The 189,818-nt window shown below is 37.4% G+C and carries 170 protein-coding genes, 1 rRNA gene, 1 other RNA gene, 1 pseudogene and 1 other annotated feature (1 of these 174 cut by a window edge); of the genes and pseudogenes, 119 read left to right on the forward strand and 54 right to left on the reverse strand.

Features of this window, described 5'->3' with window-relative positions; all coding sequences use genetic code 11:
- Together nrdG and NV377_RS15550 are read right to left on the reverse strand one after the other, a co-directional pair.
- Nucleotides 1-364, reverse strand: the 5' portion of a protein-coding gene (gene nrdG / locus NV377_RS15545; RefSeq protein WP_258201703.1) for an anaerobic ribonucleoside-triphosphate reductase activating protein. 173 nt of this gene lie to the left of the window's left edge; the window shows 364 of its 537 coding nt (coding positions 1-364); it begins with the start codon at nucleotides 362-364; its stop codon lies off the left edge, out of view.
- Between the two features lie 18 nt (nucleotides 365-382).
- Complete coding sequence (locus NV377_RS15550) at nucleotides 383-2,422, reverse strand: anaerobic ribonucleoside triphosphate reductase (RefSeq protein ID WP_373425824.1); 2,040 nt, start codon at nucleotides 2,420-2,422, stop codon at nucleotides 383-385.
- A 327-nt stretch (nucleotides 2,423-2,749) separates the two neighbouring features.
- Here NV377_RS15550 and NV377_RS15555 point away from each other — a divergent pair, with 327 nt between their 5' ends.
- From NV377_RS15555 to NV377_RS15595, 9 genes are all read left to right on the forward strand, one after another.
- Nucleotides 2,750-3,022: a hypothetical protein gene (locus tag NV377_RS15555; RefSeq protein ID WP_258201704.1), complete on the forward strand. Its 273-nt coding sequence runs from the start codon at nucleotides 2,750-2,752 to the stop codon at nucleotides 3,020-3,022.
- Between the two features lie 271 nt (nucleotides 3,023-3,293).
- Nucleotides 3,294-3,776: an RrF2 family transcriptional regulator gene (locus tag NV377_RS15560; RefSeq protein ID WP_258201705.1), complete on the forward strand. Its 483-nt coding sequence runs from the start codon at nucleotides 3,294-3,296 to the stop codon at nucleotides 3,774-3,776.
- A 33-nt stretch (nucleotides 3,777-3,809) separates the two neighbouring features.
- Nucleotides 3,810-4,802: an LLM class flavin-dependent oxidoreductase gene (locus tag NV377_RS15565; RefSeq protein WP_258201706.1), complete on the forward strand. Its 993-nt coding sequence runs from the start codon at nucleotides 3,810-3,812 to the stop codon at nucleotides 4,800-4,802.
- 279 nt (nucleotides 4,803-5,081) lie between these two features.
- Nucleotides 5,082-5,420 (forward strand): winged helix-turn-helix transcriptional regulator, encoded by a 339-nt coding sequence (locus tag NV377_RS15570; protein WP_258201707.1) that lies wholly within the window; start codon nucleotides 5,082-5,084, stop codon nucleotides 5,418-5,420.
- A gap of 124 nt (nucleotides 5,421-5,544) precedes the next feature.
- On the forward strand, nucleotides 5,545-6,177 hold the full coding sequence (hxlA, locus tag NV377_RS15575; protein ID WP_258201708.1) for a 3-hexulose-6-phosphate synthase: 633 nt from the start codon (nucleotides 5,545-5,547) through the stop codon (nucleotides 6,175-6,177).
- An 8-nt stretch (nucleotides 6,178-6,185) separates the two neighbouring features.
- Nucleotides 6,186-6,743 (forward strand): 6-phospho-3-hexuloisomerase, encoded by a 558-nt coding sequence (hxlB, locus tag NV377_RS15580; protein ID WP_258201709.1) that lies wholly within the window; start codon nucleotides 6,186-6,188, stop codon nucleotides 6,741-6,743.
- Between the two features lie 332 nt (nucleotides 6,744-7,075).
- Nucleotides 7,076-7,639: a LemA family protein gene (locus tag NV377_RS15585; RefSeq protein ID WP_258201710.1), complete on the forward strand. Its 564-nt coding sequence runs from the start codon at nucleotides 7,076-7,078 to the stop codon at nucleotides 7,637-7,639.
- Nucleotides 7,640-7,644: 5 nt separating this feature from the next.
- On the forward strand, nucleotides 7,645-8,685 hold the full coding sequence (locus tag NV377_RS15590) for a DUF3137 domain-containing protein (protein WP_258201711.1): 1,041 nt from the start codon (nucleotides 7,645-7,647) through the stop codon (nucleotides 8,683-8,685).
- A gap of 139 nt (nucleotides 8,686-8,824) precedes the next feature.
- Nucleotides 8,825-9,205, forward strand: a complete 381-nt coding sequence (locus NV377_RS15595; protein ID WP_258201877.1) for a VOC family protein — start codon at nucleotides 8,825-8,827, stop codon at nucleotides 9,203-9,205.
- 71 nt (nucleotides 9,206-9,276) lie between these two features.
- On the opposite strand, the gene NV377_RS15600 is transcribed toward NV377_RS15595, so the two are convergent.
- From NV377_RS15600 to NV377_RS15620, 5 genes are all read right to left on the reverse strand, one after another.
- Nucleotides 9,277-9,954, reverse strand: coding sequence for an ABC transporter ATP-binding protein (locus NV377_RS15600; protein ID WP_258201712.1), 678 nt, complete (start codon nucleotides 9,952-9,954; stop codon nucleotides 9,277-9,279).
- A 1-nt stretch (nucleotide 9,955) separates the two neighbouring features.
- Nucleotides 9,956-10,987, reverse strand: coding sequence for an FtsX-like permease family protein (locus NV377_RS15605; protein ID WP_258201713.1), 1,032 nt, complete (start codon nucleotides 10,985-10,987; stop codon nucleotides 9,956-9,958).
- A gap of 225 nt (nucleotides 10,988-11,212) precedes the next feature.
- A complete protein-coding gene (locus NV377_RS15610) occupies nucleotides 11,213-12,196 on the reverse strand; it encodes an aldo/keto reductase (protein WP_258201714.1) in 984 nt (327 codons plus the stop codon).
- A 132-nt stretch (nucleotides 12,197-12,328) separates the two neighbouring features.
- A complete protein-coding gene (locus NV377_RS15615; protein WP_258201715.1) occupies nucleotides 12,329-12,649 on the reverse strand; it encodes an ArsR/SmtB family transcription factor in 321 nt (106 codons plus the stop codon).
- A complete protein-coding gene (locus tag NV377_RS15620; RefSeq protein ID WP_258201716.1) occupies nucleotides 12,650-13,078 on the reverse strand; it encodes an SRPBCC family protein in 429 nt (142 codons plus the stop codon). It lies immediately after the preceding gene.
- A 324-nt stretch (nucleotides 13,079-13,402) separates the two neighbouring features.
- Here NV377_RS15620 and NV377_RS15625 point away from each other — a divergent pair, with 324 nt between their 5' ends.
- A complete protein-coding gene (locus NV377_RS15625) occupies nucleotides 13,403-13,882 on the forward strand; it encodes a DUF6530 family protein (RefSeq protein WP_258201717.1) in 480 nt (159 codons plus the stop codon).
- Nucleotides 13,883-13,888: 6 nt separating this feature from the next.
- Nucleotides 13,889-14,560 carry a YdeI/OmpD-associated family protein gene (locus NV377_RS15630; protein ID WP_258201718.1) on the forward strand — a complete coding sequence of 224 codons (672 nt, stop codon included), beginning with the start codon at nucleotides 13,889-13,891 and terminating at the stop codon, nucleotides 14,558-14,560.
- Nucleotides 14,561-14,641: 81 nt separating this feature from the next.
- On the opposite strand, the gene NV377_RS15635 is transcribed toward NV377_RS15630, so the two are convergent.
- Entirely contained in the window at nucleotides 14,642-14,974 is a 333-nt protein-coding gene (locus NV377_RS15635) for a FlxA-like family protein (RefSeq protein ID WP_258201719.1), read from the reverse strand.
- 223 nt (nucleotides 14,975-15,197) lie between these two features.
- Here NV377_RS15635 and NV377_RS15640 point away from each other — a divergent pair, with 223 nt between their 5' ends.
- Complete coding sequence (locus NV377_RS15640) at nucleotides 15,198-15,821, forward strand: DUF3298 and DUF4163 domain-containing protein (protein WP_308860144.1); 624 nt, start codon at nucleotides 15,198-15,200, stop codon at nucleotides 15,819-15,821.
- A 142-nt stretch (nucleotides 15,822-15,963) separates the two neighbouring features.
- Here the strand turns inward: NV377_RS15640 and rsiV are convergent, their stop codons facing one another.
- Nucleotides 15,964-16,854, reverse strand: coding sequence for an anti-sigma-V factor RsiV (rsiV, locus tag NV377_RS15645; RefSeq protein WP_258201720.1), 891 nt, complete (start codon nucleotides 16,852-16,854; stop codon nucleotides 15,964-15,966).
- Nucleotides 16,847-17,353, reverse strand: coding sequence for an RNA polymerase sigma factor SigV (gene sigV / locus NV377_RS15650; protein ID WP_258201721.1), 507 nt, complete (start codon nucleotides 17,351-17,353; stop codon nucleotides 16,847-16,849). Before sigV ends, rsiV begins: the two co-directional genes overlap by 8 nt.
- Before the next feature lie 313 nt (nucleotides 17,354-17,666).
- Between sigV and NV377_RS15655 the strand changes: the two genes are divergently transcribed.
- The 20 genes from NV377_RS15655 to NV377_RS15750 all read left to right on the forward strand — a co-directional run bounded on the left by NV377_RS15655 (nucleotide 17,667) and on the right by NV377_RS15750 (nucleotide 42,251).
- Nucleotides 17,667-18,470: an alpha/beta fold hydrolase gene (locus tag NV377_RS15655; protein ID WP_258201722.1), complete on the forward strand. Its 804-nt coding sequence runs from the start codon at nucleotides 17,667-17,669 to the stop codon at nucleotides 18,468-18,470.
- Between the two features lie 31 nt (nucleotides 18,471-18,501).
- Nucleotides 18,502-19,488: a sensor domain-containing diguanylate cyclase gene (locus tag NV377_RS15660; RefSeq protein WP_258201723.1), complete on the forward strand. Its 987-nt coding sequence runs from the start codon at nucleotides 18,502-18,504 to the stop codon at nucleotides 19,486-19,488.
- Between the two features lie 251 nt (nucleotides 19,489-19,739).
- Nucleotides 19,740-20,627 (forward strand): carbohydrate ABC transporter permease, encoded by an 888-nt coding sequence (locus tag NV377_RS15665; protein ID WP_258201724.1) that lies wholly within the window; start codon nucleotides 19,740-19,742, stop codon nucleotides 20,625-20,627.
- 12 nt (nucleotides 20,628-20,639) lie between these two features.
- Entirely contained in the window at nucleotides 20,640-21,524 is an 885-nt protein-coding gene (locus NV377_RS15670) for a carbohydrate ABC transporter permease (protein WP_258201725.1), read from the forward strand.
- Nucleotides 21,525-21,602: 78 nt separating this feature from the next.
- A complete protein-coding gene (locus NV377_RS15675; RefSeq protein WP_258201726.1) occupies nucleotides 21,603-22,865 on the forward strand; it encodes an ABC transporter substrate-binding protein in 1,263 nt (420 codons plus the stop codon).
- A 25-nt stretch (nucleotides 22,866-22,890) separates the two neighbouring features.
- Nucleotides 22,891-24,501 carry a glycoside hydrolase family 43 protein gene (locus NV377_RS15680; protein WP_258201727.1) on the forward strand — a complete coding sequence of 537 codons (1,611 nt, stop codon included), beginning with the start codon at nucleotides 22,891-22,893 and terminating at the stop codon, nucleotides 24,499-24,501.
- 2 nt (nucleotides 24,502-24,503) lie between these two features.
- The gene (locus NV377_RS15685) at nucleotides 24,504-25,556 is read left to right on the forward strand and encodes an NAD(P)-dependent alcohol dehydrogenase (protein WP_258201728.1); all 1,053 of its coding nucleotides are present in this window, start codon (nucleotides 24,504-24,506) and stop codon (nucleotides 25,554-25,556) included.
- Between the two features lie 69 nt (nucleotides 25,557-25,625).
- Complete coding sequence (locus tag NV377_RS15690) at nucleotides 25,626-27,365, forward strand: sensor histidine kinase (RefSeq protein ID WP_258201729.1); 1,740 nt, start codon at nucleotides 25,626-25,628, stop codon at nucleotides 27,363-27,365.
- 6 nt (nucleotides 27,366-27,371) lie between these two features.
- Nucleotides 27,372-28,103: a response regulator transcription factor gene (locus NV377_RS15695; protein ID WP_258201730.1), complete on the forward strand. Its 732-nt coding sequence runs from the start codon at nucleotides 27,372-27,374 to the stop codon at nucleotides 28,101-28,103.
- A gap of 221 nt (nucleotides 28,104-28,324) precedes the next feature.
- The gene (locus NV377_RS15700; protein ID WP_258201731.1) at nucleotides 28,325-29,341 is read left to right on the forward strand and encodes an ABC transporter substrate-binding protein; all 1,017 of its coding nucleotides are present in this window, start codon (nucleotides 28,325-28,327) and stop codon (nucleotides 29,339-29,341) included.
- A gap of 159 nt (nucleotides 29,342-29,500) precedes the next feature.
- Nucleotides 29,501-31,108: a helix-turn-helix domain-containing protein gene (locus NV377_RS15705; protein WP_258201732.1), complete on the forward strand. Its 1,608-nt coding sequence runs from the start codon at nucleotides 29,501-29,503 to the stop codon at nucleotides 31,106-31,108.
- 273 nt (nucleotides 31,109-31,381) lie between these two features.
- The gene (locus NV377_RS15710; protein ID WP_258201733.1) at nucleotides 31,382-33,097 is read left to right on the forward strand and encodes an ABC transporter ATP-binding protein; all 1,716 of its coding nucleotides are present in this window, start codon (nucleotides 31,382-31,384) and stop codon (nucleotides 33,095-33,097) included.
- A 60-nt stretch (nucleotides 33,098-33,157) separates the two neighbouring features.
- Nucleotides 33,158-34,210, forward strand: coding sequence for a FecCD family ABC transporter permease (locus tag NV377_RS15715; protein WP_258201734.1), 1,053 nt, complete (start codon nucleotides 33,158-33,160; stop codon nucleotides 34,208-34,210).
- A 54-nt stretch (nucleotides 34,211-34,264) separates the two neighbouring features.
- On the forward strand, nucleotides 34,265-35,245 hold the full coding sequence (locus NV377_RS15720; protein ID WP_373425825.1) for a FecCD family ABC transporter permease: 981 nt from the start codon (nucleotides 34,265-34,267) through the stop codon (nucleotides 35,243-35,245).
- 19 nt (nucleotides 35,246-35,264) lie between these two features.
- Nucleotides 35,265-36,317: an NAD(P)/FAD-dependent oxidoreductase gene (locus NV377_RS15725; RefSeq protein WP_258201736.1), complete on the forward strand. Its 1,053-nt coding sequence runs from the start codon at nucleotides 35,265-35,267 to the stop codon at nucleotides 36,315-36,317.
- 31 nt (nucleotides 36,318-36,348) lie between these two features.
- Nucleotides 36,349-37,188, forward strand: a complete 840-nt coding sequence (locus NV377_RS15730) for an ABC transporter ATP-binding protein (RefSeq protein ID WP_258201737.1) — start codon at nucleotides 36,349-36,351, stop codon at nucleotides 37,186-37,188.
- 182 nt (nucleotides 37,189-37,370) lie between these two features.
- A complete protein-coding gene (locus NV377_RS15735; protein ID WP_258201738.1) occupies nucleotides 37,371-37,943 on the forward strand; it encodes a TetR/AcrR family transcriptional regulator in 573 nt (190 codons plus the stop codon).
- A 37-nt stretch (nucleotides 37,944-37,980) separates the two neighbouring features.
- Nucleotides 37,981-41,124, forward strand: coding sequence for an MMPL family transporter (locus NV377_RS15740; RefSeq protein WP_258201739.1), 3,144 nt, complete (start codon nucleotides 37,981-37,983; stop codon nucleotides 41,122-41,124).
- A 276-nt stretch (nucleotides 41,125-41,400) separates the two neighbouring features.
- On the forward strand, nucleotides 41,401-41,745 hold the full coding sequence (locus NV377_RS15745; RefSeq protein ID WP_258201740.1) for a DUF4181 domain-containing protein: 345 nt from the start codon (nucleotides 41,401-41,403) through the stop codon (nucleotides 41,743-41,745).
- Nucleotides 41,746-41,816: 71 nt separating this feature from the next.
- Nucleotides 41,817-42,251 (forward strand): hypothetical protein, encoded by a 435-nt coding sequence (locus NV377_RS15750; protein WP_258201741.1) that lies wholly within the window; start codon nucleotides 41,817-41,819, stop codon nucleotides 42,249-42,251.
- A gap of 129 nt (nucleotides 42,252-42,380) precedes the next feature.
- Here NV377_RS15750 and NV377_RS15755 read toward each other — a convergent pair whose 3' ends face one another.
- Nucleotides 42,381-43,037, reverse strand: coding sequence for a FusB/FusC family EF-G-binding protein (locus NV377_RS15755; protein WP_258201742.1), 657 nt, complete (start codon nucleotides 43,035-43,037; stop codon nucleotides 42,381-42,383).
- 340 nt (nucleotides 43,038-43,377) lie between these two features.
- Here NV377_RS15755 and NV377_RS15760 point away from each other — a divergent pair, with 340 nt between their 5' ends.
- Complete coding sequence (locus NV377_RS15760) at nucleotides 43,378-44,004, forward strand: hypothetical protein (protein ID WP_258201743.1); 627 nt, start codon at nucleotides 43,378-43,380, stop codon at nucleotides 44,002-44,004.
- 189 nt (nucleotides 44,005-44,193) lie between these two features.
- Nucleotides 44,194-44,778: a hypothetical protein gene (locus NV377_RS15765; RefSeq protein WP_258201744.1), complete on the forward strand. Its 585-nt coding sequence runs from the start codon at nucleotides 44,194-44,196 to the stop codon at nucleotides 44,776-44,778.
- Nucleotides 44,779-44,802: 24 nt separating this feature from the next.
- Here NV377_RS15765 and NV377_RS15770 read toward each other — a convergent pair whose 3' ends face one another.
- The gene (locus tag NV377_RS15770) at nucleotides 44,803-44,964 is read right to left on the reverse strand and encodes a hypothetical protein (RefSeq protein WP_258201745.1); all 162 of its coding nucleotides are present in this window, start codon (nucleotides 44,962-44,964) and stop codon (nucleotides 44,803-44,805) included.
- A gap of 94 nt (nucleotides 44,965-45,058) precedes the next feature.
- On the opposite strand from NV377_RS15770, the gene NV377_RS15775 reads away from it, so the two are divergent.
- A complete protein-coding gene (locus tag NV377_RS15775) occupies nucleotides 45,059-45,634 on the forward strand; it encodes a LysE family translocator (RefSeq protein ID WP_258201746.1) in 576 nt (191 codons plus the stop codon).
- A 25-nt stretch (nucleotides 45,635-45,659) separates the two neighbouring features.
- Nucleotides 45,660-46,433: a helix-turn-helix transcriptional regulator gene (locus NV377_RS15780; protein ID WP_258201747.1), complete on the forward strand. Its 774-nt coding sequence runs from the start codon at nucleotides 45,660-45,662 to the stop codon at nucleotides 46,431-46,433.
- Between the two features lie 91 nt (nucleotides 46,434-46,524).
- Here the strand turns inward: NV377_RS15780 and NV377_RS15785 are convergent, their stop codons facing one another.
- Nucleotides 46,525-47,763 carry a polysaccharide deacetylase family protein gene (locus NV377_RS15785; protein ID WP_258201748.1) on the reverse strand — a complete coding sequence of 413 codons (1,239 nt, stop codon included), beginning with the start codon at nucleotides 47,761-47,763 and terminating at the stop codon, nucleotides 46,525-46,527.
- 47 nt (nucleotides 47,764-47,810) lie between these two features.
- On the reverse strand, nucleotides 47,811-48,560 hold the full coding sequence (locus NV377_RS15790; RefSeq protein ID WP_258201749.1) for a hypothetical protein: 750 nt from the start codon (nucleotides 48,558-48,560) through the stop codon (nucleotides 47,811-47,813).
- Nucleotides 48,561-48,830: 270 nt separating this feature from the next.
- Between NV377_RS15790 and NV377_RS15795 the strand changes: the two genes are divergently transcribed.
- Nucleotides 48,831-49,127 (forward strand): DUF3889 domain-containing protein, encoded by a 297-nt coding sequence (locus NV377_RS15795; RefSeq protein ID WP_258201750.1) that lies wholly within the window; start codon nucleotides 48,831-48,833, stop codon nucleotides 49,125-49,127.
- Between the two features lie 51 nt (nucleotides 49,128-49,178).
- Here the strand turns inward: NV377_RS15795 and NV377_RS15800 are convergent, their stop codons facing one another.
- Nucleotides 49,179-50,564, reverse strand: coding sequence for an MFS transporter (locus NV377_RS15800; protein ID WP_258201751.1), 1,386 nt, complete (start codon nucleotides 50,562-50,564; stop codon nucleotides 49,179-49,181).
- Nucleotides 50,565-50,677: 113 nt separating this feature from the next.
- Between NV377_RS15800 and NV377_RS15805 the strand changes: the two genes are divergently transcribed.
- Nucleotides 50,678-51,556: a LysR family transcriptional regulator gene (locus tag NV377_RS15805; protein WP_258201752.1), complete on the forward strand. Its 879-nt coding sequence runs from the start codon at nucleotides 50,678-50,680 to the stop codon at nucleotides 51,554-51,556.
- A 170-nt stretch (nucleotides 51,557-51,726) separates the two neighbouring features.
- Here the strand turns inward: NV377_RS15805 and NV377_RS15810 are convergent, their stop codons facing one another.
- Nucleotides 51,727-52,644, reverse strand: a complete 918-nt coding sequence (locus NV377_RS15810; protein ID WP_258201753.1) for an aldo/keto reductase — start codon at nucleotides 52,642-52,644, stop codon at nucleotides 51,727-51,729.
- 177 nt (nucleotides 52,645-52,821) lie between these two features.
- Nucleotides 52,822-53,445, reverse strand: coding sequence for a TetR/AcrR family transcriptional regulator (locus NV377_RS15815; protein ID WP_258201754.1), 624 nt, complete (start codon nucleotides 53,443-53,445; stop codon nucleotides 52,822-52,824).
- Between the two features lie 285 nt (nucleotides 53,446-53,730).
- Here NV377_RS15815 and NV377_RS15820 point away from each other — a divergent pair, with 285 nt between their 5' ends.
- Together NV377_RS15820 and NV377_RS15825 are read left to right on the forward strand one after the other, a co-directional pair.
- Nucleotides 53,731-54,906, forward strand: coding sequence for a YhgE/Pip domain-containing protein (locus NV377_RS15820; RefSeq protein WP_258201755.1), 1,176 nt, complete (start codon nucleotides 53,731-53,733; stop codon nucleotides 54,904-54,906).
- Nucleotides 54,907-55,255: 349 nt separating this feature from the next.
- On the forward strand, nucleotides 55,256-56,878 hold the full coding sequence (locus NV377_RS15825) for a glycoside hydrolase family 9 protein (RefSeq protein ID WP_258201756.1): 1,623 nt from the start codon (nucleotides 55,256-55,258) through the stop codon (nucleotides 56,876-56,878).
- A 95-nt stretch (nucleotides 56,879-56,973) separates the two neighbouring features.
- Here the strand turns inward: NV377_RS15825 and NV377_RS15830 are convergent, their stop codons facing one another.
- Nucleotides 56,974-57,933 carry an SDR family NAD(P)-dependent oxidoreductase gene (locus NV377_RS15830; RefSeq protein WP_258201757.1) on the reverse strand — a complete coding sequence of 320 codons (960 nt, stop codon included), beginning with the start codon at nucleotides 57,931-57,933 and terminating at the stop codon, nucleotides 56,974-56,976.
- Nucleotides 57,934-58,198: 265 nt separating this feature from the next.
- Here NV377_RS15830 and NV377_RS15835 point away from each other — a divergent pair, with 265 nt between their 5' ends.
- Together NV377_RS15835 and NV377_RS15840 are read left to right on the forward strand one after the other, a co-directional pair.
- Entirely contained in the window at nucleotides 58,199-60,196 is a 1,998-nt protein-coding gene (locus NV377_RS15835; RefSeq protein ID WP_258201758.1) for a site-specific DNA-methyltransferase, read from the forward strand.
- Between the two features lie 106 nt (nucleotides 60,197-60,302).
- The gene (locus NV377_RS15840; protein WP_258201759.1) at nucleotides 60,303-60,425 is read left to right on the forward strand and encodes a hypothetical protein; all 123 of its coding nucleotides are present in this window, start codon (nucleotides 60,303-60,305) and stop codon (nucleotides 60,423-60,425) included.
- A gap of 117 nt (nucleotides 60,426-60,542) precedes the next feature.
- On the opposite strand, the pseudogene NV377_RS15845 reads toward NV377_RS15840, so the two are convergent.
- Both NV377_RS15845 and NV377_RS15850 read right to left on the reverse strand, forming a co-directional pair.
- Nucleotides 60,543-62,072: pseudogene (locus NV377_RS15845) on the reverse strand (catalase); the annotation flags it as partial.
- Between the two features lie 456 nt (nucleotides 62,073-62,528).
- Entirely contained in the window at nucleotides 62,529-62,840 is a 312-nt protein-coding gene (locus NV377_RS15850; protein ID WP_258201761.1) for a YbjQ family protein, read from the reverse strand.
- A gap of 384 nt (nucleotides 62,841-63,224) precedes the next feature.
- Here NV377_RS15850 and NV377_RS15855 point away from each other — a divergent pair, with 384 nt between their 5' ends.
- Together NV377_RS15855 and NV377_RS15860 are read left to right on the forward strand one after the other, a co-directional pair.
- On the forward strand, nucleotides 63,225-63,641 hold the full coding sequence (locus NV377_RS15855; RefSeq protein WP_258201762.1) for a chemotaxis protein CheW: 417 nt from the start codon (nucleotides 63,225-63,227) through the stop codon (nucleotides 63,639-63,641).
- A gap of 140 nt (nucleotides 63,642-63,781) precedes the next feature.
- Nucleotides 63,782-64,468 (forward strand): sensor histidine kinase, encoded by a 687-nt coding sequence (locus NV377_RS15860; RefSeq protein ID WP_258201763.1) that lies wholly within the window; start codon nucleotides 63,782-63,784, stop codon nucleotides 64,466-64,468.
- A gap of 63 nt (nucleotides 64,469-64,531) precedes the next feature.
- On the opposite strand, the gene NV377_RS15865 is transcribed toward NV377_RS15860, so the two are convergent.
- Nucleotides 64,532-65,356 (reverse strand): helix-turn-helix domain-containing protein, encoded by an 825-nt coding sequence (locus tag NV377_RS15865; RefSeq protein ID WP_258201764.1) that lies wholly within the window; start codon nucleotides 65,354-65,356, stop codon nucleotides 64,532-64,534.
- Between the two features lie 529 nt (nucleotides 65,357-65,885).
- On the opposite strand from NV377_RS15865, the gene NV377_RS15870 reads away from it, so the two are divergent.
- Genes NV377_RS15870 through NV377_RS15885 form a run of 4 tightly spaced genes read left to right on the forward strand, consistent with a single transcriptional unit; the run spans nucleotide 65,886 to nucleotide 69,336 of the window.
- Nucleotides 65,886-66,809: a metal ABC transporter solute-binding protein, Zn/Mn family gene (locus tag NV377_RS15870; protein ID WP_373425826.1), complete on the forward strand. Its 924-nt coding sequence runs from the start codon at nucleotides 65,886-65,888 to the stop codon at nucleotides 66,807-66,809.
- Nucleotide 66,810: 1 nt separating this feature from the next.
- Nucleotides 66,811-67,548 (forward strand): metal ABC transporter ATP-binding protein, encoded by a 738-nt coding sequence (locus NV377_RS15875; protein WP_258201765.1) that lies wholly within the window; start codon nucleotides 66,811-66,813, stop codon nucleotides 67,546-67,548.
- Nucleotides 67,545-68,459, forward strand: coding sequence for a metal ABC transporter permease (locus NV377_RS15880; protein ID WP_258201766.1), 915 nt, complete (start codon nucleotides 67,545-67,547; stop codon nucleotides 68,457-68,459). The genes NV377_RS15875 and NV377_RS15880 overlap by 4 nt, the downstream gene beginning before the upstream one ends.
- A gap of 1 nt (nucleotide 68,460) precedes the next feature.
- The gene (locus NV377_RS15885; RefSeq protein WP_258201767.1) at nucleotides 68,461-69,336 is read left to right on the forward strand and encodes a metal ABC transporter permease; all 876 of its coding nucleotides are present in this window, start codon (nucleotides 68,461-68,463) and stop codon (nucleotides 69,334-69,336) included.
- A 159-nt stretch (nucleotides 69,337-69,495) separates the two neighbouring features.
- Here the strand turns inward: NV377_RS15885 and NV377_RS15890 are convergent, their stop codons facing one another.
- The 4 genes from NV377_RS15890 to NV377_RS15905 all read right to left on the reverse strand — a co-directional run bounded on the left by NV377_RS15890 (nucleotide 69,496) and on the right by NV377_RS15905 (nucleotide 74,845).
- A complete protein-coding gene (locus NV377_RS15890) occupies nucleotides 69,496-70,875 on the reverse strand; it encodes a sugar porter family MFS transporter (RefSeq protein WP_258201768.1) in 1,380 nt (459 codons plus the stop codon).
- Nucleotides 70,876-71,041: 166 nt separating this feature from the next.
- Nucleotides 71,042-72,373, reverse strand: coding sequence for an AraC family transcriptional regulator (locus NV377_RS15895; RefSeq protein WP_258201769.1), 1,332 nt, complete (start codon nucleotides 72,371-72,373; stop codon nucleotides 71,042-71,044).
- 58 nt (nucleotides 72,374-72,431) lie between these two features.
- Nucleotides 72,432-73,880: a sensor histidine kinase gene (locus tag NV377_RS15900; RefSeq protein WP_258201770.1), complete on the reverse strand. Its 1,449-nt coding sequence runs from the start codon at nucleotides 73,878-73,880 to the stop codon at nucleotides 72,432-72,434.
- Between the two features lie 14 nt (nucleotides 73,881-73,894).
- Nucleotides 73,895-74,845 (reverse strand): substrate-binding domain-containing protein, encoded by a 951-nt coding sequence (locus NV377_RS15905; protein ID WP_258201771.1) that lies wholly within the window; start codon nucleotides 74,843-74,845, stop codon nucleotides 73,895-73,897.
- 243 nt (nucleotides 74,846-75,088) lie between these two features.
- Here NV377_RS15905 and chrB point away from each other — a divergent pair, with 243 nt between their 5' ends.
- The 3 genes from chrB to NV377_RS15920 all read left to right on the forward strand — a co-directional run bounded on the left by chrB (nucleotide 75,089) and on the right by NV377_RS15920 (nucleotide 77,162).
- Complete coding sequence (chrB, locus tag NV377_RS15910) at nucleotides 75,089-75,685, forward strand: chromate efflux transporter ChrB (RefSeq protein ID WP_258201772.1); 597 nt, start codon at nucleotides 75,089-75,091, stop codon at nucleotides 75,683-75,685.
- The gene (chrA, locus tag NV377_RS15915; RefSeq protein ID WP_308860145.1) at nucleotides 75,682-76,230 is read left to right on the forward strand and encodes a chromate efflux transporter ChrA; all 549 of its coding nucleotides are present in this window, start codon (nucleotides 75,682-75,684) and stop codon (nucleotides 76,228-76,230) included. Before chrB ends, chrA begins: the two co-directional genes overlap by 4 nt.
- A gap of 137 nt (nucleotides 76,231-76,367) precedes the next feature.
- Nucleotides 76,368-77,162, forward strand: coding sequence for an HAD-IIA family hydrolase (locus NV377_RS15920; protein ID WP_258201773.1), 795 nt, complete (start codon nucleotides 76,368-76,370; stop codon nucleotides 77,160-77,162).
- 90 nt (nucleotides 77,163-77,252) lie between these two features.
- Here the strand turns inward: NV377_RS15920 and NV377_RS15925 are convergent, their stop codons facing one another.
- A complete protein-coding gene (locus tag NV377_RS15925; RefSeq protein WP_258201774.1) occupies nucleotides 77,253-78,281 on the reverse strand; it encodes an NADH:flavin oxidoreductase/NADH oxidase in 1,029 nt (342 codons plus the stop codon).
- Between the two features lie 144 nt (nucleotides 78,282-78,425).
- Nucleotides 78,426-79,259 (reverse strand): TetR/AcrR family transcriptional regulator, encoded by an 834-nt coding sequence (locus NV377_RS15930; RefSeq protein WP_258201775.1) that lies wholly within the window; start codon nucleotides 79,257-79,259, stop codon nucleotides 78,426-78,428.
- Nucleotides 79,260-79,357: 98 nt separating this feature from the next.
- On the opposite strand from NV377_RS15930, the gene NV377_RS15935 reads away from it, so the two are divergent.
- Nucleotides 79,358-82,435 carry an efflux RND transporter permease subunit gene (locus tag NV377_RS15935; RefSeq protein ID WP_258201776.1) on the forward strand — a complete coding sequence of 1,026 codons (3,078 nt, stop codon included), beginning with the start codon at nucleotides 79,358-79,360 and terminating at the stop codon, nucleotides 82,433-82,435.
- Nucleotides 82,436-82,497: 62 nt separating this feature from the next.
- Here NV377_RS15935 and NV377_RS15940 read toward each other — a convergent pair whose 3' ends face one another.
- From NV377_RS15940 to NV377_RS15950, 3 genes are all read right to left on the reverse strand, one after another.
- Nucleotides 82,498-82,902: a DUF2752 domain-containing protein gene (locus NV377_RS15940; protein ID WP_308860146.1), complete on the reverse strand. Its 405-nt coding sequence runs from the start codon at nucleotides 82,900-82,902 to the stop codon at nucleotides 82,498-82,500.
- The gene (locus tag NV377_RS15945; protein ID WP_258201777.1) at nucleotides 82,880-83,218 is read right to left on the reverse strand and encodes a DUF4234 domain-containing protein; all 339 of its coding nucleotides are present in this window, start codon (nucleotides 83,216-83,218) and stop codon (nucleotides 82,880-82,882) included. The genes NV377_RS15940 and NV377_RS15945 overlap by 23 nt, the downstream gene beginning before the upstream one ends.
- Nucleotides 83,219-83,316: 98 nt before the next feature.
- Nucleotides 83,317-84,147, reverse strand: coding sequence for a sugar phosphate isomerase/epimerase family protein (locus tag NV377_RS15950; RefSeq protein WP_258201778.1), 831 nt, complete (start codon nucleotides 84,145-84,147; stop codon nucleotides 83,317-83,319).
- A 183-nt stretch (nucleotides 84,148-84,330) separates the two neighbouring features.
- Between NV377_RS15950 and NV377_RS15955 the strand changes: the two genes are divergently transcribed.
- The 9 genes from NV377_RS15955 to NV377_RS15995 all read left to right on the forward strand — a co-directional run bounded on the left by NV377_RS15955 (nucleotide 84,331) and on the right by NV377_RS15995 (nucleotide 94,057).
- Complete coding sequence (locus NV377_RS15955; protein WP_258201779.1) at nucleotides 84,331-85,374, forward strand: LacI family DNA-binding transcriptional regulator; 1,044 nt, start codon at nucleotides 84,331-84,333, stop codon at nucleotides 85,372-85,374.
- 136 nt (nucleotides 85,375-85,510) lie between these two features.
- On the forward strand, nucleotides 85,511-85,963 hold the full coding sequence (locus NV377_RS15960) for a VOC family protein (protein ID WP_258201780.1): 453 nt from the start codon (nucleotides 85,511-85,513) through the stop codon (nucleotides 85,961-85,963).
- Between the two features lie 39 nt (nucleotides 85,964-86,002).
- The gene (locus NV377_RS15965; RefSeq protein WP_258201781.1) at nucleotides 86,003-86,707 is read left to right on the forward strand and encodes an SDR family NAD(P)-dependent oxidoreductase; all 705 of its coding nucleotides are present in this window, start codon (nucleotides 86,003-86,005) and stop codon (nucleotides 86,705-86,707) included.
- 209 nt (nucleotides 86,708-86,916) lie between these two features.
- Nucleotides 86,917-87,774, forward strand: a complete 858-nt coding sequence (locus NV377_RS15970; RefSeq protein WP_258201782.1) for a class II fructose-bisphosphate aldolase — start codon at nucleotides 86,917-86,919, stop codon at nucleotides 87,772-87,774.
- A 198-nt stretch (nucleotides 87,775-87,972) separates the two neighbouring features.
- Nucleotides 87,973-88,974 (forward strand): LacI family DNA-binding transcriptional regulator, encoded by a 1,002-nt coding sequence (locus NV377_RS15975; RefSeq protein ID WP_258201783.1) that lies wholly within the window; start codon nucleotides 87,973-87,975, stop codon nucleotides 88,972-88,974.
- Between the two features lie 98 nt (nucleotides 88,975-89,072).
- Nucleotides 89,073-90,038 (forward strand): ABC transporter permease, encoded by a 966-nt coding sequence (locus NV377_RS15980; protein WP_258201784.1) that lies wholly within the window; start codon nucleotides 89,073-89,075, stop codon nucleotides 90,036-90,038.
- A 23-nt stretch (nucleotides 90,039-90,061) separates the two neighbouring features.
- Nucleotides 90,062-90,949: a carbohydrate ABC transporter permease gene (locus NV377_RS15985; protein WP_258201785.1), complete on the forward strand. Its 888-nt coding sequence runs from the start codon at nucleotides 90,062-90,064 to the stop codon at nucleotides 90,947-90,949.
- 80 nt (nucleotides 90,950-91,029) lie between these two features.
- A complete protein-coding gene (locus NV377_RS15990) occupies nucleotides 91,030-92,664 on the forward strand; it encodes a type 2 periplasmic-binding domain-containing protein (RefSeq protein ID WP_258201786.1) in 1,635 nt (544 codons plus the stop codon).
- A 46-nt stretch (nucleotides 92,665-92,710) separates the two neighbouring features.
- The gene (locus NV377_RS15995) at nucleotides 92,711-94,057 is read left to right on the forward strand and encodes a glycoside hydrolase family 30 protein (protein WP_258201787.1); all 1,347 of its coding nucleotides are present in this window, start codon (nucleotides 92,711-92,713) and stop codon (nucleotides 94,055-94,057) included.
- A gap of 95 nt (nucleotides 94,058-94,152) precedes the next feature.
- On the opposite strand, the gene NV377_RS16000 is transcribed toward NV377_RS15995, so the two are convergent.
- Nucleotides 94,153-95,220, reverse strand: a complete 1,068-nt coding sequence (locus NV377_RS16000) for an endonuclease/exonuclease/phosphatase family protein (RefSeq protein ID WP_258201788.1) — start codon at nucleotides 95,218-95,220, stop codon at nucleotides 94,153-94,155.
- Nucleotides 95,221-95,350: 130 nt separating this feature from the next.
- Between NV377_RS16000 and NV377_RS16005 the strand changes: the two genes are divergently transcribed.
- From NV377_RS16005 to NV377_RS16015, 3 genes are all read left to right on the forward strand, one after another.
- On the forward strand, nucleotides 95,351-96,343 hold the full coding sequence (locus NV377_RS16005; RefSeq protein ID WP_258201789.1) for a zinc ribbon domain-containing protein: 993 nt from the start codon (nucleotides 95,351-95,353) through the stop codon (nucleotides 96,341-96,343).
- Nucleotides 96,344-96,536: 193 nt separating this feature from the next.
- Nucleotides 96,537-97,004 (forward strand): transcription elongation factor GreA, encoded by a 468-nt coding sequence (gene greA, locus NV377_RS16010; RefSeq protein ID WP_258201790.1) that lies wholly within the window; start codon nucleotides 96,537-96,539, stop codon nucleotides 97,002-97,004.
- Between the two features lie 65 nt (nucleotides 97,005-97,069).
- Nucleotides 97,070-97,768 carry a hypothetical protein gene (locus NV377_RS16015; RefSeq protein WP_258201791.1) on the forward strand — a complete coding sequence of 233 codons (699 nt, stop codon included), beginning with the start codon at nucleotides 97,070-97,072 and terminating at the stop codon, nucleotides 97,766-97,768.
- A gap of 92 nt (nucleotides 97,769-97,860) precedes the next feature.
- Here the strand turns inward: NV377_RS16015 and NV377_RS16020 are convergent, their stop codons facing one another.
- Nucleotides 97,861-98,868, reverse strand: coding sequence for a DMT family transporter (locus NV377_RS16020; protein WP_258201792.1), 1,008 nt, complete (start codon nucleotides 98,866-98,868; stop codon nucleotides 97,861-97,863).
- A gap of 165 nt (nucleotides 98,869-99,033) precedes the next feature.
- Here NV377_RS16020 and NV377_RS16025 point away from each other — a divergent pair, with 165 nt between their 5' ends.
- From NV377_RS16025 to NV377_RS16050, 6 genes are all read left to right on the forward strand, one after another.
- Complete coding sequence (locus NV377_RS16025; protein ID WP_258201793.1) at nucleotides 99,034-99,915, forward strand: LysR family transcriptional regulator; 882 nt, start codon at nucleotides 99,034-99,036, stop codon at nucleotides 99,913-99,915.
- 170 nt (nucleotides 99,916-100,085) lie between these two features.
- Nucleotides 100,086-101,639 carry a PTS sugar transporter gene (locus NV377_RS16030; protein WP_258201794.1) on the forward strand — a complete coding sequence of 518 codons (1,554 nt, stop codon included), beginning with the start codon at nucleotides 100,086-100,088 and terminating at the stop codon, nucleotides 101,637-101,639.
- 265 nt (nucleotides 101,640-101,904) lie between these two features.
- Nucleotides 101,905-102,960 carry an LLM class flavin-dependent oxidoreductase gene (locus NV377_RS16035; protein ID WP_258201795.1) on the forward strand — a complete coding sequence of 352 codons (1,056 nt, stop codon included), beginning with the start codon at nucleotides 101,905-101,907 and terminating at the stop codon, nucleotides 102,958-102,960.
- A gap of 152 nt (nucleotides 102,961-103,112) precedes the next feature.
- Nucleotides 103,113-105,266 (forward strand): ABC transporter transmembrane domain-containing protein, encoded by a 2,154-nt coding sequence (locus tag NV377_RS16040; protein ID WP_258201796.1) that lies wholly within the window; start codon nucleotides 103,113-103,115, stop codon nucleotides 105,264-105,266.
- A 112-nt stretch (nucleotides 105,267-105,378) separates the two neighbouring features.
- Nucleotides 105,379-105,687, forward strand: coding sequence for a Dabb family protein (locus NV377_RS16045; protein ID WP_258201797.1), 309 nt, complete (start codon nucleotides 105,379-105,381; stop codon nucleotides 105,685-105,687).
- Between the two features lie 289 nt (nucleotides 105,688-105,976).
- Nucleotides 105,977-108,097: a methyl-accepting chemotaxis protein gene (locus NV377_RS16050; protein ID WP_258201798.1), complete on the forward strand. Its 2,121-nt coding sequence runs from the start codon at nucleotides 105,977-105,979 to the stop codon at nucleotides 108,095-108,097.
- Between the two features lie 3 nt (nucleotides 108,098-108,100).
- On the opposite strand, the gene NV377_RS16055 is transcribed toward NV377_RS16050, so the two are convergent.
- From NV377_RS16055 to NV377_RS16075, 5 genes are all read right to left on the reverse strand, one after another.
- Nucleotides 108,101-108,655 (reverse strand): GNAT family N-acetyltransferase, encoded by a 555-nt coding sequence (locus tag NV377_RS16055; RefSeq protein WP_258201799.1) that lies wholly within the window; start codon nucleotides 108,653-108,655, stop codon nucleotides 108,101-108,103.
- Between the two features lie 251 nt (nucleotides 108,656-108,906).
- On the reverse strand, nucleotides 108,907-110,955 hold the full coding sequence (locus NV377_RS16060) for a beta-galactosidase (protein ID WP_258201800.1): 2,049 nt from the start codon (nucleotides 110,953-110,955) through the stop codon (nucleotides 108,907-108,909).
- A 215-nt stretch (nucleotides 110,956-111,170) separates the two neighbouring features.
- Nucleotides 111,171-111,977 (reverse strand): carbohydrate ABC transporter permease, encoded by an 807-nt coding sequence (locus NV377_RS16065; protein WP_258201801.1) that lies wholly within the window; start codon nucleotides 111,975-111,977, stop codon nucleotides 111,171-111,173.
- Nucleotides 111,974-112,849, reverse strand: coding sequence for a carbohydrate ABC transporter permease (locus tag NV377_RS16070; RefSeq protein WP_258201802.1), 876 nt, complete (start codon nucleotides 112,847-112,849; stop codon nucleotides 111,974-111,976). The genes NV377_RS16065 and NV377_RS16070 overlap by 4 nt, the downstream gene beginning before the upstream one ends.
- A gap of 23 nt (nucleotides 112,850-112,872) precedes the next feature.
- Nucleotides 112,873-114,165: an ABC transporter substrate-binding protein gene (locus tag NV377_RS16075; protein WP_258201803.1), complete on the reverse strand. Its 1,293-nt coding sequence runs from the start codon at nucleotides 114,163-114,165 to the stop codon at nucleotides 112,873-112,875.
- A gap of 256 nt (nucleotides 114,166-114,421) precedes the next feature.
- On the opposite strand from NV377_RS16075, the gene NV377_RS16080 reads away from it, so the two are divergent.
- The 3 genes from NV377_RS16080 (at nucleotide 114,422) to NV377_RS16090 (ending at nucleotide 118,885) form a co-directional block, all read left to right on the forward strand.
- Entirely contained in the window at nucleotides 114,422-115,966 is a 1,545-nt protein-coding gene (locus NV377_RS16080; protein ID WP_258201804.1) for a response regulator transcription factor, read from the forward strand.
- A gap of 10 nt (nucleotides 115,967-115,976) precedes the next feature.
- Nucleotides 115,977-117,731 carry a sensor histidine kinase gene (locus NV377_RS16085; RefSeq protein WP_258201805.1) on the forward strand — a complete coding sequence of 585 codons (1,755 nt, stop codon included), beginning with the start codon at nucleotides 115,977-115,979 and terminating at the stop codon, nucleotides 117,729-117,731.
- 116 nt (nucleotides 117,732-117,847) lie between these two features.
- A complete protein-coding gene (locus tag NV377_RS16090) occupies nucleotides 117,848-118,885 on the forward strand; it encodes an agmatine deiminase family protein (RefSeq protein WP_258201806.1) in 1,038 nt (345 codons plus the stop codon).
- A gap of 70 nt (nucleotides 118,886-118,955) precedes the next feature.
- Here the strand turns inward: NV377_RS16090 and NV377_RS16095 are convergent, their stop codons facing one another.
- Complete coding sequence (locus NV377_RS16095) at nucleotides 118,956-119,078, reverse strand: hypothetical protein (RefSeq protein ID WP_258201807.1); 123 nt, start codon at nucleotides 119,076-119,078, stop codon at nucleotides 118,956-118,958.
- 98 nt (nucleotides 119,079-119,176) lie between these two features.
- Here NV377_RS16095 and aguB point away from each other — a divergent pair, with 98 nt between their 5' ends.
- Complete coding sequence (gene aguB / locus NV377_RS16100; RefSeq protein ID WP_258201808.1) at nucleotides 119,177-120,058, forward strand: N-carbamoylputrescine amidase; 882 nt, start codon at nucleotides 119,177-119,179, stop codon at nucleotides 120,056-120,058.
- A gap of 152 nt (nucleotides 120,059-120,210) precedes the next feature.
- Here the strand turns inward: aguB and NV377_RS16105 are convergent, their stop codons facing one another.
- Nucleotides 120,211-121,431 (reverse strand): helix-turn-helix transcriptional regulator, encoded by a 1,221-nt coding sequence (locus NV377_RS16105; protein ID WP_258201809.1) that lies wholly within the window; start codon nucleotides 121,429-121,431, stop codon nucleotides 120,211-120,213.
- 196 nt (nucleotides 121,432-121,627) lie between these two features.
- On the opposite strand from NV377_RS16105, the gene NV377_RS16110 reads away from it, so the two are divergent.
- Nucleotides 121,628-123,928, forward strand: a complete 2,301-nt coding sequence (locus NV377_RS16110; protein ID WP_258201810.1) for a glycoside hydrolase family 2 protein — start codon at nucleotides 121,628-121,630, stop codon at nucleotides 123,926-123,928.
- Between the two features lie 92 nt (nucleotides 123,929-124,020).
- Nucleotides 124,021-125,436 carry an MFS transporter gene (locus tag NV377_RS16115; protein WP_258201882.1) on the forward strand — a complete coding sequence of 472 codons (1,416 nt, stop codon included), beginning with the start codon at nucleotides 124,021-124,023 and terminating at the stop codon, nucleotides 125,434-125,436.
- A gap of 150 nt (nucleotides 125,437-125,586) precedes the next feature.
- Here NV377_RS16115 and NV377_RS16120 read toward each other — a convergent pair whose 3' ends face one another.
- A complete protein-coding gene (locus NV377_RS16120) occupies nucleotides 125,587-126,174 on the reverse strand; it encodes an NAD(P)H-dependent oxidoreductase (RefSeq protein ID WP_258201811.1) in 588 nt (195 codons plus the stop codon).
- Between the two features lie 121 nt (nucleotides 126,175-126,295).
- Here NV377_RS16120 and NV377_RS16125 point away from each other — a divergent pair, with 121 nt between their 5' ends.
- Nucleotides 126,296-126,733: a MarR family winged helix-turn-helix transcriptional regulator gene (locus tag NV377_RS16125; RefSeq protein ID WP_258201812.1), complete on the forward strand. Its 438-nt coding sequence runs from the start codon at nucleotides 126,296-126,298 to the stop codon at nucleotides 126,731-126,733.
- Nucleotides 126,734-126,841: 108 nt separating this feature from the next.
- Here the strand turns inward: NV377_RS16125 and NV377_RS16130 are convergent, their stop codons facing one another.
- Nucleotides 126,842-127,417, reverse strand: coding sequence for a DoxX family protein (locus NV377_RS16130; protein WP_258201813.1), 576 nt, complete (start codon nucleotides 127,415-127,417; stop codon nucleotides 126,842-126,844).
- 197 nt (nucleotides 127,418-127,614) lie between these two features.
- Between NV377_RS16130 and NV377_RS16135 the strand changes: the two genes are divergently transcribed.
- The 8 genes from NV377_RS16135 (at nucleotide 127,615) to rlmN (ending at nucleotide 135,076) form a co-directional block, all read left to right on the forward strand.
- Nucleotides 127,615-128,292 (forward strand): HNH endonuclease, encoded by a 678-nt coding sequence (locus tag NV377_RS16135; RefSeq protein ID WP_258201814.1) that lies wholly within the window; start codon nucleotides 127,615-127,617, stop codon nucleotides 128,290-128,292.
- Between the two features lie 158 nt (nucleotides 128,293-128,450).
- Complete coding sequence (locus NV377_RS16140; protein ID WP_258201815.1) at nucleotides 128,451-129,446, forward strand: FecCD family ABC transporter permease; 996 nt, start codon at nucleotides 128,451-128,453, stop codon at nucleotides 129,444-129,446.
- A 2-nt stretch (nucleotides 129,447-129,448) separates the two neighbouring features.
- Nucleotides 129,449-130,777: an ATP-binding cassette domain-containing protein gene (locus tag NV377_RS25800; RefSeq protein ID WP_308860149.1), complete on the forward strand. Its 1,329-nt coding sequence runs from the start codon at nucleotides 129,449-129,451 to the stop codon at nucleotides 130,775-130,777.
- Nucleotides 130,778-130,839: 62 nt separating this feature from the next.
- Nucleotides 130,840-131,286, forward strand: a complete 447-nt coding sequence (locus tag NV377_RS16155; RefSeq protein WP_258201816.1) for a DinB family protein — start codon at nucleotides 130,840-130,842, stop codon at nucleotides 131,284-131,286.
- 145 nt (nucleotides 131,287-131,431) lie between these two features.
- Nucleotides 131,432-131,701 carry a translation initiation factor 2 gene (locus NV377_RS16160; RefSeq protein WP_258201817.1) on the forward strand — a complete coding sequence of 90 codons (270 nt, stop codon included), beginning with the start codon at nucleotides 131,432-131,434 and terminating at the stop codon, nucleotides 131,699-131,701.
- A 315-nt stretch (nucleotides 131,702-132,016) separates the two neighbouring features.
- Complete coding sequence (locus NV377_RS16165; RefSeq protein WP_258201818.1) at nucleotides 132,017-132,532, forward strand: sigma-70 family RNA polymerase sigma factor; 516 nt, start codon at nucleotides 132,017-132,019, stop codon at nucleotides 132,530-132,532.
- Nucleotides 132,532-133,845 carry a DUF4179 domain-containing protein gene (locus NV377_RS16170; protein WP_258201819.1) on the forward strand — a complete coding sequence of 438 codons (1,314 nt, stop codon included), beginning with the start codon at nucleotides 132,532-132,534 and terminating at the stop codon, nucleotides 133,843-133,845. The genes NV377_RS16165 and NV377_RS16170 overlap by 1 nt, the downstream gene beginning before the upstream one ends.
- A 166-nt stretch (nucleotides 133,846-134,011) precedes the next feature.
- Nucleotides 134,012-135,076 carry a dual-specificity RNA methyltransferase RlmN gene (gene rlmN / locus NV377_RS16175; protein WP_258201820.1) on the forward strand — a complete coding sequence of 355 codons (1,065 nt, stop codon included), beginning with the start codon at nucleotides 134,012-134,014 and terminating at the stop codon, nucleotides 135,074-135,076.
- An 89-nt stretch (nucleotides 135,077-135,165) separates the two neighbouring features.
- Here the strand turns inward: rlmN and trpS are convergent, their stop codons facing one another.
- Nucleotides 135,166-136,149 carry a tryptophan--tRNA ligase gene (trpS, locus tag NV377_RS16180; RefSeq protein WP_258201821.1) on the reverse strand — a complete coding sequence of 328 codons (984 nt, stop codon included), beginning with the start codon at nucleotides 136,147-136,149 and terminating at the stop codon, nucleotides 135,166-135,168.
- Between the two features lie 59 nt (nucleotides 136,150-136,208).
- Nucleotides 136,209-136,452, reverse strand: a binding site (T-box leader).
- A 152-nt stretch (nucleotides 136,453-136,604) separates the two neighbouring features.
- Between trpS and NV377_RS16185 the strand changes: the two genes are divergently transcribed.
- From NV377_RS16185 to NV377_RS16195, 3 genes are all read left to right on the forward strand, one after another.
- Entirely contained in the window at nucleotides 136,605-137,066 is a 462-nt protein-coding gene (locus tag NV377_RS16185; RefSeq protein WP_258201822.1) for a MarR family winged helix-turn-helix transcriptional regulator, read from the forward strand.
- Between the two features lie 129 nt (nucleotides 137,067-137,195).
- Nucleotides 137,196-137,807 (forward strand): alpha/beta hydrolase, encoded by a 612-nt coding sequence (locus tag NV377_RS16190; protein ID WP_258201823.1) that lies wholly within the window; start codon nucleotides 137,196-137,198, stop codon nucleotides 137,805-137,807.
- Nucleotides 137,808-138,051: 244 nt separating this feature from the next.
- The gene (locus NV377_RS16195; RefSeq protein ID WP_258201824.1) at nucleotides 138,052-138,978 is read left to right on the forward strand and encodes an NAD(P)/FAD-dependent oxidoreductase; all 927 of its coding nucleotides are present in this window, start codon (nucleotides 138,052-138,054) and stop codon (nucleotides 138,976-138,978) included.
- Nucleotides 138,979-139,157: 179 nt separating this feature from the next.
- On the opposite strand, the gene NV377_RS16200 is transcribed toward NV377_RS16195, so the two are convergent.
- Nucleotides 139,158-139,724 carry a beta-class carbonic anhydrase gene (locus tag NV377_RS16200; protein ID WP_258201825.1) on the reverse strand — a complete coding sequence of 189 codons (567 nt, stop codon included), beginning with the start codon at nucleotides 139,722-139,724 and terminating at the stop codon, nucleotides 139,158-139,160.
- A 225-nt stretch (nucleotides 139,725-139,949) separates the two neighbouring features.
- Nucleotides 139,950-142,217 carry a sensor histidine kinase gene (locus tag NV377_RS16205; RefSeq protein WP_258201826.1) on the reverse strand — a complete coding sequence of 756 codons (2,268 nt, stop codon included), beginning with the start codon at nucleotides 142,215-142,217 and terminating at the stop codon, nucleotides 139,950-139,952.
- Nucleotides 142,218-142,620: 403 nt separating this feature from the next.
- Here NV377_RS16205 and NV377_RS16210 point away from each other — a divergent pair, with 403 nt between their 5' ends.
- From NV377_RS16210 to NV377_RS16225, 4 genes are all read left to right on the forward strand, one after another.
- Nucleotides 142,621-143,151, forward strand: a complete 531-nt coding sequence (locus NV377_RS16210) for a YceI family protein (RefSeq protein WP_258201827.1) — start codon at nucleotides 142,621-142,623, stop codon at nucleotides 143,149-143,151.
- Between the two features lie 590 nt (nucleotides 143,152-143,741).
- Entirely contained in the window at nucleotides 143,742-145,487 is a 1,746-nt protein-coding gene (locus tag NV377_RS16215) for an ABC transporter ATP-binding protein (protein WP_258201828.1), read from the forward strand.
- A 24-nt stretch (nucleotides 145,488-145,511) separates the two neighbouring features.
- Entirely contained in the window at nucleotides 145,512-147,512 is a 2,001-nt protein-coding gene (locus NV377_RS16220) for an ABC transporter ATP-binding protein (RefSeq protein WP_308860150.1), read from the forward strand.
- Between the two features lie 202 nt (nucleotides 147,513-147,714).
- Entirely contained in the window at nucleotides 147,715-148,764 is a 1,050-nt protein-coding gene (locus NV377_RS16225; RefSeq protein WP_258201829.1) for an asparaginase, read from the forward strand.
- 101 nt (nucleotides 148,765-148,865) lie between these two features.
- Here NV377_RS16225 and NV377_RS16230 read toward each other — a convergent pair whose 3' ends face one another.
- Nucleotides 148,866-150,740: an LTA synthase family protein gene (locus NV377_RS16230; RefSeq protein ID WP_506737371.1), complete on the reverse strand. Its 1,875-nt coding sequence runs from the start codon at nucleotides 150,738-150,740 to the stop codon at nucleotides 148,866-148,868.
- Nucleotides 150,741-151,437: 697 nt separating this feature from the next.
- Between NV377_RS16230 and NV377_RS16235 the strand changes: the two genes are divergently transcribed.
- The 5 genes from NV377_RS16235 to NV377_RS16255 all read left to right on the forward strand — a co-directional run bounded on the left by NV377_RS16235 (nucleotide 151,438) and on the right by NV377_RS16255 (nucleotide 156,912).
- On the forward strand, nucleotides 151,438-152,346 hold the full coding sequence (locus tag NV377_RS16235; RefSeq protein WP_258201830.1) for a M15 family metallopeptidase: 909 nt from the start codon (nucleotides 151,438-151,440) through the stop codon (nucleotides 152,344-152,346).
- 29 nt (nucleotides 152,347-152,375) lie between these two features.
- The gene (gene cls / locus NV377_RS16240) at nucleotides 152,376-153,827 is read left to right on the forward strand and encodes a cardiolipin synthase (protein WP_258201831.1); all 1,452 of its coding nucleotides are present in this window, start codon (nucleotides 152,376-152,378) and stop codon (nucleotides 153,825-153,827) included.
- A gap of 362 nt (nucleotides 153,828-154,189) precedes the next feature.
- Complete coding sequence (locus tag NV377_RS16245) at nucleotides 154,190-154,579, forward strand: Fur family transcriptional regulator (protein WP_258201886.1); 390 nt, start codon at nucleotides 154,190-154,192, stop codon at nucleotides 154,577-154,579.
- Nucleotides 154,561-155,310 (forward strand): response regulator transcription factor, encoded by a 750-nt coding sequence (locus tag NV377_RS16250; protein ID WP_258201832.1) that lies wholly within the window; start codon nucleotides 154,561-154,563, stop codon nucleotides 155,308-155,310. Before NV377_RS16245 ends, NV377_RS16250 begins: the two co-directional genes overlap by 19 nt.
- A gap of 144 nt (nucleotides 155,311-155,454) precedes the next feature.
- Nucleotides 155,455-156,912, forward strand: a complete 1,458-nt coding sequence (locus NV377_RS16255; RefSeq protein ID WP_258201833.1) for a catalase — start codon at nucleotides 155,455-155,457, stop codon at nucleotides 156,910-156,912.
- Nucleotides 156,913-156,997: 85 nt separating this feature from the next.
- Here the strand turns inward: NV377_RS16255 and NV377_RS16260 are convergent, their stop codons facing one another.
- Together NV377_RS16260 and NV377_RS16265 are read right to left on the reverse strand one after the other, a co-directional pair.
- Nucleotides 156,998-157,816: a hypothetical protein gene (locus tag NV377_RS16260; RefSeq protein WP_258201834.1), complete on the reverse strand. Its 819-nt coding sequence runs from the start codon at nucleotides 157,814-157,816 to the stop codon at nucleotides 156,998-157,000.
- A gap of 194 nt (nucleotides 157,817-158,010) precedes the next feature.
- Entirely contained in the window at nucleotides 158,011-160,047 is a 2,037-nt protein-coding gene (locus NV377_RS16265) for a M1 family metallopeptidase (protein WP_258201835.1), read from the reverse strand.
- A 103-nt stretch (nucleotides 160,048-160,150) separates the two neighbouring features.
- Between NV377_RS16265 and NV377_RS16270 the strand changes: the two genes are divergently transcribed.
- The 5 genes from NV377_RS16270 to NV377_RS16290 all read left to right on the forward strand — a co-directional run bounded on the left by NV377_RS16270 (nucleotide 160,151) and on the right by NV377_RS16290 (nucleotide 164,213).
- Nucleotides 160,151-160,672, forward strand: coding sequence for a YwhD family protein (locus NV377_RS16270; protein ID WP_258201836.1), 522 nt, complete (start codon nucleotides 160,151-160,153; stop codon nucleotides 160,670-160,672).
- Between the two features lie 510 nt (nucleotides 160,673-161,182).
- On the forward strand, nucleotides 161,183-161,785 hold the full coding sequence (locus NV377_RS16275) for an RNA polymerase sigma factor (RefSeq protein WP_258201837.1): 603 nt from the start codon (nucleotides 161,183-161,185) through the stop codon (nucleotides 161,783-161,785).
- Nucleotides 161,782-162,258 (forward strand): hypothetical protein, encoded by a 477-nt coding sequence (locus tag NV377_RS16280; RefSeq protein WP_258201838.1) that lies wholly within the window; start codon nucleotides 161,782-161,784, stop codon nucleotides 162,256-162,258. The genes NV377_RS16275 and NV377_RS16280 overlap by 4 nt, the downstream gene beginning before the upstream one ends.
- 126 nt (nucleotides 162,259-162,384) lie before the next feature.
- Entirely contained in the window at nucleotides 162,385-163,527 is a 1,143-nt protein-coding gene (locus tag NV377_RS16285) for a hypothetical protein (protein WP_258201839.1), read from the forward strand.
- Nucleotides 163,527-164,213 carry a hypothetical protein gene (locus NV377_RS16290; RefSeq protein WP_258201840.1) on the forward strand — a complete coding sequence of 229 codons (687 nt, stop codon included), beginning with the start codon at nucleotides 163,527-163,529 and terminating at the stop codon, nucleotides 164,211-164,213. The genes NV377_RS16285 and NV377_RS16290 overlap by 1 nt, the downstream gene beginning before the upstream one ends.
- Nucleotides 164,214-164,439: 226 nt before the next feature.
- Here NV377_RS16290 and cyoD read toward each other — a convergent pair whose 3' ends face one another.
- The 6 genes from cyoD to NV377_RS16320 all read right to left on the reverse strand — a co-directional run bounded on the left by cyoD (nucleotide 164,440) and on the right by NV377_RS16320 (nucleotide 171,151).
- A complete protein-coding gene (gene cyoD, locus NV377_RS16295; RefSeq protein WP_258201841.1) occupies nucleotides 164,440-164,766 on the reverse strand; it encodes a cytochrome o ubiquinol oxidase subunit IV in 327 nt (108 codons plus the stop codon).
- Nucleotide 164,767: 1 nt separating this feature from the next.
- On the reverse strand, nucleotides 164,768-165,367 hold the full coding sequence (gene cyoC, locus NV377_RS16300; protein WP_258201842.1) for a cytochrome o ubiquinol oxidase subunit III: 600 nt from the start codon (nucleotides 165,365-165,367) through the stop codon (nucleotides 164,768-164,770).
- Nucleotides 165,367-167,361, reverse strand: a complete 1,995-nt coding sequence (locus NV377_RS16305; protein ID WP_258201843.1) for a cbb3-type cytochrome c oxidase subunit I — start codon at nucleotides 167,359-167,361, stop codon at nucleotides 165,367-165,369. The genes cyoC and NV377_RS16305 overlap by 1 nt, the downstream gene beginning before the upstream one ends.
- A 33-nt stretch (nucleotides 167,362-167,394) precedes the next feature.
- The gene (gene cyoA / locus NV377_RS16310; RefSeq protein WP_258201844.1) at nucleotides 167,395-168,339 is read right to left on the reverse strand and encodes a ubiquinol oxidase subunit II; all 945 of its coding nucleotides are present in this window, start codon (nucleotides 168,337-168,339) and stop codon (nucleotides 167,395-167,397) included.
- A gap of 239 nt (nucleotides 168,340-168,578) precedes the next feature.
- Nucleotides 168,579-168,860, reverse strand: a complete 282-nt coding sequence (locus tag NV377_RS16315; RefSeq protein ID WP_258201845.1) for a hypothetical protein — start codon at nucleotides 168,858-168,860, stop codon at nucleotides 168,579-168,581.
- Nucleotides 168,861-169,030: 170 nt separating this feature from the next.
- The gene (locus tag NV377_RS16320; protein ID WP_258201846.1) at nucleotides 169,031-171,151 is read right to left on the reverse strand and encodes a transglycosylase domain-containing protein; all 2,121 of its coding nucleotides are present in this window, start codon (nucleotides 171,149-171,151) and stop codon (nucleotides 169,031-169,033) included.
- 309 nt (nucleotides 171,152-171,460) lie between these two features.
- Here NV377_RS16320 and speE point away from each other — a divergent pair, with 309 nt between their 5' ends.
- The 3 genes from speE (at nucleotide 171,461) to argS (ending at nucleotide 174,565) form a co-directional block, all read left to right on the forward strand.
- On the forward strand, nucleotides 171,461-172,288 hold the full coding sequence (speE, locus tag NV377_RS16325) for a polyamine aminopropyltransferase (RefSeq protein ID WP_258201847.1): 828 nt from the start codon (nucleotides 171,461-171,463) through the stop codon (nucleotides 172,286-172,288).
- A 155-nt stretch (nucleotides 172,289-172,443) separates the two neighbouring features.
- Nucleotides 172,444-172,881, forward strand: coding sequence for a YwiB family protein (locus tag NV377_RS16330; RefSeq protein WP_258201848.1), 438 nt, complete (start codon nucleotides 172,444-172,446; stop codon nucleotides 172,879-172,881).
- Nucleotides 172,882-172,885: 4 nt separating this feature from the next.
- Complete coding sequence (gene argS / locus NV377_RS16335) at nucleotides 172,886-174,565, forward strand: arginine--tRNA ligase (RefSeq protein ID WP_258201849.1); 1,680 nt, start codon at nucleotides 172,886-172,888, stop codon at nucleotides 174,563-174,565.
- A 299-nt stretch (nucleotides 174,566-174,864) separates the two neighbouring features.
- Here the strand turns inward: argS and NV377_RS16340 are convergent, their stop codons facing one another.
- A complete protein-coding gene (locus NV377_RS16340; protein ID WP_258201850.1) occupies nucleotides 174,865-175,788 on the reverse strand; it encodes a S8 family peptidase in 924 nt (307 codons plus the stop codon).
- Between the two features lie 361 nt (nucleotides 175,789-176,149).
- Here NV377_RS16340 and rpoE point away from each other — a divergent pair, with 361 nt between their 5' ends.
- The 14 genes from rpoE to NV377_RS16410 form a co-directional block, all read left to right on the forward strand.
- Nucleotides 176,150-176,695: a DNA-directed RNA polymerase subunit delta gene (gene rpoE, locus NV377_RS16345; protein WP_258201851.1), complete on the forward strand. Its 546-nt coding sequence runs from the start codon at nucleotides 176,150-176,152 to the stop codon at nucleotides 176,693-176,695.
- A gap of 304 nt (nucleotides 176,696-176,999) precedes the next feature.
- Nucleotides 177,000-178,595: a CTP synthase gene (gene pyrG / locus NV377_RS16350; protein WP_258201852.1), complete on the forward strand. Its 1,596-nt coding sequence runs from the start codon at nucleotides 177,000-177,002 to the stop codon at nucleotides 178,593-178,595.
- Nucleotides 178,596-178,728: 133 nt separating this feature from the next.
- Nucleotides 178,729-179,127: a response regulator gene (locus tag NV377_RS16355; protein WP_258201853.1), complete on the forward strand. Its 399-nt coding sequence runs from the start codon at nucleotides 178,729-178,731 to the stop codon at nucleotides 179,125-179,127.
- Nucleotides 179,128-179,504: 377 nt separating this feature from the next.
- Nucleotides 179,505-180,758, forward strand: coding sequence for a UDP-N-acetylglucosamine 1-carboxyvinyltransferase (murA, locus tag NV377_RS16360; RefSeq protein WP_258201854.1), 1,254 nt, complete (start codon nucleotides 179,505-179,507; stop codon nucleotides 180,756-180,758).
- A 108-nt stretch (nucleotides 180,759-180,866) separates the two neighbouring features.
- Complete coding sequence (rho, locus tag NV377_RS16365; protein ID WP_258201855.1) at nucleotides 180,867-182,240, forward strand: transcription termination factor Rho; 1,374 nt, start codon at nucleotides 180,867-180,869, stop codon at nucleotides 182,238-182,240.
- Between the two features lie 275 nt (nucleotides 182,241-182,515).
- Entirely contained in the window at nucleotides 182,516-183,772 is a 1,257-nt protein-coding gene (locus NV377_RS16370; RefSeq protein WP_258201856.1) for a radical SAM family protein, read from the forward strand.
- A 106-nt stretch (nucleotides 183,773-183,878) separates the two neighbouring features.
- Nucleotides 183,879-184,076 (forward strand): 50S ribosomal protein L31, encoded by a 198-nt coding sequence (gene rpmE / locus NV377_RS16375; protein ID WP_258201857.1) that lies wholly within the window; start codon nucleotides 183,879-183,881, stop codon nucleotides 184,074-184,076.
- Between the two features lie 1,100 nt (nucleotides 184,077-185,176).
- Nucleotides 185,177-185,444, forward strand: an RNA gene (ffs, locus tag NV377_RS16380) — signal recognition particle sRNA large type.
- 189 nt (nucleotides 185,445-185,633) lie between these two features.
- Nucleotides 185,634-187,367 (forward strand): DNA polymerase III subunit gamma/tau, encoded by a 1,734-nt coding sequence (gene dnaX, locus NV377_RS16385; protein WP_258201858.1) that lies wholly within the window; start codon nucleotides 185,634-185,636, stop codon nucleotides 187,365-187,367.
- An 18-nt stretch (nucleotides 187,368-187,385) separates the two neighbouring features.
- Nucleotides 187,386-187,697, forward strand: a complete 312-nt coding sequence (locus NV377_RS16390) for a YbaB/EbfC family nucleoid-associated protein (protein WP_258201859.1) — start codon at nucleotides 187,386-187,388, stop codon at nucleotides 187,695-187,697.
- A 378-nt stretch (nucleotides 187,698-188,075) separates the two neighbouring features.
- Nucleotides 188,076-188,675, forward strand: coding sequence for a recombination mediator RecR (gene recR, locus NV377_RS16395; RefSeq protein ID WP_258201860.1), 600 nt, complete (start codon nucleotides 188,076-188,078; stop codon nucleotides 188,673-188,675).
- A gap of 176 nt (nucleotides 188,676-188,851) precedes the next feature.
- The gene (locus tag NV377_RS16400) at nucleotides 188,852-189,142 is read left to right on the forward strand and encodes a hypothetical protein (protein ID WP_258201861.1); all 291 of its coding nucleotides are present in this window, start codon (nucleotides 188,852-188,854) and stop codon (nucleotides 189,140-189,142) included.
- Complete coding sequence (locus NV377_RS16405) at nucleotides 189,139-189,402, forward strand: pro-sigmaK processing inhibitor BofA family protein (RefSeq protein ID WP_258201862.1); 264 nt, start codon at nucleotides 189,139-189,141, stop codon at nucleotides 189,400-189,402. The genes NV377_RS16400 and NV377_RS16405 overlap by 4 nt, the downstream gene beginning before the upstream one ends.
- A gap of 309 nt (nucleotides 189,403-189,711) precedes the next feature.
- Nucleotides 189,712-189,818 (forward strand): 16S ribosomal RNA (locus NV377_RS16410); the annotation flags it as partial.

A 189,818-nucleotide genomic window follows, 5' to 3' on the forward strand; every position in this document is an offset into this window, starting at 1 on the left:
ATAACTCTAGTTGGTATTGTCGCTGAGGATTCGAGAGGGCATGAAGTTGCCCCCAAGTGAAGCCTGTATATGCCCAAACATCTTGTCCTAGTTGCTTGGCAGCTTGAGCAATCGGTACCAAAGCTTCTGCTTGCAGAAAAGGTTCTCCTCCTGATAAAGTAATTCCGCTTTGAAGCTTCGTGCTTTGTATTTGCTCAATAATACAATCACTATCGATTTCATAGCCACCGCGTTCATCATGCGTTTGTGGGTTATGACATCCCCTGCAATAATGCTTACAACCTTGGGCCCATATGACCATTCTCAGACCAGGACCATCAACAATACTATCTATAGTAAGTGGTGCAGCTACTCTTAGCTTCATCAAATTCACCCTATTTCGTTAGTTATGTTTTACACGGTCATCAACTTCTGATTTCTTAGCATTGTTGAAGCGGTCTAGTGTTCCCACGAGATAACCAGTAATTCTTCTAATTCGTTCAAATTTTACAGTGTCATCATCTTCGTTTCTACCACATTGAGGACAAATATTCGCTTTAATAACTCCTGAAAATCCGCAAGAAGGATCACGATCAATAGGGTGATTAATGCTACCGTAGCCGATTCCTGATTCTTTCATCGTTCGAATAATGGTCTCAAAAGCTTCAATATTATGAACAGGGTCGCCATCTAATTCAACATATGTAATATGTCCTGCATTTGTTAGTTCGTGATAAGGTGCTTCTCTCGTAATCTTGTCGTATGCTGTTAATGGATAATAGACAGGAATATGGAATGAGTTCGTATAATAATCGCGATCAGTAACTCCAATAATGGTACCGTATTGCTGACGATCTATAGTAGTAAACCTACCTGATAGCCCTTCAGCAGGTGTTGCAATTAATGAAAAATTAAGTTGATATTGATTGGCTGCTTCATCCATACGCCGTCGCATATGTGTAATAATACGAAGACCGAGTTGCTCTGCCTCTTCACTCTCACCATGATGTTTGCCTATTAACGCGGTTAGGCATTCCGCTAATCCGATAAATCCAACCGTTAATGTACCTTCCTTAATAACATCTGCGATTGTATCATTCCACTCTAAATTTTCAGAGCCTCGCCATACATGTTGCCCCATTAGAAAAGGGAAGTTTTTCACACGCTTTTTTCCTTGTAACTTCATCCGATCCAATAGTTGTTCTATCACAATATTAATCTGTTGGTCTAATGCTTCAAAAAACTGTTGTAACATCGGTTCACGATTAGAGATGATACCATGTTTAATGGCTAGACGCGGGAGATTAATCGTAGTGAATGAAAGATTACCTCTTCCACTAACAATTTCATCTCCATAGATATTACCTAGCACTCTTGTTCTACAACCCATATAGGTTGCTTCCGTTTCTGGTCTACCTGCAATATAATGCTTAGCGTTGAATGGAGCATCAAGAAAGCTGAAGTTAGGAAATAAACGCTTAGCCGATACACGACAACTCAGTTTAAACAGATCATAGTTTGGATCACCAGAATTATAGTTAACCCCTTCTTTAACTTTGAAGATTAGTATTGGAAATATCGCTGTTTCGCCGTTACCTAAACCTTCTTCAACAGAAAGAAGAAGATTTTCCGATATCATTCTGCCTTCTGCGGATATATCTGTACCAAAGTTAACACTGGAAAATGGAACTTGAGCCCCCGCACGAGAATGCATCGTGTTTAAATTGTGAATAAAGGCTTCCATAGCTTGATATGTTTTACGATTTGTTTCACGATAAGCCTCTTTGTAAGCGAATTGTTGAATCTTATTGGCAGTCGATTCATCAAGAGAATACAAATGAATCAGTTGTTCTAGTTCGAACGCTTTATACTGCTCAATCATATCAATTTGCAACATATGGCTACATTCTGACTCCATTTTGTGAACCCAATGCTTCATCTGTAATAACTGTTCATCACTAAGTTCAAGGAGAAGTTGTAATGCTTGTCGTAAATAATTAGCATAGCTTTTCTTGAACGTTTTACGCACACCATCAGATAAGCCATAATCGAAAAAGGGAATGCTTTGTCCACCGTGCTGATCGTTTTGATTACTTTGAATAGCGATTGCAGCTAATGCTGCATAACTTATAATGTCGTTAGGTTCTCTTAAAAACCCGTGTCCAGTGGAAAATCCATTAGCAAATAGTTTCTGCAAATCAATCTGACAACAAGTTAATGTTCCCATATTCATAAAATCCAGATCGTGTATATGAATATCGCCATGTTCATGAGCATAAGCGTGATGCGGCTGTAACACATGAGTTTTACAAAATTGTTTGGACACGACACTACCATATTGGAGCATAGTTCCCATAGCGGTATTTCCATCAATATTGGCATTTTCTCGCTTACTATTTGTCGTCTCTGCATCGGAAAATGTAATTTCAGCAATGATTTCCATCAGTTTGCTATCGTTATTAATCAAGTGATGACCTCCCATAATGATAAAAACAGCTCGTAACACAACATTAGAAAATGTTATTCAGTGTGAACGAGTACAGTCGAAATAATAATTAAACACTATATGTAGTTGTTATTATTGTATTTAGATACTATATGTATTATATCTTATAAATTTTGAATGTTAAGTCTAATTAGACTACAATAATGATGATTCGATATTTAGACACATCATGCGAGTGAGAATAGTTAGTTGTAGAGAAATGTTCAAACATTTCATATAAATAAGTTAAGTATGTGAACATGGGATAAAGAGAGGATGAAAAAGATGGAACAACCGATGATGGTCGCTAGAAATGGTGTGATTACTAGCATTAGAAAGATCGGAAAGTATAAGTCGATTCAGATAGACGGAATAGGAGTGAATGGTGTCGTTCTCAATGTTGATGAGAATACAATCATTCGTAATCAAGCTGGCGAAATAATTGGTTTAGATGATCTAGCAATTGGAATGGTTATTCATGTTCAACATAGTTTAGCGATGACAATGAGCTTACCACCTCAAACTTATGCGTACAGTATTAACATACAATCTTCATAATGCTAAGTGGGCAGCATCACCGTAAAATCTTCATAACGCTAAGCGGACAGCTAATATCTGTCCGCTTTTTTGTTAAGCAAAAAACGATAGAATCATCGTACTGCTCACGTCGTGATTTTAGAAATGCACTGTAAATATCTGATAGATTGTATCAACTGTCAATTAAGGATATACTAAATCGGACAATCAGTATCCGCTTTAGTAGTGGTTATGGATTTGAAACGTGACATTATTATAAATAACTGAATGAATAAATGAGGTGATTGATACTATGCAGATGAAAACGGGAGTGGAGCAAGCGGTGTATGCTACGTTTATGCTCAGTTTCTTACCGGATAAGGCAGTCCTTCCAGGAGAAGTCATTAGTCAACGAATAGGTGCATCACCAACTTATTTTCAGAAATTGTTACGGAAATTAGTGAGTGCGGATCTAATCACTTCTGTTGCTGGAGTTAAAGGTGGATTTAAGTTGCAGCGTCGCCCGGAACAGATTTCGGTCTATGATATTTATATGGCAATCGAAGGAAAGCAATCATTATATTCTTCTAACGGTATTATTCAAGATATGTTACATATCTCACCGTCTGCACAATGTTGTCTGCTGTCTGATCTTATGGAAGAAGCTGAAAGTGCATGGATAACCGTATTGAAAAAAGAAACGATAGCCTCGTTGGTTGAGAAATTTCAAACAGCAACGTATCAGCAAGAGATAGAATCATTTCATCGTTGGTTAGACGCGAAAATTGTTTATTAAACATAGATATTAGTATAGAGAGGGAGATTAAGTATGAAGTTAAGTGTGTTAGATCAAGCTCCAGTCACAAAAGGCAATACTGCACTAGATGCACTTATAAAGGCAGAGCAATTGGCAATTGTAGCGGAACAGTTAGGATATGAGCGTATGTGGATGGCTGAGCATCATAACACGAACGGATTTGCTAGTTCTGCACCAGAAATCATCGTTGCTCATATTGCAGCGAAAACGAAGAAGATTCGAGTTGGTACTGGTGGAACAATGATTATGCATTATTCACCTTATAAGATGGCAGAAGTGTTCAAAACTTTAAGCGCACTTGCTCCAGGTAGAATAGATTTTGGTGTAGGGCGAGCTCCGGGTGGAGATAATGCAGCTATCTTTGCATTAGCAGAAGGTCGTCAGCCAGATTTACATCATTTATATGAAAAGTTAGATACAACATTGAAATTCATTAATGACGAAGCACCAGAGTCGTCTATTTATAATAAGATGCTTGCTACGCCAGCTCATGTTCCACTTCCAGAAGCATGGTTACTAGGTTCTAGTGGAAATAGTGCAGTACAAGCAGGTCGCAAAGGTTTGGGTTACTCCTATGCACAATTTTTTAATGGATTTATGGAGAAAGAAATATTTGAAGCATACCGCCAAAACTTTGTGCCATCAGTTTATATGGAAAAGCCAGAAATTATTGTTTCGTACGCAGTAACAACAGCTGAGTCGAAAGAAGAAGCAGAATTTCAAGCGAAACCTTTTGATATCTCTCGAATGCTTATGATGAGAGGGCAGATCGTAGAACGTATGACACCTGAAGAAGCGCAAGATTATCCACTGTCTGAAATGGACCGTATGTTTATTAAAGATAATCGTAAAATGCATTTCGTCGGTACACCTCAAGAAGTAGCAGATAAGTTACTTCAAGAGCAACAAACGTATGGATTCGATGAAGCGATGATTTGTACAATTCCACATTCTCAAGAGGTTCGACTGAATGTATATCGATTGTTAGCACAACAATTAATGTAAGTTTCCGTTCAAGAGTTGAGTATGGACATACATCGAACAATAGGCAGAGTATCGTATTAAAGTAATATATTGAAGTAATAAGTGAAGGGTTGGAGAAGTGAGCGTAAATACTCACCTGTCCAACCCTTTTACTAAGAAAGAATAGCAATTTAAGGAATACTACATAGATTTAAAATTTTCGATATACAGTCTGATAATGGTATGATGTATCTATAAATGATTAATAATTGACTTCTCAACATAGAAGTCAAATTATGATTAAGTAAGGGGTCATGTGACTTGGGTAATTTACATTTTAAAGAGACAGTTGAATTAACGTTAAAGGTCATAGGTGGAAAATGGAAGCCTGTTATCCTTTGTCATTTAACAGAAGGTACACATCGATTCGGTGAATTAAAGCGAGAAATGCCTCAAATTACTCAGAAGATGTTAACGCAACAACTACGTGAATTAGAAGAGGATTCAGTTATAGAGCGTAAAATATATGTGCAAGTTCCTCCGAAAGTAGAATATTCCTTAACGGAGTACGGTTTAACGGTTAAACAACTGCTCAATGTATTATCAGAGTGGGGGGATAAGCATCTTACAATGATGACAGATTCCTCTAATCGTGAGTAAATATCTATTTGATAGTTACCAAATGGGTACTACGTTACATAAAAGTGCGTACTGTTCAATCGGAACATTAAACTCTAATATTGGTGTTGCAGTATAAACCTAACTTTAGAGGAGTAGATTATATATGAAATTACAATTAGCGTTAGATCTTGTTGATATCCAAGGTGCCATTGAGGTAGTTAAGCAAGTAGAATCTTATGTTGATATTGTGGAGATTGGAACACCAATTATTATTAATGAAGGATTGCATGCGGTTAAAGCTCTAAAAGAAACTTTTCCTAACCTAACAGTTCTTGCTGATTTGAAAATTATGGATGCGGCAGGCTTTGAAGTAATGAAAGCCTCTGAAGCTGGAGCTGACATCGTTACGATACTTGGCGTTGCAGAAGATGCGAGTATTCAAGGTGCGGTTGAAGAAGCTCGAAAACAAGGGAAACAAATTTTAGTAGATATGATTGCAGTGAAAAATTTAGCAGAGCGTGCCCTACAAATAGATGCATTCGGCGTAGATTATATTTGTGTTCATACTGGGTATGATCTTCAAGCTGTTGGACAAAATTCGTTCGAAGATCTTCGTACGATTAAAGCCGTTGTGAAGAACGCAAAAGTTGCTGTAGCAGGTGGCATTAAGTTAGAAACATTACCTGAAGTAATCGCTGTTCAGCCTGATCTTATCATTGTTGGTGGCGGAATTACTGGTCATGCAGATATTCAAGCAGCAGCAGCTCAGATGCAACAATTGATCCAAAAAGGATAGTACTAGATATGACGAATAAATATAATATTTATACGATTATGGCAGAACTAAATGTGGCTGCTAATCAAGTGGTTGATGAGCAGTTAGAGCAATTAGCGGAGGCTATTATAGACTCTGGTCGTATTTTTGTAGCAGGTGCAGGTCGTTCTGGATTGATGATGAGGTCATTTGCGATGAGGTTAATGCATCTTGGGTTAGATGTATACGTTGTTGGGGAGACGGTGACACGTAGTATAGCCAAGGGAGATCTATTGTTAATAGGTACAGGTTCAGGAGAGACGAGATCGCTCATTCCTATGGCTGAAAAGGCAATAAGCCTTGAAGCGAAGGTAGCGACATTAACATTGTCTTCGTCTTCTGCCATTGGGAGGCTAGCGAATCTCATCGTTCAACTTCCGGGAGCACCGAAAAATCAGTTAGATCAAGAAGTATCAACGATACAACCAATGGGTTCGTTATTTGAACAAGTATTATTGCTTGTATGCGATGCTGTAATTCTGAAATTAATGCAGAAACAAACAAGCAGTGGTAGAACAATGTACGGCAATCATGCAAATTTAGAATAGATAATGCGATATAAACTTACCATATAATAAGCTTCTCCTTAGTATTGGATTCTATCGAACCAATAGTAAAGGGACGCTTTTTTGTGTGCGAGTAAACTATGCAACAAACAATGTTGTTACTATTCATGAACTAATTTGTGCTAAAGCAGAATATGAATAGATGAAGAAGAGTTTATAATATAGTTAATTTATTGATAAAAGTTACCATTTGCTGACGAATATGATAATCTGATATTACGTGCTTAGTAACTATCCATAAAGGATACTTGGCCGTAATACTATAGGTACAACATATTACTAATATTGTTCACAAAAATGATGAGGTGATGACAATGGTAGGCGTTGGAATTTTACTTGGCTTAATTGTAATCGTAGGTATTTTCTTAATTGCTACATACAATGGTCTAGTTAGTCGACGAAATCGAATTAAAGAAGCCTTAGTTGCAATTGATGTTTACTTACAAAATCGTTATGATGCGTTGACGCAAATTGCTGAAGTGGTCGTTTCTTATGCAACACATGAACGTGAGACGCTAGCTCAAGTTACTAGTATGCGCGCGGGATTAAATAAGCAACCGCCATCAGCAGAGAAAATGAAGCAATATGAAGAAGTAGACAGAGCACTTTCTTCTATTAATTTTCAAGCTGAAGCCTATCCTGAAATAAAAGCGAATGAAAATTACTTGCACTTACAACGTACAATTAATGAGCTAGAAGAGAAGCTATCTGCTAGTCGCCGTAGCTATAACTCCAATGTTGCTGGGTATAATACTGCAATCCAATCTATACCGACGAATATGGTTGCAGGAATGTTCGGCTTCCGTGAAGAAAGCCTGCTAGAAATTGCTCAAGACAAAAAGGCTGAAGTGAATCTTAGAAATATATTAGGGAGGTAACGCTAATGTTACCAACTTATGGAGAAGTTAATGCACGACTTAAAGTACCGCTCGAATCATTAGATCAAATAAGAGAGTTCGCTTCACAGAAGCGGGCAAAGTATCAAAAGGTGCTAGGGGTATTATTTATTATCAATGTGATTAGTACGATTATTAGTTTAAGCTTTCAATCCTATTACTTTATAATTGGCTGGATTATTTTAATTATTATAGCAATTATGTCTATGACGGCAAGGCAGAATAGCGCTAAGCAATATCGGAAGATATATAAGTCCGAGGTTGTCGCGCCGTTTGCATCCAAAATGGTAGAACTATGTGCAACACCATCAGATAGTGAAAACCATATTTATTATTGTAACTATTATCCTGAGGATCGTATGGACGATCGTTGGATTGAACGTTGTAAATTATTTGATTTCACCATTGATGAAACAACCGGCGAAGATTTGCTTATGGGACAGTTAGGACTAACTGAATTTCGGTTTTCAGAATTAAAACTAGTAGAAATTACTGAAACAACGGATTCGAAAGGGAATAGATCAACGACAGAGGAAACTAGATTTTCCGGAGTGTTATTTGTTGCTGATTTCAAAAAGCATTTCTCAGGAATTACGATTTTACAGTCACGTAATGTGGTCCCGCCGGGTAGTGGATTGTTCAAAAAAATGTTTGGATCTTTCAAACAATATTCAATGGTAGGTGCTAGTAGATTTGCGAAAATTAAAATTGAGTTGGAAAGCGAAGAATTCAATGCTCATTTTAACATACGAACTTCAGATGATATTGAGGCAAGATATTTATTGTCTCCGAATTTTATGGAGCAAATACTAGATTTCAAAAAATCACATAACGAACAGATTGATATATCGTTTGTTGATTCCTATATGTGTATTGCGATAGCCTCTGATTCTAATTACTTTGAAGAGCCGATGCATAAAGTCAATGATGCAGGGTATAGGATGAAGGCAGTCTACGAAGATTTGAAATTTTTCTTTGGTCTTATTGAAGAGTTTGATCTCAATACAAGAATTTGGAGTAAGAAATAAGTAACAGTAAGCACCAGCTACAGCAGTAATGTCGATAGCTGGTGTTTTCATCGACAAACATATATGCTGACAATTATAATAATGTTAGTAATGTACGATCATACTAAGATTATTATGAAAAGTTTGAGGAGAGATAATGATGATTTCCAAATTAGGACAAGTAATGATCTATGTTAATGATCAAGATGAATCAGTTAAGTTTTGGACAGAGCAAGTTGGCTTTGTTGTTGTTTCAGAAGCAGACAATGGCCAAGGAATGAAATGGATTGAAATTGCCCCGACTTTACAAGCAGGAACAAGTCTAGTGCTTCATAACAAAGCTTTGGTTGCGGAAATGCAACCTGACATGAATTTTGGTACGCCATCATTAATGTTCTTCGCTAATGAATTGGAGCAGCTATATACAAGCTTCAAGGAGAAGGGAATTACTGTAGGCGATTTAGTTACAATTCCAGGCGGAAAAGTATTTAACTTTGCTGATAAAGAAAATAACTATTTTGCAATCATGGAACAACAATAAAGCGAAGGAGCTGACAAAGGTAGTTATCACACTACTTTCGTCAGCTCCTTTTTTTCTCTATTTAATATTAATTATAGGATAACACCATCACGCATCGTAATGACACGATCTGCGAAAGGTAGCATCTCTTCATCATGTGTAACAAGCAGTGTTGCAATATTAAGCTTTTTCGTAATCGATTGAATAAGAGTCATAACATCTTTAGAACGGCTAGAATCTAAGCTAGCAGTCGGTTCATCAGCAAACAATATTTGTGGTTGATGAATAATTGCTCGTGCAATGGCGACTCGTTGTTTCTCTCCTCCAGATAGGGAAGATGGATACGCATGCTGACGATGTTCCATTCCAACAAGTTGTAGCATTGCTGTAACTGTTTTTTTGCGATCTTGCTTACTATGCTTATTCTCGGCTACATCTAGCATTAACAATAGCTGATCTTCAACAGTAAGAAACGGTACTAGATGAGATGATTGAAAAACAAAGCCGAACTGCGAGGCACGTAGTTGTCGAATGCCCTCTTGCGACATCGTTGTGAGATCCTTACCTTGAAACATAATTTGTCCACTGGATGCGCTTTGTAGACCAGCAGCGATGGTTAGCAAAGTGCTCTTTCCAGATCCAGAAGCTCCGACAAGAGCTGTAACCTCGCCACTATTCACTTCAAGATTGACACCTTTTAATATTTGTTCACTCACTTCACCATTAGAAAACGTTTTGGTTAGCTTCGATATCGTTAGTGTAGTAGTCATATTACATCTCTCCTTGCTGAATAGCTTGTAGTGGCTCAACTTTTTTGATCTGAATACCAGAAATTGTTGCACCAATAAAACCAATAATAAGGAATAGTATTGATAACATAATCGTTGCCCCAATGGTCAAGTGGAATGGCATACCAGCGGGAGCTACTGCATTGAATAGTTGACTTGCACTAATTGATATTATTAGAGCAATGACTGTTACAAAAATCATTTGTGCCCACATCATACGGAATAATGTGCTTGTCTTCACACCGATCGCTTTCAGTATTCCATACAATCCGATTTTTTGAACGTTCATCATATAGAAGAAGATGGCGAACAGTAATCCGCTAATCGCGATCAAGAACCATATAATCATATTTAGAGTCATTTGCTCTGCCTTATAGCTAGCTATCGTATTCAAAAATGCACTATTAGAGAAGGATACCATTCCCTCAATAACTGGCTCTTCCTCTCCTGGAATAAATATCATTTGCAAAGAATTTGTACGATACATTTCTTTGTAATTTTGTTCATGGATAAAGGCGACATCAGCATGGCTGAACTTTTGCTCCTCTGCAAAGTCAACAACCGATAATTGTCCACTATATTGATCGTTAGTAAGTTTTGTATTTAATTTGATTCCATCTTCTTGGACATCGGAGTTTAATACAATTTCCCCTGGTTGAACAGTTGGAAATAGATCGGATTCCGTAGCCGCAACGAATGCAACACCATGTTGTTTATCATTCTCATCATTTACAAAACCCATTTGAATCGATAATGCGAATGCATCTGGATAGAGACTCAAAGTTTTCGCTTGTTGCTCACTATCTATTTTAGATATGTTATACGTATCGTTAGCATCGCTGTTCATATAAAAATGTCCTTGAGGCATGCCTTTAACGAGTGCTGAATTATCTTGTGATAACCCATTTGCTAACCCTGAAATAATAAATGTCAAAAAACTAATAAGAAAAATGATTGAACCAACAATAACAAATTTTGCTTTGCTCTTCTTAATTTCTTTCCAAGCCATGTTCATAATTAATCATCCCTTTCTTGATTACATCTTTATATTAAGGATGCAATATGAACGCAGTATGAACAGACGATGACGAAATTAAGTACGATGTATGATCAACTTGATATATAGAAATAAACAGTACAAATAGGCTACCCCTATACAAAGCTTAGAGGTAACCTATTGTTTTTCGTCTATAGTATATATTCTCGTTACTTAATTAGTTAGATCATGTGCACGGGTATTTTAGTAAGAACCGCGAATATGGGCATGTACGTTTTCTGTATACCATTGCTCTAAACGAGACATGTCTTCATGTGAGAATGACGGTACATCTAGTGCACCAAGATTATCTAGCACTTGCTGAGAATTTTTAAAGCCAGGAATAACGGTGCTTACTGCTTCATGATCTAGTATCCAACGTAATGCAGCTCGAGTCATATTGTCTTTGCCATCTGCAATCCAGCCTAACTCACGACTAAGTTCTTGACCTTTTGCAAGGGGAATTCCAGCGAAAGTTTCGCCAACATTGAAAGCTTCTCCATTACTATTATAGCTACGATGGTCACTCGACTCGAACGAAGCTTGTTGATTGAATTTGCCTGTAAGTAAACCACTGGCAAGTGGTACTCGAGCAAGAATTCCTACACCTTTTTCCTGCGCAACAGGTAGAAGTTGCTGTGACACCTTCTGACGGAAGATGTTGAAGATAACTTGCAGTGCACTAACATTGGATTGCTCCATGCAAAATAATCCTTCTTCCACACTTTCAACGCTAACGCCGTAATAGCGAATTTTACCTTCATCCTTCAACTTATCAAGCACTTCAAATACTAATCCTTGTTTCAAAATATCAAATGAAGGGCAATGAATTTGATATAAGTCAATTTGTTCACGTTTTAGACGCTGTAAGCTTGCTTCGCAATAGGCGCGTACTGCATCCTCTGTGTAGTTGGCGGGATCATTAACATTTCCTTTTCTACAAAACTTTGTAGCAATATATATTTCTGATTCGCGACCTGCTGTAGCTTTTGCTAGCAGTTCTTCGCTATGTCCATTGCCATATACATCGGCAGTATCGAAGAAATTAACGCCTTGTTCCATTGCGGTATGTAACGCCTGCAAAGAGACTTCATCGGACACTGTTCCCCAGTCTCCACCAATCCCCCATGTTCCAAAGCTCACTTCACTAATACGTAATTCTGTGTTACCTAATTGTCTATATTTCAATGTCACTAACTCCCTTCGAAAATATAATAATCGACCATGATGTTCATGCTGCAATCAATCATTATGATACATCTTAAAATAGGTATCAATAAAAGTATAAGACCATTCCAATCGAAATGGAATGGTCTTATGTTAGTCTTGTTCTACAATGTTTTTTAACGCTAATAATCGATTGTCCCAATAGACTTCAAAGAATGAAAGCCAGTCTTGTATTTGAACTAACGGTTCAGCTTCCAATCGATAACGTGTTTCACGTCCGAGCTTTCGCTTGCTAACAAGTCCCGCATCATTCAGTACATATAGATGTTTATTAATAGCGGTACGCGACAAAGAAAAGTGAGTAGTAATCGCTGTAATCGGCATTTCACCATTTGCAAGTAGCACAAGCATTGTTCTTCTAGTAGGATCAGAGATTGCTTGAAATACATCTTGCTTTAATACTGGAGCTGCCACTTATGATTGCTCCAAAATTGCAGGCAATTTATCCTGCACAATATTGTCCCAACCACCGTTCATAATACCACGAATGATGGAATGAGGTTGACCGAATTCAGTAACGGTATTAGCATCCCAGCCAGAATGAATTAAGGTGAATTCAGTTGTTGTATCAGAAAGCTGTTTTAATTGGAATTCTAAATGCCAATCTTTGCCCCAGTCAAAACCAACACGATAGGGTGGTTCAACATCGGTGACGATGCATGGAGAATCGCCAAATTGAGCGGCATGAAGTATGAACTGTTTGCCAACAACAGCTACAAAAGTATTAGGCATCCACCAACTTGCAATACCTTCTGATGTCGCAACGATTTTCCATACCTTATCAATAGGTGCTTGTAGCACAATTGTTTTACGTATATCTTGTAATGTTTCTTCTGTACTCATAATTAGCCTCCTCTAAGTAACACCTTAGGGTGTTACGTTATAATATCATGAAAAGATAAAAGCTGCAAATGATCCTATGTATCATATCGTTGATCTCTCCTAATTGATCTACGATGTGAAGACATGCTGTGGAATAGTATCGACGTAATAGGTTGAAAATATGCAAAAATTGTCGAATGATATTTAGCTATGATGATAGTGTTTTTATCTGATTGCAACTGCCTGTTGACTTTGGATCTACAGTGCAGTATTATACTTTTTAGATTAGTAATTTAGTAAATTAGTAAATAACTAAAACGAATTCGGATTTCAGGAGGAATATTAATGCAAATTCCAACAACTTTAAAACATAAACCGGTTATTGTCTGTGAAAATTATGAGAATGTAGATGGTAAGTATGCTTACAATAGTGATGCAAAAGGGATTTCGTTAGGGTTGGCACAGTGGAATGATCGAGGGAAACTAGATATTTCTGCAAAAGTATGGAGACATACAGGAGGTAAGTGGTCAAGACAATCAGAAGAGCTACCGTTACATCGTGTAATCGATCTTGCGATCATGGTATGCCAAGCGAAATTACATTTTCAAGAGGCATATCGTTATGAGAAGTTATATGATCCAGAAAATCCAGTCATCGAAAGAGTTGGATTACAAGGCGATGCGATGACAATTGGTGTCTGTGATAATAATGAGAAAATAGACGAAGATATTAAGTTATTCAACCAAGCACTAAGCGATGATGGCGAATTGATCGGAGAAAGACTGAGTACATTATCACGTATGCTGAAAGAAATGGGATACTAATATAAGATGACTAAAACGATCGTTGATAAGCTGAATTTGCATAAGTATAAGCAGCCTGTTGTGCTTAATATGCCACAAGGTCAACATTTGCTCGAAGGATTAGAACAATATGATACATCGTTCGTTCAAGATAGCTATGATCTTATCTTTGCTTTTGTTCTGGAAATGTCTCAGTTGCAGTTGCTTGTTCAGCAAGTATTAAATGAAGGTAAGCTTTCAAAAGGTGGATACCTCTATATTGCTTATCCGAAAAAAGGGAATAAGGTGTATGATACCTATATTCATCGCGATCATTTGTTTGAAGGAATAGGAGCGGATGAAGAGGGCTATATTGGCGACAGTTCGCTTAAGTTCGCTCGTATGGTTGGTTTGAATGAAGTATTTACTGTGGTTGGATTGAAAGAAGAAGTAAAAGGTAATGCAACCGCCTCTTCGAAATTGAGTCAATCGGTAGCTGATTATGTGGATTACATTCCACAAGTAGAAAGCGATCTACAGAGCACGCGTCAGTTATTAGTCATATATCAGCAATTAACGCCAGGATATCGCAGGGATTGGGCAAGATATGTCTATAGCGCGAAACAAGATACTACTCGATTGAAGCGGATAAATGAGATGAAGATGATTCTTGCCGCTGGGTACAAATCTCGAGAATTGTATAGGAAAGATCAATCGTAGGTTGATATAAAAAAAGGAACTATGCCGTATGAGCATAGTTCCTTTTTTGCTTTCATTAAAAGCTTTAGCCATAACTATCAACTATACAGTTACATCGAATGTACTACTTGATAGTTTATCTTTAGAGGATGTACTTGAATTAGATTTTTCATTCCCCTCTTGCGCAGATTTAGCACGTTCTGCTTCTGCCTTAGCAGCATTTGCTTGCTTTTGCTGAATTTGAAGCTGTAACATCTGGATTTGTTGTTGAATCAGTTGGATTTTTGCTTGTTTTGTTTTTTCATCATCATCACTCTTTTGCACCTCTTGTAATTGCTTCATAAGCTTAACAATTTGTTTTTCAAGACTTGAGGTGCTGTTGTCAGTTGATGATACTGAAAAAGAACCGCTGCCTGAAATTGATGAAATTCCCATAGTGGTCACTTCCTTGATTATTAGTGTATATAGATGTTAGCTCCATCATCTCGTCTTTGGAAAAAATACTTTTTGAACGTGTACTATAAGCACTATTATAAAACAATCTAAAGAAATGAGTACTAAAAGTTAGCTGAAAGTATTAACGCAGCAAAACAGCGAGCCATCACTCACGACACAAGCCCATTTAGAATAAGATAGAAAAAAAGTTAGAGGATGATTGATGATGTCAGAGATGTTTCCGCTATGCATTCAGACAAATATCGTATCCCATGGTCCCCAAAGGATCGTCTACTATCCAGAAATTGTTGGAGTACCTAATAAAGAGTGGCAACATGAAGTGAATAATAGATTAGCAGAACAGACTCAGCAACTTATTCATATGCTGATTGGTGATGATCCTGAAACGTTAAGTATTATGATGGGTTCTTATGAAGTGAAAAATAATCAGCGTAATATATTGAGTATCACGCAATCTAATTCAGCATATCATGCTCATGCGGCGCATGGTATGAGATATTTGAAATCAATGACATTCGATATGGGGAAAGAAAAGCAATATATACTGTCCGAACTGTTTATACCAGGTAGCAATTATGTAAGTCGTCTTTCTAAATTAGTCGCTGAGCAAATTAAGCAACGTGGAATCGAGACATTTGAGCCGTTTACTACGATTGATCCTGAGCAATCATTTTATATTGCAGATAAAACATTGGTACTCTACTATCAACTGTATGATATTACACCTTATGTATTTGGCTTTCCAATATTTCCGATATCCGTCTTTGATATCGTAGATATCGTCGTTGATGATGGTCCGTTAGGTGTCATGGCGGTCAATGATTGAGTATTGTACAGTGTCAACATATAGATTTAGCTTACTATATTTGATTGCAAAAATTAAATGATTTGTAAACCAAAAAGCTACTATGCAGTATAATGCATAGTAGCTTTTTGGTCATTAGTGTATTGTGAATCAGATATGAATGTTAGTGAATATATTGATCACTAACAAGTACATCTTGTAGAATCTCACTTGGAATTTCAAACGTTGGATTCCCCATATATCCAGGTGCTACATCATATTTATCAAAAGCAACAACTAACTTACCTTCTTCGGTAATATAGAAGCCTTGTTCGGCATCGATTGTAATGAACTCACCAAACAACTCGTCGTCTGGAATTCCCGCACCAGCAACCCAATAATACTTATCGTTATTCGTTTCTTTCATTTGTTGTCTCATCTGTTCCTTGACGTTATCTGTAATGATCTGTACGTATTGATCATTTTTGAACAAACTAGGAAGAGTTAATAAGAGTTCGTTCTGCTTATCAATCGTATCATATTGGATAACAGTTGATGATGATCCTACAGTTTCCACAGTATATCTACTGATTGTTAGTAATTGATCAGTATCTGTAATGATCTCGTATCCGCTATCTACACCAAGGTGGCCTCCACCTTCAATTGCCTCCATATCTTTCATATCGTTCTTAAATTGCTCGTAAAGAGCTTCGGCTTCTTGTTTGTATTTCTCGTTCAATGTAGCCGTAATTTGGTCAGATCCAATATTCTCAATTTCAGGAACAGTAATATTAGCAGAGTATTTATCTTTATCCACCGTATAAGTTTTCCAAGTTAAGACGCTCACAACATTACCGATTACTGGAATGTCCGATAAAGATTTCGCCATAACCGGACTTACATTGAGACAAGTAGTGAATAATACAGCTGCTGCCACCGAGCCTAATCCCCACTTGCGCCCATTATGTTTTTTCCGCCTATGCTTAGAAATACTTGTACGAACGATATCATCTAATTGTTCAGGAATTTGTACGGAAGTGTATTCCTTCTCTAATTGCTCTAATTGTTTATCCATTAAGACTCGCTCCTTCTTCGTCCTGTAATTCAATTTTAAGAATTTTTAAAGCTTTATATAGCCTAGCTTTGACTGTATTTATGTTGCTATTAAGTACATGGGATATATCTTCGATTTTCATATCTTCAAAAAAACGTAATATGATAACCTCACGATAAATAGTTGGTAGTTGATGAAGCGCCACTTGCAAGTCTAGATCAGTGTAAGTATCCATTTGCGCTGTCATCAATGTTTCCAATACTTGATCTTCAACTACAGAAGTTCGCTTATGTTTGCGTAAGAAATCAATAGATGTCCGAACAACGATTTGATAGAACCAGCTTTTCATTTGAGATTCGCCATGTAGACTATCAAGATGTTCTAACGCTTTACGAATACTATCTTGGACAATATCTAGTGCATCTTGTTCATTATGTGTATAGCTATACGCAAGAAGATAAAATCGATTTTTATTATTCATAATATAATCGATTAATCTTCTCTCCAAATTTGGCTTCATTGTGGGATCCTTCTTTCAAGTAATAAATACGTATATACTATAGACGGCTTGAGTAAGAGAAAAAGTTGAAGGGTACTAGAAAAAGAATAAATTGATCTCTTCCTATATAATGGCGAATAAGCTCCTATATCATTATGATATAAAATTTTTTATGAACTCCCTTTATAAGTGTTTACCATTAGAGCTAGTAGTTACACATACAATTTAGAAAAATTATGTAAAATAAACAGCTCTAGTTGTTGATAATTAACTTGAAATTTAAGTGTTGTAGCTTAAAATGAAGAGAATACGATATTATGAGGGAGACAATGTTATGGTGGAAGTTGTAGTACGTAATAATGTGAAGATGATAGGAGAAGGGGAACAAGTAATTATACTTGCTCATGGATTTGGGTGTGATCAAAGCATGTGGCAATATATAACCCCTAGTCTTGCAAAGAAATATAGACTTGTTCTATTTGATTATGTGGGTTCTGGTCAATCGGATTTGAGTGCGTACACTTCAGAACGCTATAATAGTCTGAACGGATATATGCAGGATTTATTAGAAGTTATGGAAGAAGCACAATTAAGAGATGTTATTTTTATTGGTCATTCAATTAGTTCTATGATTGGCATGCTAGCTTCCATTGAACGCCCAGAATGGTTCCAAAAGCTAATTATGATAGGTCCATCACCCCGCTATTTAAATGATGAAAATGGTTACTATGGTGGTTTTGAGCGAAGTGATATAGTAGAACTTCTTGAGATGATGGAGATGAATTTCTCGGGTTGGGCAAGCTTTATGGCTCCGATGGCTATGAATAATTTGGATCAGCCGCAATTTTCGCAACAATTAGAGCAAAGTTTTGCGAGTAGCAATCCTGTTATTGCGAGGCAGTTCGCCGAGGTAACATTCTTCTCAGATTATCGGACAGCACTTGCGAAATGTTCAACACCTACTTTAATTATGCAATGTGCAGAGGATAGTGTAGTTCCTATGGAAGTAGGTCATTATCTGCACCAAAATATAGCTGGCAGTACGCTATGTTTAATGGAAGCGAAGGGGCATTATCCCCATATAAGCCACCCTATAGAAACACTTGCTGCCATTACACAATATATTGAAATACAATAATATGTATTGAAGTAATGAAAGGGATTTTGAAATGGATGATCGGTTACTATATGCTCCTTGCGGATATCTTTCCATAACGCATGAGGGTAAGATAATATCTGTGAATAATACTTTTCTCATGCAAATGGGATATAACGAACATAAATTGCTTAATCAGCATATTGAAGAATTAATGTCCACTGCGAATAAGCTTATTTTCCATTCATATTTCTACCCGTTTATTAATTTGCACGGATATGTCAATGAATTAATTATTAGTTTGAAAAATAGTGAAGGAATAGCTATTGCTTGTTTAATTAATGGAAAGCAGCTACTAGTTGATGATGTAGAAGTTTTTGATCTTATTATTGTACAGATGGGTCAAAGAATGAATTATGAGCAAGAGCTTCGTACTGCAAAAAAACAAATTGAAGATGCTTATTGGAAAAAAGATCAAGCGTTAGAAGAATTGACGAAATTGAACATTGAGATCGAACAGAAGCAAGAAGAACTTATAATGATTAATGAATCATTAATAGAACTATCTGTAACGGATAAATTAACCGGATTAAAAAATAGACGATACTTCCAAGAAAAATTAGAAGATCAGATTATTAATTTCGCACGTAAAGAAAAACCATTCTCACTATGTATTATTGATATCGATCACTTTAAACATGTGAATGACACGTATGGTCATCAAGTGGGTGATGAAGTACTTGAACAACTCGCCTATATATTGCGGAAATTCGTAAGAAAAGAAGATGTGCCAGCTAGGTATGGCGGTGAAGAGTTTGTACTTCTGTTGCCGAGGACTGATATTAAGGAGTCCAAAGTTATGGCAGAACAATTACGTCAACAAATCGAGGATGCTTCATGGGTAACAGGTCGTCTTACCGTTAGTATTGGTATTTCAACCTTCTATGAAGATGAAACCGCGACGGGGATATTGAAGAAAGCGGACCAAGCATTGTATATGTCTAAAGAGAACGGTCGAAATCGAGTAACCCATATTGTGGATGCTTCTTATACCATCTAATAATTAAATTTATTAAATAATAAAATATATAAAATTAAAACAGCTCAATCCTTATTAAGAGGGAGAGCTGTTTTTTTGTGGATTTTAATTAGATTAATTGAAAATTTGTTACCTTAATCTATTTTATCCAATCAAAGAGCTATTTTAGCCAAACGATGTTGCATCAAAAATAATGTAAGCGCTGTTACAATGTTGTAAACGGATACACCACATCGGTGTTCCTAGTCTACAGAGGCAGGAGAGATATTGATATGCATGAAAAGGGAATAAAAAGACTAGGTAGCCAGTTATTCTTTATGAGTCCCGCATTACTCATTTTCACAGGAATTATTATTATTCCGATTTTAATGAGTATGTACTATAGCTTGTTTCAGTGGGATGGAGTTTCAGCCAAAATTTACACAGAACTGGATAACTACACACGTTTGCTTAGTGACCCTATTCTTTGGATTTCATTAAAGAACTCAGTATATCTTACACTTGGAGCATTAGCTGTCCAATTACCGCTTGGTTTATTTTTCGCTATTATATTGAGTTACAAATTAAAAGGATCAAATTTTTTGAAGTCTATTTACTTTACACCGGTCATGCTTTCTACAGCGGTACTAGGTATATTATGGGGACAGATCTATGATCCTAACTTTGGTTTACTGAATAATTTACTCATTAATCTGGGCTTGTCTGATTGGACGCATACTTGGTTAGGTGAGGAAGCAACTGCACTTGGTTCAGTTATTGCAGTAGTTGCTTGGCAATTTATCGGATTCTATATCATTGTTTATTATGGAGCATTGCAAGGAATATCCGAAGAAGTTATGGAAGCGGCGAGAGTTGAGGGTGCAAGTGAATTAAGAATTATATTCAATATTCAGATCCCACTAATTTGGCCTACGATCACATTTACCGTATTAAATTGCGTTATTAATTCATTGAAGTACTTCGATCTAATCTATATTATGACTGGCGGTGGTCCTAATAATTCTAGTGAAGTGCTTGCGAGTTATATGATGAAAAATGGTTTCCGTCTTATGGACTTTGGTTATGGCAGCACCATTTCTACCTTCTTACTTCTATTCGGTTTAGTATTAGCCTACCTTATTTCTAAGGGATTAGGACAAGGAACGAAGAAATTTCAATAGGGAGATGAACACATGAATTCAGTTGTTAATGCGCAGACCAGTCACCCCAATGCAGCAAAAACTAAGAAAAGTAAGCTTTCAAAAGGTATTGGCAAAGCTGTATTATATGTTATTCTACTTGTCCACTTAATTTTCACAGCATATCCCTTTGTCTGGATGATGATTTCATCGTTCAAATCAAACAAAGAGTATTTTGAAAATCCTTGGGGTTTACCATCGGTATGGCAGTTTAGTAATTACTTGGATGCTTGGAATCAAGGGATTAGTAAATATTTATTCAACAGTATTTATATTACGTTCTTTTCTGTTGTAGGCTTACTATTAGTAGCTACTTTTATTGGTTTCTACTTATCGATCCGTCCTTTCAAGGGCTCGAAAGTGTTACTAGGTGCCTTTTTCTTAGGGATGTTAATTCCGGTTCATAGTACATTAATTCCGTTATTTACACTTGCCAATAAGGTTGGTGCATACGATACGTTTTGGTCATTATTTTTCCCTTATATTGCATTTAATCTACCAGTAGCAATCTTTCTAATTCATGGATTTTTCCGAGGAATACCGAAGGAATTGGAGGAGGCAGCAATCGTAGACGGTTGCAATATATACCAAACCTTCTTCAGAGTATATTTCCCGTTAGCTAAGCCTATTCTGGCTACAGTAACGATACTGTCCTTCTTCAATATTATGAATGATTTTGTATTCCCATTAATTATGGTTTCACAGGATTCACTTAAGACGTTGCCACTTGGATTAATGAGTTTCAAAGGTAACTTTAGTGCCGATTATTCATTAATTAGTGCAGCACTTGTAATTACAACAGCGCCTATTATCATTTTATATATGTTCTTACAAAAATATATTCAAAACGGAGTAGTTGCCGGTTCAGTTAAAGGTTAGAGAAAAACAGCTGACGGACATATTGATGAAGAAGAATAGATGAAAATAGGAAATCTAACACAAAAGGGGATTTATACAATGAAGAAAAGTTTAATCTTAGTTATCGTTATGATCATGCTAGTCGTTGCAGGATGTTCAAATAGCAACGCTGGAAACAGTGGGAAGTCTGATAATGTAACAAACCTAACGATGTGGAGTATGGAGTCCAGAAATAAAAACATCATTGAAGCTTCTATCGCAGAATTTAACAAAGCTAATGCTGATATTCAGATTAAAGCAGAATTTTTTGAAGATGAAGCACTAAAAACAAAAATGAAAGTTGCTATTGCAGGTAATCAATTGCCAGATCTTATTACTTACTGGAGTGGTGAAACTTTTGATACGCTAGTAGCTAATAATATGCTCGGTGATATTACGCAGCAATTAAATGCTGATGTAGCATTCAAAGATGATGTATTAAATGGTGGTCTTGAGACATTTGCATATGATGAAAAAAATTATGGTATCCCAGTACTATTCAGTGGTGTATCCCTTTGGTACAATAAACAAATATTCGCAGATAATAACTTAACGCCTCCAGCAACGTTTGACGAACTTCTAACAGTTGTTGATTCATTGAATGAAAACGATATCATTCCAATTTCTGTATCGGGTAAAGATCGTTGGCCAGTATTACACTGGTACTCTTATCTTGCAGAACGTGTTGGTGGAACAGAGCCATTTGAGCTAGCTAAGAGTGGTGAAGCTGATTTCACTCAAGAAAGTTTTGTACAAGCCGGAGAACTTTTGAAAGAACTTGCAATTGATCATAAAGGTTTCGTTAATGGATTTTTAGGTCTAGATTATGCAGCTGCAGAAACACTATTTACAACTGGTCGTGCAGCTATGTACTTGCAAGGCGAATGGGCAATGGATGCTTTCCTAGATGATGAAATTTCTAAAGATATTGGTTTCGTTACATTCCCAACAGTTGAAGGTGGAAAAGGTAGTACTAATGTATACCACGGTGGTTTCGGTGTAGGTATGGCCGTTTCTGCTAAAGCAAATCAAGATGCTGCATACAAAGCTATTAGATTCTTAACTGATTCTGCTCAGCGTAAAGAAATTAATGAAGGTGCAAACATTAGTCCAATGAAAACAGCTGGACTAGAAGAAGCAAATATGCATCCACTATCCTTTGAATATGATACCGCTATTAGTGAAAACCTTGACGGATTCTTCAGTTACTATGACCAATCACTAGATGCGAAGCGTGCGGATCAATTCCTTAACGTTGTCGGTGCTATTGTAAGTCAATCAGATTCCAATGTCGCTGAAGAACTTGCTAAAGTGAAAAAATAAAATAGCTAATCGGGAGGACTAGGCGATGTCATTCATACAAAATCCAATACTTCGGGGTTTCAACCCCGATCCTTCCATCATTCGCGTAGAAGATGATTATTATATCGCTACATCGACGTTTGAATGGTTCCCAGGTGTACAGATTCATCATTCAAAGGATTTGAAAAATTGGAGCTTGCTAACGCATCCACTGCAACGACTAAGTCAGTTAAATATGATAGGAAACCCTGATTCAGGTGGTGTATGGGCACCTTGCTTGAGCTACAGTAATGGCACGTATTATTTAGTATATACTGATGTGAAAAGTCATATGGGTCAATTCAAAGATACGCATAACTACTTGGTTACAGCACAACATATTTGTGGTCCTTGGTCCGAACCGATTCATTTGAATAGTAGTGGTTTCGATCCATCACTATTCCATGATCAAGACGGAACAAAATGGATTGTTAATTTGAAATGGGATCATCGAAAAGGGAAAAATCCTTTTGGTGGTATCATTATTCAGCAATATGACGAAGAGCTGCAAAAGCTGATTGGTGATATTCATTGTATCTATGATGGGACATCGCTAGGCTTAACTGAAGGTCCTCATATCTATCAACATGATGGCTATTACTATTTGTTAGTTGCAGAAGGTGGTACACGTTTTGGTCATGCAGAGACGGTCGCTCGTTCACGTACATTACTAGGTCAATATGAGACTGATCCAAGCGGACCAATTGTTACATCACGAGATAAACCGAATCTTCCTTTGCAAAAAGCAGGTCATGCAAGTCTAGTTGAAACACAGCAAGGGCAGTGGTATATGGTTCATCTATGTGGTAGACCAACTACTCCATCTAAGAGCTGTATACTAGGTAGAGAGACTGCTATTGGGCAGGTTGAGTGGAATGAGGCAGGATGGTTACAACTAAGTCATGGCCATAATGGTCCTGAGCAGTTAGTACCAGCGCCACTACTAGAGGAAATTACAGATGTACCAGCACGCACTGAGTGGATTGAGCATTTCGATGAAGACAAGCTTTCTATTGATTTTAGTACATTAAGAGAACCTATAAACGAGCAGTGGGCATCGCTAAAAGCTCGTCCTGGATATTTGCGATTAGTCGGAAGAGAATCACTATATTCACTGCATAGACAAAGCCTTATTGCACGTAGACAGCAGTCTTTTGTTATAGATGCTGAAACGATGCTCGAATTTACACCGAACTCTTATCAACAACTTGCGGGACTTATCTATTATTACAATACAAAAAATTATTATTATTTGCATGTTAGCTGGGATGAATCTAAGGGCAAATGCGTTAGCATTATGCAAAGTGATCGCGGTATCTATGACGAACCAATGGATGAACCAATCTCGATTGAAGGAAGCGATAGATGCTATTTGAAGGCGGCTATTGATGGTGAAAGTCTTCAATTCTATTACGCTACGATTGAAGGTGAGTGGACGGCTGTTGGTCCTGTACTAGATGCTTCAAAAATTTCAGATGAAAATGCAGAACTTATCAAAGACGGATATGCATTAGATCAAGGTTTTACAGGTGCATTCATTGGTATATGCGCTCAAGATTTAGGCGGAAGCGGGAATTACGCAGATTTTGACTATTTTGTCTATCGAGAGAAGGAATAATAATGACTACTAAATTAATGACTGCTGCGGTGTTGAATAAACCGCTAGATATGGAAATGAAACAGGTTCCCATTCCTGTTCCAAAAGCTGATGAAGCGTTAATTAAAGTATATTGTATTGGTGTATGTGGCTCAGATGTGCATTATTATGAACACGGTCGCATTGGTCGTTATGTCGTTGAACAGCCTATCATTTTAGGACATGAACTAGCTGGAGAAGTTGTTGAAATAGGTTCTGCTGTGCAAAATGTTACGGTAGGTGATCGTGTTGCAGTTGAACCAGGCGTTACATGTGGACGTTGTGAATATTGCAAATCCGGTCGCTATAACTTATGTCCAGACGTTGTGTTCATGGCAACACCACCAGTAGATGGTGCTTGGGCTGAATATGTTACAGTTCGTAGCGATTTCTTATTCAAACTACCAGAAGGCATTAGCTATGAACAAGGCGCTTTACTTGAGCCGCTATCTGTAGGTATTCATGCGATGAATCGTGCAAAAGTAACACCTGCTGATCGTTTACTTGTTACTGGATTAGGACCTATTGGTTTGCTTGCTATTCAAGCAGCTAAAATGTATGGCGTCAGTGAAATTTACGCTACAGATATTGTTCCATTTAGACAAGAACTTGCCAAAGAAATGGGCGTTACAGCTGTTATTAACCCCATGGAAGTTAATGTTAAGGACGCAATCCAAGAGCTTACAGCTGGTCGCGGCGTAACGGTAGTTGTGGAGTCTTCTGGTAACGGTCGTGCAATTGGAGATGCAATTAAGGCAGTCAAACGTGGTGGACGTGTCGTTCTAGTTGGAATGCCAGCAGCGGATGAAATCCCTGTTGAAATTAATACAATTATTGACTCAGAACTTAATGTGTATGGATTATTCCGTTACGCTAATACTTATCCAGGAGCAATTGCTGCATTGACAAGCGGAAGCGTAGATATTCAAAAAGTTATTACGCATAAATACAGTCTTAATGATACAAAGGCCGCAGTAGAAATGGCAAGAACGCAAAAGGATACAAGTATTAAAGTAATGATCTATCCAGGACAATAAATAAATTAGAGTCTGCTCCTACTTATAGGAGTAGACTCTATCTATATGTACCGGGAAGGAGGATGAACGGTGAAGCGAATATTTCAGAAACTGAGGCTCGAATATACGCAAGGTCAAATTTTTATTGGATTTATTATGACAACAGCCATTTTATTAACAATAACAGTTAGTTTAATTTATATTGTAATATCTACGGAACAAAAGGAAAGTGCTATGCTCTATATTGAAGAAATAGCGGAACAAGCAAGTGGCAGAGTAGAGTCATCATTGAACGAAGTCAACGTATTAACATTACAATTGGCGGTCGATGATCGTACGCAAGATATATTGATTAACGAATTTGAAGGTCAGAATACAACCTATGAAAACAGAATGATACTGAGAAAGCTGTTACTTGATAAGACAGCTTATTCAGATACGATACATGATATTGAAATATATAATCAACGCAGTAGTATTTATCCGATTGTAAACACAACAATTGAAGAGCGGATTCCGAAATACTATATCGAGCAAGCTAATTTACCAGAAAATGCCGGCGCGATGATCTGGATTGGCGTCGACCAGTGGGATAGCCAATATTTGCTCGCGATCAGACAAGTGAAGTTAGAGAAGCAAGATTATAGTAATGGTGGTTATCTCGTTGTACGTTTGAAGCCATCATTGATTAATTTGGCAATGACAGAGCGTGCTCAAGATCAAGGGGCTATTATGAGGCTTGTAGACAGTGGAGATCAATCAACTACTACTAGCCAAACTAATGAGCCTCTGGAGTTACTTTCTATAGGGAAGTTAGAGGGAGGTCTTGCTCAATATCTCGTATTTGAGCGGAAAATCAAAGGGACAAGCTGGGCGCTACAGATGATGGTCCCAAGAGCTACAGTTTACTCTGACCTTTACTTCTTAAGAGATATCCTTATTGCTCTAGGCATATTAAGCGTGGTCGTATTCGCGATAATATCGTACTTCCTAGCCAATCTTATCTCTTCTCCAATTAAGGGACTTACAAGAATTATTCAAGGGAGTAAGCACGGTACACCGAAAGAGAACCCTGCACACTATTTTAATAAAGAAGTGAATCAACTCAATCTCACTTACAATCAGATGGTTAGGCAGATTGATCATTTAATTACATCGGTATATGAGAAGGAACTTGTAAAAAGTCAAAGTGAATTGAAAGCACTACACTCACAGCTTAATCCTCACTTTCTGTTCAATACATTAGATTCAATTTACTGGGATCATATTCGAAAGGGAGAGAAAGAGCTTGCGCAATCTATCATTCAATTAGCTGACTTATTCCGGTATTCCATTCATTCCAAGCGAGATGATGGATTAGTAACGATTAAGGAAGAGTTAGACCAAGTTAAGCGGTATACTGATCTGATGAAAATGCGATGGCAAGATCGTCTGGAACTCTCTATATGTTGTGAAGATGAACTATATAGTTGCATTCTACCTAAATTAGTTATTCAACCACTTGTTGAAAATGCGATCGTGCATGGCATTGAGCCTTTAGAAAACGGAGGGAAAGTTACGATAGTGGTGGAAAGAAAACATGATAGCATTGATATCGTTGTCGTGGATAATGGACTAGGGATCTCAGCTCAAGATCTGAATCATATCCAAAAACAATTAGTTATTGAGCGTAATTTTGTTACGGAAAATCAAGGGATCGGCTTATTTAATATAAATCGAGTCATTAAACTACATTATGGTGAAGATTATGGATTAACAATGCAGAGCGAACATAATAAAGGGACTACAGTAAGATTGAGATTACCTTTATTGACAGCATTTGAGAGGTGATTAGCGATGAGTTTTCGGATATTAGTGACAGATGATGAGCATAATTCCCGGATGGGAGTAGCAATAACGTTAGAGCAATGGGGCAAAGAGAAACTAATTATTGATACAGCGGAGAATGGTCAGCGGGCATTTGAGCTTATCCAAAGCAATAACTATCATATTCTAATCACTGATATTAGAATGCCGGTTATGTCAGGATTGGAGTTATTGTCAGCTATTCGTAAACAAGATAATTCACTCAAAACCATTCTGTTAACGGGCTTTGCGGAATTTAATTATGCTCAGAAAGGTTTGCAATTGGGAGCTGCTGATTATTTGCTGAAACCAATACAGCAAGAGCAGCTGATCGAAGTTGTACAAAGGTTATTACTTGAATTAGAAGAAGAAACGCAAGGTTCCAAAACAACCGCCCAAAATCCATATATAGAATCAGGGTTAAATTATATTATAAGTAATCTTCATATGCCGATTACAATAAAAGAAGTTGCAGCTCATATTCACTTAAATCCAAGTTATTTTAGTGTACTATTCAAAGATAACACGGGTAAAAGCTTCTCCGATTATATAACTGATTGCAGAATGATTGCAGCCAAAAAGATGCTGTTAGAATCACATGATAGCTTAGATGCAATTACTGCTAGTATTGGATTGCAAACAACTAGTTACTTCATTAAAATGTTCAAAAAGCTAGAAGGTATGACGCCAAAGCAATATCGTGAAATGAATCGTCAGCATTAATAGGAAATACTGTATCTTATAAGATCTTACATTTTCGAGTAATGTAAGGTCTTTTCACTATGTTTCATGTTAATAAGCTATTGTGATAAGTATAACAGTACGAATTGTATAAAATATTGGAACAAAAAGTGTATTGTCTCTATCGCTGTAAAGGAATATTATAATCCATATCAACTGAGAATGAAAATCAGTGATAATCAACATATAGGAGTGGGTTATAAGTGAAAGGGAAGTCAACTAAAGGAATACTGGCAGCGATGGTTTTATTGTTATTACTTGTAATTACTGCGTGTGGCTCAAACGCAAATAATAAAGCAAATACAGACGAGTCAACAAATCAAAATACAAATTCTTCTCAGCAAGAGGAGGATAACACTAAAGATGAAGCGAATACGGGAGTGGAAACAAGAGTAGTAACAGGCGAATTTGGTGAGGTTACGATTCCCGCTAATCCCAAGCGTGTTGCTGGTATTTATGTAGAGGACTATCTAAAGGCACTAGAAGTTGAACCAGTTGTACAATGGTATCATCCAACATGGGGTACGCAGGAATATCTTAATTTGGACGCGCCATTGTTTGATACAACAGGTAGCTTGGAAGCATTAATGTCAGAGAATCCTGACCTTATCATATTGGATGGCGGAGGGGATAAAGAGAAGTATGATCTGTACTCCAAAATCGCACCAACATTCCGTATACCTGAGGAATCACTACAAAGCTCAGAAGAAATGTTAAAAGTGGTAGCAGACGTACTAGGTATACCTGAAAAGGCTGAAAGTGTACTAGCAGATTATAATAAAAAAGTTGATGAAGCGAAAGTGAAATTCGAGCAATCGATCGGAAAAGAAACGGTAGCAGTTATACGAGTGAATACTGGTGATAAAACGATTGCACTATTTGGAATTAAAAATCGTTTTGTAGGCGAAATATATAGTAAATTTGGTCTTGAGCCACACCAGCTTGTAAAAGATATGGATGCGTTCCAAGAAATATTGTCTGAAGAGGCTTTTGCTACGCTTGATGCGGATCATATTATCGTATTAGTATCTAATGGCGATTGGAATTCTCCAGAAAATGCAGATGCTATCGAGTTACTTAATAGTCCATTGTGGAAAAATGTACCTGCATTTGCTAATGATCATGTCTATAAGGTAGAAAGATCGCATTGGCAAACTGGTGCTATCTATGCAAACTTCTTAAAACTTGATGATCTATTGAAATATTTGGTGAAAGAATAACAGATCCCTTATTACATTATATAATGTCGTACTTATCTTTACCGTCATTTCTCTTTTTGGAGAAGTGACGGTTCTTGCTGTTTACAGGAGCAGTCTTTTCTATTAGACTATTCTTAAGAGATATTGATAATCATTATCATTTATTAACGGGAGGAAAATATGGAAGAACATCTACAGGAAGTGTACAGAGCATCTAACGTAGCCTACAACTGGCGAGAGATTGAATTCGTAACAGTACCAGCTTCACGTTCTCCGATATTAGTATGTTCGACGTATACGATGCTACTTATTACTAGTGGTAGTGGAATCATTATGAAAAATAAAATGCGAGAAAGAGTGCTTGGTGGGGATTGTATAATGCTACCCCCTGGCGAAGCTATCGTTATTAAAGTCGGAAATGAACCTCTTACTTATTATCGAATTAGCTTTGAAGTTTATGGTCGTCTCAGCTCAGAATCCATTGCAACTGGTCAACCATTGCTTGATAAATTGCTAGATCAAGGAATTATTAGCTGTGAATCATTTTCTTCCTGCTTACTATTAGCAGAGGAATTATATAAATCACATATGCTTATAGATGAACTAGAGCAAATGGAGAATCAACTCAGATTCCAAAAGTTATTATTATATATATTGAAGCAATTTCGTAGTACTAGTCGTGATACTCACCTAAAAAAAGATATTCAAGATTCTATTGAATTCATTAATAACAATTATCATCAATCCATTAGTATTGAAGAACTTGCAACAATGACTTCTACCAATCGCTGGCGCTACACTCAGCTTTTCAAAGAAATTACAGGTCAGCTTCCAATAGATTATTTGAATACACTACGAATTGATAGATCTCAGCAATTGTTACTCATGACAGAAGATAATTTACAACAGATTGCTCAAACGATCGGATATAGCACGGAATACTATTTTAATAGGAAGTTCAAACAAAAGGTAGGAATGACGCCAGGCAAATATCGAAGTGGTTATAAAGCTAACTGCAACATATTTGCTCCATTTCTTGAAGATTTTTTGATAGCGCTGGACGTTAAGCCAGTGCTGCAATGTTCACACAAACAATGGGGACAACAGGAGTATTTGAATATGAATGAAGTACCAACTTTCGATGTTACGGCGGAAAATTGGTCAATGTTGTCCAAATATGACACGGAATTCGTTATCTTGAGCGAAGGTTATGAGCGTTGGAGTTTGCAGCAATGCAGTCAGATTTCACCTGTATATAAACTTTTTAGTAGTGCAGAGAATTGGCAAGAGACACTTCAGACGATTGGTACGATACTTGGACGCAAAGATAAGGTGGCCACAGTTATTGAAGAGCATGAACAGTATATTGCACAAGCTAGAGCTCAGCTTTCACAGTCATTAGGTAATGAAACGGTGGCAGTGCTACGTATTTCATCTAATACCATCCATCTGTATGGTGGTCCAACAAGGGGCTACACCGGACCGCTTCTATATCAAAATCTCGGTCTTGCACAGCCAGCTATGGTTCAACGAATTTCTCCAGATGAACGGAGAGTTAATTTATCTATTGATGCCTTATCGAAGTTAGACGCAGATCATATATTTATTACTTTTGAGAAAGAGGATGAGCACGGGACTGGTCGAGAGTTACTGCAATCATCCGTTTGGAAAGAACTTCCCGCTGTGAAGGGTAATCGAGTATATGAGGTGGACTTCTATGCGTGGATGAACTACGGAGTGTTATCTCATAATCGGAAGATAGAAGATATTCTACGGGTATTAGCATAGTTATCTGACATCGAATATGAAGCAGTTATTTCTAATATTATAGAACAATACTTGAAAACCGAAGGTACTCAGAACCTCCGGTTTTCTTTATAATCTGGACATCCGAGTATCCACTACAAACAGGAAATCGATATTTTGTACAAAAGATAAATTTATTTCGTCCATTGCATAAACATTCATTTTAGTTTATAGTTCACTTATATATGATAATGAGAATCGTTATCATATATAAGAAGTGCAATAGATAAGACAACTAGCTCAAGGAGGAACAACATGCTTCGTCAGTTTTTTGAATATTATCGTCCTTATAAGAAGTTATTTATTCTTGATTTTGGATGTGCCATATTGGCAGCTTTATTAGAATTAGCATTTCCAATTGCAGTGAATCGTGTAGTGGATAACTTACTTCCAAGCGGTAATTGGAATTGGATTTTATACGCTTGTATTGGATTACTTGTTATCTATATTATTAGTTCAGTCTTACACTTTGTTGTTACATACTGGGGACATATGCTCGGAATAAATATCGAAACGGATATGAGAAAGCAATTGTTCAATCGAGTACAAAAGCTATCATTCCGTTTCTTCGATAATAACAAGACGGGACATCTAGTCTCTCGTATGACCAATGATCTAATGGATATCGGTGAAATTGCCCATCATGGTCCGGAAGATTTGTTTGTTGCTATTATGACACTGACTGGAGCATTCGCTATTATGCTAGGCATTAATTGGCAGCTAGCTGTACTTACTTTTGTCATTGTGCCGTTAATGATCTACTTGTCACTTCATTTCAGTAAAAAAATGTCTAAAGCTTTTTCTCGTATGTTCTCAGATGTCGCAGATTACAATGCAAGAGTTGAAAATAATATAAGTGGTATTCGCGTTGTTCAAGCTTTTTCTAATGAAGACCATGAAATTGCGAAATTTGCAGATAACAATAATCGCTTCCGTATTTCCAAGTTAATTGCTTATCGTATTATGGCATGGAACTCATCATTTAGTTTTGTATTAATGAAATTTGTATCGATCTTTGTTTTAATATTCGGCACATGGTTTGTACTAAATAAACAAATGAGCTATGGAGAATTTATTGCGTTTGTTATGTTATCGAATGTTTTCTTAGGACCAATTAAACAAATAAATTCCGTTATTGAAACCTATCCGAAGGGGATTGCAGGCTTCCGCAGATTTTTGGAACTGCTTGAAACTGTACCCGATGTAGATGATAAGCCGAATGCGGTTCATCTAGATCAAATTAAGGGAGATATCTCATTTTCCAATGTAAGTTTTACGTATGATGACAAGGATCCGGTGTTGAAAAACATTAATCTTAATGTTGTAGCAGGAGAGACCGTTGCTCTTGTAGGTCCGTCAGGTGGAGGTAAAACGACACTATGTTCCTTGCTTCCACGTTTCTATGATGTAACGGAGGGCTCTATTTCTGTAGATGGTCAGGATATACGTGATCTTACTCTTCATTCCTTACGATCTCATATCGGGATTGTGCAGCAGGATGTATTCTTATTTGATGGTTCTATTCGTGAAAACATTGCTTACGGAAAACTTCATGCCAACGAGGATGAAATTTGGGAAGCAGCACGACGTGCTCAACTCGTTGATACGATTGAGTCAATGCCAGAAGGATTGGATACTTTAATCGGTGAACGCGGAGTAAAACTTTCTGGTGGGCAGAAGCAGCGGCTATCAATAGCTCGAATGTTCTTGAAAAACCCTCCAATTCTTATTCTTGATGAGGCAACTTCAGCACTAGATACAGAGACAGAAACAGCTATTCAATCTGCACTCGAAGAATTGTCTGAAGGACGTACAACACTGGTTATTGCGCATCGTCTAGCGACAATCAAAAATGCTGACCGTATTATTGTTGTAGCAGAGCAAGGAATAGCCGAGGAAGGACGACATGCGGAACTATTACAATCACAAGGAATTTATAGTCGTCTACATCAAGCCCAATTCGGCTCTTAATTAGGTTACCAGAGATAGTTCGTAACCTTAAACGATAAATTTATAGATAGGGAGAGCAAGATGGCAGTAATACAGGAATCTAACGGCATGACAACTACATCACCTGTGAAGCTAAGAACTCGTCCAATTACAGCTACATTAATTTTAATTGGAGGTTTAGTGGCATTACTATTTAGTATGGCTGTATCTATTTCATTTGGTGCAGCAAAGATTCCTTTATCGTTGGTGTGGGAAGCAGTATTTCAATTTAATCCGAATATAACTGAACATAATATTATTCAGGAACTCCGCCTTCCACGTGTTATTGGAGGAGCAATGATTGGTGCAAGTTTTGCAGTAGCAGGAGCAATTATGCAAGGAATGACGCGTAATCCAATGGCAGATTCAGGTTTGCTTGGAATTAATGCCGGTTCTGGCTTTGTTATTGCACTTTGCTTTGCCTTTTTCCCAGGGTTACCGTTTTCGACACTAATTATCTATTCCTTTATCGGAGCGGCAATGGGAGCAGTTTTGGTTTTCGGTGTTGGATCTATGGCTGTAGGTGGTCTAACGCCTATAAGACTAGTGCTTGCGGGAGCAGCAGTAAGTGCACTACTTATTGCTTTAAGTCAGGGTATAGCGCTCTACTTTAGAATTGGACTCGATCTTGCTTATTTCTATGCAGGCGGAGTTGCTGGGACGAAGTGGTCTCATCTGAAGATAATGTTACCGTGGGTTGTTGGAGCATTAATTACAGCGATGATCCTTTCCAGATCTATATCGCTATTGAGCCTTGGAGAAGATATTGCTGCTGGACTAGGGCAAAGAACGAAGCTCGTTAAGTTTGTAGGAGTAGTTGTAGTACTTATTCTAGCTGGATCAGCGGTATCAGTGGTAGGATCAGTAGGTTTTATTGGTCTCATTATACCTCATCTAACACGCTATTTAGTTGGTGTTGATTACAAATGGATTATCCCTTGCTCCGCAATTCTTGGTAGTTTACTAGTTGTACTTGCAGATCTATGTGCACGATTAATTAACCCTCCTTATGAGACACCAATCGGAGCACTTATTGCCATTATAGGTGTTCCCTTCTTCCTATATCTCGCTCGTAAAGAGAGGAGGGAGTTATAGATGGAACAATCACCGGTATTTCTTGCTTCCGGGCAGCGGAAGAAAAGATCCTATATGATTATAGGAATTTTGATTCTACTTATTATTATTGCTTTCATTATTAGTATGAACAGTGGTCATATGAAGCTCGGACCTATAACTGTGTTAAAAACTCTTTTCGGCTTCGGAACGAAACAACAATCGACTATTTTATTTGAATTTAGATTGCCTCGTATTGTCATTTCGATGCTTGTCGGTGCAGGGCTTGCCGTATCAGGATGTATTCTTCAAGGTATTTCTCGAAATGCGCTTGCAGATCCAGGTATTCTAGGGATTAACGCAGGTGCAGGGTTAATGGTTATGCTATACATTTCTTTCTTTACTACAGCAACAATAGGATCGATCTTTCTAGTACCTGTACTTGCATTAATTGGTGCAGGTGCAACAGCGGCGTTAATCTATACCCTATCATACAAGAAAAATGAAGGAATCTCGCCGATTAGACTAATACTGACAGGGGTTGCAGTTGCAGCGGGTATTAGTTCAGTAATGATCGTATTGACCTTGAGGCTAAATCCAGATAAATATCAAATGGTTGCCACGTGGTTAGCAGGCAGTATTTGGGGAGCAAACTGGAGTTACGTGCTCTCGCTGCTTCCTTGGATTATTATATTGATACCACTGGCTATGTATAAGGCGAAAATAATGAACGTATTGAGTTTAGGAGATCAGACGGCGACTGGGCTAGGTGCTCCCATTGAGAGGGAGAGAATAATTTTACTAGCAATTGCAGTTGGACTTTCTGGTGCTTCGGTAGCGGTAAGTGGCGGAATAGGTTTTGTCGGCTTGATTGGTCCTCATCTTGCGAAGCGAATTGTTGGTCCAAAGCATCAATTTCTTGTGCCTACATCAGCACTTGTAGGAAGCCTACTTATGCTTGTCTCGGATACCGTCGGACGTGTTATATTGCAACCTTCTGAAATACCAACGGGAATTGTTGTAGCAGTTCTCGGAGCACCATATTTCTTATATCTGTTAGCAAAATCGAAATCTTAATATAGATGGAGGACATACTATGGAAAATAGACATATACTCGACGTGACGATTGTGGGCGGTGGACCTGCAGGGTTATATGCGGCGTTTTATGGTGGTTTACGAGAAATGAGTATTAAGATTATCGAGTTTCAGCCCTATCTTGGTGGAAAGGTACATATCTATCCTGAGAAAATGATATGGGACGTAGGTGGTTTGAAACCTATTCCTGGCGCACAACTAATTGAACAGTTAGTGTCACAAGCAAGAACGTTCGAGCCAGAGGTAGTACTGGGGCAGAAAGTGATCTCTGTATCTAGAGGTGAGGATGGCATATTTGAACTGCTATCGGCAACCGGAGAGAGGCATTATGCCAAAACGATTATATTTGCAGTGGGCGGAGGTATATTAAAGCCTACTAAGTTGAATATTGAAGGTGCTGAACGTTTTGAAGTATCGAATTTGCATTACACTGTAAAATCACTTGCGCATTTCAAAAATAAGACTGTATTAATTTCTGGTGGAGGAAATGCTGCAATTGATTGGGCTAATGAGCTTGAACCTATCGCCGAGAAAGTGTACCTAACTTATCGTAGTGACATGCTTAAAGGCCATGAGGCAGAGATATCGCGACTTCGTAATAGTTCCGCAGAGCTGTTGCTCAATACAACGATCGAGACACTGGTAGCTGCCGATAATCATGAATCTATAGAACGAGTCATATTGAAGAAAAATGATGATAATGAACAATTAGAACTGGCAGTTGATGAAGTTATTATTAACCATGGTTATGAACGTGAGATGGAATTATTGAAACAAAGTGAGCTGAAAATCGAACTTGAAGAGGATTACTGGATTGCAGGTACTCCGATGAGTGAAACATCAGTTGAGGGTATTTATGCAGCTGGTGATATATTGCATCATGAAGGCAAGTTACATCTTATAGCAGGAGCATTCCAAGATGCTGCTAATGCGATTAACAAAGCGAAGCAGTTTATTACACCAGACGCAAGAGCTAATGGAATGGTGTCCTCTCACAATGAGTTATTCAAACAGAAAAATAAGGAGCTCTTGAAAGAGCTTTTATCTAAATAGCATTTAATTTGATATTAAAGGAGTGCATATTATGGAAAGATTATATACCGAGCATCTGCATATTGCCTATTCCGAGCGAGTTATTGTGGATGATCTGAACATGGTCATCCCAAAAGGAAAGATAACTGCTTTAATAGGTGCTAATGGCTCAGGAAAATCAACAATATTAAAGGCGTTGGCACGTATGCTAAAGCCAAAAGCAGGAATGGTTTATCTTGATGGTAAATCCATACATGGTATGTCTACAAAAGAAGTAGCAAAGCATCTAGCTATTCTCCCACAAAATCCAGTAGCACCTGATGGTCTAACTGTCTCTGAGTTAATTTCGTATGGTCGTTTCCCTTATCAAAAGGGATTTGGTTCGCTTACTAAGGAAGATAAGGAAATTATTCATTGGGCGATAGAAGTGACAGGAATGTTGGAATTTCATGATAGACCAATCGATCAATTATCGGGAGGTCAACGTCAAAGAGCTTGGATTGCCATGGCTCTTGCCCAAGGTACAGACATGTTATTTCTAGATGAACCTACAACGTATCTAGATATGGCGCATCAACTTGAGGTACTTAAGTTGCTTCAACAGTTGAATACAGAGCAAGGTAGAACGATCGTTATGGTTGTACATGACCTTAATCATGCTACTCGCTATGCACAGCATATTGTCGCGATTAAGCAAGGAAAAGTCATCAGTGAGGGATCACCAGAAGAGGTAGTGACTAAGGATGTATTACGAGAGGTATTTGGTATCGAAGCAGATATTATTGCTGATCCTAGAACGGGCGTTCCGTTATGTATTCCATTTGAATTAGCAGATGCTATTTCAGATGATTCAGAGCAAGTCGAAGTAAAGCGTGCAGTGGCTATGGCTTAAAAATTTGTAATGGTTGATTCAATCTATTCGACGGTAAGATCAATTCTAATATAGCTTAGATCTAAATCAGTGTGATAGTGGATTTAGATCTTTTGCTCGTATTTTATTTTCACTGTTGCAAAGCAAAATAAGTTAATGTAATATAATGAATGAATATTCATTCCGTTTGTAAGGAGAAAGATATGGCTAACAATAAGCGTGAAGATATACTCAGCGCAGCACTGCAATTATTTGCAAATAGAGGCTACGATGGAACGACTGTGCCGATGATCGCTGACCAAGCCGATGTAGGTGCAGGAACGATATACCGTTATTTTGAAAGTAAAGAGCAACTAGTAAATGTCCTATTCCAGCAATGGGTTGGAAATTTAGCCAGCAGTATCGTGATGGGTGAAGAAGAGAATCAATTGCCACTTAGGGAACAATTCAGTTGGATATTTAAGAGATTAATCTCTTTTTCTAATGATCATCTAGATGCAGTATTGTTTATAGACTCGCATTGTGGTGCTCTTTATTTAGATGAAAAAAGTTCACATGAATTTAACGTAATGCTTAACGTATTTCAAGAAGTACTTGAATATGGTAAGAGAGAGGGAATCATTAGAGACTTTAATGTGAATGCATTAATTGGCATGGTATGGGGAGCATTCGTACAGCTATTTAAACTTATTCGTGGTGGCATACTACAAAATACTGATGAGCTGTTCTACCATGCTGAAGAAAGTTGTTGGGCCGCATTAAAAAATAGCGGATAAAAAATGAACCTACTATAGGTTCTATTACAGAAGAGGAATGAATATTCATTCCAAAGACACAGGAGGAGTTAAGGTGAAGAAATGGTTGAACATTAGATCGATAAGTTTTATAAGCTGGATTGTTATAACGATACTTGTTCTCGTGATGATGCCTAATATGGATCAGCTTGTTAGAGAGAAAGGTCAAATAACGATACCAAACTCTGCACAGAGTGAAATTGCAGCGCAATTAATGAATGAAATGCAACATAAAGATAGGTCTACATATGATATTATTGCTGTATTTCATAGTGGTAATAATGAAGCTTTATCAGCAGCACAATATGCTCAAGTCGAAAGTATTATTGGACAATTAAAAACCGAAAGTAGTCGATTGGGCATAGTGGAGATGACTACTCATCTTGATAATGAAGCTGTGGAGAAGCAATTAGCATCAGAAGATGGAACTACGATTTTAATGCAGCTAGCGGTAAGTCAGAATAGTGGTACGATTACGGAGGTCGCTAATCAATTAAATGAAGTAGTTGATCAAGAAGGAATAGAGACATATCTAACAGGAACGGGATTAGTATTAGAGGATTTTGTACAATCTTCGCAAGAAGGTATTCAGCGAACAGAAGTAATTGCTATTGTATTTATACTTATTGTACTTATTATTGTGTTCCGCTCACCAATTGTTCCACTTATCTCATTACTGTCGGTAGGTGTATCTTATCTCGTATCGATGGGTATTGTTGCACAGTTAGTAGATCATTTTAATTATCCGTTCTCCAATTTCACGCAAGTATTTCTAGTCGTTATTTTATTCGGGATTGGTACGGATTACAATATACTATTATTTACTCGGTTTAAAGAAGAACTCAGTCGATCGAGCAATGTTCTAGAAGCTATTAAAGCTACGTATTCATCAGCTGGAAAAACAGTTATATATAGTGGATTAGCTGTTTTTATAGGCTTTATTACACTGCTATTCGCGGAATTCCAAGTTTATCGTTCAAGTTCAGCAGTTGCTATCGGTGTTGCTGTACTAATTCTCGTATTACTTACTTTGAATCCATTCTTTATGGCTATTATGGGCAGAAAAATGTTCTGGCCAGTGAAAAAGTTCGAAGGACATAGTGACAGTCGCTTATGGGCAACTTTATCTAAGTTTTCAGTAGGGCGACCGATTATTACAGTAATAATTATTGCAGCATTATGTCTTCCGGTCGCATTGTCATATAGCCAAGTGCTGAGCTATAACGATCTTATTGAAGTTGAAGATCACTATCGTTCTAAACAAGGAATTAATGTAATTGAAGAACATTATTCTGCAGGTTTCTCTTCACCTACAACATTAGTATTAAAGATGGATCGTGAGCTCGATAATACAGTAGACTTACAAGCTATAGATGAATTAGCTGCTTCTTTATTAAATGTAGACGGCGTATCGAATATATTCACCGTTACGCGGCCTGAGGGTGAAAAGATTAATGACTTATATATTAGCGATCAGACAGAAACTCTTAATTCAGGATTGGATGAAGTATCAGATGGAGTCAATACGATTAACGATGGATTTAAGGGTGTAGAGGAGCAGTTAGGTAGTCAGGACACCAATGATCTAGATAGTATTCAACAATTAATTGATGGCACAAGTACAGTTCAAGCAGGGGCGACTCAGTTAGGTGATGTACTAGTTCAACTGTCAGACGGGATATACAGTGGCGCGACAGGTGCAGATGAACTAGCAACAGGGCTGACAACCTTACAGAAAAATATTACAGAGCTTTCTACAGGTGTATCTAGTTTGTATAGCGGATACTCCGAATTATATTCAGGGTTGAATTTGTATGGGGACCAATTTACATCGATTAAGCAAGCGATTAATGGTACCATCGAAGGTTATAAGCAAATCGAACAGAGTATGAATCTACTTATCGAAGAACAACCAGAGTTAGCCGATCATACGAGTATTCAAACGACATTAGCGGTAGCATCCTCAGCACAGTCGCAATTATCCGAATTAGTCATTGGGCTCGAACAATTTAGTACACAACATCAAACGGCGATGTCGGCATTAGCGACAGCGAATAAATCATTGTTAACGGTGAGCGGTGCGTTTGGATTAATGAATGATGGTGTTAAAGCACTTATCACAGGATCAGATAGTTTAAATAAAGGATTAGAAGAAGGCGCACAAGGCTCAGCTCAATTAGCTGGGAAAAGTGGAGAGCTGGCAACGGGTATTAAGCAAATTAACGATGGACAACGTGAAATATTAGCTAAATTAACGGGACTTGTTGAACAAATGACAGAATTGCAAAGTGGCTTATCCGAGAGTACTAACGGATTAGACCAGATTAGTGAAGGATTAACGGAAGCTCAGAATTATTTGAATGGTTTAAGTGGTTCGTCAGCTGCTCAGAAATTTTATATTCCTGACGATATCATTGTAAGTGATGAATTCAAGCAATCGATGGATATGTATATGTCAGATGATCGCAAATATGTAACGATGAACATTGTGTTGTCTGTCAATCCGTATAGTAAAGAAGCTATTACAATCGTACAAAATGTGAGTAAGCAGCTTCAAGCATCGATTGAAGGTAGTATATTACAAGATGCAGAATATGCACTTGGTGGCAAGTCATCGCAAAACGTGGATCTTCAACAAATTTCAAGCTCCGATCTGAATCGAACAGCAATTATGATGCTAATTGGAATAGGTATTGTATTACTATTTATAACAAGATCACTGTGGAGTTCATTGATTATAGTTGCATCTTTATTAATAACTTATCTCGTGTCACTTGGTCTTACAGAATTAGTAACGACTAAAATATTAAAGGTCGAAGCAGTTGGTTGGAATGTACCATTCTTCGGATTTATTATGATTGTTGCGCTTGGCGTAGATTACAGTATTTTTCTGATGATGCGCTATCGTGAAGTACAACATATTGAGAAAGATGCAATACTCGTTGCCGCACGTAATATCGGTGGCGTTGTTATCTCTGCAGCGATTATTCTTGGAGGAACGTTCGCAGCTTTAATTCCATCAGGAATATATACATTGATTGAAGTAGCTATTATGGTTATTTTCGGATTAATGATATTGAGTCTCATTATGTTACCTGCATTTATTCCTGCTATTATGTCTTTAATGGGAAAAGTGAGTAAGCGTCAATCTAATGAAGAGTAACTATGTTTAATTAATCGGAGTAAGTTATACGAATAGTGTGATATATTATCTAATTCGATAGTTTAAGCAGCAAAGTAGTAATAAGATATGAAATGCCTAGCAGGGAGGATAAAACTCTCTCTGCTAGGCATTTTACGCTTCCTAGAAATGAATTATAATAAACAAGCAGATAGTTAAAATATAGAAGTTATAGAACATTAAATTAACATCGGTTAGATTGCTAGAAAGGCTATTTTTTACGAACTAAGACTTTGTATTACTAGAGGAGATCTAACAGTGATTACTATTTCATTAATAGCTTTATTCCTCACTTTATCTCATTGGATTTTAAGAAAAAAGATTGTTGGTACAGATAGAGAGGAACTTACTGAAGCAGGAAAAAAAGTTAATATATGGGGTAAGATAGTACTTACAATCATAATATTTACTACGATAATATTTTTGTTTAGTGTAGATATTTTAGCTGGTGAAGTCATGAAGTGGTTTTGGATGGTAGTAATAATAATGGGATTGGGCTTTCAGACATTTATAGATTGGAAGTATTTGAAGGATTCGATAGAATATATTGTTTCACTTATTGTGCTAATTCTGGGTGTAATGTTGATTTATTTCCTGTACTAATTATAGGCAGGATAGTGCAACAATAAAACTATATTTTCGTCGGAAATAGGAAAGGTACAAGGGGGGATAGTTTGAGAAAATATCTGTTGTTACTAATTTCACTCTGGCTGGTAAGCACTTTCTTTGTAATAGAGTCAATACACGCAGATTGGGCTCATAAATTTGTTGTAAACGACGGTAAATCCTTTATCATTTCTGACAATCCAATTGAAACGGATCAAATCGGTTCAAAAATCGGCAAAGTTACATCATTTTCAGACGAGGAAGGCACATACTGGGGTAATTTTTCGAATTACTATCCGAAAGGTACTGAATATTACAGTATCAAAGGTGTTGACATCGATGAAGCGATTGCAATAAAGGTGAATGATGAATCATTCGTAAAGGCGAACTATAATGGTGAATATGAAGGTGCACTATTTGATTGGAGAAAACTTGTATGGTATATTGTCGGGGCATTCTTGCTATACATTGTTATTATCTTTGTGAAAAACAATAGGAAATGAATATAACACTAATATAACTAAATTTTAACGGCAGTCGAATATTCGACTGCCGTTAAAATTTAGTTAACAGACAGCATAGTCCGCAAAAAAATACTGCCGAATCGTTCGGCAGTATTATAAATCTAATTATTATTTACCTAAAATATCATGAAAAAACTTCTCTAACGCTGATACATCCGTAATATTGTGGTTGCAAGTATCACTGTCCACACACATATAGTTGCCCATTGCCTTATAGTAATCGGAAGACGCCTTCGCCGGCTTTGTTTTAATAACCGAAGTAAATAATGCGACCTTTTCATGCTTATTACATAAAAAGCACACGCCCTTTTTATGTGTTGGAGTAAATCTTCCTTCTATTCCGACTACCAGGTTGTTTAGACGATAAACGAGAAACATTTTGTTCGTAGCGATATCAGTCCAACCGAGATAGGTGACATAGCGGTAATCAAGCTCCGACCAATTTGGCGTCTTCAGCTTTTTAATTTTCGGAAACAACTTCTTCAACTGGTTATCCGTTACCTGTGGGAATGCTTCCAGATAAGGTTCAAGTGATTTCAAGTACGATTGAAATTCATTTGCTGTGTTGATTAAGGAAATCGCATGGAGCGATTGTAGTTGTTGTTCGTTAGTTACGGGACAAGCCTCTAACACTTTAACTTGAGCCTGTTCTCGAACTGACTGTATTACCTTCTGATTGGCTGCCGTATTACAGACACTTTGAAGCAAATCTACTTGCTTCTTAATCAGATTATATTGATGGTTTCTAATGAATGTATTGCTCATGCTTTTCAGCCCCTTATTTTATAATCAAAAATTCAATAAGGTGCAAAACCGATTCTTAGAAACGATATAGAGCGAAAGTTTATTGAACCGTCCACCCCCACGCAAAGTATCGCCCCTAAATCAGGCTTTGCATGAGTCGCTGCTCATCCCGGCAAATTGATTTACCATCACTACCGACCCCCTTTGGTTAATTTCATTGTAAAATAAAAAGTTCGACGACACAACTTTAATGGAAGAAAAATGGAAATACTATTTGGTTTACAATTGGATGAAATTGTAACATATGGTCTGTTAGAAACGTTTAGTAAATGAGGCATTAATAATGCTAAGGGGGATTACGATGAAAAGAAAAATAAATTTGGTGTTACTGATTTGTTTTATGATAAGTATGATGATGATTTATGCTGCTTCGAATGTTTATGCTTGTTCTTGTATCGAACCTTTAACTGTCGAAGAAGAACTCGACCGTTCGGAAGCTGTTTTTACTGGTCGTGTCCTTGAAGTTAAAGATATTAAAAATCTAAACGGATACATGACGAAATCTGCATTATTCGAAGTTAGTCAAATATGGAAGGGAGGATCTGAATCGCAAATTATTATTTATACAGGAGGCGGCGGAGGTGATTGTGGATATCATTTTGAAGAAGGTAAGGAATATTTAGTGTATGCCAATCTATCCACTATGTATGGAGATAAAGAGCAACTTGTATCGATAATGTGTGATAGAACGAATGTATTAGCCCAAGCACAAGACGATTTAGCTATATTAGGTGAAGGAAAAGTACCGACAGAACAAGTGAATCTTGAAAAAGACTCAGCTATTTTAGGCGAAGGTAAAGTAGCAACAGAACAAGTAAGTCTTAACGAGAAAGTTAAGGCTACTCAATTGTATGTTTGGGCTATAGTCGTTGGGATTGTAGTGTTAGGTATGATATTTTTCTTTGTTTGGAGAAAACGGAGAAAATAACTATCAGCACTTATTTTTCATTTTGGCTGATTGATATGCATATAAGTGACATGAACAAATAGCAGTTGCTACGAAGGCAGTATTAACATTCTCAACTGACGGTCTGGAGAGTGCAGAAAGTACATATATCTGTCAGTGAATCTTTATTAAACGATTAATATTATATGGAGAAAGAGGGTGAGTAGAGTAATGAAACCTAAGATGAGAAATCTTCTCGTACTACTTTTAGTATTATCTATTACGTATAATTTTTATATGTTATATGATAACAAGCACTCTATCAAACAAGAGCAAAGACGAAATCAATCTGGTCTAGGGTTTATTTCCATTCTTGGGAAGAATATAGCTGGAAGGTTAGAGGAATTTCTCGATCATTCTCATGAAGTAGGAAATGAAGAGGCTAGAGAAATACTTTTTAATTCATGGAGAATTGTTCAAGGGGAAAGTCGAAGCATCAGTACAGAATTAACTATCATGAGTCCAAGGTATATGGGGGACCTCGCGCCTAAGTGGAGCTTATTACAGTATAGCTTAATACGTATCGATCAATTTTTGTACGGTTTAGATCTTAAATTTTTAGAACAACGTTCTTATTCTATAAACGATGAGGAAACAGAGAAATTAAAGGCTGTTATTACTGTATATACAAAAATAAACGAAGAAGTAAATAAAGAAACTGAAAATTCTGTGCTTGTAATTGACTCATTAACTGAACAAATGAAGATTATAGATGAGTATTACGCAACAACCTTGGAGAGCATAAACCAAGATTAAATACCAACAAGTGTTAATTGGTGTTTAATCTACCATTGATTGTAAAACCTTTACTAATTGCTCTGGTGTAGTGCGACCAGTAACAATATACCATGTTTTTCCGTTATCATAAGACCAGCCACCATCCGATCTAACACCCTCTTTTGTATCATAAGCAGTATATATATATTTCCCACTCAAATCCATGGCGGTAGTAGCTTAATATCTGCAATAATATACTATAGGCCCTTAAATATAAGATGTATAGTTACATGAGATTAGCTTAGAAGGAGTTCTTCTCATGAATATTACATCGTTTTTGATATACTGTTTTATTGTTACTTTTACACCAGGACCTACTAATATCGTAATATTATCCACAGTGAATAATTTCGGGTCAAAAAAGGCAATGGAATACACGTATGGAGCAACAATTGCTATCGGTTTATTACTTGTTATTTCAGCTGTGATGAATACGATGCTTATCACCATAATTCCAAAAATTTTAATTGTTATGCAGATATTAGGAAGCATGTATATGTTATATCTCGCTTATCAAATTTACAAAATGAATACATCAGAACCAACCATAAACCAAACTGCTACCTTTATGTCAGGCTTCTTTATGCAATTTTTAAATCCAAAGGTAGTAATATTTACAATGACTGTTATTCCTAGTTTTATTTTGCCTTACTATACGGCAATACCTGAGATCACAATAAGCATTGTAATTATAACTATAATTGGACTTTTAGCATTTATTATGTGGGTTCTGTTCGGTACAATTTTCAAAAAGTTTTTACAGAATCATAAAAAAACTGTGAATGTAATAATGGCATTATTTTTAGTTTATGCTGCAATTATGATATGGATGTAAGTAAGCAATTTTTGAGGTGAATGAAGTGGACAAATTTATTTATAAAAAATCGGCAGGTATTACTGCGTTGTCAGCAAGTATTACTGATTTTAAGTATAAAAAGCACTCTCACCAAGAGTATGCAATAGGTGTAACATTGCGTGGTATTCAACAGTATAACTTGGAGGGCAGTTTACAATTATCATATCAAAATGGTGTTATGCTTTTTAATCCAGAACAGGCGCATGATGGAAGGGCACATGATGAAGAAGGCCTTGATTATGTCATGTTATATATTGATCCACAATTGATTCTAGATGTTATTGAGAAGAAGAATATAGTGCGGTTTTCAACCCCTATTGTTTATGATTATAGAATTGAACAAAGAATATTAAGTCTATCTAAAGCAATATTAAGCGATAAAGATGAGGCATATTGTAGTGAATTACTTTTATCGCTCACAGATAGCCTTATTCACAATAACCTTTGTGCAGACTATAAGAAAGATAACGAGCTAATCAGAAAAGCAAAGGATATGCTTCATAATAACTTAGAAAATGTACTTAAACTTGAGGAGATATGTAAAGAGCTAAATTTATCGAAATTTCAGTTTATCAGATGGTTTAGTACTCATACTGGCATTACACCGTACCAATACTTTCTTAACTGCAAGATAGAACGTGCAAAGCAACTTTTGGATAACAATAGAGATATATATTCTGCTGTAACTGAATGTGGTTTTTTTGATCTAACCCATTTAAATAGACACTTTAAAAGGGTTTATGGAACAACAGCATTTGAATATATGTCACATAGATAATGAAGAATTATGCTGAAACAACTAAAAATAAAGATCCTTTAAACGAAATAAATAATCGCCTAGAGGATCTATGGTTTATTTTGAAATTAGTTTAATGTAAATTTACAATTTTTAAATTCCGTTCTTGTAAATTCTCGATTATTTTTGGCAAAGCATCAATAACAGATTGAGATTCATGAAAAATAATGACGGATCCGGATACTTCAGTGTCACGTACATAATTGAATATTTTATCGGAATCATGGGTTTTCCAATCTTCCGAATCCTTATTCCAAAGTATTACTTTGAATTCATTATTATATATTACTTCTTTTACTTGTTCATTTAAGTCTCCATAAGGTGGTCTGAAGAGGACTACTTCTTCCTTTGTAATTTCCTCTATTGCCTGAGCAGATTGTAATAGTTCATCTTCTTGTTTTTCAATGGAGAGCTTAGTCATGACAGAATGGTTCATGGAATGGCTACCAATTGAATGCCCATTTAATTGAACATATCGAACAGAGTCAGGATATTTTTTAGCATTTGTTCCTAAGAAGAAAAAAGTACCACCAACCTTATATTGTTTTAAAATATCGGTGATTGCCATTGTATACTTAGAAGGCCCATCATCGAATGTAAGAGCAACATATCCTTCTGCAATGCTGTAAGTTATGGAATCATCTATTTCTATATAAGGAAAACTGGATTGACTAGAATCATCACTTTCTAATTTAGTAGCAGATGTAATATTTTTTTTTTCAAGTGTTAAATTGACTGGAATAATACTAATCTCTGAATGGGAAGCAATTGCAACTGTACCATCGATTTTAGTCTTATATACATCGTGATTTGAAGTTACAAATATTATGACTAATATAACACTAATTATAGATAACCATTTAAAAATAGAAATATAACGTTTTGAAATAACTAATTCATTTTTCTTAATTTTTTTTGGAATCTTTGTTTCATCAAGTGCAGGCAGGTTCATAGAAATGAATGGTAGATTATTTAAGTCAGTAATACTTTGGCTGTTTTTAATAGATTCTAAACAGTTTTTGTAATCTACTGAACAAGTGAAATATATTCGATCACTTATATTTCGGTATGTTTTTGTAAGTGAACCAATAAATTGGTTTTTGGATGTGTCTAATAGTGTATGTAACGATAATCTATATTTATGATTTCCATCGAATTCAAATATGTTTTCAAATTTTTTAGCAGTTTCGCTGTCAATTCTCCAAAAAAATTCAAATTCTTGTTCACAGGTTAATTTTATACGCAAATATGACTTTTCATTTTTCTTTTCTATAGCTACTAGTTCAAGTAATTTTACGTAATTTACTGACATCGTTGTTCCTTTCTCTAGTAGCAGAAGCAATTATTTCACAAAACAATTTACTCTGATTGTGATGGATTAGAGGTGGAAGTCTTTGTTGAAAAAGAGAAAGACATTCTCTCGGTAAAATCATTAATGGTATTCATTAATTCTGCTTTTTCATTAACAATTTTTTGATACTGCTCGGAGTATTTTTGATTTTCGATTTCTAAGCTTCGAATCCTATCATCAAGTTCGTTAACTTTTAACATGCTCTGATATTGATTTTTTGAGGATTCCTCGTAATGTTTATTGTATTTAGATATTTCTATTTCAAGTTGATTTGAAATCTTCTCGTATTCCATATTTGATGCAAGTTGGTATTCCTTATAATCTTCGAGGAGCTGATCATAGCTCATTTGTTTATTTGTCAGGTTATTTTCTAAATCACGAATTTCCTTGTTTTTATCTTGAAGTTGTTGATCTTTTTTTATTTGATCGTGTTTAAAACGAGTAATCGTTTCATTTGTTGCATTTAATTGTTCTTCAAGCCCTTTGTTTTTATAAAATAGCAGTTGTCGTTCCTTTAGCATGTTTTCTATTGAAACCATTACATCCAAAACAACTTTATCTTGATTATCTTTTGCAAAAAATTGTTTATTGCTATCTGTGCTTGCTTGCTCAGACTCTTCCATTGTTTTAATAGTTTCGTCGAAAACAAATTCAGTTATGAGTTCTTGCTTTTCTGCAGAATTCTTATCCAATTGATTTTGGTTTGATAGGACACTCTTAAACCAATTCTTCCCTTTTTTCTCTATTTCACTGGCCAAAATATCATCTCCTATTGAAACGCATAAGTGTAAGGTTCTTCCCTGTAAAAGTATAGCATTGTATTACATTCCTAATTTTATTGTATATCGAGCTCGAATATTGTCAACTATTGTCGTTATTTTTAATGATAAGTACTATTTAATACTGTAAGGGACTTTATGCTCTATATCCTAGATAAAGATTTATTAAAATAATGTAAGTTTTGTTTAAGCATAGATCTGGGTAACATAGGAGATATTACAGAAAACTTCTCCAGATGGGCGGTTATTATGAAAAAATTGATAATATCACTATTAACACTACTAATTATGTCGGCCGTTTCAGTAGGAGCAACACCTGAATACGCAAAATGGGGTAAAGTTGCAGTAGAGGTAACACAAAAACGATACAGCGCAGACATTATTGATTATAAGCACATCAGTCGCACTCACCTAACAACAAAAAAGTCTGAAGAGAAATTCAAACTATGGATTAGAAACAAGGAAGGTATAGAGTTTGGGGTTTACGTATCGATCCAGTTTGACCCGTCAACTGAAATAATTCAATCGATTCAGTTTTCTGAGTAGATAACGATTTCTATAGGTATTGATACTTCGTTTAATTTCAAGATGGTTAACCTACGAATCTTGCAATATCCCTGTCTTTCGGCGCCTCCGGCTCATGAAGACCAAACATAATGCTATTACTGTGAGAATAATTCCAAGCAAATGAAATCCCTCGAAATTAAATTTACCTCCCATTACAATCCCTATCAACAATGAAGAGAGAATAGTTCCTAGGTATCTTGATGTATTAAATAATCCTGACGCAACTCCGATTATCTCTTTTGGAGAACTTTGGAACAAGACAGCTTGCATACCTACATTGTTCAACCCGTTGCTAATTCCGAATGCCACCAACGCAAAGCATACATTCATTACCGGTGTAGTTTGATTCAATGTCACGAGCCAAATCGAACCTAATGTCATCAAGATTGCGGATATCAGCAATGCTGGACGAGCTCCTGATATATCGATCCACCTTCCTGCTATTGGGGAAGTAACTAGCGAACACAAGCCTAGGCTTAGCATGAGGATTCCTGTTTGGAACTCACTGACATGACGAACGATCTGTAAGTAGGACGGGATCCCAAAAAAGAGTGAGTAATAAAGTACGTTGACGAGCATGAATTCGACATTAACCCAAATCATCTCAGGATATTTGGCGAATGTCCGCAACGGAATTAAGGGTGACTTTGCTTTTAATTCATGTCTTACGAATGCCCACAGCAGAGCGATGCCTATCAACAAGGTAATCACATTATATAATGAGATATGTCCAGATGCTTTTGCTGAGAGTAATCCAAGGAGCAGGGCAACCAATCCTACTATGAAGAGTAAAATACCTGATACATCAATCAAATCAAACCATTTACGTAAGGTCATATCTTGTGCAACAAATGTTAATGATTCGTCCTTAGGAATATTCCTCCAACATAATAGAAAACTAACCAGTACAAGTGGAATATTGATAATAAAGATAGCTGGCCAGCTCCACCAGTGAATGATGACTCCACCTATAAAAGGACCAATTGCTGCAGCTCCGGATAAGAATATGGACAAAATAGATAGCGCCGTTGCTTGTTTCTCCGTAATATGAATTCGAACAATAGCCATCCCCACTGCCACCATCATGCTTGTTCCGATCGCTTGCAGAATGCGGAAAATGATGAGCCAACCGAAGTTAGGTGATAGTGGAGCAAATAATGATGCAATGAAAGATACAACTAGTCCGGTTAGAAACACCTTCCTGCGTCCGAATAAATCACTGGCCTTTCCCATAATAGGTTGAGCGATGCTACTTGCAATGTAGAAAGAGAAAATGATCCATGAAACAGCTGTAAAATCAAGATTAAACACATTTTGAAGCCTGGGAATGGCGATTGAAACCATTGAAGAATTTAATGGGTTCAATAGTATCCCAAGACCAACGGAAATCATCAACCACTTGCTACGAACATTCATTTTTGGTCCCCCCTGAAGTTTATTAATATCATCGTAATTGAAACTATTCATTTATTCCAACGCATTTCATGTTATGATTTCATTGATTCAAAGGAATGAAATGGGGGTATGAAATGGAACTTCTTCAACTGCAGTATTTTCTTGCGGTAGCCAGGTTGGAACATATGACGGAAGCTGCACGGAATCTACATGTTACTCAATCGTCACTAAGCAAAACAATTCAACGCTTGGAGGAGGATCTAGGGGTACCTCTTTTCGATCGAAGTGGAAGGAGGCTACGATTGAATGAGTTCGGTAGTAAATTCCTTCTCCGTGCTGAGAGGGCTTTGTTTGAATTGGAACAGGGGAAGCAGGAGATAAGTGATTTGTCCAAACAGGAACATAGCACACTCGAATTAGCAGTGACCACAGCAAGTACATTGCCTAATATCCTTCGAGAGTTTCGAAAAAAGCGGCCAGATATTCAATTTCATGTGCAAATGCTTACTACGCAGGAAATGGTTACACTTCTTAATAGAGGAGAGGTTGATTATTGTTTGTCCTCACCTCCTTTAACAGGGGAGAATATCGAATGTCAGATTGTGTTTATCGACCCAATCCTTGTAGCCGTTCCAAAGGAACATCGGCTAGCAGATCGAAGTAGCATATCTTTGACAGAATTAAGGGATGAAAGGTTTGTTGGTGTAAAGAAAGGCTTCGGGACTCGTGATCTAGTAGACTCTATTTGCCAATCGGCTGGATTTTCACCTATATATGTGTATGAGGGGGATGAACCTGCAAGGCTTAGTGCTCTTGTGGAAGCGGAAATTGGCATAGCCTTCATACCAAGCACGGCGAGATTTTCACGGGAACATATCAAGTATCTCCAAGTACAGAATCATGAATTGGTACGGGAGATCGCTTTATTAAGTCACAAGAGTAGGTATATTTCTCAGGCTGCTTTGGAATTCCGTGAGGTCGTTGTAGAATATTTTGAATCAATATCACAATAGACAATTGAAACAGGCTGTTAAACTAGTCGATGATATTATTAACTATAAGTAATGAAGCTTTCGTTCAATGAACTGAGAATATCAACATAAAAAGCGACATTGTTGGACCGATGATCGAATGGTCCAACAATGCCGCTCTTGCTCTATATACTAATACTTTTCATATTTACTTAAGGCAAAATATTACCTGCTGCTAGGAAGATTGCATACCACTCTTCACGTGTTAGCTTAATGTCGCTTGCTTTAGCACAATCGCTTAGACGCTCAAGGTTCATTGTACCTGTAACTGGTTGCATATTAGCTGGATGACGAAGCAACCAAGCAATAGCAATTGTTGTATTACTTACATTATATTTTGCAGCAATTTCATCAATTTTTAGATTCAATTCAGGGAATTTCTCATTGCCAAGGAATACTCCTTCAAAGAATCCATATTGGAATGGTGACCAAGGTTGAATCGTAATATCATTCAAACGACAGAAGTCTAGAATACCACCATCACGATCGACAGCTGAACTGTTTGCCATATTTACATTGAAGCCGTTAGCAATCATTGAAGCGTTCGTAATACTAAGTTGTAGCTGATTCGCAACAAGTGGTTGTTTCACAGATTTTTTCAAAAGTTGGATTTGCATGGGTGTTTGATTAGAAACTCCGAAGTGACGAACTTTTCCGCTACTTTCAAGTTTATCGAAAGCTTCAGCAACTTCATCTGGTTCTACTAAAGTATCTGGGCGATGCAATAGTAATACATCTAAGTAATCTGTTCTAAGACGTTGTAATATTTGATCAACAGAATCTAAAATATGTTCTTTTGAGAAATCGAACATTCCTTTACGAATACCACATTTAGATTGCAGAATGATCTTCTCACGAACATCGTCGCTCATATGTATCGCATCTGCAAAGATTTCTTCACATTGACCGCCACCATAAATATCGGCATGATCAAAGAAATTTGCTCCTAGCTCTAATGATCCTTGTACGAATCGCTCAGCTTGAGTTTTATCAAGAGAATTAATTCGCATACAACCTACAGCAATTACAGGTACTTCTAATGCAGATGTTCCAAGTTTAATTGTTCTCATCGGTACATTCCTCCTAATAGATATCCATAGAACTGCATTAACCGAGTTGTCATAATATCGAGATAACAACTCATAACATACATATTGTTACATACTTTTCAGTAGATGTTCAATGGCATAAGCATTGTTTATACACTTTATTAATATAACATAATGTAGCCTATTAAGAATGTACTGCTACTTTTGACTCTGTGGTTTTTCTCGTAGACCAGCAGACACAATTAGACCATGATTGGCAATATTCATAATTATCTCCCCAATCTCACTAGGAGTTTCAGGAAGATCATTCTCAAGCCAATACAGAATCATACCTAAAGCAGCAGAGGTCATATAAGCAAGTAAATAATGTCTGGGAACAGGAGCTGACGTTGTGCCAGGAACGTGTAGCTCGAATTTGTTATATAGAACGTCAGTTAATATTTTTTTAATATGCAATATATATGAAGGATCACCTTTAGGCCCTAATATAGTCGTATAAAATTGGCGCTCCGCAATTAGTTCTTCTAGTATGACAACGATTTTGGGATAAGGAAGATCTTGTTCAGCATATTGACTATGCTCATAAGGATCAACTTGCGAGATAAGATCTGATAACAGATTAATCTTCTCATTCATAATCTGTTGCACCATATGACGAACATCTTGGTAGTGTAGATAAAATGTACCACGATTTAAATCTGCTGCATTAGCAATATCAGTTACAGTTACATGATCCAGACCTTTTTGCTCTATACAAGTAAGTAGTGCTTGCAACAACTGCTGCTTCGTTTTCACCTGTCTCCGATCATATTTAATAGTCATTTGTTCACTCCTTATAGTTAAATGATAGATGTAGTTTATCCTAATGTGCTGAGAGTAGTTTGAGCTGTTGTTCTATAGCAGGTGCTACAGCATTATTAATATATACTAATTTCGTCCGCCCACATCACTGCATTGAACCATTTTAATGAACAGTAAAACTGTCCACTGTTGATTACTTAACAGTTAGTAAAACTTTGATTATTGTGATTGTGACTATCTCTTATTATAATTGACAACATAATCATTATTCAACACGATGTTGATTAAAATAAGGGGTGAAACACTATGAAGATTAGTAAGTATAAAGGGTATACTATCGTAACTGTAGCTGTTCTTGTCGTTACGATCATTTTCGGGGTAGCAATGTTCGGTTCCATTGCAGGAGCTAAGCCACAACAGCTTCCTGTTGCACTAATTGTTCTTGATGAAGGCGTAACTATGCCAGATGGTAGTAACTATAATGCTGGAACTACGATAGCAGAGCAATTGCAAGCCAATGCTCAATTACCTTTCAAGTGGCAGCACATGACTTCCGAAGAGGAACTACAGCTTCAATTCGATAATCAAGAAGTGTATGGAGCAATTGTATTGCCCAAGGAGTTAAGTGCTAATCTACTATCTTTAGCAACACCTACTCCTCAACAAGCTGTTATGAAAGCATTTTACAATGAAGGAATGAATTCGCAGGCTACAAGCGTTATTAAGCAAGTAATGAACAATGTCATAGTCGTGATGAATGGACAGCTATCACAAAAATTACTAGATCAGGTAAGTAAGCAAAATGGAGGTGTAATTCCAGCCACTATTGCAACAGAGTTGATCTCACCAATTGAGTTGAAAGAACAAATTGTTCATCCGATTGGCGAGCGCCAAGCTATGGGTAATGCGCCTGGATTGTTGACACAAATGCTTTGGATTAGTAACTTAATAACCGCAGCAGCACTATTTTTCTTGCTAAGAAAATTTAACACTACGATTATTCATCCCTTGAAGAATCGAGTGGAGCAAGCAACAATCGGACTAATTTTACCTATAGTATCTTCGGCTTTGATGATATGGATGGCTTCTTCTTGGTACGGTATGGAGCTTGTATCATCAGTAGAAACATGGGTTTGGTTAACGATTGTATCATATAGCTTCTTCTATATGCAGTCAGCTTTGTTAAATTGGATTGGTTTGCCGGCAATGGGGTTACTTGTACTGCTAATGTTCTTCTCAATGCCAGTCATGAATCTCGCTCCTCAGTTTCTATCTGATACGACGGTAACCTATCTGTATAACTGGACTCCACTTAGAATTGCTACATCCAGTATTCGAGAAGTACTTTATTTTGGCGGGCTACAGTTTAATACGAATACAGCAATAACAATAATAACGATTGCGGTCGTTTCACTGGTATTATTAATAACTTCTAGTGTTATTGTAGAGCGTAAAAATAATGTGAAACAGGTTATGATGTAACTATGATCACATAATGAACAAGTTAATGTAATAGAAATACGTTATAAGAATGCGTCATCACAAGAAAGAGTACTCCGCTAAGTGAGTTTCTCTTTCTTTTTTTGTTTTTATGGAAATGATTGCAAGAAATATTGCGTATGCTACAATGGAAATATGTAACACCTAGCGTCTATTGCTTGTAAATTGTTAAAGGCATGATTTTATTTAGCTCATTGTGAAACCGTGTTCATAGTTTGGAATTAAGACAAAAGGGCAGATGATATTACCTTTCAGTTTTTGAAGTGTTGGCTTAAGCTCCGTTGATCTTTTCAAGTCAAGTAGTCAATAAACCGTTCTAGGAGGACATGATATGACTTCATCATTACATTCTACTATCGCAATTAATCAGTTAGGATATCGAGAAACAGATAGCAAGAAAGCAATAATAACAGAGCATGAAGGAGTTTTCTACGTAGTAGATTTATATAGTAATGAGAAGATATTTCAAGGTACCACGACAGATGCTAAGTATGACGATGCATCAGGAATGGTAGTAAGTACTGCAGAGTTCTCATCATGCCAGTTACCTGGAACCTATTATATTGAGCTTGAGCAAGAAGTTAAATCTTACCCATTTATTATTGGCAATGATGTGTATCATGATGTGCATCGTGCTTTACTGAAAGCATTTTACTATTTGCGTTGTGGGGTTGAATTAGAGGAACAATATGCAGGAGTATGGAAACATGGTACATGCCATATATCTCTTGTACATATACATGGAGCCCCAGAGCAGCAGTTCGATGGAAGTGGTGGTTGGCATGATGCGGGCGACTATGGTAAATACATTGTTGCAGCAGGAAAAGCAGTAGCTGATTTATTACTAGCCTATGAGTGGTATCCACAAGCATTTACGGCGCAAATTCCATTACCAGAAAGTAATGAACATATGGCTGACGTTCTACATGAATGTAAAGTAGAACTTGATTGGATGTTACGAATGCAGGATCAATTATCAGGCGGTGTTTATCACAAGTTAACAACACTACAGTTTCCACCGATCGATATGATGCCAGAGGATGATCTTGCTCCATTATTTGCTTCACCTATATCAGCTACAGCGACAGCGAGTTTTGCAGCGACATTAGCATTAGCGGCACGTATTTATCAACCGTTAGATGAAGACTATGCTTCATATTGCTTGCAACAAGCGAAGATTGCCTGGACATGGCTTGAAGAGCATCCAAGTTATCCTGATTTTCATAATCCTATTGATGTTGGGACGGGGGAATATGGAGATCCAGTAGATCGAGATGAACGTTATTGGGCGGCTGCTGAATTATATCGTACGACTGGAGAAGAAAAGTACCATGAAGCTTTTCTAGATTTCGTTAGAGAGCAAGATTTTGATCACTATCAACTTGGTTGGGTTGATATGGGAGGATATGGTACGATTTGCTATTTGCTTACGGAACATGATCAAGATGAAGCTGTTGTTACCTTACTTCGCGATGGATTACAGCTAAGAGCTGCACAGTTAGTAGAGATAAGTAAGCAGGATGGTTACGGGATCTCCATGTTACCCCAACATTATGTATGGGGTAGTAATATGAATGTAATGAATAATGCTATGTTACTTCTAATTGCAGATAGATTATTTTCTACTTCGGAATATGTTGATATTGTTACACAGCATGTGCATTATATATTTGGTGCAAATGTAATGGGCACTAGCTATGTCACAGGATATGGTTCTAAACCTATGATGAATCCACATCATCGACCATCGATTGGCGATGGCATTGTTGATCCCATTCCTGGTATGTTATCTGGTGGACCGAACAAAAATTTACAAGATGAGATTGCCACCACACAATTACAAGGCGCGGCTCCAGCGGCAGCATTTATTGATCATATCGAGAGCTATGCTACTAATGAAATTACAATCTATTGGAACTCACCAGCTGTGTTTGTACTATCTCATTTTGTATAATATCTCTACCTACATGACATAACAAACAGCCTGCCAAAAGAGATGATTATAGAATCATCAATGCTTTTGACAGGCTGTTTATTGTAGTTGATTAATTAAATCTGTTTAGATAATATGGTGTCCGTCGCCTGCTCGCAGAAATCCCAGACTTGATCCAAATATGTACGGTTGGTCGCATAAGCGGGATAGTATTGATCGCTAGTAAGATATCGTATAAGTTGAAAAGGATGAGGTTTTTCACTTGTTGCAGCTTTCATCACGATTCCACGATGGTTAATTAATGATCCATTGATGTCTCTATAATTAGTAGAAGTACAGATATCATAATACAGGTCAGCCATACTACTAGGTGGTTGAGAGGTAGGATTTTGTAACCTAGCGAGAATACGATAGCGAGCACTTAGATTTGCTATTGTTTCAGGAGATAGCTTGACTCGATTAATTTGCAGTGCATTTACTCTAATTCGTTGTTCTTTCACTTGTTCTGCGAGTTTAATGGTTAATAGAAATAACGCCATTTTTGAATCTCCATATAATTTGTAACTATTAAAAATTCTTTGGTTAGCATATTCACCACGCATATTATCAAATTCAATCTGTCGTTTCGGATCGAAGAAATGTTTAATATTTGTTGTACACGCATGTAGAATAGCAGGTTGCTTTGCCTTACCCAGTTGCGGTAACAATAGCTGTGTTAATAGGTAGGGGCCAACAACATTCGTAGCAAATGACAGTTCAATATCATCTTCACTTAATAAATATCGTGGCTCCCCATGCTTCAAATAAGCAGCATTATGAATAAGTAGATCGAGCTGTTCAAATCTCTCAGTGAATTGTTGGACAAATTGCTGTATAGAAGCGAACGATGAGATATCTAGTTGCATTAATGTAATGTCATTATTTCCAGTATTTCTAATCAACGCTTGTTGAATAGTTCTACTGCGCTGGATACTTCTACAAGCCATAATGACATGGTCACCTTCTAAGGCGAATTTCTGCGCGGCAGCTTTTCCTATCCCTGAATTAGCACCAGTAATAATAACGATTCTACTCATCAACATACCCCCATCTATCTGTTCCATAGTAAGCATCATCGTAAATAAATTGAAATTCTATAGAGAAGTTTCACATTAATTTAACACATATTACCATGAATGTATCATCGTTGTCTGTACTGAAAATGAACAAAAATTTATTCGACAGGTAATGAAATGGATAAAATATTGAATCATCATCACTTTATGCAATTGTAGTCATCAAATTTTCAACATGATATCTCATAAGCTAAATTGAAAATTATGTTTGGAAGGAGATGATAAGTTGATAAATCTAATTTCAGCATTGCCTAATATCATATCTGAGAGTCAATGTGAAGTGACTTACATCCTTGAAAATTTACACCATAGTAGCGATATTGAATTACGAAACAGTGAATACATAATACCTAATCATAGTCCTAATAAAACCAAGAGAATTGATGATACGATAATGTTATCTAAAGATTGGACAAACCAATTAATATATGGAGATAATCTGCTAGCTATGCAAGCATTATTGGCAGATCATTCTGCAACTGGTCAGCCTTCACTACGAGGGAAAATCGATCTTATCTATATTGATCCACCATTCGACAGTGGAGTGGATTATCGCTCACAACATACGATATCCAGTTCAAATAAAGAGTACTCAACAGTTATGACTCAGATTGCTTACTCTGATTCATGGAAAGACGGAACGGTGAGCTACTTACGTATGATTTGTCCGCGATTAATGTTGATGAGAGAGTTACTAAGTGAAACAGGCTCAATCTATGTGCATATTGATTGGCATGTTGGTCATTATGTGAAAATACTATTAGATGAGATTTTCGGTAGAGATCAATTTCGTAATGAGCTTGTTTGGCAACGAGATGCTGTTGGAAAGGGTGCTAAAAAGGTCTCCAAGCAATGGTCAAGAGAGCTTGAGAGCATCTATGTCTATTCCAAAAGCGATAAGATGTACTTTCAACAACCATATCTCCCTACAGATCAACTTACCTATACTCAGCTGAAGGAATTTCGCTATGCAGAAGAGGATGGACGAAAGTTCAAAATTGTTACGTTAGGCGATTATTCGCAACAATCTATTGAGCAGATGAGAAGTAATAATTTAATCTATACCACTTCAAGTGGAAAACAATATAAGAAGTATTACTTAGATGAATTTCAATTAGCCATCGGTTCACTATGGAATGACATACCAAATCTATCACATGGTCGGAATAATGAACGTTTACATTATGAAACACAGAAGCCAGAGAAACTTCTTGAACGAATTATTGAAGCTTCAACACCAAGAGATGGCTTAGTCGCTGACTTTTTCTCTGGTTCGGGTACGACAGCGGCAGTTGCAGAGAAATTGGGTCGCAGATGGATTTCTTCTGATCTTGGAAAGTCTGCTATTATGACCTCTCGGAAGCGACTACATCAGATATGCAGAAAGCCTTTTATCTATCAAATTTTAAGTAGACTAGAACGCGAACAAGTGTTAGAAGGGAGTAGCTATAATGCGGAACAACATGCTTACTATATATTACAAAGTTTTGGAGCAAAACCTATCGCTGATCAATTGGAAGGATATTACTATGGGAGTTTTCCTAATACAAATACCGTCGTTTTCGTTGATTTAGATAATAAGTTCAAAAATCTCCTTAGTATAGAACTGATAAAAAGACAGTGTACAGAACTCTATAATAAAATTATTATTCTAGGTTGGTCATTTGATCACAAGCTGATAGAATCCGGACGATATGAAGGAATCGAATTGTATATAATCCCAGAACAACTTCGTTACTACTCAAATAATTTTATTAGTAGTCAGAAAGTTTTGCAGGCAATGAACTTAAAATTTTCACCTGTTTCTATATTAAAGTTATGTTCACCCACTATTGAAATATATGATGATGAGTGGCTTCATATCCATCTACAGTTAGAGAATTATCGCAGTTTAGCTGCTCATTATTCTATATCTGCTTATCCTGAACTACATAATATTATGGAGCAGGATCCACTTGCATTAATCGAATATTGGAGTGTGGATAGTGACTACGATGGACAATTGTTTTTCAGTCAGTGGAGAGAACATCGACAACATGTTCATAAGAAAGAAACTAATTATAGAGTAGCAACGAGTCTTAAGATAACAATACCTCGAAAATACGGACAACGTACAATTTGCGTGAAAGCATATGATATATTCGGTTATGAAAGTGAATGGAGTACTACATTAATAGACAACGATATTTTCCAAGGAGGCGATAAACATAGCAAGAACATATAAGTCCGAAGGTAGAAGGATAACTAATTTTTTGCAGGGAGTATTTGGTTTTATAAGCTGTTTTTTATACTTCTATGTATTTACAGGCTTACATTGGAGCTTTCTTGTTATGTTTCTATTGGCAGGAGTAATTATTGCAGAATTAGCAGGTCAGAAATGGACTGCGAAACGTCGTCAATCTGTTAAGAGCAACAGAAATCTTAAAACTAACCGAAGAAGTCAAAGTAAATGATTATAGAATAAAGAGCAAAGAACAAAGAAGTAAACAAAGATTTAACACAGAAGTATGTAAAAGAGCCGTGCCATTTGTCATGAGTGAATCTGACAAGTGGTACGGCTCTTATTGCTATTAATATGGATCAGAGGATTGGCTATACTGCTCGGCAGCTTTAACCGCTTGATCTTCTTTGGATGTTTGTTTACTCATTTCTGATTTGACACCGTCAGCTACGCGGCGGCCATAATCAGCATCACTTTGGGTAATATTATGGATCAATAGATCTTGAATTTCTTTGCGACATTGCACAAGAATACCGACGAGATTTGAGATAAGCTCATCTTTTTCCCAGTCGCTTAACCGACGATAAGTTTCACCTGCTTGTCCAAAATTGTTCTCACGATCAATTTTTTCGCGAACGAGATGTCCTTCGATAAATGGTGTATGTTCTTTACCCGCATTGGTAGCTTCCTTCAATCCACCCAAGAGAGATGGCTCGTAGTTTACATGTGGATTTTTATATTGCCCAAAGTTTTGACGGACATCCATCTGTCCTGCTTCTTGATTGGTCGCCACCGCTTTGTTCGGTTTATTGATTGGTACTTGCAAATAATTGGCGCCTACTCGATGACGTTGTGTATCTGAGTAAGAGAACGTTCTTCCCTGTAGTAGTTTGTCGTCAGAGAAATCTAATCCATCCACAAGAACCCCTGTACCAAATGCTACTTGTTCAACTTCAGCAAAGTAATTTTCTGGATTACGATTCAAAACCATTTTCCCAACTTTATGCCAAGGAACTTGATCCTTATACCATAGTTTTGTTGGATCGAGTGGATCAAAGTCAAACTCTGGATGATCATGATCTTCAAGAATTTGTACAAATAATTCCCACTCTGGATAATTACCTTCTTCAATTGCTTGATATAAGTCACGTGTAGCATGATCATAGCTTAGCTTTTGAATCTCATCTGCTTCTTTTTGCGTTAGATTACGAATTCCTTGCACGGGTTCCCAATGATATTTCACGAGTACCGCTTTTCCTTCTGCATTTACCCAGCGATATGCATGAACACCCGAACCTTGCATTTGGCGATAATTAGCAGGTATTCCCCAAGGAGAGAAGAGGAATGTGAACATATGTGTTGATTCAGGAGTCTGACAAAGAAAATCAAACATTCTTTCCATATCATTAGTGTTCGTAACTGGATCTGGTTTGAAAGCATGAACCATATCAGGGAACTTGAGTGGATCACGAATAAAGAAAATTTTCAAATTGTTACCGACAAGATCCCAGTTGCCATCCTCAGTGTAAAATTTCACTGCGAAGCCACGAGGATCACGTAATGTCTCAGGTGATTGTCCACCGTGAACAACAGTAGAGAAACGGACAAAAACAGGCGTTTGTACTTCCGTATTCGTAAATACTTTTGCACGCGTATATGTAGAGATAGGTTTACCATCTACCGTTCCGTAAGACTGGAAATAGCCATGTGCTCCAGCACCGCGTGCATGAACAACACGCTCAGGTATACGTTCTCGGTCAAAGTGACTTACTTTTTCAAGGAAATCGTAATTTTCCATAGTCATTGGTCCGCGATTTCCAACGGTCCTAACGCTTTGATTGTTCGTAACAGGATGACCTTGCCGATTCGTTAAGGTTTGGTCATTAGATTGTTGTTGATCACTCATAGTAGCAGCCTCCCTAAACTTCTCATTAACTTCTCGAAATATTGTTATAGAGTTGAAACGTATATCGGAAGTAACATGATTATTGTTGTAATATAGTTAAGTATTTCCATAGGAGGGCGAAATATGTATAACAATTGAAATTCTATTGTAATTAAGATGCTTTTTGAACAACCTATATTATTTTGATCGGTACTTCTCTTGTACCAAGTTGGTGATCCCAGGGGTATTGTACATCTAAACTTCGCAATACATCGTGCACAACATCTGTAACCGTATTTTTAAAGATGATTCATAGAAAACTACTATATTTGTATTGGAAACAACGTAATTGCAGCATGTTCTAACATTATTATGAGCAATGACAAAGAAGAGATGAAGCTGACCGAGTAAATATCGGCTAGCCTCATCTCTTCTTTGACGGTCAGTGTATTAAATGATAACAGCAGTACCGCTTACCGCCACCATTAACATACCATCACGAATAACTTCATAATCAATATCTACCCCGATAATAGCATTTGCACCCAATCGATGCGCTTTTTCTTGCATTTCAGACATAGCAGCATCTCTAGCTTCCTGTAGCTTACTTTCATAAGCACCAGAACGACCTCCGACAATATCAGTAATTGAAGCTAGAAAATCACGTACAACGTTGGCACCCATAATAACCTCGCCAGTAGTAAGCCCTAAATATTGTCTCACCGGATGACCTTCAATAGTTGATGTAGTAGTAATAATCATATTAAATCCTCCTAAACTTTTTGTAGCTTCACAAAATACTTCTTACGTAAACAAAAAGTACCAACGGAAGCATAAGCTAAACTTTTTGTAGCTTCATGAGATACTTCTTATGTAAACAAAAAGGTACTCCGAAAGCAATGTCATTAACAGTCTAGATTGTTCTACGAATAGTATGTAAGTCTAGTACGTGTAGTGCGGTAAATGGTTTCCTACATCTTATCGTAGTCCAACTATGTAATATTTATTCCACTAAAAATTACGGAAAAATATTTGTTCTCTATAGCTATCACCGATAGTTTAATAGATTCATATAAATAGAAATAACTACTATTGTAGTAATCATTGACTTGCGAGAACTGAAAATATTGTTAGGTGGGTGAATACATGTCATTAGAGATTAAACAGTATATTGAATTTGAAATGGAACAGGGACGATACGCCTTTCATATAGAAGATGTCCAAGAAATTATTAAGATGCAAGCGATAAAACAATTTCCTCATACTATGCCATATGTCAAAGGTGTTATTAATTTACGTGGTCAAATTGTACCTGTCGTTAGTTTGCGTAAACTATTTCATTACCAAGAAATTGAGCCAACAAAAGATACTCGTATCATATTCATTAATCATAATAACAGTCTAGTTGGAATAATAGTCGATGCCGTACAAAGAGTAGCCTCTTTTTCTAACATCCAACCTCCTCCTGATAAAGTGGGTCATATGAATGGGAGTACCTTTGTTGGTATAGGTATTGCAGAAGATGGATTAGTGGCTATTATTAAAATCGGACAGATAATATAAAATTTTCATTGTTTATTAATATAGGCAAGGAGTGATGCAATAGACATATTGCTTCACTCCTTGCCTATATTCGTATGTAAAGGAATGCGAAAGCGCAAAACGAATAGTAGTAAAAATATATGAATGACAGGAGAACACTAATGGAAAAATCGTACAATAATGAAAGTTTATTTTCAGATAGAGAAATATTTCGATGGCATGAACAAGAAAAAATATTGTATACACAAGAGTTACACGATACCGTTTTACAAGAACAAATTATGATGGCTAGAGCATTGGAACGACTAATGAAAGATTATGCTACTTTAAAAAGTGAAAATATTATAGATCAATTTGCAAAGTTATATGAACAACAGCAACATATTATTTATAGTATACGACAATATTGTTCGCAGTTAAGATCACCAGCACTACTTGGTGAGAATTTTGAGGCTTCCATTATAAGGCTTATTGATGGTGTTCACTTACAATCAAACATTGAAGTTAACTCTCATATTAGTGCTAATATCAGTTGTACTCAAGAAATTGAAAATCATCTATATCGTATCATTCAGGAGCTATTGCGTAATGCTATGAAACATTCTGAAGCTACGGAACTAACATTAAATCTTAATATCTATCATGAGAATATAGATCTTGAATATTATGATAATGGAATTGGTATGGAAATGACCCAAGAGTTTATGAAGAAGCGGGTGCAACATATGGGGCTGAGTGGATTATATTATCGAACAGAGATACTAGGTGGAAAACTATCTATAGAGAGTGAATTGAATCAAGGTGTAAAGGTCATCATCCACATTCCAAATTCAATTTATATTAAGTGAACCTTTATAGCAAAAGCTAGCCTTGACTTAATAAGGCTAGCTTTTTTATATTATCGCTAGAAGCTACGAAGAGATATTTAATTTTCTACGATAATCTGATGGTGAAACACCGTTATATTTTTTGAAAACGCGACTAAAGTAGAAGCTATCATGATAACCAACTAATTCCGCGACCTCAGCAACGCTGTAATGATGTGCACGAAGTAGCTCTCGAGAACGTTTCATGCGAAATGATGTTAGATAGTGATTAGGCGTCATACCTGTATATCGTTCGAATAGATACGCAAATCTTCTACGTTCTACACCAATGTATTGTGAGATATGTGTAACAGATAGTGGCCTATTGTAACGTAAATGCATATACTGAACTGCTTGAAGCATAAGTTCAGATTTTTTGCTTTGTGTACATTGCTGAATGGAGATTAATAGCGTTTCGATTAACTTAAAAAACAAAACTTTTGCTTGAATGTTTGTTAAAGGATTAGGAGATATATATCGTTCAGTAAGATCATCTATATATTGAGTAATGGATTCATTAAGACGTGATGGAATTAAAAATTGCTCTTTATACATCGGATAAGACATTTCATCTTCTTGGTTAATACGATACTGTAATACGGCATAGTTCCATGGCTCGTCTTCTTTCACTACAAGGTCTAACTTTATATTAGCACCAGTATGCAACAACGTACCTGGTTTTACATCATAATATGTACCATTAATGATTACGGCTGCACATCCTGCAAGTGTAATAATTAATTCACTACAGTCAGACGAGGTATATCCAGTGAACGATTGATAGGATGAGATTGTATGTTTCATAATATCTACAAACTGAATAGAGGCTTCAGAAAAATATTCTATTATTCGAGGTATTGGATATTCCATAATTGTATTTCCTTTCATTTCTTCATTGGGATTGCATAAATAAAGCCGTATATAAAGAACTATTGAGATTATTGAGGTTAAGTATACAAATGATAATAATTATCAGTATCAATTAAATTTTATCAAATGAATGACTAGCTGTACATGGACAAAAATACAATTTAGCTAAAATGTTTATAATGCTCGCGAAAAAATACCTATAAGAATAGCGTTATTACAATCATTAAGAGAAACATAGCATGGACAAAAGACGATATGAATACTAAGTAGAATGTAAAGTCTGATGAATGTAGTGCTTAATACAACATAATGAGTAATTATTTCATTATTAATTTGCCCCAGACTATAACTATTGCAAAACACTATAAGTTTTGTGTACAGACATAAGTTTTGCTCATAGTGAATAAAGTTGCACAAAGGAAAGATTCGGCGTATACTATAAAAAAACCAGTGAGTAGTATTTCGTGAAGCTACAAAAAGTTTAGGAGGGAATATTTTGAAATTACAAAGAGCGGCAATTCAACGATTGATGCTGGTAGGTATGGTGTTACTTTTAAGTTGGGGGACGATGGCTTGTTCCAATCAATCCTTGAATACAGAAGAAGATAGTGATGTCATTCATGTTGTGACGACGATAGCTCAAATAGCTAATCCGATATCAGAAATCGGCGCTGAACATGTTAAAGTAACGAGTCTAATGGGCTCAGGTGTTGATCCCCATCTTTACCAAGCAACAACAGGAGATATTTCGAAATTAGATAAAGGTGATGTGATTTTTTATAGTGGTCTACATCTTGAAGCGAATATGATCAAAGTATTTGACCAAATGAGTAAGGCCAAACCAGTTGTTGCAATCGGAGAAAGCATTGCAGAAGATGAGTTGCTGCGAGATATAAAAGGAGCAATTGACCCCCATATTTGGTTTGATATTGATCTATGGAAGCAAGCACTAACGGCTGCGACAGATCAACTAATTGAGATGAAACCACAGTATAAGGAAGATTTCCTTGCTAATAAGGAGCAGTACTTTGCCAAACTAGATAGTCTGAAACAGAAGAGTGTATCGAAACTTAGTGAGATTCCACAAGATCAACGAATATTAGTAACAGCACATGATGCGTTTGGATATTTTGGCAGAATGAATGATATTAAAGTTATTGGTTTACAAGGATTAAGTACGGAAGCCGAAATCGGACTTACTGATATCGAAGAAACGATTGATATTTTAATGGAACATAAAGTTCCAGCAGTATTTATCGAAAGTAGTATTAATCCAGCATCGATTCAAGCAGTAATTGAAGGAGCTCAAAAAAATGGCATCGATGTTCAATTAGGCGGATCGTTATATTCCGATGCGATGGGTGCAGAGGGCACCGATGAAGGCACGTATATTGGCATGTATGAACATAATGTAACAACAATTTATGAGGCATTAATGGGGAAGGGTGAGTAATATGTTACCTGTAATAAATGTTAACAATTTATCCGCAGCCTATCGTAAAAATCAAGTTCTTCAAGAAGTAGATTTTCAAGTGGAAGCAGGAACTCTAACAAGTATTGTCGGTCCTAATGGGGCCGGGAAATCAACATTAATTAAAGTAATGCTTAATCTACATCCACGTTTAACAGGAGATGTCTCCTTTATGGAAATGCCTTATAGCAAAGCGAAGAAACATATCGGTTACGTGCCGCAACGAGGATCTGTTGACTGGGATTTTCCAACGAATGCACTTGATGTGGTACTAATGGGACTATACGGAACTGTTGGATGGTTCAAATGGCCACAGAAAAAACATCGTGAACTAGCCATGCAAGCTTTGTCTGAGATGGGTATGGCAGATTATAGTAATCGGCAAATTAGTCAACTGTCAGGAGGACAACAACAGCGTGTATTTCTAGCTAGAGCATTGGTACAGGACGCTGATATTTATTTTCTTGATGAACCATTGGCAGGTGTTGATGCTGCAACGGAACGTGTCATTATGGATACATTACAACAATTAAAAAGTCGTGGTCGTACTGTTATGGTCGTCCATCATGATCTGCAGACGGTAGAGGATTATTTTGATCATGTGTTGTTACTTAATAGAACAGTTATTGCACATGGGGCAACTGATAAAGTATTTACTAATGACCATCTCTATGCTACCTATGGCGGTACGCTACGCTGGATGGGAGAGCGAGTGAGATGATCGGATTTTTATCATATAACGCACAATGGGTGTTGCTTAGTACATTGCTACTGGGGATGGCTTCAGGATTAATCGGAACGCTCTCTTACTGGAAGCGTCAAAGTTTAATGAGTGATACATTATCTCATGCAGCTTTACCAGGTGTCATCTTTGGTTTTTTAGTTGCTGGCAGTAAAAACATGCCACTCATGCTAATAGGAGCAGCGATTAGTGCACTATTAGGAGCATGGTTAATCAGTTGGATTACTTCCTCTACGCGGGTGAAAGAAGATGCAGCAATGGGTATTATTCTTTCAGTATTTTTTGGACTCGGAATTATGCTACTTACCTATGTGAATAGAATGCCAGGTGGTGGGCAAAGTGGACTGGATAATTTCATATTTGGGCAGGCAGCTTCAATGGTATCTAATGATGTGAAATGGCTATGTGTATTAGCTGTAATCGTTATTTGTATCGTTGGATTACTGTATAAGGAATGGAAGCTATTTCTATTTGATAGTGCATTTGCACAAGGGCTTGGTCTGTCGATTCGCTGGATGAATGCGATCTACACAGCTGTATTGGTGCTAGTCATCGTCATTGGTATTCAAGCGGTTGGTGTTATTCTTATGGCAGCATTACTAATTATTCCTGCAGTTAGTGCAAGATATTGGACGCAATCTTTTCGCTTAGTTCTCATTTTGTCAGCTGCTATTGGTGGTCTTTCAGGGGTGCTTGGAACATTTGTTAGTACGCTTGGCTCAGGCTGGCCGACAGGTCCATTTATCGTAATTGCAGCATCGAGCATTTTTATAATTTCATTAACATTCGGTACGAGTAAAGGATTACTCATGGTATATATTCAACGTCAACAGCAGCGTAAGCAATTGACTATAGCGGCGAAGCAGCGGGTCATAGAAAGGGGACAATAAGATGAGTTATACAGGTTGGATACTTCTCACAGCATCTTTAGTTGGTCTTTCATGTGGCTTAGTTGGTGTATTGCTTATATTACGACGGATGGCTATGATGGCAGATGCGATTAGTCATACTGTATTACTAGGTATTGTTGTTGCCTATATTGTTACTCAGCAATTAAGTGGTGTGCATATGTTAATTGGCGCGACAATAGCTGGACTGGTAACCGCATTACTTATTCAATGGTTTCATCAAGTAGGTGTACAGCAGGAAGCATCGATTGGTATCGTGTTTACAACATTATTCGCAATCGGAGTAATTCTTATTGCGACGAAGGTTGGTAATGCACATCTGGATGTGAAACATACACTTATGGGTGAGATTACATTTATCCCATGGGAAAAAGTTCATGTTCCGTTCTTAGGAGAGATCCCAGAGGCGGTAGTTATCTTATTATTCGTACTTCTAGTCGTCCTCTTTTTCGTGATTGCTTTCTATAAAGAATGGAAGCTAACTTCGTTCGATCCTATCTTTGCAGCAAGCATTGGTATTCCTGTTACGCTTATGCATTATGTATTTATGTCACTTGTATCGCTAACAAGTGTAGCGGCTTTCGATGCGGTCGGGGCGATAATGGTTATAGCGATGCTTATTACACCAGCGGCAGCGGCATATTTATGGACCGATAAATTGTATATGATGCTTATATTAAGTAGTCTGTTCGGTGTATTGTCTGCATTCATGGGTTATTATGGAGCAGTTTGGCTAGATACATCAATTTCAGGAGCAATGGCATTTGCAACGGGGATAATTTTTGCAATCAGTTTCCTTATTGCACCACGTTATGGCATTATCGGTAAGCGTCGTAAAATACAAGTTGCTGAGAATTAAGACTATTAATATGGTGATGAAATAAACAATAAAGGATACGACGAAGGAGTTATCGAGACTCATTCATATTATTTAATCTATAAGAAACATAAAAGAGGGTCTAGCTCCATTGTCATTATTATGACAATGGAGCTAGACCCTTCTATAGGATATTACAAGTTAGTTTTTAATCCATAAAGTTTCAATACGCTCAAGCGGAACATCTTTTGTTTCCGGTATCTTTTTCAAAGTGAAGAAGAAGGTGAAGATTGAAAGCACCGCAAATATACCGAATGTTAACGCTGGCCCAGCTGATGAAAGCAATGGTGGGAACGATTGTGATACAACATAATCAGCTATCCATAACGACATAGAAGCTATCGCTGTTGCTATACCACGAACATGGTTAGGGAATATTTCTGAGATGATTACCCATACAACAGGTCCTAGTGAAACTGCGAATGAAGCAACATATAACAGAATGAAAATTAATAACAAGTAGCCATCTGCATTTCCTGATTGGAAGCACCATGAGATAACAATTAAGCTAATCGCCATACCAGCAGAACCTACTAGTAATAATTGTTTACGACCAACCTTATCAATCAACCAGATAGCAAGAATTGTGAAGGCAAAATTGATAAACCCTATAAGAATAGTTTGAATCAGTGCTGCGTTCGTGCCAGCACCAGCTGCTTTGAATATTTCAGGCGCATAATACATAACGGCATTAATACCTGTTACTTGTTGCATAACAGCAAGGACAACACCGACGAAAAGTGCCATTCTTAAAGTTGGACTTTTCAATAATGTTTTGAATGTACCTTGTTTCTTCTTGAAGGATTGCTGGATATCAGCTAATTCTTCCTTGGCAAGTGTTGTACCATGAATTCTATTCAAAATGACAGTAGCTTCTTCATTACGATTTTTCTTAACTAGCCATCTTGGGCTTTCAGGAACGAAAAATAGTGCAATTAAGAAGATTACGCCAGGAATAATACCGACTCCGAACATCCATCTCCATGCGCTATCTACTTGCCAGTTATGATCGCCACTTGAAGAAATCCATAAGTTAACGAAGTAAACAAGAAAGATACCTGTAACGGTTGCAAGTTGATTCAATGCTACAAGACGACCACGATATTTTGTAGGTGCAACTTCAGCATTATATAATGGACAGATTGTAGAAGTAAGTCCGATACCAAGTCCACCAATAATACGAGCAATAATGTACATATTGAAAGTTTCAGGAATTGCAGATCCTATTGAACTGATAATGAAAAGAATAGCAGCTGCAATTAGTGTTCTTTTACGACCAAATTTATCACTGAGAATACCGGAAAAGCCTGCTCCGACAATACAGCCGACGATTAAGCTAGATACCGCCCAACCCACTTGGAAATCAGTTAAAGAAAATCGTTCTCCCATGAAGCCAATTGCGCCTGATACTACAGCTGTATCGAAACCAAATAATAATCCGCCTATAGCAGCGACAATAGAAATCAGTGTAACAAACTTCAAACTAGATGTTTCGTGTTGTGTCTGTTGTTGTGTGCTCATATACGATCCCCTCTAGCATGTAATCGATGCTATAACTTAATATGATGAATCCGTAAGTTATTGTAGCATGTTAATCATAGATGTTTATCAAGGGATTCCTTCAATTATTTGTGTAATAGTAGCACATTTTTAAGTAAGTGCTATTAATTAACCTGTTTCATCCTGTTTAAACGGTTGAACGGTATTCCGAAGGCGTTTTGCCAACTACTTTTTTGAATACTCTGCTGAAATAGTTAGGGTCATTATATCCCACCAAGTAACATATTTCCTTCAGGCTTATATCTTTATTTCGCATCCATTGTTTAGCATGATGAATGCGAATATTGGTAACATAGTCGATAAATGTTTCACCTGTTTGTTGCTTAAATACTTTGCTAAAGTAATATGGATTCAGATGCACATGTTCAGCAGTTTCTTCTAATGATAGCTCTCTTTCATAGTTCTTCTCAATATATTGAACTGCGTGATCAATCATATTAAAGGTCTGATGCTCTCGTTCTTGACGGATTTGCTGAATGGCTACTTGAACGTAGCTCATACGATCCGAGGCAGAAAGCAATAACGGCTGAGTTCCTTGTTGTTCCATGTTCTGAAATAAACATAATCGTTTCTTTTCATTGGCATTTGTGGAGGCAAATACTGCCTCAAAGTAAGACCTTCTTGATCCTTGCACGCCATGATGGATATTGCCAACACCTATCGTAATAATTTCATTATACCCAATGGTGACCATATCAATGTCCAATAGTACTTCGCATATCGCATCTAGATGTGATCGCATCGTATGTAACGAATAGCTGACCTCATCTGCCATAATAAAAATAGCGATATGGTCGTTGAAAACTGTACTTGCTACATATTGATATATGTCTGGTATGTGTTTATGTAGCTGTAATACAAACGCATCGTATAGTTCTTTTCGAAGCTGGTAAGATTGTGGCAATGCGATAACGATCGCGCAGCACTGCTTGATATCCAATTGCAAACTATCCGCAAGACTATAGATATCGTCGTTGGTTATCGTATCACTCATAAGTCCAAGAGCCAGCTCAGTCTTTACTAGAGGAATTAATTGTGACAATTGTTGATCCTTTAATTGTTGATGTTGGAAAACTTCTTGTTCCTTTACGATTTCATCGATTAGTGAATGCAAAAGTTTGACAATATCATCACGCTTTGCTGGCTTAACGAAGTAGTCCCTTACACCGATCTTAAGTGCTTCTCTTGCGTATTCAAAATAATCATATGCAGTCAGCAATACCATTCGAGTATGAGGTAACGCACTAATAATATTTTTCAATGCCGTAAGCCCATCAATTCCTGGCATACGAATATCCATCATAATAATATGTGGTTTATAGATAAGTGATTTCTGAATCGCATCACGACCATTCTCTGCTTGAATAATCTCGAATTGACCTGGCATCATATTGTTAATAATCCATTCCATACCTTCGCGTTCTAATGCTTCGTCATCCGCTATAAGTATCCGATACATATGCAACCTCCTAAAACTTTTCATATACTTCATGTAATAACTGCTTGCTTATGAAAAGTTACTTCGTAAGCTTTAGCTCTTGTTGTTTGGGAATCCGTAGTTTGATCGTTGTACCTACCCCGATCGTACTGTCAATATAGACCGCATGTTGTTGTCCATAAATTAATTGTAAACGTCTGAACACGTTACGGCTGCCAATACCTGTTGAGCCTTTTTTTTGCTCAGAAGATAATGGTATCTCCGAAGGTGAATCATAATTAAGTAAGTTCAACTTTGTTTGCTCATCCATGCCAGAGCCATTGTCCGATATTTCAATCCATGTGTAAGTTTTATCGCCGTAAATATGCAACGTAATCGTAGCCCCAGATTCCATGCCTTCAATGCCATGCATAAATATATTTTCTAATATTGGTTGTAATGTTAATACAGGTACGCGAGTAGTTAATTCCTCTTCATCTATATCTATAATGAAATGAACGCGATCACGAAACCGAGTTTGTTGAATATAAAAGTAATCTTTAGCATGCTTTACTTCATCTCTTAAAGGTACAGGTTTGTCCATTTGTCGCAAGTGATATCGGAGCAAATTAGCCATCGTTACCGTGAGATCACTTGTCTGTTCTGCACCTTCTATAAGAGCAAGTTTTGATAATACATTTAATGAATTAAATAAAAAGTGAGGATTAATCTGATTTTGTAATACGGCGATTTCATATTCACGTAACTGTTTATCTTTCTGCAGTGCTTCTTTATCAGAGTCCATAATCTTCATCAAATTCATTTTCATCTGTTCTAATGCATCACTCAAAATATAGAATTCACTGTTCGGTGAATAACGGGGAAGTGTGGCAGTTAGCTCACCATGAGAAATCTTCTCCGCAACGCTAACGAGTTGTTGAATCGGTTTCGTTATAAGTGAGGATATCCAATAAGCAAGTAAAAGACTCAACAAAGTGGTTGCAATGAGTAAGTAGATACCTGATTGTTTCATATCAGAAATTTCTAACATAATGGTTTGATACAGCCCTGAATATATAGATAACTCCTTACTTATTAAGTTATAACTTTCCTCAGAAATAAAGGAGGAGAGCTGCTTAATCTCATTGTAATAATCAACATAAGCAAGTGATGAATCTTGATCTAACATAAGCATTAATGTATTTTCACTACTCATATAGGAACTCAGTAGGTTGCGATAACTCGTTACGCCTAGTAACAATTTTCGATCAATTGGTTGTTGCTGCAATTGAGCTTGTAAGCTTGAAAGTTGTTCATTATTGTTGAGCTGTAATAATATCGACGAGTCTTTTTGATCGGTATATTGCGAAATATAGTTCACTTGCAGTTGAACTTGTTCATCGACTTGTTGATATAGTAGCACCCGAGTTAGCATCGTGTTATAACTTTCGTTCACACGGTAACTACTCTGAAATAATACATATGAAATGATGCTATTAAGTAACAATAGCAGTGGTAAAACAATAAATAGTATTTTTCTTGTGCTCATTAGGTAAACTCCGATCAGTTGGTTACAACTGTAGTTGTAATGTACTGCTTCATCTGAATGTCACCATGGTTGAAGTATTCATTCAACGTAATGATCGCTTGACGGCCAATTTCTACAGGTTGTTGGACGATAGAAGCTTGGATTAATCTCTCAGATAGTAATTGCTTTGTAGTAGATAAATTATCAAAACCATATACAGTGACATTATTTTTCTCAATCGATTGTAAACCTTCGACAATTCCAATCGCATCGAGACCGCTAAAACCAACAATAATAGAAATTTCTGGATATGTATTCATCATTTCAACCGTTTGCTTAGCTGCTTCTAATTTAGAAATATTAGATGATCGAATATCAACAATATTAATAAAAGGCTGTACAGCTAGTCTCTCCTGAAATGCTTCTAAACGTAAGATTTGATTACTTGCCTGCTCACTTCCTATAATGACTCCAATCTGGGCTTTATTATCAACCTGTTCTAGAATGAGCTCGGCCATTTGTTGACCAGCTAATTGATGATCGGTGCCGATATAGGCAATTCGTTGACTTTGCGGAGCATCCATATCAACCGTTACGACAGGAATGTTCTTTGCAGAGGCCCGTGCAATCAAGTCTATATATTCGGGTTCTTCAACCCCTTGAGCAATAATCGCATCAGGTGAGGAGGCGATCGCCTTTTGCAAAAGTTTGAGTTGATCCTGAACATTATTCGTACTAGGGCCAACATATTGAATCTCCATATTATATTGTTGGGCAACATCATGTGCACCTTGTGACATCTGTTTCCAAAATGGATTGTCATATTGTTGCGCAATAAATATGACGTGCTTCTTTTCTAGCTCAGTACTATTGCTTCCATTTAACTGTGCGGCAAAGCTATCTATTTGAACAACAGAGGCAACAAATCTAGTAAGAAAGACTGCTACGGTTGCAATTAATACAATAGTGAGAACACGTTTGGCCATAATGACACACCCTTGCTGTAATGATAGGAGTTAGCTTATCACAAACTGAACTGAAATATGAATGATGATCATTTATTTATTTTCGATAAAAAATGATATTGATGAAATATTGTTATTCAACTCTGGTGAAGATAGAGAATAAGGTTATCGTTATGGTCTGCCTAAGTATTATCTAGACTTAGAGCGACGAACTCATATTGTATGACAGAAGTGATCATCGGGAAATGAGGCTGACGAGAAATAATGAGTAATCAGAAAAATTCGAAGCTATATAGTCAACTAATATGGAGCATGATGAAGACTGGCTTTCTTGGATTTGGAGGTGGTCCTTCTGTTGTTCCGTTAATCCGACATGAAGCTGTGAAAGCCTATAGTTGGCTAAGTGACGATGAGTTTGGAGAAATATTCGTCTTAGCTAATACATTACCCGGTCCTATTGCAACAAAGATGGCTGGTTACCTTGGGTATCGATTAAAAGGAGTATTCGGTGCAGTTATTGCAGTTATAGCTCATATTCTTCCTTCCTCTATTGCAATGATAGCCTTAATGTCAGTTGTTGGTTATTTCAGTAGCTCACTAGCAGTCCAAGGGATGATTAGTGCAGTTGTACCAGTTGTAGCTGTTATGCTCGGTGCAATGGCATATGAATTTGCGGAGAAAGCGGTAAAAGGATTAGGTATCTATTTCGGTATTGTCTTTTTCGTACTCGCTTTGCTGCTACTGCAGGTGATTAATATGCATCCTGCGATTGTTATTATACTCTTTATTGTTTATGGAACGATGCACTTTAAGCTAGTTGATCGATGGAAAGATAATAAGGTTCAGAAGGGGGAAGAATGATAGTGAATTGGATTGAACTTATCCAGTTATTTATAGGCTTCTTTGTCGCTAATGTTTTGGGATATGGTGGTGGTCCAGCTTCAATCCCTCTTATTTATAATGAAGTAGAAAAATATGCTTGGTCCACACCAACCGAGTTTTCTAATATAATTGCATTGGGTAATGCACTGCCAGGGCCAATATCAACTAAAATAGCAGCTTATATAGGTTATGACGTAGCTGGAATAGTAGGAAGTATTATTGCACTTATAGCTACAATAGTGCCATCAATTATCGCTTTAATTGTCATGCTGAAATTTCTGCAAAAATATCGCGAGTCAAAAGTGGTAAAAGGTATTAGCTTGCTAGTGCAACCAGTTATCGCAATGCTAATGCTTGTGCTTACTTGGCAAATGGCAGCTAACTCTATTGGAGATATCGGCTGGTTACAAACAATCATTATTGCTCTCGTGGCACTTTGGGCGATGCAAAAGAAAAAGATTCATCCCGCTTTTGTAGTACTAGCTGCCTTTATATATGGAGGTTTCCTACTCCCTTACTTCTGATTTAATTGCCTTGTTATTAGAAATTTATCTGTTGCTACTACCCACTCCGTTGTATGATTGACTAAGGACGTGGTTAAATCCATTATGGTAGATCACGATCATCAGAGCTTGATTAAGACATGAGGGGTAGATGCACTGTGGCAAGCGAACACGTTAATGGATTTATTATTGATTTGGATGGAACGGTATATACGGGACAACAGGATATTCCGGGAGCAATTAATGGGCTACGCAAGTTGCAACAGCATAACATTCCATTTCTTTTTCTAAGTAATCGTGGCAATTATTCGAGGGCAATGTGTCAAGAAAAGCTTGCTATTATGGGGATCCAAGTAGATGCTGAGCAAATTGTATTAAGTTCAACAGTTACTGCCAGATACTTGCGAGAGCATTATCCTCAAGATGCGATTTGGACGCTTGGTGATGCAGGATTAGCCGAAGAGTTACGATCACATAAGTTAGTCATAGCTGAAAAGCCTGAACAAGCTAAATGGCTAGTTATCACTTTACATGAATCTTTAACGTATGAAGATTTGAATATGGCATTTCGTGCTGTACGAGGTGGAGCGCAAATTATTGCAACGAATGAAGATCGCATGTTTCCAACTGAAGCGGGAGATTGTATTGATGTAGCGGGTATGATCGGCGCGATTGTATATGCAACTGGAGTCGAAGTAACTAAAGTAATGGGTAAGCCGTCTACGATTATGGCAGATACTGCACTATCTATTCTAGGCCTACCAGCATCTGAGTGTATGGTAGTCGGAGATAGTATCGCTTCAGACGTAATGTTAGGTAAGCTTCATGGAATAGCAACAGCATTAGTATTAACAGGATCAACTACTGCCGAAGATATAGAACAAAGTGAGATTAAACCTGATATCGTTGTGGGTAGTTTGGCTGCACTAATTGATCAACATATATCTATATAATATTCGAATATCATATGACTATAAATAAGGGCGAACAAGTCAGGAAACGACTTGTTCGCCCTTATTTTGCAAAAAAAATGCTACGCAGAACTACATACCACGTATATAGGAAGTAGGTGCATCAATATGACCCGTAACTTGCTTCATAGCATGCAATGCCCAGTATGGATCATTGAGCATGCCACGTCCGATCGCAATAAGATCAGCATCTTGATTAGCCAGTACAGATTCTGCAATTTCTGGTTGTTCAAGTTTGCCTACAGCAATAATCGGAATATTCGGGAAAGCCGCCTTGAATGCTCGTGCATATGGCACTTGGTAAGCAGCGTGATGACCTGGTTGAACTACAGAAACCGGACCTTCACCGCCTGTTGATACATGGAAGCAATCAACGCCTGCTTCATAATAACGCTTTGATATCGCAAGAGAATGTTCCAAAGTATAGCCGTTCTCCATATATTCAACTGCAGAAATACGGAATAATAACGGCATTTCAACTGGCATAACTGATCTTGCTGCTTGCACGATTTGTTCTCCAAATAGTGCGAGATCTAAGCCATATTGATCGTCACGTTGATTAATATTAGGTGAGTGGAATTGATGAATTAAATAACCATGTGCACCATGAATTTCGATACAATCAAAGCCGCATTTTACAGCACGATTGATGGCATCTTTGAATTTCTCGACAGTAGCTTCGACTTCTTCAGTTGATAAAGCATGTGGCTTAGGTGAGGTTTCATCATGTGTTACAGAAATAGCTGATGAAGACACAGCATCTGGTGCATCGGTAGCTTTTCTTCCGGCATGAGCGATCTGTATACCAATTTTGGCACCTTGTTTATGCGCAGCATCAACGATACGTCGGAATGCAGGGATATGATCATCGGACCATAAACCAAGGCAACGATTAGTAATTCTGCCTCTAGGTTCAACATTTGTCATCTCGACAATGATAAGAGCTGTACCTCCGATAGCACGTGAAGTGTAGTGGATGTGATGCCAATCATTCGGAATACCATCATTATCTTCAACAGCGTATTGACACATCGGAGCCATAACGATGCGATTTTTCAATGTCATGTTCTTTAATACAAATGGTTGATCAATGTAAGTCATTTTTCATCATCCTTCATCTATTATTGATTATGTGAAATAGTGACAAATTATTGACAACAAGTTTTGGACAAGCTCCAAAACTTGCTCAAAAATTTCCAATTGGAAGTTACAGTTGATACAATATATATATGCTTAAAGGTAAAACTACTTTTCTAACAATTGTTCAAGGCCGCTAATGAGTAATTTACATCGCGGATATTGTTTCAATGTATTCATCATCCCCTTCATTATTGCTTGACTAGGCCTTTCAGTTTGGAGTTGTTCCAACAAAATGACAAGCGACTCCGTTTCTAATTGGTCATCATTAGTTTTCAATAATTGAGTAATCTTTTCTATAATATGTTGTAATGTGATTGTATTTTCGGTAGAAATACATCTAAGATTGAACATCTCTTCTGTAACATATCCTACAGTTGCGTTATAAGCAATTGCATTCGTCTTGTCAACTAGGCTATGTGATAGCGATGCAATATCAATAGGTACCTTTTGTGTTATCAAAAACTCAGAATACCCTTTTAGATTCCCTTTAATACAAAGTAATAGATCGTATTTTATTGGCTCAACCGAGGAACCATATACTGTATCAATCAGCTTTAATAAAGATGCAGAAAATTGCTGATCATAAAAAGCAATTTTCTCAAATAAATTTTTGTTTACGTGGAGCATTTGCTCTTTAACAAAAATTAAAGCGAATTTACTATGTGATTCAAGTGACTGGAACATGATAGTATATAATGTGAAAAATTTATGTTCATTGGGAACTTCGCTGCTGACCACTCGGTCAATATCGTTTGTTATACCCATCATAAAGTTGTCCACAATTGAGAATATGAGCTCCTCTTTAGATTTAAAACTAAGATAGAAAGCACCTTTAGAAATTCCGCATTTTTCAGTTATTTCTTGAATTGACGTGGATTCAAAGCCTTTCTCAGCAAATAATTCAATAGCCTTAGTAATGATTAGCTGTTTTTTTGGCATAAGATTATCCCTCGCTTTTAGTATCGGTTGACATATGACTCATTAGTCATTATTATAAAAAATATAAGATAGAGAGTCAAGAAAGGATAGGTGTACTAGTGAACTCGATAGTTAATTTTGTATTGAAAAATAAGTTGGCAGTATGGTTACTCACCATAATTATAACGTTTTCAGGTGTGTATTCATCAACAAAAATGAATATGGAGACGATTCCAGATATCTCAATTCCATATTTAATGGTTATGGATGTGTATCCTGGAGCAACCGCTGAGCAGGTAATGGATGAGGTTACCGTTCCACTTGAAAAGATTCTCGAAAATCTAAGTGGAGTAAAAACTGTTATGTCTACTTCCTATTCTAGCATGTCTAGTCTACAAGTGGAGTATGATTATGGCACAGATATGGCCGAGGCAAAGCGCGAAATTCAAGCAGCACTTGATGGAGTGAAATTGCCAGCCAATGCTCAAGAGCCAATGATTACGGCGATCAGCTTTAACATGATGCCTATTCTAGCGCTAAGCGTAAGTAGTGATAAAGAAGATATTGTTAACTTGACTCATACGGTTGAAGATATTTTACTACCTAAGATTGAGAAAATTGAGGGTGTAGCTTCAGCAACAATGACTGGTCAACATATTGAAGAGGTAGAACTTACTTATAACACCGAAAAAATGGCTAGCTTAGGTGTAACAGAAGAGACGATCTCAAATCTAATCAAAGCAAGTGATATGTACACTTCGTTAGGTATATTTGAATTCGAAGAAGCTGAACAAGCGATCTCCGTTGATGGTAAATTCATGACAATGGACGATCTTAGCGAAATGCTGATCCCGGTAACACCAACTGCAGATCAACCAGCACCGTTTGTAAAATTAGGTGAGCTTGCTAATATTGAATTAGTAGGTAAAGTTCAATCAGTTTCACGTACTAATGGTCAAGATGCGATTGCGATTCAAATTGTGAAAGCTCAGGATGCTAATACGGTGACTGTTGTTAATGAACTGAAGGATTTAATGAAAGATGAGCAAGCGAGTATAGATGGTCTGGTAGTAGAAACAACACTTGATCAAGGCGCTCCTATTGAAAAATCCGTTCTAACGATGGTAGAAAAAGCAGTATTTGGTGGCTTGATCGCCGTTCTTATTATTCTATTGTTCTTACGTGATTTCAAATCAACAATCATATCTATTGTATCAATTCCGGTATCATTATTTATGGCTTTACTTGTACTAAACTGGTTAGATATTACACTGAATATTATGACACTAGGTGCAATTACTGTTGCGATTGGTCGTGTTATTGATGACTCCATCGTCGTCGTCGAGAATATCTATCGACGCTTGCATCTTAAGGAAGAGAAACTAACTGGTCGTGCACTTGTTCGTGAAGCAACGATTGAGATGTTCAAACCAATTCTATCTTCTACATTAGTAACGGTTGCAGTATTTGCTCCACTAGTGTTTGTAGGTGGAATGATCGGAGAATTGTTCTTACCGTTCGCTTTAACGATGAGCTTTGCGTTAATTGCATCCTTGATTGTTGCAATTACTATCGTTCCGGCACTGTCTCATATCTTATTTAAGAAAAAATTGTATGCTCCAAAAACAGAGAGCAAACATAAAGAAGTAGGTACACTAGCTAAGAAATATAGAGGTGTATTAGAGTGGACGCTTAAACATAAAGCGATTACGTCTATCATTTCTATTGTAATATTGGTAGGAAGTGTCATGCTAACTCCATTGATCGGAGTAAGTTTCCTTGGTAGTGAAGAAGACAAAGTAATGTATCTAACGTACGCGCCAAAAGCTGGTGAATTACATGAAGATACACTTAAATATGTAACAGAAGTAGAACAAAAATTAATTGCTCGTGAAGATGTTGATATCGTTCAATTATCTATTTCAGATAGTGCAGATATGATGTCAATGATGTCCGGCGGAGCAGGTGGATCGTTAATGTATGTTATCTTCGATCCAGATATGAAAAACTTCCCAGAAGTACGCGAAGAAATTGAAGAATATGTGAAGGGTATTGGCCACCCAGGTCGTTGGGGAAGTCAAAACTTCTCAATGAGTGCTATGTCTAGCAACGAAGTAAGTTATACACTTCACAGTGAAGACTTGAGTAATTTGGAAGAAGCTGTTCTCAAAGTTGAAGAAACATTACAAGGAAGTTCCTTGTTAACAGATGTATCTTCAACAAAAGAAGAAAGCTATGAAGCATTTACAATCAAAACAGATCAAGCTACATTATTGCAATATGGATTAACAACGGCACAAATCGTTATGATGTTATATCCTGATAACTCAGAACAGGTATTAACAAAAGTCGAAAGTGACGGGAAATCAATCGAAGTCATTGTTCAAAAAGAAGCAGTTACTCCAAAATCATTTGAAGATATATTGAAAATGCCTGTACAAACACCGATGGGGACAACGGTTGAGCTTGGTGATATTGTTGAGATAGAGGAAGGTTATGCTGTAAGTAGCCTTACTCGAAGCGAAGGACAGTATACGGCTACAGTATCCGGTACAATTGTTGGTGAAGATGTATCGAAAGCATCTTCAGATGTAGGTGGAAAAGTAGAAGCACTTGAATTACCTAAAGGCGTTGAGCTAGGCGAAGCAGGAGCAATGGCTGACATTCAAGAAGCATTTATCCAACTTATTGTTGCAATGCTTGCTGCAATAGCGATTGTCTACTTCATTCTTGTTGTAACATTTGGAGAAGGACTTGCGCCATTCGTAATTCTACTTTCATTACCGTTTACGGTGATCGGTGCATTCGCAGGACTGTTCATAACAGGTGAAACAATTTCTGTACCAGTTATGATGGGACTACTAATGCTCATAGGTATCGTCGTTACGAATGCGATTGTACTAGTCGACCGCATTATTCATATGGAACGTGATGGACTTTCATTACGTGAATCTATTCTAGAAGCTGGAACGACTCGTCTTCGTCCGATCTTAATGACGGCGATCGCGACGATCGGTGCGATGATCCCACTAGCAATTAGTGGTGGTGGTGGGGGCTTTATCTCTAAAGGTCTTGCCATTACAGTAATCGGTGGTTTGGCAAGTTCGACATTGCTAACACTAATCATTGTTCCAGTTGTATATGAAATGTTATCTAAACTACTGAAGAAAAATCGTCGTGAAGTAGAAGAAAACTAATAACCTTTAATAGAAAAGCAGTTTGTGCTTGAACGAAGTTGTTCAAGTACAAACTGCTTTTTTTAATTTGGTGCAAGCCAGGAGAAGTAAGGGATGTTACGTAATATTCCGAACGTAATTGTCAAAGTAATCATGAATATCATTATGATATTTGCAGACAACTTTTTGTGAAAATGCTGAGAGAGCCAGTATAAACCGTACAGCGGGATTAAGGAATAGATCAACATATTATAGTGAAATGACGCCTGGAAATTGAATTGTAATAGCTCGATTGCTGCTCGAGTAACGCCGCAACCCGGACAGTACAATCCTGTTAACGTGTGAAACGGACAAGGTATTCCGAGATTTGTAAGTGGTAACCATAATTTAAGGTAAGCTACTGATCCAATTGCAAAGAAAGAACCCCAAAATAATTTAGGATTCTTTCTAGTGAAAGATTGGAACTTATAATAACTTGTTAACATCATTTTGTACTAGTGCGTAGGATACAATTCCAAAGCCGAAGATGAACAGAACAAGGTATAGAATGGAATTGTCAGAACCGTGGAAACCACGTTGACGTTGTGCTTCATAAATATGCTTACCTGCTTGGTAACCCCATACGATTGACCAAATTCCACAAGTTACAATTGTTAATAGGAAGTGCTTTCCACCTGTAAAGCTTGAATCACCACTTAATTTACCAAGGTCATTAGTGAGAACAATGAACCAATAAATTCCATATAAACCACAAGTAATAAGTGATAATATGATACATAATGCGATATTTCTTTCCTGAATCATGTAAAATCTCCTTTTATGTATATAATCAAGTTGATACAACCTTTATATTATAGGAGATAAATACTGGTTATGACAAGGGGAGTTACTATAAAATTCCATTAAATGACGATATTTTGTTGATCGGCAATAGATCTAATATAGGTTGCTGCAGCATGATATTGATCATTAGTCGATAGGTGCTCGATAATAATCGGAGTATCTCCTTGCAACAAGTTCAATCGTTGGAGTAATACAGCATAATTAAGTTGTCCTTGTCCAGGAACAACTTCATCAAAGTGCAGTGTTAGCTTTGGCTGTAGATAGATATCTTTGGCATGTACATTTTTAATATAAGGACCAAGTTTTTCAATGAAGTCAATAATAAGCAGGTCATTGTGATAGTAGGTATGAGGTGTATTAATAATATTAACGGGATCAAAGTGCACTGCGAAAGCTTTGCGATCAATTGCTTTTACTAATTGCACATAACTTTCTACGCTATTAGGAAAAATCCAAGGCATCATTTCTAGAGCATAATATGTTCTAGTAGGTTGAACTGCATCGATAATAGTTCGAACAGTATCTACAATAAGAGCGAAAGTATAGTTACTTAAATTGTCTGCATGTGGTCCATCCCATTGCTCACTACGTGATCCTGCTATGTTCACGCATACTCCAGCACCTATTTCATTAGCTAGATTCAATCTTTGAATGCAATGATCGATGGCACTTTTCGCTAAAAGGTCGTTCGGACTTATCGGATTACTCCATGCTCCAACTTCAGCGATAACAATATCATATTGCTTAGCGACGGCAAGATAATGTGCGGCAAGATTCATATTAGATCCATCAAAGGGACAAGTGGTTGCGCGAAAACGAGCTTCATATAATGCTTTACCCCAAGTTTCGGGAGTTCCTTGTTCAATGAACACCTGACCACCTAAACGCATTTGTATATCACCTCAACGTAGTATTGTACTCTAAGATTAGATTATCATGAACGCGCGTTTATGTAAATTACAGAAATGACTTGGATGATTTTTAGTTGAAAAGGTAGCAAAAGTTGACAATGGTAGAGTTTAAGCGATATGATAAATAAATGAACGCGTGTTTATTTGAAAGTAGGTAACTAATTGAAAAAATCTGAAATTAATAGTATAGAGGTTGCTCGACTTGCAGGTGTATCACGTAGTACGGTAAGTCGCGTAGTTAATAACTATCCGAATGTACCCCTTGAAACGAAAGAGAAAGTGATGAAGGCGATTAAAGAACTCAATTACTTTCCAAATGTATCAGCTCAAATGTTAGCAGGCAAAAAGTCTCGAACCATTGGTTTATTTATGGTTAGTTCAGGCGAAGTTTCTGTAGACGTACTTACGAATATGATGATTGTAAGTGTCATTGAAAATGCTTCAGATTATGACTACTATGTATTGACATACATTATTCGTGACACCACAGACGAAGATATTATAAACAATGTGAAAGAAATTTTTTACCAGCGTAGAATTGATGGTGGTATCTTTATCGGTACAGATCATTATGAACCTTTTGTTGAGGAATTGATTCAAGAAGGCTTTATTATTGGAGTATTCGATCAGGAGCATCCAGAACATACAACTGGCAACCGGATTGTAGCAAATTTCAATAATGAATCAGGGATGAAGCAAGCGGTGGCTTATTTAGTAGGTCTTGGACATCGTGAGATTGGTGTTATTAATGGAAATGTAAAGCGACTATCAGGTGAGCGCAAATACGAAGGATTTACCCAAGCGATGGAGTTAAGTTCCTTACCTGTTAATCCAAGCTGGATAATATCTGCAGATTTTACGGAAGAGGCTGGATATAGCTCAATGAAACGATATTTCGAACTTCAAGAGCCATTGCCAACGGCATTTGTCGCTGCTAATGATAGTATAGCATTCGGTGCAATTCGTGCGATTCGTGAACAAGGACTACAAGTTCCCTCTGACATTTCGGTTATTGGGTTCGATGATCATGTCTTAAGCGAGAAGCATTCTCCACCATTAACAACGGTTAAAGTAGATTTCAAACGTTTGTTCAAAGATTTAATGAGTGTTTTAATCTCTAAAATTGAAAAACCTTCAGATGATATTAGACAGGTTAGTGTTGATAGTTCCTTAATTATCCGTGATTCTTGTATGCGGAAGGAATAAGATATCATATAAAGTTGATCTAATGCATATAAAGCTCTAATTAGCTAGTTCTAACATGAATTAGCTATGCTCTAATATAAACGCGCGTTTACTTAAGTGCTGTGACTATGACAACGAAATAATTGGAGGAATGAAAATGGAAAATCTATTAAATACTAAAGTGATTACTCAAATTGGGATACTGGTTGAAGATATTGAAAAGGTTAGTCAAGCGTACGCATCCTTTTTCGGCATAGATATACCACCGATTATAGTGACTGATGTTGCAGAAGTTGCACAAACTGAATTTATGGGGCAGCCTAGTGAAGCCCGAGCAAAATTAGCATTTTTTGATATGGGTTCTTTGCAGTTAGAGCTTATTGAGCCAGACCATCATGAAAGTACATGGCGTAATTATTTGAATGAACACGGTGAAGGTCCGCATCATATTGCATTTGTTATAGAAGGAATGAAAGAAAAGATCCAGTTACTGAATGAACAAGGATTTGCATTACAACAAAAAGGTGAGTATACAGGTGGTCGGTATGCATACATGGATACATTCAAAGAACTGAAAGTACTAATTGAATTACTTGAAAACGACAACTAGAAATTGACAGAGATAATTGTCAGAAAGGGGTAAGATATAATGAATATTTTTATAACTGGTGCTAATCGAGGACTTGGCTATGAAATTTTAGTGGAGGCACTACAACGTGGTCATCATATTTATGCTGCATTACGTAATGAAGAAGCAGTGAGTCAGCTAACAACATTAATCACGCAACAAAGCATGGAAGCTAGTCGAATCACGATACTATTATGTGATGTCACGAAAGAAGATGACATAGCTAAAACTGCTTTGCAATTGAAACGTAATAATGTAGTGTTGCATAGCATTGTTAACAGTGCAGCAATATTGGTTGGTCGTGAGACCGCTATTGTTGATTTGGATATAGATGATGTGATCAATAGTTTTGATGTTAATTTATTCGGGCCGATGCGTATCGTTAAGCATTTATTGCAATTACTAGCTCAGAGTGAAAGTTCTATCATTAATATTTCTTCGGAGGCAGGTAGTATTACGAATGCTTATGCAGGAGATTATCCTTACTCACTTTCCAAATGTGCGTTGAATTTATTCTCTGAACAACTAAAAAGATGGCTACACGCACATGATACGGTTGTATGGAGTATTCATCCGGGGTGGATGCGCACGGATATGGGTGGACCCTCTGCTCCGCTATCGCCTCAGCAAAGCGCTCAAGGTATTGTTAATATCATTGAACGTAAAGTAGCCATTGATTCATCATTCGCATTTATTAATTATAAAGGCGAGGCTATGAGTCTATAAAACTATGATGAAAAGATGAATTTTTATTAAATATTATGCATTACAGCATACTTTTTTAAAAGTAGTTTAAAAGAATGCGTTTACATTGTATAATGTTGCAATTATTCTCCTATTACCATTTGTAATTCTAGCCCAAAATGGATATGATAAATAGGTATAGTTAATGAGATCGTTCTAGATTAACTAGTCATCATTAAGGAGGATTTATAATGGCATTAGAATCAATGAAAGATATGTTGAACAAAGCACTTAAAGAAGGTTATGCTGTTGGTCAATTCAACATCAATAACTTAGAGTGGACTCAAGCTATTTTGGCTGCTGCTCAAGAAGAAAAATCCCCAGTAATTTTGGGTGTATCTGAAGGCGCGGCTCGTCACTTTGGCGGTTTCAAAGTTGTAACTGCAATCGTTTCTTCTCTTATCGATGAAATGAAAATTACTGTTCCAGTTGCTACACACTTGGATCACGGTTCTAGCTTTGACAAATGTAAAGAAGCAATCGATGCTGGTTTCACATCAGTAATGATTGACGCTTCTCATCATTCATTTGAAGAGAACGTTGCAATTACTAAATCAGTAGTTGAATATGCACATAGTAAAGGTGTTTCTGTAGAAGCTGAGCTTGGTACTGTTGGCGGACAAGAAGATGATGTTATTGCTGAAGGTGTTATCTACGCTGATCCTCAAGAGTGCTTCGAGCTTGTTAAACTTACAGGTATTGATTGCCTAGCTCCTGCTCTTGGTTCTGTTCATGGTCCTTATAAAGGCGAACCAAACCTTGGATTCAAAGAAATGGAAGAGATTTGTAAAACAATCAGCCTTCCTCTAGTTCTTCACGGTGGTACTGGTATCCCGACTGAGCATATTAAAAAATCTATCTCTCTTGGTACTTCCAAAATCAACGTGAACACTGAGAACCAAATCGAATTCACTAAAGCAGTTCGTGAAGTTCTTAGCAAAGATCTAGAAGCTTACGATCCTCGTAAATTCTTGGTTCCTGGTCGCGAAGCAATTAAAGCTACTGTTGCTGGAAAAATCCGTGAATTCGGTTCTTCTAACAAAGCATAATATAGCTTAAAATAATTTAGAGAAAATGCCTTCTGCATGCAGGAGGCATTTTTTTTGCTGTATATAGCTATCATTGTATTCTATTTTGGTGTGTATTTATGAAAATGTGTAATTAACTAAAAAAAGACTTGTCTTGATATCGTTTTCATGATACTTTCTTAATATAAAAACGTTTTTATTTGCAAAGGAAGAAAATATATGAGTAAAGTTACCATTAAAGATGTGGCCAGAGAAGCAGGTGTATCGATATCTACTGTCTCTAATGCATTAAATGATGTTGATGTATTAACTCCTGATACGAAGAAACATGTACTTAACGTTGCAAAACAATTAAATTATGTGCCCAATCTAAACGGTAAGTTGTTGAAATCCGGTAAAACAAAAATGTTAGGATTTTTTACGACAAGTGTGTCAGGTCCTTATTTTTATATCTTAGTAGATACGATGTCTAGAGAGTGTGAAAAACGAGGATATGGGTTAAATGTTTTTGTAACGAAAGATAAGAAGATTATTATGAGTAATATTCTTGGTAGTCGTGTCGATGGCGTCATTATTTTTGAAGAGGAACGGATTGGCACTAAAGAGATTACAACAATGGAAAAGAACAAGATCAAAGCTGTATTTTTGGATCGTAAGTTTCAAAACGAAACGATGGGTAGCATCATTTTCGATTCGTTTGATGCAGGATACGAAGCTACAAAGTTTTTGATTAATCTCGGACATAAGAAAATAGCTTACATTTCAGGAGTAGATGAAATGTTTGATAGCTTCCAACGCAAAGAGGGCTATCTAGCTGCATTGAAAGAATATAATTATGCTATTGATGATGATTATATTTTACAAGGCTATTTCGAAGAAGAAAGTTCTTACAATGTGGTGAAATCATTTTTGAAAGCACATCCTCACAAAGTCCCAGATGCATTTCTAGCTGGTAATGATTTAAGTGCAATAGGATGTATACGGGGTTTAAAATCAGAAGGTTATGATGTTCCCGAAGATATTACTGTCATGGGTTTCGATGATATTGATATTGCTCAATATTTTAATCCACCGCTAACAACGGTACGTAATCAGATTAAGAAACAAGCTATTCTCGTTATAGATCATTTAATTAACCTGATCCAAGAGAAAGAACAAGGGAAGATTGAAAATCTACCTGGTGAAATTGTCGTTCGCAAATCAAGTCATATTAAATATTAACGTTTTCGTGGTGAATTACCTAACATATTATACTTAAACGTAGCCACGTTTTACCAAAAATAAAAACGTTTTTATTGGTTTATAATCAAGGAGGTCACATGATGGTTGAGTCACAAAGTTATAAGAAAAATCGCGAACCACTTACGAAACGAATTAAGGAATTCTTCATTGATTTTGCTAGACAATGGGAAATTCAGGCGATGATCATACCAGGGGTTATTTTTATGTTTATTTTTTGTTATATTCCCATTTATGGTTTGACCATTGCGTTTAAGAGATATACAGTTATTGATCGACTTGATACAGCTCCTTGGGTCGGACTTGAGAACTTTAAGCTTATTTTATCAGACACCTTTTTTTGGGACTCGGTTATTAATACGCTTGGAATAAGTTTCTTAAAGCTGGGGATAGGATTTACTATTCCGATTATCTTATCCATTATGATCTATGAGGTAAGTTCAGGTAAATTGAAGAAATTCGTGCAAACAGTGTCTTATTTACCCCATTTCTTATCTTGGATTGTATTAGGTGGTATGTTAATCAATTGGTTCGCGACATCAGGTTTGTTCAATGAATTACTTCTTAGTTTAGGGCTCATTTCTGAACCGAGAAATATATTGCTTGATCCTAATAAGTATTGGTGGATTGCTACATTATCAGATATTTGGAAAGAAGCTGGTTGGGGAACGATTCTTTATTTAGCTGTTATGGCTAAGATTGATCCGACATTCTATGAAGCAGCCAAAATTGATGGTGCTGGCCGTTTGAAACAAATTTGGTATATTACGATTCCAAATATGAAGCTAATGATCAGCTTGAATCTTATCCTCACTGTAAGCGGTTTATTAGGTTCCAATCTTGATCAAACATTAGTACTAATGAATTCACAAAACCGTGAAAATGCAGAAGTTATTAATTCCTATGTATATCGAATGGGGTTAGCCCAAGGTGATTTCTCTTATGCGACTGCTGTTGGACTAGGTGTCTCCATTGTATCAGTAATTTTACTGCTTACAGCCAATTCGATTTCGAAGAAATTAAATGATAATGAATCTGTATTGTAACTTTAGCATCGGAGGTATTAAACATGAATTCAAAAGCATTAAAAAAAGATTGGAATAGTCGAATATTTGATTATGTGAACATGGCGTGTCTAATTATATTTACAATTGTTATTATAGTTCCATTATGGAATGTCATTGTCTCTTCCTTTAGTTCGAGCCGAGCATTATCAGAGGGTGGATTTATCTTCTGGACCCCTGAGTTTTCATTAGAAAATTATCGTGCAGTTTTTAGAGATGATATGATTTGGCAAGCATTCTTTATCTCGATAGCCAAAACAGTTATTGGCGTAATAACACATGTGTTATTCTGCGCTATGGTTGCTTATGGATTAAGTAAGAACAACATTCGTGGTCGTAAGTTTTACGTTGGGATGGGCGTTGTTACGATGTTCTTCTCTGGTGGTATGATTCCTACTTATTTATTAATTAAGCAATTAGGAATGTTAAATAGCTTTTGGGTGTATATTATTCCTGCATTATTAAGTTTTTATGATGTTATTATTTTGATGAACTTTTTCAAAAACGTTCCACCTGCATTGGAAGAATCGGCTAAAATCGACGGTGCTGGTCATTGGAAAATTTTCATGAAAATATTTATTCCGCTATCTATGCCAGCAATGGCAACAATCGCTATGTTCAATGGGGTTAATCAATGGAATGACTTTATGACGACTAAAATCTATGTGACCAATGAAAACTTGTATCCATTGCAGATGAAATTATATGAAATTATTGTCCAATCTCAAACGCAAGCGATGCAAAACATTAGTGGTTCAGTCGTTATTGAAACAGCAACTAAAGGGGTTCAGTTAGCAACAATTGTAATTACAACATTACCAATTGTTATCATTTATCCTTTATTACAGCGCTACTTTATGTCTGGAATGATGGTAGGGGCGGTGAAGGAATAACAAAAAACTAAACTTGAAGATTTATTTGTATTTAGCTAGTGGTGAAAATTAAAACGTTTTTATTATAAGGGGGCTAAACTATGTTTTATGGAAATGGAAGTAAATCGAAAAAAAGTTTTATGTTATTTTCTGTAGTAATGATTTTCGCGCTTGTACTGTCGGCTTGTGGTAAGAGCGGTTCAAATGAGGGTACAAAAGTATCTATTGAGGATCGTTATGAATTAGATGCAAATACTCCAGCTTGGAAGTTAGATAATAAAGAAGAAACTACAAAATTAACATGGTATGTCAATGCTGATTGGTGGAATAACGACTATGGTAATGACGTAGTAACAAAAAAAATTAAAGAAGATCTAAATATTGATATCAAATTCCTTACAGGTGATGATACAAAATTAAACACATTCTTTGCTGGTGATGATATGCCAGATTTAATTACTGTATTTGACGCTAATTCTGCTCTTGTACAAAAAGCATCAACATGGGCAATGCCATTAAATGAATTGGCAGAACAGTATGATCCTTATTTCTTACAAGTTGCAGCAAAAGATACTATGAATTGGTTCCAACAGGAAGATGGCAACACATATGGTTATTCTAACTATTCCAATACACAAGAAGATTATGAAAGCGGCACTATTGCTGCTAAAGCAGCATTCATCATTCGTAAAGATGTATATGAAGCGCTAGGACAACCGAGTATGGGTACTCCAGAAGAGTTTCAAGCTGTATTGTTACAAATTAAAACAAAGTTCCCAGCATTACTTCCATTTGGTTTTAACTCCATTGGTACAGGTACAGGTTCATTAGGTGATGTATTCCAAGACTTTATTGGTGTTCCTCTATCCGATGAGAACGGTCAGTTTTATAATCGTAACTTAGATAGTGACTACTTGACTTGGTTATCGACATTAAACAAAGTATATCGCGATGGATCAATTAGTGATGATAGCTTTGCAGATGATGCTGTCGCTTTTGAAGAAAAAATTAAGTCAGGAAAATATGCAACGATGTTGATTGAGGGTACACCGAACCAAGGTGGTAACTTACAAATCTTCAATAGTGCTAACCCTGGTAAAGAATATATTGCTATTGATGGTCCACAAAGTACAGTAGGAAATAGCCCAACATTAAATCAATCCGGTGTTACAGGTTGGATGATCAATTTTATTACTAACTCTAATATCGAACCAGCTAAATCTATTCAACTATTTACTTACTTGTTAAGTGAAGAAGGACAAATGCTGATGAACTATGGTATTGAAGGTGAAACTTATCAATACACAGCAGATGGAAAAGTAGAATTGCTACCAGAAGTGAAAGAAATACAAGTAAGTAATGCGGATAAATTTAAGAAGGAATACCGTTTAGGAGAGTTTATGTTCTTTGGTCATGACAAACATAAAGTATTAAGTGAAGATGCGTTCCCTGAATCAGTGAAACAATTGCAAGAATGGGGTAAAGGGAAATTGGTACCACATTTTATTATTGAAAACCTTAGTCCTGAACAAGGTACTCCTGAAGCTAGATCTTTAAGTGCTATTAATACACAATGGAATACAACACTTGTTAGTTTAATTCGTTCGAAGGATGTTGCGACATTTGATACTGTACTCCACCAATATGAAGTTTTCTTATCAGATAATAAATGGGATGCAATTCTTAAAGTTTATAACGAAAAAATGGCAAGAAACAAAGAAAAATTAGGCTTGTAGTAATGAAGTGATATCTACAGAGAAAGAAGAGCGGGAGGAAACTATCATGAAAAACATCACGGCTTACCATTCGAATGGAGCAGAAGCATTGTTTGTTAAAAAGAGTATCGAACAATTAGCTCCCTATGCTTCAGATGTCACGGAAGTGACAATTTCGATTAATGAGCAGATGACCTATCAGGAGATAGATGGTTTCGGTGCTTCTTTCACAGACTCTTCGGCATATCTGATGAATCAAGTATTAGAACCAGAACAACGTGAACAAGCAATGAAAATGTTGTTTGATCCTGTACAAGGAATAGGTTTGTCTGTAATGCGTAATCCGATGGGAGCGTCGGATTATGCAAGAGATTTCTATAGTTATAATGATCTTCCTGAAGGTGAGACAGACGAAGCATTATCTCAGTTCACGATAGCACATGATGAGCAGGATATTGTTCCGTTAGTTAAGGAAGCTTTGTCCTTAAATGAAGAAATTAAACTAATGGCATCACCGTGGAGTCCACCAGCATGGATGAAGACTAGTGGTTCGATGATTGGCGGGGAGTTGAAGAAAGAGTACTATTCAACTTACGCAACCTATTTTGTGAAGTATATACAAGCTTATGCAGAGCATGGACTACCTATGTATGCCATTACTCCACAAAATGAAGCGCTGTATTCTCCTGGACATTACCCAGGTATGATTATGCTACCTGAAGTTCAAAGTGAATTTATTAAGCATCACTTGAAACCAGCCTTCGTAGAACACGGTATCTCTACAAAAATATTATGTTATGACCACAACTGGGATGAGCCGAACTATCCACTTCATGTTCTAGAAACAGCAGATGATGCAGTAGATGGTGTAGCATGGCATTGGTATGGTGGTTCACCAAGTACACAATCGGATGTATTTCATAAGTTCCCATTGAAAGAGGTACACTTTACTGAGGGATCTGGCGGGGAATGGATTCCAGTTTTTGAACCTGCATTTTCCAATGTCATGCGTACAGGTATTGAGATCATTCGTAATTATAGTAAGAGTCTAGTACTGTGGAATATGGCATTAGATGAAAACAATGGTCCAACTGTACCTGGTTTTGGAAACAGTACTTGTCGTGGCATTGTCCAAGTCAATCAACAAACGAAAGAGCTTACGTATACGTTGGATTATTATGCACTCGCGCATTTCAGTAAATGTATTCGTCCTAATGCTGTTCGTTTGGACACACAATCTACGAATGAACAAGTTCGTTCAGTGTCAGTAAGAAATAAAGATAACTCTATTGCTTTGGTATTATTTAATGACAGTGAACTGAACTGTAATGCTTCAATTGCATTGCCAGGTGCAGAATCAATTGTTATAGCTGTAGAGGCAAAAAGCGCGATAACGATTCATTTGAAACGTTAATGTAACGATAACAAACTCTTTAGTAAATAAAATACACCCTGTAAAGTAGATACTTCTTAATAAGTCTACTTTACAGGGTGTTTTTATTGATTGCTTTAGTTGGATTTTAGCTTGAATGTAGCAGTTACGGGATTATGATCACTATTTGCAAATTGTAAATTCTCCGTTGAAACATTAACGATTTCTACATTAGATGACACTAAGAAACCATCAATTACAGCTAAGAAGTTTTCCCCCGCTGTGTAAGCAACATCGAGTGTGCGTACAGTTGGAATGTCGGTGTTGACTGCCCATTGGAAGCCATTAGGTGTGAAATCTTCCGGGAATTTCTGCAGCCATTCTGGCCATGATTGCGTAGTTGGGAATTTGGTTGAATCCGTTCCAGGCAAAGCATGATTCCAATCCCCACCAATAATTAGATAATGACCCTCAGCCATTTGTTTTTCTATATATTGACTTAGAAATTGTAATTGCTGTTGACGTATCGTACCGCCTTTATCGAATGCAGATAGATGAAGGTTCAATAATATTAACTCTTGCCCATTGCTGACAGGAAGTCTCATTTCTACGAATGCTCGGTCTAGCTCGAACAATTGCACAGGCCAGCTTTCTTTACCGGGAAGATCATATCTTGATTGATCACTAATATGGAACTTGCTAAGTGATAGAAGTCCACTTTCTACTTTACCCATTGGCTTAGTAATAGGAATTGGCACCCACGGTGTTTTATAATTATAAGCAAATACACTACTATAATCAGGTAATTTATGAATGATAGTATCGACCTCATCTAATTTATATGATCTAGTAGCATCAACATCAACTTCCTGCAGAAGATAGATGTCTGAATTTAATTGATTCATTGTAGCTGTAATGGCTGCCATATTACTTTCCGTTTGAGCTAAGCTACTAGAGCGAGACATCTTTCCTCCATCCATGAAAAAATCTTGCTTAGCATCTAATCCAGCATATCCAATATTGAACGTAGTAATTGTAAATGGTTTTGTAGCGTTAATCGTTTCAGATACAGGATGACGAATTAATAAGGCCTCAACAGCATTAGGTTTGTAATCAGTGAGCGAGACATATCCAATAAATCCACCAATGACTATGATGGCGATACTAAAAATCAACAGTACGAAACGTATAATCAATTTTTTCATAGTTACACTCCTTAAATGATAAATATAAAACAAATTGTTGATATTGTAGTAAATAACTGTAAAATAATAGTTGATCAAGATGATGTTCACCGGAGAGTTGAATTAAATTTAATAAGTGAGGATGATCTAATTGAATTGTGTAAGTTGTGGAACTACTAATCTAGAAGGTGCGGTTCATTGTCATAATTGCGGGACAAAACTAGCTTTGGAACAACCTGCAAATCATGTTCAAGAGGTAGCGGCATCCACGCAGCAACAGCCAGCATATCAACAGGATCCGCAAGTGTTTACTCAAGTGCCACTACAAGGCTATCAACAAGTACCACAGCAACAAGGTTTCCAGCAAGTATCACCACAGCAAGGTTATCAACAAGTACCTCCCCAAGGATATGCACAATCACCACAGGGTAATAATTATCAACAACAGCCTCAAGGGAATTATCCACCACAACAAGGCTATCAACCACCATATGCTGTAGCACCAGCTCCTGCAAAAGATCAACTAAAACCAGTAAAAGACTACTTCAAGTATGTATTGGCGATATTAAAAAGACCCCATGTCGAAGCTTTTTCAAAAGATAAAAATCAAATATTATTCGGTGCTATTAACATTATAGCATTTGCTGTATTGTTTGGGTTAACGACTTGGTTTTACATGAATAGCATACTAGATAATATATTTGGTCAGTCAGTATCATTCGTATCATCATTTTTAGTACCAGTTATAGTTTCTGCTATCTGCTTAGCAATTGGTGGATGTGTCGCATTTGGGTTGAATAAACTAAATAAGTTAACGACTAACTTTGTTGATGTAATGTCGCAATGGTTTGCTTATATGGCTTTACCTGCGGCAATTATGCCATTAATCTTCTTAATTACATTAGTTGGCCTAGCGAAGTTGGCAATGTTGTTACTAGCTGTTGTAGTAATTAGTGTCTTTGCAAGTGGTGCATCTATTGTGAAAAATTATAAAATAGGCAAAAAGCATGTTATTGATCCTATGTATTCAACAGGAATTATGTTCGCAGTACAAGGACTATTTTTATATTTCTTAATTAATGAATTAGTATCTTCTTTCGTAAATAATATCGGAAATAGCTTAACTAATATATTTGGTGGTTGATTAGTTTCTATTATTGAAATGATTACATATACCATAAAAAACACTGCATTCGATTATGATTGCAGTGTTTTTTACTATTAGTTCTGATTCTGCTAGATAACTCAATAATTAATTTGATTAATTTGCGTAATATTCGTTCTCAAGGCACATTATAAGGTACAATAGGATATAGAAGCACAAAGGAGTGTACGAAATGGCAAATGAGGAAGTAGTTTTAACACAAGATGGACATGATCAATTAACAGCAGAACTTGAAGAACTAAAAGGAACTAAGCGTCGCGAAATAGCAGAACGTTTGAAGCAAGCTATTAGCTATGGTGACTTGAAAGAAAATGGTGAGTATCATGCGGCCAAAAACGATCAAGCATTTATGGAAACACGTATCAAACAAATAGAGGCGATGCTTCGTGTAGCAAAAATCGTAAAAGCGGAAAGCAAATCGATTGTAGCCGTTGGTTCAACAGTTGTTTTATATGATGAAGAATATGATGAAAATGTTGAATATACGATTGTAGGTCAGTCAGAAGCAGATGTTATAAACTTCAAAATCTCTTATGAAAGTCCACTTGGTAAAACGATTATCGGTAAGAAAGTCAATGATATCATTAAAGTTGACGCCCCAGTAGGAACGATTATGTATAAACTTCTTGAAATAAAATAATATATTGAAACAATAGGTAGCCATATTTCGTCTAATGATTAACTCAAACAAAGGAGTTGAATCTAATGAGAAAATGGCTATTGTTAATTATAGCGGTTGGCGTATTAATAGTAACAGCATGTCAAAAGCAAGAAAGCACTGCGCAACCCCCTCCAATCATTACAGAAGAGATAGATAACAACGTAACTATGCCTCCAATAATAGATCAAACGTCCCCTAAACCTACTAATGAGTCTACCCCTAATGATAATGAACCACAGCAACTACAGCCAGAACAATTAGCCCAGCTTATTGTCGAGAAATTAGCACAAGGTCAGTTGATTGATATCGCTCCATATGTAGCGGAGGATGTTGCAGTAAGATTTTCACCGTACCCATATATTCGTGAAGATGTTGATTTTGAATTAACACAATTACAGTTTGTCACTGCTATGAGTGCCGATACGATTGTAACTGCAAGAGAGTATGATGGCTCTGGAGAGCCAATGGAACTAACGTTCGCGCAATACTATCATGAATTCATTAATGATCGTGCATATGCTACAGATGCTGTTGTCGGGGTTAATACGACTAATGGTCTAGGTTCAATGATACAAAACTGGCAAGATATATATTCTACTGAACAATACACATCAGTAGAATATTATATTGAAGGAACAGCGGAGTATGAAGGGATGGATTGGAACAGCTTACGGTTAGTTTTCGAGGAGCAGGCAGGTCAATATTTTCTAGTAGCTGTTATCCATGGCCAATGGACGATGTAATGTAGTATCCAAGTTTCTAGTTATGTAACGAAAGGGTGCTCTATGTTGACAGTAATTACTGCTAACATAGAGCACCCTAATTTATAAGTAGATTACATTTTTGACGTGAGCATGCGAACGGCTTTGAATAATTGGAATCGTGAGAATCTTGCAAATGTGCGCATTGATTTGGGAATGATTTTAATGGATGTATGTTCATGCAACGTATTGTGAACTAGAGCTGCAATGATAAGTACCGTACCGACAATTTCAAAAGTACTAATACTATAGCCTTGAATCGCGATGATTATAAAAGTTGTGATCGGAACGAAATTAATAAATAGTACACCGTGAGTGGAAGATAAAAGTTGTAAGCCTTTATTCCAGCTTAATAAGGCAACAAGGCCAGGTAATAGTACCATAAATGCCATTTCATATTTCACACTCGATAAAGTTTCTAGCGTTGGTATTTCTAACATTCCCGTAGCAGTTCCTGATGCGACCACGAGGAATGCCACACCATTACCAAGTAAGCAAGTTAATGTAGAATATCGAAGAATCGACCAGCCCTTAAAGCGAGAACCACCTAATGAGTAGACGACCCAACCAGTAACACCAATAAAAATTAATAAGAGTGGCAATAGTTGATTACTATTCATGAAGAAGAATGACAAATCACCTCTAGTGATGACTAGCATCGCTCCTACGAAAGCAATGACAATATTACGAGCGGTAGTTGCTGTTGGTCTTTTGCGTGTACCTAGCCAGACTAATACAATTGTTATAATTGGCATAAGAACTTCCATAATAGAAGCAATAACCGTACCTGCCTCACCCATCATCTGTTGCCCTAGAAACACACACATATTGTAGACGACGAACGCCATAGACCCGAAAAATGCTAGTGCAAGTCCGCGTCCCTCTAGTTTGAAAGCTTTACGGCCCTCTTTAGCTAGCAAAATAATCGTTAATAATATACTAACCAAGAAATATCTAATAAATGAGAAGTAGAACGGATCTATATGTTGTAATGCCAAATGCGCAACAGGAAACATTGCTCCCCAAGACACACTAGCGATAAGACATAATAACGCTCCGATCACTACATTTTTTCTAACCATTGTGGTAACTCTCCATCCTAATAATATCCAGTATTTTATCTATGATATTACTATAGAAGATTAGAAGAACTATGTAAAATGATTGAAAGTAACTAAATCCATCATTTATAATGATATTACAATATATAGTCTGCTTGACGAATTAACTAGGAATGGGGGATCAATGTGGAACTAAATGACTTAATTATATTTCAAAAAGTAGTTGAATGTGGCAGTGTAAGTAAAGCAGCAGAGCAATTAAGTTATGTGCAATCGAATGTCACTGCTCGAATCAAAGTGTTAGAGAAGGAATTGCATACGCCACTATTCATTCGCCACAAACGTGGAATGATTATTAACTCAGAAGGAAAACGTTTACTGGAATATGCGAAAGAAATTACGGCGAAAGTCGAAGAAATGAAACGGAGTTTTCAAGATCAAGATGGAGCTTCGGGTATGTTAAAGATCGGAATTGTAGAGACGGTAATCGCTCTCCCACATATTCTATCATCATTCAACGACCATTATCCTAATGTAGAATTATCGTTAATTGCTGGGGTTACAGATCAACTTGTCCAAGATGTTATTGATATGAAATTGGATGGAGCTTTCGTAACCGGACCAATTCGCCATCCGAATGTAGAACAGTTAGCTGTTATTCAAGAGAAGTTAGTTCTAGTATCTAAGCGAGACAGCTTTACGATGGATCAATTAACCACGACTCCGTTTCTACTTTATCACAAAGGATGTGGCTATCGTGGACGATTGGAAAGTTGGATGAAGGTCGAAGGAATTATTCCGCGTAAAATAATGGAGTTTGGCACATTCGGGACAATTATTGGAAGTGTTGCTGCAGGTATTGGAGTTACAATAATCCCTCAATCTAGCGTAATAGATCTCGTTGCTACTGAAGTTGTAGAGGAGCATCAATTACCAGAACCTTATTGTGATATTACTACCATCTTCGTATGGCGAAAAGATTCTTATATTACGAATACACTTTCACATTTTATAGATGAAATTCAAAAACACGCCTATATGTTAGAAGAAATAAATGATAATAAGTGAATAATAACAAGTAAATAATAGTGAAATTACTATTGTAATTGAAAATAATCGTTAAATAATTAGTAAATATTAATTTTGGGTTGATCTCCACACATTTCACTCATATAATAAGTTAATACATTACTATACTAAAGTAATGTATAGCATCTACAAATTAGGGAGTGTACTTGATGAAGGTTGCTATATTAGGTAGCAGTGGTGGCAATTTGTTTAATTTGGGTGGTCGTGACCCCGAGAAATTATTAGGTGAAATTTTGGTACAATGTCAGAGTGCTGGTGTTGAAATTACGGCAGTCCAATTTATAGCTGCGCAAGAATCTATGGATGTAGCCAAAGGCAAAACATTAGCATCTTTGTATAGCTGGAACGCTACAGAGCAGACCTTCGTGAAAGGACAACAAAATAATCTATCCACCATTAACGATCAAGCGAAAGATGCAGATAAAGCAATTGCAAAGCTTATTCGCAATAAAGAAGTAGATGGTATTATCATCATGAGCGGTGATCCTGAGGGAACGAATAACGCTGCTATTACAGCAGCAGCTGAGTTCAAACTGCCGATTGTAGGTACAGGCGGAACGTCTATGGCAATTATTAGTTCTAAAGGGGCTAATGTGATCGCTACTTCAGGAACGACGGGTACAACGAACCGTACAAGAGCAGTTTCTTTCTTAACTTCACTAAGTAAACAATGGAATATTAAATACATGCCTGTTCTAGGTCATCAAGGTAATAATAGTCAAGGTTCGTCTGTAAGTGTATGGAAACGAATTAACTTTAAAGGTATTATGCAAGCTTCCTTACCAGGATTTATTGCGATGGCTATTGTACTTGCCTTAAGTAAAATTCCTGCATTATCTGTTTTAAGTGATGTGTTTAATGTTATTATTGGTGCCTTACCCGTATTAATTGCTGTTATTGCAGCGAAACAAGTATCTGAGTTAGATGAAGTTTCGATTGTTGCTGGTGTTATCGCGGGTATTCTATCAACTGAAGGCGGAATTATCGGTGGTATGATTGGTGGTATTCTAGCTGGTATTTTCGTACAATGGTTATTTACCAAATGTGTTCAGTGGCGCTTCCCGATGACTACAGTAAACATTGTAGCCGGTGGTGTTTCCGGTCTTGTAGCCGGTCTACTTATGTATTTCCTCGTATCTCCGATTGCATTACAGCTTGGAGAATGGGTGAAAATTATTATTAATGTAGCAATTGAATTTAATCCGATACTAGCAGGCATACTAGCAGGATTGTTGATCTGGCCAGCTATTCTAGCAGGTGTATATCACGCGGCAATTTTGCCAATCGTATTACTTGAGATGGAAACAACAGGTAATAGCTTCCTTGGAGCTGTAGATATGGTTGGTCTAGTTATGGTTTCCGCTGGTATTACACTAGCTAATATTATTAGCCCACGTGATAAAGGAGAAGCAGCAGTTGCAACACCAGGCTTCTTAATTAATATGGGTTTTGGTACATTCGTTGAAGCGGCGTATCCGTTCATGTTCTCTAATAAAGTAGTATTTGCCGGAGCGATTATTGCTTCAGGTATTGGTGGAGGTCTAGTTGGACTATTTGCCATTCGTGGTACGGCCTATGTTCCATCGTTCATGGCTCCATTCTTATCCGATAATCCATGGGGCTTTGCGATTGCTATGCTTGTCTCCTTACTCGTTGCTTTCGCAATAACGATTATTGCGAATAAGACAGTAAAATTGAAATAATTTCACTAATAATATAGAAGCTATGAAGTAGCTAATTTACTTTATAGCTTTTTTTTGGAATTTCACAATAAAAAATATAGTTACTTGCAATTTGTTGGCGTTATATGCACAATATAAGTAGGTATATGTAAGTGGCATCAATCAGAGGGCAATATAATAGAAGTAACTCAAGTAGTTAACAAAAAGTGGCTTATGCTTTCGAAGTACTTTTTGTTTGCAAGATGTAGCACAGGGAGCTAACAAAAAGTTGTAAAGGATGATATAGATGGAATTAGGTATATCGACGTTTGTAGAATGTAATCCCGATCCAAAGACGGGGGAGCTTATTAGTCATGCTGAGCGAATTCGTCAAGTTGTGGAAGAAATCGTCTTAGCAGATCAAGTGGGACTAGATGTATACGGTGTAGGTGAACATCATCGTCAAGATTACGCAGCTTCTTCACCTGCGACAATTCTTGCTGCAGGAGCGGCAAGAACGAAAAATATCCGGCTAACAAGTGCGGTAACAGTATTATCTTCTGATGATCCTGTTCGAGTGTATCAACAATTTGCTACTGTTGACGCAATCTCTAATGGTCGTGCTGAAATTATGGCAGGCAGAGGCTCATTTATTGAATCGTTTCCACTATTCGGCTATGACCTAGAGGATTATGATGAACTATTTGATGAAAAGTTAGATCTATTACTTCATCTTACAAAGTCAGAAGTAGTTAGCTGGAAAGGTAAACATCGTTCATCAATTAATGCTAGAGGGATTTACCCACGTCCAGTACAAGATCCACTTCCAGTATGGATAGGTAGTGGTGGTAATCAGCAATCGGTTGTTAGAGCCGGGTATCTCGGTCTTCCGCTAGTATTAGCTATTATTGGTGGAAGTCCATATCACTTCGCTCCACTTGTTGAATTGTATAAGCGGGCAGCTACTAAAGCAGGGCATGACATTAGTAAATTACCGATTGCCTCACATTCTCATGGCTTTATCGCGGATACGACGGAACTTGCTGCTGAGCAATTCTTCCCTCCTGCGCAAGCTGTTATGAACATTCTTGGTCGCGAAAGAGGATGGAGTCCTTATACTAGACAGACTTTTGATCATGCTCGTAGTATTGAAGGCGCGCTATATGTTGGTGATTCGCAATATGTTGCGCAGAAGATTATCAACTTACGTAAACATGTAGGTATTACACGTTTTATGATTCATATGCCATTAGGTACGATGCCACATGATCAAGTGATGCATGGTATTGAATTATTCGGTAAAGAAGTTGCTCCAATTGTTCGCGAAGAAATTGCGAAATGGGAGAAAGAACAAGGATTATAAAATACTATTGCGAAAATCCGTTATGTCCATGACATAGCGGATTTTTTTGTGTATAAGTGCAAGACTTGATTATATTAATCAAATATTAGGCCTTTCTAGATGGGATAATGGTATAATTTATGAAAATGTGATACAGGAATGAGGCTTTTCTGTTGTTATATGTTCTGAAATCATTAAAAAAATATTTAATGAGTCATAAACTACTATTATGCTTTGTTGTACTTGCCATAATATTTGAATTAGCTTTTGAATACTTCACATCATTGAGTATGAAATATTTGATCGATGAAGCAATACTACCGCAAAATATGACTGTATTTTTCATCGTATTAATTATATTTGTTGTCGGAGGATTACTTAACCTTATTATTGGCATAGGCGGAGACTTTTCACTAGCCAAATTGAATGAAAAAACGTTGCTTGGATTACGTAGTGATGTGTATAGGCAACTTCAAACGTTATCTTCTAAAGCCTATCAAAAATATCGTAGTGGTGATTTATTGTCTCGGTTTACGCTTGATGCTCCGGCAATTGAATATGCACTTCAGCAAGTATTTGTTATCGGTTTATATTCCTTTATGAGTGCTATTGTTGGAGTAGTATTAATGATTACAATTTCATGGAAATTAACAATTGTTGCTGTTGTAGGCTCTTTAATGGTTATCTTGCCACAAGCACTGATGAGCAAACGAGCAAAATTATATAATCAAAGCTATGTTGATGGAATGGAGCAATTTTCTAATCATATCGAAGAGGAAGTAAAGGGATTTCGCACGATACAGGCCTTCAACTTGAAACGTAGTTTCGAACAACGTTTCGATAAGCAGATGGGCTTGCTGTATTCATTCGGCGTAAAGCGTAGCTTTATTAATTCGAATTTAGAAAGATTACCTGTCATGATCTTAACGCTTGTCAATGTTGCGGTATTAGCGATAGGTGGTTATTTCACGTTTCAAAAACAAATGTCGATTGGTGATTTCACAGCTTTCAATTCTATATTTCTTACATTTAATTATGGTATAACAGCGTTTATGCGAATCATTCCAGCATTTATCGAGGGTGAAGTTGGTATGAAGCGAGTGAATGAAATATTAGAGTTGCAACAGGAAATTGTTGAAGTAGAGCAACCTCTTGTTTTAACGAATACAGGCGCTGATATTTTATTTAACAATGTCAGCTTTGGATATAATGATAATGAAAAGATTTTAAATCGTATTTCATTACTTATTAAGGATGGGCAATATGTAGCGATCGTGGGGACAAGTGGTTCAGGTAAGAGTACGTTAGTACAATTATTATTACGTTTCTATCAGGCACAAGAAGGTAGCATTACGATTCAATCGACCCTACTTGAGCAAGTGGAATTGGAGAGTCTGTTCCGTACCGTTGGGGTTGTATTTCAAGAACCCTATCTGTTCAACGCGACATTACGTAGCAACTTATTGTTAGGCAATGCCGATGCTACTCTTGAAGAAGTTGGACGTGCTCTAGATATGGCAGGATTAAGCGAACTGATTGCTGATCTACCTCAAGGACTTGATACAATGATCGTTAATGAAGGTCAAAACTTCTCAGCAGGAGAAAGACAACGGATCGCTATAGCACAGACCGTATTACGTAATCCTCATATCTTTATTGCGGATGATATTACAGCAGCACTTGATCCGGAAGCAGAATCTATTATTAATGAATGTTTGGCCAAATTAAGTCACAATCGGACGCTTATACATATTACACATCGACTTCATACGATAATGAGGGCAGATTTTATTTATGTGCTAGATAGAGGTCAATTAGTCGGATCAGGGACGCACGATGAATTACTTACTACATGTGCTCATTACGCGCAGATGTGGACGAGACAGCAAGGATTCCAGTGGAGCCAAGATGGACATCGAGTAAGTATTGCATCCTATAGACTTAAGCAGTTACCTTTCTTTGCCGAAGTAGAAGATGAAGCATTACAGCATCTTACAACGCAGTTCTTAACTGAGAAGCGGGCATCTGGTGAAACCATTATACGTGAAGGCGAAAAGGGCAATAAATTCTATATTATCGTACGTGGTAAAGTAATGATTACAAAGAACAATAATGATGGTTCAATGACGACAGTTGCTAGTCTTGAAGATGGTGAATACTTTGGAGAAATTGCGTTATTACGTCATATACCACGAACAGCAAATGTTATTGCTTCAACGGATTGTGTTTTGCTTACATTAACAGCCCAGCAGCTTATGCCGCTTATGAAGACATATCCTTATATGCGTGAGCAACTCGAGGCTGTGATTGTGCATCGAATGAAATAAAATATTATTAAAATTAGAGTGATCATAACAGTATAATTTAGTGATAGTTACAATAAAGGAATATGTAGTAAACTTATTGTATTACACACCAATCTCAAAGGGGCGTATTCTAATGGCAGACCAACGAATTATTCACTCCGTTATTTTTTCTCTTATACATGAGGCCGGGTCAAAAGAGCAGCAAACATTTTTGGAGGACGGACGATCAATATTAAGTTCTATTCCAACCGTGCAACAATTTAAAGTGCTTAATCAAGTTAGTTCGAAAAATGACTATCAATTTGGTTTCAGTATGTTGTTCGAAGACGAACAAGCTTATGCAGCATATAATGAGCATCCACTTCATGTTTCATTTGTAAGCGAACGTTGGGAAAAGGAAGTTTCGAAGTTTTTTGAGATTGATTATACAGAGTATCATTGAATCAATAATGGAGATTCCAAGAAATATAGAAAGATTAAGAGAGACGAAAGTCTCTCTTTCTTTTTGTTCACATGACAAATGATAGGGACAATATAGCAATCTAGCACATATATAAGAGTAGACCTAACACTTGCAAGGATGTCGAAGTGGATAGGAGGTCTGCTCTATTTTTGCTGTATTCATAACGGAAAGGCAACTAGAGGGCGCTTAATTGTTAGATAAGAAGGATAGTGCTGTAACCTACGTAAATTGTATTTCAATTAATCTCTATGTTAAGGGAGAGACAACGATGCTAAGTACTTTATTGAAACCATTTACTTCACTTGTATCGAGAATGAAGTATGGTCAGAAGTTTATTTTTATTAGTATTTTATTCCTCGCCCCTATTATTTATTTATTCACAACATGGGCAGTTGATCAGCAAAAGGATATTGAATACTTGAACGGAGAGCAAGTAGGTGTCATGCAGATTGAAGAAGTATGGCCACTAGCGATACAAATACAGCAGCATCGAGGCTTAGTTAGCGATTACTTAAATGGCAATACCCAGCTACTTGCAGATATTAAAGCAAAGCAAGCAGAAATTGAAGATGTAACAGACAGTATTGATGAAAAATTTAACAAAGAGTTATACCCACAATCATACAAACAATATCAATCTATCTTAAATCAATGGAGTAACATTGAGCGTACATTTGATCAATATTCAGCGGCAGAAAGTTATAATATGCATTCTGATTTGGTCAAGGAAGTGTTGGTAGAAATTAAGCTATTATCTGATGAATCCTATCTTACACTAGATACTGAAATTGACACATACTATATGATGCGACTTCTTGTTAATGAACTTCCAATGCTAATTGAGACAACAGGTGTCATAAGAGGGCAAGGTAATGCTACATTGATGACTGGCCAATTAAGTGATGAAGCGTATCTACAATTACAACTGAAAAAGGCACTTAGTGATGATACAGGTAATGAGATAGTGAATACGATCGGTCGGTTGAATACTAGTCATCCTGGAAAGTATACACAACTATTAGATCAATTAAAAAATGTGCATACGATGTCAGATAATTTCATTGCACTATTAGATAATGAAATATTGAATGTAGATAGTTTTACAATTAGTACTGACGATTACTTTAATAAAGGTACTGCTGTCATCTCAGAAATGAATAAGGCTTATGTGTTGCTTGGCCATAACATGACAGATCAATTACAATCTAGAATTGACTCTAAGATGTTAAGCCGTAATATAGCATTAGCGATTATGGTCATTATCTTTCTATTTATTATGTTAATCTATCTATCCTTCTACCGAAATGTGATTGAAACAGTGAAAAATTTGAAAGAACGAGCAGAAGCAATGGCAAAAGGTAATTTCTCACAAGATATTGTGTTAAATACGAAGGATGAACTAAGGGAAGTCGGAGAAGCATTTAATAGTATGCAGCGTGCTATGAGTATCGTACTAGAAAACAATCAAAATATAGCTAAGACGACATTAGGTTCTTCGTCGCAACTTGCAGCAATTGCGCAGGAAAGCTCTGTAGCAATGAAACAGGTAGCAGAATCAGTACAGCAAGTATCAGACGGCACAGTAAGGCAGACACGTACAACGAGTGAGACAGCGAAAGCAATGAATGAGATGGCTATTGGAGTGAATCGGATAGCTGAAGCAGCATCTGAGGTTGCCTTTGTAGCAATTCGTGCGAGTGAAAATGCGCTACTAGGTGATCAACAGTTAACAGAAACGGTTAAGCAAATGGATAGTATTAAGAAGTCACAGGATCTGAGTGCAGGAGTCGTTCGTCGCCTTGAAGAACACTCTGCGCAAATTAGTAAAATTATTGATGCTATTATGGATATTGCATCGCAAACGAAATTACTAGCGCTGAATGCCAATATCGAAGCTGCACGTGCTGGGGAGTACGGTCGCGGGTTTACAGTGGTAGCACAGGAGGTAGGAAAGCTAGCGGAAGAAACAACGAGCTCTGGAAAGTCGATATCCCAGTTGCTAGGCGAAATTCGCGGCTTAGTGAATGAAAATGTTGAAGCAATGAAGTCCATGCAAATTGAGACAAATAGTGGATTGGAATCCGTTCATCGCTCGAAAAATACGATTGATCGAATTCTAGAAGATATTAGAATCGTTAGTGGGCAAATCCAAGATGTTTCTGCCACATCAGAAGAAATGTCAGCTGAAATGCAAGAAGTTACCTCTTCAATTGCTGAAGTGGCACATATCTCCGAACTTAATTCTAATGAAGCAGAAACAATGGCTGCAGCTGCAGAAGAGCAGCTGGCATCTATGGAGCAAATTGAGTATTCAGCAAAGGAATTGAAGCAAGTCTCAGCTCAATTGCAAGACGATCTTAGTAAGTTTATCCTTCAATCTACAGAGTAGTAGCTATACATGCTTCACCATATGCCAAAACGGCTTATGGTGGAGCATAATTTGTTTATCTGCCACATAGCCTTTACGCTTATAGACATCTTCAGCAGCAGCATTATCAAAATCAACGTTTAGACCGACCTTATGAACACCGTCATTTGCCGCTTTCTGTTCAATATGTTGCATTAAACGAGAAGCGATACCGCGTCCTTGATAAGATGGATGAACCGCTAATGCATCAATGTAATATTCATCCGTGTCTGCTTCTAGTTCAAGCGTTACTGATTTTTGCAGACGTTGTTGTAGTAATGTCTCAATAGGAGAATATAACTCGTTCATGTCTTTACCGTAGTAGCATAGAATCATTCCCGCGATCTGGCCATCGATTTCTTCAACTGTAACCAATTCGCAGCTAAAGCGATTACCAGGGCTACAATAATATTCAGTTAAAATTTTCCCGGCTGCATCTTCATCATATTCCCCTGTAAATGGAAAGGTTAGCTCATGGATCGCTGAAATAATTAATGAAATAACTTGTGCTGCATCTTCTAGTTGTGCTTGTCTAATCATGTTGGATGGCTCCTTAAACTTATTATTTGCTCTATAATAACACTTTTTACGAGAAAAAGTAGCATCGGAAGCGTTTGATTTATGATAAGGAAAAAGCTTAGATCAACGTTATATCGTTGATCTAAGCTTTTTATTACCACAATAGAATTTATTAATTTCCACGGATCCCGAAGGACAAATTTCTATTTGGCGATAAAACGAACCTTATAAACGCGGTCGCCCATCCTTGAATTGCCTCGATAGAGGTTTTCTCATTTTGCGATAGAAACAATAATCATTTCATATGGAGCAAGTGTCCATTGTTCTTGAGCCACATCTGCACGAGAGCGAGTTACGAAGTTGTAACGAACATCTAATGTAGGGATAGGCGTTGCTTGATTTGAGAAGTTATGAATGAATACATACTTCGTCGTTTCATTCTCACGAGCAACAGCATACACAGCATCTGGCAATTGTACATCTAGCGCAGTTTCAAGTTGAAGTTTGCTTGCTAGTTCATTGTAGAAATCATCATAGAAGGCATCTTCGAAATGACTACCGATATGATAAGCTTCACCTTGGGCAAATTGATTACGTGTTACGACAGCACGGCCGGAGTAGAAGTCATCTTTGTATGTCATAATCGCCTCAGCACCTTGCAAGTTAACGATGTCACAAAGCATAGTACAACTGTAACTACCTTGTAACTTACCTTCAGCAAGTGATTGCGTTACTTGACCATAGTTATGTTCATGATCGTATAAACCATCAATCTCTTCACTATATAGACCAAGTACATCCGTTAAGTTATGTGGACCATCACCCATAAACATTAGATCGTTCTCGTTAATGATACCAGTCCAATATGTTGTAATTAATGTGCCCCCATTTTCAACAAAAGCACGCATTTTTTTCTCAAATCCAGCACGTAACATATATAACATCGGAGCAACAACAATTTTGTATTCATTAATCTCGCATTCCATATCAACAAAGTCTACTGAAATACCTTGTTTTGTAAATGCACGATAGTGTGCTTGAACTTCTTCAATGTAACCCATGTCCTTATTACGAGGACCTTGGGAATCTTCAACTGCCCATTTGTTCTCCCAGTCGTATACGATTGCTACTTCCGCATTCGTATTTGTTCCAGCAATATCAGACAGTTCCGTTAGCATATGTCCTAGATGAGCAACTTCTTTGAACACTCTTGCATCAGAGCGATCGTTATGGGCTACAACTGCACCATGAAGCTTTTCACTAGAACCACGACTTTTTCTCCATTGGAAATATTGAACGGAGTTTGAGCCATGTGCTACAGCTTGAAGGGAAGACAATAGGTGCATACCAGGCTTTTTCAGTTTGGATACACTTTGCCAGTTCGTACTTGATGGAGTACTTTCCATCAATAGGAATGGCTCTTTCTTGATGGAGCGCATAATATCATGCATCATGGCTGTGTCTAGACCAACCGAAATGTCATCTTTCTTATGCCATAATGGGTAACTATCCCATGATACGATATCTACATCATTTTTGAACTTAAAGTAATTCAAACCATTAAAGTAGTACATGAAGTTAGCGGTTACTGGAAGCTCAGGGTTAAATGGCTTAACAGCAGCAATTTCATGATTCATAAAGTTTTGAGTTTGATCGGAAACGAAACGTTTCCAGTCAAGGTTCATACCATGAATTGCATTTTCACCATGTGGTGCAGGTGACTCTACTTGAGACCAATCACTGTAAGTATGGCTCCAGAATGTCGTCCACCATTGCATATTAAGTTCTTCAATTGTACCGTATTTATTTTTTAGCCAGTCACGGAATGCATCCTGGCAGTAATCACAATGACAGTCGCCGCCATATTCGTTGGAGATGTGCCAAAGTTTCACAGCTGGATGTTGTGCATAACGTTCAGCAATTTTTTGATTAATAATAGTAATTTTTTCACGATATACAGGTGAAGTATAACAATGATTATGACGCGCTCCGAACAAATTGCGTTGACGGTTAGCTCCTACACGTAATACTTCAGGATATTTTTCTGCAAGCCAATTCGGACGAGCACCTGATGGTGTAGCAAGAAATACGTTAATACCGTTGTTATATAGGTTATTGATAACGCTATCTAACCATTCAAAGTCAAAGATACCTTCCTGAGGTTCAAGCTTTGCCCATGAAAAAATACCAACTGACATAATATTACTGCTAGACGCTTTCATATATTCAATGTCTCTTGCTAGTATTTCTGGATCATGGAGCCACTGTTCTGGATTATAATCTGCTCCGTGTAGTAACTTATCTGAGAATAACTTCTGCATAATATATCCCCTTAAACTTTTTATAGTCCTCCTGAGATACTTCTTAAGAATAAAAAGTACATCGGAAGCATAACCTTAAACTTTTTATAGTCCTCCTGAGTTACTTCTTGAAAATAAAAAGTACGCCGGAAGCATAACCTTAAACGTTTTTTTGTAACTTAGGCTATACTCGATATTCATATGAATATCGAGTATAGCCTAAGTGTAAATATGGACTACTTAACTGAACCAAGCATACCTTGTACGAACTGTTTTTGCAGTAAGAAGAAGATAATAACGGTTGGAATTGTAGTAATTATAATTGCCACCATAATAATACCATAGTCTGGATTGTAAGACGATGCTAGTGATGATACAACTAGAGGCAATGTTTTTTTCTCCGGCGATTGCAGTGCAATCAATGGCCATAGGAAGTTATTCCAGTTTGCCATGAACGTGATAATAGCTGCTGCTGCATAAGTTGGTTTCATAGTTGGCACATAAATATGTGTGAATAGTTTGAACTCGTTCAATCCATCAACTCGGCCAGCTTGAAGTAACTCACGCGGGAATGACTTCGTATTTTGCAAGAAGAAGAAGATCATGAAAGCAGTAGTCATACCAGGTAGAATAACTGCAGTTGCAGAGTTAAGTAATCCCCAAGTACTGAATAACTTGAACAACGGAATCATTATTGCAGCGAAAGGCATCATCATGGATAACATTAGTAATCCAAATAGACGATCTGTACCTTTCGTGCGATATACTTCAAATCCATAACCTGCCATAGAACAAAGAACTAGTGTTAATAGTGTAGAAACGATCGCAATTACGAAAGAATTCGTGAATGCTGTAGCAATATCTGCTTGATCAAATAATTTATTAACATTATTCATAAACTCAGAACCAAAGCTGAACTTACCTTTAACGATATCGCTTGATGAATTGGTCATACCAGTAATCATCCATACGAAGGGAAACAAAGATACGATTGAAGCGATAATAAGAAATGTATGTTTACCGATTGCACTTAGATGTTTCATTTCTTCTCACCTCCGACTTTCAATTGTAGAACAGCTAGAACTGCTACAATAACAACGATTGCATAAGAAACAGTAGCTGCATACCCGAAGTTAGGAGTATATACAAATGATAAGTTGTAAATGTATTGCGAAATAGTCATCGTTGAGTTACCAGGTCCACCATTTGTAATATTTACTACCTCATCGAACAATTGCAATGTACCGTTCGTAGAGATGATCGCTGTAAATAGAATAATTGGTTTCAACATTGGAATGGTAATGGACATGAATTGACGGAATTTAGATGCACCGTCAATGGATGCCGCTTCATAAACACTTGGATCAACGTTTTGCATAGCAGACAGATAGAAGATCATGTTATAACCTGTCCAACGCCAAGTAATCGCTAATATTATGACCACACGAGCCCAGACAGGATCCAATAACCATGCTACAGGCTCACTGATAATATGCATATTTAATAACATCTGATTGAAAATACCATCTACTGCAAAAATACTTTTGAAAAGGATGGAGTAAGATACTAAAGCTGTTACGCAAGGCAAGAAGATTGCTGTGCGATAAAAACCTTTAAACTTCAATTTTGGTGAGTTTAACAAATGGGCAATAACTAAGCCCAGTATAAGCATGATAGGCACTTGTATAACTAAATATAAAAGTGTATTGAATAAAGCTTGTAAGAACATTGGATCAGAGAAAAGACGAGTGTAGTTTCCTAAACCTACAAAGTGAGAAACATTACCTTTACCTGATTCGAATGAAAGGATAAAGGATTGGATCATTGGATAAAAACTGAACAATAAAATTAATGCGGATGGCAGTAATACAAACTGCCATCCGATTAGAGAGGATTTATTGAACTTGCCCCTCATATTACCACCCGCTAACTTATAGATTATTGTACTTGTTGTTCAAATAGCTTTTGGATGCTAGCTAGGCTTTTCTCTAGATCAGAACCGTTAAGAATGTTAGGAAGTTCATTTTTCAAAGCATCTTTAGCTTCTTGAGTGTACATACCTAAAGTTATACCAGGAACTTCAGTTGACCATTTAGTAAAGTCAGCATAGATGGCTTGGTTACCGAAGAATTCAGAAGTTTGTTGGTATGCTTCGCTTGAGAATGCTGGGATATAAGAACCAACACCACCAGCTTCAGTTAGGAAACGCTCATAGAATTCGCTGCTGCCGCCAATTGTAGCGCCAAGGAATTGTTTAGCAAGATCTTTGTTTGCAGATTTTTCAAGTACGAACCAGCTAGAACCACCTTCGTTAGAAGCATTTACGCCACCTTCGATGTTAAGGCGAGGTGTAGGAGCTACAGCCCATAGACCTTTTTGATCAGCTGCATCCATAATGGAAGCGATTTGCCATACACCAGAAACTACAGTTGCAACGTCACCAGCATTGAAGCTACCAACGAATTCACTCCAACCAGTTACCGGTTTAGCAATACCAGAATCAGCAATTGCTTTGTATAGACGAAGAGTTTCAGTCATCACTGGGTTATTCACGAAGTTACCAGTGTTTTCTGGAGTGATATACCAGCTACCACCAGATTGAAGAAGAATAGATGTCCATGCTTCATCGTTCGGGTTAATTGTAGACATGAATTTACCAGTTTTCTCTTTTACAACTTTACCGATTTCAATGTATTGATCCCAAGTGATGTTCTCAAGATCTTCTGCAGAGAAACCAGCTTCAGCAAGGATATCTGTACGATAGAACATACCAGTAACACCGATATCGAATGGAATACCGTAAACTTTCTCATCAATAGTCAATGCATCAACTTTATATTGAGAGAATTTTGTGAAATCAACAGAATCAGTGAAATCAGTGAATGTACCAGGGTAAGAATTAACATATTTTTGAATGTTAGGATCATTTACAAGAATAATGTCAGGAAGACCATCAGTAACACCAGCAGCTAAGTTAGTGTTTAATTTTTGTTCAAGGTCAGCTTTCGCCATATCAATTACTTCTAATTCAAATTCAGGATTCTCTTTTTTGAAAATTTCTTCTGCAATTTTTAGTGCTTTACCATTAAAGGAAGGATCCCATGCCCAAGCGACTACTTTTTGTTTGCCAGAAGCAGTGTTGTTGTTTGCTTCATTGTTTGAGCTACCACAAGCAGCTAGTAGACCAGTCATTAACGCAGTAAGAAGCAAAATTGTAAGTGCTTTCTTCATTTATTACAACCCCTTGTCTATGTTTTATGTTTACAAGTTAATTCTAAGAAAAATAAGCTCAGCTGTATAATAAGTATTTTGTGTTAAGATGGAACAAATTATAGATATATGAAGGTTTTAGATAAAGTTATAGTATTAATTTTGTATGCTAGTAATTAATTTAGTGAACATTTTTATGTTGAAATAGTGAATACTTGCTATAATGACTTGTTATATGATAAAAAGATGTAACTGATGAAATGAAAAGGTGATTAAGATGACATCGTATAGAATAATGATCGTAGACGATGAAGCAATATTTAGAACGGGTTTAACCCATCTACATGATTGGGGTAAGGAAGGTATAGAAGTAGTTGCACAAGCTGCGAATGGTATGGAGGCTTTAGAATTAATAGACAAAGTACATCCTCATGTGGTCATTACAGACATTATGATGCCGATTATGGATGGAATAGATCTAGTGAAAAATCTACGCAAACACCATCCTTCTATTAAAATAATTATATTGAGTAGTTACAGTGAATTTGAACTTGTAAGAGAAGTATTTAAGTATGGTGTTGATGACTATTTATTGAAGCCAAAAGTAACAGCAGAAGAATTGGTTACGATAATTCATAATTCTTGCGAGCCGAGTGCCATTAAGCGTGAGCAAATTGTTCCGTTACTGAAAGAGCCTGCAATTATTATTGGGCAGTGGTTTGAACAGGAAGATCAACTATCAGAGGAAGATAAGCAGCAACTAAGCAGTTACTTACCTAGTAGCCAGTTTACAATGCTCGTTACAAGTACCGCTGTGTTACAATCGCTTACAAATAACAGTCAATATGAGCTTGAACAATTTATTTTAGATAAATGTTATGAGCAATTTCATACGATTTCCTATGTATCCATTTTCACAAAACATCATATAGCAATTATCATTAACCATGAACCAGAGGAAGAATTAGATTTGAAGTCAATAATGATTCAATTTGTGAAGAAAGTGAATGAACGCTATACACAACTGAAGTTTCTTCATTCCAATACCGTCTTCTCGATTGATTTATTGAAAGAAAAATATACATTGTTACAAGAACTACAGAGTAAAGTAATCTATTTCAGCTCACGAAGTATGATGCTTGAAAATGAGATCAAGCAGAATCCAGTTGAAGTAACTTTTGAACATGAAGCTTTCGTTAATGCATTGAAATGGTTAACGTTCAACCAGGCGAAAGAGCATCTTGACCTTTACTTCATAGAAGTGAAAAAGACACAAGCTTTAGATGAGTACTCGTTAAAACGATTTATTCAACATATAATCTATACCGTTATGAGTAATCTTGAACATTTGAAATTGCCATTTACAGAGCAAAGTTCGGAAAAGTTAATATGGTTCAAGAAGATTGATCTAGCAACAACCATCGATGAGCTAGAGGAAGTTATGGCGTTATTTATGCAAATGGTTCAAGATCAGTTCAATGAGCATAACGAACATAATGAAGTTAATTTGCTTAATCAAATTATTGATCACATCCATGCAAACTATGATCAAGATATCTCTTTATCTGAACTGGCAGATAAGTTTCATATGAATTATAGTTATTTATCATGGTATTTCAAACATCGTACGAATGAGAATTTGACTGCTTATATTAACAAGTTACGTATTGAAAAAGCTAAAGAATTACTGAAATATAACGATGAAACAATCTCGCAAATTAGTATGAAAATTGGTTTCTCAGAACATAATTACTTCTCTAAAGTTTTTAAAAAATTCACAGGTATGACGCCTGTTGAGTACCGCAACTCACATTTGAAGTAAAGGTGATCATATGCCAAGACGAAACAGTATTTTTATGAAGTTTCTTGCGATTATGTTAGCAGCCACGCTCATAATATCTATTGTGATTACTATAGCGACTTCACGTATTTCTGAACAATTATTATTGAAACAAATCACTCAAAATGCTTCTGTAAATATGGAGCTTGTTCGAGATGAGTTACTCAAATATAATGAGCAAATTGTCAATACGATGATTCGTATTAATAATAGTGATGCTTTTAAGCAATATTTAACGCAGCCAACAAAGTCAACGCTTGATCAATTGAATATTATTATGAATTTGGGTAGATATATTGATACGTATAAAGAGTATTTAAGCCCAGACCAAACGCATTTTATAGTCGCAGGGATCAGTGAAAATAAAGACCGTAATTTCTCAAGTAATGCATTGAAATGGGACCGTGTACCTTCTAATATTATTGATGATTATATGGTGAAAGATGGTCTGGTTCAACAAAAAATACTATATCATGGTAGTCAAAATCTCTTTGCTGATTCGGTACCTTACGAACGATATATATTTGCTACGAAGCCTTTAATGGATACATTTCAAAGGAAAATGTATGGATACACTATCGTTATTATGAATGAACAAACGATTTATGATATATATAATCCTTATTTATCAGATGGTGCGGAGATTTCTTTAGTGACATCAACTGGTTATGTAATGTCTAGTAGTGTACGCAATAACACGAATGTAGAACGTCCTGAATTACTTGAATATGCCCAGTTAGGAGCAAATCCAACTCAGTATGGCATAATGACTGAGAATGATATGACGTATATTTCATTTTATATTCCAGAATTCGATGCTTATTTACTGCAAGAAATAGATGGAAATATAGCTTTTGCTCCATTACACAAAATTGCATATCGTATTGCGGAAGTTGTTATCATCGTATTTCTTCTAATTATTATATCGGTCTATTTTATTACTCGTAAAATTACTAAGCCATTGTATGAACTTGTTGATACGATGCAAAATGCTAAGGTGGATTCTTTGCATAGCCATCCGATACAAGAGGGCGTAAGTTACGAAATTAAAGTAGTAACGAAAACGTACAATCATCTTGTGAAGGAAATTGATCGCTATACCAATCGCTTAATTGTCGAACAAAATGAGCGTCGTAAGGCGGATTTGAGTGCTCTGCAAATGCAAATTAACCCTCATTTTTTATATAACACACTTACTTCAATAAAATATTTAGCTAAAATGAATCGAATTGATGATGTGGATCGGACTATTACGAGTTTAAGTGCGATGTTACAAAATACGATCGGATCAACAGAAGATACGGTTACGGTAGATCAAGAAATAGAAAATTTGAAGCATTATGTGTATATCAATAAAATTCGCTATGGCGATCAAGTAGATGTGCTATTTGATATTCGCAATGACTGTAAGGAATTGTTTATCCCTAAATTAATTATTCAACCATTTGTTGAAAATGCTTTTTTCCATGCCTTTCCTGGTATGCGAAAAGGTACGATTCATATTTTCATTAGACAACAGGGTGATCGACTATTAATTGAAGTGTTAGATGATGGTGTCGGCGCACAAGAAAAGAAAGAACGTGTGAAGAAGCGTTCCGTATCTGGTATAGGAATTGATAATGTACATCATCGTATCGGACTACTCTATGGATCTAAATACGGCGTCGAGTTAGAAAGTGCAAGCGGATATGGTACAGCAGTCAAGATTAGTTTGCCAATTGTTCAAAACATTAACGTCGAACAATAAAACTTTTTAGTATATAATGATTGATGTTATCGAGGTAATTCATAGATTAACCTTTGAAATGGAATTAGTATGAAACTTAACAATAATAGATTAATTAATATAAAGTGGAGGTAATTATGAATTCTAGAACAGAGCAATTTTCAATGCCAGCGGAGTGGACAAACCACGAACGTACTTTTATATCTTGGCCGATTCAATCTTCAATGGTATACCCTGAAATGTACGCAGAAGTATGCGCAGCTTATGCTGAAATCATTACTGCAATGGCAGAATTCGAACCTGTAACTGTTGTTGTTAACGCTGCAGATGAACTAGCAGTAAAAGCTCAAGTAGGAACTAATCATAATTACGCAGTAGATTGCTTAGTCATTGAGCATAATGATGCTTGGTTACGTGATAATGGTCCCACTTTTGTTACAACTGCAGAAGGTAAGCTAGCAGGTGTGAATTGGGGCTTTAATGCATGGGGCGGCAAATATACGCCTTGGGATCTTGATGATGCTGTAGCACCGCAAATTATTGGACATGTTGCTGCAAAGCAATTTGATGCTCCACTAGTGATGGAAGGCGGTTCTATTCATGTGGATGGTGAAGGGACTTTACTAACAACAGAGGAATGTTTGTTAAATGTGAATCGTAATCCTGATCTATCTCGTGAGCAAATTTTTGAGCTTTTAAAGCAATATGTCAATATAGATGAAGTTATTTGGTTGAAAAATGGTTTAAGTGGCGATGAAACAGACGGTCATGTCGATAATATCGCATGCTTCGCTGCACCTGGAAAAGTTATTATGCAAGTTTGTTATGATCCAAGTGATGATAACTATGCGATTACACAAGAGAACCTTCAAATACTACGCGATACGGTAGATGCTAAAGGTCGTAAATTAGAAATTATTGAAATCGAGCAACCACCAGCAGTATACTTCGAGGATTCTCGATTGACATTAAGTTATTTGAACTTCTACTTTGTTAATGGTGGTATTATTCTACCTGTATTCGGTGGGACTGCAGAAGAAACGGATCGTAAAGCTATTGAAGTTTTGTCTTCATTGTACCCAGATCGTCGCATCCGTACGGTTAATGGGATGGGGGTTATACGTGAGGGTGGTAACGTCCATTGCACAACCCAACAACTCCCTAGTGTTCGCTAGTGATCACGATGATTATGCTGACGTAGCGTATTCGACGGCGAAGATGGCATTCATCGGAAGCCTGTGATACTCACGTACCAATGACGTACGCTCCGTTTCTCGGCTTTCCTAGCTTCATGCCATCTTCTTGGTGCTGACTACCGAACATTCGAGGAAGGTCTTTGATCGCTCGTGAGATCGCTGCGCTACTCACTATAGTCGGCTTCATGCCAACTATGTGAGGAGTGGGTTGTAGTTTTGAAATATTATGCTTTGGTGAAAATATAAAACAAGATAGATAGGAGAATTGCTATGAGAAATGTGAAAATAGCGGCTACGCAGATGAGCTGTGAGGCTACGCGTGAAGAAAATATTGCGAAGGCTGATCGCTTTGTGCGTGAAGCAGCGGCACAGGGTGCGCAAATTATTTTACTTCAAGAACTATTTGAGACTTATTATTTCTGCCAGAAGGAAAAGGCGGAATATTATGCTTATGCAACGGAGCTGGCGAAAAACCCTGCGATTTTGCACTTCCAACAAGTAGCGAAAGAGCTAAAGGTGGTATTGCCAATTAGCTATTATGAGAAGAAAAATAATGCTCGCTATAATTCGGTTGTCATTATTGATGCTGATGGTGAAATTCTTGGTCAATATCGTAAGAGTCATATTCCAGATGGTCCTGGCTATGAAGAGAAATTTTACTTCAATCCAGGTGATACAGGGTTTAAAGTATGGGATACAAAGTATGCGAAGATCGGAGTCGGCATTTGCTGGGATCAATGGTACCCTGAAGCAGCACGTTGCATGGCTTTGATGGGGGCAGAAATTCTATTCTACCCAACAGCGATTGGCTCTGAACCACAAGATGGTGACATTGATTCTAAAGATCACTGGCAAGTATGTATGCTTGGACATGCAGGTTCTAACCTAGTTCCTGTAGTAGCATCTAACCGTATCGGTGTGGAAAGTGATGAAGACTCTTCCATTACTTTCTATGGTTCTTCCTTTATCGCAGGTCCGCAAGGCAACAAAGTGGCGGAAGCTGGTCGATTCGAGGAAACGGTGCTTGTTGCAGAATTTGATCTTGATCAAATTGAAACGATGCGTATTGAATGGGGCATTTTCCGTGATCGTAGACCGGATCTATACAAGGTTATCGGTACCTACGATGGAGAGCAAACATTTCTGAAATAGTTATTTTTACAGAGCAGCCTCCCAGAAGCTACAACTACTGGGAGGCTGCTCCTTGTTATTAATGGTTAATAGTAATTTATTCATTTGAGCTGTCTCATCGGTTTTCAGCCGGAGAGACAGCTTTTTGGCGTTTTCCAAGGCATGTTCTGAACCTAAAGCGGATTTTTTGCGAACTCTCTAGGTGTTTGTGAAGTGAACTTTTTGAATACTCTACCGAAATAATTGAGGTCATTGTATCCAACCATAAGAGCGATTTCAGTTATCGACATCGTTCCTGTTAATAAATATTGCTTGGCCTCTTCTATACGTTTCTGGTTAATAAAATCAATGATTGTCTGATTCGTCTCTTGCAAAAATTTGCGAGAAAGATGAGCTGGATTCACATGCAATTCCGAGGCTATGCCTTTAAGGGATAATTCTCTTTCCAGATTAAATTGAATATAAGCAACAGCTTCTTTTACGATGGGGCCATACATAGAAGTTGAATATGTGTTAACGGCAGCACAATATTCCTCAAGAATAATTAACCTAAGTTTATTCAAATGGGGAAGATTCGGAGCACGTTCGATCATAATAGAAAATTTCTCGGAAATGTGATGAATATAGACAGGGTGAAGTCCGCCGCGCTCAGCTGCTATTCGACACAAGGTATTCAATGTGAAAAAAATGTTTTTTGTAGAGCGGAGCGGACTCTCAGGGATACGATCAGGCATGATGAATATATTCACAGTTCGTTTCATTAAATCCTGTAATTTATTGATATCACCATTCTCGATAAGATGCATAAGTTGTTTCTCAAGCTTGTATCGCATTTCAATAATCGTTTGATGTTCCTCGATGTTTTCTTTTAATTGTTCCTTATCCAGCTTGGCTGTGATGACCTCTGCAGTAATAAGTTGAGATTGTATCGGGGGATGCAATGAGAGCTGGACGAGAAGATTACCAATTTGATCAGAATCACTACTGCTTATCATAAGCAATGAAGTATAGAAGGCTTGAAGATGATTACGTTCGCTAATAGGAAGGTTGTTAATCATAATGACCTGACTAATCCAATCGGAGCTTGGGATATTAGTCAGAAATGGTCCGACGAGAAAATAACCATGAAGCTTCTCTTGCCGCCAATAGCCAACGGCAATGTATTCAAGACCATACGAATTTGTGTAATAGTAATAACTTTGCGGGGGGTTTGCCTGTATTACTTCTGCAATTGCGCTATACGTTTCAACCTGATGTTGAATTGTAATGGGTAAAGAGTGCTGAATAAGTTGGAAATGAACGACCCCATCAAGTCCAATAAACCGTGTATCCTGCTTAGTCACAGATTGAACAAGTGCACACGTATCGTGAAAATCTTCATATAAATTATCCATTTGAGAAGTCACTACCTTTGTTATAGGTTTCTATAATTTAATTATATTAAAGCAATTGTTTTTATAAATTGCAAATTTTGTGCGAGTAAGATCAAATATGTACGATTATTTTATGTGGGTTTGAAATATAATGAAACATGTAATCGCTTTCAAATAAAAGATGATGAAATAGATATAGAATATGGAGGGAAATGTAATGAGAACTATTAAAAACTTGAATAATGATTGGAAATTTTTAAAACAAAATGATGAGGTAGCACAAAATAATCAGTATGATGATTCCAATTGGGAACAAGTAAATGTTCCTCACACATGGAATGCAGTTGATGGAGCTAATGGTTATGATTTCTTTAAAGGTGCTTGTTGGTACAGAAAGTCAATCATAGTAGATACGCTAGCACAAGGGAATAAAGTTTTTATTGAATTTGAAGGCTCCAACAGCATTACAGATGTCTATGTGAATGGACAACATATGGGGCAGCATAGAGGTGGATACTCCACATTCCGATTCGATATTACTGATGTCGTACAGTTCGGTAGTGCAAATACGCTAGCTGTGAAAGTGGATAATACGGTAGTTGATGATGTGTATCCGCAGATGGCAGATTTCACGTTTTTCGGTGGAATTTATCGTAATGTAAACTTAGTAGTCGTAAACAATATGCACTTTGATCTAATGGATTATGGTTCGCAAGGTGTATACATCCAACAAGATAATGTGACGGATGAGCTAGCATCGCTTACGGTGAGATCTAATGTTGTTAACGACGGTACAGAAGATCAGAAAGTTCGCTTATGGGCGGATATCGTAGATGCAACTGGTAAAGTAGTCGCTTATGCAGCTAAGGAAGTTATGATTCAAGCAGGTGCTACTGAGATAGTAGAAATGCCTGTCAGCATCAAAAATCCAACGTTGTGGAACGGCAAGAAAAATCCATACTTGTACCAAGCTAATGTTTCATTGACTAGCTTCAACGATACGGTTGATTATTTATCGATACCTGTTGGGGTACGTTACTTCAAGGTTGATCCGCAGCAAGGATTCTTCCTTAATGGTGAACATCTTGCTCTAAATGGCGTGTCACGTCATCAGGATCGTAAAGATATGGGCTGGGCGATTACCCCTCAAGAGCAAGAAGAGGATATGGCATTGATTAAGGAAGTAGGAGCAACATCAATCAGGTTAGCTCATTATCAACATAATAGTTATTTCTACGATCTATGCGATCAAGAAGGGATGGTTATATGGGCAGAGATTCCATTCATCTCAGTCATGTCGAAAACCGAGCTAGAAGGTATTAATGCAAAGCAACAAATGACGGAGTTAATTAGACAGAACTACAATCATCCATCCATTATGTTCTGGGGTATTCAGAATGAAATTCAGATTGGCGGGGACACACCAGCGTTACGTAAGCTTGTATCTGAATTAAATGAACTAACGAAACAAGAGGATCCAACTAGGCTTTCAACTATGGCTAACGTCATGTTTGTACCAGATGAGGATAATTACAATACAGTAACCGACACACTTGGATATAACAAATATTATGGTTGGTATAACGGAGAAGCGCAAGATTTTGCAGGTTGGATCGATGGCTTCCATGAAAAAAATCCAACTGTAAATCTTGGTATTTCAGAATATGGGGCAGAAGGTATTATTCAATATCATACGAACGATCCCCAGGTTAAAGATTATACAGAGGAATACCATGCACTCTACCATGAAATCGTATGGGGCATCTTTAAAAAACGTCCGTTCCTATGGTCCACATATGTATGGAATATGTTTGACTTCGGTGCCAACATTCGTGATGAGGGTGGCGTGAAAGGTCGTAACAATAAAGGTTTAGTGACCTACGACCGCAAGATCAAGAAAGATGCCTTCTATATGTACAAAGCGAATTGGTCAGATGAGAAGTTCGTCCATATTACAAGCAAACGTTTCGTTGACCGCGTGGATGAAACAATCGGTGTTAAAGTCTATTCCAATTGTAGCTCCGTGACTTTGTTCGTAAATGGAGAGCAGCATTCTACAGTATCTAATGGGGATTGTGTATTCCAATTTGAACATATCGCCTTGCGTGATGGCCTCAACGAAATTTTGGTACGTGCGGATGAAGCAGGAGCAACATATGAAGATACAGCCTATTTTAACAAAGTGAATGAAGCGAACAAGAGCTACGAGGCGCCTGAGGCGAAAGGCGGAATTGTAGATAATTGGTTTGAAATGCCTGATACGACTGAAGTCGTTGTTGAAGAATTGGTCATTACTGACGATGTGTACTCTACAAAATGTACGATAGGATTCATTATGGAGAATGATGAAGCAAAGGCAGTGGTGATTGCACATTTGGGTGATTTCTCTGAACATCCTATGTTTCCAATGGCGCAAGGTATGTCATTCGATACCCTCTCAACATTGGCTGCTGAGGTCTTCACAGAGAAGGTATTGTACATGCTGAATAAAGATCTAACTAAGATTAAAAAAAACTAGGTAACATATGGCACCAAGTAGGCTCTGATGATTGAAATGCACCAGAGCCTACAAATAAGAATGTGCAATTAGGTCGTTGAGGGGGTCACATGATGAATCAACCAGGGATAACAACAGGTAATAAGGTAGGTTACGAACAGGCAGTCATAAATCGGAAATTTGGTATGCGAGACAAACTAGGTTATATGTTCGGTGATCTAGGCAATGACTTCTTCTTTATTCTAGTAAGCTCATTTTTGATGGTGTACTACACAGATATTTTTAACATAAGCGCTGCAGCAGTTGGAGTCATGTTCTTAATTGCCCGAATTTGGGACGCGCTGGCTGATGTTACTTGGGGGAGATTTATCGATTCAAGGAGAGCAAGCAAACATGGGAAGTTCAAGCCATGGATATTTAGAATGTCGTTTCCACTTGTGTTATCGGGTGTACTAATGTTCGTGCATATACCTGGAATGAGTAATAATTTCTATCTTATCTATGCTTTTATTACGTACCTCATATGGGGTACATTGTATAGTACTGTTAACATCCCTTATGGTTCAATGGCTTCAGTAATTACGGAAGACCCAGTTGAGCGGACGACATTATCTACGTTTAGAACAATGGGTGGGGTCATTGCTGGCATGTCCATTAATGTGCTTGGTCCTCTGATTCTCTTTGTAGATAATGAAGCAGATGCGAATCGTTTCTTATTAGGTGCCATAGCATTTGGTATGTTATCTTTAACAAGCTATATGGCGTGTTATAAGATGTCGACAGAGCGTAAAGTTCTGGGTGCAGATGTGCCCCTCGTGAAGACGAAGTTAAGTACGACGATTAAAGGACTCGCGAAGAACAAACCGTTATTATCCATTCTTTCGGCATCGCTTCTCTTTATGATGTTGAATATGTTGTTAGGTGCAGTCAATGTGTACCTGTTCAAAAATTATTTCGGCAATGCATCGGCATTGAGTATAGCTGGTTTAATACAAATAGTCAGTATGATTGTTGCGATTCCTTTGACGAAGCCGTTGGTCAAACGTTTCGGGAAAAAAGAAACCGCTTCCATTGGTATGCTGTTAGCTGGTATTGTATATTTGGTTCTCTTCTTCCTACCCGGTCTATCTGCAATGTCATTTATATTAATTACAGCAATTGGCGTATTCGGATATGGTTTTTTCAACATCGTCGTATGGGCTTTCGTAACAGATGTGATCGATTATCATGAATATTTGACAGGGCTACGTGAAGATGGAACAGTGTATTCCGTCTACTCCTTCGCCCGTAAAGTAGGGCAAGCAATTGCTGGTGGTATTGGTGGGTTTGCCATACAGGCTGTTGGCTATGAGTCTGGTAAGGCGGTCCAGACAGATCAAGCGTTGGATGGCATATTTACTCTAAGTACGTTGGTGCCTGGTCTTGTATTTATTGTTATATTCCTTGTACTAGTATTCACTTATCCGCTGAACAAACAACGGACCAATCAGCTTGTTACGGATCTAGCGAATAGGAGAAGTGAGAAATAACAATAGGAGTTCCGACAGAAAAGTGCTTGAGATTTGAGAACTCTAAATAATAAGTACAAATGATGTACAACAACCTCAGTTCCCTACAGGGATTGGGGTTGTTGTGCATTGGACACAAAGATAAGAGAGTTGAGTGATTGGCTACAGGAGCTATGCTGCTAAAGCTTTGAAATAATGATAAATCTTCTGTTGCTTTTGTGCATGTTTGCCTTTTGAACTTTCAGAGAAACCAAATTCAAAGAATTTTACTTTCTTAATACCAACGAAATTAAACAATGCTTTTCTCATTAATATTTTGTGAGAATTATTTAACCATAGCAGAGGATATAAAGTAGGACCTTTCATGGTCGAGATACAAACAACTGATTTACCCTTTAGAAGCCCTTCTGCCAATAATCCCTTCGTATCACGATATGCAAACTCTGAAGCAAACATCTGATCAATATATCCAAGCAACATTGCTGGTGGACGACCCCACCAAATCGGATATACTAAGACGATTTTATTCGCCCACAGTATTTGCTCTCTATATTTCTCTAGATTAGGGTCTTTATGCATATCTCTTCGACGATGCTGAGCATCAAAGAAAAGTACGGGATTGAACTTTTCTTCGTAGAGATCTAAGACACGAACCTCTTTAATTAGATCATTCTCCTGGGCACCCTTCATTACTTCTTCAAAAAGTGAATAATTATAACTTTGATGATTCGGATGAGTATATATAACGAGCAAATTCATTTCGATACAACCCCTTTAGTTATCAATTGATAATTAAAATGTATCATATGGATAAATTAGTTGTCAATTAATAATTGTTTTTTAATAATGAATTTGCTATGTTGTCTTAAGGGGTGATCCTATGGACAAGTACTCATTGTTTAAACAATTAATTCCGTTTATATCTTCGGTACATCAAATATCGCATGATATGGCGAAAGATGTGAAGTCCGATCATATTACACCAGTACAATATAAAATTATGGAGTATTTAGCGGTAAGTCCACCTGCATTACTAAGTGATATTAGTGATTGCATGAAAATGTCTATGCCGAATACAAGTCGTGAGCTGAAGAAATTAACAGAGCAACAACTCGTTCATAAAGTAGTGGATGAGAATGATCGCCGCAAATACTATATCCATCTTACAGAGCAAGGAACGAAAATGATGGATGAGGCTTTTGCACAAATATATGTTGAATTTAGTGCAAGAATTGCAGATCTTTCTGATGCTGACTTAGAAGCGGTTGAGAATTCCCTTCATACGCTCCATTCTAAAGTCTTTTATACTCAAACTTAAGTCAAATTATTTTATAAGGAAAAAAAGAGATTTCTACAAGGGCTAAGCGCCTCACAGAAATCTCTTAGTTCAATGTATCGAACGAGATACCATTCATTTAATAAACGATTAAGCATCAATAGTAGCTTCGCTGCTTTCAGCTTCTGCGTTTTTCTTTTTACTAGACCATGGGGTCCCAAGTAATGGAAGTGCCCAACGGTCAAGACCATACCAACCAGCGTTTTTCCATGCTAGTACTAACCAAGTTGCTAGTATGAATAATACAGGGTTAGAACTTACTGTACCCGCTAACAGGAAGCTTACGTTCATTAGTCCACCACAGAATGCAGCAATACCAGTAAGTAGACCAACAATTAGCCCCAGTCCTACAAGTACTTCACCAAATGCAACGACATATGAAAATAATTTCGCATTGGGAATAACAAAGTTTTCAATGAAAGTGGCATACCAAGAAGTTACGTCTTTTCCTTCTGCAGCTTTAGCTAGTGCACCACCCATAAATCCTTTAATGGCAGTACCAGCATTTTCTCCAACCCAATTTTCATTATTAATTTTGCCCCAGCCTGCAGTGATCCAAGAATAACCAACATACAGTCTAACAACTAACCAAAACCAGCCTGCTTGTGTACTACTGAATAGAAAACGAGATACTGGATTTTCGGGAATGATAACAGCTTTACTCATTATAATCTCCTCCATGAATCGTTGTAATTGTTCTTCTTGTTAATATCTACACTATAAATGAGTAAGGAATATACAGTAAGTGATTTTTCTCACAATTGTGGAAAATAGTTGGAAAGTTGTATGTTAGGAAAAATGAAAAGTATGGGCATATTTGTGTTATAATTTCTATATCATCAATCGGATGGAAGGTTAATGCTATGGTTGAAACAAATAAGAAGTATTGTATAAGCTGTGGCCAAGAGAAGCCGATTAGTGATTTCTTAAGGCGGACAGGTCGCCGAGAAAGTCAGAATAGTCGTCGTGGAACTTGTAAGCGTTGTAGACAAGCGGGAACTTCGTTGGCAGGTCGCGGACATGTTGCAGAAACACTATCCTTCTCAGTCCCTCATAATACTGGGAGAGCTAAGTGGACAAGGAAGAAAAGACAGCCAGCTTCTTACCATCGTCAATCACCGAATAGTGAAAATAGCATTGTTCGAGCTGATGATATTAGACCAACTTCGCGTGGTGTTGTAAGGATGCGAGGGAGATCAGATACAGGTCGTAGATGGTATGAAGAGATTGATCCGCCGCAAGCTAAAGTATTAGTTAAAGAAGGTGCAGCGATTATCATTAATCCATACACGATTCGTATGGTCTATAGTAACAAAGAATTTCGACGGTTTATTCTAATGCGAGATCATCAGACTTGCCATTATTGTGGTGAAAGTGGAGATACGATCGATCATCTATTACCACGTGCCAAAGGTGGTTATACGACACCTGCCAATTGCGTATGTGCATGTCTTACCTGCAATCAGCAGAAGGGGAATCTCACAACAGAACAATTTATGAATTACTTATTAATGCAATCTAAAGATACTGTGGAAGTATGACTCTATTTACCGTTGTTAAATAACAATGTGGTGTAGAGTCTTTTTTTATTGCAAAAACATACATATATATTGATAATAATTATCAATGTCGCTATAATTGGTTGGGAAGCTCATTTGTAGCTGGAATTCAAGATGAAGCAATAGGAGGTGCACAAGTAGTGTTTGAGGGATCGACAAGAAAGAAGTCAGCTATGATTGGGATCGCAGGCGTCGTACTGGTCCTCTCTGCACTTTTTGCTATTGGTATAGGCAGTGTAAGCGTTAATCCTATTGTTACCCTGCAAACCTTGCTTGGAAACGGTGACGAGACTAGTTCAGTTATATTGTTGGACATTCGTGTACCGCGAGTTATACTAGCATTAATTGTAGGAGCAAATCTAGCAATTTCAGGTGCACTTTTGCAAGCCGTTGTACAAAATCCTTTGGCAGATCCAGGAGTTACTGGTGTATCAAGTGGAGCAGCCACCGCTGCACTATTTATTATGCTAGTTATGCCACAATCAAGTTTCTTTGTTCCGGTAGCTGCTATCGCTGGAGGTTTGATTGCTGCCGCTATGGTATATGCAATGGCATGGCAACGTTCTATAGGCTTTCAGCCTGTAAGAATCATTTTGTCAGGTGTCGCAGTTAATGCGATATTTGGTGGATTAATGGGTTTACTACAATTACTTTATAGTGATCGATTGCCTGCTGCTGTTCAATGGATGAATGGTAGTTTGGCAGGAAAAGACATGGGTGATGTGTGGTTTATATTACCTTATTCGGTTGCAGGATGGATTTTTGCGCTATTATGTATACGCAAAATTAATATACTACGTCTAGGTGAACAGACAGCGCATAATTTGGGGCAGAATATGAATCGCGTTCGTCTAATTCTATCAGTATTGGCTGTATTTCTTGCAGCGATTTCTGTATCAATGGTAGGGTTGGTAGGTTTCGTAGGACTAGTCGTTCCCCATATATCACGTATGCTGATTGGCTCAGACTTTAGATTTAGTTTACCATTTAGCATTTTGCTAGGTGCAATCATGCTCCTCATTGCAGATATGATTGGTCGTTCCCTATTTGGAGCGATTCAAATACCTGCAGGAATTGTTATGGCGATGATTGGCGGTCCATACTTCTTGTATCTTATGCGGAAGGGTGGAGCGTAAGTATGCTATCGATTAAAGATATTGCAATCAATTATTCGGATAAACAGATTATTAAAAATGTATCATTGCAAGTGAACGACGGCGAAATCGTATCGATTATTGGCCCAAACGGAACTGGTAAATCTACTATACTTAAAGCAATTTCTAAGCGAATTAACGTAGCAAGTGGCGAGATTACGTTCGATCATCAAGCGTTAACAGATATGTCGATTAAAGATATATCTAAGTTAATGTGTATGGTTTCTCAATCTAACACAAGCCCTCAGGATATGACGGTTGGAGAGTTAGTTAGTTATGGACGTTTGCCTTATAAAAAATGGTATGAACGGATGACCGCAGAGGATACCGAAATTGTTCAATGGGCACTAGAACAAACTCATATGGAAAAGTATCGCGACAGATTAGTATATCGATTATCTGGTGGTGAGGCGCAGCGTGCTTGGATTGCGATGGCATTAGCACAAAAGCCTCGTATATTATTACTTGATGAGCCGACCACGTATCTAGATATTGCACATCAGCTTGAAGTCCTTGAGCTAGTGAAACGACTGAATGCTGAGCTAGGTATTACGGTGATCATGGTCTTACATGATCTGAACCATGCCGCTTCGTACAGTGATAAAATTTGTGTCATTAACGATGGCGTAGTAAGAGCGTATGGTGCTCCAAGAGAAATCATCACAACGGGATTAATTCGTGATGTATATGGTGTTGAATCTGAAATTGATTTATACAATCAAGTACCCCGAATTCATATAATAAAAAAAAGTAACGTGAGGAAGAGTGATAAAGTTATGATGAATATTAAACCGATGGATTTGAATGTATTGAAAGAGAACTATCAACAATTAGTGGGTGGAATGAAATCTATTTTCCTAAGTACAATTGGCTTAGATGGTAGTCCGTTTTTATCTTATGCACCATTCGTTGAGCATGAAGGTAAAGTATATATCTACCTTAGCCGTATTGCAGAGCATTTCCAAAACATGGAAAATAATCCTACAGTTGATGTTATGTTAGTAGCTGATGAATCTGCTACTAAAAACATTTTTGCTCGTGAGCGTGCACGCTTTAAAGGTCAAGCTGCAAACGTTGGTAACGAAGGTTTTGAAGATGTATTTGCGAAATTTGAAGAAAAATTTGGTGCGCCAACATTTAAAATGCTTCGTACTTTAGATTTCTCATTATTCGAGCTTACACTAGCTAATGGCCGTTATGTTATTGGTTTTGGTCAAGCGTTCGATGTTGACTTTGCTGGCGAACATTTCGATCATGTTAATCGTGATGCACATGGTCAAGATGTAAGACCTGGAAGACCAGAAAGTAAATAATTAATTTGTGGTTTTAGGTACTAGACATCTAATAATATGGAAACCGCTGGAGGTAAAGATATATGAATACAGAAACAATAATTGCAATGTGGGAGTCCGTTCAAGGTCGTTTCCACAAGATGGTCAAGGAATTGCCACAAGAATCTCTTTCATTATCGATTGGTCCTGCTTCAGTAGGTCATATGATCAGACATAGTGCTGAAGTTGAGTTTGTTTATGCAGAATGGGTTTTTGGAACACCGAAGCCTGCTGATCTTGAATATCACACATTACGTGGTCCAGGTAATTCTGCTGTCGAATTCGATAATGTAGATGAACTAGTTGCTTTGCTTGAGGCTTCTAATGCGATGATTATTGCTGCTATGAAGGCATTACCAGAAGCAGATTGGAACAAAGAAGTGAAAACGCCTCGTGGAACATTTTCTGCACTAGATGCGATCGCACAACTTATGTATCATACTGGTATTCATGCAGGTCAAATTTCTTTAATGCAAAAGCACGCACAATAAGAACTTATACTATCTAATAAAATATAAGAGCGATCAAGGTATCATTTTTTCGGAAATGACTACTTTGATCGCTCTTTTTTTGTAAGGAAAAAACCATAAACACAATTCATCTAATAGGCATAAACTAGGTAAGGGAGGAATTCGGATGGATAAGAAAAAAACTAATAATAGAGAACAAGATAACGATGAAGCAGAAACACTCATTGCGAAACTTGGATTTTGGGGAGTAGCACTGGCTACAATAGGCGACGGACTTGCTACAATTGCTGCAGGTTTGGAACTTCAGCAATTAGAAAAAGCAAAGGAGCAACGATCCGATTCCCAATTGGATTTAGATCAACAAATTGAACTAATGCAAAAGCAAATTGACCAATTAACATATAAAATAGAAAAGATGGAGCGTAAGAAAAGATGAGCCCTCAAAAAAGAGATCATATTAACATCGAACATTGTAATCCACTCATATTTGGAGTGGATTTTTTGTGTTATTTGCAGTGGATTTTTATGATATTTGCAGTTAGATGAATATAGATCTAAATATAATGGAATAAGAGATTCATTCATTTTAATATTAAGTTAACGAAATATTTAGCTGATAACACATGTTACTAAGATGTTATTATATCTTCAATGAATGAATTACAAAAAAAATCGCGCAATTGAACCATATGAATGTTTAGACAGTCTAATACATATACAGACCAAACGAAAGAGTTGAGGTGATGAAAATATGACTAAGGATGAGCTTGCTATTTTTGCTATAGCAGGTAATGAGGCTGCTTTTGTTCAATTAATGCAGCAATATGAACATCAGCTTTATCGAATTGCCTATAGCTATATGCGTAATGAACATGATGCGGTAGAAGCGATGCAGGAACTTACCTATCGTAGCTATCGTAATATACGTTCCATTAAAGAATCACAATATATTCGTACGTGGCTAACGAGAATACTAATTAATATTTGTCATGATATGTTACGCAAACAAAAGAGGGAAATACCGAGTGATCTAGTAGTTGATCAACATTTAGATCATAGATCGGATCAAGCGACAGAAATAGAAATACTAGATACACTAACAAGTTTAAATGATGAACAGAGAGAACTTATTATGATGAAATATATAGAAGATAGGAGCAATGTAGATATTGCTCAGTCATTGAATATTCCAGAAGGAACAGTGAAATCTAGATTGCATTATGCACTTCGTAAATTACGATTATTGTTCAAGGAGGAGGGGATATAATGGAGAACGTAGTAGTTGAACACTATGAACGATATGCAGAAACACTTGATGGTATTATTGTTCCTACTGAGCAGTTAGCAGCTGCTAGGTTAGCGGGACTACAAAGAGCGAAGCGGGAAAGAACTAGAACCAAGCAACTATTTTGGATACGTAATGCAAGTATTATAATGGGAATACTCATTATCTTTTTCACGAGTATACGAATCTCACCTGTGTTTGCTAGTACAGTAGCGAAAATACCTGGTATGGATAGACTGGTCGATCTTATTACTTGGGATAAAGGTATTGAAGATATTTTTGATAAGCAATATTATGAACCATTGAATATTAAGGTAACGAATAATGATTTGACGCTAACTTTAGATGGTATTATAGCTGATGAAACAGGTATGATCGTATTTTATACATTAGAAGCGCCGTATGATATTTCGCGATTAGATACTAGAGGAATCAATATTTTACAAAATGGAGAAGCCATTCAAGCGGGATATTCTTACTCAGGGTTTAGCTCAGAGCCGACAAATATTATAGAAGACAAAATTGTAATAGATGCGCCTGATGGAATCAGTTATGCAAATGCTAATTTCATCTTGGAGTTAGAGATTAGAGACGAATATCATACAGAGTTCTCTATTCCATTCACTTTACAGCAACCAATTGCTGTGACGAAGCAGTATGAACTGAACAAAGAGTTTACGATTGATGGTCAACGGCTTACAGTGCAATCGCTTAGCATTTCACCGCTACGTGCACAGGTGAAAATTGCGATTGATGAGAATAATACGATGCAATTGCTACAAATTAAGAATATTAAGCTAGTTGATGAGCATGGTGAAGAATGGGGCGGAATCCGCAATGGTATCTCTGGTTGGGGTAACATACGTGAGGGAGAGGTGGGGTACAACATTCAAAGTAACTTCTTCCGCGAACCAGAGCAATTAACTTTACATCTAGGAAGTATAGAAGCATTGCCTAAAGGTCAGGATTATATTGAGGTGGACTTTGAACGTAATAAATTGCTTTACGTACCTGAACAGCTTGATGTCGAACTGGAAATTATGAATCATCGTTCGTTACGGTCGAAGATCGTTGTAGATGAAGACTCGACTATTAGTACTACATTCTCCGGAGGCATTGATGCGGAAGGTAAACCGCTTTATTTCAATTCTTCCAATAGTCATTCTACGGATGATTATATAGAATCTGTAGATAATTATAATCTAAGCGAAATTGTAAACCCTGTTCGAATATACGTGAATTCCTATCCATCTTACCTTAATGGAAGTATTGAAATCGCTATTCCCCTGCAATAGTTGAAGGGGGTTATCTCTTGTCCTGAACTTACTACTTGTATTGTCGTGCTAATTTTGGGAAAATAGAAAGCAGAATATATACGACAATAGAGGAACTTATTATAGCACCATGAGCAGTAAAGAGTTACAGTTGACGATGTGATAAGTGAAAAGAGGATATAGCGAGATGAAAGAATCAATATATGGATTAACATTTGACCAATTAGTGGAGTGGCTAGAGGAACGTGGTCATAAGCGTTCTCGTGCACTTCATGTATGGCGTGCATTATATCGTAATCGTGTTCGTGCTTTTGCTGACATGACGGAAGTGAATAGTGCGACAGTAGAACTTCTGAAAGAGCATTTCATACTAGAAACATTAACTGAGCATACACGTCAGCAATCACAAGATGGTACAGTGAAATTTCTATTTCAGCTTGCTGATGGTAATCTGATCGAGACGGTGCTTATGCGCCATAAGTTCGGATTATCGGTTTGTGTGACGACTCAAGTCGGTTGTAATATCGGTTGTAGCTTCTGTGCAAGTGGATTGATTGCGAAAAGCCGTGATCTGACGAGTGCGGAAATTACCGAGCAAATTATGCAAGTTCAGTTTTTCTTAGATGGTCATGCTAAAGATGAAAAGGTTAGTCATATTGTTGTTATGGGAATTGGTGAGCCATTCGATAACTTCGTTCATATGTCTAATTTCGTGCGTACGGTGAAGGATCACAATGGTCTTGCAATTGGTCCACGTCATATTACAGTATCAACGAGTGGTATCGTTAACAAGTTCAAAGAATTTACAGATAGTGATCTAGGTGTTAACTTAGCGATCTCTCTACATGCGCCGAACAATGAGCTTCGCTCACGCATTATGAAGATTAATAAAGCTTATCCGCTAGAGAAGCTAATGCCTGCAATTGATTATTACTTGAACAACTCTAATCGTCGTGCAACGATTGAATATATACTGTTGAAACATGTCAATGATCAGCCGGAACATGCGCTTGAGCTTGCAGAATTAATGATGCCACGTAAAGATCTCGTGAACGTCAACTTAATTCCGTATAATCCAGTAGATGAGCATAGTCAGTATCAACGTAGTGAGCAAGATGATATTCGTGCTTTCTATGATGTGTTGAAGAAGCAAGGGATTAGTGTTAGTGTGCGACTGGAGCATGGTGCTGATATTGATGCAGCATGTGGACAATTACGCAGTAAACAGTTAGATAAAGCATCAAACAATTAATTATGAAATAACATAATAGGCTATCTCGAAAGTAATTACTTTCGAGATAGCCTATTTATTATGCAGTATAGGTACTATTAAATCTTCAATTACAATACAAGAAAGCCCATGTTTTGCTTCGCTTTTGTAAGTGTCTCGTTGGCAACTGCTGCTGCACGCTCTGCACCATCGCGTAGAATCGCATCAAGTTCAGCAGAATCAACGATATCATGGAATTTTTGTTGAATCGGCTCTAGTTTGCTAATAACAACTTCTGCAATTTCTTTCTTGAAGTTACCGTAGCCTTGACCTTCGAAATGTTTCTCAACTGCTGGAATATCCATATCTGAGAATACAGAGTAGATTTCGATTAGGTTACTTACAGCAGGCTTATTCTCCCAGTCATAACGAACAGACATATCGGAATCTGTTACAGCTCGTGAGAATTTTTTGCGGATAACCGCAGGCTCATCTAACATTAGAATGTAGCTACTTACGTTTGGATTAGATTTGCTCATTTTACTGGAAGGATCATCTAATCCCATAATACGAGCACCAGTTTCTTGAATAATTGGCTCAGGTACTATGAACGTTTCACCGTAACGATTGTTGAAGCGATTAGCTAAGTCACGAGTAAGCTCAACATGTTGCTTCTGATCTTCGCCTACAGGAACATGCGTCGCTTGATAAAGTAGAATATCTGCCGCCATTAGTGCCGGATAAGTGAATAGTGCAGAACTTACAACATCTTTACCATCGGATTTGTCTTTGAATTGCGTCATACGGCTAAGTTCACCGAAGTGAGCTTGAGTTTCCATTAACCAGCCAAGTTCAGCATGTGCGGAAACTTGAGATTGTAGAAAGATTGCTGAACGCTTAGGGTCAATTCCAGCAGCAACGTAAAGAGCAGCCAATTCACGAGAACGTTGACGAAGCTCTTTAGGATCTTGATATACGGTAATCGCATGTAGATCCGGAATGAAATAGAAGCAATCGAATTGCTCTTGATTGCGGACGAATTGGCTTAGAGCGCCAGAATAACCTCCAATATTAAGTTCTCCACTAGGTTTAATTCCAGATAGTATACGTTTCATGTACGAACACCTTACCTTCTCTTTAATTTAAAAAACAAAAAAGCTCCGCCCCTTAAAACATAAGGGACGAAGCGTTATACTCCGCGGTACCACCCAAATTCGATTATATAATCGCACTTGATACTCAATAACGGTGAGCTCCGTCAATGCCTACTAATGCCAAGCATCACTTTTCGCGATGTGCATTTTCAGGTTGAGGCGAAAAGACCCATTCATCTACAGGCATGTGCCGAACTTTTCACCAGTTATCGGCTCGCTAATGACATGCAATATTAGACTACTATTTCTCTTCCTTGCTGTATCATATCTAATTGATAATAGCATACTTATTAATAATGATTAAGTCAAGTTAGTATGTGATAGTATACTTGGTACTATATGCTAGTTAGGTTGATTGACATCGTATCGCCATCATGTTATCTTAAAATTAAGATAAAGCGAAAAGAGGCATAACGATGAGTGAAACAAAGCGTTATGAGCAAGTGGAAGATGCATTAGAACTATATATTGCATTATCGCGTGCTAGCCAATGGGTAAGTTCACATGGAGATCGTGATATTAGGGAGCATGGCTTGAATCGTACGGAATTCGGAGTGTTAGAATTACTGTATCATAAAGGTCCTCAGCCTTTACAACAAATTGGTAATAAAGTATTAATGAGTAGCGGTAATATTACGTACGTTATCGACAAATTAGAAAAGAAGCAATTAGTTAGACGTAGAGTTTCTACAGAAGATCGACGCTTAATATATGCGGAAGTGACCGATGCAGGCTCTCAATTTATTGAGAAAGTATTTCCTATTCATGGGTGTGTCATCCGTGACGCAGTAGCTGGTTTAACATTGGAAGAACAGCGTCAAGCAACGAATTTACTGAAGAAACTCGGTAAATTTGCACAAGAAAGTTATAAGGGTTAAATCCTTCTAGCTTTTCCTGAGATGTCTTAATATTGAGATATCATGTTTAGGTGACTTATGAACCTGATGAATGTAACTGAAAGCTTAACGGGACAATGAATGTAGTGAAAAATATTGGAGGGAACTATAATGAAACATATTTATGAAGCGGGAACTGAAAAAAATGGTCAAGTGCTGTTACTATTGCATGGTACAGGTGGAGATGAGAATGATCTAATACCACTTGCGCGTACTGTAGATTCGAATGCTGCAATACTAAGTGTAAGAGGTAACATCCTTGAAAATGGTATGCCACGCTTCTTCCGTCGTCTTGCTGAAGGAGTATTTGATGAACAGGATCTTATTTTCCGCACACAAGAGCTTAAGCAATTTATCGATGAGGCAGCTGTTCAGTATGGATTTGACCGGAATAAAGTAGTAGCACTAGGTTATTCTAATGGTGCTAATATAGCGGCGAGTATGTTATTCCATTACGCAGATTCATTACAAGGTGCGATTATGCATCATCCAATGGTGCCGCTTCGAAGTATCGAATTGCCTAAGCTTACTGGTGTAGCTTGCTTTATTGGAGCAGGTGAGAATGATCCGATCTGTACACCAGCTGAATCGAAAGAATTACAATCATTATTAAGTGAAGCTGGTGCAGATGTGCAAATTCATTGGGAACGTCACGGTCACCAGTTGTCTCGCACAGAAGTTGAAGCAGCAAAAGCATGGTATGAAGCTCAATTTAAAGTATAGATTATCATTCATTCTTTTCATATAGTAAGCCAATAATGAGGAGGATACTCAGAAAGTCATGACTTAGATGACTCGCCGAGTATCCTCTTCTTATGCTTAGGTCAATAAACTTCAAAAATAATGCCTCTATATAAAATTATGTGCTCATTTGTCGTAATTAATTATTAAATCTTAACGATATACAAAGCATGCCTACCCACTTTACAACATATGATGTGTTAACAAAGGTTAGGATGTGATCGAGATGATATGTGCCATCATAGGTGGTGGGCCAGCTGGATTGAATGCCGCGTTATTGCTTGCTCGGTCTAGACATAAAGTGTATCTCTTTGACAATGCAAAACCTCGGAATGCAGTAACGGAAGCGATGCATGGCTTTATAACTCGCGAAGGGATTTCACCTCTCAAATTTCGCAAATTAGCACAGCAAGAATTGGAGCAATTTAAGCATGTGAAGCAGTATCAATCAACGATAACTGAAATTAAGCGTAGCAATAATGGAACATTTACTATCACGACATCTTCTGGTAAAAAGCTTCAAGTGAATAAAGTATTACTTGCCACAGGATTACAGGAATCATTACCATCAATTCGTAACATTTCCCGCTATTATGGGCGCTCGGTGTTCAGTTGTCCTTATTGCGATGGTTATGAATTACGAGATCGGGCGTTGGCTGTATTTACAGAAGCTAGTAATGTGGTTTCTCTTGCAGCGACACTGCAACAGTGGAGTAAACGGATATTTGTTTTCACGAATGGGAAATACAAATTAACGAACTCAGAAAAAGAGCTATTGAAGGCGATGGATATTGCAATCTATGAACAACCAATTGTTCAATTAGTTGGGCAAAAAGGGCAGCTGCAAGGCATATTACTTAAGGATGGTAGTAAAGTTAATTGTACGGGTGGTTTTGTCTCGACCTATTGGAGACATGCGGGAACATTAGCGTCGGAATTAGGCTGTAGATTAACAGACCAAGGTGGAATATGGCAAGATGGTAAAGGGAGAACTAGTGTTCAAGGTGTCTATGTGGCAGGCGATATGGCTCATATATCACCAGCACAAGCAGTTATTGCAGCAGGTGATGGTGTAAAAGCTGCAATAAGTATGAATCAGGATGCTGCTCAACAACGCTTAACAAAAATTCAGAATATGATTAGAAAGCAATAAAAGGTTAACTTTTATAGTCTAAGTTTAAACAATTGACTTTCGACAGTTGCGAACATGGAACGGACTTCCGAAAAAAAGAAGAAAGACACTCCAATATAACCATAAAAAAGGCACTCCCATGTTAATCAGGTCATAGGATGCACCTGAAAAGCACGAGAATGCCTTGTTATTCAATTCGTTTATTCACGATAGTCTTCTACTAGTAATTCAAGTCCGCCTGTCTCTGGGTCCATAATAAAGCCGTGTACAGGAACAGCTTTAGGGAATAAAGGATGATTGCGAATCATTTTAACACTGTGCATAACGCCGTGCTCGGGTGCTGTGAAGCCGCGTAAAAACTTCTCCATACGGATACCTGAACGTTCTAGCGTTTCTATAACTAACGGATCTACTCCGCCTTGTTCAATTATTTTATTAACTAAGCCTTTACTATCGAGATTTGTCATACCGCAACCATGGTGTCCGATAACGACAACTTCCTCAGCATGTAATTCATATACCGCAACAAGAATACTGCGCATTGCTGAACCGAAAGGTTGAGTTAATACTGCACCAGCATTTTTGATGAATTTGGCATCACCATTGCGAAGATTTAATGCTTTTGGTAATAGCTCCATTAGTCTTGTATCCATACATGTTAAAATCGCAATTTTTTTCTCAGGATACTTGTCCGTTAAGTATTTTTCATACTCTTTGTCTTCTACGAATGTCTTGTTGAACTCCATAAAATTTTTCACGATACTCATGTGTATTCCTCCTACAACTGTTCATACTTTCGCTGCACTACTTGTTAGTGAAAATAACTTTGAAAGCCTCATTGACCTAACTACGATAAAAAATTTAAACTCCGTAACAACTATTATTCTCTTATTTTCATAACAAGTCAAATGGTCTTATTTATAGAAAAAGTAAAGAGACAAACCGAAACGCTCCATTTGCCTCGCTTTTAATACTGATGTAATGGTATATTGTTACACTTTTAATGCTGGTAGTACAATCGTTACAGTAGTACCAATCCCTACTTGGCTTGTAAAGGTAATTGTTCCCTGATGATTAGCAATGATTTGCTGTGAGACAAGTAACCCCAAACCATTGCCATCTTGTTTACTAGTATAGAAGGGCTCAAACAGATGTGTTAATGATTCTTCAGATATGCCTACCCCATTATCGGATATTGTAATCTGTACATGTTGATCTTGCTTACAAATACCAATTTGCAACACACCTTCTTTGCTCATCGCTTCCACACTATTTTTAATTAAGTTGACGAACATCTGCTTAAGATTACCTTCCACACCATTAATGAATGGAACATCCTCTTCAATACGTGAAATTACGGTTACATGTTCCATCGTTCCTGATGTAGTCATTAACAGTAAAATATCGTTAATTAGTTGCACAATATTCGTAGGTTGAAAATTACCAACTTGAGGTTTCGACATTACTAGAAATTGACCAACAATATGATTCATATGATCAATTTCTTTCATGACAAGGTCCATATGATTTTCAGGCATTAGACCTTTTTTATGGTTGATTTTCAAAAATCCTTGGACAGTAGTGAGTGGATTTCGAATTTCATGAGCAATACTTGCTGCAAGCTGACCAATAGCTGAAAGTTTTTCGTTCTTCACAAGCAACTCTTCTGTTTGCTTACGAGCAGTAATATTTCGAGTAATCGATGCTATCGCTACGATTAGTCCTTTCTCATCTCGAATCCCTGACAGTGTCATACTGACATCGATCGGAGAGTTAGATTTCGTATACATAATCGTTTCATAACTCGATACAGCATTACCTCTAATGACCTGCTGGATTAACTGTTCATAACTAACTCGATCTTGTAATGAGAAGTTTGAAAGTGGATGTCTGACAAGTTGATCACTGTTCCATTCAAACATACTTTCAAAGGCTTCGTTGACCTGCATAATGTTATTGTTCAGATCGGCAATATGAACAGCATCTGTCGTATGTTTGAAAAACGACTCAAGATATTGTTTCGTGTTCATTAGCTCAATATTCGTTTGTTTTAATTCGTTCGTATAGCGAGATAAATTATTACCCATCGTATTTACTTGACTAGCTAATAATCCAAACTCATCGGTGCTATTATGGACAAGCGAAGTATGGAACTGGTTCATCGAAATTGCATTGACTTTGAACATTATTTTAGTTAATGGAGAAGTGAGTAATTCTGCAATAATGTAACTTCCGACAATCGCTATAAGAAGTAGAATAATCGCAATAATAATATGATCAATGAATTGTTTATGAGTGCCGGCCATTAACTTATTTTTGTCGATGACAATTCCAATTACATAAGGTTCAAAATCTTCAATCGGAATGAATGTCCTGGTGAGTGAAGAATCACCAAACTTGAATTCAGTAGTAACAAACTTATCTTCATTTAAGGCAAGATGTACGGATTGAATATCCGATTTTATATTTGCATAATTATACGACCCGAATGAAATATCGCGTACGTCTAAATTATATATTGGTTTTCCTTTTTTTAATTTAATAATTTTCTCTTTTCCGAAAAAAGTAGGATTGAAAGCAGTTATTTCTAATAGCGCATCGTTCTCAGCAAGTAACTGTGAAATAATCCGATCTGTTCCGCCAATATATCCGTTAGAGAAGGATTTATCTGCATTTAACATCGTATTAATCATGTAATTGGTTTTGCCAGTATAGTAATATCCCCATTTGTTAATTTTCGAAGGATCGGATACTGCAAAATTAATAGGTCCTGAATAAAAATTGGTAGATCGTTCCCCTTGAGCCACAGTAACAGGTCGTAAATTTATTACGTCTTTTAATGCTACGTCCCAATAATCCCATGATTTAGATCTTAGATTAACTTCATCAGGATTAGACGAAAGTACGGTTGCTAAATCGTCCCCTTGCTTAACCCAAAGTGTAATATCATCAAGATCTAGTCGTACCTTTAATTCTTCTAGTTGTTCTGTCGTTACATTCGCAATATCAGGGTCCAATATTTCCTCTAACGTTTGTGCTGCTGACTTCAATCGCTTTGCAAGTTCTTGTTCAATACTGCGATTTGTAGAATCAATTAAATTTATTGTAATGGCAAGTTGTTTTGCAATGGTAGCTACTTGTTGTTCAACATTATTCTCTTGAACACGAATGGCATTAATTTGCGAAAATACAACATTCAATACGAGTATAAAAAGCACAATAAGAGAGATGGATAATGATAGCTTTGAACGGATAGTCATACAGATCCCTCCATACGCAAGTTTCTATTCTTTCTTATTAGACAAATATCGACAAAATCCTTTTTAATTCCTAGTTGCTAAGTATAAATTAGAATTTATAGCGATTACAATAGGTTAATAACGATTTAGTTATTATATTATTAGATGAAAGTATAAGAATTTGTTATAGATAAGAGAAAATACTATAGGTGTTCAAGTCATTCATACAATAATTTACCGATTTAGATGTGTGATAGATTCATATAATGTCATAACACGCTCGAGACTTTTGAGTAATTTATTGGATAACTAGAATATATTGCAAAAAAAGTTGTTGACAATATTGCGAACTAGACATAACATAAGGTTATAAACTTTAATTAAGTAAGTAAATATACAATATATATTAATGGAGGAATTTATTATGACGACATCAAAATGGATATTAGATGCATCGCACAGTGTAGTTGAATTTTCAGTTAAGCATCTTATGATTGCAAAAGTTAGAGGTTTATTCCATACTTTCGATGCGAATATCGAAGCTGATCTTAATGATCTATCTACTGCAACGATTGCGGTAAATATTGATCTTGCTAGTGTTGATACACGTAATGTGGATCGCGATAATCACTTGAAATCAGCGGACTTCTTCGATGTAGAAAACAGCCCAAGCTTGAATTTCGTAGCGACTTCCATTAAATCTGCAGGATCTGATGAGTATTCATTAGTTGGTAATGTAACACTTCATGGTGTAACGAAAGAAGAAACATTCAAAGTTACTTTTGAAGGGGCTTCAACAGACCCTTGGGGCAATGAAAAAGCAGGCTTCAGTGCAACAGGTTCTTTGAAACGTAGCGACTATGGTCTAACATACAATGCCGCTCTTGAAACTGGTGGCGTACTAATCGGAGACGATATTAAGATCAACATCGAATTCGAATTACAAAAGGCATAATATCCCTTCATAATAAATTCAAGCATATAGTTGGATATAATAAAACCTCTCTATCGAATGACGATAGAGAGGTTTTTTCGTCATTCTCCATGTGTAGTAACATTACAAATTATCGTCATAACATGTTAGTTCATTGCATAATTTAGAACTGTGCCTAAAGTAATTATTCCTCTTAAGCCCCAAGCAAGAGCACAGAGGAATAATTAAAGCGCATACAACAAATCCAACATGTTAACAAAAAAAGCATTGACAACTAGGTTTTTACAATGATATTGTGTTAGCATATCTCAAAAAATGGAAAGGGGGTTACGTATCATGAAGATCGATTTTACTACATTTGGTATCAATGTTGGAATTAAGAATGACGGTATCGTAATCCGCGCCCATAGAGCTATATTTATTTAGCACTTTACGGCGCATGATTACGAATCGTAGTCATGCGCCTTTTCATTAGCATATACGTAAGCGATGTTATTGCCATTATGGAATAACTAACTTACGATGGTGAAAAAGCATGCCTACGAACAATAGGCATGCTTTTTTGTGCCTATACAGCAATAAAACTGCATACGAGGGGTTGTATATACACGATGTTAAGTGTACTAAAAAAACTAAGATGGTTTTTCAAATTAGAATGGAAACGATATACGCTCGCAATTGGGCTGTTATTTCTAACGGGGATACTTGATTTAATCCCACCATGGTTAATTGGTAAAGTAATCGATGGTATTCAGCAACAATTGTTTTCTAGTCGAGAGTTCCAACTCATGATTGTGTTCTGGGTTGTAATTACTGCTGTAAGCTATGCAATTACGTATGTTTGGTTTAACAAATTATTCGGTGCCTCTTTCGTACTAGAGCGAATTCTTAGAACGAAGCTCATGGGACATTTCTTGCGAATGAAACCGACATTTTATGAACGTAACCGTACTGGCGATCTGATGGCAAGAGCAACGAATGATCTAGGTGCGGTGTCGAACACAGCGGGCTTTGGAATATTAACGTTGTTTGATTCAACTATTTTTATGATTTGTATTGTAGCTGTAATGAGTATCATGATTAGTTGGAAATTAACGTTAGCGGCACTATTACCTCTTCCGCTCATTGCTGTTGTATTGTCGATATTCGGTAAAATTATTCACCAGCGCTTTATGGCTGCACAGGATTCTTTCGGTGAATTGAATGATGATGTGTTAGAAGCGGTCTCAGGTGTGCGTGTCATCCGTGCATTTGTCCAAGAAGAAGCAAGCAAAGAGAAGTTCCATAAAAAAACTTTAGAAGTATTACAACGTAATTTGGCAGTCGTGAAAATTGAAGCTTTGTTTGAACCAACGATGAAAATATTGGTTGGACTTAGTTATTTAATTGGTGTTGGATATGGTGCTTATCTCGTATTCAATAGTGAATTGACGCTAGGTGAGCTAATTACGTTCAATATGTTTCTAGGTATGCTGATCTGGCCAATGATCGCGATGGGCGAACTAATTAACATTATGCAGCGTGGCAATGCCTCACTAGACCGTGTATCCGAAACGTTAGATTATAAAGCAGATGTTGAAAATAAGGAGCAAACAGCAGAGAATCATGTTCCTTCGAAAGTACAATTCCAAGATTATCAATTCCAATATCCAACGTCTGAGAAGATTAATCTTAGTCAGTTAAATATCTCAATTAATCAAGGGCAAACATTAGGTATTGTCGGTAAGACTGGTAGTGGTAAAACAACAATTTTGAAACAACTACTAAGAGAATATCCGATGGGTTCCGGTCAGGTGAAGCTAGGGAATCATCGATTAGATGATCTATCGCTTGAAGATGCACTAGGATATATGGGATATGTGCCGCAGCAGCCTGTTCTATTCTCACGATCCATTCGTGATAATATTTTATTTGGCGATGAACATGCATCAGAAGCTCAGCTTCAGCAAGCGTTAGAGAGAGCTTCATTTGCGAAAGATATTCATTTCTTACCTGATGGTCTAGATACGATGGTTGGAGAGCGTGGTGTTGCGTTATCTGGTGGGCAGAAGCAACGTGTAAGTATCGCACGTGCGCTGATTGCTAATCCAGAAATTCTTATGCTTGATGATGCATTATCTGCCGTCGATGCGAAGACTGAGATGGAAATTATTGATGGCATCAAGCTTGAACGTCAACAGAAAACAACGATCATTACGACGCATCGTCTATCGGCGGTTCAACATGCCGATTGGATTATTGTATTAGATGAAGGTGCAGTGATTGAACAGGGAACACATGATCAGTTATTAGCACGTGAAGGCTGGTACAAGGAACAATATGATCGCCAACAAATTGAACTAGAGCTAAGCTCGTAGCAGTCAGAGAGGTGAATTGGGTAGATGGGTAACAATATAGAGCAGGAGACAATAGAGATGCAAGAAACTAGCAAATCAAACTCGACAGGTAAGCGATTATTTCAATACGGAATGCTTTATAAAAATAATATTATTATTGCATTAGTATTTCTAATCATCGCGGTTAGTGCGGAAGTTGTTGGACCAATTATTGCTAAAAATATGATAGATAATCATATTACAGGAATTAATCAAACTTGGTACTATGTAGATGAGGATACACCTCAGGCTGTCTCCTATAATAATAAATTTTTATTGCGTGGGGATCGAGTTACCGATGAAACAACGTATGGTACTATTACCTTTGAACAAAAGGGATTGAAGTTCTATTTATTAGAAGAAGGTGTACCCGAAGACGAGAAGGTATTATTAACAAAAGAAGAAGTATATCAGTTTTATAAGTATGAGATTCCTTACATTCTTAAATTATCTGCATTCTATTTTGCATTACTAATACTTTCAGCAATCTTTGTCTATTTCCAACGCATTATGTTACAAACAGCAGCGAATAAGATTGTTCAAAAACTACGTAATGACGTATATGCTCATACACAGCGTTTACCTGTGAAGTATTATGATCATTTATCAGCAGGGCAAATCGTCTCGCGAGTAACGAATGATACCGAATCAATTCGCGAGTTATATGTCGGTGTAATTGCCAATTTCAGTACAGGATTTATTTATATTAGCGCTATTTATATTTCAATATTCGTTTTGAATCCGACACTTGGTCTTATAACATTACCATTGATTCCAGCGTTATTAGCATGGATATATGTATATCGCAAATTCGCTGCGCGCTATAACCGCGTATTACGAGCAAAATTAAGTGAGATCAATGGTAACATTAATGAATCGATTCAAGGGATGTCCATTATTCAAGCATTCCGTAAAGAGAAAGCAATGGGGCAGGAATTTGATGAGTTGAATCAGTATTATTTCAAATATCAGAAAAAGATGCTTAGTTTAAATTCATTAACGTCCCATAACTTATTGAATGTATTCCGTAACATTATCTACATCGTCATTATTATTATGTTTTGGAAGGGTCAATTAGGGGCAGCAATTACTGTAGGTTTACTGTTTGCCTATATTGATTATTTGAATCGTATGTTCAATCCGATCGTCGGGATCGTCAATCAACTATCTAATCTGGAAGTAGCAAGAGTATCCGCAGAGCGAGTATTCAAGCTAATGGATGAGCAAGGGATTGAAGTTGATAAGGAGAGAATGGCTCGTTATCGCGGTAATGTGAAGTTCAATCATGTTACATTCGCCTATAAGGATGAAGAATATGTATTGAAGGATATTGATTTTGAAGCAAAGCAAGGGGAGACGGTCGCTTTAGTCGGTCATACAGGATCGGGAAAAAGCTCCATATTGAATCTCTTATTCAGGTTCTATGATCTCGAGAAGGGACACATCTCAATTGATGGTGTAGATATCAAGCAATATTCCAAACAGCAAATACGTGAGCATATGGGCATTGTATTACAAGATCCATTCTTATTCACAGGTACGATAGCTACCAATGTAAGCTTGAACAATCCGAACATTTCAAGAGAGAGTGTTGAGGAAGCATTGAAAGACGTTGGCGCGTATGAGATGTTTATGCAATTACCTCAGGGGATCGATACAGAAGTCGTTGAGAAAGGTAGTACGTTATCTGCTGGTCAAAGACAGCTGATCTCATTTGCAAGGGCGCTTGCGTATGATCCAGCTATACTCATTCTTGACGAAGCAACTGCTAGTATTGATACAGAGACTGAAGCTGTTATTCAAGCAGCTCTAGATGTATTAAAACGTGGTCGTACGACTTTCGTCATTGCACATCGCTTATCGACTATTCGCGCTGCAGATCAAATTCTAGTGCTCGATCGTGGTGTAATTGTAGAGCGGGGTAATCATGACGTACTAATGGAAAAACAAGGAAAGTACTTCCTAATGTACCAGCTTCAAGCTGGCGGAGTTGCTGTAACGATATAATCATCGTTACTTATAATAGAATTAGAAGATGCCGTATGTACAATTAACGTACATATGGCATCTTTTGTTATGACTAGCGAACATAAACCGACTTTGTAATATGGTATAGATATGCTACCATTATGTTGGCATGTTATTAGATACAATGTAGTCGTTATAGGTCATGTCATTAATAATTGTAAATAGTAAAGAGGGTTATGAGATGAAGAACATTATGGTTGTATTTACAGGTGGAACCATTGGTAGTATGAAGCAAGGTAGTAGCATTGATGTTAATGATGCGGGTTCATATATGATTATCGATCTATTTCAGCAGCAGTATACATCATCGTCAACCTTTAACACGATGCAACCTTTGAATATTTTGAGTGAAAATCTAGTGGCAGATCAATGGATTAACTTGGCGGAGCAGCTACGTGCAATAGATTATTCAGCAATAGATGCCATTATATTAACACATGGCTCTGATACGCTGGCGTATTCTGCTGCGATGTTAAGTTATTTGCTCGGTGACATTCCAGTGCCCCTAATTCTAATTGCTAGTAATTATCATCTGAAAGATGAACGTGCGAATGGCTTACGTAATTTCTATAATGCTGTTCGTTGGATTGAAGAGGGTGCAAGTCCCGGTGTGTTTGTCATCTATGAAAATAACCAAAATGAAAGTATATTGTATCTAGGTTCAAGAATTATGCAATGTGAATCATTTACTGATCAATTCCGTAGTCCATACGATATCGTGCTAGGGCAATTAGAAGATGGAGTTGTTAAGACGACATCAGTTTCTAATAGGATAACAGTAAGCGATATTAGACCAGCAGCTCATCCGTATCTCGATCAAATACAACAACTAGATAAGCTAGTCACCGATATTCTATATGTGAAGCCATATCCTGGATTGAACTATGAGCTTTATTCATGGCCATCTAACCGTCGTCCTACTGCGATACTTCATGATCTATATCATTCAGGTACAGCATGTGCGCTAACAGAAGGTCCATACTCATTACCTCAATTTATTGCCCGTTGTAAGGAAGACAACATTGCTGTCTATCTATGCCCTGTGAAGTCTGCAGAGGAAGCACAGTATGCATCTACAGCAACTCTTATTGAAGCGGGAGCTGTCTTGCTTGAGAAGATAGGGATGGAAGCTGCCCTTACGAAGCTTATCATTGCATATTCTTTATTCCGTTCAGAACAAGAAGTTAAAGACTTCATGCTGCAAGAGCAATTATATTTTGAGCGTCATTAAGAGGCGAAGTATGTAATAATACGTTGTCGCTAACAAATAAGGCATACCGAGCAAAGTTAGAAACTTTGCTCGGTATGCCTTTAAATATGTTGCTCACTTAATTATTTTTCATCTTCAACAGCAGACTTTTTCAATGGTAAGCTATTTACAAAACTATCGGAAAGTTGCAATAGATCAAGTGCACTTTGGAATTCTGTTTCTGTTGCTTGACCATTTTCTACACTATCACCAGATAAGGAATAATGACGGCCATCGTCGTAACCACTACCAGATAAGAATAGTTCCTCACTTGTTAGGAAGGAGCCGGTAGGTAAATAATAACGTTGTGGAAGAATATTTTCAGTTTGATTGAAAATATCTTGACCAAAATGAATTTGTGAATCTACGCTAATACCAAGTAAGTTGGCGATAGTAGGCAATACATCTACTTGACCACCAATTTGTGATAATGTTTGACCATCGGATACACCTTCATTAATGATAACTAAAGGAACATTGATCATATCTGTGTATGCATACTCACGTCCATAAATTTCGTTCATAAGATCACGTTCATGACTATCAAGGGAATAGATTGGCAAGCCAAGATGATCACCGTACATAACGATCAAGCTGTCATCCCAAATTCCTTTATCTTTCAAGTCTTGAATAAATAATCCTAGTGCATGGTCAGCGTAGTTTTGAGCCACAATATAATCACCAACTAATGTGTTTTCAAAACGTTCTGGTAATGTAATCAATTGTTTATCTTCAGGTAAAGTATATGGATGATGAGCAGTCATCGAAATAATTTGTGAATAGAATGGATTTTCTGCAGCATCCATTTCGACTAGCTTATCCAATGTTTTACGATAGAGTACATTATCAGAAGCACCAAAGAATACGGTATCTTCATCTCCGAAATATTTATGATCATAATAATGGTTGAAACCTAGTGATTCATATAACTCACCACGGTTCCAAAACTCAACTACGTTTGTATGGAAAGTCGCAGTATCATAATTATGTTCCTCTAACAACTTAGGTAAACTCGGCAATTCACGGTCAGCATACATTTGTGTTGCCGCTCCGCGAGAAGGAATATAAAGTGAAGAGTTCACTACATATTCGGCATCCGATGTATTCCCTTGCCCTACTTGCTGATAGAACTTATTGAAGTAATAGTTTTCTTTCACTAATTTATTGAAATTAGGTGTAATCTCTTGACCATCAATATTCAAATTAACTAAGAAGTTCTGGAATGACTCCATTTGAAGAATAATGAGGTTTTTACCTTCAGCAGTACCATATAACAAAGGCTCAGCTACAGGATTAACATTTTTGATCTTATTAATAGCCTCTTGTGTAATATGTTCCGGTTCAACATACTCTGTTGTTTTACTGGAAAGAATCATGTAGGCTTCGTAGTTTAATATCCCCATTTGTTCAGCCTTTACAAGTTCATTCATACTTGCACGGTTTGGCACAACATTGAACAGACAAATAACTAATGAAACGACAAGAAGTGGTAAAGCGATTTTTCTGCTACCTGGCTTATTAATTTTTTCCTTCCAGGTAGGGACACTTTTCTTCTTAAACACGAAATAAGCCAAAATAACGACATCAACATAGATGAATAGGAAGTAAGGGTCCATTAGTGAAAATACACTGTTTTTCACAGCCGTAACTTGGTTAACTTGTGCTAATGCAAAGTAGGTTACAATAACACCGTAGTACTTATAGTACATAATAACGGCGAATAGAATAGAAGTCATTAGTAAGTCTGCTATCCAGTAATAAAGCAATTTTCGTTTCTTTGCGAAGCATTCGATTAGACAGAAAACAATGAGTACAAATGGTAATTCTCTTAGTAGAAGGGTCCAAGATACGCCCCCTTCAAAAACAACCATCCAAGCTAATGCACTTTTTAGTAGCATAATGAAAGAAAAGAAAAATATAGGGCGCGTACTAAAAAGAAATTTATTATCGTTTAACACAATTCATCCTACCTTTCGTATAACATATCTACATTTATGTGAAGTTAATGGTGTGTTAGAACTTATGAATAAGAAAGTTTGAGATCTATTCTCTTTTGGAAAGGAAATACTGCGAGAAGTATAATATCAATAATGACGAGTGTGAAATAATAATCCAATAGTGAGAATATACTATTAGTTACAGTAAAAATGTGATTGAATTGAGCTAATTCAAAATATGATACAATACCTTTAATAATAGATATTGGTGGTACATCATATAATTGTCCTTAACAGATAGCAATCCATTACTACTGAACACACAATTCAGTCTATCTCTCAAATCTCGTAAACTCATATAGTTGAGATCGCAATATCTATCATACATAAAGAATCATAATATAACAGCAAGAAAATAATCCAAGTAAACTTTTATGAAGATATACAAAGATACAAGTGAAAAAGTGATGTTCTATTTATACTTATTAGTAGATATGACCAAATCTTTCATCTTATTTGGATATATTCATCTGAACTTCATTGGTGGTATAATACTTACTTATTATGCTTGTATGGCGTGACGTTGTCAAAAAACGAAAAACTAGCATTTCGCCAAATTACCAATGTATACGTCGTAATATGCGAAATAACTATAATGAACCGTATGATATCATCGTTAATCGCGAGAAATCATGCATCTACACGAGGAGGCATTATTTTGAAAATTTTTAAATTACTACTATTTCTAGTTACATGTGCTGCAATGATATCCATTGTAGTATTTCTTGTGTCTGATAAAGATGCAAAAACTAATGATCCAGTCAAAGGAACGGGGCAAGAGGATAACATATCCAATAATGACCCCTCTACTAATAACGGAGAAGACGATAATAATGTTTCAGGTAATAACGGAAATGTTGATGCTAATGGTAATGAGCAAGAAGAACCGACACCATCGCCGACAGCAACACCAAAACCAACAGTAAGTCCAACACCGACACCAAGTCCAACTCCTACTGAAAAACCAACTGGTAAAGTAGACACTGATGCTGAAAGTGTAGCTGTAATGGTCAACCCAAATTATAAGCTGCCTGAAGATTATTCGCCGAAAGATCTTGTGTACCCAGATGTAAGATTCACATTTGATGATAAGATAGATAAGCGTAAGATGCGTCAAGCAGCAGCTACTGCACTAGAAGAAATGTTTGAAGCTGCTGAAGTTGATGGTATTTATTTGGCAGGAGTATCTGCTTATCGATCACATGAAACTCAAAAAGCATTGTTCAAACGATACGTAGAACGTGACGGTTATGAGAAAGCTAAAACGTATAGCGCAGAGCCAGGAACAAGTGAACATGAAACAGGTCTTGCTATTGATGTATCGGGAAGTACTGGGAAATGTGCAGCAGAAGACTGCTTTGGTGGAACAGTTGAAGCGATATGGCTTGCTAAAAATGCAGCGAATTATGGATTCATCATTCGATATCCAGAAGGTAAAGAAGATATTACAGGGTATAAATACGAACCGTGGCACTTACGTTATGTAGGAGTAGAAATAGCTAAAGAAATAGATTCTGAAGGACTGACTCTTGAAGAGTATTATCAGGTTGTTCCAGTAAAAAGATAATGAGAGCAATTCAAAGGGGATGATAAGCAATGCATATTGTTCAAAACATCTACTTTACGATTACAATTCTTAATATATTTCTTGCTATTGCAATAATTTTTCTTGAGCGTAGAAATGTAAGTTCAACATGGGCTTGGATGATGGTACTGTTTTTCATTCCTGGTCTTGGATTCGTGCTTTATCTTGTGTTAGGACAGAAATTCAAAAAACGTAAACTAGCTAAGCTACTTGGCATTAATCCAAGTATGATTAATGATCTGATCATGGAACAGCGACGCCAACTTCAAAGTGGGGATCTTGAATTTGCAGGACCTGAGGTTGATGAATATTCTGATCTGATATCGATGAACCTAACAACAGGATTATCATTATTTACTACACAGAATACTGTAGATATTTATACGGATGGTAATGAGAAGTTTGATGCACTAATCGCTGATATTTCTAGCGCTAAGCATCATATCCATCTTGTCTATTATATTGTACGTAATGATGCACTTGGTCATCGACTTATGAAAGCATTAACCGCTAAGGCGGCAGAAGGAGTAGAGATTCGCTTCTTATATGACCATATTGGTAGTTCGAATCTTCCACGTAAATTTTTCAAAGAGTTTCGTGCCGCTGGGGGTAAGGAAGAAGCGTTTTTCCCATCTCGTATACCTTATATAAACTTTAAGATTAATTTCCGAAATCATCGTAAATTAGTTGTTATAGACGGGAAGGCTGGTTATATCGGCGGTTTTAATATCGGAGATGAGTACTTGGGTCTGGATAAGCACTTTGGTAAATGGCGTGACACCCACTTGCGTATTCGCGGAGCTGCCGTTCTACAGATGCAGGCGCAATTTATGATTGATTGGAATATGGCATCATCACTAAAATTAGGTTTTAATGAAACCTACTTCCCTATGATGATCAAAGAGCATTATAATCCTATCGGCATGCAAATTGTCGCTAGTGGCCCTGATTCACAATATCAAGAAATCAAAAATTCTTACATTAAGATGATTTATGCCGCCAAGAAATCAGTGTACTTACAGACACCTTACTTTGTACCAGATAGTAGCTTGTTGAATGCATTAAGAACTGCGGCACTTTCAGGGATGGATGTCCGAATTATGTTGCCAAGTAAGCGAGATCATTTCTTTGTCTATTGGGCTACCCATTCATACTTGGAAGATCTCTTATCATGCGGCATTCAAGTTTATATGTATGACCTCGGGTTTCTCCATGCCAAAACGCTTGTCGTAGATGGGAAATCAGCATCTGTAGGTACAGCGAATTTAGATATTCGGAGCTTCAAGCTTAACTTTGAGATGAATGCTTTCATTTATAATCAAGAGGTAGCAACAAGACTTGAAGCTATTTTCTATGAAGATATAAAAAACTGTCATGTTCTTACTATGGAAGAATATTCGAAGCGTTCGTGGGTTAGTCGGATTAAGGAGTCGATATCGAGACTCTTAAGCCCCATCCTTTAGGGGGAGTTCAAAACATCCACTTGTGATCACGATGTATCTCGGAGTAGCATATTCGACGGCGAATATGCCCCTCATTGAAAGTCCGTTTTTTGAACCTTCATTTGAAGGGAGCATTCAAAACATCCGCTCGTGATCAAGATGATTATGCTAACGTAGCTTTGTCTGCGGCGAATAGGAAGCGAACTTATATCTATAATGAAAGCAATCTACGACATTCATATGTCTGGATTGCTTTTTTTGCTATTTAGAGTGAAAGACAAGCCAGTTGATCATACTGTGTGTGAGGGAATATAGTTACATTGACGATGATTAATATTAGATTTATACTAAATCTAATATTACGAAAAGGCGGCTAAGTCATGGTGCAGAAAATTAATTTAACGGTACAACGCAGAGCAATTTTGGAGGTAGTAAAAGACTCTGATGATCATCCAACAGCAGCAGATATTATTCACAGATTGCGTGAACGAGGTTTCAATTTTGCATATGGAACTGTATATAATTCTTTACGTTATTTAACGGATGTTGATCTTATAAGAGAACTGAAATTAGGAGAAGCTGTTAGTCGATATGATGCACGAACAGAAGAGCATCAACATATTGTTTGTACAGTATGCGGTAAAGTAGAGGAAGTATTGGTAGATATACCGCAAGAATGGTTAGATAAAGTATGTGAACAGACAAAATACAGTATTCAGCATCCTCATATCGTTATGGAAGGGGTGTGCGATCAGTGCACGACCAAGCAATAGAACGATCAGAAGATCAGTTGTTATGCACGTTAACGAAACGAGTTATGATTATTAGTCCCCTGCCTGAACGAGTAAAACAATTATTTGTTTCGCTATCAACGGCATGTTTCGATGTTTTTTCATTACATGAATTTAATGAAGATATGTTGTCATCTGTGAAACCTGAATTAGTGATCTACGATGCGTTGCCAACAGTAGCTACTGCTTCCTATACAGACGTACTAGAAAGAGGTCATAGTTTACTGGGGAACGTTTCTAATTATCATATTTCATTAGTTATTCTTATGGATGAGCAAACTTATGAGCGCAAAGAACAATTAGAGTTAGCAGGTGCTGAAATTATGATCTGGCCCTCATCAGTAGATCAAGCACTGGAGCGTATTAATCGCTTACTTGAGAATCAATCACAATTTTCACAATTTGAAGATCTCATACTATTCAAAGATTTGAAAATAAATACTCGAAAAATGATCGTGACGAAGGACAATCTACGCGTAGAGTTGACCAAAACGGAATATGATCTGTTGTTACATTTCTTAACTTCAGATGGTGCGGTTCAGACAAGAGAGATATTACTTGATGTCATTTGGGGCTTACAATTCTATGCAGGTAGTAATGTTGTAGATGTTCATATTAAAAGTTTGCGTAAAAAACTTGAAGATAGTGCAGTCGATCCTAAGTATATCACTACCGTTCGAGGGGTTGGCTATCGTCTAGCTGATCGTAATTAATAAAGGCACAAGTTGACTAAGGTATTCATTGTCAATTCATTGTTTCTTCATCAAAAGTTCATGACATAACAACTACACTTCGATATGATAAGTATACTAAGATTTAGATTAAGTCTAAATACTAATTAAGGAGTGTATGAACAAATGACAAGATTAACAACGAATCAAGGTGGACCTGTCGCAGACAATCAATCATCACGTACAGCTGGACAACGTGGTCCAGTTCTAATGGAAGACTATCATCTAATTGAAAAACTGGCTCATTTTGATCGTGAACGTATTCCAGAACGCGTTGTTCATGCCCGCGGTGCAGGTGCACATGGTGTATTTGTGACAACCAAAAATATGAGTGAATTTACGAAAGCGAATTTCTTGCAAACAGAAGGTAAAGAGACTCCAGTCTTTGTTCGCTTCTCAACGGTAATACACGGGCAAGGTTCTCCTGAAACTGCACGTGATCCTCGTGGCTTCTCAACGAAGTTCTATACAGAAGAAGGCAACTACGATCTTGTAGGTAATCATATTCCAGTATTCTTTATTCGAGATGCTATCAAATTTCCAGATATGGTTCATTCACTTAAACCAGATCCAATTACAAATATTCAACATCCATCACGTTATTGGGATTTCATGACGTTAACTCCTGAATCTACACATATGATGACATGGTTATTATCAGATCATGGTACTCCCGCTAACTACCGTGAAATGAATGGTTTCAGCGTTCATGCCTTTAAATGGATCAATTCAGAAGGTAAAATCACTTATATTAAATACAAGTGGTTATCTAAGCAAGGTGCTCGTAATTTTACAGCTGCTGAATCAGCAGAGCAACAAGGTAAAGATTTCAACCATGCGACACGTGATCTGTTCGATAATATTGATAATGGAAACTTCCCAGGTTGGGAATTACAAGTTCAATTAATGCCATATGAGCATATTGATCGTTATAGCTTTGACCCACTAGATCCAACAAAAATATGGCCTGAAGATATGTATCCGTTCCAAACGATCGGGACTATGACGCTTAATCGTAATCCTGTAAATTACTTTGCAGAAGTAGAACAAGTCGCATTCGCTCCAAGTGTACTAGTTCCTGGTATAGAACCATCAGAGGATAAGTTGTTACAAGGTCGTCTATTCTCTTATCCAGATACACAGCGTTACCGTCTTGGTGCTAATTACACACATATTCCAGTAAACTGCCCTTATGCTACCGTACGCAATCAGCAGCGTGATGGTGCAATGACAATGACTGCTAACCCGTCAACCTATAATTATGAACCAAACAGCAGTTCTGAAGAGCCGAAAGAAGCAGCAGAAGAGTACAAAGATTCGTATTCACCAATTCATGGAGTAGCTGGTCGCCAGAAGATTGATAAGCAAGATAACTTTACACAAGCTGGTGAAACATATCGTTCTTGGACTGCCCAGGAGCAGGCTAACTTGCTTGCTAACTTAATCAATGATCTATCTCAAGTGAATGAAGACATTCAGCTACGTGCGGTTTGTAACTTCTTCCGTGCAGATGTAACGCTTGGACAGAAGTTGGCTGCAGGTCTGAATGTAGATATATCTAATTTTATCCCTCAACATTCGTAATTATTTTCAGTTATAGTTAAGTTACTGGCATCAATCAACAACAAGAGCGTAGAGTCCTGAAAAGGTCTCTACGCTCTTGTTCAATTTAACTTTTATGTTCTCGTATACTTTCGTACTGAGATGAGATCATCCACACTTTGAATAACATGCGAATGAGCGGCAAGATTTGATAAAGTAAGAAACTAAGAAAACTAACCCATATGATAGATAACGCATGAATACTAACACTAAAAAAGGAATAGAAGAACGCTATGACAAGTGATACTACGATGAAAGGAAGAAGATTGACGAGCGTTTGACGTAATATAGTAGCTTTGCTCATCTCCCATGCAGTACCAAGCTGTAACACATAGAATAGTAGTTGAATAATAAGTGCCCATACGATATACATAAATAAAGTCCAATCGAAGAAGCTGAAAATCGCAGTAATTGATTTGTTAGAAAATAAATTGGTTAAGAAAGGCTTTATTATCCAGATCATCGGAATAAATAGGAGTATATTTTTAATCCAGTATAATAACGTCACTTGTTTCCACTTTTCGGCAATGCCTTTGCGGAAGTAAGTCCCTTTACCAACTTCAGAACGATGATGGATAGAGTAGAATAGCCCTGCTTGTAGTAATGGGGTAAAGATCATCCGAATCAGCAGTAGTATAAGGAATGTATAGAGATAGGGCATCCATACATCCGTTTTCAAAATTTTAAATTGGTTTTCCATCCAGAATAGGGCGACAGTATCTGCACTCCCAGTAAGCTCAGGATATCGCTTGAGTAGTGGGGTTATGATGTTATCTATCATTTTGTAAAGTACAAAACCCCAAATCGCATGATAGATGAACAAAGCGAAGACGATTTTCGTATGTCCCTTTGCCATACGCCAACCTTGGCGTAAAAAATGTGTCATAGCAACTTTCCTCCTTATAACTTATTTTGAAGACTCAAAAAGCGGGCTTTCAGAACCGAGAAGATGGAGTTGATTTTCAGAAGGTGGAAGCGCAAGTGTACATTATTACGTACATGCGAACCGCACTTCCAAAATTAGCTTCATATTCGATGTCGAATACGCTACGTCAGCGTACCCATCGTTATCAAAGTCCGCTACCAGCTAAATAAGCGTAGTGCATAATCAATAATGGATACAGTTACGACATTGACTCGTTTTAACTCGGTCTTCGGTAATTCTACTCGCATAAAGTTATTGTTTAGTTGATAGTCAAGTTTATTGTTTTGCTCTGGATCGATTTTGATCCAACTAATAGGCACTTCAGATCGTTCTACAAAGTGCAACTTCGCTTCATTGCTTAGATCCCATTGTTTTCTTACCGTTGATCCGTCCTCAAATACTAGATCGATTGGAATACTGCGCGAGATCCCACTGTTTTGATCTAATAGTATGGTATATTCATAGATCGTTTTCTCTTGTTCTTTAAATACTCGACTTTCAATATTCTGAATAGCTAGGTCAGCGCTCTCGTTGCCATACACGAATTTATCAAAATAAGATTGCCAAGACTGTTTTGTAACGTTTTCGACGATACGTTGGAATTGCTGCGTAGTAGGATGTTTGAATTTATAAGTTTGGAAGTAAGAACGCATAATTTTGCTCATAACATCTCGTCCAACAATATCTTCAATATCTAACAACACAAGCTTGCCACGCAAGTACACATTTTCTGCATAATGATTATGATCTTTATATAGCCATGAATCTAATTGCAGTGGTGCTGGGTTCGTCATAAAGCTTGCTTCGATACGATGATTACTTGTCACGCCATATGCATCTTCGATAATCTTTTCTTCTGAATAAGAAGTGAATGCTTCATCTAACCAAGCTTCTTCGAATTCATTGTTAGCAACCATACCGTACCAATATTGATGGCTAATTTCATGAATAACTGTTCGCTCAAGTTCATACTTAGGATTAGCTGAATCGGCTGCTAAAGTTGTGACAAATGTAGGATACTCCATTCCTCCAGCTCCACTTGCACCTGAAGGAGGTACAACGATAGACAATGTACTATAAGGATAAGCACCGTAATTTTTACCTAGATAGGCTAATGCTGATTTTGCGGCATGCATATAACGTTCTGCTAATTGTTCATGTGTAGGGTCAAGATAAAGCTTGATTTTTACACCAGGTACACCTTCATGTGAGAAAGAAGATTCATGCGTAATGAAATTAGGTGACATTGCAAATGCGAAATCATGAACGTCTTCAGCATAAAATTGCACCATTTTCCGACCTTGTCCAATATTTGCAACTTTGGTTTGCATACCAGTACCTGCAACAGTGTAATTTTCAGGAGCATATACTTTTACACTATAGACGGCGAAGTCACTGTAAAATTCTGAATTACCGTGATACTGATGAATATTCCATCCCTCTTTGGTTACGTTACGAGTACCTACAGTCTCATAAGCAGCGATTTTGGGAAACCATTGGCCAGCCATTACAAAGTCCTCATAATAACCCATTCGAGCAAACACTTCAGGCAGTGTAACTTCAAATTTTATACGAAGCGTAACTGACTGCCCCGGTGCTACTGGTTCGATAAGACGGAATGTAGCTACTGTATAATCGTTGTTGTTCTGGTCATCAGGGGAAATGTACTTCACTCTCGGTAACATATTTTCACCTTCAAGTGTTTCAAGATTAAGTAATCGTATAGAGCCTTCACTCTTATCGGTTGCCTTGTCTCCTCTAAGTTGTCCACCTGATTCTTTCATGAATGTACTATCTGGCGAATTGAATGCATTAGCATACAAATGAACATACATATCAGTGACAGTCTCTTTACCTGGATTAGTCCAAGTAATTAATTCTTCACCATCTAACATATGTTCTTCCTCTCGAAGACTAACTTGAATGTTATAATCGACGACGCGCTCACTTAATTTCACCGCAGGTATACTTGGCTCGGTGCTTTCATAATTAAGTGTGCCAATTGAGGGCTTGGCCTCATTGAGAGCAGGTTGAAGCATTGTAGATTGAATATTCTGGATTGACTGGATTGGTTCAAGTGCGTAAGTATAACTCGATTGCCATGCATGTTGAAATTGATAAGGCCAAGTGGCAATTAAGAATACAACAATGAGTAAACCAACAATAATTAACTTAAATGGTTTTGAAGACATCTATCGATTCCCTCCCGTTGACAAGCATCTACAGCATGTATATGTTGGCTTTTCCAATAATATTAGCTAAAATAGAATTATTGTACGGGAAGGTGTGATAAAAGTGACAGATGAGTTGAATCAATCAGCACAACCAGAGAAAAAAGAGAAAAAACAATTGGCTCTTAACGTTGTGAGTAATAAAAAGCATAAAGGTTTTGGCGCAGGTTCCATTGATCTAAGTGATGTTGCTTGTGTAATGATTGACCAAGGAGTAGCTTTTATCGACGTAGGTGCTATGCATGCGAAAAGTAAAATTGAACGCGGCATAAAATTTACGCCTAATAAAGAGGATACACCTAATGGTCGTCCATGCTGGATCGTTTGGGTTGCGGTAGGTCGAGATGAACAAGGCGCTTATTATGCAGGTGCGACTTCTTGTGAAATGCTAGTCGATACAGAAGCGAAACGCGGCTGGAAAATTCTAGCTGATCATGTCAATCGTCTTGATTCTGCAATTAAAAGTCGTTATATTCTCGATAATATTGGCCCAACGGAAAAAGCAGCACTTCGCAAATTGCTGATGGAGCATAATGCGGAGTGGTGGGAGCATTCCCCAGAGGAACTAAAACTCCTCCTCCAATAAGTGATCGCTTGTGATCACGATGTATTGCTTCGAAGTCGATTCGACGGCGAAGATGGCATTCATCGCTAGCTCCAGTGCTCGTGTACCAATTAACGTACACTCCGCGCTTCGCGTCACTAGCTTCATGCCATCTTCTTGGTGCTGACAAGCGATCTCACTTCGGTGCTGAGATGTGTGAGTTGGGCTTCGTAGTAATTCAAATTTGCTCACTTTGTGACCTCTTTGAATAGGGCTGCAGTTATGTTTAATTTGCTCACTTTGTGACCTCTTTGAATAGGGCTGCAGTTATGTTTAATTTGCTCACTTTGTGACCTCTTTGAATAGGGCTGCGGTGATGTTCAAATTTGTTCGCTTTGCGATCTCTTTGAATAGTGCTGCGGTGATTTTCAAATTTGTTCGCTTTGCGATCTCTTTGAATATGAACTGTAAATCTCCTAGTATGTTGGTTTAACTTTAGGTTAAACTCGATGCTAGGAGATTTTTTTGTTTTTTTTGAAAATGTGCAGGGGTTTGGGTAATAGTGTTCGTCTATTGTATGGAGAGGAGGGGGAGCAGATTAATGAGCAGGAATGGTTGAACAGTATTCGGGCAGGCGGTACAAGTAGATATAAAGAGTTTGTACAGGTCTATCATGAGCATGTGTATCGGACAGCATTTGCTGTACTACACCATCATCAGGACGCTGAGGATGTAACGCAAGAAGTATTCGTTCAAATCTATCGGGCTCTCCCTGAGTATCGCAATCAAGGTTTAAAAACTTGGATAACACGCATTACAGTGAATCGAGCGATAGATGCAAGGAGAAGGATTGGTAGGCAACGTGAAGATATCGTAGAAGACACTGATCAACAATATGAATCATTGCATAACAAGGAACAAGAACCATCTATAGAAGATACTTTAGTAGCTCTAGAACGAAAAGCGATGATTCATCAAGAAATTAATCAGTTGCCAGAGCAGTATCAAGAAATTATTCATGCATTCTATATGGATGAAAAAAGTTATGAACAGATTTCTAAGGAAACTGGTCTTGAGAAAAAATCAGTAGAATCACGACTTTATCGAGCTAGATTATGGATGAAGCGACATTGGCGAAAGGAGGATTTTGAATGAAAGATCAACTTATGCATATTAGCAAGCAAGAACTTTGTGCGTACATACGCAATGAGGTAAGTGAACAACAGCGAGAACGAGTTGAGTTGGAAATTCAATTATGCGAACAATGTATGGAGCAATTTGTATCATTATTAGATCAGCTTCCACTCGAGTCAACGCTTGACTCAGAATTAGTAAGTAATCAAGTTACAGATACTATTCGTCAGCAAGCTGTAGTTACAAAGCCACGCTGGATACAGCGACCTGTCGTACAGTATGGTATAGCAGCATCGATTACTCTATTGCTTATTACATCAGGACTAATGAGTTCAGTATCTCATACACTTGTTAAGCTAGATCGGACGGTGCAATCACAAAACATCGAGAAACCACCAGTTCCGGAATCCTCTGCCGAACCTAAATCAGAGAAATGGCTTGATAAAGCGTCGCGATGGATAGAAGCAGTACAAGATAGTCGATTTGAAAAATGAGTAGATGCTAACTATCTATACATGAATTCAATTTGTAAGCGATAAAAAACCAATGCTTCCGAAGTGATTTTTCATTTACGGGAAGCAGTTGAGTAAAATATTAATAATTTTAAGGAGTTGAAAAAGATGAGAGCAGAAAATAAAAGCCCTCTAGTGGCCTTTTTACTATCGCTACTACCAGGGTTCGGGCATCTTTATATCGGTAGAGTTTTTCGGTTTATTGTATATGCCGGCGGATTCTTTGGTCCATTAGGCTTACTGTTCATAATAAGTATATTTGATGGGTATGTGGATGGAGAATCTTTTGCCTTAGCGGCAATCTTTTCAGGATTGTTTGGCGTAATTAATATGCTTGATATGCTTATTACGATTGCAGGTGGGAAGCATCGTGCTTTCCAACCGGCATCCGCAACAATGGAACGTGATGAGTATGGTCAACTACGCTATGTATACGATCCGCTAGAAGTAAAGGAACAAAGTGAGAAGACTAAGGTGATGATGATGTCCATTATCCCAGGTCTTGGTCATATGTATATGGGTTTACTTACGCGAGGCATTACACTTATGGTTCTATTTGTTGGTGTATTCGGCGTAACGTTATTCCTTGGTATCGTTCTTGATACACTATCTATCTTAATACTTTGGTTAGCGTTACCAATTATTTGGATTTATGGTATGTTCGATGCATTAGCATTATTAGCTTCGCGTCAAAAAGGTGAAGAAATTAATGATGAATCATTATTTTCTAATATGGAGAGTTATATGGCCGATGGTCGTAAAAACCGTGTTACAGCCATTGGATTATCGATTTTTCCAGGTGCAGGTCATTTGTATCTTGGACTTCAACAACGTGGTTTACAACTAATGGGAAGCTTCTTGGTAAGTATTTTTATTATGGATCAATTGCACTTGACCATATTCTTATTCCTATTGCCTTTATTATGGTGTTATGCATTCTTTGATATTATGTTCCAACTGCGTAGATGGGAACAGGATGAATTGAAGGATGAGCCTTTTGTAGCAATGTTTATTCCTTACCAACGCTGGATTGGAATTGGCTTACTTGTCGTAGGGATTTATTACTTGTTCGATAAAATTGCATCGAGATTGATTGAGATAAAGTTCCCAGAGTGGTCAAGGGAGTACTATGAATTGAAATATATGTTACCTACCGCAGTTATCGCATTTGTTATGATCGTACTTGGCATGAAGTTACTATTCGGAACGTCAAGCAAACGAAATACACGTGATGAGGGAGGTAATGAATAATGGAAGCTGTAACTAGAGAGCACGTAAGTGAAACTTACCACCGTGAAGTACAACAGAAGCAGGTTTGGCGAATCGGGTCATTTTCAATGGGAGTAACATTGATTGGCATTGGAATCGCATTTGCAATGTCGTTATGGCAGGAAACATCAGCATATGAGCTATTATTGTGGCTAGCACCAGTTGTATTTATATTACTGGGAGGCGAATTGTTGCTGACAATGAGATTAAGCCATCATCAGAAGTATCAGATGAAATACGATTGGCTAAGTCTTTGGTTTGTTTCAATTATTAGTGTAGGAGCATTGATTATGTCTGTACTGTTCTATACTGGTATTACGGATGAGTTGAACCAAGCATTTAATATGAAAGAGCGTTCGTTATTCGTAGATGAGAAGGTCGCTATAGCTCAAGATCAATTTTCTAAAATTGTAGTGAAAGGTAATGTTCCGGTTACAATAGCTGAACATGAAGGACTAACAGACGTTCTATTAACTGGTTCTATAACTTATGAAGCGAAAGACGCCGTGACATTGCGGGACCAGCAATTACTGCAAACGAAGCAAGTAGGTGATGTGCTATACGTATTCGTTAACAATATTGAACACGAAGTTAGTGGACTAGTTACGGATCGAGTATTTTCTAATCTTATATTATCTGTACCAGCAGGTAGTGTAATTGAATCATAATGTAAAAAGCAGAAGCTTCCAATACGGATACTTCTGCTTTTTAATTACATGGAACTCGGTATTATGTTGTCTAACATGCCCTATATAAAAGCTGCCCTGCTCTGAGGACAACGGCGAGTGGAATAGCGATTGGTACCACCGCAATGCCCCAGTATACATTACAAACGCCCCTACCAATCCACTTAAGTTGAAGTGGTTGATAGGGGCGTTTCTGCGAGTCTACAGTTTATACTGCAACCGCATTGTAAGTCATAATCCAGATAGATCCGATAACGATCGTAAGTAGGATAACAACAGCAAAGACAAGTGAGATAAGGTTGTATCTTGGTCCATCTTCTTCACGAATATGCATGAAGAATAGTAATTGAACTAGTAATTGTAATACAGCTGTAACAAGTACGATAACGATCGTTGTCGTCTTATTAAACATGTCATTCAATACAGCAACCAAAGGAATAATGGTTAACACGATGGATAGAACGAAACCAAGAATATAAGATTTCATTGAACCATGTGAATGCGCTTGGTGCTCATTTTGTTGATGAGATGCCATGCTACATCACCTCCATAAGGTAGACGATTGAGAATACGAAGATCCAAATAACGTCCAAGAAATGCCAGTACAAGCTAATGATATTAACACGTCGCTTTGTAGCAGGGGTAATACCACGTCTAGCAATTTGGATAATAACTGAAGTGATCCAAACAATACCAAGTGAAACGTGAAGTCCGTGAGTACCAACTAAAGTAAAGAAGGCTGACCAATATGCACTTGTTCCGATATTAGCACCTTCATGAACTAAGTGAATGAACTCTGAAACTTCAAGATAGATAAAGGATAATCCAAGTAAAGCTGAAACAGCTAGCCATAATATAAGCCCTTGCTTATTACCTCTATTCATTGAAAGCAGTGCTAGACCACTTGTAAAGCTACTTGTTAACAATATAAAAGTCGAAACGATAATCCCATTAATCTCGATAAGATCTGCACCTACAGGACCGCCTGCAACGTTACCACGAAGGACAACAAATGTAGCAAATAGTGTAGAGAACAGAATAACATCGGTAACCATGAACAACCAGAAACCAAATTGTTTCAATTGATCAGGATCTTGATGGCCATGATCGTGTTCATGCGAATGTGCTTGTGCCATTATTTAGCCCCCTTTAATGCAGCGGCTTCGATACGTTCAATTTCTTCAACTGAAACATAGTAATCATCGTCATAGTTGAAGGATCGAGCTAACATCGTAACAACAACGCCGACTAAGCCTAGAATGATCATCCATTTCCAATCCCATACAAAACCGAAACCAGCAACGAACCAGAAACCAGACATAATGATTGGAATACCAGAGTTTTTAGGCATATGAATTGGTTCAAGTGGAGCTGTATCAGCTGCGATAACCTCAGCTGGATCTGCTTCACCTTTAGCATGACGTTCTTTCTTCTCCCACCAGTCATCTTGCTCAACTACATGTGGAACACGTGCAAAGTTATAGAACGGTGCAGGAGATGGGATGGACCATTCAAGTGTACGGCCTTGACCCCAGTTGTCGCCGTTTGTATCTTTTTTCAAGAATCTAATACTATGAGCGATTTGCCATACTTGGAATAGGAATGCTAGACCCATGATGAATCCACCAATTGTGGACACAACGTTAAGCGGCTGCCAACCCATGTCGAAGTTATACTCGTTAAAGCGACGAGTCATACCCATTAATCCAAGTGCGTATTGTGGCATGAAACATACGTAGAAACCGATATTCCATAACCAGAATGCCCATTTACCAAGTCCTTCATGTAATTTGAAGCCGAACATTTTTGGCCACCAGTAATATAGACCTGCAAAGTAACCGAATACTACACCACCAATTAATACTTGGTGGAAATGGGCTATTAAGAAGTAACTATTATGGAACTGGAAGTCAGCTGGTGCAACAGATAGTAGCACCCCTGTCATACCACCGATAATGAAACATGGTATAAACGCTATAGTCCACATCATCGGAGTAGGGAATGATAATTTGCCTCGATACATCGTAAAGAGCCAGTTAAACACCTTAACCCCGGTTGGTATGGCTATAATCATTGTCGTAACTGCGAAGAATGCATTAACATTCGCTCCAGAACCCATTGTAAAGAAGTGGTGGGCCCATGTGAAGAAGGAGAAGAAGCTAATGGACATTAACGCAAACACCATTGATTTGTAACCGAAAATTTTCTTTTTGGAGAAGGTTGCAACAACCTCTGAGAAAATACCGAATGCTGGTAGAACAACGATATATACCTCTGGGTGACCCCACATCCAGATCAAGTTGAGATACATCATAGGATTACCGCCGCCATCAACAGTGAAGAAGTGAGCACCTAGATAACGGTCAAGGAATAATAGGAATAATGTAACTGTCAAGATAGGGAATGCGAACATAATCGTTACAGAAGAAGCGAAAACAGACCAAGAGAACATTGGCATTTTCATAAGCTTCATACCTGGTGCACGCATTTTTAAGATTGTAACTACAAAGTTAATACCAGTTGCTAGTGATCCCATACCGGAGATTTGAATACCCCATATATAGAAGTCCTGACCTACACCTGGACTACCGGTTACCTCAGATAGTGGAGGATATGATAACCAACCAGCGTCTGGAGAACCACCAATTACGAATGAAACGTTGAACAACATCGCACCAGCAAAGAACATCCAGAAGCTGAATGAGTTCAAGAATGGGAAGGCTACGTCACGTGCTCCCAATTGCAATGGAACGATAATGTTGAATAAACCGAACATTAATGGCATCGCCATAAATAAGATCATTATTACACCATGCGTAGTGAAGATCGCATTATAGTGGTCTGCAGCCAAAAATTCTAATTCTGGTGCAGCTAGTTGGACACGCATTAATAACGCATCAACACCACCACGGAATAGCATTAAAATAGCACAGATGATATACATGATACCGATTTTTTTATGATCGACAGTAGTTAACCATTCTGTCCAGAGCCATTGCCATTTTTTGAAATAAGTTAGAATAAATACAATGGCAACCATTGCTAGAGCAATTGATACTTGTGCACCCAAAATCATTGGGTCTCCGGTAACAAAAAACTCAGAAGCAAACTCTTTAATTGTTTCTAACATGGAGAGTAATCTCCTTTCGTATGATGAAATTTGTTAGTGATTATGATGCTCAGAACTTTCTTCATCGACAGCTTGATCATCAGTTTTAGTTACTCCAGATGCCATATGATTTGCATGGGCACTTGTTTCGCCTTCTTCTACATATTGAAGCACAATGTTATAGAATAAGTTTTCAGGGAAGCTAGAGAATTGAGCTACTTCAGCTGTACCTTGTTCTTTTAACTTCACTACATCTGCATCAGTTAAAGCAACTTCTGTTTGTTTAACTTCTTGCACCCAACGGTCGTACTCTTCTTTAGTAGTAACATCAGCATTAAATGTCATTTGTGCGAAGTCTTTACCAGTAAAGTTGGCTCCCGAACCATAATAAGTGCCTTCTTCATCAGCAAGAAGGTTTAAGGTCATCGCCATACCGCTCATAGCATAAAGTTGGCCCCCTAGATTAGGAATCCAGAAGGAATTCATTGCCATATCAGAAGTGAGTTTGAACACAACAGGAGTATCAACTGGGAATTTAACATAGTTGACCGTTGCAATCTCTTCATCAGGGTATGTGAATAACCATTTCCAATCAAGTGAAGTAACTTGTATTTCAATTGGCTTCTGTTCTGATTGAATAGCGACAGATGGTTCTAATTTGTGAGTATAATCGACGGTAATAACCGCAAGAATTGCGATTGCTATAATCGGAATACCCCACCAAATAGTTTCTAACTTAGTGCTGTGTTCCCAATAAGGTTTGTATTTAGCTTTGCTGTTAGGACGTTCTCTGTATCGCCACACAATAACAGCTGTCATTGCAATTACAGGTACAGCAATAATCAGACAGATTAATGAGGAAATAATCATCAAATCTTTTTGAGCTGATGCAATAGGTCCCTTAGGATCGAGAACAAGATATTGATCACTACAGCCAGATAAGACAAGTATCATCGCAACAATAAGCAGTGCTGATAGCTTTCGAAAAACAGGTCTCATGACGTTTCCACTCCTTGAGTTATTGAACTTAAGTCTAAGATAACAAATAATCACACATAAAAATGTAGGGTTAACGAATCCGTAAATAAATTGTCTTATATCCGACATATCTCGTTCACTTCTTAGACATAACCTTTCCTGTTTTATTGATTTATATGACAAATCACAAAAAAGGAAGCATAGCACTCCTCCTTATGGAGTTGTGTATGCTTCCAAATATGAAGGTTATGAGGAGACGATTAGGATTCTTCACGATCTGCCATTGATTGATTCATGGCACGGGAATGTACTAAGCCAATGGCTGTTCCAATAACATAAATGTGAACACTACCAATTAAAAATCCTATACCAATCATTAACCCAAAGTTACGATCGTTGAATTGAGTAATGTTGGAAAGACATAAAACCACACCAACTGATAAAATGACCCATGCGATAAAAGTCATAATCTTTACAATTTTTTTGGAATCAGGTTGAGCAGGTGATAAACCTTGTATATTAACAGTTTTGGTAGTCATCATATTCACTCCTTAAATTTTCATTGTCATCTTGATCTTAATTTCATAATGAAAAATAGATCGAAAGAAAACTCTTGAAGGATGTAAGGGTTTTCTTGTCTTTAATATAACACAAAGTTGTCACTTTGTTCAAACTTTTTTCACTTTTTAATCAAAATTTGGACACAAATCAATTAATCATCCCACCATTTCTTCAATTGATTCCACCATGTGCGATAACTAGGATGTTCATCGATATCGACTTTAGGTAGTTCTTTTGGTTCTGATTCGTTTCCAGTTACATCTAATTCAGTTTCGCAATAGTTTTGTGGTTCTGTTCCAACAAGAAAATATTCAATATGATCAGATGGACAAGCTTCGGATGCTAGTAATCCCGTATCTTCATCTATATATACCGTTACAATGTCCTCAGGGATAGGAAACATTTTAGGAGGTACGCTTTGTAATGCTTCTTCCATGAAGTGAGCAAAGATGGGAGCTGCTCGATACGCTTCGGCAACGGTTAAATAGCGATCCTTATCATAGCCTACCCAAACAGCGGTACTTAATTCTGGAGTATAACCAATCATCCAAGCATCAACAGGTGTAGTTCCGCTTTTACCGGCGATAGGACGGTGAATATAGTTTTGTACACGATGAGCTGTTCCTCCAGTTTCAAAAACGCCTTCTAATAATGAAGTGACTAGAAAAGCTTCAGGGGGTGTAATGACTGATGTTGGTGTATAGTCAGCTTCGTAGATCGTCTTACCTTGCTTATTAACAATTTTTAGAATGGATATTGGTTTGTTATATATTCCTTGATTAGCAAACACACCATATGAAGCTGCCATTTCTAATGGACTAACTGGTGATGTTCCTAAAGCAAGTGATGGAACAGCGGTTAGATCCGAATGAATACCTAGTTGGTGTGCAGTTTCTACGACGGCATCTGCACCAACGGTCATTAGTGTATTGACAGCGTAAATATTATCAGAGCTAGCAATAGCACGACGCATTGCAATAAAATCATTCACATATTTATCGGCGTAGTTCTGTGGTTCGTAAGTTTTTCTTCCTTCATCATATGTGAATACGGTTGGTTCGCTCTTGAAAGTCGACATAACGGTTAAAGTCTGTTGTTGTAGTGCTGTAAGATAGACAAATGGTTTGAAGGTAGAGCCTGGTTGCCTTGTTGTTGCTGTCGTACGGTTAAATTGATTGTCGTTGTAATTTTTCCCTCCGACCATTGCTTTAATGTGTCCATTACGTGGATCGATAGCGATGAGTGCAGCTTGTTGCTCACTATCGTTAAGCAAACCTTCTTGCACTTTTTGTTCTGCTATTTCCTGCATGTTCATATCAAGCGTCGAATAGATCGTAACGCCACCTTCATATAGTAACTGCTCATCTATACCAAGATCATGAACTGCCGATTGAATAACATAATCTTTGAAGTAAGATGCCTCATTATTGCTACTATCTTTTTCTTGAGATCCAAAAGTAAGTAGTTTTTCATAAGCAACTTGTTTTTCATCTGTGGTTATATAGGAATTGTCGACCATTGCTTGTAATATAAGCTCTTGGCGGTTTTTAGCTTTCAACATATTATTGTAGGGCGAATAGTATGTTGGTCCTTTCGGTATTCCGGCAAGTAAAGAACTTTCAGCAAGATCAAGATCCTTTGCTGATTTATTGAAATAATACTGCGCTGCAGCTTCAATGCCATAAGCACCATGACCATAGTAAATTTGATTTAAGTACATCTCTAATATTTCATCTTTTGAAAACTTCATTTCAAGTTGTGTCGTGTAAAGTGCTTCTTTAATTTTTCGTTCAAAAGTTTTTTCATGAGTAAGATACAAATTACGAGCAAGTTGTTGCGTTAAAGTACTTGCTCCTTGCTTTGCAGATAATGTTTGTACATTGACGACAACTGCACGAACTAGACCTTTTATATCAAAGCCAAAGTGAGAGTAGAAACGCTTATCTTCTATTGAAAGAGTCGCTTCAATAACATAAGGTGAAATCTCATCAAGTGAAACAGCTCGGCGATTAACGCCTGTATGGAAATAATCTATCAATACTCCGTTACGATCAACGAGTTGAGAAGATTGGCTAATGTTAGATACCGGTAAATCTTGTTGCTTCATATAAAATAGGCTACCTAATATAAGAGTCATCATCACAATTAACATAATGATCGTACGACGCAACCATTTGTTAAGTTTTAGCATGAATGATATATATCGCTCGGAGAAAGCGGGAACTGATGTTCTACGCAATCTATGTTGCAGCCAGTTCTTATTTTTTCGCAAAACTATTCACCTCGAATTATGACAATAATTAGTTGTATATTTGTAGTATGGAAGAATATAATGGCGGATATTCACAAGTTGTGACATGCATGAAAATATTTATTTCTGATGATATTGGAAATAGTGTTGATTTTTCGTCACGTTACACTATAATTACTTTTTGACCACAATAGAATTAATAGGTTTCCAAGGGTACTGATGGACAATTTCTATTTGGCGATAAAACCAACCTTATAGATGCGGTCGCTCATCCTTGAATAGCCTCGGGTAGAGGTTTTCTCAACCACTGATAGAAAGAAGGTATTCGAGATGGAATTATGGTATACAGAGAAACAGACAGAGAACTTTGGTATTACTGCCAAAATTACAAAGACATATGTTGATGAACAAACGGATTTTCAAGCGCTTGATATGATCGAGACTGAAGAGTTTGGAACGATGCTTGTACTTGATGGTATGGTTATGACTACAGTTAAGGACGAGTTTGTATATCATGAAATGGTCGCCCATCCTATTCTTTTCACTCACCCGAGCCCAGAGCATGTACTTGTTGTTGGCGGTGGAGACGGTGGTGTCATTCGTGAGATTATGAAGCATCCGAAAGTGAAAAAGGCAGTTCTAGTTGATATTGATGGCAAAGTAATTGAGTACTCTAAAAAGTACTTACCAACAATAGCATGCGAATTAGATAATCCACGTGTTGAAGTACAAGTTAACGATGGTTTTATGCACATTCATGACCATAAAAATACGTACGATGTTATTATGGTTGACTCTACAGAGCCGGTGGGTCCTGCAGCAAATCTATTTACTCGTGGTTTCTACCAAGGTATTTATGATGCTTTGAAAGAAGATGGTATTTTCGTTGCGCAAACGGATAATCCTTGGTTCAAGGCGGATCTTATTCAAATGGTTAACCGTGACGTGAAGGAAGTATTCCCAATTGTACGTGTATATGCAGCTAACATTCCTACTTACCCAAGTGGTCTTTGGACATTTACGATGGGAAGTAAAAAATATGATCCACTAGAAGTGGACGAGACTACAATTCCTGAATTGGATACTAAATACTACACACCTCGTCTACACAAAACCGCATTTGTTCTTCCGAAATTCGTTGAAGATCTTGTGAAATAATTCGAAATTAAGATAAAGGCGTATTCAGTCTCCTTATTGGGGATAGAATACGTCTTTTTATTGTTGTGGATATGAAAGTGCTGTTTTCACGTTGAATTTCAACCCCATACTGTATATAGTAGTAAGATATAATGTGTTGGTATAGGAGTTAGATTATGAATCACAAACAGGACGTTACAATTACACTAGAAAGCACTCAAGACGGAGAGAGTATGACGTTAACATATTCTGGTGAATGGTTTGTTAAGGAGAAGTCCTTCTACATTCGTTATGCTGAACAGACCGAACTTGGTGAAGTTCGTAATTTGTTGCGCTACCAGCATCAGTTGCTTTCTCATTCGCGCAAAGGTGCAGTAGAATCCGAGCAAATTTATGCGCTAGGGATCAGGCGAAGTGGTTATTATGATAACAAAGTAGTCAAGTTTGAACTTGATGCTCATACAAGCAAATTACGTCTACTTCATTTCGATGAAGAGATGACGGATGAATTACCAACAAAGTTGCCGTTTACATTGGAATGGACATATGACTTATTTGTTGGAGAACAATTAACTGGACAATTTTCAAACCGTTTGATCATTCAGGAGGGTTAACTTTATGAAAAATTATGTATTGGAAACAATGTACGAAACAATGAGAGAAGCAATTGCTAATGCAGTTATTGCTGCAGGTTTAGTTGAACGTGAACAATTGCCGATTTTCGTGCTAGAAGTGCCGAAAGATAAGACACATGGTGATCTTGCAACGAATGCAGCGATGCAACTAACGAAGATTGCGAAGAAAAATCCAAAAATAATTGCTGAAGCAATTATTGAGCATTTGGATATGAAAGCAGCATCAATTGAATCAGCTGAAATCGCAGGCCCTGGTTTTATTAATTTCCGCATGGACAATCGTTATTTATACGAAGTAGCTACTCAAGTACTAGAAGCAGAGGAAAACTACGGTCGTGTTGAAATAGGTAAAGGTCAGTCTATCGAGGTTGAATTCGTAAGTGCAAACCCAACAGGTAATTTGCATTTAGGTCATGCTAGAGGTGCAGCAGTTGGTGATGCACTATGTAACTTACTTGATTTTGCAGGTTATGATGTAACCCGTGAATATTATATTAATGATGCAGGGAAACAAATTGAGAATCTTGCTCTATCTATTGAAGCACGTTATTTGCAACAGCTTGGACAAGAAGCGGCAATGCCAGAAGATGGATATCATGGTGAGGATATTGTAGGATTTGCCAAACAATTAGTAGAAGACAAAGGGGAGTCTTTGCTGCAATTAGAGGGTAAAGAAAAATATGACTTCTATCGTAGCTATGGTTTAGAACGCGAACTAGCAAAAATTAAACGCGATCTAGAACGTTTCCGTGTTAACTTTGATATTTGGTACAGTGAGACTTCACTTTATGAAGAAGGAAAAGTTATCGCAGCACTTGATAAACTAAAAGCATCAGGACATGTATACGATGAAGATGGTGCGACTTGGTTAGCAACAATGCCACTAGGTGATGATAAAAACCGTGTACTTGTAAAAAATGATGGTTCATATACTTATCTTACTCCAGATATCGCATATCATCTTGATAAATATGGACGTGGATACGATCGTATGATTAACATTTGGGGAGCCGATCATCATGGTTATATTCCTCGTATGAAAGCAGCGATGGATGCACTAGGCCATGACTCTCAAAAGTTAACAGTTCTAATCGCGCAAATGGTAAGCCTATTCCAAAATGGCGAAAAAGTTAAAATGTCTAAACGTACAGGTAAAGCAGTAACGATGCAGGACCTTATGGAAGAAGTAGGCGTAGATGCTATTCGTTATAACTTTACAATGCGCAGTATGGACTCACATCTTGATTTTGATATGGACTTAGCGGTTTCTACGTCTAATGAAAATCCAGTGTTCTATGTTCAATATGCACATGCTCGTATTTGTAGCGTATTGCGTCAAGCGAGTGAACAAGGTATTGAAATGCCAGCACTATCTGAATTGCAATTCGATACGTTAACGTCTGAGCATGAATTTGACTTACTTCGTAAATTAGGTGAGTTACCTCAAGAAATAAGCGAGGCTGCAACGCAACATGCACCTCATCGTCTAATTCGTTATGTATACGAATTAGCTGCTCAATTCCATAGTTACTACCGTGCTGAAAAAGTAATTACTGAGAACCGTGAGTTAACACTAGCACGTCTTGCGTTGGTTAGATCAGTGAAGATTGCCCTAGTTAACGTATTAACACTAGTAGGAGTTTCAGCTCCTGAACGTATGTAATCATTGAATAACCACGAAGAGGCAATAAGTTAATCTATTGCCTCTTTTTTGTTTTAAACATTCTCCAGAGAACCAATATCGCCGCCGAATAATCGACGAAGCACTGCAACGTGTTCACTAGCGATCTTTTTGAACGACCAATTACAATGACGTTCAAAAATTTCGATTGTCAGCACCAAGAAGATGACATGAAGTTAGAGAAGCGAGAAACGCAATGTACGTATTAGGTACATGAGTATCGCAGTAATCAATGAATGGCATATTAGCCGCCGAAAAATTGACGAAGCATTACAACGTGATCACAATCGATCTTTTTGAACGACTTCTTCCTTGGCAACTTGTAACATCTTCACTACATCAATCTCTCCAGCTCTCCGAGCCTTTGTATATTTTAAAGGTTGCATCGATCGTTTTAAAATGGCTTTGATCTCGATTGGTTTCAAGTTAGGTGAACGCTCTAACAAAAGTGCAATAGCACCACTAACATGTGATGTTGCCATACTTGTTCCGCTCATCTCATGATAGTCTCCATTAAGCCATGCAGACACAATGCGATCACCTGGGGCATAGATATCAATATAAGAACCTTGATTACTAAAGGGGGCTATTTTCCGAATGGAGTTAGTCGCTCCAACGGCGATGGTATGAGGGTAGCGAGCGGGATAATCTATAGATTTTTTTTTGCTCTCATTGCCAGATGATGCCACAATAATAATTCCCTTGTTATAGGCGCGAATGACTGCATTCAACATAGCTTTACTTCTAGTTCGCATCCCAAAGCTCATATTGATAACGTCAATGCCATTACGTACGCACCAGTCAATGGCTTGGATGATATCGGAGACATATGCACTACCGTTTTTATCAAAAGCTTTTACAGGAGCTATGAGCGCGTGAGGGGCTATGCCAATCATGCCATTTACAGGATTGGAAGCTGCAATGGTTCCTGCGATATGTGTACCATGACCATTATCGTCGATCGGAGGCATTCCTCGGTTAATTAGGTTAATACCTGGGAGAATGGAACCTTTCAACGCAGGATGATGAAAATCAATACCTGTATCTATTACGCCAATCACGACTTGACGTCCAGTCGTATATTGCCATACTTGAGGAGCTTTCACTTTATCTACTCCCCAAGGTATCCCATTATTAATGAGTTTCTTATTCGTAGTGGAGGCGTGAAGTTGAATATTGCTGTCATCTAGATGCTCTAATTTCATTAATATCTAATCCCTCCCGAATACAATGTTCGATATTGTATGTGTTGTTAGGAGGATGCGTATATGCTAAAGCCTTTTTAAATATTAATGGGCGTTTATCCGTGTCAATTTGAATATTATTACATAAAATGAAAGATGAGTTCGAAGCTCATTTATGCCTAAAGGTGACTACCATCATTAGGAAGGATACAGTCACGGCGAAGGGTCCCCCCCTTCGCTTTTTATTTTTTATTCATTTTGTTAAGTGTTCGTTTAGGAACAACTTGCTTTTTTATATGAAATAAGGTTTACTATACTGTGACTATTGTTACAAAGATGCTTACAACTTACTTATTTAGATAGCAAGAGAGGATGTGTCGTTATGAGCGGTTACACATTAAAATTGGATCCTGAACGTATACGCGAAATGCCAATGGTTGACTTGGCATTTGAAGTGCTTAAAGCAGCTAACACGCCGTACTTTTATCGTGATCTAATGATGGAAATTGCGAAAATTCGTGGTCTTAGTGAGGATGGAATCAACAGATTCATTGCTCAAGTTTATACTGAAATCAATATTGATGGACGTTTTGCTTGTGTAGGGAATAATGTTTGGGGCTTGAAACGCTGGTACCCAGTGGAACGTGCAGAAGATCCAGTTGGAAATACAAAACGTACTCGTATTATTAATGACGAAGACGATATGGATGAAGATGAAGATCTTTATGTAGACGAGGAAGAAAATTATACAGTTGAAGAAGATGAGTTCGGTGCTTATCGTGAAGAAGAGACTTTCAGTGAAGCTGATGAAGAAGACGCTACAGAAGAAGATGTAGAGTTGGACGAAGAAGACATTGAAGATGAAGAGATCTCTCTTGAAGAAGCTGCTGAAGAAGAATACGAAGATTTTGAAGAAGAAGAGAAATAATTGGTTCATCAATTTAGAACAATAATAGAGGAATAAAATGTTACTCTATTACTTCTTCGGTTATGCTTGACATGAGCTATAGGGGAGAGTAAACTAACCTATGGGCTATAGAAACAGCTGAACATATTGATGTATCATTATATACCTTGTGAGAAAAGTGCCCCCGTGCTACGGGTGTCACTTTTTTTGTTTGTACAGGTCATAGATAAGCTAAAAACCTTTGAGAAAATGAAGGAATCAGGCTTGATTTATTAACATTTGGGAATAGCTAAAACATAACTAAAGCATGGAGGGTATTATCACAGTGACCAAATATATTTTTGTAACGGGCGGCGTTGTATCGTCTTTAGGTAAAGGGATTACTGCAGCATCTTTGGGAAGACTGCTTAAAAACAGAGGACTAAAAGTTACGATTCAGAAATTTGATCCATATATTAACGTGGACCCAGGAACAATGAGTCCTTATCAACATGGTGAGGTTTTTGTAACTGACGATGGAGCAGAGACAGACCTTGACTTAGGTCACTATGAGCGCTTTATTGATATCAACCTTTCAAAAAACAGCAATGTTACAACAGGTAAAATCTATTCCAATGTTATTACAAAAGAACGTCGCGGTGATTATTTAGGCGGAACAGTTCAAGTTATTCCTCATATTACTAATGAGATTAAAGAACGTGTATTCCGTGCTGGAAAAGAAACGGGCGCTGATGTTGTAATTACTGAAATTGGTGGTACTGTCGGTGATATTGAAAGTCTTCCATTCTTAGAAGCGATTCGTCAGATTAAGAGTGATATTGGTCGTGATAACGTGATGTATGTTCACGTTACGTTAATTCCATATATTAAAGCTGCCGGCGAAGTGAAAACTAAACCGACACAACATAGTGTGAAAGAACTTCGCTCTATTGGTATCCAACCCAATATTATTGTATGCCGTACTGAGTATCCATTAGCAGATGATCTGAAACGTAAAATTGGTTTGTTCTGTGATCTAGATACGAATGCAGTTATTGAGTGTCGTGATGCTTCTACTTTGTATGAGGTGCCATTGCAACTTCAAGCTGAAGGCTTTGATGAAATTGTTCTAAATCACCTGAAATTAGATGCTCCTCCAGCAAATATGGTGGAATGGACAGCGCTAGTTAATCGCGTGAAAACATTGAAAAACAATGTTGAAATTGCGATTGTTGGTAAATACGTTGCACTTCATGATGCTTATTTGAGTATTGTAGAAGCATTGAACCATGCAGGTATTGCTCTTGATTCTTCTATCTCCCTACGTTGGGTTGACGCAGAAGAAATTACAGATGCTAACGTTGTGGACAAGCTACAAGGAGTACAAGGTATTCTTGTACCTGGTGGTTTTGGTGATCGTGGTATTGAGGGTAAAATTTCAGCAATTCGTTTTGCACGTGAGCAAAAAGTTCCGTTCTTCGGAATTTGTCTTGGTATGCAAGTAGCAGTTATTGAGTACGCTAGACATGTTCTAGGACTTGAAAATGCTAACAGCTCTGAGATTAATGCTTCAACGCCATATCCTGTTATTGATCTATTACCTGATCAAAAAGATATTGAAGATATGGGTGGAACAATGCGTCTTGGCTTGTATCCATGTAAAGTTGTTGAAGGAACTAATGCTTATAAAGCTTATAATGATGAGCTTGTATATGAACGTCATCGTCATCGTTATGAGTTCAACAATGAGTATCGTGAAGCATTGGAAGAAGCGGGTCTTGTTATTTCAGGTACATCTCCAGATGGAAGATTAGTTGAAATGGTAGAAGTTAAGGATCATCCTTGGTTCCTAGCAGTTCAATTCCATCCAGAATTTACATCTAGACCTAATCGTCCTCAACAATTATTCCAAAACTTTGTAGAAGCAGCGCTTCAACAATAAAAGTGTAAATATTGGAATCGCTGTTGAATTATTTATAAATTAGCAGGAAAAGTTAAAAGTTACAGCGAATACTCTTTTATAGTAACATTCCCGTCACATTATTAAGGTGAAGGCTATAGGGGGTAGAAGTGGCTTGGAAAAACAACGAGTACTCATAGTGGATGATCAGAATGGAATTAGACTTCTGTTACATGAGGTGTTTAGTTCTGAAGGTTATAACACATTTCAAGCGTCTAACGGCAAAATCGCTCTGGATATTGTACGTAACAATCGCCCTGATCTCGTGCTTCTTGATATGAAGATTCCAGGTATGGATGGACTTGAAATATTGAAGCATATTAAGTCGATTGACGCTACAATTAAAGTCATCATGATGACAGCGTACGGTGAACTAGATATGATCAAACGAGCAACTGATCTGGGTGCAGTTAAGCATTTCACTAAGCCGTTTGATATTGATGAACTTCGAGTTGAAGTTAATTTTCAATTGAACAATTACGGTACTTACAACTCACAACTAGCTGAAGGTTAATGAATGGAAGCGTCGTTACGTTATCGTGGCGATGCTTCTATTATTTTGTAGTTTTAATATGCGGTATGAAATCACAGTGCACTATGCTATAATATCGTTGAATTAGTTTGCTTAGTGGCAAGTATGAACTTGTTCGAAAGAGTGAATGTTCTTCGCTAACTTGGCATAATATAGATATAATTTAAATGGATATGGATTAGAAAATGTAATCCTATATATATTGTTATCTATTTAATACTACGGAATATTAGAAACATGGGACAAGGGACACATGTAAACCGCCTGTTGTCAGTGCGCTTTCTCATTTGTTTTTGAGAGCATACTTGCGGCGGTTTTTACTATGTAGACTTCCAAGCAACGGGAGGACCAATAGATTAATGGAGAAATTGATGATACGCGGAGGTAATCCACTAAACGGAACTGTAACAATTAGTGGTGCCAAAAACAGTGCGATTGCTTTATTACCAGCAGCCGTTTTAGCTGAATCTGAAGTGATCTTGGATAATTTACCTAACATTAGCGATGTAGCAATCTATACTGAAATACTCGAGGAATTGGGCGCAGTTGTGTCTCGAAAAGACGATGAAATCCGTATAAATCCTACTCAATTAATATCTAAACCGATGCCTAACGGTAAAGTTAAAAAGCTTCGTGCTTCCTATTATTTGATGGGAGCATTGCTTGGTCGTTTCGGTGAAGCGACTATTGGAATGCCGGGAGGTTGTAACTTTGAACCTCGCCCTATCGATCAGCATATTAAAGGGTTTGAGGCATTAGGTGCGGTAGTGACGAATGAACAAGGCGCTTTGCATATAAAAGCTGAGCAATTACGCGGAGCGAAAATATATCTTGATGTAGCAAGTGTTGGTGCAACCATCAATATTATGCTTGCTGCATCACGTGCAATTGGTGTGACCATCATTGAAAATGCTGCAAAAGAGCCGGAAATCGTTGACGTAGCAACATTGTTGACTGCTATGGGTGCGAAGATTAAAGGTGCAGGTACTGAAACTATTCGTATTGAAGGCGTAAGAGAGATGAAAGGTTGTCGTCACTCTGTTATTTCTGATCGTATTCAAGCTGGAACTTATATGATTGCAGCAGCAGCTACTAGAGGAAATGTGTTAATTGATAACGTTATTCCGAAACATCTTGAGGCATTAACTGCCAAATTACAAGAAATGGGCGTTGAAGTCATCGAATATGATGAATCAATCCGTATTATCGGTAAACAGGAGTATAACGCTATTGACGTGAAAGCACTTGTGTATCCTGGTTTCCCAACTGATATGCAATCTCCAATGACTTCTTTGCTTACATGTGCAGTTGGCACAAGTCTACTTTCTGATTATGTATATGGAACTCGGTTCAAACATGTTCCAGAGCTAGTGTTAATGGGAGCCAACATTCGTGTTGAAGGTAGAACAGCTGTCATTGAAGGTGGTCCTTTACGTGCTGCCAAAGTAAAAGCGGCAGATCTTCGTGCTGGTGCGGCACTTGTTGTTGCAGCACTTACAGTAAAAGATGAAGTAACAGAAATCACTAACGTAGAGTACATCGATCGCGGTTATGATCGACTGGTTGAGAATTTAAGTATACTAGGTGCTGAAGTATGGAGAGAAGATAGCTAGCCTACTTCCAATAAACAGTTAGCACTGTCATAGAATAGATTCATGATGATCAGGCAATGCTGATTAATCAATAGCTGATTCTATATTTTATAATAAAGTGGTGAGATCATGTCAGATCTTCAAATTGCAGATTTGGAGAATATGAAGTTGACAGAGCTATATAAGCTCGCAAAACAATATCAAATTCCGTATTATGGTCAATTGAAAAAGAAAGAACTAATTTTTGCTATTTTACGTGCTCAAGCAGAGAAAAGTGGATTTTTATTTATGGAAGGCGTATTGGAAGTGTTGCCTGATGGCTTCGGCTTCCTACGTCCGATCAACTATTTACCTAGTAAAGAAGATATCTATATCTCAGCCTCTCAAATTCGTAAGTTTGATTTGAGAAACGGAGATTTAGTATCGGGTAAATGTAGACTACCAAAAGATAGTGAACGTTATTATGGTCTACTTCAAGTTAATGCAGTTAATGGTGAAAGTCCTGAAACAGCGCAAGAACGTTTACACTTCCCTGCACTTACTGCACTATACCCAGACAAAAAACTAACGCTAGAAACAGAGCAAAAGAAAATTTCCACGCGTATTATGGATTTATTAGCTCCAGTAGGTCTAGGACAACGTGGACTTATTGTCGCTCCTCCAAAAGCAGGTAAGACCCTACTCTTGAAAGAAATTGCCAACAGTATCTCAACGAATCACCCTGATATTGAGTTGTTTATTCTTCTTATTGATGAGCGTCCAGAAGAAGTTACCGATATGCAACGCTCTGTGAAAGGTGAAGTTATTGCTTCTACCTTTGATGAACTTCCAGAAAATCATATTAAAGTAGCTGAACTTGTACTTGAGCGTGCTTTGCGTCTTGTAGAGCATAAAAAAGATGTTGTCATTCTATTAGATAGTATTACCAGACTTGCTAGAGCATTCAATCTTCACGTTCCGCCATCTGGTAGAACATTAAGCGGTGGTATTGACCCAGCTGCGTTCCATCGTCCTAAGCGCTTTTTCGGTTCAGCACGTAATGTTGAAGAAGGTGGTAGTTTAACTATTTTAGCTACCGCATTAATAGAAACAGGTTCGCGTATGGATGATATTATTTATGAAGAATTTAAGGGAACGGGTAATATGGAGCTTCATCTCGATCGTAAGCTTGCTGAGCGTAGACTATTCCCTGCTATAGATATTCGTCGTTCGGGAACACGTAGAGAAGAATTGTTGCTTTCTAAGGAAGAGCTTGAAAAAATTTGGGCAATTCGTAAAAATATGAATGATTCCTTTGAATTTGTTGATCAATTCCTGAAGAAAATCAAAGAAGCAGAGACAAATGAGCAGTTCTTAATGTCATTGGATACTGCCACTGATGCTCCAAAACAAGAAAAGGCTAAGCAAGAGTTGTCTAGTGCCAAAAGACCAACATCGTCATCATCATCTACTACGCGCAAGCCGCCTACTAGAACAACGCAATCCTCTCAAATTGTTAAATAATGAACTTCATTAATTAAGTGAAATACTGATATACTTATTAAATTCCAGAAGTATATCATAAAGTACATCGAGAGAATGAGATTTTGCTTTCGATGTACTTTTCATTTACAAGACATGAATCGGATAATATATAGTGTTAAATTCTGCTTTCGATGTACTTTTCATTTACGAGGAGTAGATCGAGAAGCAATGAAAAGTTTTAGGATCTTGCTTTCGATGTACTTTTTGTATTTAAGAAGTATCTCGTTGAAGTCAAAAAGTTTTAGGAGGGCAACATGAATCTCGTATATGCAGATGAACAAGGAAATGTATATGATCATCCCGATTATATTGCACTAGCTCGAAGTGGTGATATGATTGTGGAGATTATGGAGGATGAATTAATCCCTTTACCTGATGGAGCGACACTTGTCAGTTTGCCATTCAGTAAGCCTATTGCACTTGATCCGGATACAGGTGAGATGCAAGTGATAGGTGATGGAGCACAGGCGGTCGGAGCATTGCTTCCTCAAGGATATACTCGTCTGAATATTCCTGGATATGTGAAATCAGATCCGAATGAGAAATTCCCCCTTTTCGGTTATACAGCAGTTGTCTGGAAAGATGGAGAGTTCTATGTGACGGCTGAGCAATGTGATGAGCCTGAACGCTGGGATCCAGAAAATTGTGATCGTGATGAACTGAAGATCGAAGTAGATCGACTACTAACGACATATCCGGAAAATCGTCTGTATAAGCATCTTTCTAATTGTGCTCTCGAATATGAATGTCTTACTGCTTCCAACACGTTCTTGAATCGTTGGGAGGGCGGGGTACCTGTATCATTCTCATGTAATGCTGGCTGCTTCGGATGTATTTCTGAACAACCTGATGATAGTGGTTTTGTTGCTCCTCAGACTCGGATGAATTTTAAACCTCAAGTTGATGAAGTTACGCAGATTATGCTTGAACATTTGAAACACCCTGATTCTATTATTAGTTTTGGACAAGGTTGTGAAGGTGAACCTTCAACTCAAGTGAAAACAATTGTAGAAGCTATGAAACAAGTTCGTAGTCAAACGGATCAAGGTTACATTAACATCAACACAAATGCAGGTTTAACAGACTTTATTCGTGCCATTGTAGATGAGGGACTTGATCTTATGCGTGTTAGTACGATTAGCGCGTTAGATGATCATTACAATGCATATTATCGTCCTAGAGGGTATACACTAAAAAATGTTGAGAAATCTTTGATCTACGCTGCTGAGCAAGGTGTGTATACATCTATAAACTATTTGATCTTCCCAGGTGTTACGGATCGTGAAGAAGAAATAGAAGCGATGATTGATTTCTGTAAACGTACAAAACTTAAAATGATTCAAATGCGAAATCTTAATATTGATCCTGAAAGTTATTTAAATCTTATTCCTAAAGCTAAAGGTGAAATTTACGGTATGAAGCAGATGCTTCAAATATTCCGTGAAGAGTTACCAGACGTAGTTATTGGTTCCTATACGCATGTTCCACCAAAGGAATTTAGACGCAAGTAGGTTGCGCATCTTTTCCATTGCAATTGGACCTTTAGTCTGTTAAACTCATTTCATGTGCATAAAACTCTGGTCCGTATGAGATCCAGGGCAGAAAGAGGTGAACGAGATGAAACAAGGTATTCATCCGACATACCACGCCGTTACAGCAACTTGCTCTTGTGGCAACACTTTCGAAACAGGTTCGATTAAATCGACTCTTAAAGTAGAAGTTTGTTCCGCATGCCACCCATTCTTCACGGGTAAGCAAAAGTTCCTGGATGCAGGCGGTCGTGTAGATCGTTTCAAAAAGAAATACGGTATCTAATCCATATCGTGTGTGTGCCTAGTATAGGCGACATAGGGAGGTCTTTGGTGGCTTGTAAAAGCCATCAAAGGCTTTTTTTATTATAGAGGTAGTTCAATATAAGCGCTTGTGATCACGATGTGTTACTTCGAAGTGGATTCAGCGGCGAAGATGACATTCATCGGAAGCCTGTGGTGCTCGTGTACCAATAATGTACACTCTGCTCCTCGTTTCCTAGCTTCGTGTCATCTTCTTGGTGCTGACAAGCACTTATGTTGAACTTTCATTGGAAGAGGTAGTTCAATATAAGCGCTTGTGATCACGATGTGTTACTTCGAAGAGAATTCAGCGGCGAAGATGACATTCATCGGAAGCCTGTGGTGCTCGTGTCCCAATAACGTACACTCTGCTCCTCGTTTCCTAGCTTCGTGTCATCTTCTTGGTGCTGACAAGCGCTTATGTTGAACTTTCATTGGAAGAGGTAGTTCAATACAAGCGCTTGTGATCACGATGTGTTACTTCGAAGTGGATTCAGCGGCGAAGATGACATTCATCGCTTATTGTATTAGGATTGGAAAACCTCACAATAGACCACAATATTAGTGTTTATAAGGCGTTAATATGCAAAAGCGATGCAATAGACCATAATATTAGTGTCTATGTGGTACTAATACGTGAAAACCTCACAATAGACCACAATATTAGTGTCTATGCGGTACTAATACGTGAAAACCTCACAATAGACCAATAAACTAGTGTCTATAAGGCGTTAATATGCAAAAGCGACGCAATAGACCGCAATATGTGGTACTAATACGTAAAAACCTCACAATAGACCACAATATTAGTGTCTATGTGGTACTAATACGTGAAAACCTCACAATAGACCACAATATCAGTGTCTATGTGGTACTAATACGTGAAAAAGTCGAAATAGACCACAAAATTAGTGTCTATGCGGTACTAATACGTGAAAACCTCACAATAGACCAGAAAACTAGTGTCCATGCGTCGTCTTACAGTAAAACACCTACTTATGTAGGTCTTAAATATCGTATATCTTTGTGAACAGATTGTGAGATGGTTGCACTTTTGTTCATATTGTAATATACTGATTCTTGCCGTGCTAGATGGGGAGGTAGCGGTGCCCTGTAACTCGCAATCCGCTATAGCGAGGTTGAATTCCTATTCTAGGTGTTGTCGATGTGAGGTCTGACGCTTGCAAGTAGTGTTGACAGTGGGGTCCTTCGCAATGGACGCTTATGAACCTGGTCAGGTCCGGAAGGAAGCAGCCATAAGTGAGTTAGTTCATGTGCCGAGGGAGTGCCTTGCTCGAGCTATGTAGTAAGAAAGTCGCTTGGATCGCTTCTATCGAAGATAGGTGCACGGTACTAAATGAATGAACAAAAGGCGTAGCCTACAAATAACCTGCCAATGGTAAGAGTGAACTCTTAATGATTGGCAGGTATTTTTGTGCCTAATTGTGTGAAAATATGTTGTTAAGAGAATACATGTAGTATAATGAGATGACGAAATAACTATATGATTTACTATATAGAAATTAGAGGAGAACGTAACGTGTCACATATAGCTCTATATCGTTCTTGGCGTCCGCAGATGTTCAAGGATATGGTCGGACAACAGCATATTATACAGACGCTACAAAATGCGATACGTGAACAACGTGTTTCACATGCATATTTGTTCAACGGCCCTCGTGGTACTGGTAAGACAACAACTGCTAAAGTATTGGCGAAGGCTGTGAATTGTGAACATGGTCCATCTATCGAACCATGTAATCAATGTGATAATTGTATTGGAATAACAGAAGGACATATTATGGATGTTGTAGAAATTGATGCAGCATCAAATCGTGGTATTGATGAAATTCGTGATATACGCGATAAAGTAAGATATGCTCCTACGGAAGTTCGATTTAAGGTGTATATTATCGATGAGGTTCATATGTTAACTGCAGAAGCATTCAATGCGCTTCTGAAGACATTGGAAGAACCGCCTCCGCATGTTATATTCATATTAGCAACAACAGAACCACATAAGTTGCCTGCTACAATTATTTCTCGTTGTCAGCGTTTTGATTTTAGGCAAGTATCTACTTCTGAGCAGGTTGAAAGACTTCAAGAGATTTGTGAAGAAGAAGGTATTGAAGCAACTAATGATGCACTTGCTTATATTGCGCGATTATCAGAAGGTGGTATGCGTGATGCCATTAGCTTATTAGAGCAAACTGCTGCCTTTGCTGATCGCAATATTACATTAGAAGCAGCAATAGATGTCACTGGTGGTATAGCTGCAGAACAATTTTACCAATTAGCAGAAGCGATCAAGGAGCGGGATGTTTCCAAAATGTTGCCACTTGTTGAAGGTCTTATGCAAGGTGGTAAAAGTCCAGATAAGTGCATGGAGAATCTAATTTATTATTTCCGTGACTTATTAGTCTTAAAGCTTGCTCCGCAAGGTAATGCAGTAACTGAGCGAATCGTAGATCATGAACGATTCTTACAGATGGCAGAGTCGTATAGTCCGGAGTCGTTGTTTAGTATGATTGAAACATTGAATCATTATCAGCAAGAATTACGCCATGCTGCTCAACCGCAAACACTATTGGAAGTTGCTTTATTGAAACTTTGTTCGACTTCACAATCAAGCGGTATAGGTGTTCAAGATGGTGCAACAGCCGCAAGTAGTCATGAAATTGTAGAACTTCGTCAACATGTGCATAAATTAGAAGGTCAACTGGCCCAGCTAATGAAGCAAGGAATAAACACGGCGCCAACTTCAACAAACGCAACCGATCGAACGGTCTCGCGTAAATCATTTACGAGTACGGGTGTTAATCGTCCTAAAGTTAAATTAGATCAATATGTTGTTGCAGCTAGTTCACAAGAGACTAATCAAGCTCGAATGAACTGGAGCGATGTGTTAATGCGAGTGAAGGATCGTAAAGTAACTGTACATGCTTGGCTGAAAGACAGTGAGCTAGTATCGGCAGTTGATCAACAATTGTTATTAACATTCAAAAATGAAATTCATCGCGAAACAACAGAAAAACCAACTCATCGAGAGCTGATTGAACAAGTATCCCAAGAAGTACTAGGTAAGCCTTACCAATTGGTTACCGTCATGCTCAAGGACTGGCAAAATGCTCTGGAAGGGACTACACAATCTCCCACAGAATCATTAGAGCTAGAGCCTGAGGATATTTCTATAAATGAATCAAAGCAACCGATCTGGGTCGAAGAAGCTGTAAAGTTATTCGGTGAAGATCTAGTTGTGGTAACAGACAAATAATCTAATGAGGTGAATGTAATGAATAATATGAACCAAATGATGAAACAAGTTAAAAAGATGCAAGCGCAAATGCTAAAGGCACAAGAAGAACTTGAAGGAAAAACAGTTGAAGGAAGTGCTGGTGGTGGAGTTGTAACTGTTACTATTAGCGGTCACAAAAAACTACTTAATATTTCAATTAGTCCAGAAGCTGTAGATCCAGAAGATATTGAAATGTTACAAGATCTTGTTGTAACAGCTGTTAATGATGCTCTTACAAAAGCAGAAGAACTAGCTAACCAAGATATGGGTAAGTACACAGGTGGAATGAAGATCCCAGGTCTATTTTAAGAGCGGTAAGTTAAAAAAATGGACTTTGATAACGATGAGATACGTTGTAGCCTAGTCGCGTCCAATATGAAGCGAACTTGGAAAGTGCGGTTCGCGTGTACGTAATCATGTACACTTGCGCTTCCGCCTTTCTCAAGTTACGCTCCATCTTCTCGGCTTGCGAAAGCCCCACATTTTGAACTCTCATTGTAAGGTAATTCAAAAAGCGGACTTTGCTAACGATGTTATGCTAATTATCTTTTTGAACCATTATTGGAAGAGGTAATTCAAAAGCCCACTTGTGATCACGTTGTGTCGCAAGTGGGCTTTAATTGACGGAGAGATACAGAGTTGATAAGAGTATCACTCTAGCTATTTATGAAGGAGCTGTACCTATACGTGTATTATCCAGAGCCAATAGCCAAGCTTATAGATTCCTTTACTCGTTTGCCTGGAATAGGTCCTAAGACAGCTGCACGCTTAGCGTTTCATGTGTTACGCATGAAAGAAGATGAAGTCATTGATTTCGCTAAGGCGCTTGTTAGCGTGAAGCGTAATCTGTTCTATTGTTCTATCTGTTGTAACATAACGGATACTGACCCTTGTCGTATTTGCCAAGATAAGAGTAGAAACCGTGAAATTATTTGTATTGTGCAAGAATCTAAAGATCTTATTGCAATGGAACGAATGAAGGAATTCGATGGCTACTATCATGTACTACAAGGTGCGATTTCTCCTATGGAAGGAATCGGTCCCGATCAAATTAGAATTGCCGAGCTATTAAAGCGGCTAGGCGATGAGACTGTCCAGGAACTGATATTAGCGACGAATCCTAATATTGAAGGGGAAGCTACTGCAATGTATATTTCAAGACTAGTCAAACCTTTCGGGATTAAAGTGACTCGAATTGCACACGGGTTACCTGTAGGTGGAGACTTGGAATATGCTGATGAAGTAACTTTGTCGAAGGCACTTGAAGGACGTCGTGAATTATTTTGATTTATGAATTTTATATTACTCATATTAAAGTCGATATTTTTGTGGTGCTGCCACATAGATATCGGCTTTTTATTTTGATGTTCTTCTAATAGAGGAAGTTCGAACATTTTATGTTCTATTTTGATTCCGAGCAAGATACATATGAAATAGGGCTTGTATATGTGAGGAGGAGAACGATGAACAAACATGTGGTAGATAAGGATACCGTATCAATTAGTCAATGGAATGAAGTTGAACCAATGAATAAAGAAATGGTTATTGAGGTAGACAAGCTACGTGTAGAGATTAAAGATTCACTTTCGCAATGGAGATCAGCTGAACGGCATTTTCAATATGCATGTGGACATGATGAAGTTGAGCTTGCGATATATTCTTTAATGGCGGCAGAGCAGAAATATCGTATGTTATTAAACAAAGCGAGAAAAATCGATATCGACTGGTCAAAAGTGAAAGGATACGTCATATGAAACTAATTTGGATTGTTATGTTTGCTATCTCTAGCTTAGCGCTTATCGTAGTGCTTCTCCGTAACCAATTATCAAGATTAAGTTTGAAAAAGGTTATTGTACATTGGATAATTGCGGCGACTGTATTATTTCTAATGAACTATTTTGAATTCATCCAACCTTATGCATTACCTATCAATCCATTAACGATTGGCACTACTGCTGTATTGGGATTACCGGGCATTGCATTGCTTATGGGTACTCAGTATCTAATCGGTTGAAAATAAAAAGATATAAAAACCGCGTAAGAACAAGGGTTTTCGCGGTTTTCGACAAAATAATTGAAAAAAGTTTTAAAAAGGGGTTGCATTACTGTAAGCCTATATGATATATTATTTCTTGTCGCCGCGAGAGATTGGGAGACACACACGAAAACGAAATGCGAATCACACTTACATAAGTAAATGAGAAACGCTTTGATATTTTCGCTTGATCTTTGAAAACTGAACAACGAGTAAGAACTGCCATTATCGTTTTCACCCCGTGAAAATGATAATAACAAGCGAAACAAAATGAGCAAGTCAAACACTTTAATGGAGAGTTTGATCCTGGCTCAGGACGAACGCTGGCGGCGTGCCTAATACATGCAAGTCGAGCGGAGTTGAAGAGAAGCTTGCTTCTCTGATACTTAGCGGCG

The sequence above is a fragment of the Paenibacillus endoradicis genome, assembly GCF_024721975.1.

What these genes read in the sequence shown, in the direction of transcription:
- NV377_RS16205 (WP_258201826.1), bottom strand. Translation starts at nt 142,217, where the DNA reads ATGACTATCCGTTCAAAGCTATCATTATCCATCTCTCTTATTGTGCTT.
- NV377_RS16120 (WP_258201811.1), bottom strand. Translation starts at nt 126,174, where the DNA reads ATGAATTTGCTCGTTATATATACTCATCCGAATCATCAAAGTTATAAT.
- NV377_RS15695 (WP_258201730.1), top strand. Translation starts at nt 27,372, where the DNA reads ATGAGTTTTCGGATATTAGTGACAGATGATGAGCATAATTCCCGGATG.
- NV377_RS15660 (WP_258201723.1), top strand. Translation starts at nt 18,502, where the DNA reads ATGGATGATCGGTTACTATATGCTCCTTGCGGATATCTTTCCATAACG.
- NV377_RS15600 (WP_258201712.1), bottom strand. Translation starts at nt 9,954, where the DNA reads ATGACTACTACACTAACGATATCGAAGCTAACCAAAACGTTTTCTAAT.
- NV377_RS15795 (WP_258201750.1), top strand. Translation starts at nt 48,831, where the DNA reads ATGAAAAAATTGATAATATCACTATTAACACTACTAATTATGTCGGCC.
- NV377_RS15590 (WP_258201711.1), top strand. Translation starts at nt 7,645, where the DNA reads ATGTTACCAACTTATGGAGAAGTTAATGCACGACTTAAAGTACCGCTC.
- NV377_RS16200 (WP_258201825.1), bottom strand. Translation starts at nt 139,724, where the DNA reads ATGAGTATCGTGAAAAATTTTATGGAGTTCAACAAGACATTCGTAGAA.
- NV377_RS15865 (WP_258201764.1), bottom strand. Translation starts at nt 65,356, where the DNA reads ATGGAATATCCAATACCTCGAATAATAGAATATTTTTCTGAAGCCTCT.
- NV377_RS15870 (WP_373425826.1), top strand. Translation starts at nt 65,886, where the DNA reads ATGCTGGTAGGTATGGTGTTACTTTTAAGTTGGGGGACGATGGCTTGT.
- NV377_RS16340 (WP_258201850.1), bottom strand. Translation starts at nt 175,788, where the DNA reads ATGAAATTAGAGCATCTAGATGACAGCAATATTCAACTTCACGCCTCC.
- NV377_RS16390 (WP_258201859.1), top strand. Translation starts at nt 187,386, where the DNA reads ATGAATAATATGAACCAAATGATGAAACAAGTTAAAAAGATGCAAGCG.
- NV377_RS16090 (WP_258201806.1), top strand. Translation starts at nt 117,848, where the DNA reads ATGAATTCTAGAACAGAGCAATTTTCAATGCCAGCGGAGTGGACAAAC.
- aguB (WP_258201808.1), top strand. Translation starts at nt 119,177, where the DNA reads ATGAGAAATGTGAAAATAGCGGCTACGCAGATGAGCTGTGAGGCTACG.
- NV377_RS15785 (WP_258201748.1), bottom strand. Translation starts at nt 47,763, where the DNA reads ATGTCAGTAAATTACGTAAAATTACTTGAACTAGTAGCTATAGAAAAG.
- NV377_RS16405 (WP_258201862.1), top strand. Translation starts at nt 189,139, where the DNA reads ATGAAACTAATTTGGATTGTTATGTTTGCTATCTCTAGCTTAGCGCTT.
- NV377_RS15550 (WP_373425824.1), bottom strand. Translation starts at nt 2,422, where the DNA reads ATGGAAATCATTGCTGAAATTACATTTTCCGATGCAGAGACGACAAAT.
- NV377_RS15990 (WP_258201786.1), top strand. Translation starts at nt 91,030, where the DNA reads ATGTTTTATGGAAATGGAAGTAAATCGAAAAAAAGTTTTATGTTATTT.
- NV377_RS16220 (WP_308860150.1), top strand. Translation starts at nt 145,512, where the DNA reads ATGGGTAACAATATAGAGCAGGAGACAATAGAGATGCAAGAAACTAGC.
- NV377_RS15765 (WP_258201744.1), top strand. Translation starts at nt 44,194, where the DNA reads ATGAAACCTAAGATGAGAAATCTTCTCGTACTACTTTTAGTATTATCT.
- sigV (WP_258201721.1), bottom strand. Translation starts at nt 17,353, where the DNA reads ATGAAGCCAAATTTGGAGAGAAGATTAATCGATTATATTATGAATAAT.
- NV377_RS15755 (WP_258201742.1), bottom strand. Translation starts at nt 43,037, where the DNA reads ATGAGCAATACATTCATTAGAAACCATCAATATAATCTGATTAAGAAG.
- NV377_RS16185 (WP_258201822.1), top strand. Translation starts at nt 136,605, where the DNA reads ATGAGTGAAACAAAGCGTTATGAGCAAGTGGAAGATGCATTAGAACTA.
- rho (WP_258201855.1), top strand. Translation starts at nt 180,867, where the DNA reads ATGTCAGATCTTCAAATTGCAGATTTGGAGAATATGAAGTTGACAGAG.
- greA (WP_258201790.1), top strand. Translation starts at nt 96,537, where the DNA reads ATGGCAAATGAGGAAGTAGTTTTAACACAAGATGGACATGATCAATTA.
- NV377_RS16255 (WP_258201833.1), top strand. Translation starts at nt 155,455, where the DNA reads ATGACAAGATTAACAACGAATCAAGGTGGACCTGTCGCAGACAATCAA.
- NV377_RS25800 (WP_308860149.1), top strand. Translation starts at nt 129,449, where the DNA reads ATGCTATCGATTAAAGATATTGCAATCAATTATTCGGATAAACAGATT.
- NV377_RS16210 (WP_258201827.1), top strand. Translation starts at nt 142,621, where the DNA reads ATGACGACATCAAAATGGATATTAGATGCATCGCACAGTGTAGTTGAA.
- NV377_RS15595 (WP_258201877.1), top strand. Translation starts at nt 8,825, where the DNA reads ATGATTTCCAAATTAGGACAAGTAATGATCTATGTTAATGATCAAGAT.
- NV377_RS15875 (WP_258201765.1), top strand. Translation starts at nt 66,811, where the DNA reads ATGTTACCTGTAATAAATGTTAACAATTTATCCGCAGCCTATCGTAAA.
- NV377_RS15945 (WP_258201777.1), bottom strand. Translation starts at nt 83,218, where the DNA reads ATGATTCAGGAAAGAAATATCGCATTATGTATCATATTATCACTTATT.
- NV377_RS15555 (WP_258201704.1), top strand. Translation starts at nt 2,750, where the DNA reads ATGGAACAACCGATGATGGTCGCTAGAAATGGTGTGATTACTAGCATT.
- NV377_RS15890 (WP_258201768.1), bottom strand. Translation starts at nt 70,875, where the DNA reads ATGAGCACACAACAACAGACACAACACGAAACATCTAGTTTGAAGTTT.
- NV377_RS16400 (WP_258201861.1), top strand. Translation starts at nt 188,852, where the DNA reads ATGAACAAACATGTGGTAGATAAGGATACCGTATCAATTAGTCAATGG.
- NV377_RS16105 (WP_258201809.1), bottom strand. Translation starts at nt 121,431, where the DNA reads ATGGATAATTTATATGAAGATTTTCACGATACGTGTGCACTTGTTCAA.
- NV377_RS15985 (WP_258201785.1), top strand. Translation starts at nt 90,062, where the DNA reads ATGAATTCAAAAGCATTAAAAAAAGATTGGAATAGTCGAATATTTGAT.
- cyoA (WP_258201844.1), bottom strand. Translation starts at nt 168,339, where the DNA reads ATGAGACCTGTTTTTCGAAAGCTATCAGCACTGCTTATTGTTGCGATG.
- NV377_RS15565 (WP_258201706.1), top strand. Translation starts at nt 3,810, where the DNA reads ATGAAGTTAAGTGTGTTAGATCAAGCTCCAGTCACAAAAGGCAATACT.
- NV377_RS16075 (WP_258201803.1), bottom strand. Translation starts at nt 114,165, where the DNA reads ATGAAGAAAGCACTTACAATTTTGCTTCTTACTGCGTTAATGACTGGT.
- NV377_RS15885 (WP_258201767.1), top strand. Translation starts at nt 68,461, where the DNA reads ATGAGTTATACAGGTTGGATACTTCTCACAGCATCTTTAGTTGGTCTT.
- rpoE (WP_258201851.1), top strand. Translation starts at nt 176,150, where the DNA reads ATGAGCGGTTACACATTAAAATTGGATCCTGAACGTATACGCGAAATG.
- NV377_RS15665 (WP_258201724.1), top strand. Translation starts at nt 19,740, where the DNA reads ATGCATGAAAAGGGAATAAAAAGACTAGGTAGCCAGTTATTCTTTATG.
- NV377_RS15630 (WP_258201718.1), top strand. Translation starts at nt 13,889, where the DNA reads ATGACTAAAACGATCGTTGATAAGCTGAATTTGCATAAGTATAAGCAG.
- NV377_RS15720 (WP_373425825.1), top strand. Translation starts at nt 34,265, where the DNA reads ATGATTATAGGAATTTTGATTCTACTTATTATTATTGCTTTCATTATT.
- NV377_RS15725 (WP_258201736.1), top strand. Translation starts at nt 35,265, where the DNA reads ATGGAAAATAGACATATACTCGACGTGACGATTGTGGGCGGTGGACCT.
- NV377_RS15850 (WP_258201761.1), bottom strand. Translation starts at nt 62,840, where the DNA reads ATGATTATTACTACTACATCAACTATTGAAGGTCATCCGGTGAGACAA.
- NV377_RS16155 (WP_258201816.1), top strand. Translation starts at nt 130,840, where the DNA reads ATGAATACAGAAACAATAATTGCAATGTGGGAGTCCGTTCAAGGTCGT.
- NV377_RS16280 (WP_258201838.1), top strand. Translation starts at nt 161,782, where the DNA reads ATGAAAGATCAACTTATGCATATTAGCAAGCAAGAACTTTGTGCGTAC.
- NV377_RS15925 (WP_258201774.1), bottom strand. Translation starts at nt 78,281, where the DNA reads ATGACTTACATTGATCAACCATTTGTATTAAAGAACATGACATTGAAA.
- NV377_RS16115 (WP_258201882.1), top strand. Translation starts at nt 124,021, where the DNA reads ATGAATCAACCAGGGATAACAACAGGTAATAAGGTAGGTTACGAACAG.
- NV377_RS15740 (WP_258201739.1), top strand. Translation starts at nt 37,981, where the DNA reads ATGAATATTCATTCCAAAGACACAGGAGGAGTTAAGGTGAAGAAATGG.
- hxlA (WP_258201708.1), top strand. Translation starts at nt 5,545, where the DNA reads ATGAAATTACAATTAGCGTTAGATCTTGTTGATATCCAAGGTGCCATT.
- NV377_RS15685 (WP_258201728.1), top strand. Translation starts at nt 24,504, where the DNA reads ATGACTACTAAATTAATGACTGCTGCGGTGTTGAATAAACCGCTAGAT.
- NV377_RS16330 (WP_258201848.1), top strand. Translation starts at nt 172,444, where the DNA reads ATGAATCACAAACAGGACGTTACAATTACACTAGAAAGCACTCAAGAC.
- NV377_RS15905 (WP_258201771.1), bottom strand. Translation starts at nt 74,845, where the DNA reads ATGGCCAAACGTGTTCTCACTATTGTATTAATTGCAACCGTAGCAGTC.
- NV377_RS15820 (WP_258201755.1), top strand. Translation starts at nt 53,731, where the DNA reads ATGAAGATTAGTAAGTATAAAGGGTATACTATCGTAACTGTAGCTGTT.
- trpS (WP_258201821.1), bottom strand. Translation starts at nt 136,149, where the DNA reads ATGAAACGTATACTATCTGGAATTAAACCTAGTGGAGAACTTAATATT.
- NV377_RS16195 (WP_258201824.1), top strand. Translation starts at nt 138,052, where the DNA reads ATGATATGTGCCATCATAGGTGGTGGGCCAGCTGGATTGAATGCCGCG.
- NV377_RS16315 (WP_258201845.1), bottom strand. Translation starts at nt 168,860, where the DNA reads ATGATGACTACCAAAACTGTTAATATACAAGGTTTATCACCTGCTCAA.
- NV377_RS15930 (WP_258201775.1), bottom strand. Translation starts at nt 79,259, where the DNA reads ATGCCAAAAAAACAGCTAATCATTACTAAGGCTATTGAATTATTTGCT.
- NV377_RS15670 (WP_258201725.1), top strand. Translation starts at nt 20,640, where the DNA reads ATGAATTCAGTTGTTAATGCGCAGACCAGTCACCCCAATGCAGCAAAA.
- cyoD (WP_258201841.1), bottom strand. Translation starts at nt 164,766, where the DNA reads ATGGCATCTCATCAACAAAATGAGCACCAAGCGCATTCACATGGTTCA.
- NV377_RS16070 (WP_258201802.1), bottom strand. Translation starts at nt 112,849, where the DNA reads ATGAGGGGCAAGTTCAATAAATCCTCTCTAATCGGATGGCAGTTTGTA.
- NV377_RS16260 (WP_258201834.1), bottom strand. Translation starts at nt 157,816, where the DNA reads ATGACACATTTTTTACGCCAAGGTTGGCGTATGGCAAAGGGACATACG.
- chrB (WP_258201772.1), top strand. Translation starts at nt 75,089, where the DNA reads ATGAGTAATCAGAAAAATTCGAAGCTATATAGTCAACTAATATGGAGC.
- NV377_RS15730 (WP_258201737.1), top strand. Translation starts at nt 36,349, where the DNA reads ATGGAAAGATTATATACCGAGCATCTGCATATTGCCTATTCCGAGCGA.
- NV377_RS16000 (WP_258201788.1), bottom strand. Translation starts at nt 95,220, where the DNA reads ATGAAAAAATTGATTATACGTTTCGTACTGTTGATTTTTAGTATCGCC.
- NV377_RS15880 (WP_258201766.1), top strand. Translation starts at nt 67,545, where the DNA reads ATGATCGGATTTTTATCATATAACGCACAATGGGTGTTGCTTAGTACA.
- NV377_RS16035 (WP_258201795.1), top strand. Translation starts at nt 101,905, where the DNA reads ATGGAATTAGGTATATCGACGTTTGTAGAATGTAATCCCGATCCAAAG.
- NV377_RS15805 (WP_258201752.1), top strand. Translation starts at nt 50,678, where the DNA reads ATGGAACTTCTTCAACTGCAGTATTTTCTTGCGGTAGCCAGGTTGGAA.
- NV377_RS16020 (WP_258201792.1), bottom strand. Translation starts at nt 98,868, where the DNA reads ATGGTTAGAAAAAATGTAGTGATCGGAGCGTTATTATGTCTTATCGCT.
- NV377_RS15995 (WP_258201787.1), top strand. Translation starts at nt 92,711, where the DNA reads ATGAAAAACATCACGGCTTACCATTCGAATGGAGCAGAAGCATTGTTT.
- speE (WP_258201847.1), top strand. Translation starts at nt 171,461, where the DNA reads ATGGAATTATGGTATACAGAGAAACAGACAGAGAACTTTGGTATTACT.
- NV377_RS15625 (WP_258201717.1), top strand. Translation starts at nt 13,403, where the DNA reads ATGCAAATTCCAACAACTTTAAAACATAAACCGGTTATTGTCTGTGAA.
- NV377_RS15640 (WP_308860144.1), top strand. Translation starts at nt 15,198, where the DNA reads ATGATGTCAGAGATGTTTCCGCTATGCATTCAGACAAATATCGTATCC.
- NV377_RS15735 (WP_258201738.1), top strand. Translation starts at nt 37,371, where the DNA reads ATGGCTAACAATAAGCGTGAAGATATACTCAGCGCAGCACTGCAATTA.
- NV377_RS16130 (WP_258201813.1), bottom strand. Translation starts at nt 127,417, where the DNA reads ATGAGTAAAGCTGTTATCATTCCCGAAAATCCAGTATCTCGTTTTCTA.
- NV377_RS15825 (WP_258201756.1), top strand. Translation starts at nt 55,256, where the DNA reads ATGACTTCATCATTACATTCTACTATCGCAATTAATCAGTTAGGATAT.
- NV377_RS16165 (WP_258201818.1), top strand. Translation starts at nt 132,017, where the DNA reads ATGACTAAGGATGAGCTTGCTATTTTTGCTATAGCAGGTAATGAGGCT.
- NV377_RS15975 (WP_258201783.1), top strand. Translation starts at nt 87,973, where the DNA reads ATGAGTAAAGTTACCATTAAAGATGTGGCCAGAGAAGCAGGTGTATCG.
- NV377_RS15980 (WP_258201784.1), top strand. Translation starts at nt 89,073, where the DNA reads ATGATGGTTGAGTCACAAAGTTATAAGAAAAATCGCGAACCACTTACG.
- NV377_RS16125 (WP_258201812.1), top strand. Translation starts at nt 126,296, where the DNA reads ATGGACAAGTACTCATTGTTTAAACAATTAATTCCGTTTATATCTTCG.
- cls (WP_258201831.1), top strand. Translation starts at nt 152,376, where the DNA reads ATGCATATTGTTCAAAACATCTACTTTACGATTACAATTCTTAATATA.
- argS (WP_258201849.1), top strand. Translation starts at nt 172,886, where the DNA reads ATGAAAAATTATGTATTGGAAACAATGTACGAAACAATGAGAGAAGCA.
- NV377_RS15620 (WP_258201716.1), bottom strand. Translation starts at nt 13,078, where the DNA reads ATGAGTACAGAAGAAACATTACAAGATATACGTAAAACAATTGTGCTA.
- NV377_RS15715 (WP_258201734.1), top strand. Translation starts at nt 33,158, where the DNA reads ATGGCAGTAATACAGGAATCTAACGGCATGACAACTACATCACCTGTG.
- NV377_RS16030 (WP_258201794.1), top strand. Translation starts at nt 100,086, where the DNA reads ATGAAGGTTGCTATATTAGGTAGCAGTGGTGGCAATTTGTTTAATTTG.
- NV377_RS15950 (WP_258201778.1), bottom strand. Translation starts at nt 84,147, where the DNA reads ATGCGTTTAGGTGGTCAGGTGTTCATTGAACAAGGAACTCCCGAAACT.
- NV377_RS15560 (WP_258201705.1), top strand. Translation starts at nt 3,294, where the DNA reads ATGCAGATGAAAACGGGAGTGGAGCAAGCGGTGTATGCTACGTTTATG.
- NV377_RS16305 (WP_258201843.1), bottom strand. Translation starts at nt 167,361, where the DNA reads ATGTTAGAAACAATTAAAGAGTTTGCTTCTGAGTTTTTTGTTACCGGA.
- NV377_RS16045 (WP_258201797.1), top strand. Translation starts at nt 105,379, where the DNA reads ATGGCAGACCAACGAATTATTCACTCCGTTATTTTTTCTCTTATACAT.
- NV377_RS16160 (WP_258201817.1), top strand. Translation starts at nt 131,432, where the DNA reads ATGGATAAGAAAAAAACTAATAATAGAGAACAAGATAACGATGAAGCA.
- NV377_RS16060 (WP_258201800.1), bottom strand. Translation starts at nt 110,955, where the DNA reads ATGCAGAAGTTATTCTCAGATAAGTTACTACACGGAGCAGATTATAAT.
- NV377_RS15770 (WP_258201745.1), bottom strand. Translation starts at nt 44,964, where the DNA reads ATGGATTTGAGTGGGAAATATATATATACTGCTTATGATACAAAAGAG.
- rsiV (WP_258201720.1), bottom strand. Translation starts at nt 16,854, where the DNA reads ATGGATAAACAATTAGAGCAATTAGAGAAGGAATACACTTCCGTACAA.
- cyoC (WP_258201842.1), bottom strand. Translation starts at nt 165,367, where the DNA reads ATGGCACAAGCACATTCGCATGAACACGATCATGGCCATCAAGATCCT.
- NV377_RS15635 (WP_258201719.1), bottom strand. Translation starts at nt 14,974, where the DNA reads ATGGGAATTTCATCAATTTCAGGCAGCGGTTCTTTTTCAGTATCATCA.
- NV377_RS15675 (WP_258201726.1), top strand. Translation starts at nt 21,603, where the DNA reads ATGAAGAAAAGTTTAATCTTAGTTATCGTTATGATCATGCTAGTCGTT.
- NV377_RS15810 (WP_258201753.1), bottom strand. Translation starts at nt 52,644, where the DNA reads ATGAGAACAATTAAACTTGGAACATCTGCATTAGAAGTACCTGTAATT.
- rlmN (WP_258201820.1), top strand. Translation starts at nt 134,012, where the DNA reads ATGAAAGAATCAATATATGGATTAACATTTGACCAATTAGTGGAGTGG.
- NV377_RS16080 (WP_258201804.1), top strand. Translation starts at nt 114,422, where the DNA reads ATGACATCGTATAGAATAATGATCGTAGACGATGAAGCAATATTTAGA.
- NV377_RS15960 (WP_258201780.1), top strand. Translation starts at nt 85,511, where the DNA reads ATGGAAAATCTATTAAATACTAAAGTGATTACTCAAATTGGGATACTG.
- NV377_RS16215 (WP_258201828.1), top strand. Translation starts at nt 143,742, where the DNA reads ATGTTAAGTGTACTAAAAAAACTAAGATGGTTTTTCAAATTAGAATGG.
- NV377_RS15940 (WP_308860146.1), bottom strand. Translation starts at nt 82,902, where the DNA reads ATGATGTTAACAAGTTATTATAAGTTCCAATCTTTCACTAGAAAGAAT.
- NV377_RS15855 (WP_258201762.1), top strand. Translation starts at nt 63,225, where the DNA reads ATGTCATTAGAGATTAAACAGTATATTGAATTTGAAATGGAACAGGGA.
- NV377_RS16110 (WP_258201810.1), top strand. Translation starts at nt 121,628, where the DNA reads ATGAGAACTATTAAAAACTTGAATAATGATTGGAAATTTTTAAAACAA.
- NV377_RS16065 (WP_258201801.1), bottom strand. Translation starts at nt 111,977, where the DNA reads ATGAAACATCTAAGTGCAATCGGTAAACATACATTTCTTATTATCGCT.
- NV377_RS15800 (WP_258201751.1), bottom strand. Translation starts at nt 50,564, where the DNA reads ATGAATGTTCGTAGCAAGTGGTTGATGATTTCCGTTGGTCTTGGGATA.
- NV377_RS15680 (WP_258201727.1), top strand. Translation starts at nt 22,891, where the DNA reads ATGTCATTCATACAAAATCCAATACTTCGGGGTTTCAACCCCGATCCT.
- NV377_RS15710 (WP_258201733.1), top strand. Translation starts at nt 31,382, where the DNA reads ATGCTTCGTCAGTTTTTTGAATATTATCGTCCTTATAAGAAGTTATTT.
- NV377_RS16015 (WP_258201791.1), top strand. Translation starts at nt 97,070, where the DNA reads ATGAGAAAATGGCTATTGTTAATTATAGCGGTTGGCGTATTAATAGTA.
- NV377_RS15760 (WP_258201743.1), top strand. Translation starts at nt 43,378, where the DNA reads ATGAAAAGAAAAATAAATTTGGTGTTACTGATTTGTTTTATGATAAGT.
- NV377_RS15655 (WP_258201722.1), top strand. Translation starts at nt 17,667, where the DNA reads ATGGTGGAAGTTGTAGTACGTAATAATGTGAAGATGATAGGAGAAGGG.
- NV377_RS15840 (WP_258201759.1), top strand. Translation starts at nt 60,303, where the DNA reads ATGTTTCTATTGGCAGGAGTAATTATTGCAGAATTAGCAGGTCAGAAA.
- NV377_RS16370 (WP_258201856.1), top strand. Translation starts at nt 182,516, where the DNA reads ATGAATCTCGTATATGCAGATGAACAAGGAAATGTATATGATCATCCC.
- rpmE (WP_258201857.1), top strand. Translation starts at nt 183,879, where the DNA reads ATGAAACAAGGTATTCATCCGACATACCACGCCGTTACAGCAACTTGC.
- NV377_RS16225 (WP_258201829.1), top strand. Translation starts at nt 147,715, where the DNA reads ATGAAGAACATTATGGTTGTATTTACAGGTGGAACCATTGGTAGTATG.
- NV377_RS16290 (WP_258201840.1), top strand. Translation starts at nt 163,527, where the DNA reads ATGGAAGCTGTAACTAGAGAGCACGTAAGTGAAACTTACCACCGTGAA.
- NV377_RS15585 (WP_258201710.1), top strand. Translation starts at nt 7,076, where the DNA reads ATGGTAGGCGTTGGAATTTTACTTGGCTTAATTGTAATCGTAGGTATT.
- NV377_RS15830 (WP_258201757.1), bottom strand. Translation starts at nt 57,933, where the DNA reads ATGAGTAGAATCGTTATTATTACTGGTGCTAATTCAGGGATAGGAAAA.
- NV377_RS15815 (WP_258201754.1), bottom strand. Translation starts at nt 53,445, where the DNA reads ATGACTATTAAATATGATCGGAGACAGGTGAAAACGAAGCAGCAGTTG.
- NV377_RS15970 (WP_258201782.1), top strand. Translation starts at nt 86,917, where the DNA reads ATGGCATTAGAATCAATGAAAGATATGTTGAACAAAGCACTTAAAGAA.
- hxlB (WP_258201709.1), top strand. Translation starts at nt 6,186, where the DNA reads ATGACGAATAAATATAATATTTATACGATTATGGCAGAACTAAATGTG.
- murA (WP_258201854.1), top strand. Translation starts at nt 179,505, where the DNA reads ATGGAGAAATTGATGATACGCGGAGGTAATCCACTAAACGGAACTGTA.
- NV377_RS16135 (WP_258201814.1), top strand. Translation starts at nt 127,615, where the DNA reads ATGGTTGAAACAAATAAGAAGTATTGTATAAGCTGTGGCCAAGAGAAG.
- NV377_RS16050 (WP_258201798.1), top strand. Translation starts at nt 105,977, where the DNA reads ATGCTAAGTACTTTATTGAAACCATTTACTTCACTTGTATCGAGAATG.
- NV377_RS15605 (WP_258201713.1), bottom strand. Translation starts at nt 10,987, where the DNA reads ATGAACATGGCTTGGAAAGAAATTAAGAAGAGCAAAGCAAAATTTGTT.
- NV377_RS16190 (WP_258201823.1), top strand. Translation starts at nt 137,196, where the DNA reads ATGAAACATATTTATGAAGCGGGAACTGAAAAAAATGGTCAAGTGCTG.
- NV377_RS15775 (WP_258201746.1), top strand. Translation starts at nt 45,059, where the DNA reads ATGAATATTACATCGTTTTTGATATACTGTTTTATTGTTACTTTTACA.
- NV377_RS15900 (WP_258201770.1), bottom strand. Translation starts at nt 73,880, where the DNA reads ATGAGCACAAGAAAAATACTATTTATTGTTTTACCACTGCTATTGTTA.
- NV377_RS15860 (WP_258201763.1), top strand. Translation starts at nt 63,782, where the DNA reads ATGGAAAAATCGTACAATAATGAAAGTTTATTTTCAGATAGAGAAATA.
- NV377_RS16170 (WP_258201819.1), top strand. Translation starts at nt 132,532, where the DNA reads ATGGAGAACGTAGTAGTTGAACACTATGAACGATATGCAGAAACACTT.
- NV377_RS16055 (WP_258201799.1), bottom strand. Translation starts at nt 108,655, where the DNA reads ATGATTAGACAAGCACAACTAGAAGATGCAGCACAAGTTATTTCATTA.
- NV377_RS15895 (WP_258201769.1), bottom strand. Translation starts at nt 72,373, where the DNA reads ATGTATCGGATACTTATAGCGGATGACGAAGCATTAGAACGCGAAGGT.
- NV377_RS16085 (WP_258201805.1), top strand. Translation starts at nt 115,977, where the DNA reads ATGCCAAGACGAAACAGTATTTTTATGAAGTTTCTTGCGATTATGTTA.
- NV377_RS15705 (WP_258201732.1), top strand. Translation starts at nt 29,501, where the DNA reads ATGGAAGAACATCTACAGGAAGTGTACAGAGCATCTAACGTAGCCTAC.
- NV377_RS16285 (WP_258201839.1), top strand. Translation starts at nt 162,385, where the DNA reads ATGAGAGCAGAAAATAAAAGCCCTCTAGTGGCCTTTTTACTATCGCTA.
- NV377_RS15965 (WP_258201781.1), top strand. Translation starts at nt 86,003, where the DNA reads ATGAATATTTTTATAACTGGTGCTAATCGAGGACTTGGCTATGAAATT.
- chrA (WP_308860145.1), top strand. Translation starts at nt 75,682, where the DNA reads ATGATAGTGAATTGGATTGAACTTATCCAGTTATTTATAGGCTTCTTT.
- NV377_RS16265 (WP_258201835.1), bottom strand. Translation starts at nt 160,047, where the DNA reads ATGTCTTCAAAACCATTTAAGTTAATTATTGTTGGTTTACTCATTGTT.